We start from the raw sequence: 223836 nt of genomic DNA, 5'->3' as shown, positions 1-223836 counted from the left end.
CAACAATCTGCTGACCGCCATTATCGGGTTTTCCGATTTATTGTTGCTCAAACACAAGCCCGGGGATCCCTCCTTTTCGGAGTTGATGCAGATCAAGCAAAATGCCAATCGCGCCGCGGGGCTGACCCGGCAATTGCTGGCATTTTCGCGTCGGCAGACCTTGCGACCGCAGGTGCTCGAACTGTCCTTGATCGTTGATGATCTCACGGTACTGCTCAAACGCATGATCGGTGAGAAGATCAATCTCGGTGTCGAGCATGGGCGAAATATCTGGCCCGTCCGTGCCGATGTGGTCCAGGCTCGAGCAGGTCATTATCAATCTGGTTGTCAACGCGCGCGATGCCATGCCTGAGGGCGGGGCCATCAACATACGGACCAGCAATGTGACGGCTGCGGAAACCGAGACATTCAATTTCGAGGGCATGGTTGCTGCCGACTATGTTCTTATCGAGGTGCAGGACACCGGCACCGGCATGTCGACCGAGGTGCTGGACAAGATATTTGAGCCATTCTTTACAACCAAGGACCTTGGCAAGGGGACGGGGCTTGGATTGTCGACGGTTTATGGAATCGTCAAGCAGACAGAGGGCTTCATATATCCGGTGTCAGTTGTTGGTGCCGGTACGACATTCAAGATATTCCTGCCGCGTCATGTGTTGGCGGCGAGTGAAGTGGGATCAAAGGGCCCAGCGGCGGCACCAGTGCGTGACCTTACAGGGCATGAGCGCATCTTGCTGGTCGAGGATGAAGAGAGCGTACGCAATTTTTCCGCCATGGCTCTGCGCACCACCGGCTATGAGGTGTTTGAGGCGGACGGGGGTGAGGAAGCGCTTGAAATTCTCGAGGATGAGAATTTCGAGATCGACCTGATGGTATCAGACGTGCTGATGCCAGAGATGGATGGGCCGACGCTACTCAAGCATGTGCGCAAGAAAATGCCGACGCTCAAGGTGATATTCGTCTCGGGGTTCGCCGAAGACAGCGTTCGCCGCGATATCGAGGATGACCAGAGCGTGGAGTTCCTGTCCAAGCCCTATTCGCTTGATCAGATCAACTCCAAGGTCAAGGAAGTGTTGCAAGCCGCGTTGCGTGGCAGCCAGGACTGACGGCAACGCTTGCAGTGATCGCCCAAAGTTCTACGCGCTATTACCACGCGCTTGGTGCGGTCGGGGGCGACATTACATAATCGACGTCACCTGGATCTATAATGTCTAGCCGGGAACCGGTGTTCCTGGAGCGAGAAGCTTTTGCTCGAGGAGTGCTGACCAAAGCTCATCGGGAATTTCGGTATGCCACCAATCCAGAATACCATCCAGTTCACTCGGTGAGCGTGGACCCGGCAGGACATTGCACACCGCGGGGTGGGTCAGCGGGAACTGAAGCGCCGCAGCGGGCAGGGGCACGCCAAAATCATTACAAACCGCCTCAAGTCGGCGTACTTTTTCAACTACAGCGTCCGGTGCCTTGGCGTAGTTGAATGTCGTGCCGCCGACAAGAATACCGGAATTGAACGGCCCACCAATGACAACTGAGGTGTTGCGCTTGACGCAAGTGGTCAGAAACGGATCAAGAGAGGTTTGTTCAAGCAGGGTGTAGCGGCCGGCTAGCAGGAATACATCCCAGTCGCCAAGGCTCGAAGGCGTCCATGAGAACTTCCCACTCGTTGACCCCCAGACCAATCGCGGAAACCACACCACCGTCTCGAAGTTCACGCAATGCTTTGTAGCCGCCAGCCGCCAGTTGCTCCCAGAGCCTGCTTGTTAGCGTCGGCGCCATGGGTGGCAAAGCCGATGTCGTGAACGTAAAGAATATCGATCTTGTTGACGCCGAAACGTTGCAGGCTGTCTTCGAACGAACGCATGACGCCGTCATAGGAATAGTCATAGACTTCGTCGAATGGCAGCGGATCGACCCAGTTATGTGGTGACTTTCGATCGCCGTGGACGGGTGTCAGCAAGCGTCCGACCTTGGTGGAGAGGATGACGCCGTCGCGGCGTTGGCGCAGTACGTCGCCCGCCAGATGCTCGGCGCGCCCAAACCCATACTGGGGGGCCGCGTCAAAATAGTTGATGCCGCAATCAAGCGCGTGCTCCACCGTGGCGCGCCCCTGATCGGCGGGTACGGCTCCGCCAATGCCAGCAAGTGAGGCGCAACCGAGGCCCAACTCTGTCACCCGCAAATCTGTTTGCCCGACGCGGCGCTGTTTTAGCGATTGTTGGCTCATGCTTCGTCCCCTTGAAATCTATGCCACTACTGACATGTTAGTGCCACACGGTAAAGCGCCACCGGCAATTTTGAATTGGAAATTGGTTGCAGGGCCGCGATCCGTGCGCAACGCGTCCTTTAGATATGGAGTCCGAACGGGCGGGTGAGGTGTTGAGACTAGTAAATATTGCCAACTGTCACGGGGGTTTCCTGATCGATCCTGATCGGGTTGCGCAGCGCCGCACCGAACTGGCCTTCCTCAATTTCGAATATGTCGCCGGGTTGGGTCGAAACGCCGTCGGCAAAGCTCAGTGTGGCGGTGCCAAACATATGGATATGAACATCGCCAGGCGTGCGGAATAGGCTCATATTTGAAATGATGATATTCAAGATTGGCGATGGTGTGGCTCATATTGTCCTCGCCCGACAGGAACGGTTTTTCCCAAATCGTTTCACCGTTTCGTACGATTTTGGAGGTGCCCTCGATGTGAGCCGGCAGGTCGCCGACGCGAATTTCGGGACCAAACGAGCAAGCACGTAGCTTTGAGTGGGCCAAATACAGGTAATTAACCCGCTCCGTCACATGGTCGGAAAACTCATTGGCAATGGCGAAGCCCAGTCGGCGTGGTTGGCCATGTTGATCAATGACATAGATGCCGGCGATTTCGGGTTCTTCACCGGCGTCGAGTGCAAAGGCTGGTGACGGGATCGGATGGCCTGGTGCAATGACGCTGTAGCCGTTGCCTTTGTAGAACCATTCCGGCTGCACGCCTTTTTCGCCCTCGGCGGGCTTGCCATTTTCCAACCCCATGCGGAACATTTTCATTGTGTCGGTTTGCCCGGCTTCGTTCGTACCCGAGTTGGCCGTGTGCATGGCGTCACGGGTAGAGGCGGAGCCCAGGTGCGTAAGGCCAGTGCCCGTAACATAGAGATGGGCGGGATCAGGGTGGTCAATGGGCGAGAGCATGCGGCCTTCGGCCAGGATCAGATCGCGATCGACGGTGTCGCCCAGGCCCATTTCATCGATCAGCGCACCGAGCCCGGTGTCGTTCTGGAACGCGCTGACCGCCAGATCATAAACGCTGGATGCGTCGTTGAGACGACGTGCGTTTGCACCATCGACGACACCTACGGCGCGCTGACCGTTGGAATCAAGAAACTGGATGAGGTTCATGGCGGTGCTCCTGACGTGTGGATTGGGCGCCATAAAACGCAACATGTTAGTTGTGGGCAAGCGGAAAGTTCGATTTTGGCATCATACCTGCGACGGATTGTGAAACAGGAGGTGAGGTCGTATCTAGGGGCGACGCCAGCCCGGCGTGTTGGGGCAAACTATGGTTTTGGATAGCGTTGAAAGTGCAGTTGCAGCGATTGCAGCTGGTGAACTCGTCGTCGTGGTCGATGACACCGACCGTGAAAATGAGGGCGATCTCATAATGGCAGCAAGTCTGGCTACGCCAGAAAAAATTGCCTTCATGATCCGTCACACCAGCGGCATTATCTGTGTGCCGATGCCGGCAGCGCGCGCGGCGGCACTTAATCTTGAGCCGATGGTTGCCAACAATATCGATCCGTTCCGGACCGCGTTCACGGTGACGGTGGACTATCGGATCGGGATGACAACAGGGATCGCGGCGACTGAACGGGCGGCGACAATTCGCGCGCTGGCGGGCAGTAATAGCAGCGCCGGCGATTTTATTCGTCCGGGCCACATATTTCCCCTCGTGGCGCGCGAAGGGGGCGTGTTGGCCCGCTCTGGTCACACTGAAGCGGGTGTTGACCTAGCATGTCTGGCGGGGTTGGAAGCGGCTGGCGTTTTGGCGGAAGTTGTCAATGACGACGGCACGGTCAAACGACTGCCCGAACTCATCGAGTTTGCACGCACGCATGGGCTCAAGATCATATCCATCGAAGATTTGATCGCCTATCGGCTCGACAAGGAGCAATTTCTGCGGCGGGTGGCAGTGGTGCCAACCTTGGTCGCGGGTATGCAGGGGCAGGTCTACGCCTATGAAACGCCATTTGATCCGGTGCAACATGTGGCGCTTGTTATCGGGGAGGTTCAGGACCAATCCAATGTGCCGTGTCGAATTGTTCGTGAACAGCCATTGCGTGACGTTGTAGCGCGGGCGAATGCGGAGACGGATCAGATCACAAGGGCCGTATCCGAAATCAAAGGGCGTGGACGTTGCGGTGTTGTGTTGGTTTTGCGGGGTGTCCAGGCGGTCGATAGTGATATCGACGGGCGACGCGCGCCGCAGGAAGTGACACTGGATGGGCAGGGTGGCGAGTCGCACGGTAGCGCAATCAAGCGAATGTCAGGCTGGCGCGAGGTAGGGGTTGGCTCACAGATATTGCGTGATCTCGGGGTTCGTTCAATTGCGGTGATGACAACGTCAGAACGCCAATATGTCGGTCTGGGTGGATTCGGTATTGAAATCTCCGAGACAATTTTACTCAGTTAGCGGTCGAAAAGCGCTTGACAGGATGAAAACAAAATGAGAACAAACAGAGGACATTAAAAGCACGACTTGCTGCGGTACTGGCGCGTTGCATGGATACCCCGGGCGTGGAATAAGGAGAGAGAAATGGCTAACTCACCGCTTCGCGTTATCGACGGGGGATCAATGGACAAGGATAAGGCGCTTACGGCTGCACTCAGCCAGATCGAGCGCAGTTTCGGCAAAGGCTCGATCATGCGATTGGGGGAAGCTGCCTCGATCGAAGTCGAATCAATATCTACTGGCTCTCTGGGACTGGATATCGCGTTGGGTATCGGTGGGCTGCCCAAGGGACGAATCGTCGAGATATTTGGACCCGAAAGTTCCGGCAAGACGACCTTGGCGCTGCATGTGATTGCCGAGGCACAACGTGGTGGCGGCATTTGCGCCTTTGTGGATGCTGAACATGCGCTTGATCCGGTATATGCACGCAAGTTGGGCGTCAACGTTGATGATCTACTGATTTCGCAGCCGGATGCAGGTGAGCAGGCATTGGAAATCACCGACACACTCGTGCGCTCGGGCGCCATTGATGTGCTGGTGATCGACTCGGTGGCGGCGCTAACGCCGCGGGCGGAGCCTGGAAGGGGAAATGGGCGACAGCTTGCCCGGTTTGCAAGCGCGTTTGATGAGCCAGGCCATGCGCAAACTGACCGCCTCGATCGCAAAGTCGAAATGCATGGTCATTTTCATCAACCAGATCCGCATGAAGATCGGTGTGATGTTTGGCTCTCCTGAAACCACGACCGGGGGCAATGCGCTAAAGTTTTACGCTTCTGTACGCCTTGATATTCGCCGGATCGGGGCGATCAAGGATCGTGATGAGGTCGTTGGCAACCAAACCCGTGTCAAAGTGGTCAAGAACAAGCTGGCACCGCCGTTCCGTCAGGTTGAGTTTGACATCATGTATGGCGAGGGCATTTCCAAGGTCGGCGAGTTGATCGATCTTGGCGTCAAGAGTGGCATTGTCGAAAAGTCCGGTGCCTGGTTCTCCTATGATAGCCAACGGCTTGGGCAGGGACGTGACAACTCCAAGCAATTTTTGCGAGACAATCCGGCGATTTCGGCAACCATCGAGCAAGGTGTTCGAGAGAGCGCGGGGTTGCTGAGCGAAGTTTTGATTACTGAAGGCGGTACGCTGGCCACCGACGACGAATAGACCGGTCGACATTGTATAAAACTCGGGGTGTCAGGCAACTGGCGCCCCTTTTTTCTGTCCTGACGCATGTGGTTTGAATTGGTGGTGGGCAATGCTGGACATACCCAAGGGGCGCGCGATAGAAAGCCTGACCAATCAATGGGCGCAATCTCGGCGCCATTCCCGCGACGAAAGCCTTGTTATGACGAGCGTTAACGATATCCGGTCGAGTTTCCTCGATTATTTTGCCCGTGCCGGACATGAGCCGGTTGCGTCCAGTTCGCTGGTGCCGCGCAATGACCCGACCTTGATGTTCACCAATGCGGGAATGGTGCAGTTCAAAAATGTCTTTACGGGGCTGGAAAAGCGACCCTATTCAACTGCTGCCACGTCACAAAAATGCGTTCGGGCTGGGGGCAAACACAATGATCTGGACAATGTAGGCTTTACGGCACGCCACCACACATTTTTTGAAATGTTGGGGAATTTTTCCTTTGGCGATTATTTCAAGGAACAGGCCATCGAGCCTGGCCTGGGGACTGCTGACCAAAGAGTGGGGTCTGGAAAAAGATCGTTTATCGGTAACAGTTTACCACACTGATGAGGATGCGCGGGCGCTATGGAAGAAAATTGCCGGTTTGCCCGACGACAGGATCATTTCGATCGCGACCAACGACAATTTCTGGCAGATGGGCGACACTGGTCCATGTGGTCCCAGCTCCGAGATATTTTACGACCACGGCGATCACATCTGGGGCGGCCCTCCTGGTTCAGCAGAAGAAGACGGGGACCGCTTTATCGAGATATGGAATCTGGTCTTCATGCAGTTTGATCAGCAGTCCGGCGGAGTCCGCACCAATTTGCCGCGACCATCGATTGATACCGGCATGGGTCTGGAGCGTGTTGCTGCAGTTTTGCAGGGCGTGCACGACAATTATGATATTGATTTGTTCAAGGCGCTGATCGGGGCGGCCGCCCAGTTTACCGGTAGTGAAGCCAATGGCGATGGCATGACCAGCCAGCGGGTGATCGCGGATCATTTGCGGTCGATGTCCTTCTTGATCGCCGAGGGCGTGCTGCCATCAAATGAGGGGCGAGGCTATGTACTGCGCCGTATCATGCGCCGCGCGATGCGCCATGCCACGCTGCTTGGCGCCGATGAACAGGTCATACACAAGATGGTGCCCACGCTGGTGCGTGAAATGGGCCAGGCTTATCCCGAATTGGTACGGGGCGAGGCAATGATTGCCGAGACGGTACGATTGGAAGAGGGGCGGTTTCTCAAGACCTTGGGGCGTGGCCTACAAATATTGGCTGATGAAACCAGCAGTCTGGGTGAAGGCGACACATTAGCCGGCGGCACCGCGTTCAAGCTGTATGACACCTATGGCTTTCCGCTGGATCTGACGCAGGACGCATTGCGGACACGCGGCATCGCTGTTGACCAGCAAGGTTTCAACGACGCCATGTCACGCCAAAAGGCCGAGGCGCGCAAGAGTTGGTCGGGTTCAGGCGAGGCCAGCACGGATCATATCTGGTTCGGTCTGGCCGATAGTCTCGGACCGACTGAATTTCTGGGCTATGAAACCGAGGATGCCGAGGGTGAGGTCACTGCCCTCATTAATGATGGCGCGCTGGTCGATAAACTCGAAACCGGTGACGAGGGGTTTGTGGTCCTGAACCAAACGCCATTTTACGGCGAAAGCGGTGGTCAGGTTGGTGACCGCGGTCGATTTGCAGGTGAAGGGGTTGCTGCAGATGTGCTGGACACCCAGAAGCATCACGGCGTTTTTGCTCATAAGGTCAAAGTCACCAGCGGTCGGTTAATCAAAGGCGGAGCACTTGCCTTGCAGGTTGATCATGAACGGCGCGGCGCAATCCGATCCAACCACTCGGCGACCCACTTGTTGCACGAAGCGCTTCGGATGGTGCTGGGCGATCATGTCGCTCAAAAGGGGTCGATGGTATCGCCCGACCGACTACGTTTCGATTTCGTGCATACCAAGGCGGTTACCGAACAGGAGATGGCCGAGGTCGAGGACATCGCCAACGCGATCGTCCTGCAGAACACGCCGGTAGAAACACGTCTGATGGGCGTCGAGGAGGCCAAGGACTCGGGCGCGCGTGCCTTGTTCGGCGAGAAATATGGCGACGAGGTTCGGGTTGTTGCGATGGGAGAGCCAACCGGTAACGGATTGGGGTGGTCAGTTGAACTCTGTGGCGGCACTCATGTTCGGCGGACCGGTGACATCGGATCGATCAGCATTGTGGCCGAGAGCGCCGTGGGCGCCGGTGTTCGTCGAATTGAGGCGCTCACGGGTAACGCGGCGCGACATCGTGGTAACACAAACGTGGCAATTGTTAACGCGGCGGCTACGCTGTTGCGCAGCACCGGACAGGACGTTCTGGATCGGATCGGTTCGCTTCAAGAACAACTGAAAAAAGCCGACCGAGCACTTACCGAGGCGCGCCAAAAAATTGCCATGGGCGGTTCAAGCACCGAAAATGATGACGATAAGGCCATAATTAATGGCGTTGCGTTTGTCGGACGCGCTGTTGAAGGGTTGCAGCCTAAGGATCTGCGCGGGTTGGTTGATCAGACGAAAAGCCAAATTGGCTCGGGCGTAGTTGCCATTGTCGGGCTGACCGAGGACGGCAAGGCTGGTTTGGCCGTAGGGGTAACCAAGGATCTGACCGGGAAGTACTCGGCTGTCGATCTGGTTCGCGCGGGCTCTCAGGCACTTGGTGGGCAGGGTGGCGGCGGTCGGCCAGACATGGCGCAGGCGGGCGGTCCCGATGCGGGCAAGGCGGATGAGGCCCTGGCAGCTATTAGGGCACTGCTCTAACCGCTACTGACCGAGTCGATATGAGAAGACGCGGGCTTTCCAACGGGCCCGCGTTTTTCCGTTTATGACGTTGGTCATGCCCGTGGCCAAGACGATGAGCAGGCCTATGATTGCCAGGCGGTCTGGATATTCAGCATAGAGCACGGCACCAAATAATATGGCCCAGATCAGCTGGCTATATTGTATGGGGGCGACAACGCTGGCGGGGGTGATTTTGGTTGCGGCGATGATGATCAATTGCCCGGTGCCCCCAAATAAGCCGACCAACCCGATCATTAGCCACTGATGAGCCGTAGGGGCGGTAAATTCGTGCAGCATCATCGCGCCATTGAAGGCCAGCGAATAGAGCGTCGTAATCGCGATGATGCTGATGCGTTGTTCGATCGGGGCGATGTGGCGCAAGATGATGGCTGCGACGGCGCTGGACAGAGCGGCTGCCATCATCAATACGTGACCAAACTCCAGCGTGCGAAAGCCTGGCCGGATCACGAGCAGGACACCGAGAAAGCCCAGCGCCAGCATCGCCCAGCGGGTGGGCGTCATATGCTCTTTAAGAAAAAATACTGAGAGAACGGTAATCAGGATCGGCGAGGCGAAGGCGATCGCATAAACGTCAGCAAAGGGGATGTGGGTGAACGCGTACATGACGCAGGCTGTACTGGCGATGGCGCATAGTGCACGTAGCTGGATCAGAAATGGGTGACGCACCCGTAGCGCATGTCGCCACCGCTCACCACGGTTTGAGATGATCGCGGGAACCACGGCAAATGCTGTGGTAAAAAACGCCAGTTCGAAAACAGAAATTCCAGACCCGATGGCCTTGATTAGCGCATCGCTCACGCAAAATATCGCATAGGCAGCAAACGCAAGAATGACGCCGACAGGCATCGCATAATCCAGAAATGCAGGGAAACAGGCAGTAATTGTGGAACCATATCCTTTGAAGGGAGCGGCGTCGATAGGGTCCTCACAATATTGTCGGCCAACACACGCTTGGCGGCGCCAATCGCCAAGTTCTGGATGAATGCGTGGTTCATCAAAAGTTCAGGCGGTAAATGTTGTCACTTCCAAGTTGCGATGGGATTGATATTGTTCGCAATCGTTTTGGAGGACAAGCAATGGGACTGTTTCGAAATCTGATGATTGGCGTGCTGCTAATCATAGCGGCGGCCATGCCGAGTTTTGCGGCGGAGCGTGCCATCATCGTGCTGGATGGATCGGGTTCCATGTGGGCCCAAATTGACGGGAAAGCCCGGATTACGATTGCGCGTGAGACTCTTGCATCGGTGCTTAAAGATATTCCCGCCGATCTTGAACTTGGCTTCATGAGCCTATGGGCATCGGGAAAAGGGCAATTGTAGCGATATTGAGCTGATGGTTCCGCCGGGCCAGAACAACGCTGAAGCGATTACGACGGCCGCAAAATCCATTTCCCCAAAAGGCAAGACGCCCCTGTCAGCTGCTGTTCGCATGGCGGCGGAAACTTTGAAATATACCGAGGACAAGGCCACGGTCATATTAATTACCGACGGGTTGGAGACCTGCGACGTTGATCCCTGTGCCCTGGGAAGTGAGCCTTGAGGGCCAGGGCGTTGATTTTACGGCCCATGTTGTTGGATTTGGCTTGACCGATGAAGAAGGCAAGCAGGTTGCGTGCCTCGCGGAAAACACCGGCGGGCAGTATTTAGCGGCCAACGACGAGACGGGGCTGGCCAAGGCGCTGGAAACTACCGTGGCCGAGGCTGTAATCCCGGTTGCGCCTGAGCCAAAGCCCGAACCAAAACCAGCGCCGCTGGACTATAATTTCAAACCCAGCGCGTCCTTCATCGAAGGTGGTCCGGATATCGTCGATGATCAACGCATTGATCTGGTCTGGAAATGGTACACGGTGGCAGCAGATGGCGGTGAGGGCGAATATGTCGGCACCAATTATCATTCGGCATACCGGGGTATGCTGGATCCGGGGGACTATTTCGTCACTGCGACAATGGCCAATGCTTCAGTAAGCCAGAAGGTCACCATCAAGACTGGCAAGGTCGCTGAACCCCACTTTGTATTGAACGCGGCGATGATCAAGCTGCATCCACGACCGTTTGAGGGCGCAGACCTGGATAAGGGGGCAACCGTGACGCTCAAATGGGCAGGCGATCAGGCGACCAATTATGGCGACGTGAGTACGATTGTACCGGCGGGTGACATTGTTGCCGAGGTCAAGATCGGCGCGGCGGTGGTATCAGAAAACCTTACCGCCGTGGCAGGGGAAACCATCGACAAGGATATTGTTGTCGGTATCGGTCTGGCTCACATAGCGACGGAATATATCGAGGATATGGCGATCGACGATGATGTATTCCTTGAAATTTCCAAGGCCAAGAAATCGTTGGATGGTTCGCGCGAGAGTGTCGCTAGCGGCTATGGCGGGGAGCAGAGTTTTGAACTGCCGCCCGGCGATTATGTCGTCAGCTACAAGTTGGACGCGGCAGACGGCGAGAAACCGCTTTCGGTAACGGCCGGGGAACGAACCGATCTGATCGTAGTGATCGATGCTGGGGTTCTGGCGGTGACTGCGCCGGGCAACGATTTTGTTGAAATCTTTTATGCCAAGAAGGACATCAAAGGAAATCGCAAATCGGCGGCCGGTAATTATGGAAACCTTGAAACCACGCTGCCTGCTGGCGACTATATCGTGGTTCGCAAAGAGGTTGAGAAGCCGGTCAGCATTTCGGCCGGAGAGCGGAGCGAATTGAGTTTCGAATAGCTTGCTGGTCGGCCAAGTAAGAAGGCGGCGCAATGCGCCGCCGATGGCGGTCCAGAATCCGGCGCCTTCGAAGGCCATGGTGCCGCGGCAAATTTGGGAAACGAAAACGGCGCCAGTTTTGGCGCCGTTGGGTTGGCATAAGATGGCGGGTTGGTTGCAGCTAGAACGAGGCCTTCAGACCACCATTGACCGCGAAAACACTGCTGGTCCCCCATTGCTCGCCGGATGCATTGGTGCCGCCGACAAGTGTGCTGGCCGAAACGGCTCCGGTAAACTGCACAGATTTGGAGATATCGTAGCCGACGCCCAGCGTGACGCCATAACGATCAGTTTGACTGCCAGCCATCAACACGCCGCCAGCGCCGGGGGTCGAGGTCCCGCGGTCCCAAGTTACGAGGCCGAGGATGCTCAACTGTTCATTTATCGCGTGCCCAACACCGGCCGTTACCGTCCAGCCGTCGCGATAATCGAGATTTGACACCAGCGGCGCGCCAATAGTGTCGACCGTCAGTTTTTGCAGGGCATTCCAGTTCACCCATTTGACAGAGGCCAGCGCTAACCAGCCTGGCGCAATGCCGGTCTGCGCCTTCAGTTCGATTGATTGCGGCGTTTCGACGTTGGCGGTCGCGGCGCCGCCGTAAGCGGTGCCCGACAAGTCATATTTGACAGGGGAATTATAGATGGCGCTAACCCGCAAGGCAATTTCGGGGATCTCATAAGCGACACCAGCACGCCAGCCCGCCGACCAGCCGCTGATAGACACAGGCGTGCTCGTGGTCAGGGTGGTGGGAACATCGGCGTCGTAGCTGAGGTTCTGCGCGGATAGGCCGCCAATAACGCTGATAACGCCCGAGTCTGTTTGCATGCCAACGGCACAGGTAAGACCGGTATCGGTGGAGCGGATGGATTCATTGACCGCCTGTCCGGTGAGTGCTGCGTAAGCGTTGGTGCGCGCAGTGTTCGCACCAAAAGGATTCTGCACGCTCAGCAGGCAACTGGCCATGTCCAAAAAATCGGCCTTAAAGCCTGCATTGTAGTAGACGATGGAGGGTGTGGTGGCGACTACACCGGGTTGCACGCCCGCATTGGTTACATCCTTATTGATGTATACATAGGTGGCGGTGGCTTTGCTGGCGTAAGTCGCCGGATCAAACAGCGCGTCCCAGTCGTACCCGTTGGCTTCAAGCCCTCCGGCAAAAGCGCCACCAACCAATGGTAGGCTGGCAGCCAAACCAATCATTGCGGCCGTAATATTGCGGTGTGCTTTCAAAACATCCTCCATCCGCAAATTGCGTCAAATGCAATCCGGGTAAAGTCTCTGTCTAGCCTGCATGGTTGAGCGCCGAATCATCCCCGCGAAAGCTAGTTGGGATTAGTTAACCCAATATCAATTTGTTGTCAGCAGCTAATAAATAGCGAGCGTTTGGTAGATGAACGCTGCGTTATTCGCTGAAATGGCCCGCGAGTGCCCAGTTTGGGAACGCAGAAAAAGGCGCCTCACGTGAGGCGCCTTCAACATCGCGAAGCACTTCAACTATTCACGTGGACTTACGCCATTGCCTTGCGCAGGTTCTCGTCAATGGCGTCGAGGAAGCCCATGGTGGTAAGCCATGGCTGATCAGGACCAACGAGCAAGGACAGATCCTTGGTCATTTTGCCTTCCTGAATGGTCTCGACCACGACTTTTTCGAGGGTGGTGGCGAAATTTGCCAATTCGGCATTGTCGTCGAGTTTGGCGCGATGGGCCAAGCCGCGGGTCCACGCAAAGATCGAGGCTGTGGAATTGGTCGAGGTTTCCTTGCCCTGTTGATGCTGGCGATAGTGACGGGTCACGGTGCCGTGGGCGGCTTCGGCTTCTACGATTTTGCCATCGGGGGTAGTTAGAACCGAGGTCATGAGGCCGAGCGAACCAAAGCCCTGCGCCACGATGTCGGACTGAACGTCGCCATCATAATTCTTACAGGCCCATACATAACCGCCGCTCCATTTGAGGGCCGCGGCCACCATGTCGTCGATCAAGCGGTGTTCGTACCAAATCTTTTTGGCCTCAAATTTTTCCTTGAACTCGGCGTCGTAGATTTCCTGGAAAATGTCTTTGAAACGACCGTCATAGGTTTTGAGAATGGTGTTCTTGGTCGACAAATAGACCGGAACGCCACGCGCCAAACCATAGTTGAACGAGGAATAAGCGAAATCGCGGATCGAATCGTCAAGATTATACATTGCCATGGCAATGCCAGCGCTTGGGGCGTCGAACACCTCATGTTCAATCACTTCACCGTCGTCGCCGGTAAATTTAATGGTCAGCTTGCCCTTGCCGGGGAAGCGGAAATCGGTGGCGCGGTACTGATCGCCATAGGCATGACGGCCAACAATGATGGGCTGGGTCCAGCCGGGCACCAGGCGAGGGACATTTTCGCAAATGATCGGTTCGCGGAAAATCACGCCGCCAATGATATTGCGGATCGTGCCATTGGGCGAACGCCACATTTTTTTGAGTTTGAATTCTTCAACACGCTGTTCATCGGGGGTGATGGTGGCGCACTTGATACCGACGCCATGCTTCTGGATGGCCTTGGCGGCATCGATGGTAACCTGGTCATCGGTTGCATCGCGGTTCTCAACGGACAGGTCATAATATTCGATGGGCAGATCAAGATAGGGATGGATGAGCTTGTCTTTGATCGCCTGCCAGATAATCCGGGTCATCTCATCGCCGTCCAGATCCACGACCGGATTTGCGACCTTAATTTTGCTCATTGAACGCTCCCAAGTAGATTTATTGTGGCTGTAGCCATGTTCCGCGCCCCTATAGCACTACCAGATAAAAGCGCAAAGACCGCCTCGGCAAGGGGCCATGCCGGGTCGCGTTAGGCTCAGTGTCGAGAAGGCGTTGTGGGAGTAGCGTATTTGACGGCGTCTCAATACACGCCTATTTGCAGGACCGTACGGTGAGTTGCGCCAAACAGGAGACTTGAATGCTCATACCCGATAGTGCTGACCCTATTGTAGTCACTGGCATGGGCGTGGTGTCGCCGTTGGGCGTCGGCGTCAAAACCAACTGGGAACGGCTCATCGCGGGCAAAAGTGGCATCGTGCACAATGACAGGTTCGATACTACAGGCTACACGGCCCAAATTGCCGGGTTGGTGCCAGGCAAGGATCGTGACCCAGAAGGTTTTGACCCTCTCGTGGCCATTGACGCCAAAGACGTCAAGAAAATGGATTTGTTCATCCAATATGGATTGGTGGCTGCCGCTGAAGCGATAGCGCAGTCGGGATGGGCGCCCAAGACATTGGAAGAGCAAAACGCGACGGCCACTATCATCGGTTCGGGTGTCGGTGGATCGCCGGTCATGGCCAAATCCGCGCTACTGGTGGCTGAAAAAGGACCGCGTCGACTGTCTCCCTTTACCGTGCCGTCATTTCTCGCCAATCTCGCAGCCGGCTGGATTTCCATTCAATATGGATTCAAGGGACCGATTGGCGCGCCGGTTACCGCCTGTGCCGCATCGGCTCAGGCAATTGGTGATGGCATGAGGCTCATTTTGACCGGGGAAGCAGAAGTTGCCGTGGTGGGTGGTGCCGAGGGGTCGGTTGATCCGATTTCCCTGGGTGGCTTTGGCGCTGCACGAGCACTATCAACGGGCTATAACGACGACCCGACCAAGGCGTCGCGACCATTCGACGCCAAGCGTGACGGCTTCGTGTTGTCGGAAGGTTCGGCCATTTTGGTGATCGAGAAGCTCAGCCATGCCAAGGCGCGGGGCGCCACGCCACTGGCAATCCTGTCAGGCTATGGCACGTCGGCAGACGCCTATCATTTAACCTCCGGGTCACCCGACGGGGCGGGCGCCCAGGTGGCAATGCGAAATGCCCTGAAAATGGCTCAGTTGGCGCCCGCAGACATTGACTATGTGAATGCGCACAGCACCTCGACTGAAGTCGGTGATGCCGCGGAAATCGCAGGAATTTCGGCGATATTCTCGGGTCGTGGCAAAGATTTGGCGGTATCGGCGACAAAGTCGGCTACTGGGCATCTCCTTGGCGCCGCCGGTGCCATGGCGTCGATCATTTCCGTTGAGGCGTTGCGACACGCCATGGTGCCCGCGACGCTCAATCTGGATGAACCGGATGCAGATGCAGACCGATTTGATCTGATACCAAAGGTGGCCAAAGCCAAGGCGCTACGCCATGTGCTGGCGAATGCATTTGGTTTTGGCGGGGTTAATGCCGCCCTGGTGTTCAGCAAATTTGGCGACTGAGCCTATTTGGGTGGCAGAGTGGAGGTGAATGCCATTGCCAGATCAATCCAGGCAGTGAGGCGGTCGACTTCCTCGATCGCCTCGCTCGGAACAATAAGGAAACCACCCATTCGCTTTGAGGCGAAATCGACGAGGTCGGCGCCGGGCAGGGCACGGGCCGCGTCATCGTTATTTTTGCCAAGACGGACCATAAGCGCACCCTTGCTTGTGGCGCCCACAACCATATTACCGTTGAGCATGAAGCCAATGCCACCAAACATTTTTCGTTCGGTGATGCGCGGGTCCAAGGCGATGCGATCCCGAATACGGGCGGCGACTTCCTGGGTGAGTGTCATGTCTTGGGCCTGGGTTGAGGATAGGTGTGGTGTCGGGCGATTGCAGCGCCCATCGCGTCCCAATCGTGATGGCTGCGCGCAAAGATCTGATGTTGGGGCGAGAACCAGTCGGCATCTTGAGCAAAAACCCCTACCGGCAGCATAACAATGTCCGGTGCGCGGCTGGATTTGCCAAATATTGGGGTGCCGCAATTGGGGCAGAAGCTGCGTGAGACAGTGCCGCCGGATTCCGCCGTCAAATCATATGTTCTGACTGTCCCGGTTGTCGCTACGTCGCCAGCACGGACCATGGCAAGGCAGGAATGGCCGGTGCCGGATGCGCGCTGACAATCAAGGCATGAGCACACGAACATCGACAGGACTTCACCGCTAAATGTGAGGCTGACCTGTCCGCAGGCGCAGACAGCAGACGTGTTTAAATGCGGGCGCGGTGTACTGCTCATTGCGCTAAAGTCGCATGAGTATAAGCGCCAAGACAAGCGGCGGACTTGCAAATATGCGCGGCGTGGGCAAAGTGCGGCCAGGCGAGGACCCATGGCACTAGTACCAGACTATCCGATAAAAACCGCCCGGCTGCGATTGCGGCCGTTTACGCGTGGTGATGTCGATGCCGTATACGATTATCGTCGGCGTGACGACGTAGCTCTTTATCTGTTTGATGTGGCGCTTAGTCGCGATGAATGTGCGTTGGCGGTGCGGCAACGCATCTCGCAGGTGGCTCTTGCCCGCGAAGGTGACAAGATCATACTGGCGGTCGAACATAAGGACGACAAAAACCTGATCGGTGAAGTATCGTTGATCTGGCGCAGTCAGGAGGCACGACAAGTGGAGTTGGGGTGGATATTTCATCCCGACTGGCAGGGTCAAGGCTTTGCCAGCGAAGCAGGGGAAGTGCTTTTGAATCTGGCCTTTGAAGCTGGCGATATGCACCGGGCGACGGCACGATGCGGCACCAATAACGTAACGTCCTGGCGGCTGATGGAGCGGTTGGGCATGCGACGCGAGGCCCACTTTCGCGAGCACAAGCTGTTCAAGGGTAAATGGGACGAGGAGTATGTGTACGCCATTCTTCGGCGCGAGTGGCGGCTTAGCCGTCAACAGGAGCAATCTGTACCCATCAATCGCGCATAAATCAGCCGACGATGGGTACGATTTTCTATCGGCAGGGCAGGAACCCTGTGACTCGGCGCGCGTTGAGTTTGTGGGCTTGAACGGACGGCGGAGGGAAGTGGACGATGGCATCTTTGAAGTTACCGATTACAACCGACCAACTTGTTCTGACAGCGTTCGAGCGCGCTGACCTAGAGGCTTTGGGCAGCTACCTTTGCATGCGCGATGCTCAGCGATATATTGATGGCCTGGCGCGCGACAGGCAGGATGTTGAAGCGGTGCTTCGGCAGATGTGTGAACAGATAAATCTGCGTCGGCCAGGCGACACACTTACGCTAGCCATGCGGCGCAAGGACAATTTGGAGCTTGTGGGGCACACATGCTTGCGATGGTCAGACGCTACCGCTGGCCAGAGTGAGTTGCGGTTTATCCTGCACCCGAGACAGGCCGGCCGAGGGTACGCGCACGAAGCCATAAGCGCGATGCTCGACCTGGCATTTGACCACTACAACATTCATCGAGTTTTTGTACGGTGCGACGGGCGTAACCATCATTCCGCCAAGCTCCTGGAACAGCTCGGTTTGCGGCTTGAAGCGCATTATCGCGAGCACGCGCTCTTTCAGGGCGAGTGGGATGAAGAATTGCACTTCGCGATACTGGACCGTGAATGGCGGCCGTCGAGCAAGATCAGGCATTTCCCGCCACGGGTTCGCGTCGCCTGACATTGTAAATTTGCGTCGTAGGCAAATCTTAGGCTATGTCCCGCTGCACCGTAGGGAAGCGCGACATGGCCGGAACAGATTCATCCAAAGATTTTGAGACACGCCCAAGCCCGGCAGTCATATTGTGCGAACCGCAACTGGGCGAGAATATTGGTACCGCCGCCCGTGCCATGGCCAATTTCGGCTTGTGGGATTTGCGACTGGTGCGACCGCGTGATGGTTGGCCCAATGAAAAAGCGGTCAATGCGGCGTCGCGGGCAGACCATGTAATTGATCGCGTCAGGGTATTCGAAACACTTGAAGGTGCCATTGCTGATTTGACGATGGTCTATGCCACGACAGCGCGACCGCGCGATCTGCAAAAGCCTGTGTTCGGCCCTGAAAAGGCGGGTCGAAATCTTGTCGGCCACATAAAGGGGGGCGGTGGTGCGGGCTTGCTATTTGGTCGCGAGCGTTGGGGTCTGCTCAATGAAGAAGTGGCGCTGGCCGATGCCATTGTAACGCTGCCGGTCGAAGCCGCTTTTGCCTCGCTCAATATTGCGCAGGCGGTATTGATTCTTGCTTATGAATGGCGACGGCAAACCGAGTTGGGCACGCAACTTCCGTTCGCAGATGTGTTAGCAGATGTGGCACCGCGAGAGGAGTTGACTGGACTATTCGGTCACCTTGAAGATGCCCTTGAACGATCCGGCTTTTTTACCTCCCCTGAAAAACGTCCCACGGTTGTCAATAATCTGCGGACACTGCTGACGCGGGGACAGTTTTCGAGTCAGGAGGTTCGTACGTTGCGTGGCGTGATCTCCTCGCTTGATCGAAAGCATCAACGCCCCAATCCCAATAGAAACAAGTTCGACGAATAATATTCGTCACTGGACCAAACAGGCGATTTTCGGCTTGGCGGATGAGATGGCGCGTGGCAAGGATGCGTCATCATGACCCAACCCTCTGATGCGCCCGGCGTCTCCAAACTCGCCTTCAGTTACAAAGGCTTCCGGTTCTTCTGGCTGACGACACTACTCGTCAGCTTTTCGGTGCAGATCATGTCGGTTTCGATTGCCTGGCAGATCTATGATGTAACCGGCAGCGCCTTTCTGCTGGGGCTGGTGGGGCTATCACTGTTCTTGCCGGCGCTGCTGCTGATTTTGGTGACCGGATTGGCGTCGGACCGGTTTAACCGACGCATGATCATGGCGACGTGCCTGGGCGTTGAGTTGGTGTGTGCGCTGGGCTTTCTGAGCCTGGTTAGTGCCGAGGCGCATGAGGTTTGGCCGATCTTTGTCATTTTGGTGATGCTGGGCACCGCGCGGGCCTTCTGGGGCCCCGCCGCGCAGTCCCTCGCGCCAAATCTGGTGCCACCCGAGGCATTGTCCAACGCCATTACTGTTAATGCGTCGGCATGGCAATTTGCCGGTATCATGGGGCCGGCGGCTGGTGGCTTGCTTTATGGTGTTGCGCCGACGGCGGCATTCGGCACGGCTGCGACATTGCTGGTGTTGGCGATGATTTCGGTTTTGCTGATTCCCAAACCGATGCAACGCTCGTCCCGGCAGGCGACGAGTCTTGAAACGATGTTTGCGGGCTTTCGCTATATTTTCTCCAACAAGGTCGTATTGGGCGCGATTTCGCTCGATATGTTTGCGGTGTTGATGGGTGGCGCAGTGGCGCTACTGCCGATCTATGCCAAGGACATTTTGCACTCTGGACCGCAAGAGCTTGGGCTGTTGCGGGCGGCGCCGGGCGTCGGTGCGATCGTCATGGCAATTTTTCTGACCCGCTTTCCCATCCGGGATCATGCGGGCAAGGCCTTGTTCATTTTCGTTGCGCTGTTCGGACTATTTACTGTGGTGTTCGGTCTTTCGACCACTGCGTGGCTGTCCATTCCAGCGCTGACGCTGGTGGGGGCCGCTGACATGGTCAGCGTCACGATCCGCGAAACCATCATGCAATTGTGGACGCCCGAGGAGGTGCGCGGGCGGGTCAATGCGGTCAATAGCGTGTTCATTGGCGCATCCAACGAATTGGGCGAGTTCCGGGCGGGATCGGTGGCGGCTCTGATTGGTCCAGTGCCGGCGGTGGTGATCGGGGGTGTCGGCGCGATGATGGTGGCAGCCATTTGGAGTCGGGCATTTCCAGGACTTCGCGAGCAAAAAAGTCTTGACCGGAAGATGGCTTGAGCCCCGCAGCGCTTGACTTGACGGGGACTACCCCTTATTAGGCGGCCACCTACCGAGGCTTTCGAGCCCAGAGGCGCACCCGGGATCTCCTTAATAGTTGGGATCTCGTCGGTCATCCGGGTTACCGGATGGCAGAGGAGGGCGCGATTTTCTTTCGACGTTTCTAGAAAGGATACGCGATGTCGAAGCGCAATTCAGTCAAGCACAAAATTGATCGCCGTCTTGGCGAAAATATCTGGGGTCGCCCGAAGAGCCCGCTCAACGCTCGCGCCTATGGGCCCGGCCAGCATGGTCAACGCCGCAAGGGCAAGCTGAGCGATTATGGTCTGCAGCTTCGTGCCAAGCAGAAGCTCAAAGGCTATTACGGTTCGATCACCGAGAAGTCGTTCAAGCGCCTGTATTTCGAAGGCTCAGCGCGTCAAGGGCGATACCGGCGAGAACCTGATTGGTCTGTTGGAACGCCGCCTGGATGCGGTTGTGTATCGCGCCAAGTTCGTTGCTACGGTTTTTGCAGCGCGGCAGTTTGTTTCGCATGGCCATGTTATGGTCAATGGCAAGCGCGTCAACATCCCTTCCTACCAGTTGCAGGTCGGCGACAAGGTAGAAGTACGCGAGCGTTCCAAGCAACTTGCCGTGGTCATCGAAGCGACCCAGTTGGCAGAGCGCGATGTTCCAGAATATGTCGACACCGATCATAACAAGCTGACCGCGACCTTCGTTCGCGTACCAGCTTTGTCGGATGTGCCATATCCGGTTCAGATGGAACCAAATCTGGTGGTTGAATTTTACTCGCGTTAAACACAGCACGATCTGGTTTCGCGCCGGTCGAACGATAAAGAATTATTAAAAGGGCCGCTCGATGGAGCGGCCTTTTTTTGCGTTGTTGCTGGTCAGACGGCGGGGGCTGGATCGCCCGTGGCCATACCATCGACAAGCGCCAGGTAGCGGGAATCGTCATAGTCATTGATGAGCGGTGCATCTCCGGGAATATTGGACTCAAAGGCACGCAAGCGCTTGAACACCGAGATCAGTGAAATAATTGTGGTCCAGGAACTGGCGAGAAATTTGAATGAGTCTTCGACCTGACCAAAGGCGGTGCTGATCTGCTGGAATAGGCCCAGGGTCAATGCTCCGGCAACAATTGAAGGGGCCATGGCAATCAATGGAATGAAGTTGGAACCCTGCAAATACGCGTAGCGGGCAACATTGAAGTAAAGGTAATGCCGATAGAGTCTGAAATAGTTGGACTGCATGTTGAGAAACAGCTGGCGCACGGTAACCGGCTCGGCGCGCTCGTCATGATCTTCGCCATAGACCAGTTCCTTGCGATAGGCCGCTTCGACCCGCTGGTTGATGAACTCGAGACCAGGCAGGCGGATACCCACCGTGGCAAGTAGCACGGTGCCGAAGGCCGAGGACACCAACGCTACCCAGACCAGACTGCCATCAACCTGGCCTACAAAAGGCAGGCTCGGTAATGTGTTGGGACAGGCCCCAAAGTAACGGCAGGAACACTACCAATGTCATGACCGAAGACACCAGCGATACGGCAAGAGATTCAACAATGCTGGCGAACCGTTGCGTATCCTCCTGAATGCGCTGGGACGCGCCTTCGATGTGGCGCAGGCTGCGCCAGTTGCTGAGATAGAAAAACGACATGGCGCGGCGCCAACGGAACAGAAAATGGGCGATAAAAAAGGCATTGAGTACCAAAACGGTGATATTCGGCACCAATACGTAGGCCACCGTGACAATCTCGCCGAGAAACTGGTCTAGTGTGACGGTACCTGGATTGGTCAGCGCCGACTGGATCAGATCGTAGAATGTTCCGTACCAATCGTTGAGCCATGCGCTGATCTGAACATTGAAATAGACCACTTCGATGATGGTGACACTGCCAACCACTGACCACCAGTACCAGTGCCTGTTGCCGCCGATCCAGTACCAGGGGATGCAGAACAGATAGCCGGACATGATCACAAATTGATAGAGCCATACCTTGTCGGGGGAGAAAAACGGCGTTGGATTGGCGTCGGTGGGCTGAATGCCCAACCAAGGACCAAGGCTGAAAACACTCTGCAAGTTTGAGCCGATTGTGTACCAAATAAGCATTGCCAGCGCGGTCCAGAGCAGGGCGGCGGGGAAGAATATCCGTGGATTGGGAAAAAAGAACGAAACACCGTGTACTCCTGACAGTCTGCGAAGCTGCGCCATCTAACTGAGGCAAATCGTTTAAAGCAAGAATTCGATATTAAACCTTGGTAATGTTGGCGTGTTTGATTTGCTGTAGTTTTACTTTCCCCGGATGGCAGGAGGCGGTATCAGCAACGCAGTCCTGTCGTTGAGGGTTTCAAGATGACTGAAGTGGCGCTGGCCGATGAGATCACCGATGACGCGTCCAGCGGTGGTGCGCATCCAATATTTGCGCACGTCCCCAGGTCGGTGGCCTTCAACAAATTGCGCAAGCGATTGATCCGCAATGCGCGAGAGGCCATCGATAAATTTGCCATGGCACGAACCGGCGAACGCTGGCTGGTGGCACTGTCTGGTGGCAAGGACAGTTATGGCATGTTGGCCATATTGCTCGATCTCAAGTGGCGCGGACTGCTACCGGTTGACCTGTTGGTTTGCAATCTGGATCAGGGGCAGCCCAATTTTCCCAAACATGTACTACCCGATTTTCTCGCGGGACTAGGGATCGAGCACCGCATTGAATACCGCGATACATATTCCATCGTTACGGACAAATTGCCGGCAGGAGCGACATATTGCTCGCTGTGCTCGCGACTGCGTCGGGGCAATCTATATCGGATCGCGCAGGAGGAAGGCTGTTCCGCGCTCGTGCTGGGGCATCATCGCGAAGATAGCCTCGAGACTTTTTTCATGAACCTGTTTCATGGCGGCAAACTGGCGGCGATGCCGGCGCGGTTGATGAATGACGAGGGCACAGTGGAAGTCCTGCGGCCAATGATCTTTTGCGCAGAGGACGATTTGCAGCGCTTTTCTGATGCCCTGGCATTTCCCATTATCCCCTGCGATCTGTGCGGTAGCCAGGACGGGTTGGAACGCAACGCCACAAAGGCGATGCTCAATGACATTGAAAAGCGAATGCCGGGGCGCAAGGATGTGATGATCCGGGCGCTCGGCAATGTGAACCCCAGCCATTTGCTGGACACCAGACTGTTTGATTTTGCTGGATTGACTGACCGGAGAACCATTTGATGCCGTTCGATATTACCAAGGCTCGCCACAATATTGCGCGACGCGGCACGGGCAGAAATCCTGCCGCGATTCCGGCGACTGGACGCGGGCATGGTCAGTATCAAGTCCGAGGCAATCGACCTCGTAACCGAGGCTGATGTGGCGGCGGAAAAGCATATCATGTCGGGTGTATCGGCGCTGATGCCGGAGGCGCTTTTTGTCGGTGAGGAGTCGGTCGCGGCGGACACGAAGCTACTTGATCGGCTGGCATCGGCGCAGCTTGCGGTCGTTGTCGATCCAATTGATGGCACGGCCAATTACGCCGCGGACCTACCGCTGTTTGCGGTGATGGCAGCGGTGGTGCGACACGGCGAAACCATTGCCGGCATCATCTATGATCCGATGGGTGATGACTGGATCATGGCTGAAAGAGGCGGCGGTGCGTGGCGCCGGCGGCCGGATGGGGAGGCGGTTCGGCTACGGTCGGCGGCGACCCTGCCACTGGAACAAATGGTTGGGACGGCATCGGTTGCCTTTATCCCGCCGGACCGCCGCGCGGAAATCATGAGTAATCTGGCCAAGGTCCGGCTGGTATCGAATTTTCGTTGCGCGGGGCATGAGTATCGCACGCTGGTATCGGGGCACTCCCAATTTGCGATGTATAACAAGTTGATGCCCTGGGATCATCTGGCCGGTGTTCTGATCTCTCAGGAGGCAGGGGCCTATGCGGCACGCCTTGATGGATCGACCTATCAGCCGCATCATGTTGACGGTGGTTTGCTGGTGGCGACTGACAGGGATGCGTGGGCCGACTTGCGGCGCCGGGTTTTTACATTTTAGAGGCGCGGGTGTTTGATCCACCCACGCCGCAATGCTAATGCGCCTCGGCCATTCCTGCACTGTTCTCATATTCCTTGCCGACGCCAAACAGCTTGCCGTTTTCCGCGATCAGTATGCAAATGAGTGCCAGCGACCCCATAATGAAATATCCCGCAGCGACTGGCACAACAGTGTTGTTGAACTGTTGACCGATAAAGCTGCCGATCAGCGCGCCGCCCACAGTCTGGATGAAGCCAAAAACCGATGCCGCGGTACCTGCCACTGCTCCCAATGGTTCCATTGACAGTGAGTTCATGTTCGACGCGGCCCAGCCGAAGCTGAACATTATGATCGCGAGCAGCGTGAAGAACAGCCAGAGTGGCATGAAACCGGCAATCGACAGGCCAAGCCATATGGCCGACACGGTTGTGAATACCAGCATGGCCCCATGCGACAAACGTCTCATGCCTAGGCGTCGAACGATTCGCGAATTGGTGAAGGAGGACACAGACATCAGCGCGGCCATGGCGGCGAAGGCGACTGGGAAATAAGGGCCCAAGCCATAGATGTCGACATAGACCTGTTGCGATGTGCTGATGAAACCGAACAGGGCGCCGAAGGTAAAGGTGCCCGCCAATCCATACATGAACGCCGAACGATTGCTGACAACCAGACGGAAGCCATCGGTGACTGCACTGAAGGTCAGGGGGCGTCGATCGGCCGGTGCGAGTGTTTCCGGTAGGCGGATAAAGCCCCAAACCCCGGAGATTGTTGCCAGTCCAGCCATGAAAATGAAGATGGTTTGCCAAGGGCCGGTTAGCAGCAACACCTGTCCAACGCCTGGTGCGATAACGGGAATTGCCATGAAGACCATGAAGGTGAGCGACATGACTTCAGCCATTTCGCGCCCCGAATAGATGTCGCGTACCATTGAGGTGGCGATTACCCGGGTGCCAGCAGCGCCCAGACCCTGAATAAAGCGCAGGGCCAGCAAGACGCCAAATGTGGGGGAGAAAATCGCTGCGACGGCTGCGACTACGTACACAACTATACCAATGAATAGCGGGGCGCGGCGACCAAAACGGTCCGACAAGGGACCAAAGGCCAGTTGTGCCATGCCAAAGCCAAGCATGTAGGCGGAAATAACGAACTGACGTTCGTTCTCTGATTCGACGCCGAGAGCAGCACCCATATAGGGCAGGGCGGGCAGCATGACATCAATAGCCATAGCATTTAGCGCCATAAGCGCTGCCATCAAGGCAATGAATTCCGGACGGGAAAGTACCCGCGTCAGGTGATTGGACATAAATGATTCTCGAAAAATATGCGGCAGCCGATGGTGCGGCCAAGTCCGCGCGACATTACTCGTGTGCTAATATTTGGCAACCCCATCATCGGTATTAACCGATGAATTGGACAGGATGTTTCCCTCAGGCAGATTTCAACGCAAAACTGGTGGCGCCTTTTTCGTTTATGGGCAGGTGGATGGCGGCTGAACCCAGACCCAACAATATACCGAGATACCACACAAGGCTGTACGAACCGGTCTGGTCAAAAACATAGCCGCCGAGCCAGACGCCGACGAATGACCCCAATTGATGGGAAAAGAAGGCGACGCCGTAGAGCATGCCCAGATAGCGGGCACCAAAGAACATGGCAACCAGCCCTGCGGTCAGCGGTACCGTGGAAAGCCATAGAACGCCCATTACCGCTGCAAACGCAAAGGCGGTGAAGGTGCTGACCGGCACAAGCAGGAACAGGCCGATGGCAACGGCGCGGGAAAAATATATGGTCGCCAATAGCAATTGCTTGGGGAAGCGCCCGCCGAGATAGCCGGATAGCAGCGATCCAACGATGTTGAACAGGCCGATGACAGCGATGGTCCAACTGCCGACTTCAGGCGACAGGCCGCACTGAACCAGATAGGCGGGCATGTGGACGTTAATGAACGCCAGGTGGAAGCCGCAGACGAAAAAGCCAATGACCAGCAAGCGGTAGGAGCCATGGCCCCATGCGCGGGCCAGTGCCTGCATGAAGGGCAGGTCGGCTTGTCCGACGGCCTGTTCGGTGCGACCGCGCAAGGCGTAGGACAGTGGAATGATCATCAAGATCATCACGCCAAGGTAGACAAGGGCGGTTTGCCAGCCAAATGAGTTGATGAAGCCCTGACTGATCGGGGCGAAAATGAATTGGCCGAATGATGAGGCGGCGGTGGCAATGCCGAAGACCATCGAACGCTTTTCGGGCGGCACGGAACGGCCGAAAGCGGCCATGACGACGCTGAATGAGCAAATGGCGATGCCGACGCCGGTAATCACGCCACCCGTTAACGTCAACGCACCGGCATCGGGCGAAAACGTCATCAAAATGACGCCGCCGGCGTAGATGAATGCACCAGCCGCAAGGGTGCGTCCGGTGCCGACCCGATCAGCAAAGTTGCCGGCGAATGGCTGGGCGATGCCCCATGCAAGGTTCTGAATGGCCATGGCCATGCCGTAGCCTTCGCGCGTCAGACCCAGATCGGCCGACATGGGCAGGGTGAACAGGCCGAAACTTGTCCGCACGCCATTGCCGATTGCGGCGATGGCGCAGCCGCAGATGATCAACAAAAGCAGTGGGACGGCCGGGCGCAGTGCAGAGGTGGGCATGGTCGATATCCAATTGCGAGGCGCGCAGATTAGACCTGCGACGACATCACGCAAAGTGATTTTGGTAAATGGGTGTTATCGGTTTTGGTGATGGCATCATTTTCATGCCCGCCCACAATCGAGCCTTGTCTGGAGTCCTAGTTGATCCGCCACATCGTGTTTTTCAGCGCCAAGAAGACCGAAAATATCGACGCTATCTGTGAGGGGTTGAATTTGCTCGGGACAATTCCGGGGTCAATGCGCTTTGAGGTGACGCGCAACACCAAGGTGGACCAGATTTCCAACGAGGTGGACGTCGTGGTTTATGCAGAGTTTGCCGACGCAGCTGGGTTGGCTGCCTACAAGGCGCACCCGACCTATGATCTGGCGACGCAGCGGGTTCGCCCCCTGCGCGAGCCTAAGGCTGTCGGCTGACGTTGCGGCAAAATAAAACGCCGGGCGAAGACCCGGCGTTGAAACGATCAGTCTGAATGCTTGTCGATCAGGCAGGCTGTTTGACTTCAATGCCCGCCGCGGTCATATGCGACTGCAACTCGCCAGCCTGGAACATTTCACGCACGATGTCGGCACCACCGACGAATTCGCCCTTAACGTAAAGCTGTGGGATGGTGGGCCAATTGGTATAGGCCTTGATTCCATCGCGCAGGCTCGGCGCTCTCGAGCACATTGGCGCTATCATAGGTGACGCCGAGATAGGCTCAAAATCTGGACGACCTGACCTGAAAAACCGCACTGGGGAAAATCCGGCGATCCTTTCATGAACAGGAATACGTCGTTGTTCTTTACCTTGTCGTCGATGAACGCATTGATATCGGTCATTGGTGTTGCCTTTCATAAGCCGGGTGCAAGGGCCGGGTTTGGTCTGGTTGATAAATAGGCCACCACTGCGGCAGTGTCGAGATCATCATCGCAAAAGAACGATGCGGTTGGTGTTATGCGATTGCCAATTGTGACGCGACCCATGGGTGGTTGGTGAAATCGGTGAGTGCCTGGTATTCGATTGCGTCCCAACCATAGGCGCTGGCGGCTTCGACCACTTTTGGCGTGTCGTCAAAGAATAGCGGCGGCACCGACTGTGGCCCGATGCGGGCGGCAATGAAGTCGAAGAAGCCGTTTTCGGGCTTTCGGATGCCGACGCGGGCCGAATAAAATATGTCCTCGAAAATATCGCCAAGGCCCAGTTTATCCCACAACCAAAGGGCCCGCATGTGGTCCTGGTTGGTGGCTATGAACAGGCGGATATCGGCTTTTGCCTTAAGCGCGCGAATGGCAGCGATCAGTTCATGATTGAGTTGGCTGTCGTGGCTGAACCAATAATGCACGAGCGTCATGGGCGAACCGTTATAGCCAAGGGAGGGAAGGCGCTTGTCGAGCGCCTCGACCAAGGCCATCTGACCCGTGACAACTTTCTTTATAAAAATATCGAAGATGAATTCGTCTCGAAAACGGTTGGGATCGATGCCGAGATCGGCCAATAGATTTTCATCCCAGCGGCGCCGCAACGCGGGGTTGGCGTGATAGCCGTGCACCAGGACGCCATCGATGTCGAAAATGATGGCGCGAGTCACCGCGGGCCACGCGGCATTACGCCAAGTCCGACAAGCACTTCGGGGGTAATCTTCAACTCATGAATCACGTCGGTGTGACGGCGGAAGCCGACAAGTTCGCGTTGGACGAAATATTGCCAGACCAACCGGCGCGCTTCGTTCAGGGCGTTGTCACGATTGGCAGTTGCCTTTTCGAGTCGTTCCAGTGCCGCCACAACATGGCGCTCAGCTGCGCCCAAGGACGAGGCGCGTTCGGCGGCGATCTCGTTTTGCAGCGCCGCCGTGCCCGCTTCGGGGCGGACGACACGGATCAGATCAAGAGAATCGCGCAGCGACACGATTACTCAGGTGCACTGGTCTGGAGGGCAAGCGCGTGAAGCGCGCCGCCCATATCGCCCTGCAGCGCTGCATAGACGAGTTGATGTTGCTGGACCCGCGACTTGCCGCGAAAAGTTTCGGAAATCACCGTGGCGGCATAGTGGTCGCCATCACCGGCCAGATCGCGGATTTCGATTTCGGCGTCGGGCAGGGCGGTCTTGATTCGGCGCTCGATTTCGTTGGCGTCCATGGCCATGACGTACCCCTTTTTGTCGTAGTTGTGGACATTCCACCTCGCCCTGATATGGCATGGCAGAGGGGGCGCTTCAATACGAGGTCAAGTTATTGTGGGGTAGCGGTGTCTTCCACCTTCATGCCGACGCAGCAGTCGGCATCCGAATGGGTCGAAAAGTTGGCGATGATAAAATTGACGATGGGACGAGCCTGCTGCTCGTACTCGGTAGCGTAGAGGCAATCGAGCGAATAGCCGCGCGGGCCATCGACGGTCTCGGTGTGGACGATGGTAAGCGGCATGTCCATCGGTGAGTCTGTGCTCGTACCTTCATAGAGCAGCGCATCGCCACTTTGATATCGCGTTATGGCCTTGTTGGTAATGGTGAAACCGGGAAAGCGATCTATCCAACCCTTTACAACCTCACCCTCGTCCAGATTGTCGAGGGCAGATTGTGCGGTCCAGCCGGTGTCCTCGACCTGCACAATTTCGGAGGTGCATTGCAGCGGCGCTTCGGGATGGTTGATGGTTACGGGCTCGCCAGCGGCGCCGGTCGCTATCATGAAATCAGGATAGATCAGGGTGTAGGGCTGGTCAGCCAGAATTGAGCGGGAGACCGAAACACTGATGCTTTGCGCCGAGGCGGGGGAGGTGGCCAATAGTGGCAAAAGGGCCAAAAACGCCGTGGTGCGGGCAAAGGTCATGATTACTCCGGGGGTTTCCCCCTACATTAACTCAATATCTGTGAAAACGCCCCAACAACGGCAATCATATGGCGAAGGCGATTGTTGACAATGACAGGGGTGTGATGCGCGGCTTGGTGCAGGACTAAATTTCGCCGCGCATATATTCGGGAAACCAGCTTTCATGGGCCTCCTGCAGTTTTTTGACCAGAACAGGGCGGGCGCTGCCAAGTACCAGTTCACCGCCGCCCGTTGTTCCAATCCACGGAGCGAAAATACCCGCTGCCTCGATCTCGGCCATGAGGGCGGTGAAGGCGTCAATATCCAGATTGTCGCGGATCGTGACCAGGTATCGACCTTGATCTTCGCCAAACCAGGTTGGAATTGGGTCAACGCCTTCGAGCCTGGGCGATCTTGGCGCCGATGCCTGAAGCAATCGACATTTCGGCTAGTCCAATGGCAAGGCCGCCGTCGGAAAGGTCGTGTACGGCGGTGGCCCTGCCCGCTCGGATGAGGTTTCGCACAAAGTCGCCGGTGCGGCGTTCATGGGCAAGATCGACGGGCGGCGGCGGACCGTCGCGGCGGTCATGCAGGTCGCGCATATAGATGGATTGGCTCAGATGAGTGCCCCAGGCGGGTGGGGCGCCGAACAACAGGATGAGATCGCCGGCTTGGGCAAAGCCCGTGCGGGCCATTTTGCCCCAGTCGGGAATGAGGCCAACGCCGCCAATGGTCGGGGTGGGCAAGATGCCCTTGCCGTTGGTTTCATTGTATAGCGAGACATTGCCGGAAACGATGGGGAAATCGAGGGCGGTGCAGGCTTCGCCGATGCCTTTGATGGCGTGGACCAGCTGGCCCATGATCTCGGGACGTTCGGGATTGCCGAAATTAAGATTGTCGGTCGCGGCGAGTGGATCGGCCCCGGTGGCGGTCAGATTGCGCCAGGCTTCGGCCACCGCCTGCTTGCCGCCCTCATATGGGTCGGCTTCGCAATAACGCGGGTTAACATCGGACGTGAACGCCAGCGCCTTGGTCTTGTGACCGTCAACGCGGATCACGCCAGCATCGCCGCCGGGGCGCTGCAGGGAATTGCCCTGGATCAGCGTGTCGTACTGCTCGTAAACCCACCGACGAGATGCGATCTGATGGCCACCAACCAAGGCCAAAACAGCGTCGGCGACGTCCGACTGCGGGATATCGGTGGCGGCCAGAGGGGCTGGAGCCTTGGGCGGCGTCCAGGGGCGGTCATATTCAGGCGCTTCGTCGTCCAGTTCCTTGATCGGCAGGTTGGCGACTTCCTCGCCCTGCCAGAGCACGCGGAAACGCAGATCGTCGGTGGTTTTGCCGACGGTGGCGAAATCGAGTTCCCATTTGACGAAAACGGCACGTGCTTCGGCTTCCTTGTCTGGGTGCAGTACCATGAGCATGCGCTCCTGGCTTTCGCTGAGCATCATCTCATAGGGCGTCATCTCGGTTTCGCGGACGGGCACCAGATCAAGGTTGAGTTCGACGCCAAGATCGCCCTTGGCGCCCATTTCCACCGCAGAACAGGTCAAGCCCGCCGCGCCCATATCCTGAATGGCGATAACGGCACCTGTAGCCATCAATTCCAGGCAGGCTTCGAGCAGGCGCTTTTCGGTGAATGGGTCGCCGACCTGCACAGTGGGGCGCTTTTCCTCAATGTCGTCGCCAAATTCTGCCGAAGCCATGGTGGCGCCGCCGACGCCGTCGCGGCCGGTCTTGGCGCCGAGATAGACCACGGGAAGGCCGACGCCCTTGGCAGTTGAATAGAAAATCTTGTCGGTATCAGCCAGCCCGGCGGCAAAGGCATTGACCAGATTGTTGCCATTATAGCGGGCATCAAATTCAACCTCCCCACCAACGGTTGGCACACCAAAGGCATTGGCATAACCGCCGATGCCGGCAACGACGCCAGAGACGAGGTGACGGGTTTTTTCGTGGTCAGGTGCGCCAAAGCGCAAGGCATTCATGGCGGCAACAGGACGCGCGCCCATGGTGAAGACGTCGCGGAGAATACCGCCCATACCAGTGCCAGCACCCTGATAGGGTTCGATATAGGAGGGGTGGTTGTGCGACTCCATCTTGAACACCACAGCCTGTCCATCGCCAATGTCGACAACGCCCGCGTTTTCACCCGGTCCCTGAATGACGCGCGGGCCGCTCGTGGGTAGGGTTTTTAGCCACTTTTTGGACGATTTGTAGGAACAGTGCTCGTTCCACATCGCCGAGAAAATGCCCAATTCGGTGTAAGTAGGTTGCCGACCAATCAGCGCAACGATCTTGTCAAATTCCTCAGACTTCAGGCCGTGATCGGCGACAAGTTTTGGGGTGATAGCGATGTTGTTTTGATGGGTCATGGAGCGGTCCGAGGTGAACGAGCGAGGGCGCGATCAAGCGCTATGACAATGAGGCAGAGTGCGCCCAGGGCGACCGTCATGACAACGGCATTGATCCAGACCGCACCGTAGCCAAGCGTTGTGACGTCAAGGATCGGATATGGATATTCATTGACCCAGACGCCACGCGCCAGAATGGCAAGGAAATAGACTAGTGTGGGTGCCAGCATGGCTGGCAGGCTTTCCCAACGCAACTGGCCATGTTTTTGCGTCGTGAGCCACCAAAGGACATAAATTACCGGGGTCACATAATGGAGCAAATTGTCGACTAACAGCGACAGGCCGCTAAACGCGTAGGTCTTTGACAGGACAAAATAAACGAACAGAAATACCAGTGTGATATTGGCAGCCATCATTGCGCGGACGGTGGGGTGCCGGAACAGGGACATTGGTCTGCCAGACCAGATTGCCGAGGAGTAGATCAGCACCAGCGTGATGTTGGTCAAGATCGTATAAAAGGCGAAAAAAGTGCCTAGAGCGCCCGGGAGATCCTTGCCCTTACTGAGATAGAGGGGAATGGCCAGCCAGAACTGCAGCACGAGGGCGCATACGCCAACCAGCAGGCCAAGCCATGTCAGTAGCGTTCGCGCGTTCATTTTATGCGGCCCGTCCAAGCAGGCCCGAGAATAGCGCCCGACCGTCGGTGCCGCCATGAGCGGCTTCGATCAGGTTTTCGGGGTGCGGCATCAGGCCGAGAACATTCTTCTTGGTGTTCAGAATCCCGGCGATGTCATTAATCGATCCGTTTGGATTGGTGTTTTCGGCATAGCGGAATGCCACCTGTCCGTTGTCTTCGAGCTGGGTGATCGTCTCACTATCGGCGAAGTAATTGCCATCATGATGGGCAACGGGACAATTAATGACCTGGCCCTGGGAATAGCCACGTGTAAAGTCGGTATCGGCGTTGGTGACTTCGAGTTTGACGTCGCGGCAGACGAATTTGAGCGACATGTTGCGCATGAGAGCGCCCGGTAAAAGACCCGCTTCAATCAGAATCTGAAAGCCGTTGCAGACGCCAAGAATGTTGACGCCACTGGCGGCTTTGGCGCGGACTGCATCCATGATCGGGGAGCGCGCCGCGATGGCGCCGCAACGCAAATAGTCGCCATAGGAAAAGCCGCCGGGAATGACGATGAGATCAACATCAGGAATTTCGGCGTCCTGATGCCAGACCGTTGCGGGCGCTTTGCCTGAAATCTGAGTGAGCGCGGCGATCATGTCGCGGTCGCGATTCAGGCCGGGAAAGACGATGACTGCAGATTTCATCGGCTGGTCCTCGAAAGGGAGATGGGATAATCGCCCTTTTCGAGAGTCCCGACCCAAAAGGCAAGGGGGAGTCTTGCTTTATTCAGCCGGTGTGGCGGAAACCTGCGTGCGCGGCTGCCTTGCACCGGGGGTGCCGGGGATATGAGCCCAGTCTGGGCGCTCGAACAGGAATTTTCCGAAGCCTGTCCACTGGACCAGCCAATAGAGCACGACGGGGCTGACAACGGCGGTCGCCATGACGACAATGCTTAGCACGCTGATATTGGTGATCAGATCGAATTTAATCAGAATTGTGCGCACGATGCCCATGGGCAGGACGAAGGCGAGGTAAACCACCAGGGATTTGGAGCCGAGCCAGCGCAGCCAGTCCATGAAGGCGAGTTTTGTCAGCAGGCTAGCGATAACGCAAAGCGCAGCCGTGCCGATCAGCGCCAGCAGGAGGTGCAGGACCGGGAGCGAGGCGAGGCCCATGTGGATTTCGCCGGGAAGGACGGCATAGCCGGGCGAGAACACGAGCGCTGCGTGGACCAGTGCCCAGGTTACAAGCGTGGCGAGCGCCATGCCGATATTGGCCTGTGCCCAGGCGACGAGCTTGAACAGCATGGGCGCGAACACGTAGCCAGAATAGAAATAGACGAAATAGGCGGCGAACTGGTCGATGAGATAGCTGCCGATATGAACCGGTGCGATCTGAAGCACTGCCGCGAGGGCGAGCACAATCCAATGCGGCAGGCGAAGCGTGAAGCAGAGCTTGGCGACGGCGCTGAACACGGCCAGCATGTAGATGAACCAAAGGACGCCATAGGGCTCAACGACGGCCCAGGCCAGATCGGTCAATGCCATCGCCGGGTCGCCCGCAACAAGTCCAACCTTGAAAACCAGATGGATAATGGCCCACACGGCATAGAAATAGAAATAATGCAGGACACGACGATCAGAATAGGGTTTCCAGTCACGCGCAATGACGAGGGACAGGAACAGGCCGGAAATCGCAAAAAACTCGGGCATCCGGAATGGTGTGGCGAAGGCGATGATCCAATGCAGCACGCCGGTCTGGCCGGTGTCCTCGCCGACACTGAATGCAGAATACATCATGACAACAAGCAGGATCGACAGGCCTTTTGCCATATCGACCCATTGCAGGCGTTGATTATCACTTCTCATCGGATGGCCTCCAGTACACTACCGGGCCAATATAGCCGCAACGCTTGGTATCTTGATGGACAAATTGCCAACAGACTTAAGGCGATTGATTAATGGCTAAACTTTTACTGATTGGTGGTGGCGCGCTAGATTGGCACCGATGCATAGGCGGCGAAAATTAGTCCGAGTGTTGCGACGAACAGCATCGATAGCGAAATGGTCTTCAGCATAAACGGGCAATCCTGCGCAGGGGGCGACGCGCGAGCCTAAAATAGTGGGCGGGTGTTAATTAGAGATTTCGATCGTGTAGTTTTCGATCACAGTATTGGCCAGCAGTTTCTCACACATGGTGGTGACCGCGGCGCGGGCGGCCGACTCGTCTGTTGCATCGAGAAGCAAGTCAAAAACCTTGCCCTGGCGTACGCCACCAACACCGGACATGCCCAGGCTTTTTAGTGAGCCTTCAATGGCCTGGCCCTGGGGGTCCAGAACGCCGGCCTTGAGGGTAACGGTGACGCGCGCTTTCATCGATTTACCTTTGGCACTGCAGCTATTGAACGAGACGGGGACCGGTGGTCAGGGCATTTTCGGTTTCAACCAGAATGCCGAGGCGCTGGGCCACATCGCGGTAAGCATCGACCAAGCCACCGAGATCCTGACGGAACCGGTCCTTGTCGAGCCTTGTTGCGGGTCTTGATATCCCAGAGGCGGCAGCTGTCGGGCGAAATTTCATCGGCCAGGACAATGCGCATGATATCGCCCTCGTAGAGGCGCCCGCACTCGATCTTGAAATCCACCAGCTGGATGCCGACGCCCATGAACAGGCCCGACAGGAAATCGTTGACGCGGATGGCAAGACTCATGATGTCGTCGAGGCTCAGCGGGTGTCGCCCATCCGAAGGCGGTGATATGCTCTTCGCTGACCATGGGGTCGTGCAAGGCATCGTCCTTGTAGCAGAACTCGATGATCGAGCGCGGCAGCTGGGTGCCCTCTTCCAGACCCAGCCGTTTGACGAGAGACCCGGCAGCGATGTTGCGCACGATGATTTCGAGCGGGATAATCTCGACTTCCTTGATCAGTTGCTCACGCATGTTCATGCGGCGCAGGAAGTGAGTCGGGATGCCCAACCCGTTGAGCCTTGGTAAAGACGAACTCCGAGATGCGGTTGTTGAGCACACCCTTGCCATCGAGCACTTCGTGCTTGGCACCGTCGCCAGCGGTCGCGTCGTCCTTGAAATACTGAACCAGGGTACCGGGCTCAGGGCCTTCGTACAGGATCTTGGCTTTGCCTTCATAAATTTTACGCCGACGGTTCATGAGGTCTCTGCCGTTTCCAATGAAGGGAAGTTCGATGAAATTTGGCCGCTTCATGCGCCAGAATGCGTCCAAAAGGCAAGTCCTTTTGCATTTGGCGTGTGTAAGGAGCCGCAGCGCCCGTTGATTTGGGAACCTGAACCGCCTATGTGCAAGGGGTAGCGTCAGGGGGCGCCAAAACCAAGATATGCGGAGAGAAAATGTCCGGATTCGACGATCGCAAGAAGGGCCAGGAAGCAAAGTTCGCGCTGGACGCGGAATTGCGTTTCAAGGCTGAAGCGCGCCGCAACAAGCTTCTGGGCATCTGGGTGGCCGAGCTATTGGGGCTAAAAGGAGATGAGGCGACTGCCTATGCAGCCGAAGTCGTGGCCGCCGATTTTGAAGAAGCGGGGGACGAAGACGTCTTCCGCAAGGTTTCTGCCGATATCAAGGCCAAGGGCCTCAGCGTTGATGATGAGGCGATTCGCCTGAAAATGACGCAATTGGTGGCCCTGGCCCAGCAGCAGGTGCTCGCTGAAGGTTAAGGCCAGTCACAACAAATTTGCGCGAACCGGATGGGGGGACATCATTCGGTTCGCGCATCGCCGGTCTAGCTGAGCGAAATACTATCGACCTTGTGGGTCGTGCCGTTCATCTCCCATTTGACACTGACTTTTGATCCAACCTTCAGGCCAGGATCCTTGAAATTGTCAGGCAAGGAATAGACAATGCCATTGCCCAGGGTGATGGTCTTGGCGGTCAGGTCAAAAGATTTGACCGTGTCCGTAATGGTTTGTGGTGCGCTGGTCGCTGTGGTGCTGGCGGCGAATGCGACACCTGACATGCCCATGGCGATTGCCAGAGCGGCGGGAATGATAATTTTCTTCATTTCAAATACCCACTATCAACAGCCGCTATGCGGCCGTGGACTGAGCAAGTTTACAGGTCGCGTCGAGTCGCAGGTCTAATAGGCTTGCCGGCGGATCCAAACTTGCCAGACCTAATTATGCCTCGGGAAAGCCGGTCTCAACTTATCGATATTTAATTTTGGTAGGCAAAATTTTCGCCACACTGAGGGCAAGCGTGGCGAAAAACCGGCAATTGCGGGGCAGGTATTGTCTACCAATCAGCTCTTGAGCCGTTGCATCAATCGCGTGAACATCAATAGACCCTCAGGCCACGGGCCGTGGCCGGACTGGATGTTGAAATGACCGGCATCACCCGCCTGATGGAAGTCGGATCCCCAGCAAGTGGCAAATTCGGCGGCCCGATCAATGCTGCAATAGGGGTCGTTGGTCGAGGCGACCAGCATTGAGGGAAACGGCAGCGGGTCGCGTGGGATGGGACTGAACGGCGCGGCGGCGGGCGGCACCTCGGGATGGAGTTCTACATCGGGCGGGGCGACGAACAGGGCGCCGCGAACCTTGGTATCGACAAGGCCTAGGGCGGCATGAACGCTGGCGAGCACGCCCAACCCGTGCGCCAGGATCACGACGGGCCGCGTGGCCATCATCACGTCATTGGCGATGGCTTCGACCCATGGCGCCAGGGCGGGTTTGTGCCAATCGGCCTGCCGAACGACTTTGGCGTTGGGGAGGCGTTCAGACCATCGGCGTTGCCAGTGACCCGGTTCGCTATCCCCCAGTCCGGGGACAATCAGAAAATCGACCTCGGATATTTTCATTGTGCCGGACCGAAGACGCGCGTGAAAATAGTGTCGACATGCTTGAGATGGTAAGCGTCATCAAACATGGCGTCGATTTGCTCATTGCTCAGAGTCACTTCGGGGTCGTTTTTCAGGTTTTCGGCGAACTGGCCAGTACGGTCTCCCTCCATCTGCCACACCTTCATGGCGTTGCGTTGTACGGCAGCATAGCTGTCCTCGCGCGAATAACCGGCCTGAGTAAGTGCCAGCAACATGCGTTGGGAATTGTGCAGACCGCCAAGCAGGTCGAGATTGCGCCGCATGTTTTGCGGATAGACCAATAATTTATCGATGACGCCGGTCAGACGCGCCAATGCAAAATCAAGCGTGATTGTTGCATCAGGGCCAATCATGCGTTCGACCGATGAGTGCGAAATGTCCCGTTCATGCCATAGGGCAACATTTTCAAGGGCTGGCGTGACCATGCCGCGCACGAGGCGGGCAAGGCCGGTCAGATTTTCAGTCAGTACCGGATTGCGCTTGTGCGGCATGGCGGATGAGCCTTTTTGGCCGGGCGAGAAATATTCTTCGGCCTCGAGCACCTCTGTGCGCTGAAGATGACGAATTTCAACTGCTACACGTTCGATGGATGACGCGATGACACCAAGTGTGGCAAAGAACATGGCGTGCCGATCGCGTGGGATTACCTGAGTTGAAACCGGCTCGACCGCCAGACCCAATTGCTCAGCGACATATTCTTCGACCGACGGGTTGATATTGGCAAAAGTACCGATAGCGCCCGAGATGGCGCACGTCGCGATTTCGGCCCGAGCGGCCACAAGTCGCGCGCGGTTTCGGAAAAATTCGGCATAGGCTTCTGCCAGTTTTACCCCGAATGTCGTCGGTTCAGCGTGAATCCCGTGGCTGCGCCCGATAGTTATTGTGTGTTTGTGCTCGAGGGCGCGGCGCTTGAGTGCGTCCAGAAGCGCATCAATATCAGCCAACAGCAGATCTGCAGCGTGAGCCATCTGGACCGATAGCGTTGTGTCCAGAATGTCCGACGACGTCATGCCCTGGTGAACAAACCGCGCCTCGGGGCCGACGATTTCGCTCAAATGGGTCAGAAAGGCGATGACGTCATGTTTGGTGGTGCGTTCGATTTCGTCGATGCGATCAACGTCGAAATGATAGTCGCCATGCTCGGCTTTGCGCGCCAGCATTACCTCCCAAATGCGCTGGGCAGCGTCTTTGGGCACCACGCCCAGATCGGCCAGCTTGGTGGTGGCGTGCGCCTCGATTTCGAACCAGATGGCGAAGCGGGCTTCCGGCGACCAATTGGCGACCATTTCGGGGCGGGAATAACGCGGAATCATAGGGTTAGGCTTTCTGGTTCAGAGATTGAGTCAGGCGGTCAACGTCGAGGCGGCATCGCGGATCGCGGCAATTCTGGGGGCGTAGTGGGCCGGATTGTTTCCCGAAAGGATCGCGGAGCCTGCGACCAGTACATTGGCGCCCGCAGCAGCAACCTCACGCGCGTTGTCGGCAGATATGCCGCCGTCGACCTCAAGATCGATGTCACGCTCGCCTATAAGATCACGCGCCTGCCGCAGCTTGACCAGACTTTCGGGGATAAAGTTTTGGCCGCCGAAACCGGGATTGACACTCATGATCAGGACTAGGTCGATGTCGGCGATGACATGTTCGAGTACACCAACGGGGGTGGCAGGATTTAGTGAGACGCCGGCGCGTTTGCCCTCGGCCTTTATGGCTTGCACGGTGCGGTGCAGGTGCGGACCGGCTTCGGCGTGAACCGTAATGATGTCTGCTCCCGCCTGTGCGAAAGCGGGGATGTAGAGATCAACTGGCGCGATCATCAGGTGGACATCAAAGGGCCGCGTTGTCTGGGCGCGAATTGACTCCATGACAATCGGGCCGAAACTGATGTTGGGGACAAAATGGCCGTCCATAACGTCAATGTGAATATAGTCTGCCCCCGCAGAGTTGAGGGCGCGGACCTCGTCGCCCAAACGTGAAAAGTCGGCGGAGAGGATGGATGGCGCGATACGAATGGGTTTGCTCATGCGGTGCTGCCGGGTGCTGACGGGGTTAATGCCCTGCCTTAACGCCCTGCAGGGCGGGCGACAAGGGCACTAGAGCGAAAACAGCGCGGTGCTCACGACTTCACAAACCGGCGATGCGGCGGTCCGGCACATTGCTTTGATGGCGCGACAGATTAAACAGGGGGCGCAACAGGCGGAGCGTCACCGTGGAATTTTCATTGCCAGTCGTATTCGGAGCCGGGGTCTTGAGCTTTCTCAGCCCCTGTGTGTTGCCGCTGGTGCCGCCCTATCTGACCTATATGAGCGGGGCGAGCCTTCGATCAGTTGCGCGACGAGCGTACCACGACTGGCGCCCTGCATCGGCGGGTGATGGTAACGTCGCTGTTTTTCATCCTTGGCTTTTCGGTGGTGTTTATCACGTTGGGCGCGACCGCGACCGCGTTTGGGCAGGTATTTCGTCAATTATTGCCGATACTGACACCAATTGCCGGGCTGATGATCATTGCGATGGGGCTGCATTTTCTGGGTGTGTATCGTATCGGGGTGCTGGATCGGCAATTGCGCCATCAGGGGCCGGGTGTTGCCAGTGGTCCAGCAGGTGGTTTCCTGCTCGGCCTGGCCTTTGCCATCGGATGGACGCCGTGCATAGGGCCTATTCTGGCGGCGATCCTATCGGTTGCTGCCAGCAAGGACACGGCGCTCGAAGGCGCTTCACTCCTTGGTGTTTATTCGTTGGGGTTGGGCGTTCCGTTTTTCCTGGCGGGAATCGCCGTTGGACCGTTCCTGACCTTTTTCGATGGATTCAAGCGCCATCTCGGTTTGGTTGAAAAGCTGATGGGCGGGCTGCTGGTGCTGACGGGTGTCCTGTTCCTTACCGGCAATTTTGCGCGGATTTCCTACTGGTTTCTCGAGACATTCCCCGCATTGAGCACTATCGGCTAGGCAAGCGGTCCTTAACCTTCCCGCGGGATAGGACCTGCCAAATCAAATTTCTGTGTGCATATTAACGGCGATTTTGCATGTGACGCCCAAGGTTGCGTCGGAATATTTGATTCGAGTGGATGGCAATATTGACCTCCGTTGTAGCTAAGCAATTGCCAACCGATTTGGGCAAGGTTGCCAATGGTGCGCCGGTGCCCGCAGACCGATCTTCTGACTTCTCCTTTTCGTTTAGCCTCACGCACAATATTGAGGACGTTGAGGCTATCTGGCGCAAACTGGAGAAGCAGGGCATTCAGTCGCCGGGGCAAAGTTGCGACTTCATCAAATTGTGGACCCGGACGCGAAACATCGCACCGAGGAATCAGTTTTATGTTGTGGGTTACGTTGCCGGGACGCCGGTTGCACTGCTGCCGTTGCACCGCAAATCAGTAAAAGGCGTCAGACTGTTTACGTGGTTTCCAGGCGCCAATGTGGGAGCCTATGCGCCACTGGTCGATATTGGTGCGCTAAAACACATGTCGCCCATGCAACGGCGGCAATTGTGGCAGGGCATGGCCAAGTCCCTGCCACCGGCAGATCTGATCTATCTGCGCTCGGTACCGATGGAGACAGGCGACTCCGGAGGGCTGTTCGACGAGTTGGGAACGCTACAGCCGTTCGAGACGCTTTACCGCTCCCAGTATGCGAGTTGGGAAGAGTGCGACCGGTTGCAGCGCAGTAAGTCGCGGCGCAAGCACGACAGGCAGCAGGGCGAGCGACTTGAGGCGCTGGGCGATGTCGATTTCGAGGAGGTCCGCGCCGGCTCGGAAACCGGGTCGATTGTCGACACGATGTTTCGTCAGCGCTCAGCACGATTCAAGGCCATGGGTATCCGCGATACCTTTGTGATTGAGGGGCTTGTCGATTTTTATCAGCATGCGGCACGGCCCGATTCGGGTGTGGATGTGCGCTTGCATGTACTGCGGCTGGACCGGGAGATTGTGGCGGTGCGCTACAACGTGGTGTGCCGCGACACCATGTATTGCCTGATTTCCTCTATGAGCGAAGATCCGCGCATCCAGGGCGGCTCCCCCGGCAAGCAGTGCCTGTTGCGGGTGATGAAGGCTGTATTTGACGGCGAAATCGGCGTGTTCGACATGGGTGCGGGTTTTACCGACGAGAAGCGGCATTGGTGCAATGTGCAGGTGCCGTTGTGCCAGCATTACGTGCCACTGAGCGCCCGCGGGGCGATGGTGTTGGCGACTCATCAATGGGTTCAGCGCACCAAGGGGCGGATCAAGGCCAATAAGGCGATGATGAGAGCGTTGCGGCGTCCGATACAGCTATTCAATCGGATTTTTTGCGGCGTCGACGACGCATCCTAGAGCAGTTTGAGGGCGCGGAGTGACGCGTGTCCGGACTTTCCAATGACGATGTGATCATGAACGGTGATGCCAAGCGGCTTGGCAATGTCGGTAATTTCGCGGGTCATGCGCACGTCTGCCGATGAGGGAGCTGGGTCCCCCGAAGGATGATTGTGCACCAAAATGAGCGCTGTGGCTGAAAGCTCCAGCGAGCGGCGGATGACCTCACGGGGATAGACCGGGGTGTGGTCGACCGTCCCGACCTGCTGGACTTCATCGGCAATGAGTCGGTTTTTCTTGTCCAGAAACAGGACGCGAAATTGCTCAACCTTCTCGAACGCCATTTGCGAGCGGCAGTAGTCGAGCAGTTGCGACCAGGCACCAAGCACCGGCAGTTCCGTTGCAATCTGGTCGCGACCGTAACGTTGGGCGACAGCCTGAACCACTTTGATATGGGTAATCGAGGTCTCGCCCAGTCCCTTGACCTCGGTCAGGCGATTTGGAGCGGCCCCCAGCACTTCGGAAAATGACCCGAACTTGGCGATCAAGTCCTTGGCCAGACCCTTCGTGTCGCGCTGGGGCAGGATTATGTGAAGCAGTAGTTCAAGCAATTCGTAATCTTGAAGCGAATCGCCGCCATTGGTTTTGAAGCGCTCACGCGCGCGCTCGCGATGTCCAACATAATGTGGTGTGGAGGCGGCCTCGGACAGGCCGCTCGATACAGGTGATTTTCCCCTGGGCATGACTATCGCCTGGCGTTCAGAGGGTTGAAAAGTCCATCTGGGGACAGCGTGAAAATCTCGCAGCCGGTCTCAGTGATACCGATCGAGTGCTCACATTGGGCGGACAGTGTGCGGTCGCGGGTTACCGCGGTCCAGCCATCAGACAGGATTTTGACGTGTGGTCGGCCCAGATTGATCATTGGCTCGATGGTAAAAATCATGCCCGGTCGAAGTTCCGGGCCGGTGCCGGGCGCGCCGAAATGCATGATATTGGGTTCGTCGTGAAAGAGCTTGCCCACGCCATGACCGACAAAGTCGCGGACGACGCTTGTGCGTTCCGCTTCTGCAAAGCTCTGGATAGCGGCGCCAATGTCGCCGGTGGTATTGCCGGGCTTGGCGGCGGCAATGCCGCGCTCGAGGCTTTCATAGGTTACTTCGATCAGCCGCTCGGCCTTGCGGGAAATGTCGCCGACCGGATACATGCGGCTGCTGTCGCCATGCCAGCCATCAACAACCAGGGTCAGGTCAATATTGACGATGTCGCCTTCTCGAAGCGGCCGATCATCTGGAATGCCATGACAGACGACGTGATTGATGGATGTGCAAATTGAATGTCGATAGCCACGATAAAAAATTGTCGCAGGAACAGCGCCATTATCGCGGGAAAACTCATAAGCGATCTGGTCGAGGGCCGCGGTTGTTACGCCGGGTTCAATCTGCTCGTACAACAGATCCAACGCGCGGGCCGTTAATTGCCCAGCTTTGCGCATCCCCTCAAAACCGTCGGGACCGTGCAACGGAATGGTGCCCGAGGTGCGGCGCGGCTTTGCGGGAGCGTCGACATAGTTGATCATTGGGGACTCCAGAATTCTTGGTCCGAAGTTAATCGTTGCCACGGTTCAAGGGAAGGGCTGACCGAGCCGACCGATAAACTTGCGTGCCATTGCTTGACGCGACGCGCAAGGGCAGGCATCCATTCGGGCAACAGATATTTATGGTCAAGTCATGAATCCCAACCAATCCATTACTGCCGCACTTCTCGTTATTGGCGACGAAATCCTTTCGGGGCGAACCAAAGACGTCAATATTGGTGCAACCGCCGACTTCTGCACTGACCTTGGCATCGACTTGAAGGAGGTGCGGGTCATTTCTGACGAGACAGACGAGATCGTCGAAGCGCTCAATGCGGTGCGCCAACGATATACATATGTGTTCACCACCGGGGGTATAGGGCCGACCCACGACGATATTACGGCAGATGCCGTGGCCAAGGCATTTGGTGTGGCGCTGCCCATAAATGACGAAGCGCGGGCGATGCTTGAAACCCGGTGGAAAACGACGGGTACACAAATCAATGAAGCGCGATTGCGCATGGCGCGCATCCCCGAGGGAGCAGATTTGATCGTTAATGCTGTTAGCGCTGCACCAGGGTTTCGTATCGGCAATGTGCACGTGATGGCGGGCGTACCCTTGATCATGCGCTCAATGCTTGAGGCGTTGGCGCCGACATTACAGACAGGCAAAAAAGTCATGTCCGAAACCATCAGGGCAGCTGTTGGCGAAGGCACAATCGGGGGGCCGTTGGGCGCGTTGCAGGCGCTTTATCCGGACGTCAAGATGGGCAGTTATCCTCAGATGGGTACCAGCCGGGTGATGACAGAACTGGTCTTGCGTTCGTCCAACGAGGCCCTTTTGCGCGAGGCAGCGGCCAAGGTGCGCGAAATGGTGGCGCAGGAGCACGCAAAAGCGGGGATTACACCGCCTGATTGAGATGGAATGATTGGCGCGCAGGCTCAGGTTTGCTATGGGGCGGCATGCTGGCCTACAACCCGCGCACAAACCGCTACCGGAGTTGATAGTTGAACAATCCTAACCAGAAGTCATTTCCCGTTTCCTGGGATCAATTTCATCGCGATAGCCGGGCGCTGGCCTGGCGATTGACCGGCATGGGCACCTTTGACGCCGTTGTCGCCATTGCGCGCGGGGGACTGGTGCCGGCAACTATTGTGGCGCGCGAACTCAATATCCGGGTGGTGGAAAGTGTTTCGGTCAAATCCTATGACCATCAAAATCAGGGCACGGTCAAAGTGCTCAAGCCAATATCGCAGCAAATTCTGGATATCGCTCAGAACGGTGGCAAGGTGCTGATTGTGGACGATCTGGTGGACACTGGCGCGACGGCGCGTGCTGTGCGCGACATGTTGCCCGGTGCTCATTTTGCGACGGTATACGCCAAACCGATGGGGCGCGAACTGGTCGATACATTTATTACCGAGGTCAGTCAGGATACCTGGATTTTCTTTCCATGGGATCTCGATGTGGCGTATGCGGCCCCGATCTCAGGAGGAACGGACTGACGAATTCGCTGTCATAGCCTGTTTGGCCATCTAGCGAGATATTCGGCGCTTCAAGTGCTCTAAAATCGCGCCATCGGTTCAAATATGCAAAACAGCGACAGTCTTCAGTGTCCACACCAAATTCATGGGTGGGCGACACGCTTTTGCGGGCGTGGTGGAATGGTAGACACACAGGACTTAAAATCCTGAGAGGGTATCCTCGTGCGGGTTCGAGTCCCGCCGCCCGCACCAGAAAAGGTCGAGTCGATGATTGAAAAAGTTGAAACCGGCATAGCGCCGTCGTCGGCGCCCGTCAGCGATGCGATAAAGGCTGGCAAGCAGGTTTGGCTTGTGGCGATAGCCGAGAATCCTGAAACGGGCGATATCGTTGCTGGCGATATCGAGGTGCAGACTCGCCGGACCATTGAAAATCTTGCCATTGCAATCCGGGCCGCCGGTGGAACACTGGCGGATCTGGTGCAGGTACAGGTGTTTTTGACTGATAGCGCTGACGCCAAGGGCATGAACGCGGTCTACGCTGAATATTTCCGCGAGCCTTATCCGGTGCGGGCAACGGTGGTCGTCAAGGAATTGCTGGCCAAGGGACTGCGTGTCGAGATGCTGGCTACCGCGATGGTGCAATAGAGATGTTGCTGAAACGCGAACTGCTTGAGCAGATCAAGGCGGGCAAGGTCGATCTGGTGTTTCGGCGCTGGAGCCGGCCGAGCGTCAAGGCGGGCGGTACGCTCAAGACCAAGATCGGAATATTGGCGATCAGGTCGATGGACGAAATGAGCCCCCATGATGTGAACGACCGGGACGCGCGGCGTGCTGGATTTGCCGATGCCGAGGCGTTTCATCGCTGGCTCGAGACCATGAAGGCTGGCGAACATTTTCACCGCATAGAGGTTGCATTTCTGGGCGACGTCTAGCCGATTTCAGAACGGGCAGGGCACAACGAAGTTGCAGGGTTCACCGGTGATCGGATGATCGATGCCGATTTGTTCGGCGTGAAGTTGCAAGCGATCGGCGGCGGTGAGGGGGTCGCCCTGCGCGTAAAACGCATCCCCCAGAATCACATGGCCGATTGCCTTCATGTGAACCCTTAGTTGATGGGTTCGCCCGGTCAGTGGATGCAACTGGACGCGCGTCACGCCGCCTTCACGATCGATCACAGTCCATTCTGTCCGGGACGGCCTGCCCCCTTCATGGTCAACACGCTGGCGGGGCTTGTATTGCCAATCAGTGGCAAGCGGCAAGTCGACCAGACCATTGTCCGCCTCCATGTCTCCCCACACGCGGGCAATATATCGCTTGGTTGTCAATCGTTTTTCGAATTGAATGCCGATGCCCGCATGGGCGCGTTTGTTTAGTGCCATCACAATGACGCCCGACGTATCCTTGTCCAGACGGTGGACCATTCCGGCGGTGGGATATTGCTTGCGGGCGCGATATTCGAGGCAATCCCACAAGGATGGATGGCGCCCCGAAACGCTAAGCAGGCCGCTGGGCTTGTCGAGAACAAGGATATGATCATCGACATGAACCACGTTCAGATAGGGTTCAAGTGGCGGGTTGTAGTCAAGCATTGTGGGCAACGGATCGGACATGACGCCTGTTAGCAGGTCTTTGGTCACAAAAATAGTTGGCGCATCAGCGCAAACCTCATTGCGGGAGACCAAGTCTCGCGCGAACATTCCTGATCTAACGCTGGGGGACACAGCATGTGGGATTTTTCTATTGGACGTGCATTGGGTATGATGGGCAAAACCCTGCCCTTCATCATTTTTCGAATGGCGGTCTATTTCGGGATAGCGGTTGCCTATGTGCTGGTAACAGGCGTTGGCGCTGGTCTGGGCTGGGGGTTGGGCGGATTTGGCGATGAGGATTTTCGCCTGAGCGCCACCTTCTGGGGCGGTGCGCTGGGCTTTGGGATCACAGCCGGTGTGCTGTATTTCCTGCGCGAATATATTCTATATATCGTCAAGGCTGGTCATATCGCGGTACTAGTCGAGTTGATCGACGGGCGCCCCATCCCCAACGGACGGTCGCAAATTGAGCACGCTAGTGCGGTGGTCAAGGAACGGTTCGCCGAAACCAGCGTGCTGTTTGGCATAGACCAATTGGTCAAGGGCGTTCTGGCTGCGATTACCGGATTGGTGCAAGGCATTGCATCTTTTATGCCCATACCCGGTCTACAACAATTTGTTGGCCTGATTCGAGCGTTTCTAAAAATTGCCGTGGGTTTGGTGGACGAGGTTATTCTTGGCTATGCGATCCGCACAGCATCTACCAACCCATGGGGATCGGCGCGCACGGCGCTGGTGCTTTACGGGCAGAATTACAAGGTGATGCTTAAAAATGCCGCGTGGTTGACCATTATCACCTATGGTCTGGCGTTCCTTGTATTTTTGTTGATGTTGGCGCCGGCCGCCGCGCTGGTCTGGTTCATTCCGGGTGCCTGGTCGGCTGGTGGGCTGGTCTTTGCGATAATCTTTGCCTGGGCGGTCAAGGCGGCACTGATCGAACCGTTCGCCATCGCATGCATGATGGATGTCTATTTCAAGACCATCGAAGGTCAGGAGCCTGATCCCGAATGGGATGCGCGGCTGGATACGGCGTCCAAGAAGTTTGGGAAGCTGAAGGACAAGGCGGCAAGTTGGGTTGGTCAGGGTGGGCGATCCGCGCCAGCGGGTACTACCGATCCTGCAGTCTAAGTTGGGGACCGCTCCGTTTGGGGCGGTCCTTAGCTCCCGCTACTCGGCCGCTGTCAATGCGTGACGGCGCGCCTTGATACGGTTGAGGTGGTGGGCCGCATTGGCCAGCAACGCTGAACGGACTGTTGTGTCGGAATCATTGTTGGCGACATCGGTGCGCACCTTGAGATCCAGATTATAGGCGCTGGTATTGCCCATGAATTCTTCAACGATGGCGACGCGAACAACGCCGGTAATCCGGCCGGAGATAATCGGATGAGGCTGCACAGACTGCAGCACACAACTGGTGATTTCAAAGGTCATTTCAACCGTTTCCTACCACTGATTAATATCTGTGGAAGGTATTGAAATCATAGTTGACAAACAAAATCACTACAAAAATGATTCGGTGTTAACGGTAGAGTAACCTCTTCATTGCCAGCGTTTGAAGGATTTGAGGTGGCTTAGGGCCTTCACAACGGTATCGGTTATTTTTTCGATGCTGTCGCTGATCGGTACTGAAATAACATTTTCTGTAGCGGAATCAGGAACTTCCAACGTTTCGAACTGGGAGTCGAGCAGGCTTTCGGGCATATATTCGTGATGGCGCTGCGCCATGCGTTCGGCGATCAAATCATGCGAGCCATCGAGATAGACAAAGGTGATGGGTTCCTCAGCTTTTTCGATAAGATAATCGCGATAGGCGCGTTTTAGAGCCGAACAGGCGCCCACCGCGGCCCCTTTTTTGTCGGCGGCCTCACTAAGCGCCTTTGCCAGATTTTCGAGCCAAGGCCAACGATCCTCATCGGTGAGCGGCGTGCCCGCGCGCATTTTTTCGACGTTGGAGTCTGGGTGATAATCGTCGCCATCAAGGAACGGTACATGCAGCCGTCGAGCAATCGATTGACCAGCTGTTGATTTGCCGGACGAGCTGACCCCCATGGCAATGATGATGCGGGCCGGGGCGAGGTTAGACTGTTGCGGAGAAGGCACCGTCGACATAGAGGATGTGTCCGTTCACAAATTTGGCGGCATCAGAGGCGAGAAAGATTGCAGCGCCGCCGAGTTCTTCAACATTTCCCCAACGTTTCATGGGGGTTCGGGTTTCGATCCAGGCGTTGAATTTTTGGTCATCGACCAACGCCTGGTTGAGTTCTGTCCTGAAATAGCCGGGCGCGATGCCGTTGATATTGAGGCCATGAGCGGCCCAGTCAACGGCCATGCCGCGGGTCAGATTGGCAACCGCCGCCTTGCTGGTAGCGTAGGGGGCAATCGAGGGGCGGGATACACCTGACATAAGTGAGCAGATATTGATGATCTTGCCGCTGCCACGCGCTATCATGTGAGGCGCTACGGCCTGAGATACGTTAAAAACAGAGGTGACGTTCGTGGTCATCAACTGGTCGAATTTTTCCGGTGGAAATGATTCGAGCGAGGCTGCGGAACTGCATGCCGGCATTATTGACCAGAATATCGATCGGCCCGAGTTCCTTTTCACAGTGAGCAATTGCGTCGTTGACGCTGTCGCGATTGGTAACATCGAACGCCAAGGCAGTGGCATTGGCGTTTTGCGCGATCAGGTCGGCAGTGGCGTTGCCCAGTGCGGCGGTATCGCGGCCATTGAGAACCAGCCTTGCACCGGCGCTGGCCAACGCGGCGGCAATGGCCAGGCCAAGGCCGCGACTTGAGCCGGTGACCAAGGCGCGTTTGCCTTCAAGGCTAAAGCGAGAAAGGGATTGCAACTGATCCTCCAAATTTGTCGCGAGCCTAAGCCTGATCAGGGCCATGGAGCAAGATAGGCCGGAAAATCAGGCTCTCGAATGGTAAAAAAGCGACCTCGCCACTTCCGTCCCGGCGCGGATTGTGGTCATGTTCGGCTCGCTCCGCCGGATGTAACCGGACGGTGACATATTGCGTGATCTCGGAAGGACTTTGGCATGACAACGGCGGATATCGGGCTTATTGGCCTTGCGGTTATGGGATCCAATCTGGCGCTGAACATCGCCGAAAAGGGCTATACAGTCGCGGTTAACAATCGCACGCCTGCCAGAATTGATGAGTTTGTTTCCACGGCAAAGGCGCAGGGGCTGGACAGCAAGATCATTCCCAAGGCCGATCTGGCGGAATTCGTACAGGCGGTTTCGCGGCCACGCTCCATCATCATCATGGTCAAGGCGGGCGCGCCGGTTGATGACATGATTGAGCAGTTGCTACCGCTGCTCGAGAAGGGTGACGCCATTATCGAATGCGGGAACTCGCTGTTCACCGATACGCAGCGGCGTTTCGATTATCTCAAGCCAAAAGGTATCGGCTATCTCGGGGCCGGGGTTTCGGGCGGTGAGGAAGGCGCGCGACATGGTCCATCAATCATGGTTGGTGGCTCCAAGGAGCAATGGCACAATGCGGAGGATGTGCTTACCGCGATTGCGGCGAAGTTCAACGGCGAGAGCTGTTGCGCCTATCTCGGCGAGGGTGGTGCTGGCCATTTCGTCAAAACCATCCATAACGGCATTGAATATGGCGACATGCAGATGATCGCCGAAGTCTATGGCGTGATGCGCGACGGCTTGGGTATGACCCCGCAGGCGTGCGCGGATGTCTTCAAAAAGTGGAACGAGGGCCCGCTTAACTCCTACCTGATCGAAATCACTGGCCATGTTCTGGCGGCGATTGATGAGCCTACCGGCAAGCCGCTGGTTGAGTTGATTCTGGACAAGGCAGGCCAAAAGGGGACGGGCGTCTGGTCGGTAATTGCAGGCTCAGCAGATGGGCGTTCCCGCAACGGCAATCGAAGGCGCAGTCGCGGCACGGTCGATTTCGTCGCGCAAGGACGAACGTATTGCTGCCGAAGAAATTTATGGCAAGCGGGCGGCTGGCAAGGCTGATGTAAGTCTTTCGGATCTCGAGCACGCTTTGCTTGCCGGCAAGATTGTCAGCTACGCGCAGGGATTTGCCGTCATCGCCAAGGCCTCGGACGAGAACGGCTGGAAGCTGCCATTGTCAACGATTGCCAAGATCTGGCGGGCAGGCTGCATTATCCGCTCGCGCTTCCTTGACCAAATGGCCGATGCCTATGCCAAGGGCGACAATGCCAATTTGCTGGTTGTTCCTGATTTTGTCGCGCTGATGAAAGAAAACCATGGTGCCTTGCGCAAGGTAGTGGCGGCGGGTGCTGTTGGCGAATTTCCGCTGATCTGCCTTTCGGCGGCACTCTCCTATTTTGACAGCTATCGTCAGGCGCAAGGAACGGCCAATCTCATTCAAGGTCAGCGAGATTTCTTTGGCGCACACGGCTTTGAAATCGATGGTCGTGGCAAGGATTTGCATGGCGACTGGCCCAGCACATTAGGCAAGTGAGCCGACATATTGATCGAGATGACCCCGCTTCGGCGGGGTCACCTTTTTTGGCAATGGCTAAAACGTTTTGAACATTACAACGCTATCGACATAGCCAAGGTCGGGATGACAAAAGGCACCTGGCAGTGTGCCAACGATATCGAAGCCGAGTCTTTGCCATAGCGCGATAGCACGCTGGTTAGATGACACCACATGGTTGAACTGCATGGCCAGAAAACCGCGTTCAACCGCTTGCAACTGTGAGTGCTGGCACATCTGGCGGGCGACGCCTTTTCCCTGAGCGTTGGATGCAGTGATGTAGCCGCAATTGGCAACGTGGCTGCCATTGCCCTGCTGGTTTGCCATCAGATAATAGGTGCCAAGAATTTCGCCGGATTCCTCGGCAACGTAAACGGTATGGGTGGGGGCGAGCCAGAAATCCAGCACCTGGCTATTTGTGAGGTTGGTGGGTAGCGCGTAGGTGGTGCCGGCGGCAAGTACCGGCGCTACGATCGACAAAATAGAGGCGTGGTCGGCCTCAGTAGCCGGTCGGATCTGCATTGGAATCTTCGTCTTCTTCTCTTGGCACCAAAATTTGTCCCGGTGGCGCCATCTCCGGTACTTTGGGCTTGTCTGCAACGCTGGGGCGACGGGTCAGGCCGAACCGGAACGCCGCGATAATAAACACGACCAGCGCCAAGGCGACCGCAATGCTTGCCGCTAAAAACGGCGCACCGGGAAAATAGTCCATCGCTTGGCGATCGTGCGTGAAGTAGGAGAATATCTGGGTTGCGGCGAGCGGGCCAATAATGGTGGCCAGGGAGTTGGCCGCATTGACTGCGCCCTGCAGTTCGCCTTGCGCGTTGTCCGGCACCTGGCGTGAGAGGACGCCATTGATCGCGGGTGCTGCCAGGCCACTGATCGCGCCAACCATTATGTAGAGATAGAGATAATAGACATCACTGGTAAAGGCGACACCGGCAAACGCGGTTATCGCGGCAAGCAATCCGATGATAACCACCGGCGTTTCGCCGAGTCGCTTGACGAATGGCCCGACCAAAAAGCCCTGGCAAATCGCAAATCCTATGCCGAAGGCGCCCAGCGACCGGCCGATCTGACTAGAGGTGAAGTAAAATACCTCGACGGTAAAATAGCTGAACACCGAAGGCAGCGACTGGGCCGCAAGCGAAAACATGAACAATATCGCCAACAGCCACAACACCACTGGATATTGGCGCAGCGATACCAAGGCACCAAATGGATTGGCCCGCCGAATATCGAACTTGCGGCGGGAATGGCGAGGCAGGCTTTCAGGCAACACCAATAGCCCAAAGATGAAATTGGTGAAGGCAAGCGCTGCGGCGGCATAAAACGGCACGCGCGGGCCAATCGAGCCCAACTCACCACCGATTACAGGGCCAATGATGAAACCTAAACCAAAGGCTGCCCCGATTAATCCGAAACGGTGCGTGCGCTTGTGCGGCGGGGTGATATCGGCCATGTAGGCAGTCGCTGTGGCTACAGCGGCGCCTGCGATACCAGCGATAATGCGACCAACGAACAGGTACCAGACATAGGGCGCGATGCTCATCATCAAATAGTCAAAAGTTAACCCGAGCAGGGAGGCTAGCAGCACAGGTCGGCGGCCAAACCGGTCGGATAAATTACCGAGTACGGGGAAAAAACGAACTGCATGAACGCATATGCAAAAACCAGATAACCACCGATGACGGCGGCGTCGGCGACGGTGCCACCGGTGAGTTGTTCCAGCAATTCGGGTAGCACCGGAACGATAATGCCGACGCCAATCATATCGAGCAGAATCGTGACCAGAATACAGGCCAGAGTCAGTCGAGATCGCATTGCTGATGGCATACTGGCTTCACTAATTTCCTAGATTTGTCACGCAGTTGACACAGGCAAGGTGGTCAAGGCAAGGCACAATGAGGAACTGTGAGGAGCGGTGCTGTCACTTCTCTTGCACCATTGTCGCAGCTGCATGCGCATAGAGCCAGTCCAGTCGTCGAAAATGCCCGCGAGGGCCTTGAATCCGCATCACCTGATCACGGCCAATCGTCCATGGCCAATGCATGTGAAAAATCTGCCCATTGGAGTGTGACGTTCGCATGACGCGCTGCACGCGCGGCTGTCGGGTCGCCTGATATTTGGAAAATGCAGACGCAGCGTCCGGTTCGCCAACGAGCAGGGGGGCGAGCACCGCAGCATCTTCGACGGCCATGGCGGCGCCCTGCGCCTGGAAAGGCTCCATGGCGTGGGCAGCATCGCCAACAAGGCCGATATTGCCATTAAACCAGCTGGGTGCCTCGACGGTGTAGAGCGGCCACGCTCCCCACTGTTTGGCTACGGCCGTCATTATCCCCGATAGGCGAGCGCTCGGTTCACTCTTGCCCGATAGCGTTGGTGCGCGACGCGACTGAACATCCGCGATGGGGGTGTCGACAAAAAGTGCCAGATTGAACTGGCCGCGGTGATGCAGGGGATAGGCCACCAGATGAAAGTCCGGTCCAAGGAGCACCGAGGTGTGCTCGCTATCCAGATAAGATCGCAGGGCGGGAATTGGTACCAGTGCCCGCCATGCAGTGCGACCGGTATAAATCGCGGGTGGCCCCGCGAGCAGGTTAGTGCGGGTGCTGGAATGAACGCCATCCGCGCCAATCAGGGCAAATGCGGTGCCGGAGCGGCGCTGGCTTCGGGTTTGCACGCCGATGGTAAGGCTCGGCGCCATTTGCATTTGCTTCCCATCGGTGGGCGTCGAATATTATGTCTATGTTGGCAAACCGTCGGCAGGTTTTGTACAGCGCCTCAACCAGGTCGGCGCGATGCATTACAACGTAGGGCGCGCCATATCGCTGAGCAATGACAGCGCCGAGTTCGAGCGTAACAACGGGCGACCGGTGTGGACTGGAATAGACGTCAATGCCGGTTGGCGCGAAGCTGTTGGCGGCGATTGCCCGGTCGAGTCCGAGTTGGTTGAGGATGTGGCGGGCATTGGGACTGATCTGCAAGCCTGCGCCAAATTCGGCAATCGCGCTGTTGCGTTCCAATATTACAACGCTGGCGCCAAATTTGGCCAACGCCAACGCCAACGTCAGTCCAGCGATGCCCGCGCCGGCAATGTAAAATGTCCGGCGAATGGTTAGCCGCCTATTGGTCTGGATTATGCAGCGTCAGCTTGAAAAACCGCCGACAGTGGATTGGATGTACCTTCGGGCAAGTCACCGCTGAAGACAAAGAGCGTCGAGCAATAGGGGCAAACGATTTCGCTGTCCTTGCCCATATCGAGATAGACGTGTGGATGATCAAATGGGGGCAGGGCGCCAACGCACTGGAATTCTTTGGAACCTACCTCGATGCGCGTCAGGCCTTCGGTATTGTGAAAATGCGGAGTTGTGCCGTGTGCCATCAAAAAGACCTGCGCAGATAGGGTGATTTGGCGCGACCTTATCCAAACCGAGTTCGGAATGAAAGGGTTTGAAGGGTCGTCAAACCAGATTTGGACGCGCTAAAAGACGCAGACCAGATTACCGGTTTCGCAGGAGTGCAAGGTGCCCAGTTTTACGTCCGAGCAATTAACGCTGTCCTATGAGGTTGTCGGGCACGGGCGTCCGGTACTGTGCATCCACGGATTTGCCTCGAGCGGCAAGGTGAACTGGATCGATACCGGATGGGTGCAACACCTGACCGACGCAGGCTATCAGGCGGTTGTGCTCGACAATCGCGGGCATGGGCAATCAGACAAGCCACATGATCCCGAACTCTATACGCCGCAAGCGATGGCGCGCGATGCGGTCAACCTTTTGGACCATCTCGAACATGATTCAGCGGTTCTGCTTGGGTATTCAATGGGTGCGCGGATCGCTGCATTTGCCGCATTTGCTGATCCGGAACGCGTGAGCTGTGCAATCTTTGGCGGCATGGGCATGAATTTGGTCAATGGGTTGAGCGACGGCGGTGACATTATCGCGGGCCTGCTGGCGCCCAGCCTTGACGGGCTGACCAATCCAACGGCGCGCCAGTTCCGCATTTTTGCCGACCATACCAAATCTGACCGGCAGGCGCTGGCCGCCTGTATGGAGACATCGAGATCGCCGATGGCGCGAGCAGACGTGCGCCGAATTGACCGACCGGTGCTGGTTGCAGTCGGCGCCGACGACGAAATGGCCGGTCCACCAGACGCCCTTGCGACATTGCTTCCCAAAGGGGAGGCGCTGGTGATCCCGCGCCGCGATCACATGCGGGCGACGGGCGATCCGAAATTCAAGGCAGCGGCGCTTGAATTCATTGGGCGACATTTGCGCGATGATGCGGATTTGTGATCGATAGTTTTGATCCGGGCTTTGTCTTGAGTGCGAAAATGCCTTATATCGGTAAATCACGATACACGGAGATTGCGCAATGAGTGTCAGCGCCAAGAAGCCAAGCGGCCTGAAGGCCGTTGATCCTGTTTGGGACGCGGTGCGCGGGAATGCGCAGGCAATATTGGCCGAGGAATCCTCGTTGGGTAACCTCGTTGTGTCCGCAATACTCAATCACGAAAGTTTTGAGGCCGCTTTGGCGCATCGGTTGGCGGCGCGGTTGGACCATGACGATGTGTCGGCTGACCTGATCCGGCAGGCGTTTGCTGAAACCTTGTCGGATCATACCGAAATCGGCACCGACGCGCGAGTCGATCTGGCCGCAACGCTGGAGCGCGATCCAGCCTGTCATCGTGCCATTGAGCCGTTGCTATATTTCAAGGGCTATCAGGCGATTCAGTCGCACCGATTTGCGCATGCGATGCTCAAGGACGGGCGGCGTGACCTGGCACTTTACATTCAAAGCCGCGCCAGTCAGGTCTTTCAGGTCGATATCAACCCGGCGGTACGTATTGGCCATGGCATCATGCTTGATCATGGCACCGGGCTGGTGATCGGGGAAACCGCAATTGTTGGCGACAATGTTTCCTTGCTGCAGGGTGTAACGCTGGGCGGGACCGGCAAAGCCGACCAGGATCGTCACCCGAAGATCGGCAATGGTGTTCTGATTGGTGCCGGTGCAAAGGTGCTCGGCAACATTGTGATCGGGGAGTGCTCGCGCGTGGGGGCGGGATCGGTCGTCCTCAAACCCGTACCGCCGCGCGTTACGGTGGCGGGTGTGCCCGCCAAGGTGATAGGAGCCTGCGGGTTGTTCGCAACCGGCGCTTGTCATGGACCAAATGGTGTTGGCCTATGATTTGGCAGGTTCTGACGCGAGCGCATAAAGCGAATCAAGCAAACGGCATAAATATCGGTAAAATCAGCGGTTTTAACGATATCGATAAATCAGTACTCGCTTGGTAGCGGGTCAAAGATTACCGTTTTCACCGATAAATAGTTTGGTACAGGGTTGCTCAGGCAATTTGAGGGCTTACAGTCGCGCCGAATTCAATCCACCGCAGGATCGCCAAGTGAACCATCCCGAGATCATCAAGCTGCAAAAATTCTTGCAGCAAAAATTCAGCAATAATTCCATCGATGTTCGACCGCGTCCGAAACTCAACGATTCTGTTGAGGTATTTATCGGTGAGGAATCGATCGGACTGATCCATGTGGACGACGAGGACGGCGACAGGTCCTACATATTCAACATGTCGATACTCGACATCGATCTCGATGACATCGAGTAGGACGCTGACAATATTGTATTGGTGCTAAAGGGCGCCTATTCGTCCCAGCCATTGGTCCATTTGCTCATCAAAACTGCGCCACGACGTCAACAGACTGGTGTCGAAGCTATAGATGGCCGCAATGCCGCTGGGCAGATAGACAGAACGCAGGCAGTGTCCCTGCATGCTTGTCGCGAGTGGCGCCTGGCATTTGGCAACGAACGGTGCCGGTGATAGCGGGTCGTACCAAACCGTTTCACTATCATAGCCGCCGATGCGTTTTAGCGGTTTGCCGACCAGACCCGGCACGCCGGGCTGGGTCGTGTTTTCAAACTGGTGCAAATACACGCCGTCCAGCAGTGCACTGCTGGGGCGAACGCGGCTGCGTGGCACTAGCGTAACATCCACCGGCACGGGCGCTTTCGTTTCTGCCGACATCAGATTTATGCGCAGGTCGACCTGACTTGAAAATTCAGCCCGTACAGGCCCCTCATAGCGAAACCAGGACTTTGGGATCATCAGATCCTTGTCACCAAGCGACAAGGAGACAGCATTGGTATCGTCGGGGTGCGGCAGGGGCGTCCTGTCGGCATTGACGATTGCATCGAGTAAATAGACTGCACCGAGCGCACAGAGCACCACCAGCACAGCGATGCCCGCCATGTTGTAGCCAATGTTGGTGCCGGGCTCGAACCGGCGGGCAATCGGGGTGCTCATGGTGCGCGTTAACCAGTATTGCGAGGAGGTGATGACAGCCGATAGGGCACCTATTATGATTAACGAAGGGTTAATAAAACCGCCGGAACTACTGCCTGGCGATGGAGATGACAAATATGGTCAGAGAACTGCTACTCGCAGCCTTCATCATGGGCGTTGGACTGTGCATCGCGGGGGCCGGGACGCATCTGTACCAGTGGTTGTCGCGCCAGCAGGCTTTGCTGCGCTATGACGGGGAGACGTTTTTGGGGTCGATGGGCAATCTGGCCGTCAGCTTTGTGTGTGGTCCGTACATTATGCTGCAGCTTGGCTGGATGCAGGACGACAATGGTTCTGGCTCCGTCGGCTCCGCGCTTATCGCCGCCATGGTGGCGTTTGGCTGGGCGTTTATTACCGGCCTTCTGTTCATGGGCGCCTATGTGGCCATCCGCTACTGAGGGCAAAAAAACAATAAAGCCCACGCCATTTATGGGTGGGCTTTATTCATCAGACCCCTATCAGGGATAGTCGGGCGGGGTCCGGAACCGGATTATTTTTCCAGGGCGGCGACGACAATCGGTCGGTTGTCGAACATATCGACCCATTGACCGGGGTTCGCCTGTGACTGGCGCTTGATGTATTTGTAGGGCGTTTTGTTCCAGACGTTGATCGTGCCGTCGAGATTGTCGAGAACAAGATCGCCGCGATCGGTGCGCACCATCAAGACGGCATGGCCTTCGCCGTTGGTCTGTCGTACGACAGCGATCAGCAATGTGCTTGCGGGCCAACCGGCGTTGATCAGGTCGCGGCGTTTGGCCAGCGCAAAATCCTCGCAATCGCCATAGCCATTCGGGTAGGTCCAGAATTCGGCGACCCGGTAAAGATCCTGATCGGTTACCGAAACGACAGTGTCGTTGTAGTGCGCGTTAATGTTCAGCAACTGGTTCCAGCGCGCTTCGGTTAGTGTTTCTGCGGCGACAACAGTGGCATTGGGCTGGCATTCGCTTGGGTGCGAGTGACAAAACTCGGCTGCACCGATCGGAATGCTGGTTGTGTGCGTGGCCGTTTGAACAAAGGCGACATTGGAGGTGTCGAGCGCGGCGGCGGGTAGGGTGGTTGCGAAGACGCCAAGCAGGACGCCGATGATTGGCACTGCTATTTTTGTTGGATTGAACATTGGTGATCTCCCTGATGGAGACCACGTTAGAGGGGGCAGATTTCGACGATCGGAAAACTACCGCATAGTTTTTAGGCAAGTTTTATCGATGTCGTTCAGCGCTGATTAACCAAGAAAATCAGGGGTTTTGGGCGATGGTCGGATGATAGAGGCGAGTTTTGTTATGGCCCACGCAATGGCAACGCCTGTTGCTGCGCCCGCCATTTTGGCAGCGAGATCGGCGACGCCCCAATGGCGGTCCGGTGTCCAGTTTTGGGCGACCTCAAGCAGATAGGCTATGGTCCACAACCCGGCCAAAATCAGTAACAATTGGCGACGATATGCTAGCGCGAAGCTAACGCCGAGAAGCGCAAACGCTAACAGGCGCTCCACCTGTGGTGGTGCGGCGCTATGCGGACGCAGTTGAATGGGGGAAAGAGTTGCTATCGCAACGGCGAGCAGGACAACCCAAGGTAACAGTCTGACAAGTGACACACGCATGATGCTGTGTAACTGAGCCTGAGCCAATTAGGCGACCGCAAACTTGCAGCGTCGGTTGGGCAGTGTCAGTTGATCCGGAGGTTTTGCTGAACCACGGTCATGATTGCCTGTGTCGAAGAGAATTCGACGCCGACGCCATCCTGAAAATGTCGGATGACCCGTGCGCGCATCCGCCCCAGGGTAACCGGCGTCCCCATCGCCGGGCGAACGGCCAGTTCAATGGCGGCGCCAGACAGGGAGATGTCTATAATCTTGCAATTGTAGCGACGGCCATCATCGAGCACGACGGTGGAATGACGATTGTCAGGCACGACGCGCTCATGGCGCCGGTCTTCGGGCAGGTTGAGAATATCGCGGTTCGCCAACCAGGTAAGTTGTGCGGCGAGTTTGTCGCGCTTGCGTGAGGAGGCGGCGATGCTCATGACAAACCCACCGTCGATGGTGGATTGGATCATGCCTTCAACGCGACCGAGATGGTCGAGGTAGACGATTACCTTTTCGCCTTCAAGGCCAGCGGCCGGCGCGATAACAACGGCGTCACCCGGCGACATTTCAAGCACCTGACAGGGAAACTCACGGCGATCAGCAAGCATGTAGCGGCCAAGAATGGACACTTTTACCCGTTGATACTTGGCAGAATCAGCGCGCGTGCGCCGTGGCGCAACATATTGCGGAGAGGGAACCTCGTCACTGAGCATGCGCCAACCCTTACGGAGACTTGTATCGTGACAAGTACCTTAACCGGTTTTGGTTAACACATGGTAAGACGGGCCCGTTCACTTAGGGCCAGATTGGATAAAAAAATCACTCCCTGTTCTCGCGTAGTATTACTGACGTCCACCGTCAATTACAGCAAGATGAGCATAGCGGCGGGCCGACCGGCCAAAGACCGTCGCGGGTATTCCGCCGGCGGGCATTGTGTCGGCAAACCCGATTTCATTGGCATGATTTGCGGCAACGGTTCGCGGCATGTCTTCAAGGGCGGCATCATCTGGCCAGATCAGCCGCAATCCGGTGATGCGCTGTTCGAGTATGGGTTGGACGCCTAGCCAGTAGGGGTCTTCGAGCGCAGTCATGGCACCGAGCAGGCGGGTCTGGGTGGAGCCATTGTGACGCAGCGGCATGAGTATGGTTTCAAAGCTGGCTTTGGTATTGATCGCGGTGGTGCCCTGGAAGGTAACCAGCGCGACAGCATGATCCTCGGTGACGGCGCGGATCAAAGTGGCCATGGCTTCACGGTCGCGATCATGCCACAGAGCGGAGAAGGAGCGACCCTTGAGTTCGCGGGAATAGGCGGTGCACAAGTGCGAGCCGGCAAGGCGAAAATTGAAACGATCGTCGCCATCGAGTCTCGAGAATGAAGGTATTTGCAAGAGCCTCGCGAATCCGGGTCGGATCAATATCCTTCCGGTCTGGTGCACTGCGTGAGCCGCGAATACCGTTCCAGTAATTGTATAGGGTTTTCGTGCTCGTTTTTTTCATACTTCTCAACCTGCCGGATTTGCTGGACAGGTCCGTATTTGGACCAATCCGCCGCGGCTCCAACAATGTCAAAATCGGGGGGCAAAAGCGCCCTTAAACAATGGTTAAGGTTAACGCGGCGGCCCTAATGTGGAAAACAATGTGAATAGGGCGTACAGCCGCCGAGTCGGAGCAATTCAATGAGTGAAAACGGCCAAGACGGCGGAAATGTGGGCGAATCGGAACGCCAGCCGATATTCTTATTGCCCGGCATCGTAACGGCACTGATCGGGCTGATCACCGCGATTCATATTGCGGCAACCTTAGTGCTTAACCAGAACGGGCAGCTGCAACTGATTTACTGGTTTGCGTTTTTACCCGCGCGGATTGCCGCGTCGACCCAGCAATTGGACCTGGCACTGCCGCTGATCTGGACACCGTTTACCCATGCACTTTTGCACGCGGGTTGGGAACATTTAATCTTCAATATGGCCTGGTTGGCAATTTTTGGAACGCCGGTGGCCAGACGGTATGGTGCAATACCGATGCTGGTGATTTTCTTTTTAACGTCAGCGGCGGGCGCAGCGTTCTTTGCGGTTACAGACTGGAATAGTGGTGCGTATCTGGTGGGCGCATCCGGCGGTATTGCCGGTCTGACCGGGGCAGGTGTTCGGTTCATGTTCCAGCCCGTGATCGTGACGCAGCATCCCGAAACCGGCGAGCGAATCGTATTGGGACGCAAATTGGCCTCCTTGTCCGAGGTGATGCGCGAACCACGGGCGCGAACATTTTCGCTATTCTGGCTCATCCTCAACGCCGCAGTGCCGCTATATCCCCTGTTTACGGGCGAGGTGGTCCAAATCGCCTGGCAGGCACATCTGGGCGGTTTTATAGCGGGATTCGTACTGGTCGGGCTGTTTGAGCGTGCCGCAATTGCGCGTCAGTAAACTTTTTTGGGATCGAATAGTTTTGGCAGGCCGATATCCACCAGACTTGGCTTGTCGTCAGCCACGACGACGCAACGGTAAAAGCAGGATTTGCGGCCGGTATGGCAGGCGGCGCCACGACCGGTCTGCTCGACCTCGATGACGACGGCATCCTGATCACAGTCGACACGGATTTCGACCAGACGTTGCAATTCACCCGAGCTTTCGCCTTTTTTCCAGATCTTGCCGCGGGAGCGTGACCAATAGTGAGCAAAGCCGGTTTCGAGCGTCAATGACAAGGCCTCGGCATTCATATGCGCCAGCATCAATAGTTGGTTCGACCCTGTTTCGATGGCCACGGCGGTAACCAGACCGCTGGCGTCAAAGCGCGGCGCGAAGGCTGTGCCTTCTTCCAGTTCGTCGTGGGTGAGGGCGGATGGGTCAGCAAATGTCAGTGTCATGGCGCGGGTTTTAAACCGCGCCACACGTTTTGCCAATCGGCGCCGTAATATCTGGCGCCAATGAGCAGGTTAGCGCCTGCTGACCATGGCAAAAAATCGGTCCTGCTCGGTACGGTCCTCGGCAAATACACCGGTAAACCTGTGCGTAAGTGTCGAAACACCCTCCGAATGGACGCCACGCATGGACATGCACATATGTTCGGCATCCAACATGACGGCCGCGCCGCGCGGCCCCAAATTCTCATTAATGGCATCGATAATCTGGGCCGTCAGGTTTTCCTGGGTTTGCAGCCGACGCGCAAAAACTTCCACCAGCCGGGCGAGCTTGGAAAGGCCAACAACGCCATCGTGGGGCAGATAGGCGATATGTGCCTTGCCGGTAAAGGGCACCATGTGGTGTTCACAGTGGGAGTGAAACGGAATATCACGGACCATAACGATATCGTCGTAGCCGCCGACTTCCTTGAATGTGCGTGACAGGATCGCCTTGGGATCCTGATCGTAACCGGCGTAAAGTTCGCCAAATGCCTTGGTAACGCGCTTGGGCGTATCAAGAAGTCCCTCGCGCTCGGGGTTGTCTCCGGCCCAGGCGATCAATGTGCGCACAGCCGCTTCGGCCTCGGCGCGAGTGGGACGGTTGGATGTGGCGAGTTTGTTTGGGTCGGCGGACAGCGGATTTACTCGGGCGTCCATAAAATTTCCTTTCGGGGCAAGCATCAGTTAGACGCCGCCGGATTGGATTGGTTTCAACGCGAATGCATATCCCGGCCCTGACAGCCCGCGTTCGGCACCCTATATAGTGGGATGGGCGCGTGCCCACAAGAAATAGAATTGTGAGCCTTCATGGAACTAAGCGATCTATATTCCGAAAAGATCCTCGATATCGCCGCGAATGCCCTGAATCCGCCAAGACTGGCTGGCGCGGATGCGAGCGCGCGCAGGGTCAGTCGAATTTGCGGTTCGGTGATCGAGGTTGATCTGGTTGTGCGCGATGGGATCATCGTCGACTACGGGCACGACGTTTCGGCGTGTGCGTTGGGTCAGACATCAGCGGCAATCGTTGCCAAGCATATCGTGGGAACGACGGTTGAGGGCTTCAAGAAGCTGCATGCGCAGATGCACGCGATGCTGAAGGATGATGGGGCGCCACCGACCGGGACGTGGGCGGAATTGCGGTATCTCGAGCCTGTGCGGGACTATCGCGCACGGCACGCCTCGACGCTGCTGGTATTTGATGCAGTGGTTGCGGCGTTGGAGAAAATCGAGTCGGCGGAATCGGTTGGCGTGGTTTCCTGATGCACCGAATCATCGATGCGATGTGGCGGGCAATTGATTTTCCCTTCAAATTGGCCGCCGTATTTCTGATCAGCCTCTATCGCTATACGCTGTCGGCATTTGCCGGCCGTACCTGCAGGCATTTACCAACCTGCTCGGAATATACTCGCGACGCGATCTGGAAGTTTGGCTTCTGGCCCGGCGGCTGGATGGGATTGGCGCGGTTTTCAAGGTGCCGACCCGGCGGCACCCATGGTTACGACCCTGTGCCCGAGGTCCGACCTGCCGACGCACGGTGGTATCAGCCCTGGCGCTACGGCACCTGGCGCTAGCGAGCGCTATGGGCTGGCATGGCGCGAAAACCATGCTAGAGAACCGGGCCTGCGGCAATTCTTGCGCAGGACAATTGATTTTTTGGAGATTGAGAATGATTAAGGTGACGTTCCCCGACGGTGCAGCGCGTGAATTCGAGCGTGGCACGACCGGGACCACCGTGGTTGAATCGATCTCCAAATCGCTGGCCAAAAAAACCGTCGCCATGCGCTGGAACGGCGTGCTGAGCGATTTGAGCGATGTTCTGCCGGACGACGGCAATATCGAGTTTGTAACGCGCGACAGTGGCACGGGCGATGTGCTGGAGCCTGATCCGGCATGATGCGGCGCACGTGCTCGCCGAGGCGGTGCAGGAGCTTTGGCCCGGCACGCAGGTGACAATTGGTCCGGTCATCGAGAATGGTTTTTATTACGACTTCAAGCGCGACGAACCGTTCAGCGAAGAAGATTTTCCCGTCATCGAAAAGAAAATGGCGGAAATCATCGATCGCGGTGCGGCCTTTACCAAGGAAGTCTGGAGCCGGGACGAAGCGAAGGCATTCTTTGCAACCAGAGGCGAGAACTTCAAAGTCGAACTGGTGGATGCCATTCCCGCCGATCAATCGCTCAAGATGTATAAGCAGGGCCAGTGGATTGACCTTTGTCGCGGTCCGCATATGCGCACGGTCAAGGATGTTGGCAACGCGTTCAAACTAACCAAGGTGGCGGGCGCATACTGGCGCGGCGACAGTCGCAACCCGGTGCTCAGCCGCATATACGGGACCGCATTTGCCAACAAGGCAGAACTTGATGCCTATTTGACCATGGTGGCCGAGGCTGAGAAGCGCGATCACCGCAAAATCGGGCAGGAGATGGATCTTTATCATTTTCAGCCGGAGGCACAGGGCAGCGTGTTCTGGCATCATAAGGGCTATGTGATCTTCAACCAGATGGAAACCTATATTCGTCGCCGCCTCAATAAATCCGGCTATGTTGAGGTCAAGACGCCGCAACTGATGTCCTCCAAATTCTGGGAGCAGTCAGGGCATTGGGGCAAATATCGCGAGAACATGTTTGTGGTACCGGACGAGGTCCCGAACGTTGAGGACACCGGTCCGGTGCTGACGGGTGAGGGCGACCTGATGGCACTCAAGCCGATGAACTGCCCGGCCCATGTGCAGATTTTCAACCAGGGCATCAAGAGTTATCGCGACTTGCCGTTGCGCATGGCCGAATTTGGGTGCTGTCACCGCAATGAAGCGCATGGGGCCCTGCATGGGCTGATGCGGGTGCGGCAGATGACGCAGGACGACGCGCATATTTTCTGTCGTGAGGACCAAATTCAGGCCGAAACCGAGCATTTTGTGCATCTGCTCTATTCGGTATATGGCCATATGGGCTTTGACGATGTTGTCATCAAGCTGGCAACGCGGCCGGACAAATTTGGCGGCACCGTTGAGCGGTGGGACGCAGCGGAGAAAGCTTTGGGCGATGCGTTGCGGGCGACCGGCTATGATTTTGAGATTGCTGAAGGTGAGGGAGCGTTCTACGCCCCCAAGCTGGAATTCCATCTCAAGGATGCGATCGGTCGCTCATGGCAGGTCGGGACGCTGCAACTCGACTATGTGTTGCCCGAGCGGCTGGATGCCACCTATGTGGCTGAAGATGGTTCGCGCCAATATGCAGTGATGCTGCATCGCGCCATCCTTGGCTCGCTGGAGCGCTTTATCGGCATGATGATCGAAAACTATGCCGGCAAGATGCCGATATGGCTGGCACCAACGCAGGTGGTAGTTGCCACCATCGTGTCCGAGGCGGATGCTTATGGCGAAAAACTGGTGCGGCAACTACAGGATGCTGGCGTTCGTGCTGAACTGGATGCCCGCAACGAAAAGATCAACTATAAGGTGCGCGAGCATTCGGTTGGTCGCGTGCCGCTGATGTTTGTGGTTGGCCGGCGCGAGGCGGACGAGGGCACGGTGTCGGTGCGGCGGCTGGGTGTGGAGGGGCAGAAGGTGCTGCCCGCCGATGTCGCCATCGAATCATTGGTGCTTGAGGGCACACCGCCGGACCTGAAACAGATTGCCGCAGAATAATATGGACCCGCATTGCCCAGGCGATGCGGGTCACATTCACCAGAGAATTGTCATGCCGCAACGCCCCAGCAATCGCGAACTCAAGGTCCTTGGCAATCTCGGTGCCGATGGTGTTCTCGGGCCGGAGGATTTCAAGGATATTGGCGACAGGGTTTTCGGACTGATGCTGCGGAAGGGCTGGATACAACCGGCCGACGCGCCGGGAAAATATCGCATCACCGAAACCGGTATCGATATTCACGACGAGCAGGCCTGGTTCGGCCGCTCGAAACGCTAGGGCTGGCGCGTGGCGGAACCGATCACCATTACCCGAACCATCGCCATTGATCCCGGCGAGGTGATGGAAAATTTCATTCGGAGTTCGGGGCCCGGGGGCAAAACGTCAACAAGGTTTCGAGCGCAGTGCAGATCCGGTTTGATCTGCGCAATTCGCCGTCGTTGCCGGAAAGTGTCAAACGCCGGGTGGCGGCGATCGCGGGCAGTCGTCTGACCAAGGATGGTGTTTTGGTTATCACCGCCAATGGTTATCGTGAACAGCCGCAAAACCGTGCCGATGCGTTGTCGCGGCTGGTCGGGCTTCTTCGTCAGGCGGCGATCCCGCCGAAGCCGCGCGTTGCGACCAAGCCAACGCTGGGGTCAAAAACCCGGCGATTGGCGGGAAAGTCACAGCGCGGCGCCATCAAGCGCCTCCGCAGCTCGAAAATAATGGACGACTAGAACCGGGCGCCCACCGGGGTGGGCGCCGCCATCGCTATTCGGCGCTGGCCGAAATGTTCACCTTGCCGATCAGCTGGGTTGGATCGTCCTCGGCGGTCATGAAATCGTCGAGCGTCAGGCCCGGTTCCTCTTTGGCGGTCAGGTTGATCGACAGCGATTTCGCCGTCCCTGCGATGAATTTGCTAACGGCCTTGCCCACATTTTGCGCTTCGGCAGCACCGACAAGGAAGCTGACGATCGTGCCTTGCGCGAGGCTGGCAAAGACCGGGCGAATGGTTGCCGCGTCGGTGCCCTGCTCTTTGGCCACGCTGGTCAACACGAGATCAGTGAGGCCGGAATCGAGCACATTGAGATTGAGGTTTTTTACGACAATGGCGGTGCCAGCAATCAGCGCCTCAGCAGGTTTTAGCGAGAACACTCGTTCGGAGACTTTGCCCAATGAGCCGGACAGTTTGACATCCACCAGATTGGCGCCGGTCAATGACAATTCGTTAAGGGCAATGGTTTGATCCTCTCGGTTCCAGGCCGTGTCGAAGGCGAAACCAAGATCGAGGTCATTCAGGCCCAGGGCAATCAACTGCTGGAGTTGTTCATCCTTGCTTTTCTTGGGTAGCCTCAAAAGTAATATGGGTGGCTGACGTCTTGATATCGGTTGGGATGCCATTGAGATAGTTCGCCAGGGAAAGGTCGAAGCTACCAATGCCGCCCTTAATCCTCTCTCCGGCGCTCTCTGGGTTGGGCACGTCGATCACAACGCCGGAAAAGGATAGCCCGGCATAGTCGGGGATCAACAGGCGGGCGTTATCTTCAAGCCATTTCTGGTCGATATTTTGCGGCGCATTTTCAAGTGTCGCAATCGGGCCTGACAGATCGAACGGCTTGGAGACGAAAGAGCCTGAAGTCGAATACCCCGTCCGTGCCAAAGCTGGTCTTGAGCCCATCAATCGAGATGCCGGGATAAATGCCTGGCTCATAACCGTCCATGGTGATCGGGCCGAGCCTTCATTGCAAACTGCTCGCCGTCAGCGTCACCGGAGCAATCCAGACCGGAAAAATGCGCCGGGGTCGATTTGAAGGCGGTGAACAGATCGGCATAAATGCGCAGCAGCTTGCCAACAGTTTCGGGTGGTGGATTGCCATCGTTGGCTTCCATTTCCGACGCTAGCGCGATTATTTCAAGAAAATTGGTTTTAAGCGGGCGGGCCTGGAACTCGTCCAGTGTCACCTTGCCGATCTCACAGTCGGCATCGGGTCCAGATATCGTACCGCCTTCAGCTGTGAAATCGGCGTAAATTGTCTGAAAGCTGGTGTCAGTCGGTTCGGGCACCAGACCAAACGCGCCAAGCATCGCCGCGATATTCAATTGTTTGGCAGACATGGTGCCGAACGTGCTGCTGACGTCCCTGGCTTCCACCGTCGTGGCGCCGACTGCGACCGAGCCAACAACGCCGTCAACAACATCCGACAAGACGATATCGGTATATTTCACAGTGCCAGTGGCGGGGGCGCCCTTATCGCCAACGGTGGCATAGGTGAAATTGATTTGGGGGATAGTGATGCTGGCGGCATCAAGAGCGGCCAATTCGGCAGCGTGAGGGACGATGTTGCCGCCAAGAATGTCACGCAGCGTCGCCTCGTCCATATTCGCCCCGACCAAGTCGATGGTGGGTATTTCAAATTTGTAATCAAAGGGACTTGGGGCCGTGGTTTCGGCCGCCGGTTTTTCCTTGGTCTTGGCAAATACTGGCGAAGCAGGCATGGCCAGGGTCAGCAGGCACGCAGCGGTAAGCGCAGACAAGCGGCTGCGGGATCGAGTTGCCAGGGTCATCGTCCAGTTCTCCCAAATTTGCTAATCTATGTCAGCATGGGTCAAACGGGGATGTTGGGCAATAGCCAATTGGATCAAAGTCTAACTGGTGGCTGGCAGCGTTAACTTAATAGACAGTGGTCAAGACCTCGATCTCTTTGGCGGGGCCGGGCAGAACCTCAAAGGCGCGATTGAAAACCTTGTCGCCCTGCTTGGCCAGAACCAGATAGTCGCCTTGCTCCAGAACAGTAGAGGGAAACGCCCCAAGGTCGGTAAAGACGGTCGCACCGTCTGCAGTCTTGACCGTCCAGTCCACATCGGCAATTGCCTCGCCACCAGCTTCGGAAACCAGTTTGAATGAAACCTGACTGGCATGGTGATAGAGCGTCGCATCAGTCAGTTGGCCGGCCTCAACCCTCAGGTCTGCACGAACGACGGCGTTGACGTCACCGAAATAGGAAACCACATGATAGGTGCCCGAGTTGAGGGTCACAATATCGTTGGGCGCCAGGTTTTGAGCGACCATGGTGCGGTCCGCCTCGGAGTCGGCGGTAAACAGGTCAAAATGCAGCAGGTCCAATGGAATGGCGATGTCACCGTCCACGGCGGCGTTGAGGCGAAGCGCGCCCGCCCCGAGTACTACGACCTTGGTATTCTCGCCTTCCTTGACGGTCAGTGTATCGCTGGTCTGGGCCCGACCATAGGCGACGTGCACCACATAGTTGCCCGGTGGCAGTTCAATTTTGGCGGTAGCAACATCGGATTTTGCTGCTAGCGCCAGTTCGCCGGTGGCGTCAGTCTTGGTGTCAAAGACGCGCCAGACAAGACCATCGGGGATCGGGGCGCCGTCGGCCGTAATCGACGCTGTCAGCGTTACCGGTTGTGGCGTGGATGTCAGCGCGTCGATAGCCGAGGTTGCGGCTGTGTTGGGCGGTGGCGCCGGCACTGGCGCTACCTGTTCGGACTGCGGCGTACTGGTGTCGCCAGGTGCGTGCTGCGGTCTGGGCCTGGGCAGCGGCGGCATATCGCTTGCCGACTCCTGGGCAAACGCAATCGGAAACGGCAGTGATGCGGTGACCAATGAGGCAAGCGCGAGCAGTACGATCGCCAAACAATGTCTAAGACTCATTGTACTCCCCTACGCATGCCAGCCAATATCCCCTATCTCGTCGCAACGGCAGACTCATGGTGCGATTGCCAAGTGCGGAACAGGGAAAAGCTGTGTCATAGACCCGGCTTAAATGGAACCGCTGTTGCGATTTTCATAGCGAATTTAACCAAATGCCAGTTTGAAGCAGGTGACCCCGGCGACCGAATGTGAAATGACCATTGTGTGAAAATGAGGAGTGCCCATGCCTGCCAATACTGCTGTGCGCGATTATCTGTTGAGCCGGCGTTCCGTCGGCCTTGCGTTTCTTCGCGAGCCCGGACCCAACCCCGAGCAACTCAAGGAGTTGCTGACAATTGCGACGCGCGTGCCCGATCACGGCAAGCTGGTGCCATGGCGGCTGGTGCTGATCGAGGGCGATGCGCGGGCGCGTGCCGGAGAAAAGCTGGCCGGAATCGCAAAGGAGAAGAACCCGACAATTGAAGAGGCGCAACTGGATTTGGAACGCCGCCAGTTTCTGCCCGCGCCTCTGACCGTTGGGGTCATCTCGAGCCCACAGGAGCACCTCAAGATTCCGAAATTTGAGCAATTGCTTTCAGCAAGCAATGTCGCGCTCAATCTGGTTCACGGGGCCTATGCATTGGGCTTTGCCGCGCAATGGGTTACGCGATGGTATGCCTATGATGATGCCGCTTCGGCAATGCTGGGGGCGAAGGCCGGTGAGCGTTTTGTCGGATTTGTCCATATCGGCACGCCGGGCGTGGTGATCGAAGACAGGCCTCGTCCGGCGCTCGAGGACGTGATCAGTTCATGGCAGGGTTAACGCGAAATTAACTGGACTTAGGGTTTTGTTAACCGACTGAATTTTGGGATAGTTCCTCACCGATGGCCGTTCAACCGATAGCGGTGCCGCAAAGTCTGGCCTATGTTCTGAACGCCGCTGGCGACAGGAATGGGGTGGATTTTGACTATCTGCTGCAAACGGCGATGCGCGAAAGCAGTCTTGACCCCACGGCCAAGGCGACAAGCTCCAGCGCAGTCGGATTATTTCAGTTTTTGGCCGGGACATGGTTGCAGGTCATGAAGCAGCAAGGGCCGCGCCTCGGCTACGGCCAGTATGCGGATCAAATCACGTCAGACGGGCAGGGCGGTTATAGTATTGCCGACCCGCAGATGCGGGCCAAAATTTTAAAGCTGCGTGAGGATCCCCAAATCGCCTCTGACCTGGCGGCGGCTTTTACCAAGTCGAACGGGGATTATCTGTCGCATAAATTCGGTCGAATGCCGAGCGCTGGCGAACTCTATATTGCTCATTTTCTAGGGGCGCAGGGAGCCGAGCGGATGTTCAAGGCCGGTCTTGCCGACCCTGACCAGATCGCGGCCAAACTGTTTCCCCAGCAGGCGGCGGCCAATCGCAATATTTTTTATGCCAACGGAACGCCCCGGACCATTCGAGACGTTTACCGCGCCCTGGTTTCCAAGCATGGCAATGATGGTGGCGCATCAACCAATTTTGCGGTCCAGCAAATGGCACAGCAACCGCCGGAGCGACCCGTTGAAGAAGTGGTGCCATCTCGGTTTTCGCGCGAGAACATGTCGTTTACCGGCCTGTTCCGTACCGAGCTCGAAACTGGCAAGGCCTCGCCGATCGAACCCTTGCCTGAACTTCCCGACAGTGCCTTTTTTACCCAGGCTCTACGCCAAGGAGCAGTAGGGGGTCTGGCGGGCGAGTGCTGGATATTACTTGACCAATGAACCAACAAACATGGTGAACAGTTCCTTAAACCTTGTCCGATAGCATCGCGCCAAGTTGTTTGGAGAACAGCATGGTCGCCTATCAAGAGTTTTTCGCCCTGTCGCAGTCCAGTGATAGCGAACAGCGTGGTGCGGCGGCGCATCTGGCGGCGCTGGCCTATCTCGGTCACAAGGGCCCCGCGGACGAGCAGGCGGGACTATATGCAGCGCTGATCGGTTTTCTGGACGATCCTTCTGTAAAGGTCCGAGCGGCATTGGCCTATGGTTTGCTGCATTCGCCTGAAGCGCCTCGCTCAATCATGCTATCGCTATTGCATGATAGCTCGATCATTGCGCGGGCGGTGCTGCAATATTCGCCCGTGCTGGTAGACGCTGACATGGTGGGGTTGATCCCGAAGCTGGATCTGCCAATGCTGCTGGCGTTGTCGCAACGCACAAAGTTGAGCACGCGCCTTGCACAGCTCATGTTGGCACGCGATCTTGAGCCGCTTACCCTGCGCCTGCTGCGGCGCGATGATGTTGTGCTTGAACCAAACACACTTATCGACATGGTGCACCGTCACGGTGCGGCGCCGGAATTGCGCGGCGCATTGTTGCGACGTAAGGACTTACCGGCGGAAGCGCGCTTGACGCTTGTACACGCCGTTGCTGATGCGTTGGCAGGGACGCGAATTGTCAAGGGCGCGATTGCGCCAGAACGTTTGTCTCGTCTGTTGCGGGACAGCAGTGATACGGCATTGGCGTCCATCGGCGAACGCGAGGCCGGCGCGGCGAACATGCGATATGCCGCCAATCTTGTTGCCTCGGACGGGCTGAGTACACGAGTCATGCTACACGCCGTAATTGGCGGGCACGTGTTGTTTTTTGCGGATTGTCTCGCCGAGCTTGGCGATACGCCGCGCGAAAAGGTTTTCAACCTGCTTGATCGCGGCAGTCGAGCCGCCCTCAATGCACTTTTGGTGCGATGCGGTCTTAATGAGGGCGTGCGCAATTTGCTGGTGCGACTAATTCTGCATGCGCGCGCCGCCGACCTCGCCGACGATATTTCCGCACGCCATTTTGTGGTGACGGCACTCACCGAGGAATTGATTGCAGAGCATGAGGGGGTTATTCCCCACGAGCTTGAGGAAGCTTTTTCATATCTGAGCGAACAGAATATCAAACTTGCCCGCAAGGCGGCGCGCGGGGTGATGGCCGCATTTGCGACCGAAGCCCAATCTCCCATGCCGCTGCCCGATTTGAGCGAGCCGCGTCTGGCGCTACCGGCTGCCTAGTAACGGAACTGTTCGATCAAGACGCGCTCTTCAAGGCTCGTGCCTGGATCGAACAACAGGGTTACGCCATGGCTGCGGTCTTCGCGCACGGTTACTTCGACAACGTTTTGAAATTCCACATTGTCGGCCACGGCGCTTATGGGGCGCTTGTCGGCTTCGCGCGCCACAAATTTGACGCTGGCGTGGTTGCCCAGAATGGCGCCGCGCCAACGACGTGGACGGAAGGGCGAAATTGGCGTCATCGCCAAAAGGTGTGCTTCAATGGGCAGGATCGGGCCATGAGCCTGACAGATTATAGGCCGTCGACCCAGCGGGCGTCGATATCAGGACACCGTCGCAAATCAACTCATCGAGCCGCGATTCGCCGTCGACAATGATTTGAATTTTGGCGGCCTGGTAGGTGGACCGGAACAGCGACACCTCGTTCAGCGCCAGGGCACTATGGGGGGTGCCAGAGCAGTCGAGGGCATGCATGGACAGCGGGTATATCTGGGTAGGCTGGGCCGCAGCGAGCCGGGCGTTCAGATCAATTTGGGAGAAGGTGTTCATCATGAAACCGACCGAACCGAAATTCATGCCGTAAACCGGAATATCAAGACGCATAGCCCGATGCAGGGTTTGCAGCATCAATCCATCGCCTCCCAGCGCAACTATGGCGCTGGCATTGTCGAAGCCGACATCGCCGTAGATGGTCCGCAAGGCGTCGGCTGCGGCGTCGGCTTCTGGCGTTCCGCTGGATACGAAGCTGATCGCGCCTGTATAATCTTGTGTCACGGAACTCTCCGACTGCTAAGCGCGGCTTGACTAGCATGGCACAAAGCCGGGCGAAAGGCTCCCGCTGTAAGGGATCGGCCGCACCTAGTGGGATGTGTGCGCCACTGGCGGTTGTAATGGACGATTGTTGCTGGGGGATTTGGTACGCCCTGGGGGAATCGAACCCCCCTCTGCACCGTGAGAGGGTGCCGTCCTAACCGATAGACGAAGGGCGCATGGCCAAATGCACGGCTCTGACGCTCAGCAATATTCCAACAGGAGTTGGTACGCCCTAGGGGAATCGAACCCCTCTCTCCACCGTGAAAGGGTGGCGTCCTGACCGATAGACGAAGGGCGCCTAAGCGCTGGGTTCGTATATTGGGCTTGCCCCAAATGCGCAACCCCGTTTGTCATAGGATCGCTGTGTTTTTTCAGCAACCACTGAAAGTCACAGGACGTTGATAACCGCGAGGCCGGTCACGGACATCAATGTGGATGAAGTCGCGGCTTGGGTAGCAGCCTAGTCCGCCCACGGAATCGGTGCGCATGGCGAAGGCAATCAATTGCTGCTTGTCGACCCCGGGAATGCGAATATCGGCGGCCATGCACTTTGTATGATAGGAATTTGTGACGCCGCCAGCCGCTGCATTGTGGTTGTTGTCGCGGAAGCCGGAATTCATCACGACTTTCTTGCCGAAGTGACCTTCAATATCCCAGATGGCAAGGCGCAATTTTGGCGACAGACACAGCGCATTGACTTCCTTGCTGGCGACCAGCGTGCCCCAGTCCGACTTCAAGCCGCGATAGCCGGCTCCCGAACTGCTGGCGAACATGGCCATGGGCACGCAACCCGAAATGGTCATGGCTAGAATGGCGGCGGCGACGACGGCTTTCATGGCAACTTCCAAACCCCGATTGTTGCACAATTGCAACGAACAATGTCGGGTCGACTGAAGTCGCTAAAATACGATCAACTTCGCTAACCGCGCGCTAAGCGACGTGGTTAGCGAAGTGTTAGTCGGTTGCGGTCGGCTACCAAACGCCAGTGTTGGGCATCGACAGCCATGGCTCCTGTGGTGCGAGACTCGCCGTCCTGGATCAGTTCTACGGATATGCCGTCGGGTGAGCGCACAAACGCCATATGGCCATCGCGTGGGGGGCGGTTGATAACAACGCCCATATCGGACAAATGTTGGCACAGCGCATAGATGTCCTTGACGCGATAGGCGAGGTGGCCAAAATTGCGACCGCCAGAATATTCCTCCGGATCCCAATTGTAGGTGAGTTCGACTTCGCCACCAGCATCGCCCGGTGCCTTGAGGAAAATCAGGGTAAAGCGGCCTTTTTCATTTTCGACGCGTCTCGACTCCTCAAGACCCAACCCCTGACAATAGAATCGCAGGCTTTGTTCGACATCGGTGACGCGAACCATCGTGTGCAGGTATTGCATCGCACGCTCCTCAGGTAAAATTGTGAGTGATTGTGAAGGCTTAGCAAGCCCAGCGTTGGCACGCAATGCGGTAGCACTCGATAGCTATGGACGCGTCGCAAACAAAGTGACAACATCTTCTTAACTTTTGGCACTGAATCGGCCAGAGTATGCTGTGTTGTTATGTACCTTGCCTGCGGCGAGGCGAGTGCGAAAAGGCTTATAATATGGGGGCGAAGTCGTCTGGGGATGGCGAGACCACAGAGATGAGCGGGGATGCGGCGCGTGCGGCTGGCGCGTCGGAACCGACCGAAGGCAGCCAGGACGCCAGCCTTGATACGGTCGAGATCGTTGGCACCATCAAGTGGTTTGATGCGGGCAAGGGGTTTGGGTTCATTGTCCCTGACAATGGCCTTGCCGATGTTCTGCTGCATGTGACCTGTTTGCGTCGTGACGGTTTCCAAACCGCCTATGAGGGCGCGCGCGTCGTGTGCGAGGCGCTCAATCGGCCTGGTGGCCTCCAAGCGTTTCGTATCCTATCCATGGATGAATCCACAGCTCGCCATCCAGCACAAATGCCGACCTCGCGCACCCATGTTACCGTCGAGCCGACCTCAAGCATGGTACGGCTTGAGGTCAAATGGTTCAATAGAATCAAGGGTTTTGGATTTCTGTCGGCGGGCGAGGGTACGCCTGACGTATTTGTGCATATGGAAACGCTGCGTCGCTTTGGTATTACCGAACTGCGGCCAGGCCAATTTGTGCTGGTGCGTTATGGCGAGGGCCCCAAGGGGTTGATGGTTGCAGAAATTCGTCCCGACGGCTGGGGTGAGGCGCCGTCATCGCATTAGGATAGTTGATATGCGCGTCGTTGCTCAAGGTTTGGCCGGTATCGCGAATGCATCACGGGTACTGGCCCTGATATTGACGATTTTTGTGGCCTCGACGGTGGCGGGTTGCGCCAGTAGCGGCGACGAAAAATTGACGCTTCATACCGCCAAGGGCGACTTTGCCTTTAGGGTTGAGGTTGTCGACACCCCGAAATCCCGCGCCGACGGCCTGATGTTCCGGCAGGAGCTGGCAAGCGATGCGGGGATGTTGTTCGACTTCAAGGAAGAACGACCGGTTTCATTCTGGATGCGGAATACGTTTATTCCCCTGGATATGATCTTTGTAGACGCTGAAGGCATCGTCAAAACCATTCATGTCAACGCACGCCCCCAGGATCCGACATCAATCCCGTCGGGAGTTCCCGTCCAGTTTGTGCTGGAAATTCCGGGCGGTCGGTCAGTTGAGATCGGGCTTAAGGCTGGCGACAGAATGGATCATGTTCGCACAAGTGGCGGGCAGGGCGGCTGACGCGCCGCTCCTTGGTCAGGGATGATCAAGGACGATAAAATTAATGATCGCCAGCAGATGTAGGCTTGCGCCGACAACCACGAAAACGTGCCAAAGGGCATTTTGAAACTTCAGCTGTTCCCATAGATGGAATACGACCCCTAGCGAATAAACGATGCCGCCTGCCAAAAGCAGGCCCATGGTTGAGGCGGGCAGGGTTGCGGCGAGCGAGTGAAACACAAAAACACCACTCCAGCCGATCGCCAGATAGAGGGCAATTGCAAGGCGGCCAAAACGTTGGGGCACGAAAAGTTTGAGCGCTATGCCAATCAGAGAAGCGCCCCAAACAAAAGTCGTCATCAATATGCCCATCGGGGTGCCGCCGAGCACGGCGAGAAACGGGGTGTAGGTGCCGGCGATAAACAGAAAGATGGCAGCCTGATCCAGTCTGGCCAAATGCATCTTGATCGGGGAAACCGGCCAAAGATTGTAGGCCATGGAGATGCTGAGGACACCAACCAGAGATCCCAAATAGAGAACCAGGGAGGAAAATTCTGCTATCGAGGCATCCGGTGTTGTCCCCAGAAGCAAAACTGCGCCGGCGGCGAGTGCCAGCAGCAGGCCTACGACATGAACGATACCATCAGCGATCAGTTCGGCGGGTGTAAGGGGACGCTGCACGCGACTCCACCACGAGTAATTCGTTTTTATTGTTGATTTTTCAGCCATGTGGCGCTCCCAAACTGAGGTCACATTCCTCCATGAAAATAACCAGAACCTTGCCGACCGCGACCAATTTGGAATCGGCGTAAAGCCTGCCAAAACAAATTGTCTAAACTTTTATTGAAACGCAGAAGGCGTGCTGTCGTTGCTTGAACTCTTGGTGATCGCTGGCGCCGAGAGTTAGATCGGATGCAACGCTCGCCATTTCATGCCTGTTGGGGGTGGCAGGTCCTTCGAAAATCCAGACGCGGCGGATGGTGCTTTTTATCATATTGTCGCGTTGAGAATGGCCTAATTGCCGTGCTCCAGCGATATGGCCGAACTAGGCGTCTGTGGAACCAATTCGGTTAGTTGGTCAATGCGGCGACATCAAGTCGCGCCCCTGCGCTTAAACCTTGGCGCTCTGCCTCATTGAAAATACTTGGTGATCCCGACAGGATCGCAACCACAAAAGTCAAGTTGCTGTTTATGTTGCCTTTTTCACGATGATTCCCGCACCGGATTGCAAGGTGCGGGGATAGACGTTCACGTTTAGGCCTCGTTTTCGTCTTTCGGGTCGAGCATGCCAACGCCCATTGCGGCCATCTTTGCGCGGCTTGCCGTGCGGGTATAGACGGCGGCTTGTTCTGGATTGGTCCAGCCGAATATTGCCATTAGTTGCTGATCGCTAGCCCCATTCTCGGCGGCGAATGTTGCCCCAGCCTTTCGCAGGCCATGGGCGCGACCGGGCACGTTTGCAGCAATGCAGGCGTTGCGGAACCATGTCCCGAAGCTTTCCTTTTTCCATGGCGTATTTCGCATGGTTGCCAAAAATGTCAGGTCGCCCGTTGGCCCGGCGTCAATGGTTGCCTGCAATACCGGCAGCATGGGCAAGACGATCTCGACGCCATTCTTGGTCGCCCGATAGCGAATGATCCCGTTGCGGACGTGTTGGCGCCCCAACTGGACCAGATCGCCGCGCCGAAGGCCGGTATACAGTAACAAGTCCATTGCCAGCCGTTCGCGCGTACCCAATGGGTGGCGGTTCTGGTATCGACGGACCTCGGACACCGTCCAAGTGTGATGGCCGTCTGTGGCCGGTGATGGGCGATCTATGCCCTTGGCTGGGTTGTGGGGCAGATATCCAGCATCAACGGCAAATGCAAATACCTGGTTCATCACCTTGAGATAGTTGATTGCTGCAAATGGCGTGGCTGCTCGCCTGTCGCGCCCCTCGGCAATCATCGATCTGGTGATGCTGGCAATGCGCAGGTCGCCGGCCGTTTCAACAACTCGCCTTAAGACCCCGCTGCGAAACTTCTGTGTCTCTTGCGCCAGACCTGCAAACTTGGCGCTGGCCTGATAGCGCTCGACCAACCATTTGAATGTGCCGGTCGCGGTTGATTTTGCTGGTTCCGGCTTATTTCCGCCGAGTGCCGCTTCGTATGCCGCCAGCCATTCCGGGCTTTCATATTCGCCGGGAAGCCGCACGCGCGGGCCATCACCACGCCGAAAATACCAAACGGTCTTTCCGTGGCGCGTTTTCTCCCTATGAACGTACTGCTTTCTGGTGCGCGGCATGTCGAGCATCAAAAGTAGCCTTTTGGCTCTTTGTCAACGCTCTCATCGTCCGATGATTTGTCCTTGGGGATAAGTCGAATTATCCCGATGCTGGTTTCGACCTCGACAATGCCGCCCTGTTCCTGCGCTGCCTGCAACAGCGTTTTGGCCTGCCGCTTGGTTATGGCAAGCGGCTTGCTCATTCCGAACCCTCCAAGGTTTTGCGGGCATTGGCTATGCGTTTCGCTCGTTCAGCCTCCCATTCGACATGAGATCCGCTTCCGTACACGTAAGGCGACGATGCCGTTTCAAGCCACTCAATGACGCTCTTTAGCGCCGCTAGAAGCTTTTCCCGTTCAATTTCAGCCATTATTCTGGTGCCTTCATTGGGCCGTCAGAAATTGACTGCATGGCATCGGCTGGGGTGCTGCCCGTGAAATCGCTGATCGGCTGATAGATAAGCCGTCCGTCTCGATCCATGCTGACCACGTTTACAACGCCGGGTATCCGCTCATGACTTGCATGTGTGGTGCTGGCGCATCCGGTCAGTGCAGCGCCCAATGCAAGTGCTGCGATAAGTTTTGTTTTAATGTCAGCCATGTGCTGCCTCCAATCTCTGTCCCATGTGCACCAGCACGAACGCCGGATAATTTGGTCGCAAGCCGGGTCGGGTTTCTGCGTTGACCTGTATGGCCCAATCGCTGGCAACCCTTGCTGTCGCGTCCGTTGATGGCTCCAAAGGCGAGCCGGGCCCGTAACAGCGCCAAACGCGGGTTTCTGCAGCATCGTCAGATGGCTGCTCTTTCAACCAGGCAATAACGTCGCCAATGGTGAACCGGACCGCGTGGGGCCGGTCGCCGATCATAATGACCAGATGCCGACGAAAGCTGTGGGGAAGCTGGTTCATGATTTCTCCCGTTGAAATGGTTTTGATGAAATTTTGCGGCCAACCGGCCAGTCGTTTCGACCGTTGATCTTGGTTCGTTGCTGCGGTGGCTTGCGCGGCTTCGGCGGGCGCTGGCTGGCTGGCTTTTCGATGGTGACGGGTACAATGATCAGCCCGCGATCTGCGCGGTTCCTGAACGTCCGCAATAGGCCGCGAATGATATGGAACTGGACAACAGCCCATTCGACTTTTCCGACCCAGCCATGATCTAGAAATGCATGGCAGGCGCTGCACCCGTGAATGGTGGCGGTGTCGTCAGCTTTTTGCGCGGCACCAAAAGATTCATCATGGACATGGCACGAGACTGTTGTTGCTGGGTCGTAGTTGCAGACCCCGGCAAAGTTCAAGTCGCAAGGCTGACCCTTTGCCCCGGCCATCAGTTTGGGCGCACGTATCGGTTCGCGGCGCTGGCGGAGTTCGCTCATGCCACCACCTTTGCCTTTTTCTCGGCAATCGCTGCCGCGCGCTTGGCTCGCGCTTCATCAATACGAGCCCATGCCGCCTCACGCTCTTTGCGCTGGCGCTCCCAGAATTCGGTGGCCAGGCTGATAACCTCGGCCTCGGATGGAGCCTCGAAGAAGACATGCAGTTGCGTTCGTGGGTGCTGAACCCGCGCGCACCATTCCTTGCCGGTTGGGGCATTCTCCGAACGATAGGTTGTGATCTTGTAGTCTGGGTCTGGGGTGGCCATCAGCAAAAATCCTCGTATGCCTCTATTGGAGTGGCTGGGCGATTGTCCTTGGGTGCCGGTTCGCTCCAAACCACTCCTTGCTGGTCACCGAATGCTCTGATGATTGTCAGCAGATCGCGCATTTCATCGTGCGATAGGTCAGACGAAGACGTGCTGCTTACGTTGACGAACCCGGTAAGATCGATGTTTGGGACCAAGCGAATTTGGTCCTTGTGCTCCCTGCGTAGAGCGTCAATGAACACCAGCTTCCAAGCTTCGGTATCAAGCCGGTGGCCATGCCAGACCAAACTGCGGGACAGATCGGAAAGCATCGCCCACATGGCTGCATTTTGATCGTTCGAGCGCTTCGGGCCCTTAAATTCAACACGACTGCCGGGCTTGGCCGCGCGGACATAATCCAACGCCTTGCTGCGCAGGCGGTCATTTGCCAACGTGACAATGTGCCGGCTCATTTTCGGTCACCGGGAAAATCGTCATCATCTGGAAACGGGAAGTCCCCATTTTCCTGCTCTGGCGACTCATCGGCGTTGGCTCTTGCCTCCGCCTTTTCCAGATCGGCAAGCTTGTCAGATTTTTCGGTGACAAGTTCGTTCTTCCAGTCATGCGGCAAAGAATTGGCGGCAGCACGAACGCTGTCGGTCATCCAGAATTTGTTGAATGCATCGATCGATTGCAATTCGCGGTTGGCCTTTGACAGGCGCGAATACACATCGCGGCTATCCGCCTTTGACTTCGCCCCTATCTGTGAGGGCTTGGCGGCATCCGTGGCGGGTCTTTGCGCTTCATCTGGGCCATTGGAAGCCTGCGCCATTTCGTCGGCAGTATAGAGGCCAGATAGTTCTTGCGGGAAGGCTCGGCGCAAAGCCAGAGCCTCGGCGCACTTGGCAATCATCACGTCGGGCATAACCGACCACATGCGGGTTAATCCGCCATCTTTTTTTGTTTGGGCGTAGGACTTGAAGCGCGCGACACCAAAGCATGGCTCAGAGAAGTCAGAGCGCAGCACACCAATTTTTGCAGCGATGGGCGGATTATCCTCAACCCACACGTCTACCCATTTGCCATCAGGGCCGCACCAGAACGGCCCGACCTGTCCGGCATAGACCCCAGAGCGTTCGGCGATGAGGCGAAAGCCGTCAATGCTGGTCTGAACAGCCATAACCTCGCGGCGCTCGCTGCTATCCCAGCGCTTGACCGCGTATATCTGGCGGGCGAATGGATCTAGGCCTGTCCGCTTGCATTGCTGCATGAACAACTGCAATTCATCGTCCGTCGATCCCTTGGCGATTGTGCGCTTGATTAGGTCAACCTGATCATCGCTGAATAGGGTTGCGGGTGACGATGCTACGGGGCGATGCTCGAGAGTTGCGACAGCACTAGCCATTAGATGGCCTCCTTGATTGTCTTGATTTCAAAGCCTGGGATTTCGCGGGCGCCAGAACGGACAGATTTTGCTGCCAATGTCTGGACAAGCGCTTCAAACTCGGCGCGATCTGTCTTCCAATAGTGCTGAACCGCTGCATTCAGATCGGTCAGTTCGGCGCGATAGCTTGTGCGCAGTCCGGTCTTGGTGGTCGCGGCCTTGTCGGCCTGTTTTGACTGCTTCGCCAATTCGGCAGCGCGTTCAGCCATACGCTCGGCTTCTTCACGTTGCTCAAGGTCTGCAACGCCGGACTGGCGGAAAGCTTCTTGGGCAGCGCGTTCCGCCGCTTCGGCTTCTTCGCGTATTTTACGGGCCTCGGCATCCTTGATGCGTTGCTGTTCAATGCGCCATGCGCCAAGCAATGCCTTGAGTACGGACCGGCCTAGATCGACCTTGCCCTTACCCTTTTGAATGTAGGGATTGAATTTGGCCTGAATGGCGCTGATCTGTTCATCAAGCGGGCGCTTTTCCTCTACCCGCAAAGCTTCGGCCTCTTGGCTTGCTTTCAGCAATGCCTTGTCGAGCATATCGATCTGGTCGGCCTGTTCCTGGCTCTCGATTTCGAACCCATCCGAAGCCCAATTCTTGGCCTCATCGTAATAGGCTTCAATCTCGCCAAAGATGATCTGTTCTGGCGGCTGGTTTGCTCCCATGGCAATACGTTCGTTGCCGGTTGTGGATAGGGCCTGTGCCATTACGCTACCCTCCCTTTCTGTGTTGATGATTTTGCGCTTTGCTCTGCAATCTTGAGGGCTAGTTCAGGATCACGGCGGCGCGTTTCTGCGAGGGATAAAACCTCGATGGATACGTTTTCGGTTTTCATGCCCCCAGGCTCCAAACCGGCGTTACCGTCACGACAAACAGGATCGCGAATAGTGCTATGGGGTGGTATTCAATGAAGTGCTTGAGGGAGGTCATGACAGGCCCTCGTCCGATTGCGGGATGGCAGCTTTCGCTTCAGGTGTTGGCCATGGATTGGTTGAGTCTGGTCCGATTACTGCTGCGAACGCATCAGTCATCTGTGACCACCATTCTTCAGAACAAAGCGTCATTCCGTCGTGGCTCAGCGGCGCCCCAGACCGGGCGCGGATTGCGTTGAACTCGTTCCATGCGAACCAGAGTAAGCCTCGTATTTGTGCTTCCCGCGCCGCCAGTTCGGCAATATCCGCCTTGGCGTCATCAACGAAATACTGCATCTGTGCGGTCGAGCCGGACGCAACGCCTTGGGCGGTACAATCACGGTATTGTTCAAGGGTGCGGTTCATAGCGACTGTCCCCGGTTCCAAGTCCGGTGCTCTGCATTGGGATCAACCCAAGCTGGCTCGTCGCCAATAACCTGCTGGTAGATTTTGCTGCCGCCATCGATCAGGCCAAGGTGGTAACCATCAGCTACCAAGTCCTCTAGCGTTTCATCGCTGCGGATAATCGCGCGGCCCTGCATGAATTCAGCTTGATCGAAGTAACCGACCCTGACGCCGCTATGAGCGTAGTTCAGTGATTTCAGCATAGCTTCGCGGGTGGTGTAGAACTCGCCATCCTGAGGCTGGTCGTCGTCCAGGATGAACCAGAATGTTGCGGGTGTGTTGGGCATCTTGCCTTGCCTCCAATGTGAGTTAAGCGGCCTGCATTTCGGTCAGGTGCAACCACTGGCAACCGGGCGCTTTCATCTCGATAAGGATTTGAACCACGTCCTCAGCGAACTGGCTTAGAACGTTGTCCCGAGCGGCATAGGCAGCGGCATAGGCAGCGGCATCGGCATAGGCAGCGGCATAGGCAGCGGCAGCGGCATCGGCATAGGCAGCGGCATAGGCATAGGCAGCGGCATAGGCATAGGCAGCGGCAGTGGCATCGGCATCGGCATAGACAGCGGCAGCGGCATAGGCAGCGGCAGCGGCAGCGCGTGCTACTTCCCGTGCATCAAGCAGCGATTCCCGTGTTTGTTCCGTCTCAACGCAAACTGCGGCAGCTTCTAGCGCGTCCTTATGTCCCTGCTTTGGGTGGACCGATGCGGCGCTGCGCAATGCCATCGGAACATATTTGCGTGTAACCAACGCCGAACAATGCTTCACAAAATCCTTGTCATCAAGGACATCAGCGCTACCCAATTGAGCCAGTGCCAAGCGCCGCAATCCTTTGGCCCGCGCCTCGTTGCTAGACCATGCACTATCGTTCAACCTGACTTTGAGTTTGCGCAGGGCTTTTGACACACAGGTTGGTTTGTCGCTGTGATCCAATCCCATGGCGTAGCAGACCGCAGCCTCTACGCACATTTGTCCCGGTATCTGCTCCCCCATCCCACTGACCAGACCCGCGTCAACGGTTTCAAGAACCTTGCGGGCCAGTGCTTCGTTTATTTCGATTGTTGCGGTCATTTCCATCTCCATCGTGCCGGTAGTGGTCGGCTGTTGATGGATACCGTATGCGCATACGGATATTTATGCAAGAGGAAAAATCCTGTTGCGGATAATTTGGCGCGAAATGGTGTCAATGGGCGATATGACGATTATCCAGCACAGACTATCGGCATATCTGAAAAATTCGTCTAGTCAGGATTACTTAAGGTGAGATGCCTGTTTGCGTAATATGATACCGCATGTATCCGATCAAGCATAAATATGCGTAGAATAATATTGCTTGAAATGGCCTTTTTTCGGACGCATACCCAAATAGGGCCTCGCGTAAACACCAATCACTGAACTCTCAATAGGAACTGGATCTATCAGAGTAGCCGCGTTTAACGCGGCGCTGCACTGAGGTCATACAAGACTCTCAGCACGTTGAGAGTTCAGTATGAACAATGCGCGCGAGGAAAATTAGGCATTACCATGCGGCGTCATTGAAGAAATATCAGCCGGATTATTCATGCCGGCCATTTTTCTGACTTCCGCAATATGGTCAGCAGCTTCGCGCAAGATCGCTTCCAGATCGCGAATCGGAACGTCGTCTATCGCGTCGGCAAAGAACCGAAGGCGATGCAAAATATCGGCAGGCGGGCGGTTGGTCACCGCCATTGAAACCACCCGACAATCCGGCCATAGACGTGAACATCTGAACGTAAGAGCTCATCCGCCCCATATCGCTCGTTGTCAGAAATCACCATGATCCGGTCTGTTCTTGGGATCAGCTTGAGCCGTTTGACCACCAAGCCATCGCCATAATCGAGCGCATAGATATCGTTTGGTGGGAGTGCGTTTTGCTTTGTGTCGACAAACACAACCGATCCGCCCGAGAGGGTCGGGTCCATGCTATCGCCGCGAACCTCCCAGGCATAAATATTCGACATATTTCGGAATGCCCGGACCATGTAGTCTGGAAAAGTCCAGTATCCGCGCAGGTGTTCGGGGTCGGCAAAATCTCCGCTTTCATCAACGGTGACGTCGAGAAATCCCCCGTTTCCTAAGCCGCCAAAGATGGCGAGGTCAGGGATTCTTGATGTGTTTTCTTGCCGATCGATAGCTTTTGGGCTGGCGGAGAAGTCGCCAAATATTTCCGCATAGAAATCACGGATTGCATCCCGATGCCGCCCCTCTGGATCGGCGCCCTTTATCCACCGGTTGACGGTGGACTGGGATACGCCAAGGCGGTCAGCGACCCGCATTTGGGTCCATTCTTGGCGTTTCAAAATCGCGCGTATCATAAGTTCTGGCTTCATGGCCGCACGCTATTCCGCAAGTTCGGATTGTGGAAATCCGAGCGCGGATAATTTTCTCTTGACGAATATCTGTTTGCGCATAGTATGTGCGCCATGAACGCAATTCGACACATTCGCAAAAACATCTTCAAGCTGACCCAGGCCGACTTTGCCGCGCTCGCTCGAGTACAGCAGTCATCGGTATCCCGTTGGGAGGCCGGTGGATCTCCGACGCTTGCCGAAATGCAAGCAATTCGTGATGCCGCGAAGGAACGTGGCATTGCTTGGGACGACGCTTGGTTTTTTGAGACGCCAGCCGAACAGGTGTCGGCATGACCAAGCCCAGCCCATCCGTGGGGGCGGCATAGCATGGCCACCCAAACATTGAACCAGTACTGCCGATCAGTCGTCGGAGAGGCGCGGTGGAACGAAATCAAGGAAGTACTCGACCGCAGCAAGAGCGGTAGTTCTCCACTCGTCTCTAGCCTCGACGGGGACGCTATCGGGGACTTTGATGTCTGCTGCCATAAGTCGGGCGGCTCGGATGACGGGCGCGTATCTGGCCCTATTGGAAGCCTCGATAACCTCGTGCAAGGCGGTGTGGGTAAGGCAGTAGAGCCCATAAAGCACCGCAAGGCCCATCTCTCCATCAACCAAATGTTCGAGCTTCGCGGTTTCGTCGTCCCACCCGCTGACCATGTTATTTCCCCTGAAATGAAAGCGCGCATGCAAGCACGTCTGCGCAACCGGATCGAGGGCAAAAAGTGAACCGCCCCATTCCCAAAACCATCAGCACCACAACCGCCGTTCTCATGGTCATTGCCGCCGTCATTTTCACCATTTGGCTGCTGACCGGACCTCTTTGAATTTTCAACCATAACCATCGTCCCCGTTGGTCATAGCCAACACCAAACAGTCTCCGAAATCTTGGAATCATAGGCCGAAATTATGGAAATCTGTGCAAATCCAACCGATGAAATGCAGCGCCTTATCCGCGTGATCGCTGGTCCAAAGATGGCTGGCGAGACAGACGCGCATATCCGCAGCCGCGCCGTCCGCAGGGTCAACCGCGAATTATCGCATGATCGCCGGATAACAGACCGGACAGCCTATGCCCTCTGGCACGGCGAAAAGACCGACATTCCCAGCCACGTCATGGACGTTGCCCGCAAACTGGCGGCACCGGCTCAAACGCTGGACGACAAACTTTCCGAAATCATCAGCGCCAGCCAGAGGCTTGAAAATGCCGAACAGGACCGACTTACCCATGCCATTGAGATTATCCGGTCAGCGTCCCTTTGGCGGCTCCTTGATCGCCGCAGTGGCAAGGGTAGCGCGTTCGCTGGCCGTGATCGTAGGCGCGCGTCTGGTGCGTCGTCTGGCGTCTTGGGCGCGGCGCTTTACCCGCATCTGAACCCCGAACCATAAAGGAAACGGACATGACCACGAAAGCGGAAACCACGCATCCAACGGCCAAGGCCACAAGCACCAAAGTGCGCAAGGTGACAGCCAAGACAAACCCGGTTGATCGTGTTGCAGCGCCAGTTGTTCCAGCCGATGAGGCGTTCGGCAACGTCCTGATTGCTCAGCGAGATACCGCCGTTTGCGATGAGCAAGCGCTGCGATCCCAACTGACAGCGCGTGACGGCAAGTACGAACGCGACGATGCCCGGCTCAAGGCTGAATATTTCGCGGAATCTACCGCCTTGCACGAGCAGATCGCCCGGCAAGTCAAAATCATCGAGGCCACGGACGCCGCGCTTAAGGCCCTTGGCGGCGGGGTTGCTGACGAACTTCAAACCGAAACCACAAAACTCAGGATGGTGTCATGACCAGCACGGCGGTTGAGCAAAAGAAAAACGGATATGAGGACGCTGATTTTCTCCAGGTTGTAGAAGAACTGGAGGAAATGGACGACGAATGCGAAACGATCAGCGCGACCGCGCGGGGTAAGATCGGCGCCGTCAAAACCCGCCAGAAAAACCGCATCAAGATTGCCAAAGTCGAACTCGGCATTCCATCCGATGTTCTCAAGGCGGTGATGAAACAGCGCAAGCTTGAACGGCAAATCGCCAAGATCAGCGCGGGAATTTCCGACGATCAAATTGAACTGTATGCGGACGCTGCCGGTCAGTTCTCCTGGCTCAAGCCCGACGCCGACCATGCGACAGAAAACGCCGCTCAAACTGCAGCCCGCCAGCGCAAGGCCGACATCCAAAAGATCACCGATCAGGAGCAAGCCGACGGCGCTGCCGCGCTCGATGAGTTGGCCGGGGCTGTTCACTGATGGCCCGGCGCAACGCGGGATCACCGGTACAACTCGCGGCGATGGCAGCCGGTCGTAGATCGACTGCGCGCCATATGCGCAGGGCAGCAGAGGCCCAAGCCCGCAAGGAAGGGCAGGGATTATCCATCCCCAAAATTAAAAAACTCATCAGGCGCAATAAGCAGAGGCAGTCATGAGCAAGGGCTTTCATCGTTTGGGGCCTGATACTCTGTGGAGCAACAATCAAGTTGACCCCCTGGCAAAGCACGACAATGACATTCGCCCGGCTGAAATGGCATTCGTTGGCACGCAAGCGGTCGACCTTGGCCCTCCAAAAATGACACGCAGTCAGGCTACGGAATCTGGATTTACGGGCAATTCCTGCAATGAGTGCGGTTCTCTGCAAATGGTCCGAAACGGAACATGTGAGAAGTGCAATTCCTGCGGTGCCACGACGGGGTGTTCGTGATGCGCTCAATCCTCGCGTTGGACGTCAGCGCCACAGCCACGGGCTGGGCATACGGTCTGCCCGGCGACCTTCCCATAAGCGGCGTTGAGCGGTTCGGTCGCGAGGGCAGCACGGCAGACGAAACCTTTGTCCGCGCAGTTGTATGGCTGAATGGCCAGCTATCGGTTCTCAATCCTGCGATTGTCGCCATGGAAGCGCCGATCCTGACCAGCGGCGGCGGGTTCACCAACCCGCATACCGCCGATTTGTTGCAGGGCATCATTCACGTTTTCCGGTTCGCCGTGAAAGCAAGAATGCCGGGCAGGGCGCATTTGATCGCATCATCGACCGCGCGGAAAACATTCACGGGGCATGGGCGGTACGGCAAGGGCGCTGCAAAGCCAGCAGTTCAGGCTGAAGCCGTTCGACGTGGCTGGCTGACGCTGGAAAGCATGGACCCAGATAAGGCCGATGCTTTGGCGGTTTGGTGCCACATGGCCGCGCAGCAGCTTCCAGAACTCTCATTCAACCAACCCAAGACCAAGCGCCCGGCGCGGGTCGCAGACGTGGAGTTTTGATCATGGCAGGTAGCATCAACAAGGCCACCATTCTTGGTCACTTGGGGCAAGACCCCGATATTAGATCAACTCAGCAGGGCATCAAGATTGCCAACCTGTCGGTTGCCACGTCGGAAAGCTGGAACGACAAAAGTTCCGGTGAAAAGCGTGAAAAGACCGAATGGCACCGGGTTGTGATTTTCGGCGCAATGGACAGCGATGGATTGGCCGGCATAGCCGAAAAATACCTGCGCAAAGGTAGCAAGGTTTACGTCGAAGGGAAAATCCAGACCCGCAAGTGGCAGGACCAGAGCGGACAGGATCGGTACTCGACAGAGATCGTTTTGCAGGGGTTCGGCTCCCAATTGGTTCTGCTGGACAATCGCGAGGGCGGCAATCGCCCGCCAGCGGTCGACAGCCCCGATGCTTATGGGACCAGCAAGGATCGTCCGCAGGCCAATAGGTCGGATGCAGGTGGCGGATTTGGCGATCTTGATCAGGACATTCCGTTTTGACCGGGGCGCATAACATGTCCGGGTGCAAAGACTGCGGTAAATCTTGGAGCGAAAGTGCATTTTACGCTTCATATCCGTCGCGGTGCAAGGATTGCGTCAAGCGGCGCGTTAGAAATCGTTCGCGAACAAACCCTCAGGTTCAAGAGTATGACCGGGCGCGGTCCAAGTCTCCTGAACGGGTGCGCCGAACGATAGCAACAACCAAGTCATGGCGTAAAAAGCATCCTGACGCCTACCGGGCGCAAAACGCGGTTAACAACGCGATACGCGACGGAAAGATTACCAAGGGCCCATGCTCAATCTGCGGAGCAACGAAGGGCATTCACGGACACCACAAAGATTATTCCAAACCGCTCGAAGTGGTCTGGTTGTGCGCACGTTGCCATCACCGTTTGCACGCCACGTTTCCAGAACTTTGCGGTCACGGAAAAGGAGCAGCAGCATGACCCAATTTCCAGAACAAATTGACGTTTCAACGGCCCGCACAGTGGCCAGCCTGCTCGGCATAGCTGAGCGGCACGAGGCAGATGCCAACAGGCTTGCATCACTGGCCACAGAAGCGCGGCAGACGGCGAAGTCAATCGAACGTTTATTCGGCAGCGCAACGGCGGTTGCTGCGCCAGACATATCCGAGGTTCCTAAGCCGCTCCCTGATGTATCGGACAATTCAGCCGATGCGATAGCACAGCCAGCGGAAGCAAAGGCCTCGGAACCAGAGGACGACGGCGAAATCGCTGCAGTGACGGGCAAAGCCCAACTGGCGGATGCCGTTGGCGTCAAATCGCCGTCGTCCATTTCATCAAAACCGGTAACGTTAACAGATACAATTGCACAGAAATCCAAGAAGCCAACCCAGCTTGATCTTGTTGAACAGACGCATAAAGATCATCCCGACTGGCCAGCCAGGGTTATTGGCGATCATCTTGGTATTGATCCGAAGCGGGTACGGACATGCGCCGTGAAACGCGGCATCAAATTGCCCAGACACGGCCAATGGACAGCGGCGCAAGCAGCAAAGACGAAAGCGCGGCTAGAGGCCAAGGCGCAGCCAGCACCGACGCCGGTGGATATCGTCAAGCATCTATTGCCCGTTGCGCAGGAAACGCGCCAGTCAGAGCCGGTCATGTCAACACGGGATCGCGTGGCCGTTGTGCTCAAGCAGTACCCGCGCTGGACGCCGCGCATGATCGCCCATGAACTCGGCGCCAACTATGAAACGGTCAAGCGGTATGTGACCGAACTGCGCAACCCGCAATCCTCCAGCACGCAGGCAAAACCACAGTTCGCCAATCGCAAGGAAATGGTTGCGCACTATGGCGATGTTGCAAAGCGGTTGGGGAAATAGGCATGACCCAGACAGCATCGAAATATGATCGGCTCGATCTGGAGAAATATTTCACGCCCGCTTGGCCAACCGAAGCACTGCTATCGGCGGAGTCGTTTGTTGGTGGCATATTTGATCCAGCGGCGGGCGACGGCGGCATACTGAACGCGCTGCCAGCCAGCATGAAGCGGCACGGATCAGATATTTCACCGGATGCAGATGGCATCACCGCGATTGATTTTTTCGACATCAAGGCCGGTTCCTGGCCGAACATTGTGACGAACCCTCCCTATGGGCCCGGTGGTAGATTGGCGGTCAGGTTCATCGAGCATGCGCTTGAACTGACAAAGCCTATGGGCGGCAAGGTTGCGATGCTGCTGCGCGTCGATTTCGACAGCGCCAAGACGCGCCGGCACATATTCGCTGATCACCTAGCATACGCGGCCAAATATGTCCTGACCCGGCGCATCCGGTGGACAAATTTCGAACAGAAAGAGGCGGGCCCGACCGTCAACCACGCTTGGCTGGTCTGGGATTGGCGCAAGCGAGCAGGATCGCCCGTCACCCTTGGTTATCTCCCCACGCCAGAATTGGAGCAGTCCGTTGCTTGATAGACCATCGAATGCACGTCCGGGCAACCAGAGCGCAGCCACATGGACAGATGAGCGCATTGAAACGCTCAAAGAAATGTGGATGGAGGGGAAACCCGCGTCAGAGATTGCCGCCCATTTTGGCGAAGGAACAACCAAGAACAGCATAATCGGCAAGGTCCATCGGCTGGGGCTGCATAAGCGGCCAAGGGTGACCAATTCAGCCGCGCAGCGCAATCAGGCAAGGCACGGCAATTATGGCCAGCCAAAGGCCAATGCGATTGTCTCTCGCGTTCGCCAGCGGGTCAGCAAACAACCCGCGCCGGTCCGTGAAAACTTTGACATGGAAGACGGCGATGGGAACGACGCCACATATCTGACAGTTGAGAAAATCGAACTCTATACGCAGTGCCATTGGCCCTACGGCGATCCCAAGACGCCTGAATTTCGGTTCTGCGGGAAGCCAACGCAAGACCGGGGGTCTTACTGCCCAGACCATCACGCCCGCGTTTATCAGCCAAAGGTGCGGCCATGAGCGAGGCGGAACTACGCGAGCGGGTCGATATTCTTGAGGCGGAAAACGACTATCTCAAGCGGTTGCTTGGGCGCGATGCTGATGAAGCCTTCATAGAAGCGGCGCGAACAACGCTTGGCATTCCGCCCGCCTGCTGTCGCATGCTTTGGGCCTTGGTAAGCGGCAAATCCGGTAAGAAAGAAGCACTGCTGCGGGCCTGCGTAAAGAACATGTACGACGAGCCGGACATTCAAGTTGTCGACGTTCATATGTGTCGGTTGCGCAAGGTGCTGCGCCCTCACGGCGTTACCATCGACACGATCTGGGGCTTTGGGTTTCGTATGACCCCGGAGAGTTGCGCCAAGGTCAAAGCGTTGCTTGGATGGGACGGCACAGAATGAGCGGGTTGGCGATGAAACGTAATGACGTTCCGCGTCCCGTCCTACGCTGGCATGGCGGGAAATGGGTGCTTGCGCCGTGGATAATCGAGCACTTCCCGCCCCATCGGGTCTATGTCGAGCCGTTTGGAGGAGCCGCATCCGTGCTGATGCGCAAGGCCCGCTCATATGCCGAAATTTACAACGACCTCGACGGCGATGTGGTTAACCTGTTCCGGGTGCTGCGTTCCGACCGGGCCGGTAGTCTGGTCGAAGCGGTGCGAATGACCCCATTTTCGCGAACCGAATTTTCCGAAGCATATCAGAAAACTGATGATGACTTAGAGCGTGCCCGCCGCCTCATAATCCGTTCCTTTATGGGTTTTGGATCTAACGGGCATAACAAAGCAACTGGGTTCCGCGCAAATTCAAATCGTAGCGGGACCACGCCAGCGCATGACTGGGTAAACTATCCAGAGAGTCTGGTTGAAGTGATAAAGCGCCTACAAGGCGTTACTATCGAGGGCAAGGACGCTAGGGCGGTCATACTCCAACACGATACCCCGGAGACGCTTCACTATATTGACCCGCCATATGTCATGGCAACGCGCTCTGACGCGGACGCCGATTATGCGGTTGAATTAACTGACGACGATCACTCATCGCTTTTGGATTGCCTCCATGGGTTGTCTGGAATGGTTGTTTTGTCGGGATATCCGCACCCACTTTATGAAAATTCATTGACTGAATGGATGCGGGTTGAGCGCCGTGCGCTTGCTGATGGCGCGCGCGAGCGGACGGAAGTTTTGTGGATCAACCCAGAATGCAAACGCAGACTGGATGCTGGACGCTCGCAACTCTCGCTGTTGGAGTATGCCGAATGAGCCTCGCGGTACGCGACATATTCAGGCTCGAAACGCGCGTTCGGTTCCATGCCGAACGACTGCGCCGCGATTGGCCGGAATCGATGCTGATCGATCCCGCCGTTTCCCCGGAAATGAAGGGCCATGCCCAGAATGAGCGGGCCAAGGCCGATGATTTTGATCTGATTGGCGACCTATTGGTGGGCTTGCAAGGCGATTGGGAGGCATTGCGCCCGCTGTTGCTGAACGCCCGGGCCCGGCTTTTGGCCGAGCATGAGGAAAAATCACAGGCGCAGGATACAGCAGCATGAGTGCTTCGGATTTTGCCGTTCATGCCGTTGCGGTCGCCACATCGTTCTGGGGCGAGCCGAACAAGTCCCTTAGCACGTCCAAGAAAGTATGTTGGGGATCGAACGGCGGCAAATCCGTTTCTGTCGAGAAGGGTACTTGGTTCGATTATGAAGCCGACGTAGGCGGCGGCGTGCTCAAGCTGGTCGAGCATGAACTTGGATGCGATAAGTCGACGGCACTGAAATGGCTGACGGATCAAGGGTTCCTCGAAGCCAACGAAGGAGCGCCAGAGCGCCCGCAGGAGCGCCGGGAAGCTGCGCCGACACCAGAACGCCAGCCTGAACGGGAAATGCCACCAGATGAGCCCAAGGGCGACATGGTTGCGGTCAAGGGCTATGACTACACCGACGCCGACGGCAATCCACTGTACCAGGTTGTTCGATATCAATGGAAACTGCCAGATGGCTCTTGGGCAATAGACGACAAGACCGGCAACCCGAAAAAGACGTTCCGCCAGCGGCGCAAAGATTCGGCTGGCAATATTGTTTGGAACCTTGACGGGATCGGGCACACCATCTTTCGGCATCCGCTGGTCGAAATCGGTATTGCCGAGGGCAAGCCGATAGTTCTGGTTGAGGGCGAAAAGGACGTTGAAACCATCGAGGGATGGGGGCTTGTCGCATCAACCAATTCGGGCGGAGCAAAGCACTGGTCAGCGGATCATGCCGAATTATTGCGTGGCGCTGATGTAATCATCATTGTCGATAACGACGACGCTGGGCGGGCAGGTGGCGAAATTCGGGCCAAGAGCCTGCGCGGTATCGCACGGCGCATTCGGTTGCTGGACCTATCTCAGTGGGTCAACAATTTCCCCGCCAAGCATGACGTGACCGACTGGCGCGATCATATGGGCGGCACGGTCGACCAGTTGAAAGCCATCATTGACCGGTTGCCGGACTGGAAGCCAGCGCCACCCGTGTCCAAATTTGGCGCGGTCGGGCTGCATGAACTCGGCCGCAAGGATCTGCAGCACGACTTTCTGATTGATGGCTTTCTGGACCGGCGTGGCGTGGCGATGATGCCTGGGGCCAGCGGATCGGGAAAGACATTCATCACGCTCGAGATCGGCATGTGCGTGGCGCTGGGCCGCAAGTTCTGGGATATGCCGGTAAAGCCCGGCCTTGTCGTTTATCAGGCCGGAGAGGGCGCGCCCGGTGCCGCAAAGCGCATGGAAGGGTGGATGCTGGACCGGGGCGTTGATGATCCAGCCAGCGTACCGTTCCGCATGTTGCCCCAGAAGATCAATCTGTTTGCCGACGACAAGGACACAGACGATCTGATTGCCGAATGCCAGGCATGGGCGGAACACTTCGACGTTCCTATGCGATTGCTGGTGATCGACACCTTCAACAAAGCCATCACCGGCGCCAACGAGAATGCCGGGCAAGATATGAGCCGGGTTCTGTCGCGGGCCGAGCGCATATCGGACACCCTCAACTGCGCTGTTCTGATCCCGCTGCATAAGAGCAAGGCCGGAGAAATGCGCGGGCATACGTCGCTGACCGGCGATGTTTCCAATGTGTTGAATGTGTCTGAACTGCAGATCAGGGATAACAATCGCCGCATCATTCGCACGGTCTCGCTGGACAAGAACAAAGACGGCGAAAAGGGGAGCCCGCTTCGCTTCGTATTGCGTCAGGTGGTCTTGCCCGACGATCAAACCGGCAAGCCCCGGACAACCTGCGTTGTCGACCGGCCGGACGGCAATGACGATGAATTGGCGCTGCAAGGCAAGCTGAGCCTCGATCAAGTCATGGTGCTGCGCATCCTCAAGGAAACGATTGATCGTGATGGTGTAGAAGCGCCGGCCGATCTGCGCGGCGTCCCATCAGGTCGAAGGGTGGTGGAGCAGCGAAAATGGCAGGAATCGGTTCGGCGGGAATGGTTTTTCAAGTCGCCGGATTCTGAGCCCGAGAAGCGAGCCAAGGAATTGCGCGATCTGATCGCGCGTACCGCCAAGGCGCTCAAATCTGCTGGATACATCGACCGCGACGAGATCGGGCCGGAGGACGGGCGCAAAGCTTACGTCTGGTGGACTGGCAAGAGCGACCAGCCCGCACACAGGGCGCGTGAGCCGGATGCCCCGCCGATCAATGAAGAACTACGCCGCGAACTAGCCACCATGGACACACCGTTTTGAGGCCACAAAACATGACGATTGGAAGCGTAAACGACAGCCCCCGCACCTCCCGGATTCGCAGCCCGTTGGTATATGTCGAAACCAAAACCAATGCTTGGGCCGCCGAGATTGGCTATCTGACCAGCGCAGGTCTGTCGGCGGACGCAATCGCCGAGGCATTGGGCGATGGAACCAGCCCCGACACGATCCGCAAGCAATGGCAGAAATGGCGGTTCAAGGAACTCGGCCACAACAGCAAGGATATTCGCCTGCGGGTGCCATTCAACGTTAAGGAACGGTCGCTGATCCAGTTCCGGGCCGCCGATAACGGATTGTCTGCCGTTGAGTGGCTGCGCCGCCTCGCGCTGGTTGTGGCCCAAGAGCGCAATGGCTTTGCCAAATTGGTCGGGGACCAGTTCTATTGATGATGAACATTCCAGAATACGCCCGGTCAACCCGCGAACTATGGACGCCCAGCCTGATGAGGGCCGCATTCGTCAACGCCCTGCGGGTGGAACGGGCCTTGCCGATCCGTGGCGGCGGCAGCAGCGGATGGCCAGAGTTTGCAGCCGAGGTGCCCGACGATGAGCCAGTAGAGCCCAGATTGAGGCCAAAGGCCGCTGATGTAACCCACATGCACATTATCCTGATCGGCATCGGCAGCAAGAGCGGGCTGATCAATGGCGCTGTCAGAAACTACCCGGAACAGCGCAAGGCACTCATTCGCTGGGGAATGTGGGTGGCCCATGGTTGCCGCGACCGGGACGGCGAACACGAAACCGGGGAACAATTCGCGATCCGCATCGGTATCCCGTCAACAACGCTGGACAGACGAATAGACAGCGCTGCGGGCGTGATGGCCGTTCAGGCCAACCGTGACGGGGTAGATGTATGGCACGCAGAGAAGCCCGTCAGGCGGCGCAAGAAGCGAATGAACCTACACGCCGCAGGAATGTAAAACGCCCGCCCATGGCTCTCCCCGTGGCCGGAAACGCTATGCAGCATGGTGGACTCGCCTCAAACCCTTTACGGATGGGGCTGTTAAGGCCATTTTGATGTGCATAGGCGGTAGGTTGGAAATCCTGCCTGAGAAATTTGCCCGATAGGGCATACGAGCAGGGAGGTACGGAGTTAATCGCCCGTACAGGTAAGGGCTGATTACCTTTGCCACTCCCGCCTAACACGCCCAATAGGGCACACGAGATTGAGCGGCGACACGGTGAAATTTTGCAGGCCGTAGCACGATATCGGTATACCGATATCGGAGCGTATTGCCGGGTTCATTGCAGGCCCGGCCCGCTCGATACCCATTACAGAACTACCCACGCCCCGGCCCGGCTGGGGTTTTTCATATGGGAGCCACCCCATTGTCCCACACCCTCCGCATAGTAGAGCCATTAGACCCTGAAGAAGATGATGGAGACATGACGGACGGCGATGTAGCGCAGATGGTCAAGTCCATAGCCTGCCTGGGCATTGATGTTCTTGGCCCTGCCATGACGCGAGATTTGTTTGAGCAGGTAATTGCAGAGCATGAGGCTGGAGCGAACTGATGATTGACCGCATACTCAACCGCGTCATTGCCTTTGTCCTCCGCCACCCCATCGCTACCCATCCAGACGGCAAGCAGTACGTGCGGGTAAACGATCATTGGCCGCCGGTAGGGCTGATGACTGATGCTCGAAGCATATGGCCAGATGACCGCGTAAGGCATCAAACACTACGCCATGAGCGCGACCAGTACGACAGGCTGTTCCCCGTCTTGCTTAAGTGGAGCCCGTTTGTCGGCATGATCCGGTGCACGCCCTATATGGATAGCTGGCCAAGCACCAAAATAACATGGTCCGTTACCTGCAGACTGTTCGGTTTGATCCATATCAGGCTCCCGCGCTCCACAAGGTAGCAGCATTAAATCAAAGCAAGCTGAAATAAATCATAGGAAATCAAAATGGCCCGTGGCGGAAAGCGAGACGGCGCAGGTCGCCCGGCTGGCGCTGCGACCAAGCGAACAAGAGAGATTGCAGATAAAGCGGCAGCATCAGGCATTACCCCGCTCGATTACATGCTGCGCATTCTGCAAGACGAAACTCAAGCCGTCGATAAGCGCATGTGGGCGGCGGAGAAAGCGGCTCCCTATGTGCACCCCAAGCTGGCAAGCGTTGAGCATGCGGGTAAGGACGGTGGTGACATAGGGATATCGTTCAAGACGGTTTACGAAGCGGCGCCCAAGTGAATGAGTACGAATATCGCGTTCGCTGGTATCAGCAGGCATTCCATAAGGCGTTAGTTGAGCGCACGCATGACCGGCTAATGGCTGTTTGGCATAGGCGGGCTGGCAAGGACGATATTGTCCTGAACGCCATGCGCACGCTGGCCCTGCAAGACCCTGGCACCTACTGGCATTGTTTCCCAGAGCAGAAGCAGGCCCGTAAGGCCATCTGGAATGGTGTGAATGGGCACACTGGCAAGCGAAGGATATTTGAGGCGTTTCCCCTGCCGCTGATCAAGCGCATGCAAGATGATGACATGTTCATCGAGTTGCATAACGGGGCGACGTTCCAGCTTATCGGGTCGGATCGCTACGACAGCACGGTTGGATCTGGCCCTAAAGGCATTGCCTATTCAGAATGGGCGCTGAGCAATCCAAGCGCATGGGCGTACCACTCGCCCATGATCCGGGAATCTGGCGGCTTTGCAGCGTTTATCACGACGCCGCGCGGCAATAACCACGCCAAGACAATGTTTGACCGGGCCAAGGCCAATCCGAGTTGGTTCGCTCAATTACTAAGCATTGAGGACACAAAGGCATTAGACGCAGAGCAGCTGGCCGAGGCGCTGCAAGAATATCAGGATTTGCACGGCATTGATCTGGGCCGGTCCATATTCGAGCAAGAGTATTTGTGCTCATTCGCTGGCGCAATGGTCGGTGCTTACTGGGGCGCTGAAATGTCCCGCGCTGATCGTGAGGGGCGCATTTCGGTTCTGCCGGTGGATTGGGGGCACCCTGTCCATACTGCTTGGGACTTGGGTAAGGCGGTCAACAACCCGATCTGGTGCTTTCAGGTTATTGGCGGACGCCTCAAGATTGTGGATTTCTACCGGCCAGAGAATGATGACCTGACTGAGTGGGTCAAGTGGCTCGATGACAAAGGTTATCGCGGCGATGACTATGTGCCCGATGATGTGTTGGATTTCATCTGGGGCGCAAAGCACACCCGCTGGGACTTGCTCAAGCGGGCAGGTCGCAAGCCAAAGCTGGTCAAGCGCATTGCAGTGGCCGAGGGCATCCACGCTGGCCGTGAGGCCATCAAGGTGGCTGACTTCGACGCGGAGCGCTGCGAGTTGGGAGTTGAGGGCCTCAAGAACTACCGGCGCGAATGGGACGATGAGTTAAAGACGTTCCGAGAAAACCCGGTCAAGGATTGGGCCGAGCATATCGGCTCATCGTGGCGATACTTGGGGCTGGCATGGCGTGAGGCCATCAAGGTTGCACCACCCAAGGATAAGCCGAAAGAGTTGATTTACACCGCCAAAGCCAATGGCAGCGTTGTTGGCAATATGAGCGTGAAACAGGCCGTTGACGCCATGGTTAGAAGGAGACGCGCACGATGAAATCTAGGCTGGTTGATACGATCACCAATAACGAGGACCACGTTCGTATGCGTATTTTTGATGGTGATTTGAGTGTGGACGACGCCGCTTCGGAATTGATCCGTTTGGCTCATACTCAAAACGCTGCACGTATTGAACGTCTATCATCGTCTCTACAGCGTGCGAACGCGAAGTTGCAGTATGTGGGGCGCGGGTGGCGCGCTTATGCGGCCTGTCGTCTATTCTTCCGCGACCTGTTGGGTTAGAAGGGGGCGTAGGCCATGAGTTCTCAAGACTTTGATGCAGCCGTTATTAAAGAGATCGGTGATCGACTTCCAGATTGCCAGACAGTGCCCCCTAGCGGTAAGTACAATTCGTATGTGCGTCCCTATTTCCGCATTATTGAATTGAATGACGGTAACTTCGAACAAGAGAATATTCACATTGCGGCCACTTCATCGCAGATGAAAAAGGCGGCAGAACGTGGTGAAATCGAGGCCTTAGCCAAGAAGCTATGTGATAGTGCTGTCACCGCTTTTCAGGCCAACAAGTACCCAAACGCTGAGATCAAACGGATAGTCAAAGTTGACGCGTAGCCAGATTGTGGCAAGCAAAGCAAGGTAATCATTCATGTCTGACTATCTTAAGACCAACCGGCGCAAGCTGGACGGCGAAGCTTTGCGCCAAGACGGCAAGCGCTGGATCGAGCGCATCGAGGCCGCTGCCAAGCTGGAAAAGGACTGGATTGACGACGCTGAAAAGGCGGAAACTGCCTATACGGGCAAGCATGTTTCTGGCGATCACAAGGACTATGACTTCAACATTCTGTTCTCGAACGTTGAAACCATCGTTCCAGCTATCATCAATAGCCCGCCCCAACCAGACATTCGGCGCCGCTTTGCCGATAATGATCCGGTGGCCAAGGATGGCTCGGAAGTGCTCGAACGCGCTATCCGTATCCAGGTTGACGATAGTAAGCTGCAGATCGAAATGGAGTCGGCGGCGCAGGATGCATTCCTTGCGGGGCGTGGTATTGTTCGTCTGCGCTTCAAGGCAGACGTAGAAGGTGGAGAGACAGACAATGACGACCTCAAAGAACTCGCAGAAGACTTTGCAGAGGGCGAGGACGATGACAGCCCTGCGCCTACAGACCCAGAGGATAGCGATGCTAGCGACAGTGAGCAGTCTTACACTGACGGCAGCGTATCGGCCGATGACACTGGCGCAGAGAATGCGCAGGGCATGGGACGAAATGCCCAGCTATCTGCCACCGTCCGCAACGAACGCATCTGCTTCGAAGCGGTAAGCTGGCGCGATTATCGCCACGGCCCAGCCAAGCGCTGGGAGGACCGCCCATGGGAGGCCTTCCGCCACTCCATGCCCATGGAAGACGTTGAGGCCTTTGCCGATACAGCCCTGTCTACAGCCCAGCTTGTTCCAGAGGACAAGATTGCCGAGGGCAACACTGACAATGACGTTGTGGTTTGGGAGGTCTGGAACCGCAAGGATAGGTCCGTTCGGTTTATCGAGCAGGACACCGGCAAGGTTTTGAAGATTGTCGATGATCCACTTGGGTTGTCAAACTTCTATCCCATTTGCACGCCGATCCAGCCGATTGCGATCACTGGCCGTCTTATGCCGGTCAACCCGTTCTCGATCTACCGCAAACTGGCCGATGAGTTGGACACGACCACACGCCGCATCAACGCCATTACCAAACAGATGAAGGTTGCGGGCTGGTATTCGGGCGACGCCACCGAACTGTCCAACATGCTGGACTCGCTTGATACTGACTTTGTGCCGATCAGCAACCCAGAAATGTGGGCGCAGAACGGTGGATTGGCTGGTGCGGTCGCGTTCTGGCCCATTGAGAAATTCATCATTGCGCTGCGTGAGTTGTACAACAACCGTGAGGCCACCAAGCAGGCGATCTATGAAATCACCGGCATTAGCGACATTGTACGCGGTGCATCGGCAGCAGCAGAAACGGCAACGGCCCAGAACATCAAGAGCCAGTGGGGTTCGCTGCGCATTCAGAAAATGCAGCGCATGGTTGAGCGTGCGGCCCGCGATTTGTTCGTGATGATGAGCGAGATTATCGCATCCAAGTTCTCGGATGAGACATTGCAGACCATGACCGGCGTGCAACTCCTGCCAACTGAGCAGGAAATGCAGCCTATTCCGCCGCCGCCTATGCCACCCCAACCCCAACAAGGCGCTGACCCGCAGCAGTTGCAGCAAATGCAACAGCAGTTTCAGCAGGCCATGGGGCAATATAAGCAGGCCGAACAAGCCCGCCAGCAGAAATTGCAGCACCTTGAGGGCGTCCGCAAAATACTGAGCGACACAGCATCACGGTTTTATCGCATTGACGTTGAAAGCGACTCGACCGTTCGCGCCGACCTGACACAGAAGAAACAGGAGCAGGCCGAATTCCTACAGGGTACTGCGGCATACTTCAAGGGCGTTGAGCCAATGGTTGCATCTGGCGTCATGAGCAGGGAGGGGGCGCTGAAAATTTACGCCGCAACGGCCCGTCTGTTCACGCTTGGCAAGTCCACAGAGGATGCGCTCGATACTGAAGTCGCCCGCGCTGAGGAAGAAGCCAAACAGCCCAAGCAGGAAGGTCCGAACCCAGAACTGTTGAAACTCCAGCTAGAGGAACAAAAGGCCAAGTCTGCCGATGCTCAGGCGCAAGCCAAAATGCAGGCAGATGAGCGCGCCGCCAGCCAAAAGGCCCAGATTGAGGCCATGAAGGCGGAACAGGCAGGGCGCAAGGCTGAGGCCGATGCGGCACTGGCTCAATCCAAGCTAGAGATCGAGCAGCAGCGCATTAAGCTGGACGAATACAAGGCTCAGTTGGCAGCGGCTACCGCTATTGACGTTGCCGAAATCAAGGCAGGTAACGACGCTGAGGCCGACGCTTTGAACGCCACGCTTGAGAGCAGCCTAAACGTTCAGAACCACACCCACGAGGCTGAAATGCAAGTGCGAGATCAGTTGCATCAGCAGACCATGCAAGCGGCAGAGCATCAAAACCGAACGCAGGTTGAGGCCATGAAGCCGAAGACTACTGACACGGCAAAACCGAAGAAGAAATGACCCGATATATCTGGACCGACAAGGGCTTCGTTGATGCGTCAACGGGGGATCGCATGGCCATGCCTGAACGGGATGGAATTTGCCTGCCCCAGATCATCACAGAGCAGTTTGAGCCATTCATCAGCCCGGCGACTGGCAAGCAAATCACCAGCCGTGCCGATCACCGCTATGACCTTGCGGCAAGCGGGTGCCGGGTTCTTGAGCCAGACGAAAGCCCAACCAATGGCAAGTTGCGGAACAAGAGTTTTACCGACAAGCGCGGCCTCTCAGTCTCAGATGAATATCGCGATTATGACAAATCCACCAAACAGAAGGAAACATCATGAGCAGCGTCGAAGCTCTTGAGCAAGAACAGCCAACCACAGAAGCGCCTATCGAGGCAGCACCAGTAACGGAACAGGTCAGTGAGGCCGTAAGCCTTGATGATGAATTGGACGGCATCTGGGACCGCGCCAATGTGACCAATGGTGCCAACCGTGGCGAAAATGGAAAGTTCGTAAGCCCCAAGGGCGCGGAAGCCGAACAAACACCGGAAGCTGATGAGCAGACGGACGCGGCCTCACTGGAAGGTGAGACGGGAGAGGATCAGCAAGACGGTTCGACGCCCGTTGATGTTCCTCTCCCAGCCAATCGCCTCCTGAACAGTATGGACGCCGAATGGGCAACCCTTACGCCTGAACTACAGCAAAAGCTGACAGAGCGGTCCAATGAACTGCACACCAAGCTATCTGAGCAGGGTGCATTGGTTTCCAAGTTCAAGCCGCTCAGTGAAGCCGCTGGTGAGTTTGCCGAGTATTTCAACGGCAACCTCAAGGACGCGAACGGCGAGCCTATCAGTCAAGCTGATGGCATCCGCTATCTTGCCGGTATTCAGCGGGCCATGGATACGAACCCGCTCGAAACGCTTATGTCAATTGCCGATACCTATGGATTGCGCGAGCAACTCGCAGCAACCTTTGGCGGCGAAGTAAAATCGGTTCCGGCCGATCAGCAACAACTCCTGAACGAGATCGCAGGGTTAAAACAGACGGTTGCGCGTCTGCAAGACCCCGCCACCTTTGAGGGGGTTTTAGAACAGAGAGACCTTAAATCCGAGATTAGCCGCTTTGCATCGTCAAAGCCGCACTATGCTCAGGTTGAGGCCGATCTGCCGTTTTTCATCAACAAAGCAAAGACGCAATTAGGCGAGGGGGCAGCACGAACCGCTATTCTCGAAAAAGCCTATGACCTCGCCGTTCAAGCTGATCCCGCCCTAAGAGCACAGACCCAACAGGCCGCGCCAGCCGCCAAAGGGAATGCAGCCAAGGCCGAGGCAGCAAAGCGCGCAAATGGCGTCAACGTTACCTCAACCTCAACAGGCAAGGCCAAACAACCGTCATTGGATGACGAACTCGGCGCTGTCTGGGACAAACACAAAAGGGCATAAACTATGGCAACCCCATCTTCCGTCTTTACGGAAATGGTCACCACCACGTTGCGACACACCGCAACCGAAGTGACGGACAACGTTTCCAACCACAACGCGCTGCTACGCAAACTCAAAGCCAAGGGCAAGATCAAGTCCGTTGGCGGCGGATATGAAGCGCAGATCCCGCTCGAATACGCGGAAAACTCGACCTATACCCGTTACTCCGGGTATGACACCCTTAACACCAACGCCTCTGACGTGATCACCTCGGCCAAATACGATTGGGCTCAGGTTGCTTTGCACGTCACGGCATCGGGTAAGGAACTTCGCCAGAACAGCGGCAAAGAAGCGATGATCAACCTTGTGAAAACTCGCAAGGCCAACGCGATGAAAACCGCTGCCAACGAATTCTCCAAAGACCTGTATTCCGATGGCTCGCTGACCAACCAGATTGGTGGCCTGGCTAACGTTATCCAGACCAACGGACAGGGCACGGTCGGCGGCATCAACTCCGGCACTTGGGATTTCTGGCGCAACCAGTTCCGCGAAATGGCAGGGACCAACACCTACGACAAGACGACCATTCAGGGCGAGTTTAATGCCATGTGGTTGCCGCTGGTTCGTGGCGCTGACAAGCCTGACCTTATCGTTCTGTCGCACGACATTTACTCGGTGTTCGAGTCGTCTCTGCAGCAGAACATGCGTTACACCACTGCCAAGGAAGGCGAAGTCGGCTTTGGCGGCCTGATGTACAAGGGTGCTGAGGTCATTTTTGACGACAACACCAACTTCACCACCACTGCCGAAAAGGGATATTTCCTGAATACGGACTATCTCTATCTTGTCCAGCACAAGGAAGCGCAGTGGACCCCCGATGACGAGAAAAAGCCTCTCAACCAGGATGCGGTCGTTGTGCCGATGTACTGGATGGGCTTTCTCGCCTGTTCCAATCGTGCGCTTCAGGGCGTGCTGATTGACGCGGCATAAGGAGAAAAAACCATGACCGCATTTATTGGCGCAAGCCTGACCGCAACCTACACCACAGCCGATATGACGGGTGCCGAGTCCGGGAAAGTCCCCGGCATTGGTGACCGCTATGTTGACAACAACGGCAAGGAATACCGCTTTGTCCAATATAACGGCGGCGCTGGTGGCGTTGCCGCTGTCGCTGGGCATATGACGTTTTACTACGCCGTGTCGGGCGCATCTGCCGGACAGACCACAATCGTTACCTCTGACGCTACCGACTCCGGTGGCATTGGGGCTGGCGTATTGCAGGCAGCACCGGCGTCCGGTGACTATTGCTGGATACAGACACGCGGCGAGGCCACTCTGTCTGTTTCGCTCACGTCTGGCGCTGATGGTAATGCACTGACTGCCGGAACCGGTGATAGCACTCTCAAAGTGTCTGGTGCCGTTACCGACGCTGTTTGTGCTTTTGCTGTCGATGCGTCGGCCAAGGTCGTTTTCCTGACCTGCCCATAACCTTAGGGCATACCCAAACCTTGGGCCTCGCATTCGTGCGGGGCCTTTTTGTTCCACCTTCCAAACGGAGATTAGCGTCGTGGCTGATATTTTGATTACTGGTTTTACCCAGAAATACACCAAGAGCGGAGATCCTGTCGATTGGGTCACGTGGGTTCCAACCCATGCTCCGCAATCAATGAGCAACACAGAGCGCGTTGACCACCTCAACCCTGCCAACGTCAAACTGCCTGAGGGCGCGAATGGCGGCGAGAAGCTGAACCATATGGGCTTTATCTGGGCCACCATCGAACCAGCCTATAGGGCATGGAAAGAAGGCCGCGAAGTGCCTTTGAACGGCACGCCATTGGCTGCATGGCCGGGGATTACCCCAGAACAGGCAGACGTGTTCCGCCTTGTCGGCATCCGATCGGTCGAACAGGTCCGCGACATGACCGACACCATTCGCTCGAAGGTCCGACTGCCCAACACCCGCGAATTGCAGGATGCTGGCGCGGCTCTATCTTGAGAATAGCGGGGCAGCAGCCGCCGCCGAGCGTGAAGCCGCCAAGGATCGCAAGATTGCCGAAATGCAAGAGCGTATGGAGGCCATGGAAGCAATGCTGCAGGGCACCACAAAGCCGGTCGATGATGAGGTTATCGCCCTGCGCGCCGAACTGGACGCCAAGGGCATCAGCTACCACCACAAGGCCGGTGCGGCAAAGTTGCGCGAACTTCTCGACAATCAGGAAGCCGCATAAATGAGCATCCTATCGGTTTGCCAGACACTATCGACAAAGATCGGCATTGCTCGACCTACGGTAATCTATGGGTCAACCGATAGGGACATGCTGGCACTGCAAGGCGTCATTGCTGACGCAGTGCTGGCCATCAAAGAAGCCCACGATTGGCAAAAACTCAAGGCCATCGCCACAATGACCGGGGACGCAACCAAGGTCGGGTTTGATCTGCCAACGGACTATGACCGAATGCTCAAGACCGCAAGCCTATGGTCCAGCAGGTATCTGTGGGCAATGAACCACATTCTTGACTCTGACAAATGGCTTGAACTGCTGACCATCCCCTATACTCAGGTCACCGGGTCGTGGACCATTTACGGCGATCAGGTGCAAATTCTCGACACCATGGCAACGGGCGACACGGCCAAGTTTTTCTATATCAAGAACCTGCCGGTGGTTGCCGCCGATGGCACGACATTCAAACCCGCCTTCACCATCGACAGCGATGTTTTCCGGCTCAATGAGGATTTGCTGCGCCTCGCCATTATCTACAAATGGAAGCAGGCCAAGCAGCAATCCTATGAAGAGGAAATGAATGATTTCAATATCATTCTAAACCGCATGATCGACAAGGACGGTGGTGGCAAGCCCATCGTATCGGGACGCCACTCAACACGCGGCATGAACGTTGCTTGGCCAGGTACTATCAGCGGGGTTTCGTAATGCTTGCACAAGGTGCCCGTAAGCCAGCAAAAAAGCGCCCCCAGACGTTCACGCCAAAGCCGTTTGTTGCGCCAACTCGCGGATGGATTTCAGCAACCAATCTGGCGGCTGCTCCGGTTGGCGCTGCTCAAATCCTTGAGAACTGGTATCCGACCACAACCGGGATCAAAATGCGATCTGGCTCGCGCAAGCACGGCACGGCATCAACCACCGAACCGCTTGAAAGCCTGATTACCTATATTGGCTCTGCAACGCGAAAAATGTTCGCCGCCGCCGATGGCAAGATCATTGAACTGACCGCACCAGCCAGCACCACTACCGTTCCAACGGCTGACGTGTCGGGCCAGACCAGCAATTACTATTCGTTTGCCAACTTCCCTACATCGGGCGGTAACTACATGTCGGTGGTTAACGGCACTGACGATTTGCAGCTTTATGATGGTTCGGCATGGGCGTCGATTGATGGATCGTCAACACCGGCAATTACCGCAGTCACGACCAGCAATTTGAGCCATGTGAACGTTTACCGCAACCGGCAATGGTTTGTCGAAGCCGGGACAATGAACGCATGGTATCTGCCGACTGATAGCATTGGCGGGGCCGCGAGCAAGGTTTCCTTGACCGGCGTTTTCCGCAAGGGCGGGGCGCTCCTGTTCACAGCTACATGGTCATTTGATGCAGGCCTAGGGCCGAATGAGGTAATTGTCTTTGCTTCAACGGAGGGAGAATTTGCGGTTTATAATAGCGATCCCGCGCTAGACGATTGGGGCATAATCGGGCTTTACGATGCATCGCCACCATTGGGCAAAAACGCCTATTTGCGCGTCGGCGGTGATTTGCTGGTGCTGACCGAGATCGGTCTTATTCCAATGTCGGCAATCAAGCAAAAAGACCCGGCAGCTTTGGCCCTAGCCGCCATCAGCCGGAACATTCAACCCGACTGGCAAGCAGAGGTTCTGGAACGCCGCACCCTACCATGGGAAATCGTCAAGTGGACCAGCCGAAATATTGCCTATGTCAGTTGCCCGGTAACCGCTGTCGAGACGGTCACGCCGCCGATCTGCTTTGCAGTTAACCTTGAAACGGGCGCTTGGTCAAAGGTAACGGGCTGGAATACCCGCTGCATGGCCCTTCACGATGACAGTGTTTATTTCGGTACCAATGCCGGAACACTGATGCAAGCCGATATTACCGGTACTGATGATGGCGAACTGATCTATTACACCTATGTCGGGCACAATGACCATTTGGGCCGCTTGGGGCAAGATAAGACTGTCTTGCAGGCGAGGGCAATTTTCCGAACCAAGTCGGCATTTACCCCGCAACTGTCGGTCACGACCGACTATCAGAACAATCTACCAGCCTATCCCAATGCAGCCACTATTACCGATAGCCCCGGCGAATGGGACGTTGGCCTCTGGGACGTTGCCAAATGGGACACCGGAGCGAACTATTACACCTCGCAAACCTATTGGGTAACGATTGGCATATCGGGTTTCAGCCACGCGCCAATTCTGCAGGTTGTGAGCGGATCAACATCAGCCCCATCGGCTGAGTTGGTCGTGTTTGAGGTTCTATTTGAACCGGGCGGCGTTGCTGTCTGATGGTCGATCTACTTTATGGCCACAATGAAACCGTTGCCCGGTGGGTCGCGGCGCATATCCCTGGCTGCGAGGCGGGATTTAACAACCCAACCGCGATTGGCGTTCTCGACAACGGCAAGCTGATCGGCGGCACGGTTTTCCATAACTGGCACGAGCCTTGCGGCGTCATTGAAATGTCTAGCGCTGGAACCTCACCCCGTTGGCTGGCCCCGAAAATGATCCGGGCCATCTTTGGCTATGTATTTGATCAACTGAATTGCCAGATCGTCGTCATGCGCGTTTCCGAGCGCAACAGGCGCATGGTTCGCATTGCCGAGCGGTTCGGGTTCACCGGCTATCTAATCCCCCGCCTACGGGGTCGTGACGAGGCGGAATGGGTGTTTACGCTCACTGACGACACATGGCGCAGCCATAAATTGAATAGGAGATAGTCCATTGGGCAAGCCATCCACTCCACAAGCCCCAGATCCCGTTGCAACCGCCAATGCGCAGACCGCTTCCAACAAGGAAACGGCTATCGCACAAACCGGCCTCAACGCGATCAACCAAAATACGCCGCAAGGCAGCTTGACCTATAGCCAGAACGGTACTTGGGCCGATGGTACGCCAAAATTCACGGCTACCACGACGCTAAGCCCTGAGCAGCAGAAACTTTATAATACGGGCATTGGCACGCAACAGAACCTTGCGACCTTGGGACAGCAGCAGTCAGACCGTCTTGGCGGTTTGCTCGACAAGCCGTTTTCTCTGAGCAATGACGCCACCGAGGCCCGCACCATCGAGTTGGCCAACAAGCGGCTAGAACCGATGCTGGCGCAGCAGCGTGAGGCCCAAGAGGCCAGTCTTGCCAATCGCGGCATTCGCTTGGGTTCGGACAATTATAACACCGCCCAAACCCAGATCAGCAACAATGAGAATGATGCGCGCAATCAGCTTATTCTGAATGGTCACAGCCAAGCTGTTCAAGACGCGCTGACCGAGCGAAACCAGCCATTGAACGAGATTATCGGGCTTGCCTCTGGCTCGCAGGTGCAATCCCCTCAATTCGGCAGCACCCCGCAAACCGGCATGGCAGGCACGGACGTGGCCGGGATTACCCAAGGGGCCTACAATGGCCAGATGAACGCCTATAACCAGCAAATGGGGCAGTACAACAGTACCATGGGCGGTCTATTCGGGCTGGGTGCTAATGCGCTAATGGCATTCTCTGATCGGGATCTGAAGACCAACATTCGCTCAACCGGCGAGAAAATCGCAGGCGTTCCGGTCAAGGAATGGGATTGGAAAGACGGTAGCGGGCATGATGTTGGCGTTATCGCTCAGGAATTGGAGCGTAAGCACCCCAAACTGGTTGAAATGGACCCCAGCGGCTACAGGAAAGTAAATTACGGTGGGTTGATGAAGCTTGGCCGGCGGAGGGCATCATAATGGCGTTTCAGAACCCGTTCACGTGGGGCGCTGGGGGGCAAAAGGCCAGCCCGTCCAGTATCAAGCGCCAATCGGAGATTGCAGCAGCACTGGCCGCACGTAGTGGTGCGCCTCGTAACGTGGGCGAGGGGCTAAACCGCGTTGGAGAGGCCTTGCTTGCCAATTCGATGAACTCGCGCGCCGACGCAGGGGCAGCGGAAGGCGCAACGTCCCGCAAAGCTATTATGGACGCCCTTCTTGGCAACCCTGACCCGACCATGGCTGATATTGGCGGCGCATTGGGCAATGAGTGGGTAACATCGGACCCCGGTTCCAGTGCTATCGTTCAGGCCCTTCTTGGGCAGGAAATGAAGCAGAACGATCCATCTTCACAACTCGATATGCAGTATAAGCAAGCCCAGCTAGATGCGCTGCAAAATCCCGTACCTGATCCAACCTATCAGATGATTTCGCCGGATGACGCCAAAGCAATGGGCCTGCCGGATGGCACCTACCAGCGCGCGCCAGACGGGCAGATCAAGGCGGTTGGCGGCAGCGGGCAGACGATCAATATCGGTGATGGCACGCCGGGGCTTGGCAAGCTATCGACCGATTATGGATATGTTCTGGACGAGAGCGGCAAGCCCAAGATTGATCCAGCAACAGGGTTGCCGACCGCTGCCCCGGTTCCGGGTTCGCCCGCAGCACTGGACGTCGCCAAAGCCGCACAGGCCGCGCAGGATAAGTCTGCCATGACTTCACGCAATGGCAACATTGTGGTTGAGGACATTGACCGCGCTTTGGCCACGCTGGACAAAGACCCGACTTGGACAACTGGCGTTCTGGGCCAACTTATGGGCAACCTCAAGGGCAGTTCGGCTGATCGGCTCAATAACCTGCTTGATACGGTAAAGGCCAACTCCGGCTTTGATAAGTTGCAGCAGATGCGCGATGCTTCACCAACGGGCGGCGCATTGGGACAAGTTTCCGAACAAGAGAACAAACTGCTTCAATCTGCCATTGGTTCGCTGGCAACCAGTAATGCCGATGATCTGGCCTATAATCTCAAGCGCGTCCAACGCATTTACGATGAAATCATCAATGGTCCGAAGCAGGATAAGCCTGCGGGCGAAGCTGATTACAATGCCGAAACTCCGCCCGATGATTGGGGCGGCGATCCGGCCCTATGGCCTTACATGTCCCCAGAGGATCGTGCGCTATGGTAGAGATGAGTATTGCTCAACGCCGCGCTATTGCGATGGCTAAAGCGCGGCAGGCGGCAGCAAATGCCAGCCAGGCATCGCAGCCGCAGGTTGCCGATACGAACAGCATGGATTTGCCCGTACCCGGCGTGAATGGCGGTTATGATCCGCGTTATCAGCCGCTAGACCGTGGTCGGCCCGCACAAGCGCCGGTTGATGATAGTGTCCTTGCCAAGGTTGGCCGTGGCCTGAATGCCGCCCAAAGCGGGGCAATGCAGGGCATGACCTTTGGGCTGAACGATGAAATACAGGCTGGTTTGCGCACGCCGTTTCTGATGGCGCGTGATGCTGTTCAGGGGCAAGGCGTCGATCCGGGCAGGGCCTTCAATGAAGGCTTGGACCACTACCGCAAGATTGATGAACAGCTTGCGCAGTCCAATCCCAATGAGGCAACAGTCGGGAATATTGTTGGTGCCGTTGGCAATGGGCTTTCTCTATCAAGAGCCGGGTTGAGCCTGATGAAGGGGGCCGCCCCGACTGTTGGTTCCATGGCCACTCGTGGCGCTGCCGAGGGGGCGGCTTATGCTGCGGCTCATGGGTTCGGTAGCGGCACCGATATGAATGATAGGATCAATCAGGCGGTAAGTGGCGCGGGCTGGGGTGCCGGTGCCGGTGGGTTCCTTGGGGCGTTGGGCGGGGCTATCGCCAGCAAGTCCGCCGCCGGGAAAGTACCAACCGTTGAAAGTCTGAAGGCCGAGGCCGGAGCGCTATACGACAAAGCCCGTGCTAATGGTGCTGTGGCCCCGCAACCGGCCACGCAAGCCCTAAACCAGACTATGAAGGGTATTGCCACCAATGAGGGTTTAATCACGCCTACGGGGCGAGTGAATTCATCATACCCCCGCATTGCGGAGACGCTCAAAACTTTTGATGACTTCTCCAATGGGACTATGGACGTGGCGCAAGCCCAAGCTGTCCGCAAGGTATTGTCTGACGCAGCCAAGAGTAACGAACCGGGGGAACGCCGCATTGCGACAATAATGCTGGACCAGTTCGACCAGTTTCTTGACCCGTTGGCTCCTGAAATAAGCGTTGCCAACCAGATTTATAGCCGCGCCAAGAAGGGTGAGGCCATCCAGACGGCTATCGAATTGGCCCGGTCGCGAGCCGGTCAGTTCTCCGGGTCTGGCTTTGAAAATGCCTTGCGCACCGAATTCCGGGGCCTTGACCGTCAAATCATCAAAGGGCAGTTGAAAGGGCTGACGCAGCCGGAAATTGATGCGATCAGGCGTGTTGCCAATGGCGGGCCTGTCGAGAACATTCTGCGATTTGTTGGAAAGGCCGCACCAACCGGCGTTGTCAGTATGGGCGCAGGATTTGGCGTTCCGTTTGCCGTGGGCAATGCCGTGGGCGGGCCGGGGGTGGGCGCTGCCGCTGGTGCGGTCACTATGGGCACAGGTTTGGCAGCGCGGCAGGCTGCAACGGCTATGCAGGCTGGTAACGCCCGGAACGCTATTGTTCAGGCCCTTATGGCGGGTCAAGCGCCAGTCAAGGCCAATCCAGCTATTGCGCCGACTGTGCAAGCGCTCATTGCGGGGCAGGGTGTTGAGGCACCCAAGATCAACCCCGCGATTGCAAGGGCACTGGCTGGATACTAGCTACAAGTGTGGGTTAGGAATTTACAACTAAGCCAATAGCCTAATTGCCCAAAAGGCGAGGTGAGGATTGAAACCCCAATCCCAATTGCGAGCATTAGAAAAAACAACACCAGCAACTTTAGCCCGCCCGGTGCAAAGAACGGCTCCCCCTTGATCGGGGTTGCTTTGTAGTCTTTCGGCTCTAAGTCGATCTCTTTCATTCCGCACAAATAACCTGTTTTCACCTCGGTCACAAGCCGGGGCTTTTTCTATGGGGTGATTACTCTAATGACACTAGCAAAAGTCAGCAACTTCATTGAAAAGCTGGCCCCTGCGGCGATTGAGATCGGGGCAAAATACGGGCTTGATCCCAATCTCATCCTGTCGCAATCGGCGCTGGAAACAGGCTGGGGCGAGAAAGTCGCCGGAAACAACTATTTTGGCGTCAAATCGCATGGCAAGCCGGGTGGCCAAACGGTCTCAACCCATGAGGAAGTCAACGGCAAACTAGTGCCCGTCAATGACAGTTTCCGCGCTTATGACACGCTCTATGGCAGCATGGAGGATTACGCCAAGTTCCTGCGGGACAACCCTCGATACAGCGACGTATTCAACCAAACGACTGCTGATGGTCAGATAAAAGCAGTGGCGGACGCGGGTTACGCCACCAGTAGCAAATATCTGCCAACCCTGCGTGCTGTGTCGAAAATGATCGATCTGACGCCGTATCAGAACGGCGATGCTATGCAGGCTATCAACAAGATGGTTCCGGGCGCACAGCCCCAAACCAATGCTTTGGCATATGCACCCACGGCAAAAGCCCCCCAATTATGCGAGCACCGCAAAAGCCCGGCAATAACCTGTTTGCCTCTCTCGGCGGCGGCATCAACAACGTTATCGGCGCTATTCAGGGCAACGCCAACCCCATCATGAAGGCCGCTCAGAACAGCATGTTCAGCACAGTGGCCGGTAGAACAGCCATTGGTAAAATGTTGATGGCCAAGAATATCGGCTCAGCCCCAACGGCTGTTGCAGGGTTCCAGCCCGGTGGATCGCAGGTCATGGCCGTGACCGGGCAGGGGTCTAGCCCCATGACCCTGATGAGATCGGCAAGTAGCCCGTCCCGCTCATTCGATGCAGACGTACACGCAGGCCAGAACATGGATGTGTATCGTGCCAATCGGGCAGCAACGGGCGGTCCAATCACTCAATCCAGCATTAACAGCGCTCTTGGCTCCGGCAAGACGCTCTACAAACGCGCATAGGAGTCCAATATGCCTCGTGACGGTTCAGGTGTAGCATCGCCCCCAGCGGGTACCACCGCAACGCCAAACACTACCATTCTCAGTGCAAACTATAATGCATGGGTTGCAGACGTAACGGCCATTTTTAACACGGCGTGGCCTGTCAGTCTGGGCGGCACCGGCACCACTGATCTGGCGTTTCCTGATGGCACCATTCGCATCAAAAACACCGCCGACCCGTCCAAGAAGATCGCCTTTGATGCATCCGGCATTACCACTGGCACAACGCGCACAATAACGGTTCCCGATGCAAACGGTACGATAGCGCTCACCAGTAATATACCCACGGTGCCCATCGTTACGGATTGGGTTGCGTACACGCCCGCGTTTCAGGGGTTTGGAACGCCGACTGGCGTTAGTATGTGGTCGCGCCGGGTAGGTGACACGCTACAGATCAGGGGAAAATTCACTACCGGGACGGGAACGGCTGTCGAGGGGCGCATTTTTCTTGGCTATAACGGCACAAGTTCAAACGTCGCATCTGACTCGACCAAGGTCGTGTCGATCCAGTTGGCGGGTACCCTCGTACTCAGCATTGGGGCGAGCGTGTATTCTTTCTACGCGCTCATCGAAAGCGGGACTGGTTACCTTACCTTTGGTTTCCATGACGCGACGACTTCAGGCATGACCAAGCAAACCGGCAGTCAGTTGGGCACCGCGACTACGGTTTCAATCATGGCTGAAGTGCCGATCTCAGGTTGGGGCAGCTAAATGGCGGTCTATACCGGATCATGGCCGTTCACCCTGTCGGTTGATGCGAACGGCGTTTACTCCTTGACTGACGAGGTTGCCCCATCCGCACCAGTTACCGCCCCAGGCGTTGCCTTTGCTGGTTATACCCAGAGTGTCCCACTCTCTGCGCTGATCCCGGCAGACGACACCGTCCCGCAAAGTTACGAAGGCACGGAAATCCTGAGTGTCCCATTCGCAGCATCATCGGAGACCGCCGCCGTTCTAGTCGATTTTTCCGGTTCGGCGTTTAACGATACCGGCGACGGGGCGATTATTTCAACACTATTTATTGACAGTGAAACAAATGCGCGCCAAACGGCTTTGGCCAATCCGCCTGCGGCTGGCTATTTCGTTACGGCAAGTCTCAAATATCAATTGGTGCCCGGTGACACAGAATTACACACCTATAAAATCCGCGTCGGTGGTGCGAGCGGGACTATCCGTTTTAATGGCACTGGTGCTGGTCGTTTGTTCGGCGGCTCTGCTGCTGCCATCCTTGCTGTATCCGAGTCAGGAGAGCCACCCTAGTGGGGTTCAAGGGCAATGGCATCAAGTCACTGAAGTCTCCACTTGGAGTGGCCGCGACGGAGCGGGCTTTCTAGCGCTTGGCGATGATCTATATCTTATGGGCGGGTGGAATACCGCTTGGACAAACGGATTTACCACCAACGAGGTCTGGAAATCATCGGACGGCGGCAGATCATGGGTTCAGCTTCCAAACGCACCGTGGGAAAGTCGCCACACAGCCGGATGGCTGGTTCACGACAATAAGTTGTGGGTGCTTGGCGGGGATACTTTGTCGGGGCACTATCAAACAGATGTTTGGTCATCGCCAGACGGGGTGAACTGGACGCTTGCGACTGCCAATGCGCCTTGGGCCTCGCCGGGACGAGTTTTGTTCCAATCGTTCGAACATGACGGAAAAATGTGGGTAGTTGGGGGCCAAACTCTTGACGAATACACGCCGGGCCATGAAGCAAACCGCGCCGCTGGTCCATACTATAGCGATGTTTGGTCATCGGCGGACGGTGCCAACTGGACAAAGGTGTCTGACGGAAACGCTTGGGCACCGCGCGGGCTGATGATCGGAAGTGCGGTCAAAGATGGGTTTATGTGGCTCATTGCCGGCGGGGCCTATGATACCGCTGGTAATCCTCGCATCTATAAAAACGATGTATGGAAGTCTGCCGATGGTGTCACATGGACCGAGGTTACACCGGATGGGGGTTTTCCCCCCGGCAATTCGTGGTCACAGGGGTTTTGGGTGACGAATTGGTTCTTTTCGGCGGATGGGACGGAGCCAATAGGAGCGATGTTTGGGCGTCAAAGGATGGCGTTTCGTGGCGAGAAATCAAGGGCACACCTTGGAGCGCCAGACACGCTCTATCTGTATGCACATTCAAGTCGCAACTATTAACCCTGGGCGGTACGCTCACTGATACATCTGTGTGGGCGCTGAACTAGCGTTCCCCCCTGATTTGTAGATCAACCAAGGTCTCGCTTTTGCGGGGCCTTTTCTTTTGCCCAATTTTTGGAGACTACCCACATGGCACTGAACAGCGCCACGCTTAAACTCGTGCGTGAATACGAAGGTTTTGTGGACCACTGGTACCCGGACCCTGCTCATGGCTGGAAGGTGCCAACCTGTTGCATTGGTCACACCGACGCGGCTGGCGATCCGAAATATGCCGACACCAAAAGCAAGCGGTTCAGCGAGGGTGAGGCTTACGACATTCTGGCCAAGGATTTACGCGCCGTTGAAGCAATGGTTAACCGGGCCGTCAAGGTTCCGCTCAACGCAAATCAGCGCGGCGCTCTCGTGTCATTCACCTTCAATCTGGGCGGGGGCAATCTCAATAAGTCCACCCTGCTCAAGAAGCTGAACAGGGGCGACTATAAGGGCGCGTCAAAAGAATTCAGCAAGTGGATCAATGCCGCCGGGAAGCCCATGGCTGGCCTCAAGCGCCGCAGGGAAGCCGAACGGCTGCTGTTCCTGTCCACTGAGGGGCTAGACGACGCCCCCGCCCCTTCCACACCCAAATCCACCAAGAGCCCGCTGGCGGCTCTCGCTGCTGCTCTGGCGGTCATTGTCGCGGCTGCGGTCACATTTCTCAAAGCAAAGGGGATACTGCCATGATCAAGGAACTGTTCAACCATGCCAAGCGCTGGCGCACATGGATCGTGAATGTGCTGTTCGGCATCATCATTACGCCCGATCTGGTGTTCGCGCTGCTGGGCTTTGATTGGTCCACCATTGTGCCCCCGAAGTACATGCCATTTGTCACCATCGCGGTTGTCATTCTCAACGTCTGGATGCGCCCGCGTCCTGCCGTGCTGGCCCATGATCCAGAAGCGCAAGTCTCCAAGCTGCGCAAAGAGGTTGGCGAGTATCAGGGCGAGAACGTCTGATGGACTGGCTCATATCGATAGCCATGGGGTTTGTGCCCTGGTGGGTCTGGATCATCATTGCTGGTGCCACTATCGGGGCAGCATTCAAATATCTTGGCTGGCAGGGCGTCTTGGGCGCCGCAATCGCCGTCCTGACCCTTGGCGCCTACCGTGAGGGCTGGCGCTCTCGTGATCGGTACAAGCCGCCGTCCGATGACAAGCTGATCGGGCCTTATACCCCGCCACCAACCCGCAAGCGCAATGTTTGGTCCGCTTGGGACATACTAAGAGGCAGGAATGACTGACATGACCTTCACAGCACATTCTGGACCCGGCCTATGGGTGCGCGTCCAGCATCGGTTTGGCGCAAGAATGATGGAATGGTTTCTGTCCGGGCATATGATGCTGTTCGGGCTCGTGCTGCTGGCGCCGGGATCAATATTCGATCACCCGGCGTATTCATGGTTTTCGAGCGTGTTCTTTTCAGAATCGCTGGTCGGCATGGTGATGGTCGCTGTTGGGCTGGCCCGGTTCGCCGGGTTGATCATCAACGGGGCCAGAAAGCATGTCACGCCGCGCATCCGACAAATATCGGCTGGCATCGGCTGTCTGATCTGGTTTGGTATCAGTTATGGGTTCTTGGAGTCTGGCGTGTTTAGCACCTGGTTGGCCGTCTATCCGCTGTTTGCTCTTGGCGAGTTGGTCAATATCCACCGTGCTGCGCGAGACGAAGGAGAACACCGTGGATCAAGTCGCTGATTTGCCGCCATTGGCAATCGTCACGTTTGGGGCTGTTCTGGCGGTCATATTCGGCGTTCGCTACCTTGGGCTAGCGCAGGGTGGCAGTTCTCGCACAAACCCGCCAACCGGTGCCGCGCAAGTCGCTGCGGTGATTGTCGACCCCAAGGCGCTGAACGAAGCTGCCGCCGAAGTGTCGGGGCTGTCGGTGGCCGTTCATAGTCTGACTGAGCAGGTCAAGCGAACCGCCGATGAAATAGATGCGCTGCGCGAGGAAATGCGCGTGCAGGGTGCGGGGGGCGTTCGGAATTCGTAAGTAGATTCAATGGTCCAATTTTATGCCCGGTAAGGGGCAACGCCATTGAAAACATTGATATTTTTGGTATTTTTGGCGATCCCGACAGGATTCGAACCTGTGACCAACAGCTTAGAAGGCTGCTGCTCTATCCAGCTGAGCTACGGGACCGTTTGTGAGGAGTGTTTAGCCTATTTTGGGAGAAAATGAAGGTCAGTTTTCATTTTCCGGGATATCTAATGGCCTGTTTGCAACAGAAATTGGTTGGTTGGGCGGCGGGTGTTGGTTGGTTGCGGAAATCCGATCCGGTCGGCGTGAAAATTCGGCAGCAGAGAGGTATTGCCGGGCCAATTTGGGGAGGTGTCGTCCACGAGAGAGGTTGAGGAATCGATTCTCAAATTCTTTGTAACTATCGGAAAAATCACACGTATTTTTCTTGTTTGTCGGTGTGTGAGACGATTGGTTTTCCCCCGTCTGTCAGTGCGATTGAATCGATCTTGACAGGCGCAAGGTAAGTGTCGGACATTACTGAAATCGATTGCATAGGTTTCTACACGCAACCTGAAATCGATTGCAGGCGGATGACGGGAACCTCCCATAGAGGATTATGCCGTCAACCGAATGCTTCGTCGGGGCCATGTGCTCCAGGAGTTCGTTGGGAGGTTTACATATGAAGAAATTTACAGTGGCTGCCGCAATGGCGGCTGCATTGATGTGCGGCACATCGGCTTTTGCTACCGATCTGGAGGTTACCCATTGGTGGACGTCGGGTGGTGAGGCGGCGGCAGTTGCCGAGTTCGCCAAGGCGTTCGATGCGACTGGCAATCATTGGGTCGATGGCGCCATTGCCGGTTCCGGCGACGTTGCCCGTCCACTGATTATCAGCCGTATTCTTGGGGGTAACCCAATGGGTGCGACCCAGCTCAATACCGGCCGTGACGCAGAGGATTTGATCAAGGCCGGTCTGATGACCGATCTAACAGATTTGGCAAAGTCCGAAGGCTGGTACGACGTTATCCGCCCGAAGAAATTGCTCGAATCCTGCGAATTCGAAGGCAAGGCTCTACTGCGTTCCTGTCAATATTCACTCATGGCAGTGGCTGTGGCTGAGCCGTCCGGCTTTTGAGGATAATGGCATGGAAGTGCCGACCGACTGGAACCAGTATGTCGCGGACTTCCCCAAGCTGCGTGAAGCAGGCGTCATTCCGTTCGCGTTGGCGCAGGGATGGCCAACCAATGGTATCTTTGGCGTTCTTCTGGCCGGTATCGGTGGAACTGATCTCTTCCTTGCAGTCAATCGCGACAAAGATGTAACGGCGGTCGAAGGGCCTGATTTCCGCAAAGTTGCGCAGGCCTATGCCGATCTGCGTGATGCTGTTGATGTCAATGAAACAGTTGGGCAGTGGAACGAAGCCACGGCGCAGCTAATCAACAACACAGCAGCGGGCAATATAATGGGCGACTGGGCCCAGGGTGAGTTTGCCGTCGCTGGCAAGGTTGCCGGCAAGGACTATGACTGCCTGCCAGGTCTTGGATTGAACGCCGTTCTCGATACGGGTGGGGATGCATTCTACTTCCCCAAGAATGATGATCCTGCCATCACTGAAGCTCAGCTGGTGTTGGCCAAGACCATGCTGTCACCGGAAACTCAAGTCGCCTTCAACCTCAAGAAGGGTTCGCTGCCAGTTCGCGGTGACGTCGATATGAGCGCGGCTAACGCCTGCATGCAGAAGGGTCTGAAAATTCTTGAAGATCCCAATGGCGTTTTGCCCTCCGGCGAACAGTTGCTTTCGAGCGATACCCAGCAGCAGCTGCAGGATCTTGAGATAGAATTCTTCTCGGACAAGTCCATGTCGATCGACGACTTTGTGGGTCAGTTTGCTGACATCATGAGTTCGGCAGATTAAGCGGTTTGCTTAGCTGAATTAGATCGTGGCCGGTTGGGAGATATCCTGGCCGGCCACTCTTGAAATCCAAGCATGAGGAGGTTGGTTGCATGGCCGACCTGAGCCATTCGCGTTCGGCATCGGCAGGTTCTGCCGCGAACGGATCGAGGCGCTTATTTCATAATCTGTTTGTTCGCAACTTTAGCGCCAAACTGGCGGCGACGCCGATGATAATGACTGTGTTGATTGTTTTTATCGGTTGCACTGCGTGGACCATATTTTACTCGTTTACCAACTCGCGCTCGCTGCCGTCGGGCGAGTTGGTCGGGTTCGACCAATATACACGCCTCTTTTCCAACCGTCGCTGGAATGCGTCTGTCCTCAACATCATGACTTATGGGGTGACGTCCCTGTGCTTCACCATGGTGGTCGGCTTTCTGCTGGCCGTCTTCATGGACCAGAAAATTCGCTTCGAAAGCGCCTTTAGAACGGTATTTCTCTATCCGTTCGCGCTTTCGTTCATTGTGACGGGCCTTGTGTGGCAATGGATCATGAATCCGGCATTCGGGTTGCAGGCGGCGGTGCAAAGTTGGGGTTTTACCAGCTTCACCTTTGATTGGCTCAAAAACCGCAACATGGTGGTTTATGCATTGGTCATTGCAGGGTTGTGGCAAGGCACCGGGTTTGTGATGGTTCTGCTTCTGGCCGGATTGCGCGGCATTGACGAAGAGATATGGAAGGCCGCTCGCGTAGACGGCATTCCAACATGGAAAACCTATATTTTCGTGGTGTTGCCTATGATGCGCGGGGTGATCGTGACCACCCTGGTTATCGTCGGATCGGGCATTGTCAGACTCTATGACCTTGTGGTGGCGATGACACAAGGTGGGCCCGGTATCTCCTCTGAGGTGCCGGCAAAGTATGTTTACAATTACATGTTTGGTGCCGGCAATCTGGGCCAGGGGCTGGCCGCATCCTCAGTGATGCTGCTGACGGTGTTCATCATCCTCATTCCGTGGATGCTGATCGAGTTCCGTCCCAAGAGTCACAGTTAAGGTCAGGTCGGGAGCCACCAATGTCAAATATTGAGCCCAGCGGGCCGAAGCCGAAGAGCTTTTTACCACCTCACGCATCGTCACCTATTCGGTGTTGCTGTTTGCAGCGCTCTACTATCTCTTTCCGCTCTATGTGATGATAACCACGTCACTGAAGGGCATGCCCGAAGTCCGGTTGGGTAATATTTTCGCGCCGCCGATGGAGGTGACCTTTGCGCCGTGGGTCAAAGCCTGGGACAGCGCCTGCACCGGACTTTATTGCGAAGGGCTGAAACCGGGTTTCTGGAACTCGGTCAAGATCACCGTTCCCAGCACCATCATCTCGGTGCTGATCGCTGCCGTGAACGGCTATGCGCTGGTGAATTGGCGGTTCAAGGGATCAGAAATATTCTTCACCGTGCTCTTGTTTGGCTCGTTCATACCCTATCAGGTCATGCTCTATCCATTGGTCATCATCACTGCGCAACTCAAGGTTTTCGGCACGTTGCAGGGTGTTGTGTTGATCCATACGATCTTCGGCATGCCGATACTGACACTATTGTTTCGAAATTACTTTGCCTCGCTGCCGCCGGAATTGTTCAAGGCGGCGCGCGTCGATGGCGCAGGATTCTGGCGCATTTTCTTCGAAATCATGGTGCCAATGTCGCTACCGATATTTGTGGTGGCGGTCATCCTGCAGGTTACCGGGATCTGGAACGACTTCCTTTTCGGGGTCGTGTTCGCCGGTACCACCAACTATCCGATGACGGTGCAGGCTCAATAATATCGTCAATTCGGTGCAGGGCGTTCAGGAATACAATGTCAATATGGCGGCGACCATTCTGACCGGCGCTGTGCCACTCATCGTCTATTTCGTTTCGGGAAAATGGTTCGTACGCGGCATCGCCGCAGGCGCCGTGAAGGGTTAAGCAGATGCAACATAGTGTTTCTATCAAGGATCTTTCGCTCAATTTTGGCCATGTGAAAGTGCTGCAGCATCTTGACCTGGATATCGGGCAGGGCGAATTCATCGTTCTGCTCGGGCCTTCGGGGTGCGGGAAATCAACGTTGCTGAACTGTATCGCGGGGTTGCTCGACGTTAGCGAAGGGCAGATTTTTATCGGCGGCAAGAATGTCACCTGGGAGCAACCCAAGGACCGCGGCATTGGCATGGTGTTCCAGTCCTATGCGCTTTATCCCCAGATGAGCGTTGAACGGAACCTTTCGTTCGGTCTGCGCGTCTCGGGGATGAAAAAGGACGAGATCGAGAAGCGCGTCAGCCGCGCGGCGGAGATTTTGCAAATCGGGCCGTTGTTGCAGCGCAAACCAGCAAATCTTTCAGGTGGGCAACGCCAGCGCGTGGCCATCGGCCGGGCTTTGGTACGCGACGTAGATGTGTTTCTGTTTGACGAACCGCTCTCAAATCTGGACGCGAAATTGCGCTCTGATCTGCGGGTCGAAATCAAGCGGCTGCATCAACGGTTGAAGAACACAATGATCTATGTGACGCACGACCAGATCGAGGCGTTGACGCTGGCGGATCGCATCGCGGTGATGAAGGGCGGGGTCATACAGCAGCTGGATACCCCGCACGTTATCTATAACCGTCCGGTCAATCTCTATGTCGCCGGTTTTATCGGCTCACCTTCAATGAACTTTTTCGAGGGGTCGCTGAGCGGTGGGACGGAGCCGGTGTTTACCGCCGATGATGGCACCAAGATCCCGGCGCGCAACTACAAGTTTGACACAGTCCCTGACTCAAAACCAATGGCGGCGGTGCTGGGCGTGCGGCCGGAACACATTGTGATCGGCGATCACGCAAAGACCATGACCTTTCAGGCTGAAGCAGAAATCGAAATTGTCGAGCCGATGGGATCGGACACGCTGGCATGGACCAATATCTGTGGCAAGTCGGTGACATTCCGCTGCGACAGCGATGTGTTACTCGAAGCGGGGCAAAAATTGCCGGTGGGCTTTGATGTCGAACGCGGTTCACTGTTCAGCGCCGAAACCACTAACAGACTGTAACAGATTAGTCTTCCGGGGTGCCGATTCACCGGCACCCCAATCAGGCATTTTGTAGCGATGTTACTTTGCGCCCAATTGAGCTTTCCGCGCGGCGGGACGGGGCCCGAAAATCATATTATTGCGTTGTCTCGCGCTCGAGGCCGCACCAATCCAACCCATGAGGCAATCAAATGACCCAACTGTCATTCCAGGCTCTATAGTGCACGCAATGTCGCTTCACTCGACAACTTTCTTGGCAAGCTGAGTGCGCTTGGATACGCGCAAGTGGAAGGGTTTGGTGGGCTCTATTCCGACCCTGCCGCGCTTGCGGCAAGCCTTTCAAAGCACGGACTTTCAATGCCAACGGGTCATTTTGGCCTGCCTCAGGCTCCAAGACACGGCAACGGCGTTGAAGACGGCGGAAACGCTGGGCATGAAGAAATTGTTTTGCCCCGCCATCCCCAAAGAAGAACGCACTGGTGACGATGCCAAATGGGTGGCCCTTGGCGAGACGTTGGCCGAACTGGGCGAGATATATACCAAGGCGGGTTATGGATTTGGTTGGCACAATCATGATTTTGAGTTCGCCAAGACCAGGCTCCGGTCGCACCCCGATGGATATAATTCTGGCCACCGCGCCAAATATCGAATGGGAAGCCGATATTGCCTGGATCGCCCGCGGCAATGCCAATCCCAATGAATGGTTCGACAAATATGGGGAGCGTATAACGGCGGTGCACGTAAAGGATATTGCCCCGACGGGTGAGGCGCTGGACGAGGATGGTTGGGCCGATGTGGGGCAGGGCACCTTGGATTGGGACAATCTTATCAAGGACGTAACAAGCAAAACCCGGGCCCAATATTTCGTCGCGGAGCACGACAATCCCTCCGACGCGGAACGTTTCGCGCGTCGGTCATTTGATGCTGCCAAGGGCTGGTAGTTCGTTCTATAGGGAGACAAAAATGGATCTTTCATTTCAGCTGTTCAGCGCGCGCAATTATCCGCTCGATGAGGTACTCAAAACCGTCGGTGCGCTGGGCTATAAATATGTAGAGGGCTATGGTGGCCTTGATTATGCCGCGACGGACGGTGGTCTGGGTGGGCTTTATGGCGATTTGCCCGGCCTCAAGGCCCAGATGGATGCCAACGGGCTTTCAATGCCGACGGCTCATGTTGGGCTTGACTTGTTGGAACAGCCGGAGCGGGCGCTGCAGATAGCAGAAGTGCTGGACACAAAGGCTTTCATGTGTCCGTGGCTGGCACCTGACCAGCGGCCGGCAACCGCCGCCGGGTGGCAGTCATTTGGCGAAAAACTCGCGGCGCTGTCCGAACCCTTCACCAAAGCCGGTATCACATTTGGCTACCACAACCACGATTTCGAGTTCGCGGCGCTGCCTGATGGTCGCTATCCAATGGATGTGCTGCTCGCTGCGGCGCCCGACATCAGCGCCGAAGTAGATATTGCCTGGATTTATCGCGGCAATGCCGATCCGTTTCCTTGGCTCAAAGCCAATGGTGATCGGATTTTTGCCGTGCATGTCAAGGATCTGGCGCCCGAGGGGGAGAACGCTGACGAAGATGGCTGGGCCGATGTCGGGCACGGGCGCCTGCCGTGGCAGGACTTGCTCAAGTACGTCAAAGCCCATACCAAGGCACGTTATTTCGTTGCAGAGCACGACAATCCCAGCGACGTCAGCCGCTTTGCGAAGCGGTCCATTGCCGCAGTCAATTCTTTTGGAGTCTGAGAATGTCTAAAACCTACGGCGTCGGCATCATGGGTGCTGGCAATATTTCATCTGCCTATCTGCGGTTGGCACCCTTATTCAAGGGGCTGGATGTGCGGGCGGTGGCCGACATTATTCCGGAGGCAGCCAAGAAGCGGGCGGACGAGTTTGGTGTTGCGGCTCAAACGCCCGACGAACTGCTTAAAAACAGTGAGTTGGATGTCATTGTTAATCTAACGATTCCGGCTACACACTATTCGGTTTCCATGGATATCGTATCGGCAGGCAAACACGCCTATTCCGAAAAGCCATTTGTTCTGACACTTGAGGAGGGTGAAAAGCTCAAGGGTGCGGCGGAGTCCCGTAACCTCAAGGTTGGTAGTGCCCCCGACACCTTTCTGGGTGGAGCGCATCAACAGGCGCGCGATATCATCGACAGCGGCAAACTTGGAAAGATCATGAGTGGCACAACCCACGTGATGAGCCGGGGCATGGAGCATTGGCACCCCAATCCGGATTTCTTCTTCCAGGTTGGTGCGGGCCCGGTGCTTGATATTGGGCCCTATTATGTGACCGATCTCATCCACCTGCTGGGGCCGGTGAAGCGGGTTACCGCCTTTTCAAACATGGCGCGAGAGGAGCGCGAGGTTACGGCGGAAGGACCGAACAAGGGCACCTTCGTCAAGGTGGGCACGCCGACAACAATCCATGGCGTGCTTGAATTCCACAACGGTGCAATCGTCACCCTGGGTGCCAGTTGGGACGTCGCCAGCCATGGGCACCACAACATTGAACTATACGGCACCGATGGATCGATGTACGTTCCTGACCCAAATTTCTTCGGTGGCGATCTGGTGACGACCGACATTGCAGGCAACAAGGACAAGGTTACGCCATGGGCGCATCCGTTCGGCGTCGCCAATCAGGATCTCGACAAGCCGATGCCACGTGCGAACTATCGTACGGCCGGATTGGCGGACATGATCGCCTCAATCGATGGTGGGTACAAGGCGCGGTGCGGGCTGGATGTGGCGTTGCACGCAGTTGATGTGATGACGTCTTTGCTGGTCGCGGGAGAAACGGGACAGGTGCAGATCCTGACGACGACTTGCGAGCGTCCGTTGGCGCTCGGACCAGATGCTGCGCGGGCACTACTCAAGGACTGAACAGGTCGTCCGAGTGTGATTTCGGCGCCTGATGGGGCCGAAGTCAACTCGCGTGACAGAATGGGATTCGAGGCGGGTATTTTGAGGTACGATCATCAAAATCTTGCCGGTGCGCAGCCGAGCAGTTAGAACCAGTGTCATGCCGTCCCGGTGGGGCAGCGCCAGACAATAGAGGAGCACGTCATGCGTACCATCAAAGGGCCCGCAATTTTCCTGGCACAGTTTGCGGGGGACACAGCGCCGTTCGACACTTTTGACAATATTTGCAAATGGGCCGCAGGTCTTGGTTACAAGGGCGTCCAGGTACCCACATGGGTTGGCAGTCTGATTGATCTTGAAAAGGCGGCGACGTCCAAGACCTATTGCGACGAGTTGGCCGGAACAGCCGCAAAGCACGGCGTTGAAATCACCGAGTTGTCCACACATTTGCAGGGCCAATTAGTGGCGGCCCATCCTGTCTATGACACGATGCTGGACGGCTTCGCGCCCGCCAGCGTTCATGGCAATCCCAAGGCGCGGCAGGAATGGGCTGTCCAGCAACTGCACTGGGCGGCAAAGGCCTCAAAGAATTTCGGCCTGAGCGAACATGCGACCTTTTCGGGCGCACTGGCATGGCCGTTTCTCTACCCGTTCCCACAGCGTCCCGCCGGTCTGGTCGAGGAGGCGTTCGACGAATTGGCGCGTCGCTGGCTGCCCATTCTTAACGCCATGGACGAAAACGGCGTTGACCTCTGCTACGAAATTCATCCCGGCGAAGATCTGCACGACGGGGTGACCTACGAGATGTTCCTCGAACGGGTCAAGAACCATCCACGCGCCAATCTGCTTTATGATCCGAGCCATTTTGTACTGCAGCAGCTCGATTATCTCGATTACATCGACATTTATCACGAGCGCATCAGAATGTTCCACGTCAAGGATGCCGAGTTCAACCCGACCGGGCGGCAGGGCGTTTATGGCGGCTATCAGAGCCTGGATTGATCGGGCCGGGCGTTTCCGCTCGCTGGGCGACGGACAGGTCGACTTCGCCTCTATTTTCTCAAAAATGGCGCAGTATGATTTTGCTGGTTGGGCGGTTCTTGAATGGGAATGCGCCATCAAGCATCCAGAAGACGGCGCGCGTGAAGGCGCTGAATTCATCAAAAGCCACATCATTCGGGTGACGGAGAAGGCGTTTGATGATTTTGCGTCATCTGGAACCGATAGCGCTGCCAATCGCAAAATGCTTGGTCTGGGTTGAGGAGATCTGAGAATGGCTGAAAATGGATCACGGCGAATTCGACTTGGCATGGTTGGCGGCGGCACTGGCGCGTTTATCGGCTATGTGCACCGCGTCGCCTCGCGCATCGATGGTGACTATGACTTGGTCGCCGGGGCATTGTCGTCGCGTCCCGATGTTGCCATGGAATCCGGGCGCAATCTTGGGTTGGCGGACGATCGTATCTATACCGACTATGCGGAAATGGCCAAGGCGGAGGCGGCTCGTGCGGATGGGATCGAGGCGGTTTCGATCGTTACACCGAACCATATGCATTTTGGCCCCGCCAAGGCCTTTTTGGAGGCGGGAATTCATGTCATTTGCGACAAGCCGTTGACCGCGACTTTGGAAGATGCCCGAAAATTGGCAGCGATCAAGCCTGCCAGGGGCGCCAAATTCCTGTTGACCCACAATTACACCGGCTACCCGCTGGTGCGCCAGGCGCGTGAACTGGTGGCGTCGGGCGCCCTGGGCAAAATTCGGGTTGTCCAGGCGGAATATCCGCAGGATTGGTTAACCGAAGCCGCCGATGCGGACAACAAGCAGGCGTCGTGGCGCACTGACCCAAATCGCTCGGGTGCTGGTGGCGCCATCGGCGATATCGGCACGCACGCCTACAATCTCCTGCGGTTTGTCACTGGCCTTAAAACCGAAGCGGTCGCGGCGGATTTGACCAGTTTTGTACCGGGACGCCAATTGGACGATAATGTGCATATCATGCTGCGGTTCGACGGTGGGGCGCGCGGTATGCTGTGGGCGAGCCAGGTCGCTGTTGGCAATGAAAACGGCCTGCAGCTGCGAGTTTATGGGGACAAAGGGGGCCTTGAGTGGCGACAGGACAATCCTAACCAGATGTGGTTCAGCGAGTTCGGCAAGCCGCGGCAGCTATTGACACGCGGGGGCGCAATTTCAGGCGACGCCGCTGCGAGCATGAATGTTCGCGTGCCCGCCGGGCATCCAGAGGGGTATCTGGAAGCATTTGCAACGCTATACAGTCAGTTCGCCGACATCATTCGGGGTGACGGGGCGGCTTATGCCGATCTGCTCCCGAGCATGGCGGACGGTGTCGAGGGGATGGAATTTATCATTGCATCGGTGGAATCGAGCAAAAATGAGGGGCGTTGGACCAAGCTGAGCGAGGTTTGAGACGCGTTTGACTGCCACGACAGCGGCGACGTTCACCGCGATACGCATAGAAATAACAAAGCCTCCGCAAGCAATTGTGGAGGCTTTTTCAAACTATAAATGAAAAATCAGTGCGTCCAGGGCGTCTTGCGATCGGCGCGGAAATTGTCGGTATAGCTTACGCGCTTGCGGGTTGCCTCGTGCGCCGGTTGTACCGCGTAGGGGATACCGTTTTTTTGCGCATAGCCCTCAGCCTCTTCCAGCGTATCAAATGACAGGCGGATCTGCTGCTTCATGTCCGCAGAAGCGGTATATCCCATCAAAGGTTCAATTTCGCGGGCGAGCGCAGGGTCATATACAAGAACCCACTGCCTAGTGTTGCCCGTGCCCGACTGCATGGCGTTTCTCGCCGGTCGATAAATACGTGCAGACATGCTCGTTCCCTGACATTGTGGGCTTAGGAACGCACCGGTTTTCCCGACTGGCTCCTGTCGTCAATAAGGGCGATGGTCGGAGTACAAAGATTCGAACTTTGGACCCCTGGTTCCCAAAACCAGTGCTCTACCAGGCTGAGCTACACTCCGTCATCGCTGCCACCCGATACAGGGTTCGATTGCAAAGGGCAAGTGCATGCCACCACCTTTCTGCGCCCTATTGACGAAACCATGTTGGAATCCGAAAAGAGCCGCATGATAAATCTTACGTCACGCTGGCCGCTGGGTCTCAATTCGCGCAATTGGCCACTATTCGGGGTGGGATTTGTGGTCCTGCTCGCAATCACTGTCGGGTTGGATGTTCCCGCATCACAGGGTGCAATCCACTGGCCAGAGTCCTGGCGACGACCCTTTGCGATCATTACCGATTACGGCCTGTCAGATTGGGTGCTGATTCCCAGTTTGGCGGCTTTGATTCTGTCGTTATTGGCCGGTATGGTTTTGGCGGCGCGGTATCGCCCGGCGGCGCTGGAGGTTCGGTTATATTCAGCCTTTATATTTCTCGGTGTCGGCGTGCCTGGTTTGGCATCCAACCTGATCAAGCGCTTGGTGGGGCGAGGGCGACCTGTTCTGTTTGACGATGTCGGCGCGTTCAACTTTCAGAGCATTTTGAATGACTGGACGCACCAGAGTTTTCCTTCGGGGCATACCACCACCGCCATGGCAGTGGCATTTGTGATCGGCTTTCTAGCGCCACGATTATTTGTGCCGTTTCTGATCATCGGCATCGCAGTAGGCATTTCTCGTGTACCGGTTGGGGCACACTACCCCACGGATGTGCTCGGGGGCATGGTCGTTGGCACGTTGGGTGCCTATGCGGTACGCAATTTCTTTGCCGGCAAGAACTGGGTATTTGGGCGGGCGCCGGACGGCACTATCCAGCGCCGTCCATTGCAGGCACTCCCCAATCTTTTTCAGCGCGCGCGCCCGTAGCGGATCAATGCTGCGTCGAGGTCGGCTTTGAGGTCCTCGACATCCTCGAACCCGATGTGCAGCCTGAACAGATTTCCAGCATGATCCCACGGCCGCACGGTGCGACGGGGCTTGGTTGGCAGGCATAGACTTTCGTAGCCACCCCAGGAGTAGCCCATGCTGAACAGGCGCATATTGTCGACGAAGGCGGCAACGGCAGCGCGTGGCGCTGTCTTGAGCAGCATGGAGAACAGGCTGCCAGAGCCAGAAAAATCGCGTTTCCACAAGGCGTGATCCGGATGGCTGGGGAGGGCGGGATGCAACACCGATTCGACTTCTGGCTGCGATTCGAGCCAGCGCGCGATTTCGAACGCCCGTTGCTGGTGCTCTTTCATCCGAATCGATAATGTTCGCAGTCCGCGTGCCACCAGAAAAGCGTCGTCGCCGGAGGTAAAAAATCCCAGCGCGGCTCGGGTCGTTTCGACATTTTCCCAGCAGGACTCGGTTGCTGAAATTGTGCCGGCAAATGCATCGGAATGGCCAACGAACATTTTTGTACCGGCATGCACGACAAGGTCCGCGCCAAGTTTGATCGGTTGGCAATATAGTGGGCTGGCCCAACTATTATCGACGATCAGTTTGACGCCAGCCGATTTTGCAACACGCGAAATGGCGGGGATGTCCTGGATTTCAAAGGTGAGTGATCCGGGGCTTTCGGCCAGAATGGCCTTGGTATTGGACGAAATATGCTCGCCTATATTCTCGCCAATGTGCGGATCAAAGTAGCGGACGCTCACGCCCATCCGCGCCAAAAAACCGTCGGCGAACTTTCGGGCCGGGTCATAGGCGCTATCGGAAATCAGGACTTCGTCGCCATTTGACAGGCAACTCAACAACGCAATTGTAATGGCCGATAGCCCCGATGGCACCAATCTGGTGCGAAAGGCGCCCTCGAGCTGCGTGATTACAGCTTCGACACCTTCGGTGGTGGGATTGCCAGCACGGCCGTACAGATAGGGCTGTGACTGGGCGTCAAGGTCAGCCAAAGTCTTGAACAGGACGGTGGAGCCCCGGTAGACAGGGGTGTTGACGAACCCGAACTGGTATTCAGGATGTCGACCGCCGTGGGTGAGAATTGTTTCAACAGGTTGGCTGGAATCGTCGCGGGAAGGGTCGTGGTTCATGTATTGGTCCTGCACAAAATCAAATCACTCTCGGAATAATGGCTAATAAAGAGACAGTAGTATTGTCTCATCTACGCATCTGCCCTTGACGTAACCGTCAATAGAGGTTTCGATGCATACCAGCATCCCAGTTGCCATGAAAGGCAGCGGGAGCCACCACAGCAACTGACAAGCAAAAATGCTTGCGTTGCTATTGGTGACAGGGACAGGAAACAAAAGGCATAAACATGCAAAAAAAGTTCGTTACTATTGCGTTGGCCGCGACGCTTGGCCTCGCAGCTACGGCTGCGCACGCCGATACGCTGGCTGACGTAAAAGCCAAAGGCTACCTGCAGTGCGGTGTAACCGGCGGTGTTGCCGGATTCTCGGCACCGGACGCAGACAACAACTGGTCTGGTCTTGAAGTCGACTATTGTCGCGCGGTTGCAGCAGCTATCTTTAACGATGCTGACGCTGTCCGCTACACGCCGTTGACGTCGACTGAGCGCTTTGCTGCGCTGTCGTCGGGCGAAATTGACATTTTGTCGCGTACAACGACATGGACGATGAGCCGCGATACTACGTTGGGCATCAACTTCGCCGGGACCATGTTCTATGACGGCCAGGGCTTCATGGTCCGCAAGGCCGATGGCATTGATTCGGCGCTTGATCTGTCTGGTGCCGCGGTGTGTATCGAATCGGGTACAACAACCGAGGCTCAATGCGGCTGACTATTTCGCTGCCAACAATCTTGAATATGATCCGATCGTTTTCGTGGATCAGGACGAAGTTGTGAAGGCATTCGAAGACGGTCGTTGTGATGTTTACACCACTGACTCTTCGGCACTTGCATCGGAACGCACCAAGTTCGCCGTTCCCGATGATTACAAGATCCTGCCAGAGATCATCTCCAAGGAGCCGCTTGGGCCATCCGTTCGTCAGGGTGACGATACATGGTTCAACATCGCTCGCTGGGTGTACTTCGCTCTGCTCGATGCTGAGGAACTGGGCATCACCCAGGCCAACGTCGACGAAATGCTGGGATCGGACAATCCGTCCATCAAGCGTATCCTCGGCGTAGAGGGTGACTTCGGTACGCCGCTGGGCCTGGACAAGAGTTGGGCGTACAATATCATCAAGCACATTGGCAATTACGGCGAGATCTATGAGCGTCACGTCGGTCCAAGCACGCCAATTGGTCTGGAACGCGGCATCAATGCGCTCTGGACACAGGGCGGCATCCAGTATGCTCCGCCAATCCGTTAAGGCTTAAAGACTTTGACCCGGCTTTCGAAAGAGAGCCGGGTTCTTCATTTCGACGCCACAGGGCAGACGGCGCGGAATTCATCAAGTCGAGCTCGCATTTAACGGGGGTTTTATGTCCGCACAGGACTCAGAGCGCGCTCCGGCGCCAAAAACGTCATTTTTTAACGATCCAGTCATTCGAGGGCGGCTCTACCAGCTGATTGTGGCAGCGGCAGTGCTCCTTTTCATCTGGTTTATTGGTCAGAATACCGCAGAAAACCTGGCGCGACAGAACAAGACTACCGGTTTTGACTTCTTTTTCGCGACATCCGGATTCGATATTTTCTTCACCCTAATTCCCTATAGTCGCGCCTCCGAATACTGGGAGGCATTTGTCGTTGGGCTGCTGAACACACTGCTTGTGTCCGTACTCGGCATTATTTTCGCGACAATCTGGGGTTTCATTCTCGGCATCGCCAGGCTGTCGAGCAATTGGATCATTTCGCGTCTGGCGGTCATCTATATCGAGACGCTACGTAATATCCCGCTGCTGCTGCAATTGTTCTTCTGGTACTTTGCCGTACTCAAGACCATGCCTTCGGTGAAGGAAAGCTTCATATTTTTCGGCGAGTTTGCGCTCAACAATCGTGGTCTTAACATTCCGCGCCCGGTATTTGACGACAAGTTCTTTCTGGTGGTGATTGCTATTGTCTTGGCAATCGCAGGCAGCATTGTTCTGGCCAAGTGGGCGCGGAAGCGTCTCGAGGCAACAGGGCAGCGCTTTCCAACCCTTATTACCAGCGCGGCGGTGCTGATCGCGCTGCCGGCGATAGTCTGGCTGGTTTCAGGCACCAATGTTGAATTGGATATCCCCAAGCTGGCCGGCTTCAACTTCAAAGGAGGCATTTCTTTGCCACCTGAATTTGTCGCGTTGCTGGTAGGTCTGATCCTTTATACATCCACCTTCATTGCCGAAATCGTACGCTCGGGCATTCAGGCGGTCAGTCACGGACAGACCGAAGCTGCGGCAGCGCTGGGACTTCGCGAAGGCGACAGATTGCGATTGGTTGTCATTCCGCAGGCAATGCGGGTCATCATTCCGCCGCTGACGAGCCAATATCTAAACTTGACCAAGAACTCATCGCTGGCCGCCGCCATCGGATATCCCGAACTGGTTTCGGTTTTCATGGGCACAACACTCAATCAGACGGGTCGTGCCATCGAGGTCGTGTTCGTGACCATGATGGTCTATCTCACGCTGTCGTTGCTGACGTCGGCATTCATGAACTGGTACAATGCGCGCGTTGCGCTGGTTGAGCGGTAGGGGGCGCGAAGATGGCTGTACAATCGTTCAACTTTGTTCGTACCGACATGGAAGAGGCGGCGCCAGCGCCCGGCAACAGTGTTGGCTTCGTCGGATGGATTAAGAAAAATCTGTTCTCGACGCCGGGCAATTCGGTGCTCACCATTCTGGGTGTGCTGTTGCTGGTATGGGCGGTGCCGCCGCTCTACAATTTCATGATCGGCAAGGCTGTGTTTATCGCCGAGAATGGCGAGGCCTGTCGCGTAGAGGGCGCAGGGGCCTGCTGGGCCTTTATCTGGGCGCGCATAAATTTCTTCATCTACGGATTCTATCCGCTGGAGGAGCAGTGGCGGGTCAATATTTGTTTCGTCCTTGGTATCGTACTCATCGTGCCTCTGCTCTGGCTCGATCTGCCCGGCAAAGTGCTCAACGCAATCCTGTTTTTCGTCGTCTATCCGATCATTGCGTTCATCTTGCTCAATGGCGGCCTTTTCGGGCTCAGTTCCGTGCCAACGGAAAACTGGGGCGGTCTGACGGTCACGCTGATCATTGGCATCACCGGCATTGTGGTGTCACTGCCGATCGGGATCGTTCTGGCTTTGGGCCGACAATCCAATCTGCCGGTGATCAAATCGCTTAGCATCATGTTCATTGAGCTTTGGCGCGCGGTGCCGCTGATTACAGTATTGTTCATGGCCTCGGTCATGTTGCCGCTGTTCGTGCCGACCGGTATGACGGTCGACAAACTGTTACGGGCACTGGTTGGCGTGTCACTGTTCTCGGCGGCGTATCTGGCCGAGGTAGTGCGCGGAGGCTTGCAGGCCTTGCCTCGCGGGCAGTACGAAGCGGCAAGTGCCATGGGTTTGAACTATTGGAAATCCATGTTGCTCATAATCCTGCCACAGGCGTTGAAACACGTCATTCCAGGCATCGTGAACAGCTTTATTGCCTTGTTCAAGGACACGTCGCTGGTTTCGATCGTTGGCATTTTCGATCTGTTGCAAACGGTGCAATCGTCCAGTTCGGATCTCAAATGGGCGGGCCCACACCAAGCGATCACCGGCTATATATTCGCCGCGATGGTTTTCTGGATTTTTTGCTTTTCAATGTCGCGCTACTCGATCTTCACCGAGCGCCGACTCGACACTGGACATAAGAGGTAGCGCAGATGAGCGTTCAAGAAACAAACCAGGGCGCGGCGGCGGTGGACCGGTCCAAAATGACGGTTTCGGACACCGATGTGGCGATCGATGTCGTCGACATGCACAAATGGTATGGCGATTTTCACGTGTTGCGCGATATCAATTTGCGGGTCATGCGTGGTGAACGCATCGTTATCGCGGGTCCTTCGGGATCGGGTAAATCAACCCTGATCCGCTGCGTCAATCGTTTGGAGGAGCACCAAAAGGGTCAGATCATTGTCAATGATGTTGAATTGACCAGCGATTTGAAACGCGTCGATGAGGTCAGGCGGGAAGTGGGAATGGTGTTCCAGCACTTCAATCTGTTTCCGCATCTGTCTATTTTGGAAAATTGTACATTGGCACCGATCTGGGTACGGGGCACGCCGAAGGCAGAGGCCGAGGCAACAGCCATGCACTTTCTGGAGCGGGTAAAAATTCCCGAACAGGCGCTCAAATTTCCCGGCCAATTGTCGGGCGGGCAGCAGCAGCGTGTCGCGATCGCGCGTTCATTGTGCATGAACCCCAAGATCATGCTGTTTGATGAACCAACCTCGGCGCTTGATCCCGAAATGATCAAGGAAGTGCTGGATGTGATGGTGGGGCTGGCTGAAGAAGGCATGACGATGATTTGCGTCACCCACGAAATGGGCTTTGCCCGTCAGGTGGCTAACCGGGTTATCTTCATGGACCAGGGGCAGATTATTGAGCAGAATGAGCCTGAGGAATTTTTCTCCAATCCCCAACACGAACGCACCAAGCTGTTCCTGAGCCAGATACTGCATTAGCCTAAGGGGGAAAAACACATTCGGCCATCCTGATTTCGGTCAGGATGGCTTTGTTCTGTGTGTAGACCGGCAAAGGCCCGGTTGATGCTTGACCCCGGCACCACCCTTGCCAATATGAGCCGATGGGAAGACGTTTTGAGTTTGGCACCAGTGCAAATCATGAACAATAGAGTGGCGGTTGCCGCCCGGCTCGTTCTGGTCTGCATCGGGATCATCGCGCTGGTATGCACCAGCGCCTGGGCGACGACACTCGATGATGTCAGGGAGCGTGGTTTTCTGATCTGCGGTGCCAACGCGGCGCTGCCAGGATTTGCCGAACAGGACGCAAATGGGCGGTGGTCCGGATTTGACGTCGATTTGTGCCGCGCCATTGCGGCGGCGATTTTCGGTAATCCAGACATGATCGAGTTTCGGCCCTTGCGTGGCGAGTCCAGATTTGCCCCGCTGCAAACCGGTGATCTCGACGTCATGATGCGCGATGGTCCATGGACGCAGAAACGCGATAGCGTCTTTGGCGTGCGGTATGTGGCGACCTCCTTTTTTGACGGGCAGGCTTTCATGGTGCCGCAATCGTTGGGCGCGGTTTCGGCTTATGAATTAGACAATATTTCGATCTGTGTGCTCGATGGTGGTGATGAGCAGTCACAGTTGCAGGATTTTTCTTTTCAAATCAAGCCAGTTACACCGAGGTATTGTACGAGGATGTGGCAGATTTGGGCGTCGCCTACAGGGCGGGGCTGTGCCAGGGGATTTCGGCACCGGCCCGGCAATTGCAAGCGGTTCGCCGCAGCCTGCCCGATCCGGCCAATCATCGCATCCTGCCCGAGCGCATTTCCAAAGAGCCTTCTGGGGCCGGTGGTGCGGAACGGCGATGACCAATGGTTCAAGATCGTGCAGTGGACATTGTTCGCGCTGATCAATGCCGAGGAAGTCGGCATTACGTCGCTCAACACTGACTCGCTCTCGGCGGCGCGGACACAGACGGTGCGGCGCATTTTGGGCACCGAAGGCGATTTCGGCACGCCGTTGGGGCTGTCGCCGACCTTCATGAAAGATGCGATACAGGCTGTGGGCAACTACGGCGAACTGTACGATCGGAATTTTGGCCCGCAAACCGGCGCGGCGTTGTTGCGTGGACAGAATGCGCTGTGGAGCAATGGGGGGCAAATGTATGCGCCCCCAATACGATAGTGCGGTCGGCTAAAGCACTGGCGACAGCAATTTTGCCGCCTGGGCAGCAAAATGTGCGGTCCAAGGGCGGGTTCTGACCTCATCGTGGCCGACTCTTCGGCAATTCTCAAAGTCGCGTAGCAACATGGATTCAATCTCGGAAATGCTTGTTGGATCGACGAACCACATGGTTATCTCGAAATTGATGGCAAATGATCGATTGTCGAAATTGACGCTGCCGACGCTGGCAATCTTGTCGTCCATGAGCAGCACTTTTTGATGCAGGAAGCCGGTTGTATAGCGGTACATGGCGATCCCGTGATTTACCATGGCGTCGGCGTGGGCGATGCTGGCCAGATAGACGAGCAGATGATCAGGCTTTTCAGGCAGCATGATGCGGACATCTACGCCGCGCAATTGTGCGGCATAGAGGGCAGTCCTCACATCGGTATCGGGGACAAAATAGGGACTGACGATCCACAATCGTTCGCGTGCCTGGGCGATGACGTCTGTAAACGCTATAGCGCATTCTTCGAGCTTGTCGGCGGGGCCAGTGCCCATGACCAGGACGGAATTGTCTCCTGGCGTGGGCACATCTGCGAGGGGATTGGCGGGGAGCAGTTCGCCGGTGGCCCAGTGCCAGTCCTCGCGAAACAATAGGGCGCAGGCCAGGGCGGCGGGCCCTTCAACCCGAACATGCGTGTCTCGCCAGTGTCCGAATTTGGGGTCCTCGCCGAGATATTCGACACCCACATTGTGGCCACCGACCCATGCGGTTTTGCCGTCGGCGACCACGATCTTGCGGTGGTTGCGATAATTTATCCGCGTCGGTCCATAAAGACGCAGAAATTTGTGTCGGTGATTGAAGCCTGAAACCCGAACGCCGGCCTCGCGCAGACGGTGGCGAAAGGTTTTAGGCATGCCATTGCTGCCGACATCGTCATATAGCAGGAACACTCTGACGCCGGCGTTGGCGCGTTCGATAAGTCTTTCGGCGAGTTCCTGACCAAGTCGGTCGTCGCGGACTATGTAAAACTGTACCAGCAAATAGGATTGTGCAGACGAGATCCCATCGAAGATGGAATCAAATGTTGCCTTGCCATCGATCAGCAATTGCACCGCATTGCCAGCAAGAAACGGTACTTCGGAGACACTTCTCAGTACCGGCCATTGGGCGCCCATTTCATGATCGATCAATGCCAGATCCTTGGCACGAAGCGGGCGTTGGGCGCGGCCATTTTTCAAACGGTCAGTGGCGTAATCGTCAAACAGCTTCCAGCCGAAAATCAAATAGAGAAAGACGGTTGGGAAGGGCAGGAGGGCCAGCGATATCAACCACGCTATCGAGCCCTGGGAGGTACGCGAAATCATGATCTCGCGGAGGGCGCATACTATCGCCAGCAGATAGAATGCGGCGAGTACCAGGGCGATCAGATAGTAGTCTGCGGCGAAGGCGCGCAACACGTCATCGATACCGAACACTGCTTTTCCATCAACCCGTTAAACTCCTAACCAACTTAACAGGAATGGATTGGCTTACAACTCCGATGGATCAGGTGGCGTCTGGTTCAAAAAGGCCGGCGATGTCAATGGCTGAGGATTGTTCCAACCATTCCGGCACTGGCAGGTCCCTGGCCCGCAGAAATTCGGGATTGAACAGTTTTGACTGGTAGCGATTGCCGTAATCGCACAGGATCGTCACAATGGTCTTGCCGGGACCCAAATCCTTGGCCATTCGGATCGCGCCGGCGATATTGATGGCGCTTGAGCCGCCAACACACAGACCTTCGTGCTCGAGCAAGTCGAAAATATAGGGCAAGGCTTCGGTATCGGAAATCTGGTAGGGGTAGTCGACTTTCAGTCCTTCAAGGTTTGCGGTGATCCGGCCCTGGCCTATGCCTTCGCTGATACTGCCGCCAGAAGATTTCAACTCACCAGTTGTGTAGTAGCTATAGAGCGCGGCCCCTTCAGGGTCTGCCAAGCCGATTTTTATTGCCGGGTTATTGGACCTGAGGGACTGGGCGACGCCCGCAAGCGTGCCGCCGGACCCTACTGAACAAATGAAGCCATCTATCGTGCCGCTGGTCTGTTGCCAAATTTCGGGGCCGGTAGTTTCGGCGTGTGCACGGCGATTGGCGGTGTTGTCAAACTGGTTGGCCCATATCGCACCGTTTGGTCGATCGCGATTGAGCTTGTCCGCCAGACGCGCCGACACCTTGATGTAATTGTTGGGATTTCGATATGGCTTGGCCGGCACTTCTATCAATTCCGCGCCGAAGAGCCGCAGGGCGTCCTTTTTTTCCTGGCTCTGGGTGTTGGGGATGACGATGACTGATTTGAACCCCAACGCATTTGCGACCAAGGTCAGGCCGATGCCGGTGTTCCCCGCCGTGCCCTCAACAATGGTGCCGCCCGGTTTCAAAGCGCCTGACGCTATCGCATCACGGACGATATATAGCGCGGCGCGATCTTTTACTGACTGGCCCGGATTGAGAAATTCGGCCTTGCCCCAAATGTCGCAGCCGGTGATCTTTGAGGCTTGGTTCAGGCGGATCAGCGGTGTGTTGCCAATCGCAGATATCATGTCGGGGTGGTTTGTCATTATTGGCCATAGCTTGAAGAGTTGGCTAAAAGGTAGGTGTTGGCGTGGGACGGAACAAGCTCAAACCGCTGCGCTGGAACGGCTTTTTCTCATGCGGGCAAAATGCGGAACCAGCGTGTCGCGCGTACTGAAAAAGGGCAAGCTCATTCCAGTGTAGTCAGGGTTCGACCAATCGGCATCGTCGACGCGGCGGCTATTGTGTCCAAGTGCCGCGTACCAAATCGCTCAGCGGGCAAAATGCCCGACGCTAGTTGCGGATAATCCATTGGCGGGCAAATGAGCGCTGCCCCAAGTTTGCCTTAGGCTCCAATTGCTTTCGTGTGTTTGCGACATTATGGTGCGCGCCAATTACAGGTTACACAGTCAAGGCGTTCCATGTCCCAGGAAAATATTTTCCGCGAAGTCGATGAAGAGTTGCGTTCCGACCGCATGCGTGCGTTATGGAAACGCTTTGCGCCCTTGGTCATCGGGGCGGCCATTGGGGTTGTCGTGCTAGTCGCGGTCAATGAGGGCTGGAACTGGTATCAGTCCTCCAATGCGGCGCAATCTTCGGACAAGCTTTACGCTGCATTTGACGCCGCCGACGGCGGGGACTCCGCCAAGGCCGAGTCTATTCTAGACGATCTGGTTGCCAATGGTTCGGGCGGATACCCCACTTTGGCGCGCTTCCGCGATGCTGGTTTGCTGGCCAAGAATGGCAAGAGCACTGAGGCAATTGCAGCCTATGATGCACTGGCGAACAATGAAACCAGTCCCAGAATGCGGGAATTGGCTTTGGTGTTGGCTGCCAATCTTCTTGTTGATCAGGGCTCGCTTGCAGATGTGGAGGCGCGCGTATCGACACTCGCGGCCGAGAGTGGGCCTATGCGGAATGCCGCACGCGAAGCACTCGGTCTGGCGCAGTACAAGGCAGGTGACTTTGCCGCAGCGCGTGACAGCTTTCAGTCCGTCATTGATGATCCGCGCAGTCAAAGCAGCGTGCGTAATCGCATGAGCTACTATATCGCCCAATTGCTTTCAGAGGGAGCAATTGCGCCTGATGCGCCGACTGAGAATGCCGCTGATGCCACTGACGTCCAGCCCGATAGCAGTGTCAACGATGTCTCGCCTCAGGTGCCTGCCGAGCCAGCGCCGACTGAATGATCTCGGCCAACCTGCCGCCCGATTGGACATCAAGACCATGACAGTTACTGTCGCCATCGTTGGCCGACCGAACGTTGGCAAATCCACGCTTTTCAACCGTCTCGTGGGACGCAAGATAGCGCTGGTTGACGATACGCCCGGCGTAACGCGCGATCGCCGTGAAGCTGAAGGCCACATTGCTGACCTGACTTTTCGCGTGCTGGACACAGCCGGTTACGAGGACGTCAAGGATGGCAGCCTAGAAGATCGCATGCGTCAACAAACCGAACTGGCGATCCGCGAGGCGGACGTCATCTTGTTCATGATCGACGCGCGCGCCGGCGTCGTGCCACTAGACCAGCGATTTGCGCAGGTATTGCGAAAAGCCGGTAAAAGCGTGCACCTGGTTGGCAACAAGGCCGAAAGTGCTGCCGCAGAAGCGGGGTTGGTTGAGGGCTTTAAGCTGGGCTTTGGCGAACCGATTCCACTTTCGGCGGAACATGGACTCGGTCTGTCTGAACTCTATTCGATCGTTTCCAGGGCTATCGATGTGGCCGCCGCGTCCCAAATTGCCGAGCACAACAACAATCTTGATGAATTGCCTGCGGTCGAGGTTGATATCACCGAGGATATGCTCGAGGGAGAGGGTGACGAAGCAACGCTTCGCTGGAACCCCAAACGCTACCTGAACGTGGCTATCGTTGGTCGCCCCAACGCTGGCAAATCGACGCTAGTCAATCGGTTGGTGGGCGAGGATCGGGTGCTCGTCGGGCCCGAGGCCGGGATTACGCGCGACAGCATCCTGGTGCCGTGGGAATGGGAGGGCCGCGTCATAAACCTCGTGGATACCGCCGGTATTCGGCGGCGGTCTCGGGTTACTCAAAAGCTCGAAAAACTGGCGGTTGGCGATAGTTTGCGCTCCATTCAGTACGCAGAAGTCGTTGTGTTGATGATTGACGCCACCATGCCGTTCGAAAAGCAGGACCTGCAGCTGGCGGATCTTGTCGAGCGCGAAGGTCGGGCCATGGTCATAGCGATCAACAAGTGGGATTTGATTGAGGACAAGAACGCTACGCTTGCGGCGCTGCGCGAAGCCAGCGAGCGCTTGCTGCCGCAGTTGCGCGGTATTCCGATGGTGACGTTGTCGGGACTGCAAGGGCGTAATATCGATAAACTGATGGCGGCAATTTTCAAGATTGAGAAGAGTTGGAATTCCCATGTTTCGACGGCGCGGCTCAATCGCTGGCTACAGGGCATGATCGAAGGGCACCCACCGCCAGCGGTGTCTGGACGGCGGCTAAAAATTCGCTACATGACGCAAGCCAAGACGCGCCCGCCAAGTTTCATTCTGTTTGCTTCGCGTCCTGATGCGTTGCCGACCTCATATTTGCGTTATCTCAGCAATGGGTTGCGCGAGGCGTTTGATATACAGGGTACGCCGATCCGGCTTTGGGTTCGGGCAGGCAGCACCAATCCCTATGATGATGTCAGCAAACGACGCCTTGGCTAGATACCAGGTTTGTCTAGCCGCACCGAATTCACTTCAAGCCATGGTGCATTCGACAAATTTTTCGATATAAGTAGCGCGCCAAAAGCGACCCGATGCTGAGTGCGGGTCCGCCAACCAAGTAGTTGCCTTGTTCGCCGAAATTCTGATCGTTGTCGTCCTCACCATCACGAACGGTTTGTTGTCAATGTCCGAGCTGGCGGTTGTGTCCGCCCGGTCGGCGCGCCTGAGGGTGTTATCGGATCAGGGCAACCAAGGCGCCGATGTGGCGCTTCGGTTGGCGGATAATCCGGGCCGGTTTCTGTCGTCGGTACAAATCGGTATTACCCTGGTGGGGGTGCTGTCTGGGGCGTTTTCCGGCGCGACGCTAGGATTGCGTCTTAGTCGCTGGCTTCTCACGCTGGGCGTTCCCGCCAACCTGTCCGATGTGCTCGGCGTTGGCATCGTTGTGGTCAGCATAACCTACATTTCCCTGATCATTGGGGAGTTAGTGCCCAAACAAATCGCGCTGCGGGATCCGGAGCGAGTGGCGGCGCGTGTGGCGCCTGCCATGGAAATGTTGGCCAAGATCGGTGGGCCGATCGTTTTCATTCTCGATATTTCGGGCACTGCGGTGTTGCGGTTGCTGCGTCAACACGGGGAGGGCGAGGAGACGGTGACCGAAGAAGAGGTCAAGACCATCATCGCTGAGGCGACTACGGCGGGCGTCATTGAAAGCGATGAACATTCAATGATTTCGGGTGTCATGCGTCTGGCGGATCGGTCAGCGCGAGGCCTGATGACGCCTCGGCTCGATGTCGAGTTGATTGATCTGTCGGACGAGCCGGACGAAATCCGCAAAACCATCCTGTCCTCGCATCGATCACGATTGCTGGTTCAGGACGGCGATGCGGATTCGATCATTGGGGTGGTGGCCATTACTGATCTGCTCAGCGTTTTTGCCAACGGGCAGCCGTTCGATACGCGAAAATATGTGCGTCCGGTCCCGGTTGTGATGGATCACGCCGACGCGCTAGACGTCGTACGCGCCATCCGCAACTCGACAGTGCATATGGCACTTGTGGTTGATGAGTACGGGCATTTTGAAGGGATCGTGACCTCGGGAGATATTCTTGAGGTCATCACCGGGGTATTTCAGGAGGAAACGGGCGACGATCCGGCGTTGGTGCGGCGCGACGACGGTTCCTATCTGGTTGCTGGCTGGATGCCCGTAGATGAGTTCAGCGACAAGCTCGGCATCCCAATTCCGCGCGATGCTAAATACGAGACCGTGGCGGGCTATGTCTTGTCCGCAATTAACCGCCTACCCAATGTGGGTGAGAGTTTTTCAAGCGATGGATGGCGCATTGAGGTGATCGACCTTGATGGCCGCCGTATCGACAAGGTTTTGATGAGCAAGCTGGGTTAGCAACACATCAGTAGTGGCGAATTTAGACGCAGCTGGACACTCAGCGCTCGATCTGGTGCCGTTGCTAGAGGTCTTCGAAGCTGTTGGTGCCCATGTTGAACACCCGGCCGTTTTCGCCAATACCGGGCGCGATCAAATCAACCAGTTTTGGCGCGATTTCAATTGGACGCGGGAGCGTATCGGGATCTTCGCCGGGCATGGCCTTGGCGCGCATCGCCGTTCGAACCGCACCAGGATAGAACACATTGGTGCGTACCGAGGTTTGAACCATCTCGCCGGCATAGGCCTTGACCATGGCGTCGACGGCAGCCTTGCTGGCTGCGTATAAACCCCAGTATGGCTTGGCGGAGCGGGCGGCCGACGAAGAGACAAATACGGCACGACCGGCATCCGATTGGCGCAACAACAGGTCCATTGACCGCAAGAGGCGGAAATTGGCTGTTACATTGATGGCCATGACCTTATCAAATTCTTCGGGCGCGATATGGGGCAGGGGCGACAGCGTGCCCAACAGGGCGGCATTGGCAATAAGTCCGTCCAGCGCACCCCACCGTTCAAATATCGCGGCACCAAGTCGGTCTATTGCCTCGCCGTCCTTGAGGTCCAGTGGAACAAGTGTCGCTGACGATCCCATGTCCTGGATTTCGTCGTCGAGTTCTTCAAGTCCGCCGACGGTACGCGCGACGGCCACCACATGAGCGCCTCGGCGCGCCGCTTCGCGCGCAGCAGCATAGCCAATGCCGCGCGATGCACCTGTCACCAAAACGACTTTTCCGGTGAGTTCCTTGGCCTGTGGCCCTTTGGTTTTCGGCATCAACCGGCCTCTTGCAGCATGGAAAACTGTTTGGGATCGTTCTTGGTGCGCCCATTGAGGTCAGTCAACTGTGTCGGATAGTCGCCCGTAAAATAGTGGTCAGTAAACTGGGGGGCCTTGGGATCGCGTTTTTCGCCACCAACGGCCTCATAGAGGCCGTCAATTGACAGGAATTGCAACGAATCAGCGCCAATAAATTTGCACATTGAATTCAAATCGGCGTGCTGATTGGCTAGGAGCTTTTCGGGGTCCGGCGTGTCGATGCCGTAATAGTCGGAATGAAAAATCATCGGGCTGGCAACGCGGATATGCACTTCACTGGCACCTGCGTCACGGATCATTTGCACAATCTTGAGCGACGTCGTGCCGCGCACGATTGAATCATCGACCAAAACGACACGCTTTCCTACAATTTCGGCGCGGTTGGCAGAGTGCTTGAGCTTTACGCCAAAGGCACGGATCGACTGACTGGGCTCGATAAAAGTGCGACCGACATAATGGTTTCGGATTATGCCCAATTCAAATGGGATGCCGCTTGCCTGGGCATAACCAATGGCCGCAGGTGTGCCGCCATCGGGTACCGGCACGACGACGTCGGCGTCGACCGGCGCTTCCCTGGCCAGATTGATGCCCATATGCTTGCGCGCCTTGTAGACGCTGCGACCCGCTACGATAGAGTCGGGCCGGGCGAAATAGACATACTCAAAAAGACACATGCGCTCGCGGCGCGGCTTGAATGGGCGCAGCGACTCGATGGTGATTTGACCGTCAGGTTGAATCTCGCAGACCACAACTTCGCCATTTTCGACGTCACGAACGAATTTGGCGCCGATGATATCGAGAGCGCAGGTTTCCGAGGCGAAAATAGGTTTGCCATCGAGGTCGCCCAAAACCAGGGGCCGAATGCCATTGGGATCGCGGGCGCCGATCAACTTGGTCCGGGTCATCGCCACCATGGCATAAGCGCCTTCCACGGCGCCGATGGCGTCAACAAAGCGGTCGCTTGACGATGTTCGTTGCGAGCGGGCAATCAGATGGAGCACGACTTCGGTGTCGGATGTTGACTGGCAAATGGCGCCCTGGGCAATCAATTTGCGTCGCAGGGTCAATCCGTTGGTCAGATTGCCGTTGTGGGCTATGGCAATGCCACCCACTTCAAGTTCGGCAAACAGCGGCTGCACGTTTCGGAGTATGGTCTCGCCAGTGGTTGAATAGCGCACGTGTCCCATGGCCATCGAACCGGGAATGCGTTTGAGCGTGGCTGGATCGGTAAAATGATCACCGACCAAGCCCAGTTGCCGCTCCGAATGGAACTGGCGACCATCGAACGTCACGATGCCAGCCGCCTCTTGGCCGCGATGTTGCAGCGCATGCAGCCCAAGCGCGGTCAGCGTGGGCGCGTCAGGATGGCCTAAAATGCCGAACACCCCACACTCTTCGCGCAGGGTGTCGCCATAAAGATCGAACGAATCGTCGCTCGGATGGTTCAACGGGCTCTCCATTCCATGCCTGCTACTGTCGCAGAACTGGTTTTTGGACATTTGGTCGCCGACGCCAAAAGATGGATCGGGCGGCGGACAGGCAGCCCGCCAAACATGTTATCCCTGCACGGCAGCATCGGTAAACGGACTACTGTCTTCGGTCTGGTCAGTGCCCTCTTCAGGCAAGGGGGCACTTGTCGCATCGGGGGAGGGCGAACCATCTTCCGTGCGAGAAATATTGCCCTTGAGCAAATTGTCCAACTGGGTTTGAAGCTGAGTTGGCAACATTGTACGCAGCGTATCGCCCATCTGAGTGAGATGGGGCAGTGACTGGGAACCCGCAATGCCCGGTGGCAATTTTCCGGCGAGAAGCCAATTGCCAAAGATCACCACAACGATAGCGATGAGCAAGCCGCGGAGCAGGCCGAATATGAAGCCAAGAGTGCGATCAATCGGCCCGATCTTACTGTCGACCACGAAATCGGCGATACGCATGGTGAGCAGATGCAGAACAATCAGCGACACGATGAACGTAACTACCACCGTAGCGACCTTGGCCACCGTCTCATCGGCAATGTAATTCTGCGCGATCTCGGGGTGATAAAGCAGCATGTACACAGCGATTGCGGCAGATCCGGCCCAAGTCGCCAACGAGAGCACTTCGCGGGTCAAGCCGCGCGCGGTCGCCAGAATGGCCGAGATCAGGAGGAGCAACCCGACTCCAACGTCAAATGCAGTCAACATATCGTATTCGCCCCGTCCCAGCGTTTGCCCTGAGCCTATCTCGGGCATCGTTTAGCCGCTTTGTCCGCCTCTGCCAAGGGAGGGAACGCCACTGACAGGTGATGTTCCCAGAAAGCATGACATTGGTGCAACTATTTTTTATTCGGCAGCTTCTGCAGGTCGCCCCTTGGCCGCGATTCCGGCAACGAGATCGGCAAGAGCGGTATATTCAGCGATTTGCAGGCCGCCATTGCGATCCGTTGAACTCAGCTTTCCGGTTGAAACCGATCCGAAACCGAGTTTTTCGGCTTCGCGCAGGCGCAACGAACCGTGCACAACCGGACGTATGCCGCCTGCCAGGGAAATCTCGCCAAAATATACTGCATCGGCGGGCAGGGGTGATCCGGTCAGCGAAGAAATCAAGGCGGCCGCCACGGCGAGATCTGCTGCCGGCTCACCGATCTTCAGGCCGCCCGCGACATTGAGGTAGATGTCATTGGCGCCTATCCGTACACCACAGCGGGTTTCCAGCACCGCAACCACCATCGACAAGCGTGCAGAATCCCAACCTACGACTGCTCGTCGCGGCGTGCCCAGCGGAGAGGGGGCGACGAGCGCCTGAATTTCCACTAGTAGCGGACGTGTGCCTTCCATGCCCGCGAACACGGCAGAGCCAGCTGCGCCCTCGTCGCGTTGATCGAGAAACAGCGCCGACGGGTTGGCGACTTGCGCCAGCCCCAGCATGGTCATTTCAAACACGCCGATTTCGTCGGTCGCGCCATAGCGGTTCTTGACGCCGCGCAAGATGCGGAAGGTGTGACTGGTGTCGCCTTCGAAATAGAGAACCGCGTCGACCATATGCTCGACAACGCGTGGACCTGCGATCTGCCCGTCTTTGGTGACGTGACCGACCAATACGACAGCGGCGCCGCTTTTCTTGGCAAAGCGGGTTAAGGCCTGAGCCTGAAGTTCGAACCTGGGTAACGGTGCCGGGCGCGCTGTCAACGCGATCTGTCCACAGGGTCTGAATGGAGTCGATGATCACAAGATCTGGCGCCGGGCCGTCTTCGAGCGTGGCGAGGATAATTTCAACATTGGTTTCGGCCGCCAACATGACGTCTGCATCGCCCAGACCAAGGCGCTGGGCCCTCAGGCGCACCTGCGCCACGGCTTCCTCGCCCGATACATAGATGACGCGCTTGCCTGTATTTGCCAGTGCAGCCGCTGCCTGAAGCAGGAGGGTCGATTTGCCGATGCCGGGATCACCGCCGACGAGAAGTGCCGAGCCCATGACGAAGCCACCACCCGTGACACGATCCAGTTCGGCAATGCCTGTTACAACTCGTGCCGCGCTTTCGGTTTCGCCGGATAGCGGCACCAGTTGGGCCGGGCGACTGCCCGCCTTTGCGGCCTTGGGACCGGCTCCAACGCCGCTGTCGGCGAGTTCTTCAACCAGCGTATTCCAGTCACCGCAGGCTTCGCATCGACCGTGCCAGCGGCTATAGACGGCGCCGCATGCCTGACAGAGGAAACTGGATTTTGTTCTGGCCAATACAAATAGTCCCAATTTGATGCCGAGTTTTCAATAGAGCGAAAAGCACGACTATGCAAGAACAAATAGCGAACGTTATTATTCGGTTTCGCCGACATAGCTGCGGGTATAGCGTCCCTTGAGTGCTGTGAGCACCTCATAGCCAATTGTGCCGGCGGCATCGGCTACATCGTCGATGCCGATGTTCGGCCCCAAAATTTCAACGCCTTCGCCCGGAATTGGCAGGTCGTCGCCAAGTTCGGTGATATCAACGGCGATAAGGTCCATCGACACACGACCGACGACCGGACAAATGTGCCCGCGTACAGCAACCGCGCCACCCATGCGGCCGGTTGAACTGGAGAGGGCGCGGAAGAAGCCGTCGGCGTAGCCAATTCCAACAATGGCCAGTCTGGTCTCGCGCGCCAATGTGATACCCGCGCCGTAGCCGACAGTTTCACCGGTGCGCGCGGCCTTGATCTGCAGGATAGGCGCGTGAAGGGTGACGACAGCGGCCATTGGATTTGTGCGCCCGATCACGGCGCGGCCGCCGAACATTGCTACGCCGGGGCGCACCATCTGAAAATGATAGTCTCGCCCCGCCATGACCCCGGCGGAATTGGCCAGTGATGCGGGGATGCCGGGAAAACGAGAGATGACCGACTGGAACAGGGCGAGCTGCGTGCGGTTTTTCTCATGATTTGGCATATCGGCGCAGGCTAGATGACTCATGATCATCTGAGGCGCGAAGCCAAGCTTCTCGGTTTGCTCCTGTACAATGGATGCTTCATTGAGCCGGAAGCCTAGCCGGTTCATGCCCGTGTCAAAATGGAGGGCGGCGGGGTAGGCCTCATTGCGCTCGATGCATTTGGCCAGCCACTCCTCAAGCATCGCCATTGAGGAGATTACCGGCATCAGATTTTGGCGGACATAGAGATTGGCGGCGCCGGGATACAATCCGTTCATTACGAAAATATGCGCATCCTGCAGCGCAGCGCGGACTGTAACCGCCTCATCAACGGTGGCGGTGAAAAAATCGCGCACCAGCGGCGTAAAGCGATTTGGCCACGGGCACGATACCAACGCCATAGCCGTCCGCCTTGATGACAGCACCGGTCAAGGCACCGGCGCTCACCTTGTCCAGAGCGCGCCAATTGCGCACCAAAGCGCCAAGATCAATGGTGAGGTGACCGCCGAGGCCGGATTGCAATGCCATGCCTATTCCATGCGCTCGGGCAGATAGTCGGCGCGCGCCAGATTGCCAAAGCGCGTATATTGCGCCTCAAAGGAGAGTTGTACCGTGCCAGTGGGGCCATGTCGCTGCTTGCCGATGATGACTTCGGCCTTGCCGTAAACTTTTTCCATTTCCCCTTGCCAAGCCAAATGGTCTGGTGAGCCCTCCTTGGGCTCCTTGTTCTTTAGATAGTACTCTTCGCGGTAAACGAAAAGCACGACGTCGGCGTCTTGCTCGATAGAGCCCGATTCGCGCAAGTCCGCCAATTGTGGGTGCTTGTCATCACGATTTTCGACCTGACGCGATAGCTGGGACAGAGCGATAATAGGCACTTCAAGGCTCCTTGGCCAACGCCTTGAGCGTGGTCGTAATCTCCGTCAGGCTCCTGCACTCGGTTCTGGTTGGCGGCCTTGCTGGAGCCTGAGAGCAACTGCAAATAGTCGACAATCAACAGGTCGAGACCCTTTTGGCGCTTGAGGCGGCGCGCGCGCGCTGCAAGTTGGGCGACGCTGATGCCGCCGGTATCGTCAATGTATAGTGGTACCTGAGCCATCTGGGCGGATACATCGACGAGTTTGGAGAACTGGCTTTCGTGAATATTGCCGCGGCGAATGTCGGAGGAGGATATTTCGGCCTGTTCGGCAAGGATACGCGTGGCCAATTGTTCGGCGCTCATTTCCAGGCTGAAAAAGCCTACAATACCTCCATTGACGGTTTTGCTACGACCGTCCGGGGTGACGTCCGCCTGCCATTCCTTGGCGACGTGAAATGCAATGTTGGTGGCGAGAGAGGTTTTGCCCATGGCGGGACGTGCTGCCAGGATAACCAGATCAGAACGCTGCAGGCCGCCCATCAGCCGATCAAGATCGGACAGACCCGTGGCAGTGCCAGATAGGCTCCCGTCGCGACTATAGGCATCGCCTGCCATGCGAATCGCGTCTTTCAGGGCGGCGTTGAACCCTTGGAACCCCCCGTCATATCGACCTTTTTCGGCGAGTTGGAACAGAGCTCCCTCCACCTCTTCAATCTGCTTGTCGGGGGTGGTTTCAACTTCTGACTCATAGGCGGTCGAGACCATTTCCTCGCCAATGAGAATCAGGCTGCGGCGGATCGCCAGATCATGAACGCTGCGACCGTAATCTGCTGCGTTGAGTACTGTGGTCGCTTCGGCAGCCAGTCGCGCGAGATATTGGGCCATGGTCATGTCGGCCAATAGCGCTTCGGGAAGGTGCGTCTTGATGGTTATGGGATCGGCGGATTTGCCGGCGCGGACAAATTTGCCGATTACCTCATAAACTTCGCGATGGATCGGCTCATAAAAATGGTCGGGCTCGAGAAAATCCGAGACGCGATAAAAGGCTTCATTGTTGACGAGAATGGCACCCAGCAGCGCTTGTTCGGCTTCCACATTGTGGGGGGCCAGACGAAAAGCCTTGTCCTCGGCCGTTGGTAGCCGCGCGATCTCTGCCATTGCTGCCTCAAAAGTTATTGCTTCTTAACCACGCGTCGGAGGCCTGTCGATTCACGAAACGCGCGCATGTCCGCTTTGTTTCCCATTGTTGATAACCGCAGGTTAACACTGTGATGAGCGGGGAAAACGGCAGCTGGCCATTGCAATTGTACAAGCAGGCATTGTGCCCGAGTCGGACCGCGCATCGCAACCATCAGGTCGGATCGGCTCAGCAAATGGCCAAAAAAATAGGGTCGGGCAATGCCCGACCCAAAATATTGTTCAGTCCGTGCTGACTAGGCTTCGTCGTCGAAGCGGTCGTCTTGCTGGGCATCTTTCTGACCGGCAGCAAAATCGCCATCAACGTCGTCTTCGTAGACCGTGACGGTGAGATCTTCGCCCTGGTCCTGACGCGCGGCTTCGTCGGTGGAACGAGCGACGTTCACATTGATCGACACAGCAACTTCGGCATGCAGGTTCAGTGACACTGTGTGCATGCCAACCGACTTGATCGGGTCAACCAGATCGACTTGGGTGCGCTGAACGGTGAAGCCGTCTGCGGCCAGAGCTTCGACGATGTCGCGTGATGCGACGGAGCCATAAAGCTGACCGGTTTCACCGGCCTGACGGATGATGATGATGGTCTTGCCATTAAGTCCTTCGGCAATACCGGCAGCAGCTTCACGACGTTCGTCGTTGCGCTTTTCGATATTGACGCGCTCGACCTTGAATTTTTCACGGTTGGCGGTGGTGGCGCGTAGTGCCTTGCCTTGTGGCAACAGGAAGTTGCGGGCGAAGCCGTCTTTGACGTCAACTTCGTCGCCAATGTTGCCGGTGCGCGCGATGCGCTCGAGCATGATCACTTTCATAGAATATATCCTTTGAGCTGTCCCGCCCTTGCTGGACGGTTAGGAGCCGCAAACCATTCGCGACCCCAACGATAGTACGCCGCCTGGGCGCGGGGTCTTACTTGACCGCGTAGGGCATGATGCCGATGAATCGCGCGCGCTTGATGGCGCGGGCCAGTTCACGCTGCTTCTTTGCCGAAACAGCGGTAATGCGGCTTGGTACGATCTTGCCGCGCTCGGACACATAGCGCGAAAGCAGGCGCACGTCCTTGTAGTCGATCTTGGGTGCACCTTCGCCCGAAAACGGGCAGGTCTTGCGCCGACGCTGGAAGGGACGGCGGGCTTGGGCGGTTGTTAGATCACGAATTGCCATAGCTTTTGTTCCTTAGTTCCTAGAAGCGGCGCGGACGACGGTCGCCGCCGCGATCGGGGCGGTCGTCACGGTCACGCTTCTGCATCATTGCCGAGGGGCCTTCTTCAAGTTCGTCCATGCGAACAGTCATGAAGCGCAGGATGTCTTCGTTGATGCGCATCTGGCGTTCCATTTCGGCAACGGCGGTGGCCGGTGCGTCAATATTCATCAGCGAGTAGTGCGCCTTGCGATTCTTGCGAATGCGGTAAGAGAGGCCTTTCAGGCCCCAATATTCGTTCTTGGTGACCTTACCGCCATTGGCAGTCAGAATTTCGGTCAATGCAGTCGTCAATTCTTCAACCTGCTGGGCGGAAACGTCCTGGCGGGCTAAAAAGATATGCTCATAGAGGGCCATAAACAGCGCCTTTCTAAGTGGGTTTCACTCAACATCTGTCAGGCGCGGAGCCTCTTTGAAACCGGAAAGGCATCAAAGCAGTCTTGCAAAGAGCGGGAACACGGGAGGCCGGGATATTTCACCCTATTTGCATGCGCAAACCCTCCGTTCAGCCCCCGGCCAAACGAATGTTGGCGTTCCATTAAGCGAGCAGACGAGAAAACGCAAGGGAAATAGCCAGTAGCAGGCGCTGGCATTTCGGCATCGCGTGTCCTTGTCTCCCTTGACAGCAGTCGCCGGTTTGGCCAAACGCCGCGCAACTGGACATTGGCGAGGCGTCGGGCCAATCTGATGTTTAACGGAGGCAACATGAGCAAACACGCATTCACTTTTCCCGGGCAAGGTAGCCAGGTAGTCGGGATGGGCAAGGAATTAGCAACAATTTACCCCGAGGCCAAGGCGGTATTCGACGAGGTGGATGCGGCATTGGGCGAGACTCTCTCCGCGACCATGTTCGACGGTCCTGAGGATAAGCTGCGCCTGACCGAAAATGCCCAACCAGCCCTAATGGCGGTCAGCATGGCGGTCGTGCGTGTGCTGGAGAGCAAAGGCGTCAGACTGGCTGATAGCGCCGCCTATGTTGCCGGGCATTCGTTGGGCGAATATTCAGCGCTATGTGCGGCCGGTACATTCAGTCTCGCGGACACGGCGCGTTTGCTCCGGACTCGTGGGCTTGCAATGCAAAAGGCCGTTCCGGTTGGTCAAGGGGCGATGGCGGTCTTGCTTGGGCTGGACCTGCCAACAGCGCGGGAAGTTGCGGCAGAAGCCAGTCAAGGCGAGGTTTGTGACGTGGCCAATGACAATGCGCCGGGCCAGGTCGTGATTTCGGGTGCCACTAGTGCGGTCGAACGGGCACTGGATATTGCCAAGGCCAATGGTGCCAAACGCGCGCTGCTGTTGCCGGTCAGCGCGCCGTTTCACTGCTCGCTGATGCAACCAGCAGCCGACGCCATGGGGGCAGCGCTGGCCGAGGTCACGATGAGTGCGCCGGTGGTGCCGCTTGTCGCCAATGTGCTTGCGACCCCAATTGATACGCCAACAGACATTCGCCAACGCTTGATTGAGCAGGTAACGGGCGTTGTGCGTTGGACGGAAAGTATTTCGTGGCTTGCCGGCCCCGGCGGGGTCTCGCATCTTCTGGAGCTGGGTACCGGAAAGGTCTTGACCGGGCTGGCCAAACGAATTGATTCCAATCTGGTCGCCAGTGCGGTAGGCACCGCGACCGATATTGACGCGTTGGTCGCGGAACTGCAGGCTTGAACCCATTGTCCATTTGAATTCGATTCTGACTGGAAATGCATAGATGTTTGATTTGTCTGGGAAACGCGCGCTGGTAACGGGTGCTAGTGGCGGCATCGGCCGCGAGATTGCCAAGGGGCTGGCGGCGGCGGGTGCCACCGTCGCGTTGAGCGGCACTCGGGTTGGTGCACTTGAGGACGTTGCCAGCGAGATCGGCGGCAATGTTGCGGTTTTGCCCTGCAACCTGTCGAAGCTGGATGAGGTGGACAAGCTGGTGCCCAGCGCAGAAGCGGCGCTTGGCGGGCTTGATATCCTGATCAACAATGCGGGCATGACGCGCGACAATCTGTTCATGCGGATGAAAAATGAGGAATGGGATGAGGTGCTTGCGGTCAATCTGACGGCGGCCTTTCATCTCACGCGCGCTGTGTTGCGGGGTATGATGAAGCAGCGTTTTGGCCGGATTATTGGCATTTCCTCGGTGGTCGGCGTGATGGGGAATCCAGGGCAGGGCAATTATGCCGCCTCCAAGGCCGGTCTGATCGGGATGAACAAGGCGCTGGCGCACGAAGTGGCGTCGCGCGGGATAACGGTCAATTCAATCGCGCCGGGCTTTATCGCCTCGGCCATGACCGACGACCTCAATGAAAAGCAGCGCGACTCGATACTTTCAACGATTCCATCGGGGCGGCTGGGCACTGCGCAGGAAATTGCGGGTTGCGCCGTTTTTCTGGCAAGCGACACAGCGGGTTACATCACAGGACACACGCTAAACGTCAATGGTGGCATGGCAATGATATGACAGTTCGGCACAAAGGCGGAAAAAGCTGGGGTCTGCCTTATGGCAAAGGCAAAAGAAGTATGCTAATCGGCGCCGCTGTTGAACATGGCAAGCTATCTTGCGAGTGCCGCGCCGCCCGCTTACAGTTGGTGTGTGCAAGCCAACACCGTGCTTGAATACTTGGCGATGCGCCAATAAGAAGCGAACGATACGTCGATTTCAAAAGGGAAGTCAAACATGAGCGATGTCGCTGATCGGGTCCGCAAAATCGTTGTGGAACACCTCAATGTGGATGCCGAGAAAGTGGTCGAAAAGGCCAGCTTTATTGATGATCTGGGCGCCGATTCGCTTGATCAGGTTGAGTTGGTGATGGCTTTCGAAGAAGAATTTTCAGTCGAAATTCCAGACGATGCAGCCGAATCTATCCAGACTTTTGGGGACGCAGTGTCCTTTCTGACCAAGGCGGTTGGCTGATTCCTGCCGTTTATTGCTAGTCTGGTAGGATAAATCATGGAATTGCGCCGCGTTGTCGTGACGGGAATGGGTATTGTCAGTCCATTGGGCTGCGGTATTGAGGCGACTTGGTCCAATATTCTGGCGGGAAAAAATGGTGCCAAGCGCATCGAGGATTTCCGCGTTGATGATATTGCCTGCCAGATTGCGGCGCGCATTCCTCTCGGGGATTATGCCGAGGGGAAATATAACCCCGACGACTGGATGGACGTGAAGGATCAGCGCAAAGTTGATCCATTCATTGTCTTTGCCATGGCGGCTGCAACGCAGGCGATTGCCGACGCCGGGGTTGAGCCAAAAACTCAGGACGAGCAGGAGCGCACCGGTGTATTGATCGGTTCGGGCATTGGCGGTGTCGGCGGCATTTATGATGCATCTGTTGCATTGCATGAAAAAGGCCCGCGTCGGATCAGTCCGTTCTTTATTCCTGGTCGGCTGATCAATCTTGCATCGGGCTACGTATCCATTCGTTTTGGCCTCAAGGGTCCCAATCATTCGGTGGTTACCGCTTGTTCGACCGGCGCGCATGCCATCGGCGATGCGTCGCGGTTGATTGCGCTGGGCGACGCTGATGTGATGGTTGCCGGGGGTACCGAAAGTTGTGTCAACCGACTCGCAATGGCGGGTTTTTCTGCTTGCCGCGCGTTGTCGACCGGCTTTAACGACACGCCCGAGATCGCCTCGCGACCATACGACAAGGCTCGTGACGGGTTCGTCATGGGCGAGGGTGCAGGCATTGTGGTGCTCGAAGATTACGAGCGCGCCAAGGCGCGTGGCGCCAAAATCTATGGTGAGATCATTGGGTACGGCCTCTCGGGGGATGCGCATCATATTACGGCCCCTTCTGAAGACGGCGATGGTGGCTATCGCTGTATGCAAGCGGCGATAAAACGCGCTGGTATCACCCCGGCCGAGATTGACTATATCAATGCACATGGCACATCCACGCCATTGGGCGATGAGATCGAGCTTGGTGCCGTGACCCGAATGCTGGGTGATGCGGCAACGACCGTTGCCATGTCCTCGACCAAATCTGCCGTTGGGCACTTGTTAGGCGCCGCGGGGTCGGTTGAAGCGATCTTCTCGTTGTTGGCAATTCGCGACAATATTGCGCCACCGACCCTTAATCTTGACAATCCGTCGATGGAAACTGAAATCAATCTGGTGCCCAAGGTGGCGCTTGAGAGGGAAATTAATGTCGCATTGTCAAATTCCTTCGGATTTGGCGGCACCAACGCTACTTTGGTGATGCGCCAGGTCCAATAGGCGCGCGGGCGGGTCAAATTCAGTTCATATTGGCCGCTCTGTCCGATGCCGCTCTTGTCAAGTTCGGACGGCGCCGAGATTATGCCGTCGCATCGGTGAGCCAGGCGGCAGTCGAATTTATTGATCCGAGGGCGCCGGGCGTCGCGACGGTCCAGCTGGGATATTGAGCAACATGAATGATCGCAAGTCACGTCGCGCAAAGCCTCGCCGCCGCAACGGTTTCATCGATATTCTGAACGGCCTGTTGTCGCTGTTTGTTCTCGGCATGCTCGTTGCCTGCGGGGTCGTGTTATACGGGGCGTCCCAGTTTTATGGCGACGGTCCCAGTTCGGGCGAAACGGTATTCAGAGTTGAATCGGGTAATGGCATGGGCCTGACCGGCCAGCGCCTCGAGTCGGCAGGGTTGATCAGCAACAACATGATTTTCCAGATCGGCGGCCGTGTTCTTGACATCAAAAAGCCGATCAAGAAGGGGGATTTCAAGATTCCCGCTGGTGCCAGCATGGCAGACATATTGCGGGAACTGACGGAGGGCGATCCTATCCGCTATGCCGTAACCATCCCTGAGGGGTGGACAGGCTGGGAGGTCGTGCAGCGGTTGAACGCTGATGCAAATCTCAAGGGAGAGATATCTACGCTGCCCGCAGAAGGCTCGGTGTTGCCGGGATCCTATGATTATGTGCCGGGCGATGACCGCAACGATGTCTTGAGTACGATGCAGAAGGCAATGACGGACGCGGTCGACGAAGTGTGGGCAACGCGTGCGCCGGACCTGCCGATAAAGACGCCTGAAGAAATGGTAATTCTGGCCTCGATCGTCGAAAAGGAAACGGGGGTTGCGACAGAACGACCAGAAGTGGCCGCTGTCTTTATCAATCGCTTGAAGCAGAGCATGCGACTACAGTCCGATCCTACCATCATTTATGGCATCACCAAGGGCCAGTCGAAGTTGGGGCGTGGCCTCCGGCGGTCAGAAATTGAGCAGCAAACGCCGTTTAATACCTATCAGATTGACGGGCTGCCGCCGACCCCGATTGCTAATCCGGGTATCGATGCCATCAAGGCGGTGGCGCATCCTGACAGCCATGATTACCTGTATTTTGTGGCGGCGACTGCCGATCCAGCGGACGGACATGTCTTTGCGTCGAGCCTACAAGGAGCATCGGGAGAATGTCGCCAAATTGCGGGCCATCGAGCGCGAGGCGGCAAAGAACGCGGAAGCGGATGCCGACGCTGCCAAGGATGCGATAGAAGCCGATCAGGCTGGTGAGGCGGCGCCCCAATAATCTGGCGGAATTGGGGCAGCGGTCTTGACCTCGGAACATGGATCGATCAACTAGCGTTCACGAGTCGTCAGATCGAGCAGGGCAGGGTATCGGAATGGATTTTGCGCGTCGCGGCGTCATGCTGGTCATAGCGTCGCCTTCGGGTGCGGGGAAATCCTCGATATCGCGGTCGCTGTTCGCACAGGACCCCAATATCCGCCTGTCAGTTTCAGTCACCACGCGGGCGCGGCGAAACGATGAGGTGGATGGCACCCACTATTATTTCATTGACGTGCCGACCTTCGAGCGAATGAAGGCGGACGATGAGTTGCTCGAATGGGCAAAAGTGCACGACAACTATTACGGCACGCCCCGCGCCAAGGTCGAAGAACAGCTGCTGGCCGGCAACGATATTCTATTCGACATCGATTATCAGGGCACACTGCAACTGTATGAGAAAAGTCGCGCCGATATGGTGACGGTATTCATCCTGCCGCCGACGATCGAGGAGTTGCGCGCCAGGCTTGAGCGGCGGGCCCAGGACAGCGTTGGCACCATTGAAAAGCGCCTGCGCAATGCCAAGCTCGAAATGCAGCATTACAATGAGTACGATTACGTTATCGTCAATGACGATCTGGAAGCGTCGTCACAAAAGGTGCGCACGATTCTGGCCGCTGCACGGTTGGCGCGTTTGCGGTGGACTGAACTCGATAGCTTTGTCGATGACCTGCAGGACCAGATCGATCGGTTATAGGTCTAGGGTCAGGCCGGTCGCAAGGATGGCAAGGCACGTGCCATCGCCAGAAAGGCCTCAATCGGCAATTCCTCGGCGCGTTCGTTTCCCTCAAGACTCGCGGTTTCGAGCAAAGCCGGAACTGCCACCCCCAGTGACTTCAAACTCTGGCGCACCATTTTTCTGCGCTGACCGAATGCGGCCTTGGTGACATTTTCGAGATCGCGGACAGCGACAGTTGCATCGACGCGGCGGGGTTTGAGGTGGACGACCGCCGAGGTGACATTTGGCTGCGGTGTGAAGGCTTCGCGACTGACGTTAAACGCAATGCGCGCCTCGCAGCGCCACCCCGCCAGCACGGCCAATCGACCATAGGCCTCGTCGCCGGGACGTGCGCAGATACGTTCCGCCACTTCGCGCTGAAACATTAGTGTAAGGCTTTCAAAAAGGGCGGCCAAGGTGCGGTAGTGAGCCATCCTGTCAGCAATGGCGTCGCGATGTTGTACGGCAGATTGGCGATAATTCTTGTCGGATTTCTGGCGAGCGTGGGATAATCGATCTCCAGGGCGTCACCTGAAACAATTGTCAAACGGCCCGGGTACGCGTCGGCGATTTGTGCCAGAGCGGGCAGGGTGCGAGGGTCGCGTTCGATGGCGATGACTTCGGCGGCACCTTCGGCAAGCAGGGCCCGGGTCAAGCCACCAGGGCCCGGACCGACCTCAAGCACACGGACTCCATCAAGTGGCCCCCCAACGCGGGCAATACGCGCGGTCAGGTTGAGATCGAGAAGGAAGTTCTGGCCGAGCTCCTTTTTGGCGCGCAGGCCATGTTCGGCAATGACTTCGCGCAATGGCGGGAGCGCGTCAATCTGGCTCATTAGTCGCGACCACGGGTCAACTCATCGGCCATGCGAATAGCTGCGAGCAGGCTCCTGGTAGAGCCGCGTCCGGTACCGGCGAGTTCAAAGGCGGTACCGTGATCGGGCGAAGTGCGAACAATTGGCAACCCCAGGGTAACGTTGACTGCCTCCTCGAAGGCGACCGTCTTGATCGGGATGAGCGCCTGATCATGGTACATTGCAATGATCACATCATATCGGCGCCAGTGGCGGGGATAAAAAAGTGTGTCGGCGGGAAAGGGGCCTTCGACATTGATTCCGGCATAGCGCAGTTGGTCGATGGCTGGGCCGATGATGTCGGTTTCTTCCGAGCCGATATTACCACTTTCGCCGGCATGCGGATTAAGGCCAGCGACGGCGATACGCGGTTGGCCGATGCCAAAGCGCAGTCGAAGATCATAATGGGCAGCGGTAACCGTTTCGACGATGCTGGCCCGTGTCAGTTGCGAAGGCACATCTTTGATCGGGGTGTGGATGGTCACAGGGATAACGCGCAGGTCGTTATGCGCGAGCATCATGACCGGTCGGCGCTCCTTGCTGCCCTTGGCGCAGAGATAGGCAAGAAATTCGGTATGACCGGGATGCTTGAAACCGGCGTGGTAGAGGGCAGCCTTGTGAATTGGTGCGGTGACCAACGCTCGACAGGTTCCCGTCTGGACGGCAGCGACCGCTTGCTCGATGGCGCCGATGACCACTTTGCCCGTAAGGGCGCTGGCTTTGCCTGGACTATCTGAAATCAGTCCGGCAATTGACACAACCGGCAGCGCGTCGGCGAAGGTTTTTCCCGCCTCGGCAACGCTTGTGCTGGCAATGTTGAGACCCAAGCCCAGTCGTTTGGCGCGTGCTTGTAGAAATTCAGCATTCCCGAACAGGCAAAATGGCGGCAATTCGTTCTTGGCGCGGTTTTCATAAAGTTGAAGAATGAGGTCAGGCCCAATACCGGCCGGCTCCCCCATGCTTATTGCAAGCGGCTTGTCCATTCTGGCCCCAAATACGCAGAATTATTGAATGCGCCCGGCGTGCCGGGCGCCGTGCGATCAATTGTAAATGATCTTGGCGCGAGAGCGCAGATCTTCGAGATAATTGGTAGCTTTGGTTTCAAGAGCGGCATTGCCGGCATTCGCGCGTAGGTCACTCTTGATAAAGGTCAAATCTTCGGCCACTGCCTTTTCGCACACTGCCAGCATCGAAACGCCGGTGTTGACGACACGCGGTCGGGTGATACCGCCAACGTTGAGGCCCGCCAATTCCTTGGCAACGGCTTCTGGCAGTTGGGTCGCATTGCGACGACCCAGGTCGATGACGGCGGCATCTGTATAGTTGAGCGACAGGTCAACGGCGCTGTCACAACCTTTGAACTGCTGGCGATAGCGGTTGGCCTGTGATGTGCGTCCGCTGGCGCCGCGCCCACCGGGCGCCACGAAAATCACTTCCTTCAAGATATAGTCGAAGCCATTGTAGGAATTCATCTTTTCGGCCGCCTGCTTATCAAGCTCAAGCTCGGAAACCTGAACCTGTGGCATAATGGCGGCTTCGGTAACACCGTTCCAGGCAATAGCGGCACGCAGGCGATCTTGCAGCGATTCGATGCTGACGCCCTGTCCTTGCAGCATTTGGGTCAGTTTGTCCTTGCTGATCTTGATGTTGCGGGCCACCTGCTGATAGGCACTGTCGACCTGGGCGTTCGAAACGGTGATCCCGAGGCGCTTGGCTTCCTGGAGCCTGCAGTGCTTCGTCGATCAATTGTTTGGTCGCGCCGTTTCGACCTGATTTATTGCCTTCCAGCGCGAAAAGCTTGACGCGCTGCGAAATCTGCACGTCGGTAATTGGCTGGCCGTTTACCGAAACCTTGACTGCGGCCGCCTGGCTTGGCAAAGCCGTCGCCACGCACAGCATGATCCCGATTAGAACTGCGCTAGCGCTGTGTCTCATTAGAGCAATCGCCATCATCCTCATCCGTCAGTTATTGGCATTGGACCCGTTGGTCCGTTGCGCAGTGTGCTAGGCAAAAATTGCGGCTAAAATCCGGGTAGATTCGAACTGTAACCCAGATTGAAACCAGCGGGGGCCTTGAGCTTAATCGAACCGGTAATCCGGGTTTCGTTGGGGCTCACATTGGTTGAACCAGTCCGGCTTGCCGTGGCTCGAAGCAACAGATAGCCATCGTCATACTGCAACGCGCCCCCTACCTGCAACCAGGTGTTGGCGCGCAAGTCCCAATATGTGTTGCCGCTGACTGACCAATAGTCGGCTATGGGAACACTGAGTTCGGCGCCGACTTCGTGTTGATCGGCGAGCACGCCCGTGGCGCTATTGGCGGCAACATAGTCGTAATCCAGCGTCGCTGCATAGCCGGCATTGGCGTAGCTGACACCAAGTCCAGCGCGGGAGACGCCGCCGGTGGCGGTGTTAATCTGTAGTTTGCCGCCACCCTTGAGGTTGCGGTTCATCGCGCCGTAGGCACCGATGACGGCATAAGATGATGAGACGTCCAGGCCGGACCCGATGCCGGTCTGAGCCTGATCCGGCATCGCAAAGGCGTTGCTGCCGGCCAGTTGGAAGGATTGTCCAGCGATCAGTTCGAGATAGCTGCCGTCGATAAAATTGGCCTGGTAGCGCCCGCCGATATTTGCCCTCAGGCCGGTTTCTTGTCTGTCCGAGCCGGAAAACCGGTTGTAACTGAACAGGTTGGTGTCGTCGAAGACAAAGCTCTGCGCGTTGTCATTGGTGATGCCGACCGCCGTGGTGTTGCTGCCGCGATAGACCAATTGTGCGATCGGTTCGATTAATTGGGTCACCGATCCATCGTTAGCGGCCATGGGAAAGCGAACGTCCATTGCGGCAATCGGGGTGGCACTGAACAGCGAGGTTGCGCCTCCCGGGAAAGTGCCGGCGCCATCATACTGGGCAACATCCAGGCGACCGCCAAGATAAGGGGTGGCAACAAAACCGCCTGCGCCGATAAACTGGTTTTGCCAACCTGCCTGCAATGCGACGTGAAGCTTGTTGCCGGCATACCCGAATTTGTAGGGCACACCATTGACCGTGTGGGTCGACGTTTCGCTGTCGCGCTGAACGCCGAGGAGGCGGCCGGACAATTCGAGTTGACCCATGCCCTTGGCCAACATTGTGACATTGTCGAACCGCACCACCGGCAGGTTTTTGCCTTGCTGCTGCTGACTTGCGTCAGTGACCTCGCCCAACTTGTTGAACTGCTGCAGCCTGACGTCGATAAACGTGTCCTGCGTCAGGTTCTGTGCATAGACCTCGTTGATGCTCGACTTGTCGGTTGAGAGAAGATAGTCGCTAAAATATGCAGCGTCCGTAAATGCGGTATAAGACCACCCCACGGTCCAGTCCTCGACTGGCCGGAACTCGCCCGATGTCTGGATGGCACCGCGCCAATCGAGATCACCGACCCGACCGGTAAATCTGCTGCGTCCGAACTGATAAATTCCCGAACCTTTGATCCGGATCGCACCATTGTCAAATCGCTGTCGCCATTCTGCGCCGAACAGCAGACCCTGCTGGCTGACAAGGCTGGGCGTCAGAATGATGTCCGTGTAGCGGCTGCTATAGGCGCGATACGGTACGGTGACCTTGGCCCCAATATCTTCACTATAGTCTATTGAGGGCGTGTCAAAGTCATCGAGAATAGTGTCGCTGGTGTCGGGCAACCACAGAAATGGTAACCAGGCGATGGGTATGCCCAATATTTCGAGATGGGGCTGATCCATATAAATCGACCCATCCACTTCGTTCGTGGTGAAGGTGGATGCTGATACCGACCAACCGATGCGGCGTCCCTTGTCATCCACGCAGGCACCGCACGGCGCATATTGGGCGTTGATCAGCATGGTTTGAAGCGTTGTGTCATAGTCGGCACTGTCGGCGGTTATGCGCGAGCCATCGTAGGCGGTGATGGTGAAGCTGGAGATCAGCGCCTTTTTCATACCGCCGGTCATGCTGAAATTTTCGGTTTCCAGGATATTTCCGGATGGATCAATAATCGTAACCGCACCAACGAACTTAACGTCGTTACTACGGCGATTGAATACCAGGCGCTGGCCCTTGATCGTATATCCGTCATAGAGGAACACAACGTCGCCCAGGGCCGTTATGACACTGGTATTGGCGTCAAAGGTCAGGGATTGCGCATCTACCGAGGCGGGCGCGTCGGCACTGATCGGGGCGTTGAATAGGTCGAGCGGCATCAGGCTCTGCCCGAGTGCGGTACCGGATACCCAGGTCGAAACGAGCGCAACCGCCAAAGCGGCGCGGAACGCGTATGCTGTCGCTCTATGTCGGTTTGCGCCCGTCACGTTCGCCCGTCTTCCTTGTAAAGGAGCACAGTAACTCCGATCACAATAGCCACGAAAGCCGGTCCAACTGCTGCAAACCCCGGATCGAGTACGCCGCTGGACCCTGCCCGGTCCGCCATCTCGGTAATCATAAAAACCACAAAACCCAAGACGATCCCATAAAGGATCGCTGCACCATATCTATCTGACCTTCGATAACCTGCGGTAAATGCAAATGCAATTAGCAGCGAGCCGCAAAGCACAAGCGGAAGCGCCAGCAGCTTGATCACGCGCATCTGGGCGGCGGCATGAATGCTGGGATCGGCAACGCCGCGATTTAGCAGGTCAATCAGGCTCGAAAATGGTCATGTCTTCAGTCGAGGACAGTTTCAAACTGATTTCGGCGGGGGTAGATGTCGTGGGTAAAGTATAGTTGGATAGACGCTCCGGGGGGCGGTCAGGGCTGTCGCCGACCGCATTTACGAGCACCCACTTCCCGTCCATCAGGTCGGCCTGGTCGGCGGTAATGCGTTTTTGCGATTCTGCGCCGATGTTGAAAACCGTCACACCATTGAGAACGGCACCGCCAGGCTGCATGCCGAGCGCCATCAGAACATAGCGGGTGTCGCCGCTGCGTTGCTCAAGCCAGATTTCGCCAGCGGGCGTAAGTGACGCGGCTGCGCCAGGCGGCGTGGGGTTCAACACCCGGTTGATTTGTGTGCTGACCGTCTCAAGCCCGACCGAAACCACCATGCTGGTAATGAAAAGGCCAATGAGTGGAGCGCGGACTATGCGCCAGATGGAGATGCCGCTGGCGTTGATGACTGTCAGGCTCGCGATGCGACTTCAGATCCATTATGCCTAAAATGGCGCCCATCAGGACGGTCACAGGCAACGTCTTTATGGTCCATCGGACCGCGCTGGCCATCACCATCAGTATCGCTACTAGTGTGCCGAATTTTTCGGTCACATATTGAAATCGCCAAGTGTCGAGAGATTCGACCAACGCGATGATGCCGTAGATAACGAGTAAGGTTATGCCGATGCGGCCGCCGAGGCGTCGCAGTACCAACCAATCAATTGTGTTCATGCCACCATTCCCGGCATCGTTCGCGGGCGGGTGCGCACAAAGATCAGCGCTACACCAAGGACCATCATGATAAGCGCGCCGCTGGTGGGGCCAGTCGGGCTATACGTGCTGATGCCGCGCTCAATGAACCCCATGGCCAGAACTGCCGCTTCCATTGGAATAATAAATCCGGTTCGCCGCCCACTAGGAAAGCCGCTGATGCCCACAACAAGAGCGCAAATGCCTAGTACCCTCAGCCCTTCCGCAAACCGCTCTACCAGCGTGTTGGTAACCCGTGGTGACCAACTGGCGCTGTTAATGGCTTGCATGATCATGGAGGCACTGTCCTGATCATGCAGACTATTGTCGGTCGTTACGAGCGCGGTCAGCTGTTCAATTGCCAGATCGTAGCGATCAAAAGTGATTTCGGAGAAGCGACCCGCCTCGTCGTACTGCACTGAGCCATTACGTAGGTCCAGCACATAGCCCTGGCTGGTTCGTGAAATGGTGGCGGACTCGGCAATATAGGTGCGGCGTGTGTCGGGATCGCGCCGGTCGTCGGCAAAGAATTCCTTGATTTGTCCCGTGCCGGAGCGTCCACCGATTAGTAGCAAGACGCCTGGCGTTACCTGGGTGAACCGTCCCGGCTTGAGGGTGGAACTGACAAGGTCGGCCGCGATAGCATTGGTGAGTTTGTTTGATTGGCGTGCGGCATAGGGCGCAATGAAATTGGACAGTATCAAGGCCGCGATGGCACCAATTATCGCCACCAGCGCCACGGCGCGAAACATGGCACCCATCCCGTTTACGGTGTGAACGATGTGTAGCTCATGGTTTGACTGCAGGGCCTGAAGCGCTCGGGCCATGCCAATGCCAACGCAGATGAAAAGAAACGCCAGCGCCAATGGCGGGAGACTGAGCAAGGCTTGCCAGCCCAAGGTGGCGACGCCCTGTCCCTTAACGGAAATTAGATCGAAAGAGCGCAGGCAACCAACCAGCCAAAGCAGAAACGAAACCACGCCGAACAGGATCACCGCGTCGATTGCAAATTGGCGCGCCAGGTAGGCAGTCAGTCTATTCATGGGATTTGGCGCATTCAGGGTCATGGCGCAAGCCGGATCGGCGATGGCCTGGATATTGATAAACATTGTTGCAAAAGTTGGTCAGACTCAAGCGTGCGTGACAGAATAGTTCAAATTCGCACTGGCTTTGAAATTCAGTGTTGCGGGATTGACGCGAACGTCAAAGCCAATAAACGATCGCGGGTCGCGTCCTGCGGCCAAAAATATGTTCACTCGCCAGCAAGGCCCTATCTTCATGCCCCAGAAACTTTTCGTCCGCACCGCACAATTGTCGGGTGCCTCAGCTGATCTTCTTGTGATTTACGCATCCGAAGGGCAGGCGCCTACGGGCATCGGTCAGGAGATCTGGGCGGCGACTGGTCACGATTGGGAGCATGCCGCCAAGACGGGCGCGTTTGCCGGTAAACAGGGGCAGGTTCTAGACATTGTCCGGCCCGCCGGAACTGATTGCAAAAGGTTGTTGGTGCTGGGCGCAGGGCCCGCCGAGGCATCATCGCTCACCGCCTGGACCGATCGCGGCGGATCGCTGATGAACAAGATTGCCCACACGCGTGCGCGTCATGTAGCGGTGATAATTGATGATGCTGACGCAACGCCCGAAGCGATCGCGGAACTCGTGGCAGGGGTGCGACTGCGTCAGTATAGATTTGATAAATACAAGTCCAGGGCCGACGACGACGATGCTTTAGGTGATTTGCAGATTACGTTGCACGTTGCCGATGTGACCAAGGTGGACGCGGCGATTGCCGATCGGGACGGGACGGTTTCAGGCACGATGCTGGCGCGGGATCTTGTGAATGAGCCGGCCAATGTACTGGGGACGCTGGAGTTCGCCGAGCGAGCCTCGGGATTATCGGCGCTCGGGGTCGAGGTTGAAATCCTGACGCCAGAGCAGATGCGGGCCTTGGGTATGGAATCGCTGCTTTGCGTCGCACAAGGTTCGGAGCGTCCGGCGCGCCTGGTTGTCATGCAATGGCATGGCGGAGAAACCGGCGTGGCGCCGCTGGCATTTGTGGGAAAGGGCGTGGTTTTTGATACTGGCGGTATCTCCATCAAGCCGGCGGGATCAATGGAGGACATGAAAGGCGATATGGGGGGCGCGGCCGCGGTCGTCGGTCTGATGCATGCCCTGTCGACGCGCAAGGCCAAGACCAATGTCGTGGGTGTGATTGGTCTAGTCGAAAATATGCCAGACGGCAAGTCCGTGCGACCGGGTGATATCATCAAGGCGATGTCGGGGACGACGATCGAAGTCATCAATACCGACGCGGAGGGGCGGTTGGTTCTGGCCGACGCGCTCTGGTATACGCAGGATCGATTTAAGCCAAAATTCATGATAGACTTGGCGACCTTGACCGGGGCCATTCTAGTGGCGCTTGGGCACGATCATGCCGGATTGTTTTCCAATGACGAGACGCTGGCGAACAATCTGCTGGCGGCAGGCCTGGCGAGTAATGAAAAGGTCTGGCGCCTGCCGCTCGCTCCCAGCTACAACAAGATGATTGAAAGCCGCGTGGCCGATATCAAGAACTCTTCGGGACGGCTTGCCAGTTCGATAACGGCGGCCCACTTTCTGCAGCGCTTTGTCAATGATGTGCCTTGGGCGCATCTGGATATTGCAGGGATGGCATTTGGCGGTGGCGGTACGAAGATCAGCGAATCCTGGGGGTCGGGTTTTGGTGTCGCCTTGCTTGATCGCCTGGTTCGGGACTATTACGAGGCCTGATTATTCGACCCATCGCAAAGTGAGCCATGGCTGAGGTTTTATTTTATCATCTTGAACCGCGCCCGCTTGAGGCCGTTCTCCCGGTGCTTCTGGAAAAGACACTTGAACGGGGCTGGCGGGCGGTCGTTGAGGTGGGGAGCGTTGAACGGGCAGAGGCGCTGGACGCACATTTATGGACCTATCGGGACGACAGTTTTCTGCCGCATGGATTGGCGAGTGGTGAAACCGACATGTTGCAGCCGGTGCTGATAACAACGGGTGCCGACAACCCCAATGGTGCAACTGTGCGGTTTTTTGCCGACCGCGCGGTGCCACAGTCGGCCATCGGATATGAGCGGATCGTCTATATGTTCTCCGGCCTTGATCCTGACGCGGTCAGTGAAGCGCGGCTGGCCTGGAAGGCGCTACAGCTAGATAATGATGTTACCTATTGGCAGCAGGAAAGCTCGGGGCGCTGGGTCAAACGGGCATAGCACCTGCGCGGGCACGTCATCCTACTCGATCCGACCGTTGCGCCTGATCTGGCCCGGCGCCGTTATGCCGTCGGGTACGTCGTTGACATAAAGGGAAATAAAGTCGTCCATTAGTTCGTAGCAATAGATGATTTCGACCGTGTCGGCGTCATAGTAGGAATTGGCGTCGCCGTCGCATCGCTTGGCGGTGAACAAGACCTTGTGGCGCAAGTGATAATTGCGACGTAGCCTCGTCGGCCACCCGGTCGAAAACACCGCTATCCCGAAACGCGTCGGCTGCCTGCCGCAGGCTGCCTGACACTGGTTCATAGGTCACACTGACCTTGGTAGTTGGAGGGTTTTTCACGTTGCGACTGGCAAATACCCCCTTCATGCTGCGGCTGATCTTTCGGTAATCGTCGGCACAGGTGAGCCTGGCGTATGATGTCCATGCCGTAACCGTCGGCGATCTTGTGAAATCGTTTTTCGTTGTTGCCAACCATAAGGCAGACGATCTGATAGGCGCGCTGGCGATCGAGGCTGTGGGCGGCGTAGAAATCGCTCTCGGCGGCGCCGCTATTGTAGGCCAAGCCGGTCAGTATCCAGCCATAGGCTGCGTCGTCCAGCGCCTGGTCAGATTTCCCATTGTGCTGGTTAAGCATCGTCCAGGTGGCGAGATTGTCCGCCGCATCCTCCTCACGGCCAAGGATAGGGACGTTCAATTGATCAAACAGCAGGTGGGCGACTTCGTGATAAAGCACGAACAGGCTGTTGTTGGCGGCAAAGCGTAGCGCCAAGCGCTGTGGCGTCAACGGCAGGGCGCTGGCGGTTGCGAGACTGCTCAGCGCGCCCAAGGTCAGGAAAGCAACCAGTATTAATCGAGTGCCCCAGATACGCATCAACCGTTTCCGCCAAAAATGCCCGCCGCCAGCAGATGGCAATTGGGGTGAAGTGTCAATAAACCGAGGCGTACGCGGTTAATCGGTGCCAGACGACCAGGCCGGTTGGGTCGTGTCAAAACTGGAGAACTGGAACCCGGGCGGCACCCGACAGCCCACCAATGTCCACGCCCCCACAGTGCGAGCCGATTGCCAGCTTCGGCGCGGTAGCACCGTTTTGGAGTGCTGGCCGCTATCGGCGTCAGGTCCGAGTGTGACCGGTGCGTGCGTCGTGCCGTCCGACACCGTGAGTTCAAGCGGCGCGCCGGTATAATAGTTCCAGACCTCGGTGGCATCGACATGGTGCCAGTTGCCGCCATCCTTATCCTCCAGCAACAAATAGATTGCCTTGGTCGGGTTCGGACCATCCTGATCATTGCCATCGCCGAAGGTCCGGGCATACCAGCCTCCCGCTGGGTGACGTTTTAACCCCAGGGTGAATATGACGTCCTTGGCAGTCAGTTGACTCATGCGCGCTCGAGACTTTCCAGTTCTGAACTCAATGTCAGCCAGCTCTCTTCAAGTGATTCGAGCTCGGCGAGATATCGGGCTTTGTCTTTGCCCGCCGCGATTAGACTATCAGCAGGGCCGTTGTAGAACTTTGGGTCGTCCAATTGTTTGTCAATTTTTTGGATTTCCACCTTCAAACGGGAAATCTTGGTTTCTGTTTCCTTAATGGATTGCTTGATGGGGGCGACCTGAGCTCGTTTGGCAGCAGCTTCGGCTTTGGCGGCTTTGCGTTCTTCCTTGCTCATTGAAGCATTGCCGCCACGATCCTTACCGCCGGTTATCGAGCGCTGGTAGCTGTCCAGATCCTCGTCCAGTTCCTTGATGGTGCCATCGGCGGCAATCCACAGGGTATCGCAGGTGGCTTCGATCAGGTGTCGATCATGCGAGATGATCAGCACGGCGCCATCAAAATCATTGAGCGCGTGCACCAGCGCGTCACGGCTATCGATATCAAGGTGGTTGGTGGGCTCGTCGAGGATCAACATGCCAGGCCCGTTGAAGGTGATCAGCCCCATTAACAAGCGCGCCCGCTCGCCGCCCGAGAGGTTTTTCGCCAGCGTATCCATACGCGACTTAGTCAGGCCCATCTGCGACAGGCGGGAACGGCGTTTGGATTCGCTATCGGTCGGCATCAGTTCGATGACGTGCTCGAATGGCGTCCAATCGGGCTTTAGTTTGTCCATCTGGTGCTGGGCGAAGTGGGCGATCTCAAGTTTTTTGCCCTTGTTGAAAACGCCGCCCATCGGCTGGATGTCACCTGCCAGAAGCTTAGCGAAGGTCGATTTACCGTTGCCGTTGACGCCGATCAGGGCAATTCTGTCCTCGGGATCGATGCGCATATTGATATTGCGCAGGATTTTCTTATCACCATAGCCGGCCGCCACGCCGTCCAACGTGATCATCGGGGTTGCGACCTCGGCCTTGGGCTGCTGGAACGTGAAGGGGGCCGAATATTCGTCAAACATGGCGGCAGGTGGCTTGAGCTTCTCGATCATCTTGATGCGCGCTTGAGCCTGTTTGGCCTTTGAAGCCTTCGCCTTGAAACGATCGACGAATTTTTGCATGTGCGCGATCTGATCCATGGTCTTTTCGCGGCTCTTGTTCGAAAGCTCCATCTGCATGCGTCGGGTGGCTTCAAAGGTGTCGTAATTGCCTTTGTAGAAGGTCATCTGCTTGTGTTCGAGATGGATGATCGAGGACACCGACTTGTTGAGCAGGTCGCGATCATGGCTGATCATGAAAACGGTATAGGGATAGTTGGCCAGGTATTTTTCCAGCCATAGCGTACCTTCAAGATCGAGATAGTTTGTCGGTTCGTCGAGCAGCAGCAGGTCGGGCTGGGCAAACAGCACGCCAGCAAGGGACACGCGCATGCGCCAGCCACCAGAAAGCTCATGAGTGGGCGAGCCCTGGCGTTCTTGTTCGAAGCCCAGTCCTTTGAGAATTGCGGACGCTCGAGCCTCGGCGGTGTGGGCGTCGATGTCGGCAAGCCGAACGTAAATTTCGGAGATGCGATCCGGGTCAGTCGCGGTCTCGGCCTCTTTCATCAATCGGGTTCGTTCAAGGTCGGCGGCCAACACGACATCCAGTACGCTGACATCGCTGGCTGGTGCTTCCTGAGCCTACCGCGCCGATCCGCGCTTTTTTGTTAAGTTCGATGCTACCGGCATCGGGAGCAAGGTGTTCCTGAATCAAATGAAACAGGGTGGTCTTGCCCGTGCCGTTCTTGCCGACGAAACCGGTTTTTGATCCGGTTGGGAGCATCACCGAGGCGCCATCGAACAATTCACGTCCCTGAATGCGATAGGTGAGGTTGTTGATCGTAAGCATGGCAATACAGTTCGAAAAAGAGGGCAGGGATATTGGCTGTGGGGCGCAGGCGTGGCCAGCCGGGCTCGAGCAGCCTTAATACATGGGTGCTGGATAGAGTTTTGTAGCCCGATTGGCAACAGTTGCGGCGGCGGGACAGGGTTGAGAAAATCGTGGCCACGATTTTCTGTCTGCCGCGACACGCGGCAGTCTTGTCTATGTCAAAGACTGCCGCTACAAGGCGCCACCATTCGGATAGACCGATCTAATTCATCAAGGACCACACCATGGCTCTAGAACGTACTTTTTCCATTATCAAGCCAGATGCGACCCGCCGCAATCTCACAGGCAAGATCATTGCCAAGTTTGAAGATGCAGGCCTGCGCGTCATCGCCTCCAAGCGCATCCATATGACGCGGGCGCAGGCAGAAGGCTTTTACGCTGTCCATAAAGAGCGTCCGTTTTTTGGTGAGTTGGTCGAGCAGATGATCGCTGAGCCGGTTGTCGTTCAGGTGTTGGAAGGCGAGAACGCCATTCTCAAGAACCGCGAAATCATGGGCGCCACCAATCCTGCGAATGCGGACACCGGCACGATCCGCAAGGAATTTGCGCTGTCTATCGGCGAAAACTCGGTTCATGGCTCAGATGCGCCGGAAACCGCTGCCGAAGAAATCAAATTCTTCTTCAACGACGATGAAATCGTAGGTTAAGGCTACCCCTTAATTTCAATCTCGAGGTTCTGGCGGCCGAGGCCGATACCGAATTCGAGATTTCAGGATGAACCCCGGCCTTAGTCGCGGTGACACCATGGATGTTTACGGCATCCTGAGACCCTGCCTCTGGTAGGCCGCCCGCCGGGCGGCCTTTTTGCTTGTATGTGCTATATCACCCTGCCGTCCTATCGAAAGAAACACCGTGTCCCTGCCTGAAACCATCGTCGTCCCACTTGCTCGCGCCATGGCGGCCAAGGGTTATAAAAATCTGACTGAAGTTCAGAGCGCCATTCTGGCTGGGGACGCGCAGGGTCAGGATTTGCTGGTATCTGCGCAGACTGGATCGGGCAAGACCGTCGCCTTTGGTATGGCCATTGCCCCGACCTTACTGGAAGGCGCTGATCGGTTCACCGAGCAGGGCGCGCCGTTGGCCCTGATCATTGCACCGACTCGTGAACTGGCGCTGCAGGTTCAACGCGAACTCGATTGGCTTTATGCCGAGACCGGCGCCAAGACCGCCTCGTGTGTCGGCGGTATGGACATGCGCACCGAGCGCAGGGCGCTGGAACGTGGTGCGCAGATCGTCGTGGGCACGCCGGGGCGTCTGCGTGATCATATTACCAAGGGTGTGCTTGATACTTCGGCGTTGCGCGCCGTTGTGCTCGACGAGGCCGATGAAATGCTGGACCTTGGGTTTCGCGAGGACCTTGAGTTCATTCTGGATGCGGCGCCGGCTGATCGGCGCACGCTACTGTTTTCTGCGACTGTGCCGCGCCAGATCGCCAATCTGGCCAAGACATTCCAGAAGGATGCGCTGCGTATTGCAGCAACAAGTGCGGCCAGCCAGCATGCCGACATTGACTACAAGCTTGTGTTGATCCCCGCTGCGGAGCGGGAAAACGCCATCATCAATACGCTACTGTATTTCGATAGTGCCAACACCATTGTGTTTGCCTCAACCCGTGAAGGCGTGAAGCATTTGTCGGCGCGACTGCATAATCGCGGCTTTGATGTGGTGACGCTGTCGGGGGAGTTGAGCCAGTCGGAGCGCACCAATGCGCTGCAGTCGATGCGCGACGGACGGGCACGTATTTGCGTGGCAACGGACGTTGCGGCGCGTGGCATTGACCTGCCCAATCTCGACCTGGTTATTCACGCCGATATGCCGACCAATCCTGACACGTTGCTGCACCGGTCGGGCCGAACGGGACGGGCGGGTCGCAAGGGCACCTGCGTGCTGATCGTGCCGATGCATCGCCGCAATGCGGTGCAGCGTGTGCTCAAAATGGCCAAGCTTGGCGTTGCCTATATGGCCGCTCCGACCAGTAATGATATTGAAGCGCGCTATCGTGAAAGCATTCTCAACGATGCTTCACTCAGTAAAACGCCGAGCGAAGATGAGACGGCCATTGTGGCCGAACTGATGGCGCTTCACAGCCCCCAAGCCATTGCGGCGGCGTATCTGCGTCAGCAGATTGCGGCGCGACCAGCACCTGAAGAACTGTCGGAAAACATGGCACCAGACAAGCCGGGGCCCAGCGATCCAAGGGAAAAGGCTCGCTTTGAGACCGGGGTATGGTTCAAGGTCTCGGTCGGGCGCAAGCACCGGGCCGAGCCGCGCTGGCTATTGCCGCTGATCTGCAAGGCAGGTGGGGTTACCAAAGCTGCAATCGGGTCGATTCGGATTTTTGACACGGAGTCCCATTTCGAGGTCTCAACGCCCAAGGCGGAGGCGTTTGCCGCCGCGATTGCGCGCAATGGGTCCGGTGAACGCGGTGTCACGATATCCGCGATTGATGGCGACAGTCCGCCGTCCGGCAAACGCACTTTCCCCAAATCGCCGCGTCGTCCGGAGGGGCCGGTTGAACGCTATGATCCGACGGCGTCGCGCCCCGAGCGGGCAGATCGGGCGGCACGGTATGGTGCGGGCCCAAGCGATGTAGATGTCGTTAATCCACGGGCTGAAAAGATCAATCCCAAAGACAAGGGCAAGCCCAAGTGGAAGGACAAGACCAAACCGGCAACCGCCAGTGCGCCCGGACCAAAAAAGGCAAAAGTAGCCAAGAAGAAGGATCACAAGACCAAGCGCAAACCGCAATATTAGCCTTGGGGTAATGCCGACACCGGAATGGTGTGTTGCAAAAATGGCGGAAACGGGTCGAAATTTGGGCGCTCGCAATATTGTTAATGGCGTCTTGATGGATGTTTGGTAGCCTTGGGTGGTCGGGCTGTTCCCGGCCTTAGTGATTTGCCGATCCGCGTCGCCGGCGTAAACTATTGGAGAGCATATTGCCTTTGCGCTGGCAGGAAGTGGCTTTGCCACTGTTGATGATCGTTGTTCTAATTGCCCTGAAACATTTTCCGATTGCTGAGGAAATGCCGTTGGCACGGACGGCGGGGGTTATTGCCTTTGGCTATGCGGCTTTTCTGGCGCTGCGACTGGTGCAGAGCGAGGAACCGGTGGTGGTCGATGGCTGGTCCGAATTACGGCCATCGATGGTCGAATATTTTGCCGTTTATGGCGCGGCGGCGCTGGCGGCAGCTTTGATGGCTGCGATTATCATTGGTGGATTCAAGGCGGTAAATCCGGCCGAAATGATCGCCGCTTTCATTATTTCAGTGGCGCTGGCTGGCGGCGCAATCGTGCTGGGATTGATGGGTTTGTTCGTCAAGATCCGCTGGAACCACGCTCAACTGGAATATTGCAATGCATTTGGTCGCATGACGATTGTTAAGTGGGCCGATGTGCTCAGCGTTCATCCCAATTGGCGCGGCGTAACAATCACTACCAGTACCAGTAGTGTAAGTTTTTCCCAATTCCACTCGGGTGCGGCGCACCTTGCCAAACACGCGACCAATCGTGCACGACGCAATACGGAAACGGCGTCCAAGGCGTTTGCGAGTCGATAGGTTCTTCCTGACAGCATGAGGCTGGCATTGCCGAGGATATGGCGGTAGCTTTGTCAAATTACCAGCATGAGCCTTTCCATGAACAAGCCCGTTGCCGCCCGTACCGTTCGCTCGGTTTGCCCGCATGATTGCCCATCGGCATGCGCGCTGGACGTTGACCTGATTGACGACGAAACCATTGGACGGGTGCGCGGCGCCAAGGACGATCCTTATACTGCGGGGGTGATATGCGAAAAGGTGGCCCGCTACACCGAGCGTATTCATCACCCTGAGCGGCTGCTTCATCCACTGCGTCGTGTCGGCTCCAAGGGGGCCGGGCAATGGCAGACAATAGGTTGGGATGAGGCACTCGACGAGATCGCCCGACGCTTTACGCAAATCGAAGACGAATTCGGCCCGGAGAGCATCTGGCCCTATTTTTATGCAGGTACCATGGGGCATGTGCAGCGCGACGGCATTGATCGATTGCGCCATGCGAAAGGCTATTCGCGCCAGTACGATACGATTTGTATCGGGACGGCTTGGCCCGGTTATATCGCGGGAACCGGCCTTTTGGGGGGCGTCAATCCAGAACAGATGGCCGAGGCGGACTGTGTGGTCATCTGGGGCACCAATGCGGTGCATACCCAGGTTAATGTGATGACGCACGCGATGCGCGCCCGCAAGGAACGCGGCGCCAAAATCGTAGTGATCGATATTTACCACACGGCGACCATGGCACAGGCCGATATGGGGCTGGTTCTGCGCCCCGGATCGGACGGCGCGCTTGCTGTTGCGGTGATGCATGTGTTGCTGCGCGACGGATTGGCTGACCGGGCCTATATGAGTCGATATACCGATTTTGATTCGGGATTTGAAGCGCATCTGGCGACAAGAACCCCCGAGTGGGCCGCTGAAATAACTGGCCTGAGCGTCGCCGAAATTGTCGACTTCGCGCATCTTGTGGGTCGGACACCAGCGAGTTTTTTCCGGCTTGGACTTGGTTTCACCCGGCAAAGGAATGGCTCAAGCAATATGCACGCGGCCCTATGCATTCCTGCAATGACCGGGGCATGGCAGCACCGGGGCGGTGGGGCGTTCCAGTCAAACTCAGGCACCTTCAAGGCTCGATAAAGCCCGTTTGACCGGTGCAGATCGCGCCAAGGGCCAGCCGCGCTGGCTCGACATGTCCGAAATCGGGCCGATCTTGACTGGTGACAATCATGCGCTCAAAGGCGGCGGGCCGGTCAAGGCGATGATTGTGCAAAATACCAATCCGGCATGTGTTGCACCTGACCAGTCGAGGGTACGCGCGGGCTTGGCCCGCGAGGATCTGTTCCTGGTGGTCCATGAGCAGTTCATGACCGAGACCGCAGAAATGGCTGATATCGTTCTGCCGGCAACAATGTTTCTGGAGCACAATGATTATTATACACGTGGGGGGCACACGCGAGTGCTGTTCGGACCACAGGTCGTTGCCCGTCCGGGCGAGACCCGTTCCAACCATGAAGTGATCAATGCCTTGTCGCTGAGGCTTGGTCTGGACGATCCGAGTTTCAGTATGGATGATCGCGCGGTTGTGGCTGATACTTTTGCGCGTTCGGGATATGGCGATCTTGACGACATTGCGAAAACTGGTTTCGTAGACCGCGAGCGCCCGGATGCGGAGGCGCGGTTCGCGTACGGTTTTGCTTGGCCCGATGGCAAGTTTCGTTTCACGCCAAACTGGCAGGGAACAGCGGACAAAAAGGGCTATCACTGGGTTTGTGACCCCTCCGAAATGCCAAAATATGCCGATTATCTGGACATCAACGAGCGAACTGACGCCACGCATCCGTTTCGACTGGCGACGAGTCCGGCCCGGGGCTTTCTCAACTCTAGTTTCAACCAGACGCCTGGCAGCCTGAAGCGTGAGGGCGCACCATCGGTGTTTATCCATCCCGATGATGCGGCGCGGCTTGGGATCGATGACGGCGACGCGGTGACCATGGGCAATCGTCGAGGTACGGTTGAACTAACCGCTCGCCTGTCAACCAAGACCAAGTCGGGGATGCTGGTGGCAGAAGGGCTGCACCGTAATAAAGCGCATCGGCAGGGTCGGGGTATCAACACGCTCACCAACGCCGCGCCAGCCTTGCCGTTTGGTGGTGCCACCTTTCATGATGCAGCAGTTTGGATGCGATTGTCTGATCAGTAGTCGCGCGCGCGTTTGTTGGCTCGACACCATGTCCGGATAATGGATTTTCGTCGTTCTATTATCATGGCGAAGATGTCGTTCAACCAAATATACGTCAAATTTTAAGTAAATTTCTGTGCGGCGACTACGCATTATTGTGACATGCACCATCAGGTAAGAAGATCAGTGCGTTTAGTAGTTTTACTTAAGTACAAATTGCCACTGAATGACGCGATCAGACAGTTCAGATATCGAATTTTCAAGGTACATCTTTGGAGCCTAAGTACCCCTTAATCATTGGTTAATATTAACAATACCATAAGGACTTTGTTTTCAATGCAGGCAGATAGTGGCAATTACGTACTACCAGAAAAGTAGGCGTGGATTGTCCGAGACCAAATCGTCATCTTGAAGCAGAGCGCTTTGTTGGATGTACGAAAGTTCTTCTCAATTCAAACCTAGCCATTTGACAGGAGATAGAACGATGAGTGCAGAAAGCGAAACCCAGGGTCCCGCCGAGAATGGACAGGCGGCCACCGCGACCGCGCGCAATAGTGGGCTGGCAGTTGCGGCAAGCAGCGATCCGGTGTCCATCAATTCAAACCGCTATTTCGACCCGAAGGTTCATGACGAACTTGACCATCAGTTGCGTCGCCACCGTGCCGACCTGCACAACATCGACGGCAATATTGCCAAGCTCGAAGAAGCAATCGATGTCGACCAGAAACGGATCCAGGAATTCAAGCTGGCGCTGGCAGAAAAGTCGCAGGCCCGCACCCGGCTCGTCGCCGTACGGACGGCAATGGCCCGCTTTATTCAGGGACTGCAAGCCAAGGATGGCCGATAGACGACTGTCGGCCCGTCCCGTCGGTACTCAGCACGCGGAGCAAGCCAGATGCAATTGCACGATGAACTACGAACCCTGATGGGGTCTATCGACCCGATTTTTCCCGAAGCGCCAGCCGCCTCATCCAAAGATCCTATCGACGAACTAGCGGAACGACTGGAAGCGCAGCGCGTCGACAGCATGTTGCTGGCCATGATGGAAGAGACGCTGTTTGCGGTCGATGGGCTCGAAGAAATGACAGCACCGCCGTCCGCGGCGATGCCCAGGAAATCGGCACGAACAAAAAAACCCGGCACAGTACCGTCGTCGGTGGGTGCGAAAAAACCACTCAAGTCACGAACCAAGTCACGTTCCGAGGCGCCAGCAGGTGTCAAAGAGCACGAGGCTAAAGATCATATCAGCCCTGAAGCAGAAGCGATCATGGATGAGTTGGGCTGGCAGTTGACCTCACATCGGCAGGAGCCTTGTGGTGATCGACAGCCAATTGTCGCAACTCGACGATACGATCGGTTCGGAGCAGGGGGCATTGGCGCAATATCGAGAAATGTTGCGCTGCAAAAAGCAGGACCGCGCGCGTCTATTGCGTCTACGCAAGGCTACGGCGCGCCTGGTCGATACGCTGCAGCCGCTTTCCACGGCGGTCGGAAAGGGGCCGGATCAAACACCAGTGGCGATTTGAACCGGCATCGCTGATCACGTGCCGCGCGTTCACGCCAAGATTCGCCAGAAAAAATACCCGGTGGTCACCAGGCCATAGATGATGACGGCGAGGCGGATTGTTTTGGTTGGCACATGATGCGAATAGCGCGCCGCCAGATAGCCGCCGATGGTCACACCCACCAGGGCTATGGAGCCATGATACCAGTCGATTGAACCGCTCATGGCGAAGCGGATGACGGCGACACTGGCTACAACAGCGGAAATCCATAGTTTTAGGCCGTTCATCGCGTGTATGTTGGTCATGCCCGCGGTGGCCAGGAACGCCAGTAGCAAAATGCCGAGTCCGGCGTTGAAAAATCCGCCATAAATGCAGACTAGCGCCAAAAAGGCCAACAACAGTGCCGCACCGGCGAGCGCCATTTTGCGGCTGGTGCCGGCTCTCGCCGCAACCATGACGTTGATCTGCTTGCCAAAGGCAAACAGCACCACGGCAAAGAGCATTAACCAGGGGACTACGAGCGAAAATTGCCGATCCGAGACTACAAGCAGCAATTGGGCCCCGACGTAGCCAAAAATGGCCGCGATTACCGAGTACAACACAAGGCGATGGCGATATTGCAATATTGACTTCCAATAGCCTACAGCGCCGCTGGCATAGCCGGGCAACGCGGCGTAGGTATTGGAGGCGTTGGCAATAACCGGCGGCACACCCGCCAGCAATAGGGCCGGGAACACAATAAAAGAGCCACCGCCAGCAAGGGAATTTACGGCGCCCCCCAGCAGGCCGGCCAGCAGCAAAAGCAATTCAGTCATCGTTGGATCCTGTTCGCACCGTCGGCCTTGACATTATCTCTATTCGATATCATTTAGCGGGGAGGCTATTGACGCCTGCCGCTCGCCGGGATTTCCCGAAGGTGAAGTCAGTCACGCAGCGCGTGCCAATCGCATGAACAGTCTTGTTAGTGAGGCATTCATGGCAACGCGAGCCCCATGAGACATTGGCCTCTTGCTATAAAGGACTTTATTCATGTCATATTCTCTCGATACGCCCAGCATTCAAACTCTTAAAGCCGAAGCCAGATCACTGCGCGACGAGCGCGTCAAGGCAGGGGACGCACTTACTCACGCAACAGCGCTGGAAGAAGTCGCTAAAACCCACGGCTACCGTGATTGGAACACTGCGGTCGCGATGTTGCCCGAACGGGTAGCCGTACCAGTTCAGGTCGGAAATCGCACAGCAGGTCATTATCTCGGTCAGCCGTTCAAGGGGCTGGTAATTGGCGTGCATTTGCTAAGCGACATGCAACACTATCAGGTGACCGTAAAATTTGACGAGCCGGTCGACGTTGCGACGTCGAAGCTGTTTTCCGCGTTTCGTCATAGAGTTACGGCGACGATCGATGTGCACGGTGTTTCCCCAGCCCGCACCAGCAATGGCCTGCCGCAAATGCGGCTGCGCCGGATATGACCGAGCGGCAGCGAGCGTAGATAACGCTCGTTGCTTGCCATTCATCGTAAAATAACGATATAAGGTGCTGGTTGGATATTTCCCTGCATCCGCAGGCAGCACATGGATACTGGCATGACCACGCAGCACAAGCCGATCGAACTCTTCTTTTTCCCAACGCCCAACGGCTACAAAATTTCGGCGATGCTTGAAGAATTGGGCGTGCCCTATGATCTGCGGATCATCCATATCGGGAAGGGCGATCAATTTACGCCAGCGTTCCTGTCGGTGTCACCGAACAACAAAATTCCAGCGATAGTTGACCCGGAAGGTCCCGGCGACGCGCCCATTTCGGTTTTTGAATCTGGCGCCATTTTGAAGTATCTCGCGACCAAGTTTGGCAGATTTTATCCGACTGACCCACGATCTCAGGTTGCCGTGGACGAGTGGTTATTCTGGCAGGTTGGCGGGTTCGGCCCGATGCTGGGTCAGAACCACCATTTTGCACTTTATGCGCCTGAAAAAATCGAATACGCCATCAATCGATATCGCGACGAGACGCACAGGCTATATGGTGTTTTGAATAAGCAACTTGAGGGCAGGGACTACATGGTGGACGATTTCTCCATTGCCGATCTGGCGTCGATCGGATGGGCACGCGGTTGGGAGCGCCAAGGGATGGACATCAAGGAATTTCCCAATGTTGCAGCGTGGATAGAGCGTGTCAGTGAGCGCCCGGGTACCAAGGCCGGTCTGGCGCTGACACTGGACAGCGGCGAGCGGGTCGACCTGACCAAGGATGACGATGCCAAGGCTGTACTGTTTGGCCAACGCGCCCGCTAAGGCAAATGCCGCGTCGCCGCCAATGTGACGCGGTTCGCGGCGATCCTTCAAATCATTGAGAATTTTTTGGGTAGGAGCGAGATTACCGCTTGCCATCCGCGGTACTCGTCGTTAGACCGACCGGCGGAGAGGTGGCCGAGTGGTCGAAGGCACGCCCCTGCTAAGGGCGCAGATGGTGTTGAACCGTCTCGAGGGTTCGAATCCCTTCTTCTCCGCCATTTTACCTTTTTTGATGATTTGAATGGGTCGCCTTGGGCGGCCCTTTTTGTTTGTTTTGCTGGGTTTTTGCGCGATTATTGATTGTGCTGGATTTCTTTCGATTGTGCCCGTATTCTTTTCTTGCGTGGTATGAAATGTGGTATGAATCATAGGCTCTCGTTGGAAAGCTGACCAAGAAGCTAGTGGAAAATCTTGGCGCTGGTCGGCATGGCGATGGCGGTGGTCTTTATCTGGTTGTTGATCCATCGGGTGCGCGGCGGTGGATCGTGCGGGTGGTAGTCAAAGGCCAGAGGAATCTGAAGGGCGCGCCACTTCGGACAGACTTCGGTTTGGGTGGGGTCCATGTGGTAACCCTGAACCAGGCGCGCGAACGGGCGCTAGAATATAGGCGGATGGCCAAACAGGGGTTGAACCCCCGTTTTAATGCCAGCCGCGAGATACCCAGCTTTGAAGAAGTTGCTGGGCAAGTTCATATTGAACGAATGCCCACTTGGAAGAATGCCAAGCACGGTGCGCAATGGATCAACACGTTGCGCGACTATGCTTTTCCCAAGATCGGGCGGATGCCTGTCGATAGCATTGGCCAGCCCGAAGTGCTGATGTGCCTTTCCCCAATCTGGACCGATAAGCACGAAACGGCGCGACGGTTAGCGCAACGGATCAAAATCATTTTGGACGTGGCTAAATCCAAAGGCTTTCGGTCGGGCGAAAATGCGGTGACCGCGATTTTTGATACGCAAGTGTTGCCAAGGGTCAAAACCAAGGCCAAGCACCACCGCGCGATGAAATGGCAGGACGTGCCCGCCTTTTATGCTGACTTAAAGACCCGCGATGCCATGGCGGCAAAAGCTCTCATGTTCACTTGCCTAACTGGATCACGCACGGGTGAGGTTTTAGGGATGCAATGGGGCGAGTTGGATTTGGCGGCAAAACTATGGACCTGCCCAGCCGAACGGATGAAAATGGGCGAGTCGCACCGGGTGCCGTTGACCGATGAAATGTTGGCGATCATTGAACCATTGCGCGAGATGCAGTCGGATTATGTGTTTGAGGGGCAAAAGCGGCATAAGCCGTTGTCGAATATGGCCATGCTAATGCTATTGCGCCGTATGGAGGTTGAAGGCGTTACAGTGCACGGATTCAGGTCTACATTCAGGGATTGGGCGTCCGAAGTCGCGAACGCGCCGCGTGAAATTGTAGAGATGAGTCTAGCCCACAAGGTCGGGTCTGATGTGGAACGGGCGTATGCGCGGTCAGACCTGCTGGAAAAGCGACGCGCATTGATGGTCCAATGGACAGGTTTTGTGGCGGGTGTCGAAAAAAGTAAATGCCGAAAGCATGGCGGGGGCTAACCGTTCGGTGCCTCACCATGAAAACACGCCGTCTCAAGTTCGATAATTGAAATGTCAAAAGGTTGCTGTAGTGTGACCTTTATGCTGGACCAGAAGCAACTAAAACAATTGAAAGACATTGTTGACAAGCTATTAGGTCGTGATGAGGCGTTAGTAAATGCCTTAGCGCGCTTTACACCACCGTTTGATATTTCTCGCCCTAACATTCACGACAGTAAAAAAGAATTCTCGCAAGAACTTGCGATGGTTGAGGCAATCTTCAATCATTTGGCGGGTGCTGTTGACCAGCTTTTACCGAATAAAGATCAAGAAACCGCCGAATTCAAAGTGTTGCGTGAACGTATACGTGACGCAATTGAAATAGGTGCGGTCCAAAAGTTTCGCAACATGGCGCTTAATCAACCGCGCGACCTTGCACTTAAAAACATGTCGGATACCGGCTTTTTTATGAACTCAATGCGGATTATAATCGATTTAGGCTCAGGACTCATTGATTGAGCCAGAAGATGACGGTTGCAGCGATGCAGATGGCGGACATGAAGGTATGTGCGCATCGGTCGTAGCGGGTGTGGATTCGTCGCCAGTCCTTGAGTTTGCCGAACATGTTCTCGACCTTGTGGCGCTGGCGGTAGAGCCCTGCGTCGTGAGCGATCGGGACCTTGCGGTTGATCTTTGACGGGATGCAGGCGGCAATGCCGCGCTCGGCCAAGGCGGCTCGGAACCAGTCGGCATCGTAGCCTCTGTCTGCCAGCAGCGTCTTGGCCTTGGGTAAGGCGTCGATCATCAGCGCTGCGCCCTTGTAGTCGCTCATCTGCCCCTCGCTGAGCAGCATGACCAGTGGTCGGCCCTTGCCATCGCAGACAGCGTGCAGCTTGGAATTCAGGCCACCCTTGGTGCGTCCGATACGTCTGGGAACAGCCCCTTTTTAAGCAGGCTGGCCGCCGTGCGGTGCGCTTTGAGATGGGTAGCGTCGATCATCAGTTGCTCCGGCTTGCCGCCCTTCGCCGCCAATGCCGCGAATATCTTGTTGAAAACGCCCATCCGGCTCCAGCGAATGAACCGGTTGTAGATCGTCTTCGGCGGACCGTAAGCCGCAGGCGCATCACGCCACCGCAGACCGTTGCGGATCACAAAGATGATGCCGCTGATGATCCGTCGGTCATCAACCCGCGGCACTCCGTGCGACAACGGAAAATATGGCTCGATCCGGTGCATCTGCGCCTCCGACAGCCAGATCAGGTCACTCATGGCAACGCCTCCTCGCGCTGCCAATGAATCAACTCATCGCCCGCTCTGCAAGCAATTTAATAGGTCCTGAGCCTAGATCACCTTTACGGTCAAAGACTTATAGAACTCAAGGACCAAGAAAAAGAGTTCTGGAGTGCTCCGAATCGAGCACCGAATTACCATGTGCTCCGTCTTGCGCGTCGTTACGGCAAAGAAAAAGGGCAGCGCCCTACCGTTGGTGTTGCGCGGGATGGAAATCATCCCTCAACTGATTTTGGCCGCGCATTGGAAGGGCGTTCAAACGGGGGTGCCAGAGCGCAGGCATGCCCTATTTCAATCCACAGTCTGCCAGGCATTACTTGAAGTCGGTGCGCGATGAGTTCTGCCATACCGCTGATCAACGGAGGGCCTGGTCGTATAATTTCGGCCATGAAAACGAGCAGATCACCAAGGCCAACTACGCCAAGATGACTGACCAGCGCCGCGATGAGATTTTCGCCAACCTTTCTATCGGCAACATTGAAACCGAAGCGGAGAAAGATCTGCTGCTTGCCTATCACGAGCATCGACTGCAGCCAGGGTCACCAGAGTTTGAGCGGGCGGAGCAGTTGCACGAGGAGCGGTGGCGCCGCATGCGGAAAGGCTGAGATCGTTGTCAGCGACAAAGTGTTAGCAGCGAGGCGGCTTCTGGCTCGATGGCTCGTCATGGGCGACGTGAGTTTGAATGCCGCGTCACTAAGACTGCGTTTTCGATCCGCGCCCCGACTTAACCTCGATACAATCAACGTCTCTTAAGTGGAAAAATCGGCGGCATCTTCCTCTATCCGATAAGACGACAAACGCCGTAGGTGTCCAAGGTGACTAGACCGCCCTCATAAGGTTGGACAGGAATATGCATTGGATCGCTTCGGCTTAACGCCGTTGCATCAAGCAATTGAACCTGATGGAAACTTGCACCGGACGTCCCGATAGTTATCGGGTCGCCGGTCAAGTTGGCGAGCCACAACTCGAGGCCTTCATCACCATGGGCGGCAAGCGCTGCAAAGCCTGCGCCTGCAACCTCGAGCCGGTGGCGTGGCCGCCCGGCAAGCTTTGAAAGCCCGGCCACGACAAATGCCAACGGAAAACTTGTTGTACCCTCGTTGATTGCGGCGGGACCATCGCAGCACCCCAGCGTCATCGCGTCCAGATCAAGCGCGGCAACTGTTGCGGCGTAGCCCAAGCTAAACGCAGCCGCAAAAAGGCCGCGTTGGCGCGGGTCAGAAGCAGCTGTGGGCATCCGAACTCGCGCCGGGTTGTCAGCAGGTCGGGCCGCGTAAAATGCGGGCGGCGCGCCGATTGTCGCGGGACCAAGGCGAATGGCGACGCCCGGCGCGAAGCTGCGAGCGGTCCGGATGATGTCGGGCAGGCTTTCGAGTGTTTCCATCACCGATATGTCATCGGCCGCGTGCACCACCGCCTGTGTCGAATGCGCAATGAAGGCAATTGACGATGGTGGCCGATTACGGTTGAGTCTCGGGAAACCCGACTACTGTGCCCCCACCAATCGCCACCCCCGGAAATGCCGCCCGGGCCGCAGCGGTGATCTCGGGATAGTCTGCTTCGCCTTCGGGCAGATGTCGGCTCGCCCGGCTGCGCAAATCGCGCGCCGGCACCACCAGAATTCGCGCCGGCCCGAGCCCGGCAGCTTTTATCATCGCCGAAATCCGGGCAAGCTCGGCGATTGGAGAAATGCCGTCGATAACTATATCAGCGTCAAGCGTGGCACCGGTTTCACCAAGAAGCTTCCCAAGGTCGTCTAATGCCAGATCTGCCAGCGGCATCCGCGCGTCGAAGCGCGCCACAATATGGGACGGGCAAAGCCCTTTCGGGAACGCGGTATCTCCGCCGGTCCAGGCCAGACCTACGGCCGGCATCGAGCCAGTAGACTCCCTGATACTGACCGAGGGCGTGATCGGTGAGGCGGGGCTAGCACCGTCTGCCGTATCGGCGATTTGAAGTTCGATCGACTGGATCACCGGCACCTCGGGGTCGATGACATAGGGGTAGCCGAGCGCTAGGGGGCGGACATAGGTCTTATAGGAGGCATCCGTCCAATTGCGCTGGTCTTCCATCTCGAAGGCTTCGCCACGCATCGTGACCGTGACTGAAAGTCCGGGGCGCGGAGAATGCGTCAGCGCGCGGATGTTGGTTATTGGCGTGTCCGGGTCGACCAAATCCGGGAATTTTGCCCGACTGCGCCGCCCATCGGAATGACGCACGTCCACCATTGTGCCGCGCACTCCCTCTAGACCATGTAGAACTACAAAGCCGGTTCGGTTGGTACTAAACCCCGCCGACGATGAGCCCTTTGCCGAAAAGCTGAGCCGGCCATCGGCGCTTCCTTCAATTCTGGCCTCGAAATCAAAACTGCCGTTCGGGCCGGTGCATTGACCGCTATAGCTGATGCGAAAACCGAGATCGGACGCATCGACATGCCAGTCGTCAAGCACCGGCGCGTACGTGCCCCAGGACGTATCACGGACGACGAAGGAGATCGCCCGTAACACTTCAACACCATCCCATCGAACAAAACGGACATTACCGCGGTCGAGCCTGCATCGAAAGCCGACCGGTGACGAATTGTCGATTAGGCTCTACTGGCTCGTCGGTGCCGAAAATAATCATTGCCCGGCTATCTGTTGGCATCGCATCATCACCGTTTGGCAGGTTCGCTGGAGCGCAAATTCAAACTCGCTTGTCGCTGGGTCTTGGCAGCATTACGCCATCGAATTTCAGAATATGGTCCCTAAATCAGGCGCAAATCAAAGACAGTACTGTTGCAGACCGACTTAGTCAGTTGGGGGCTCGAGACGGTGGAATTTCTGGGCTGCCGCTGATCACCGATCGATAAGCAGCCTCGACCAGCGCATAGGTTTTGAGATTGTCGGCCCCCGAGGTTTCCGCTGCCTGGCCAGCGCGGAACGCATCGGCATGGGCCCTGCAGGTCGCAAGCGCACTTCCGGCGGCAATACTTGCACCCGGGTCACTGAAATCGAAACCTTCCGGTACCAACCGCTCGGTACGGTGTTGCCCCTTGCTGGACACCGCGAGGGTCAACTGCCGGTCAAGCGTCAATACTCCATCCGTCCCCTCTATCTCGAGAATGGTTTCGCCGAGCGCGTCGGGCAGCCTGCGGCTCTCATAGGTGCACTCGACCACCGACACGGCGCCGCCAACATGACGCAGCATCATAGTCGCAGTGTCTTCCGCTCGAACCGCGGGATTGCGCCTTTGAGTCTGACAGAACACATTTTCGACTTCGCCCATGAACAGCCGAGCCAAGTCCAGCAGATGAATACCCAAATCAAGGATCACCAACCGCTCCTCGTTGAGAAAATATGGTTGGTTCTTGTAGACGTCGACCCCCGTGCGAACCGCGATCCGCGACCAACTCGGTTCACCAATGGCGCCACTGCGAACAATTTCCGCAACCCGCTGCATGGCCGGTTGAAATCGGAAATTTTCGTGGACAGCGAGAAAGCTTCCTGCCTGCTCCGCCCTTGCAACGATTGCCACCGCTTCGTCCCAAGTCGGGGCTAGGGGTTTTTGTACGATCACCCCTATTCCGCGCTCTGCACACGCCGCCGCGAGTGCGCGATGGGTATCCATGCGCGTTGCGATATCGACGAGGTCGAGCCGGACTTCATCAAGTATACTGGCATCGGTGAACGATTGCGGCGCCCCGAATTCGCGCGCCGCAGCTGCCGCCTTATCCGCATCGAGATCGCACACGGCGACAAGATCGATCCCCTCCCTGGTTAAAGTTTTCCATGCCTCAAGATGGTAGCGGGCGTAATAGCCGCAGCCAATCACGCCTACCCGAAGCCGCGCCATGCTCAGAGTGCTCCTTGCGCCACGATTCGATTGCGAAGTACACCAATGCCCTCTGCCTCGATCTCGATGACGTCACCGGGCTTCATGTAGACCTGTGGCTTTTGGAAATACCCAACGCCGGCCGGTGTTCCGGTCGTTACGATGTCGCCGGGCTCGAGCGTCATGATACCGGCGAGATACGACACAAGCCGCGGCAGTGAGAATAACCATTCATTGGTATTGCCGTCCTGAAGCGTGCGTCCGTTAAGGCGTGTTTTGAGCGTGACGCTGTCCGGATTGGGCATCTCATCGGTGGTGACAATGCACGGCCCGATCGGCGCAAAACGATCAAAATTCTTGCCGGTCGTGATCTGGTTGTTGTCGAACTGCACATCACGGGCAGAGACGTCATTCAGTAAGGTATAGCCAAAAATCGCGGGCATCACTTCGGCCTCCGATGGACGCGTCAGGCGCTTGCCGATGACTACCGAAAACTCTACTTCATAATCCAACTGCTCGGTTGCCTTGGGCGCCTCGATTTCGTCCTCTGGTCCTGCGATGGCGGTTGAGACCTTGGCGAAGAACAGGGGGTAATCCGGTTTGACGGCCGTCGGGTTTTCATTGAGGTGGCTGAGATAGTTGAAACCGGAGCATAGCACCTTTCCCGGCTTGACCGGCGCCTTCAACTGAACCTTTGCCAAGTCCAGCCGCGGCCCGGGTCCAGCGACAGCCGAACGGGCTTTGGCGAGCATAGCGTCACCGCCCACGATCAACGACAACATCGTATCGGCGATCCCGGCGGCGGTTAGATCAACGACCTGCGTGCCGTCGAGCGCGCCAACATGTTGGACGCCGTTGGCGCTAAATGTAACGAATTTCATTTTGACTCCCTGGTGAAAACTACCTTGTGCAATCCGTGGTTCGGCTCAACTAGGCGGTCGAACACGGCGACGGCTTGCTCGGGCTCGAACCGGCTGGCGATCTCGGGATAGCGAATGGCGCCGCTGGCGAGAAGTTCAAGACTTTCAGAAAAGCAATCAACGCTGGCGCGCGATCCCACGATGGACATTTCCTTGCGGGTTAAATCCAGGCCGGGGAACGAGATCGATGTGCCAGCCGGCACAATGCCAACAATCACGACGCGCCCGCCGGCGGCGACCAGATCGGTGGTGGATTCCATCACTTTGGCGTTGCCCGTCGCCTCCATGACAACCGGCATGCCTTCGCCATTGGTAAGTTTCATGACATTTTCTAGCAGGCCTGGGCCGGCATCGAGCGTTTGCGCTCCAAGATGGGCGGCGGTCAAAAGACGCTTCGGGTCGACATCCGTGACATAGACCATAGCACCTCGAGCCCGGGCGACTTCTAGGATTGCAAGGCCGATCGGTCCCGCACCAAGCACGAGAACACTATCATTGCCCGTGACCGCACCACGCCGACACGACTGCACACCGATCGCGACAGGCTCGGCAAAGGCTCGCTTGAAAGTCAGTGAGCCCATCGGGAATTGGGTGCAGTCGGTCGATTGGCGCGACGACATAATCGGCAAAACCACCATCACGATGAATGCCGATGATCTGCAGGTTAGAGCAGCAATTGGACTTGCCAACCCGACACGCATAGCATTTGCCGCAGCCGATGAACGGTTCGACAACAACGCGCTGCCCGATTGGGTGACCCGAAGCACCCGGACCAAGTGCTGAAACGACCCCGGCGATTTCATGGCCACCGACCCGCGGATAGACTACGTATGGATTATTGCCTTTGTAGATATATAAGTCACCGGCGCACACGCCTGCGGCCTTAACTTCGACAAGTGCTTCGCCATGCCCCGGTTGCGGTATCGCGCGTGTCTCAAAGTGGAGCCTCATGGGGTGAGCCGAAAATTGCGGAATGCATATTAGTTTCTCCTCACGAGGCAAGTTGCACCGCACCGCCGCCCGCTGGCACGTCGATGCTATCGCCAGCGTTCAGGACCACAGAACGCGGCACCCGACGCCCTGCGGCTGCCAGTTCGGAAAGATGTTGCTCAAAGGCCACCACATCGGGATCGCTTGCGTCGAGATAATGACATGGCAATACAGTTTCGAGGCCGAGCCACTCCGCGGCAAGTGCGCCCTCGTACGGAGACATCTCTGCTGTCAGCATTTTGCCGGGCATCGGGAAACGGGCAGCGACTTCGTGCGGATTGGCAATACCGATGCAGCCAATCGTAGGCCGATAAAGTTCGGCATGGAGTTTCAGGTCCGAAAAAATCGCGGTATCGCCGTAGTGATAAAACCGAACACCCTCGTCGGCATAAACTATGAAAGCCATTGGCAGTCCGGAGGCGTAGGTTCCGTCAGGCATAACGATCTGTGACCAATGGTGGCATTCGAGCGGTTGCACCTCAATGCCGGCCACTTCTACGCGAATACCCCATGTAGTCGCCCGAATTTGGTCGCCCTCAATGCCCCTGGCTTTGAGATAGGCTTTGACCTCACCGCCGCAAATGACCGGGCAATTGTATTTCCTGACGATCTTTTCAGTATCGCCTAGGTGATCAATGGCGGCGTGACTGACGATCACAAGGTCCACCTGGTCGAAACTGTCATGTTTGACCGGACTCGCAGGATTGTCGTCCAGAAAGGGATCAAGTAGCAGGCGCTTACCGCTGCGAGTAATGATTTCATAGGCAGCCACGCCCAAGAAGCGGATACGAGTAGCATTGGCGAGGGTCATGGCGGTCTCCAACTTTGGCACAGCATGCAGCTGAATGATGACAGGGGGCCGAGTAGTCCCCTGTCGAGACTTGTCAACTATTCCGCGGCCGCGACGGCATCTTGCATGGCACCGATATTATCCTTGGTCATGACCAGCACGCCGGTATTGATGTTGACCGGGATCGGTTTACCCTCAAAGCCCTTGAGCCCGTTGGTTGTCAGACCATTGTGATGGAAATCGTAGAGCGATTTGAATGCGTAATAGGTGAACAGCTCCCGGTTCTGCACGATGATCGCATTAACCGATCCGTCCTTGAGCGTATTGAAGAACTCTGGGGTCTGCTCCATCGCGGTGACCACCACCTTGCCCGATAGTCCAGCCTCGCCTAGTGCCGTGACAATTCCGGCACCCGATTCAGAATCGAATCCGGCCAGTCCGGCAATATCCGGGTGCGCCGCAATCAGAGCAGCAGTCACTTGTGCCGCCTTTTGTGCATCACCGCCGTCGTCTTCGCTGGCAACGACCTGATATTTGTCGCCAGCAGCCTTTATCGTTTCGTTGAAGCCTTGCAGGGCATGGACGGTATTGGCTGCGTTGATGATGGACATCGTCGCGATCTTGCCGCCATCAGGCAAAGCCTTGATCATCGCCTTGGCCTGTTCCTCGCCGATAGTCGTCCAATCGGTACCGATGAAGGTCAGGCGCTTGGAATTCGGCAAATCGGCGTCGTCAACAACCGTCGGCACGCCCATTTCGATACACTTGTCAACAGAAGCGGCAAGCGACGGGTCCCAACCCACTACCGACACGCCTGCCGGATTTTGCGCGCAGACTTGATCGATTGTGGCAATGAATCCAGGTAGATCGATCGTAGTTGGCCCAGCGATCCTGATTTTTACGCCAAGTTGCTCGGCTGCCTGCTTCATGCCGCGATAGTCGGTGCGGACGAATAGCGGCAGCGTCGCGTTTTGCGATATCCAGTAGTAGGTCTCGGTCGCATTGTCCGGTCCGAAGCTGGTTTCTTCTGCCATGACTGCGGTGGCCGTTAATGCGAGGGCCGACACCATACCGGCCATAGCAATTTTCATTAGACAATTCATTGTAATTCCTCCCATTTTTGCGGTTACAAGCTGCCGCATCAGCTTCTGTGAGTCTGCTTGAACCGGTCCAGCGACACTGCAAAGAGCAGGACCAAGCCGACAATAATATTTTGCCAGTACACACCGACGCCGTTGATGATCAGCGCGTTTTGAACCAAGGCGATCAACAGCACGCCGAGCACACCGCCGAGAACCGATCCTTCCCCACCTCGAAGGCTTGCGCCGCCCAGAACTGCCGCCGTGATAACGGATAGTTCGACGCCAATCCCCGCCGACACCACGGCGGAATTTAGCCGAGCCGAACCCAGCACACCGGCGAGGCCGGCGAGCGCACCCATGATGATAAAACCGGTCAAGGTTATCCGCGCCACGCGGATGCCCGACAATTGAGCGGCATGTGCGTTGCCGCCGATGAAATAGAACTGGCGAAAATAGCGCGTCCGCGCCACCAGCCACCAACCGGCTGCCACAACGAAGAGCGCAAACCAGAAAGGCGACTGCATGCCTAGGAAACTGGCCTGGCCATAGGCTTTGAAGCCATCCCCGATCGGGGTAACGCCCGTGCCCGACACAAGCTGGGTGGCGCCCCGAAATATCGCCATGGTTGCCAGCGTCGCGATGAGAGCGTTAATATTGATGCGCGTCACGATAACGCCGTTGATCAGGCCACAGAAGGCACCGGCAGCAATCCCGGCCAGGAGGCCGGCTTCCGCCGGTAGCCCCCACCATGCCACTACCACACCGGCGACAACGCCCGACAATGCCAGCGCCGAACCAATCGACAGATCGAATGTGCCGCCGATCATCAGCAACATCATCCCAGCGACCAGAATGCTGTTCTGCGCCGCGTTCAGCATCACTGCCGAAAAATTGTAGCGCGTGGGAAAGTTGTTGGGATAGACGACCGTCATCACCACCACCAGAAGGGCAATCAGGATCACCAGCGTCAACTCCCGGGAGTCCGCCAACTTCCACAAAAATCTTATTGGCCATGCTTGTTTAGTGATCTCGGTCGATGCCGGTTGACGTTCGGTTTCAGGATTTGGTTTGGTGATTGCTGTCTCGGTCATGCGGCACCCGCAGATTGGATTGATGTATGTTGGGTGGCCAGCCTGAGGACGGATTCCTCATCGGCCACATCACCCGGCAGTTCTCCGACTGTTCGGCCGTCGGCCATCACCACGATCCTGTCGGCCAGGGTCAGAACTTCAGTCAGGTCGGACGACACGACCAGCAGTGCAAAGCCCTTGGCCCTGAGTGCCCGCAACAGGCGATAAATTTCGGCGCGCGCGCCGACATCGACACCACGCGTCGGCTCGTCGACAATCAACAGATCGGGTTCCGGTGCTAGCCATTTGGCTAGCAAGACCTTTTGCTGATTGCCGCCGGACAAATTGCCGACCAATTGCAAGATGTCGGGAGTCGCGATGTTGAGTTCTTTTACGTAGCGATCAGCATATGATGCAATGGCGCGATCCGAGATTACACCGCCTGGTGAGACTTTCGACAGCACAGCGATAGTGATGTTTTCCGCCAGACTTTTGGCTAGAAACAACCCCGCGGTCTTTCGATCTTCGGGAACCATGCCAACGCCAGCAGCCATGGCATCCCATGGCCCCTCGAACCGCATACGGGTACCATGCAACCGAATCTCACCCCGTTCATGGCGACGGGTGCCAAATATGGTTTCGCAAACTTCTGAACGTCCCGACCCTACCAGACCGGCAAGACAAACGATCTCACCGCGCCGGACGGAAAAGCTGGCATTACGTACAAACGGCGCCGCAGCCACCGAGTTGACCTCCAGCACCAGTTCTCCCGGCGCCAGGTTGCTTTCTCTTGCAAAGTGCACGTCCCGACCTACCATCAACCGGATCAGTTCATCTTGATTGGTCTCCGCCAAAAGCCGCCTCCCTGTAACCTGGCCGTCTTTCAGCACCGTGACGCGGTCGCACAGTTCAAATATCTCTGAGAGCCGGTGCGACACATAAATAATGGAAACGCCGCTAGCCTTAAGGCCGCGCACCAAATCGAACAGGCGCGCTGTTTCCGTCAGCGTCAGCGCCGAGGTCGGTTCGTCCAGGATCAACAGCTTGAGATCACGTGACAGCGCTTTGGCAATTTCAACAATTTGTGCCTGCGCCGTCGAAAGCGCTCGCACCGGGGTCCAGGGGTCGAGTGACACCCCAAGTTGATTTAGCAATTCGCGAGTGCGCCGCACCATTTCCCGCCGATCAACGACGTTAAAGCGACCTATGGGTTGGCGCCCAGCGAAGATATTTTCGGCAATTGATAGTTGACCGACAAGAGAGCCTTCCTGGTGAACGATACCGATACCAAGTGCCCCGGCCGATGTTTCATCGAGGCGGTCGAGCGCTATACCATCAAACTCAATGGCGCCGGCATCCCAATGATAGACGCCAGCAATGATCTTCCCCAACGTCGATTTTCCGGCGCCATTTTCACCGAGCAGAGCATGGATTTCGCCAGCACCTACCGTCAGCGAAACTTCGGTCAGGGCCTGCACGCCAGGAAATCCCTTGGAACAGCCCGACACCTTAAGACGCGTTGTGGTCGCTTTAGTCATTTGGCCTGCCTGGCTTTGCCGAGGTAGGCTTCTTCAAGACTTTTAATAAGCCACACCATTGTATCGTTGAGAGGGGTGGCCACGCCGTGGACTTTGCCGGCGGCGACGATGGCGCCGTTGATGACGTCAATCTCAGTCCGCCGTTCGGCTTCGACATCTTGCAGCATCGACGCCTTGGCACCGATGGCACGCGCCAGCAGTCCTGTAATGGCCGCCCAGCGCTCCTCGCCATCAAGCGAAATGCCTTGCGCGGAAGCGACGGCGACAGTTTCGTCCAGTAGGCCGCGCATGAGCGCCATCGTGCCATCGTGTTCAACAAGTTCATCGGCGTGAAAACGCAGCAGGCCCGCCGGCGGCAGTGTGCACACATTGAGTGCAAGCTTTTTCCAGACTTCATCGACAATGCGCGTCGACGGTGCGACCTCGAAGCCCGCATCTTCGAAGGTCGCGGCCAGACGCTCCAAGCGGGGGCTGAGAGTGCCGTCAAGTTCGCCTATATGTGTCACCCCGACGCCCGGGTGATTGATATGACCCGGCTTTGCCAAGTTGGCGGAATGATAAGTTAGCCCCACTAAGAGGGCGTGCTCGCCAATGATACCGGCAATGCGCGCTGCGTTTCCCCAGCCGTTTTGCAACGACAGCACCATCGTATCGGAGCCGATCATTGGCCGCGCGGCATGAATGGCAGCTTCGGTGTGATAGCATTTTACAAAATTAACGATTAGGTCGACTTGGCCAACTGTACTCGCATCGTCTGTCGCTCTTGCCTGCGAGGTGAGAACCGTGCCGTCCTTTTCTTCGATCGCAAGCCCACTGGCGTTGATGGCGTCCAATGCTGGACGCGATACATCAATTAAGCTGACATCGTTACCGGCGTGCGCCAACATGCCGCCGAATAGGCCGCCCATGGCGCCGCCACCACCTAAAACTGCAATTTTCATGACCGGTCCTCGCGAACTGATGTTCGACAACCGGTAATTCGATCCCAATGACGAGGATTAACAACCATAGCGTACAATTCACTTCCCCCTTCGCGTCCAATGGCTCGGTACGCCTTGAATTGACGATGATCAAACGCTATAGTGGTGTATGCGTGTTGTCAAGTATGATGGTATGATAGGTTGAAAATATGTTGAATGACCCCGTAGTGATCAATCGGCGCAAGCTGTTCGAGCAGGTCGCCGCCCATCTCGAGCAGGAAATTCTTGCTGGCAAGTTCAAGCCAGGCGACCGGCTACCACCGGAACGGGACTTACAGGAAATGTTCGGTGTTGGCAGACCCGCCATTCGCGAGGCGCTGATAACATTGCAGCGCGTTGGGTTGCTTGAAATCAGCAATGGTGCACCCGCCCGGGTGGCAATGCCGACGGTGCAGGGGATCGTCACCGGCCTGACACCCGCCGTGCAGCAAATACTTTCGGGGGCGGAGGGTCAGCGACAATTGCAGCGTGTCAGACTGTTTATGGAAGTTGGTTTGGTGAGGAATGCCGCAACCGACGCAACTGACCAGGAAGTGCAGGCGTTCGCGGATGCGCTCGATGACAACCGGCGCGCTGTCGGCAATGTCGAAGACTTCATTCGCACTGACGTTGCCTTTCACTACGTGTTGGCAACTATGATGCATAATCAGGCTTTTCTGGCTTTACATGACGCAATGTCCACGTGGTTGCTCGAACAGCGTCGTATCGCGCTGATTGAACCTGGTGAAGATACCGCCAGCCACGAGGCCCATGTCCGCATCTACGAAGCTGTCGCCGCCCGAGACGCCGACGCCGCCGAGCCTAGCAATGCGGCAACATCTTGAAGCAGGATGGGTCGCATTCTGGCGCCGCTATGGTACGCCTGAGGCAGATAAGCCTTAGTGCCGGCGTAAGGTGGGGGTGTTCGATAGAGATTTGAAGCGCTGACTATAGCTTTGCATCGAGAGCTTCGAAAGATGTCCTAACGCCGTCGGCACAAATGAGTTTGTGGATGTTGTAATAGCGCTGCCAGTCGCCCAGTTTGACCTTGATATCCACATCAACTTTGCCACTGAGTATTCGATACAACGTCTGGCCTTCAACTCTAAGGGCTGTTGCTGCGGTTTCAAAGATTGTTACCTACTTCGTGTGAAGTTCAGTGTGTTCGTCGTCAGATGATTTGGCTCAGCTTGGATCGTAGATTAGTTGAGTGTTTGGCTCGTCTTTGGGTTGAAATTAGGCGGCGAGTTTGTGGTGTTGCGAGCGCCGATGCGGGATGGACTGGCGTTTGATCCTTTTGCGCTGTTTGAGGATGTTTGAATCGTCCCGGTTTCACCGGAGACCTTTAGCTTCATTTCACGCGACCATATCGAGCACGTCGCGCTGTGCATAGAAGTTCTCTTCAGCCTCTGCTGGCGGGATGTTTCCGATGGGGCCAAGCAGGCGTCTGTGGTTGAACCAATCGACCCATCCGAGGGTGGCCATTTCCAGATCTTGCATGTTGCGCCATGGACCCTGGCGGTGGACCAGGCTCGGTTTTGTAGAGACCGTTAATCGTCTCAGCGAGGGCGTTATCATACGAGTCCCCGACGCTGCCGACCGATGGTTCGATGCCTGCTTCGGCCAAACGCTCGGTGTATCGAATGGACAAATATTGCCCGCCGCGATCCGAGTGGTGAACCAATCCGCTCTTTTGGACCGGCCGTCGATCATGCAGGGCCTGCTCGAGAGCATCGAGAACAAAGTCAGTTTTGGCCGATCGTGAGACCCGCCATCCGACGATGCGATCAGCGAATGTGTCGATGACAAAGGCCACATAGATGAAGCCTTGCCACGTGGACACATAGGTAAAATCGCTGACCCAGAGCAGGTTCGGTGCAGGCGCCCGGAACACGCGGTTTACCTTGTCACGCGGACAGGGCGCTGACGTGTCAGGGACCGTCGTCTTGACCACCTTTCCACGCACGGCACCACGGATGCCGATCTGTTTCATCAAGCGCTCCACCGTGCAGCGCGCCAGCGTATAGCCTTCCCGCTTTAGCTGATGCCACGCCGGACCCCATAGACCTGATAGTTTTCATCCCAGATCCGTTTGACCTCCGGACGCAACTCCATGTCACGCCGATGCCGTGCGGAGGCTTTGGAGGGATCGGCTTCGCACGCCAGACGATGATAATATGTTGACGGCGCGATCGGCAGGACTCTGCAGATCGACTCGACGCCGTAAACAGCGCGCTGATCTTCAATGAAGGCGATCATCGCTTCAGTGGGCGGTCGAGTTCCGCCTGCGCAAAATAAGCTGACGCCTTGCGCAGGATCTCATTCGCCTGGCGCAACTCGCGGACCTCACGTTCCAGGGCCTTGATCCGATCCCGTTCCTCGGTCGTGACACCGTCGCGCATACCGCTGTCTTTCTCGGCCTGCTTGACCCATTCGCGCAGGGTCTGGGGAATACAGCCGATCTTCGGTGCAATGGCCGCAATCGCGCCCGCCTGCGTTTCGTATGAGCCTTGATGCTCAAACACCATCCTGACCGCTCGTGCGCGGACCTCGGGCGAGTAGCGATTTGCCATTTTGCTTTTCGTCATAACCACCATCCTTACTTAAGTTGATGTCTCCGACAAACTCGGGGCGATTCATGCCCCCAACTTCTATCCAGCGTGATGGAGTCCCTGTCGGTTGTTTTGGCTGGGGCATGGACAACTTGCACCCGCCAAACCGCCATCCTGATAGCCGTCTTGAACCACAGCAGATGTCAAGACCGCATGATGTTGTGCTTCAGTGCCCCGAGTAAACGCGCGGCTATGGCAGGATAGAGCGCGGACACATCACTGGTTTCGCATTGGTCATTGTGTGTGTCGATCAACCGCGCATGGGACAGGGTTTTGGGATCGATGGCGGGATCTTCAAACTGATTGCGACTTTCGGCGTGGACATAGCCAGATACCAGTTTGTAGCGCCCGTCGAATGCTATCCGCCACTTGCCAAGTCCGGAAAAAACGATATCGCGATATCTTATCGACGCGTCGGCAAGGGTTGCGCACATTGATCTGCTGTCGACCCCGGCCAGTACATCAGCCTCAGCGAGTTCAAGAATGGTCGCATGGAGATCGATAATCGATGCGGGACCGTCTGATGCCCGTGCCTTCTCAATCCCCGGACCCATAAAAATTAGTGGCACGCCGATTGATTTTTGATGTGGGAGCGATTTCTCCCATAGCCCGCAATCGCCCAGCATCTCGCCATGATCGCTCGCAAAGATGATTATGGTGTTGTCGAGCTGGTTCTTGCTTTCAAGCAAGTCGACATAAGTGCCCAGGATGCGGTCAATATTTTCAACCATGGCCGTGTAGCAACGGCGTATCGCGGTATGCACTGCGGCGTCCTCGCCGTTCCACATTGCGGGCATGGGTGGGCGCCGGTCAGCAACGCTCGCGGCCATCGTGCGGGTAATATCCATCGGTTCGTGGGGGCCGGCAAAATTGACTTGCAGGAACCATGGCGCCGTCTGATCACAGGCATTTTCGATCAGATCATGGCCGCACCGCCCGATCCAGCCGTCCTGATAGGCATCATCGGGTAAGGGGGTCGGATCGGTATTGAGGTAGGTGGCGCCCGGTGCCGCATCCCCCGGCTTCTTTGTGCGGGCCGCGAAGTCTTCAACATGGGCCGATGCAAGGCCACGTTCCTGCAGGAAATGCAAATAGGGCTCGGCCTTGCCTCGATCGTGCGCAACAATGACGGCATGCTTGCCGCCGCTGTCGAGGCCGCCGGTAAATCCCAGGGCTTTGAGGCGGGATTGCCCATTGTCGTCGTGCTGCCCATCCTGTCCCCAGCCAAAATCACCCTTCAACAGATCAGCCTTGCCGCAGGTCAATACGGCGTATCCTGCGGCCGCGAGTTGCCGGTAAAAATTTGGCTCGTCCAGACCGACGCTATAGCGATTATCCGGTACGGAACTTCGATCGAACTCGTACCCCGTCGCCAGACACGCCCGTGACGGGGCGCAGATCGGGGACGGGCAAATCGCATTGCGAAAGGTCGTTCCATGCGCCATCAACCTGTCTATTGCCGGGGTTATTGCCCCGCCAATATTGGCAGGACCGACCCAATCGGGGCGCAACTGGTCAGGAAAAAACAGCAGTATATTGGGTCTCATTGCTCAATATCTTCCAAAGGCCAATGGTCAGCTGCGCAGCCGGTCAGCGTTTCGGCCAATCGCCGAAGAATGTGCCGGGATCGTCGGTCAGTATATGGGGTTCATATAGCGTGGTATCGGCTTCGATCAGCAGCCCCCGGGCAGCAGGAACTGATTTGGCATGGCCAATCCCTTGTTGAGCGGATAAGTGGCCTTCAATTGTGCCTGCCGCGCCATGAGAGGCCCGTCGATATAGTCGTAATCGACATCATCACACGCCTTGGCGCGGAGATATTCTTCCACATCGCGGGGGGCGGCCCCAATCATATTCACGCTCTCGTAAGGATCGCTGTCGAGATCGAAAAGCAGATCGTCATAGCCGCGAAATCCAACATATTTCCAGTTGCGCCACCGCACGACCCTAAACTCGGTACCAGCTCCCCATCGCGCGTTGATGTGGTCACAACAAATGCGGCGGTCTGGCAGGACTGTCGCCCCGCCTATGGCGGCGGTCAAATCCGTCCCGGTCAGCCCCGCATTCGGCGTTCCACCGCCCATTGCGGTAAATGTCGGGACAAGGTCCAGCGTCGATACTGGCGTCGTGATGGTCGCCGCCGGCAGGGCGCCGGTGCGGTGCTCAGGCAGCGAGATCATCATCGGCACGCGGCAGCAGCCCTCGTACCAGCCGCTCTTCCACCAGGTACCGAGTTCGCCGGCCATTTCGCCATGATCGCTGGCGTAGACGATTATGGTATTTTCGAGCAGTCCCGATTTATCGAGGCGCAGCAACAGATCGCCGACGATTTCGTCAAAATAGCTGACACAGGCAAAATAGGCTGCGCGGGCGCGCATATTCTCCTCGGCACCTATTTCCGAAATTGACCAGCCTTTTCGAATAAGGTCGCTGACGGGATGATCATAGGAGGCGCCGCTGGCGGGCACATAGGGTTTGCTGATTGTCTCGTTTGAGTAGGCGTCGTTGAAGCGCAATGGCGACGTCAATGGATAATGTGGACGACTGAATGATGCGCAGGTGAACCAGGGACGATCCGGCGTTTTTTTCACATGATTGCGCAAAAGCGCGATGGTCTCATCGGCGATGATATTGTCGCATATCAGCGATTCGGGGATCTTTGTACGCCCAACAATTTCGGTTCGGGCGCGCAGATTGTCACCGATATTTGGTTCGGCATCCAGCCCATTGTCATGTCGGCTCTGTGCCGCCGACTGACGCTCCCAAAGCTTATCCTCATATTGGTGCGAGGCGGTTCCCATCAAGTCGCCGTATGGCCGATGCTGGAAGCCGTGAAACTGAAGATTGCCACCGAAGTGCATTTTGCCAACCAATGCTGTTTCATAGCCAAGTCGGGCAAGCATTTTGGGCAAGGTGTCGAGACTCGGGGTCCAGGATCGAGTAATTGTTGATGGCACCCGATTGCTGCGCCTCCAAACCCGTCATCATGGCAATGCGCGAGGGAACACAAAGCGGCACGGGGCAATAGGTGTTCTCGAACACTGCGGCCTGGCTCGCAAGATGATCCAGATTCGGCGTCGAAACCTTCTCGCCGCCCAATCCGTCGGGCGTATGCCCCATGAATCGAAAATTGTGTTCGTCGCTCAATATGAACAGAATATTGGGTTGGACCATTGCTCTATCCAGTCTTTCTTGTCTGTCTGGTCATAGGCTATTCGGCAGGCTTGGATCGTGCCCGACGCAGCGCCTGGTAGAGCGCCTTTCCGAGTGGCCACAGCGCAAATGCCACACAGGCGGCAATCGCCGTGCCTGAAACCGGCCGCGTAAATAGCGGTGTGAAGTCACCGTTTGAACTCATCAACGCCGCCCGAATCCGCTCCTCGGCGAGGGGGCCAAGTACAAATCCGATAACAAAGGGTGAGAGTGGAAACCGCAGATAGCTCATCAGGAACCCGAACAAGCCAAATGCGAACATTATCCATGCATCTTCGATACGGTTGTTTGTTGCAACGACACCCACAACACAAAACATCAGTACCACGGGCGCCAGCACGTAGAGTGGGGCACTGATGACACGGGTGAGCATCGGGATCGACACGACCATCAGGATCAGCATCGCGATATTGGCGAACAGATAGGCCGATATGATCCCGTAAAAAACCGTGGGGTGTTCAAGGGCCAATAGGGGGCCCGGTTCGACCTGATGAAGAATAAGCGCCGCCATCAGAATCACGTCCTGGCCCGAACCGGGAATGCCGAGTGAAATCAGCGGGACCAGCGCGCCACCCACGGTGGCATTGTTGCCGGTCTCGGACGCTACAACGCCTTCTTCCGAGCCGTGACCGAATTTTTCCTTATTGCGCGAAAACGTCTGGGCGACCGAATAGCTGATGACCGCACCGATATTCGCGCCGATGCCGGGTAGTATGCCGATCCATGATCCAATCAGGGATGAGCGAATGATATTCAGCGGATATCTGAACACCCGAAACAGATGGCGTACAATGTCTGTAATCGCGGCATGTTGCTGAGGCTTGCCGGTATGGGTCGAGCCGATATCGCTCAGCATCTGACGTAGCGCAAATACCCCGATGAGCACCGGCAAGATGCTAAAGCCTGACGCCACCGAGTGGAACCCGAAGGTGAAGCGACTACTTGCCGACACGCTGTCAAAACCCACCATCGAAACGAAAATGCCCAACAGCCCCGACATCAGGGACTTGATCGGATTGCCGCCGCCGGTGAAGGCGATGAGAATGAGGCCGAGCATCACAAAGGCAAAATAGTCAAAATTTCGAAATTTGGACGCGACAAAGGCCAGAGGAATCGACAGGGCGACCAGGACCACCCACGAGATCATGCCACCGACGAACGATCCCATGATGCCGAGTGACAGTGCTTCAGCGGCGCGCCCCTGCTTGCACATTTCATAGCCGTCGAGCGCCGTCATCACGGCCGAAGGGGCGCCGGGAATGCCGAGCAGAACCGCAGATACCAGGGCGCCGCTTACCCCACCGACGTAGATGCTGATCAAGAAGATCTGAGCGTCCAGGTGAAACATCGTGAAGGTGATTGGCAACATCAGTGCCATCAGCATCCCACCGCCGAGACCTGGGATGGCCCCGAAAATCATGCCGAGGAATGTGCCAAGCAGAACCCAACCGATGGAGGAAGGTTGCGACAGATAGCTCAAGGAATCCAGGAACGGTGTCAGCATGATCCAAATCTCATGGTAAATTCACGTAGAGCAAGTTCTTGAAAACATAGCCGACGGAAAATGAAGTCAAAATAGACGCGACGAAAAGAATGGATATCGAGATATTGCCTCTCGCGCCAATAAGCAGGCCCGTTGCGATAAAATACACCAATGTCAAAACTTCAAATGACGCCAGTTTTATCGAAATCATTGATATGTAGAGCGCCAAAAGCAAAATTGCACCGAATGGACGGAGCATGTCCAGGATACGCGTCTTAAGGCGCGTTGGCTGTCCGGCCTCCAATGCGCCGGGCGGCGCCGGGTGTCGCAGGGCCAGCAGGCCCTGTGCCATTAGCAGGAGCGAGCACCCCGCAATCAGGATGAGTGCAAATTCTGGCATGAATGCCGGTCCGAGGGGATCAAAGCCCGGGTTATGGATCTGCAGGGCCCTAAAATATAGCCCGATCGACAAAATCAGAAATAGTAAACCTGCCGCGATATCAACTATAGATTTTCGCATATTGCCATACCCGAGCTGTATTTCTCTAGTTCGTCTCTACTTTCAACCCGAAAGTATCAACGATATCTACCCGTTCTTTCCATATTTTGTCGGCCAGCGCATCCATGTCGTCACCGCCGACAAAGAGAATTTCTACCCCCAAAGTTTCTTCCAATTGGGCTTTGGTTTCTGGCGCCATCAATTGGGTCTCGAGCAAGTTGGTCCAGTAGTCCTTGATCTCCTGGGGGGTGTCGCGCCGAATCCAGAAATAGCCTGAATTGCACATGGCGCTGGGTGTGTCATACCCTTGCTCAGCCATGGTGGGCGTGTCGGGAAGATATGAACTGCGCGAACTGCCGTAATAGGCGAGTGCCTTGAGTTGGCCGTCCTTTACCAGTGAGGCAACCGCTGAAGGGTTCTGATCGCCGATATCGACGTCACCCGAGAGAATGGCCTGACGGACCCCGCTACCCCCGCCGGCAGAGACAATTCGAGGCGCAAAGTCCAGCGCCTGGCCAAGTGCCAGCATCTCCACGTGACTAAGGGCCCCGATATTCGCGCCGGCGCGAACCATATCTGGGTTGTCTTTTCCATAGGCGGCAAGGCTCATCGAGATTGGAGTAGGGGGCGTCTGCCCGCGCGTAGGTCGCCGGGCAACTTTTCGCCACTTCGGCAATTGGTTGAAGTTTTTCAAGCGTCGGGAACCCAAGCGTTCCCATGGCGCCAGCCTGCAAAACCGCCTCGTGGATAAACAGCAGCGTATAGCCATCTGCCGGCTGCTCGGCGACAAACCGGTCTCCGGTAACAGTGCCGGCGCCCGGCATCGCCTGAACCACCATGGGCACCGGCAACGCATCTTTCAGATAGGGTTGCATGGCCAGCAACATGGTGTGGTAGCCGCCACCAGCATTGTTGGGGAATATTACCCGAACTGGCTTTTCCGGGTAATCGGCGGCGAATGCGGACACGCTTCCGGCACTAAAGATGATTGCTGCCATCGCGGCAATTAGTATGTTCTTCATTCCATCCTCCCAGTAGTTCATTGTTAGTTGATGCCGCGGCCATTCAAACCGCGGCGATTTCAAGCGGTCTCCAGATTGTATCGCTCGTAGAATTCTTCGGGCGTATCATGGCGTCGAAATTCTCGACTTGCCCTTGCCAGAAGCCGTTGTTCGATCTCTTCATGGCGAACCGGGTGCATTTGTCCGGGGTCGTTATCGAGATCAAAAAGCATGGTTTCAGCGTCAGCGGTGTCAAGTCCATCGGCACCGGTCTGGCTGTTTGTCGGGGTTAGTCTGACTTTGAGCAGGGGCACGCCCTTGGTAAAGTCGAACGATTGAACCTGTGTGGCACCAGCTAGTTCATCAATATCGAAAGGCTTTCGCAGATGCGCTGGCATGAGTGTGTACATGTCCAGAGGACTGTCGGCGTCGGCGGGCAGGTAATAGGTGTAGCGTCCATCGGTTACGCCCAGCGGGCCGCCGAAAACCCCGAAAACCGCGACATCGCGCACCCCATCCTGCTGGCCTTGCATCAGTGGCAAAAGTGAATGGCCGGTCGTCTCAGGGGGAATGGCTATCCCAGCCATCTCAAGTATGGTTGGCATCAGGTCCGTTGTCTGGCTCAGGGCCGGAATGTGTTTGCCGTTTGCCGTGCCGTTAGGAATATGAATGATCAGCGGGATATGACTGATTTCTTCATAGGCCGGCATGCAGTTCTTGCCCCACCAATTGTGCTCGGACAGCAAAAATCCGTGGTCGGTCGAGAGGATAAGGCAGGTGTCCTTCCACAGATCGTGCGCGTCAAAATAGTCTAGAAGTTGTCCAAAATAGGCGTCGCACATGGTAAGGAGCGCGGCGTAATTGCTGCGGTTTTCGGCGATTTCCGGGTCTGAATCGGTTACCTTCTGGTAATGGGGCCAATCCCTTGTCTTGCCGACATACGCTGTTGGAAACGCGTCCCTGAAGCGCGCTGGCGCGTCAAACGGTTCGTGCGGGTCAAAGCATTCAAGTTGCAAAAACCAATCGTTTGCGGTGTGGTTGTTGTCCAGAAACCGAAACGCGGATTGGAAGCATCGGCTGAGCGGGTAGTCGCGCTCATCCTTCATCGACATCGTCGAGATCATGTGCCGCGATCGCTTGAATTCCATTGCATCGACATTGAACCGGGTTGCGGTCTTGTCGGCCGCAAGGGAACGCGTTGGATAGTGGTCGGCGGCGAAGTGCTCTTCGAAATGGGCAACAGGGGGCCGTACATGAATGTCCGTCGCATCATATTCCTGCCCGCGGATAAACTCCCAGCTATCGAACGCGTTGACGTAGCCGCTGCCACCGTCCTCAAAATAGTGCAAATGATCGGTGATCAGGTGACTGTAGATGCCCGCCTTGCTCAGTTCGCGCGGCAAGGAATTGTCGAAGGGCTCAAGCGGCCCCCAACTCCGGTGCATGAAATTCAGTCGCCCCGTATGCATGTCTCGTCGCGCCGGCATGCACGGCAGGCTGCCCGCATAGTGGCGGTCAAAGACTGCACCGCGCGCGGCAAATCGATCATAGTTGGGGGTAGGAACCGAGCCACCATAGGCGCCCAATGCCAATCGGTTGAGCGAATCGAAAAGCACAAACACCGTCTTCAATGATTTCGCCCCTGATGATCAATGTTTGCCATTTCGGTTGCCACAATGGACGCAATTCGAAATGATTTAAAATTCCAACGGGTGTCGAATCATAACTGGAAGGAATGGCTTGGATGTATGACGACCTGAGAAACTTTGTCGTCGTTGTTGAGAGTACCAGCGTTACATTGGCGGCAAAACGGCTTGGGCTCTCGCAACCGGCGGTATCGAAATGCATTAGGCGGATTGAAAGCCAGCTGGGTGTCACGCTGCTCATGCGCACGGCGCGCGGTGTGATGCCCACCGAAGTTGGCCGCCAGGTGTATGACCGGGCCAAGGCCATTGAGGCGGAGTATCGCTACCTGCGATGGCACGCGACGGAGGCCAAGGGCGGGCTGTCAAAAACGCTAAGGCTCGGGGCGGGTCCAAACTGGAACGTCGCCTATTTGCAAGGTATTATCGACGACATTCGAACACACTTTCCAAAAACCGTATTGGAAGCCCAGGTTCATGTGAAAGAAATTCTTGTCGATAATCTATCGGCAGGAAAATTGGATTTCGCGATCTGCGGCACAGATATTGAGAGTTCCGACGAAAATATTGAGAAGGAAACACTGACCAATGTGGAAACCGTCATCATGTGCCGAAAGGATCATCCTTTAAGGCGCAGTCAAAATATTTCCCTACAAGATCTTATCGCGTGTGACTGGGTTAGTTTCGAGCCAAACCGGCATTATGTCTATAGCCTTGACGCATTCTTTGCCAGGGAAGGGTTGCGGCCACCGGCGCCGAGCGTCGTCACCGACAGTTGGCTGTCTGGCATCTTGATCGTCGCGAACGGTAATTCGTTGATGAACGTGCCAAGAAATCTGGAAGGTTTGACGAGTAAATTTGACGTGCTGGTGTTGCCGGGATTGCCTGCGGTCCAAAAATTCTCGGGCGGCCTTTGGTATCGCAAGAGCATGATGGATTTTGAAATTGGTCGTAGAGTCAAAGAGATTATCAAGGCACGAATTGTCTTGTAACGCCTGAGCCCAATATCCGATGTCAGCACCGTTAATGCGGTTGCAGATTATGCACGAGTTTAATTCGCCCGACGGGATTTGACCGTGTTTGGCGCCTCGGCTCCCCAGCAACTAGAAGTTGCAGCGTAAATTCTACCGCACAGGCTCCGCTAAAACGAGGGGATTACCGCGGGATCGAACAGGCTGTGCAGCGCAATGCCGCTGTATAATCTGCAAAGAATCGAACCATCAGTGTTCACGATCATTTCCGCAAACGGCGTGGGGTCCATCGTGATAATCTCCCTTCACATGATTTGCAGGACGCGAACGATGCGAAACGCCAACCCTATGACGATGGCAATTTAGCAAGTAGGCTCGTCGAAATTTTTACCAATATCCGCAAATTTCGCGCCGCAATTTTGGTTCGCCGCCAGTTTGGCAGACACGGCTAAATTGCGCGAATTGAGGTGCCGCCACACGCACGCCGCTTTTGCCCCTGAGATAGGGGAGGCACGCGATCAATTACTAGGATTGAGCCATTTTTTAGGCATGCGTCGGCCGCAGTTCTGCTGCCCGCAAGCCCGCATTGACCATCAAGGCTCCGTCGGTTCCTACTACCGCAAGAGTTGATGTGACTGCTCCAGAAGGACGGACTTTGATCCGTTGTAAAGCCCGGGGCCGGGCAGCGTTCGCGAGAGATTGCGAGCAACGCACCTAACCATCGAAAGTCAGGCCACCGCTTGCGACAGGAGACGAGCCGTTGCTAAACGTTCTGTATCTCGTTCCCAATCTGGCAGATACCGCTGTAGCGCGGCGGATAGCCATGTTGCGCCTTGGAGGTGCTGAGGTCGATGTGGCCGGCTTCCGTCGCGCAGGCACCGACATGCCTGATCTGGATGTTCAAACTTACCTAGAACTCGATGAGACATATGATGCCCGCTTCCTGCAGCGATTGGTGGCTACGGCTCGCGCGAGAAGTTCGGTTCAAACGTGGGCAGCCCGAATGGCCCCACCTTCTTTGATAATTGCCCGCAATCTGGAAATGCTGTCGTTGGCTGTTCGATTGCGCCGGTTTTGGTGCAACCAACCACCGATTGTTTACGAATGCCTCGACATCCACCGTTTGATGCTGCGTCAGGATGCAGTTGGTTGGGCCATGCGTGGCGCTGAGCGGCGCTGGCGACGTCAGGCGTCGCTCCTGCTCACCAGTTCTCCTGCTTTTTGCGCAACTATTTCGACATTTACGGCGGTCCCGCGGCCGAGATCGTTGAAAACAAGGTACTTTGGGACGGCACAGGCTCGCGGCCAAAATCCTGCTCTTGTTCCAAATCCTGAGCAAGGTCCGCTGCGCATCGGCTGGTTCGGAGCGCTACGCTGTGCCCGTTCGCTCAAGGCGCTCGGCCAATTATCGGATGCAATGGACGGTGGCATCGAAGTGGTATTGCGCGGTCGACCGGCCGTCACCGAATTCGACGACTTCCATCGCGAGGTCGACGCCAGATCGTATATGCGATTTGAGGGTGGCTATCGCAATCCTGATGATCTGGTGGCGATCTACCAAGGGGTGCACCTGGTCTGGGCCATCGACTTTTTCGAGGCCGGTCAAAACTCAATGTGGCTTTTACCCAATCGACTTTACGAAGGGTGTCTGCATGGTGCGATCCCGGTGGCATTGGCCGGCACGGAGACGGCGGCATTCATCGAGCGACTCGGCATTGGCATCGTCCTTCCCGACATCGAACCGCAGACCTTGCGCACCGTGCTTGGCGACCTGGCTCAAGAGCGGCTCGCCAAATTGGCTGGAGCGGTCCAAACGCTCCAGCCCAGTCATTTTGCCGTCGCTGCCGACGAATGCCGGACCCTCGTTGAAAAACTTGCCGAACTTGTCGTCCCAACTCACCCAATGACGGATGCAGCATGAGCCCCACCTGTTTAATTGTCGTCCCCACGCTAAATGAGGCAAGCCATGTCGGGCCGTTGCTGGAGCATTTGCTGGTTGAAGCGTTGGCGATGGATGCCCAAGTCGTCGTCGCCGATGGCGGCAGCGCCGATGGTACGCAAGCGATAGCGGCCGAAATCGCGACCCATAATTTGCGCTTGTCATTGATTCATAATCCCAAACGGATCCAGAGCGCAGCAATGAATCTGGCTGTGAACCAATTCGGCGCAGACACCGATTTTGTGATCCGCATCGATGCCCATGGCAAATACCCCGCCGATTATTGCCGCGTGCTGGTCACCCAAGCCGAGTTGCTCGATATGGATAGCATTGTGGTTCCAATGACGACTGTGGGTCAGGGTACCTTTCAACGAGCCGTAGCGACGGCCCAGAATTCTCTCGTGGGAACGGGCGGTTCCGCGCATCGCACTGGCAAAATCGCCCAACAGGTTGACCACGGACACCACGCACTGATGCGCATTTCGGCTTTTCTTGCAGTCGGGGGATATGATGAGAGTTTCCGGTTCAACGAGGATGCCGAACTCGATTTTCGACTCGGCGAAGCTGGTTACCGCGTTTGGTTGACAGACGGGACAGGCATGACTTATTTCCCGCGCTCTACGGCATCGGGTCTGTTCCGGCAGTACTTCGGCTATGGCGGCGGCCGCGCCCGCAATATTCTCAAGCACCGCATGAAGCCGCGACTACGCCAGATGATGCCGCTCGCAATTCTGCCGGCTGTGTTGTTGGCGGGGCTGTCCATTGTTCATTGGAGTTTCCTCATTCCAATGGTTGCGTGGAGCCTAGCCTGCCTTGGACTTGGTGCCGTTGCAGCACAACAGCACGCCAAGGACTACGGATTGCCAATGATGCAGGCCCCGCTGGTAGGCGTCGCGGCGATGATTATGCATTTCGCCTGGTCCTCAGGCTTCTGGATGCATCTCGCGCGCACGGCGACCTCCCGAAACGGTCTGGCCTAGGAGGTTTCAATGGTATCTGTCGACATCTGCATTTGTACCTTTCGTCGACCGTTTCTGGCCGAGACCTTGCGCTCGCTTGCCGCGCTGAAAATTGATCAGGTCAAATTGCGTGTTGTCATTGCAGACAATGATACTGTGCCTTCTGCGCAGGATCTTGTTGCTACGACGCGAGCGGACTTTCCCTGGCCGATAATTTATGTCCATGCTCCTGCGGCTAATATCTGCATTGCCCGCAATGCCTGCCTTGACGCGGCGGACGCCGATTATGTCGCCTTCATTGACGATGATGAAACCGTGTCGCCAAAATGGTTGTCCGCACTGCTGGCTGAGGGCCGTGAGACCGGTGCAGATGCCGTCTTGGGGCCAGTTCGTGCCGTCTACGACCCTGCAACGCCGGACTGGATGGTTAAGGGCGACTTTCATTCAACACTGCCCGTAATCGTCAATGGCGCGATCCGCACCGGCTATACCTGCAATGTCCTGATCCGACGTGCGGGGCCGTTCGTGGCACTGCGCTTCGACTTGGCGTTTGGACAGTCGGGCGGCGAGGACACTGACTATTTCCACCGGCTCAACGCTCTGGGCGGCACAATCGTGCAGGCACCTGACGCGCTGGTCTATGAGCCGGTACCGGCAAATCGCGCCGGGCTGCCTTGGCTTATTCGTCGGCGCCTGCGTATGGGACAGACCCACGGCAAGCTGCTGGGCGGTGCGCGCCTGCCGGCCATTGCAGTTGCAATCTCCAAAGCGAGCCTATTGTTTGGCCATGACCGGTATGACCGCATTTTCGCCCATTGCCTGGCGCAAGAACCTACTGCGCGCCACGCTTCATCTGGGCGCAGTTAGCGGCATTTTGGGTATGCCGCAAGCCGCACACTATGGCGATCCTGCCGCGCGCTAACCCCGCAAATCAAACTGCTCCATCCGACGCCGCGGAGGCGAATCATGCTTGAACGAAGCCAGTACCCAGAATCGATGGCGCCGCAACAATCGGACATCAAATCCATCGATCTCGACCGTATTTTTTCGCTATTACGCCGACAGGTCCGCGTCATCTCGCTGTGCTTGGCCATCGCCGTGACGCTGGGTATATTGTATTTGACATTGGCGCCGCGCAACTACGTCTCCGCCGGCCAAATCCTGATCGACAAGAATCTGGAGCAGGTGGTCGATGGCACTTCGGTGCCGGTAAGTGGCGTCGAGCTGGAATCCCAAGTACTCAACCAGATTGAAGTGCTGCGGTCGAGCCGGATTGCCACTGCGGTGGCAAAGGCAGAAAATTTGACAACCGACGTCGAATTTTTGAACCCACCCGTGTCGTTCACCGGGCGATTGAAGGGACTGTTTTTTGGCCCTTTTTCGACGCTGATGGGGCAGGGACAGCCTGGGACTGCGGCGCCACCACAGGCAACTCTTGATCAGGTCGTCGGCATGTTGCGCTCCAATGTCCAGGTTGATCGGATGGGGCGTAGGCTCCATCATTCGGGTAAGCTATGAGGCCTCATCGCCCGAACTCGCTCAAAGACTGGCACGCGCCTATGCCAGTGCCGTTGTTCAGGACCAGTTGAATGCCGACGTCGAAGCGACCAAGGCCGCCGCAGATTGGTTGCAGCAGCGATTGACTGAGATTGGCGAAAGCCAGCGCCAGGCCAACCAGGCGATCCAGCAATTTCGCCAGGATAGCGGAATTTCTGTCGATCAGGACCGTAACTTAAGCAATAATCGGGTCGAGGCGCTGTCAAGCAAACTTGCTGAGGCCCAGGCTGCCTCAGCGCGTATCCGCGCCCTGTCGAACCAGCTTCAGGCGGTGATCGCCGCCGGGCCTGAAGCCGCCGCGCAAAATGTAGCTCTGCTAGCAGGTTCGGAAAGTGCCAATACCGAAATATCCACGCTGCGCACCCAACACGCCATTTTGGTTAGCCGCATTGCGCAGGTGACGAACACCTATGGATCGGACCATCCACAGTTGGTCGCGCTCAACGCCGAGATGTCGGCGCTAAACAGTCAGATTTTCGCACAATTGCAAGGCCTCAATGAGCAATATCTGACGGAGGCTCAACATCGCCCAGCAGCAAGAAGTCGGATTGCGGCGCGACATCGACAATGAGGGTAGGGCCGCCGACGACGTCAATCAATCGCAGGTAAAACTGAGCGAATTGCAGCAGCGCTCAACGGCACTGGGCATCCTCTACAATTCGTTCCTCGGCCGCTATGAGGAATCGATTCAACGGCAATCGTTTCCAATCCCTGCAGTGAGGGTGATCACCGAAGCCCTCTTTCCAGACGGTCCTTCCAAACCCCGCACAATGGTAGTGTTAGCTGGGGCGTTGCTGGCGGGCCTGCTTATGGGACTGGCGTTCAGTGCGTTCAACGAGATGCGCGAACGAGCATTTCGGACCGGTGCCCAGGTCAACAACGAGCTCGGACTTCGTTTTCTGGGCTATCTACCACTTTTGAATCTCGGACGATCAAAGCGTGATCATAACCAACACTCAACCGTTGTTCATCGCTTCTTGCGAAACCAGATTGCGGGGCGGGCAGGGCATTTCCCGAGCGCGCCGCTTCTTGAAACACTAAAGTCGTGCAAGCTGGCACTACGCTCGACGCGCAAGGATGGCGGGCACGTCGTGGGGGTGGTGTCTGTACTCCCCGACGAAGGTAAATCAACGTTCGCGGTGTCGTTCGCGGAAATGTTTGTTACCGGTGGCAGTAAAGTCTTACTAGTTGACGCGGATCTGCGCCAACCCGGCACCACGCAGGCTCATCGGCAGCGAGTCTGATTTGGGACTGATGGATCTGGCTGACGGTAAAAGCTGGCGGGAAGTAGCGGAGACCAGTGCCGATACCGGGTTGGTCACAGTGCCCGCCAATACCTCGGGCGTCGTCGGTCGCACCAATGACTTTTTATCCTCACCCGAGATGCAGGCATTTCTGATCGAAGCACGCCGCGAGTTTGACTATGTTGTAATCGACCTGCCGCCGTTAGGCCCGGTAGTCGATGCGATGTCCGTACTGCCGTGGACAGATGGATTTATCCTTGTGGCCGAATGGGGCAAGACGCCGCGCAGGCTGGTCCGCGCCCTGCTTGACCGGGAGCCCGAGTTGGTGGACGGCGTTCTGGGCGTCGTGCTCAACAAGGTCGATTTCAAGAAGGCTCCCTCGCTACAGTGATGTTGGGAGCGTGGAGCGTTTCGTGGACGTCTACCAGAGCCTACTACCAAGTCGAAAATACCGCTGAACCTGTCGCGCGCTGATCGCGACGCCGACAAAAAAAGACGCGACTGGGTTGGAACCGTCGCGCCATCTAATAGGTTACGACGCTTCTATTCAGCGGCCGTGGTGAAGCCCGCTGACAAGACTGTATCAAGTTCCAACTTGGCCAACGCGACCAGAAAATCATCCGCTATGTCATTGCGACCCAGCGCATAGGCCACATTGGCGGTGAGAAAGCCAATTTTGGAGCCGCAGTCGAAGGATTGTCCCTCGTATTTGACCCCGCGGAAAGGCTGTCGCTGCATCAGCGTCTGCATCGCATCGGTCAACTGGATTTCGCCTCCCGCGCCGATGGTTTGGTCGGCCAGCAGATCAAAAATCTCTGGTTGCAATATATATCGCCCGGAAATGATCAGGTTGGACGGCGCTGCGTCGGGCTTGGGCTTTTCCACCATTCCCTCCAGGCGAAAATTCTGGTCAGGCCTGAACCGCGTGCAACCACCCCGTATGACGAGACTTCGGGCATCGGCACCTCTTCAACCGCGATCAAATTGCCGCCAGTTTCCTCGTAGGTATCCATCATTTGTGCCAGAACGCCCCGTCTGCAGTTGAAAGGCATGTCGGGCAGTAGCAGCGCAAATGGCTCGCTCCCTACAATCTGGCGGGCGCACCAGACTGCGTGACCCAGCCCTAGTGGCTCCTGTTGTCGGGTGAAGCTGGTTCGCCCGGCAGAAGGTAAATCCCGGCGCAATTCTGAAAGCGCTGCGGATTTGCCGCGAGTTTCCAAGGTAGTTTCAAGCTCGAACTGGCGATCAAAGTGATCCTCGATCACCCCCTTATTACGTCCTGTGACGAAGACGAAATGTTCGATACCGGCGTCCCGGGCCTCGTCGACTGCGTATTGGATGAGCGGGCGATCCACCACCGTCAGCATCTCTTTGGGCATTGCCTTCGTTGCCGGTAACAATCTGGTCCCCAGACCGGCGACGGGAAAGACACCTGTTCTGACGCGCTTAACCACGGCAAACTCCTGATTGAGCATTTGGAAAACAGTTGAAGGGCACCATAACGCACCGCGCAAGTCCATCTAAAATTATCGACGGTCACGCATAGCAATGATGCATCAAATGAATAGTTTAAATTCGCCTAGTTTGGCACAAATTCGCCGCAAATGGACACTTTTTAGCCACATATTCACAAATGTATTGTGAAGTACTAGTTCTAAACTCGACCAAGCGGTAATATCTCGTTTCGAGATTTATGGAATATTATAAAGTAGATTCTATTATTTCCTGAATCCGTTCTTCAAGATACAAAAAAGAGTGATGCGTGATCTATTGTGTCTCGCCCGAGCGCACTGTATTGACCGACTGATGAGCAATGTACCGACGCGATTGAAACTTTGAAGCACTGTGTAAGGCAGTTTAGCCCCAAACCGGGGAATCGTGGCGATTGAGCCTATCTCTGGGCGCGGGACGAAGTCTCGGGCGTCAGCGCCGGCCTCACATTGCGTTAAGGTATTTGAACGAGAGTGCGCCCACAGCGCTGAGCGAGGCAGAAGCCTCAAAAAGGGAGCAGAAATGCGGAAAGACGGGCGAGACGAGCCGGTCGTCGAAGAGACGAGCCAACCGTTGCCCATCAAACGTCCAGCCTTCAAATGGCCATGGGGCGTGATCGCTTTTTTGATTCTCGCGCTCGGCTGGGTAGGGGTCTACCTGCTTTGGAATGGCGTCGCTTATTTGTTCCACCTATAGTTTGGTAATCCCGACAGTATTTCCAAAACGCCCATCAGAACTACAAAGCGTATGCACCAAGCAAATCTTATCATAGGTCAGTTTAGCGGCGACTTTCCCCTGAACTATGCAACGCATTCTGTCGGGTTGTCAGTGACCGCAGATAGCTGAAATTTGGCCTTTTTTAGGGCATCTCCGTACATTACAGCTATGCGTGCTGAGGGTTGATTCATGCGCGCAATCATGGTCCCTTTGCTGTGGCGCGGGTCGAATAATATCGCACTTCGCCTTGCGGAAAAATCGGAACGAAGCGGTCGAGTAGATCGTTTGTGGGCGTAATTCTTGGATGAATGCGCCCCGACGAGAGATTTGAAAAATATGCGATGTCTGAACTCAAAAGGTTCTGCAAAGTATGTTTTCGTGTCGAGAGTGAATAATCTAAAAAGGCGACATCAAGGTCCCCGGAAACTCAATATAGTGAGATACCTACATGCCGATCCTAAATGCCGAACTTGATATATCGCGCAGGGTTTCCAAGGCACAAGCGCCCAAAGGGGGAGCGTCCAAACGGGCATTCGATGTGCTTATTGCATCGACGATGCTGCTGTTTGCCCTACCCGCCATGTTCTTCATTGCCGTCATAATGTTCTCGACCGATCGAGGTCCGATATTTTTTGGGCACGAGCGGATTGGCCACAACGGCAAGCGGTTCCGGTGTTTGAAATTCCGATCGATGATCACTGACTCGCAACGCGCCCTGGCTCGGCACCTTGAACTGTTCCCGAAGGCCCGAGCCGAATGGAACGCGACGCAAAAATTGCGGGATGACCCTCGAATTACCCCGATTGGCCGCTTTTTGCGCATCACCAGTCTTGATGAACTTCCCCAGCTGATCAACGTCATTCGTGGCGATATGAGCCTCGTCGGGCCTCGCCCAATCGTGCAGGACGAAGTTGAGCGTTACGCGTCCGCAATCGAAGCCTACGCTGCTACCAGGCCCGGCATAACGGGCCTGTGGCAAATAAGCGGTCGGAGCGAGGTGGGATACGATCAGCGCGTTCAACTCGATAGCCAGTATGTGCGCGACTGGACCTTAGCGGGCGATCTGGTCATTTTACTCAAGACAGTCAAAGTGGTGGTCCAACGGACCGGTAGTCGCTGAATTTTTGAGGAGGGACTAACATGGCATCCATGCTTTCCTGGCGTCCCAAGGTTTTTCGGACCCGTAACCCAGACCGCGACGCCAACACCGATATGGACCGCATGATGACGGTTCGGCGCGCGATCGAGGACGCAATCGTTAGCGCGCGGCGTGAACGGCAGGGATTACAACAGCGGTTGGATGTCTCCTACGCCCAAGCGAGCAATTTACTCGACAATTCAGGCGACTACGGTGCCCGGAGCAGCGAAGACGAGCAGTCGATCCTTGATGCCGAAGCCAACGCAGCAGCGGCAAAAAGGCGGATCGGTCAGATTGACCTCCAGATCAACGGATTGAGTGAAGTGCTTTCCGAATTCGATGGCGTCCTGAGCAGAACGTCCGCCTAGCGACTCCAGAGCCGACAAACGAAGTGGTGACAATGTGTGCTCAAACCGCCCCGATGCGGGACGATCGTCTGCGCCGCTGATCAGCGTGGTGATGGCCAATTATCAGGCCGGCGCAAAGATTGTTCCGGCAATTGAATCAGTGCTGCGCCAAACCATCGGCAAGCTCGAGCTCATCGTGTGCGATGACGCGTCGACTGACAACAGCGTTGGGCTGGTTGAGCGGTTTGTGCAATCTGACACCCGCGTACGATTGATCCGAGCCAAGGCCAATAGCGGTCCGGCACGCTGCCGCAATCGCGGATTTGAAGCGGCGCGCGGACGCTGGATCGCGATTGTCGATTCTGACGACATTATCCATCATGAGCGCCTTGAGCGGTTGGTGGCGGCCGCAAATCAACATGGTGCCGCCATAGTCGCTGATGATCTACTGCACTTTTACGAGGATGGTTCTCCGGCAACACTGCTGTTGGATCGCCAGCGCACCTGCCTATTTGAGGTTGAGCCGGAACAATGGATCCGATCAGGCTTTGATGGAACAGCGCCTTTGGGGTACTTGAAACCTCTCATTCGCGCCGATGTCCTAGGCGATTTTCGCTATGACGAAAGCCTGCGCATCGGGGAAGACTACGATCTAGTGCTGCGCCTGTTGCTGGGCGGCACGAAGATGATCGTGGTGCCAGAACCGTTCTATTTGTATCGTCGCCACCGTGGTTCGATTTCGCATCGGCTTTCTCCTGCTGATCTGGAGGCAATGATCAGCAGCCAGAACGCCATGGTTGACCGGCTGAGTGATTTGCCGTGGCCGCTGGTGATAGCGTTCGCAGTCCGCCACGCCAAACTGAAGCAAAGTTTGCAATTTGAGCATCTGGTCCAGGCAATCAAGGGGCGAAAGCCTGTGCAGGCTCTATCCCTTATGCTGGCTGCCCCGCCTTTAGTCGGGTTGTTGTTGCGCTCCTTTGTGGAGGGAAGGCTCCCCAAGAACACAGCGGGGTACCAGCCAATTCACGACCCACTGGCACTGAAACCAGACGATGTGCCCGCCTATCATCCTATCCAAACGGCAAACTGGGCTGAACCGCGTCCACGCCAGGCATGGGTCGACCTAGCCAATGTTGGTCGAGGTCGTCCCATCGTCGTTGTTTGCACGGGGCGGGCCGCTCACTATGCGGCTGGCTTTATTCCATTGGCCTGCGTCCAGGCATCAGACAGTTCGACCAATGCATTGGCACCGGTGACATGAATGCGCGTCCAGCCACCATCGGGAACCGTTTCACGGTCGATTTGGCTGCCATCATGGTATTTCTGGCTTTGTCGGCGTTGGTTCTCAATGCAATGCTGGGTTCACTCGCCGCATTGGTGTTCATCGCGTGCGGCGGCATGTTGGCCGTCACCAATATTCGCCAAACTATGGACAGCGTCATTCGTTGGTGGATTGTCCTGCTGCTGCCCGTCTATTGCCTGCTCACGGCCCTTTGGTCGCAATATCCTGACAACACGCTGAGATATGGCCTGCAATTGTCCTTCACGTTGGTGGTTGCCGTGGTCATGACGGGGCGACTGTCCACGACAATGCTGATGCGTGTCCTGTTTGTTGTTTATGCCATCGGTGTCGTCGTGAGCATCCTGATCGGCAATAATGGGGGCTCGGCCTGGCTCGGCATCTTTGGCAGTAAAAATGCTTTTGCCGCCCACATTGCAGTGTTCGTGCTAATCGCAGTTGCCATCGTTTCCGACCGCAATGGGCATTTTCTGCTTCGGCTGGCAGCGCTCGGCGGCGTGCTGATTTCGGGGCCGCTGCTCATACTGGCGCAATCGGCTGGCGCGATCATGATGGTGGTGCCCTGTCTGGCGATCATCGTTCTGGTTCTGCTGACCGCTCGCTTGAGCCTTTATCAGAAGGCTCTTTTTTGCAGCACTGATCGGGATTGCGCTGGCGGCACTGGCGCTGCTGGTTGTCACGGCAGGAGATACCCTGCTGGCCGATGTTCTGGAGGAGTCAGGCAAAGACCCTACGCTGACGGGTCGCACCGAACTTTGGGCAACCGGGCTGAGCTTTATTGCTGAACGCCCCCTGCAGGGGTTGGGCTATCGTGCCTTCTGGGTCAGCGGTTTCGCGCCGGCCGAAGAGTTGTGGGCCATGTTCCTAGTCCCCTCTGGCGCCGGGTTCAATTTCCACAATACCTATATTTCCAACGCCGTAGAGATTGGCCTGATCGGCCTTTCGCTGCAAATGATGATCATCTATGGCGGCGGATTGATGATCGCGACTTATGCATTACTGCGACCCAACGCGCCTAATGCCATGCTTTTGAGCCTGCAGGTATTGATGATCCTGCGCAGCTTCATTGAGGTCGAGGTCTTTTTCGAATTTTCCATCCGCTCGATCCTAGCCGTCTGCACCTTCATCTATGCGGCCCAAGGCCTGCTGGCGGTCCGCGCTCAGGCGCAAATGGTTGCTAGTGCTAATCGCGCGTCCGCGCACATGAAAGGACTGATCGATGCGTGAACTTGCAGCCGGACTGGTCCACATCCGAACCCCTACCTATAGACGCCCGACCGCCCTGCGGCGGGCATTGGATTCGATGATCGCGCAGACCTGGCAGAACTGGGTTTGCGACGTCTATGATGATGATCCCGATCAGGCCGGTCGGACGGTGTGCGAAGCAATCAACGACCCCCGTGTTCATTACAACCACAATGTACCGCAGCGTTTTGCCTCTCGGAACATTGACGGGTGTTTCACTGCCGAAAATCCCCGCCACGCCGACTATTTCTGCGTTGTGGAGGACGATAATTTTCTATTGCCATCGTTCTGCGCTAAGAACATTTCACTGTGCCGCGGGCAGGGGGTGGAGATTGTTCTGCGTAATCAATCGGTTGAACAGGCCAGTGGAACCGATCAGGCCCAGCTGAGCGAAAGCGGTGTGCTCGATGAACTTTTCGTGGAGGCCCGTTATGAGCCCGACCAGTTCCGCCTCTCCTTGATGGTGGGCATCGGCGTTTCCAATGGCGGATTGTTTTGGTCAAATGACGCGCGCAGTCAGCTGGAAATTCAATATGCGTGCACAGCGACTCTGCAGGAATATTTGCGTACTTTTTCGATTGTTGATCCAGTGTATGTGGCGATGACCCCATTGGCCGTTTGGGCCGAGAACGCAGAACAGACGACGCGCAACGCTGAACTGAGTTCGTCCTATCTACGACGTGAACTCGACCTCAAACGCTCTATTCAGGCGTTGCAGCGGCAAGTGTGGCACGCGGCGACTCCTGCTCAGCGTGCCGGCTTCATGACCAATCCCCTATTTGCAGCTGTGCCCCAGGCGCGGGCCCGCGGCATGGCCAAGGCAATGCTCGCCCATCCAAATTCAAGTCAATTGCCACTTCGCGATGACTGGGGTTTGCGCGGGCGCGGTCTGGCTATTCGCCTATTTGGCCGTATTACCCCCGAGTTCACCAGTTTTGTGCAGGAGCGTGGTAGTGCGTCACCCACGCCCTGAATATTCGGCATCGGAAAGAGGACGACCAGATTTTGATCGGTTCAGCAATGGCGGTAAGTGACGTCACCGCGGGCCCTGATCTAGATCATGTCAAAACCGGTCGCGCCGCCGCTGCGATGCGCGGTACTTTGTGGTCGATGCTGTCCAGCTTTGCACCCGCCGCGTTTGGCATGGTGGTATTCATGGCCAGTTCGCGCGTGTTGGGTCCAGCCGAGTTTGGCATCGTTGCGTTTGCTGCAAGCATTGCGACTTTCGGCATGGCGGTGGCACCAGCGGGTTTTCGGGATGCAATAATTCAACGCGCAACCATTACGCACCGCCATCTAGATGCGGTGTTTTGGCTTTGCATTGTATCGGCACTGCTGGTCTACGGTGTCATTGTTGCGGTGGCAGGGCCTATTGCCAAAAGCTTTGGCGAACCCCAACTGGGGCTACTCATCCCGTTCATTGGATTGCGGGTTATTTTTGACATGGTGGCCGCTGTGCCCAATGGCCTGCTGGTACGTGCCATGTCGTTCAGGAAAATCGCCATTCGCACGGGTATTGCTTCGCTCGTGGCGGCTGTTGGTTGTCTGACGCTGCTCTGGTTCGGCTTCGGGCTCTGGGCGCTGGCATTCTCGCAATTGGCGACGTCGATTGTCACCTGTGCCGGAGCCTTGATTGCGGCGCGCTGGCGACCAGGGTTGAACTTTGATCTCAAGGCACTCAGGCAATTGCGGGCCTTTGGGCTGTTTTCGACCGGCAACCATTTCATTAGCACTGTCAGTATCGACCAGCTTTTGATTGGCGTTCTGCTGGGGCCTGCAGGCTTGGGCATTTATGGCTTTGCGCGGCGCATCTTTCAAATTTTGACTGACCTTATCACTGGAGCGCTGAACCTCGTCTCCTATTCGCTGCTCTCGTCCATGCAACAGGAGCTAGGCAAGCTACGGGAGGCCTATCTGTTCGGCACCTTCGCGTCTTCGATCGTCGCTTTTCCGGCATTTTCCGGACTGGCGCTGGTCGCCCAAGATCTGATCCCTTTTGCTTTCGGGCCCCAGTGGGTCGATGCCGTGCCTGTGGTTCAGGCCTTTTGTGCCCTCGGTTTGCTGACAGCAGTTGGCGTATTGCAGTCGTCGCTGATCAAGAGCCAGGGGCAGGCCGATCTTTGGTTTTATTACCTGGTCGCCAAGCAATCGATGACGGTGCTCTACGTCTTTCTGTTTGCCGGTTGGGGTGTCAGCGCCCTGACCAACGCACTGGTGATCCAGAACTTCGTCATGTGGTTGCCCAGCGTCTATATGGTCGTTCGCATCTTGCGACTGTCGCCCTGGGCCTATCTCAACAGTTTTGCATTACCCGTATTTGCGACGCTTGTAATGATCGGGGTCGGTTGGCTGGTTCAAACCGAGCTAACAGGTGCCGCCCCGCTGGTCAGGCTGGGCGTGACCGTTGGCACATGTGCCCTGGTCTATGCGGCGACAGTGCTACTGCTCGGTCGCCACAAACTGCTCGAGATCAAGGCGACGTTGCGCCGCCGGTAACGCGCTAGGTGACCGAGGCGCGGCTGTGAACGAACCGGGCGACGGCTGCCTGCGCCCGCTCGGTGGCTTCTTCAATCTTGCTGTCCGCGCTCAATTGCGGGTCAAGCTTTGCCATCGCCTGCAGATGCTGCGCTGCACCATGCGTCAGAACACTATTCGGCAATTTGGCGAGTGGAGACTGGGTGAACCTGCCCACCTTGCCGCGGCTGCCCCCGCGCCCCGTCCGTGCGATGTAATACTCAAGCACGCTGGTAGGCTTGAGCAGGTTCATGCGCAAATCGATGTCGAGTGCGCCGGCCCAGTCCAGCCATTTCATGTGGTGACCGCCATATATCGGCTTGGCCGCGATCCAAGGCGTGCGAAGCGCGTCTGCGACAATGGCGCCATGCATGGCTTCGGTAATCAGAAGCTTTGCACTCCGCAGCTGGCTCAAGATATTGTCGACCGGATCTGTTGCGTCGATCAGTGTGATCCCGGCCATCTGGCAGGCTTCCGCCCAGTTGCCTCGCTCAAGGCTTTCATAATGCGGCATGAATGCGACACCAACGTCAGCCACGGCCTCTGGTAATTCCATCGCCCGCAACAGAACCGCGCTGTCGCAGATCGCGAGGTCAGGCGAAATCTTCAGCTTGCTGGCCGTTTGCGGACCGCGCACAAATCGAATGTCCCAGGTGCCGTCATGCACATCGGGCAATCCCATGTAGCCTGCATAGCCCGATCCCATGACGAACTTGCGCGCCTTGGTATCCATCTGAGTGCCAATGATTGAGCCTATGCCGACAAAGAGCCTCGCTCTCGTCCTCGTCAAGAAACCCCTTGGGCAATAAGGAGGGCCAGACATGCAGATTTAATTCGTCGCCAAAATTGGGGACTATGCCCCGGAAAAACACCAGTTTCATCGCCAGGGCCTCTTGTTGTCTTGCTGAAAGATTGCGAGCGTCGCGGTCATTGCTGCTTGCACAGTACCGATTGGGCGAATGCACAGGTTTCGCCTTGCGCCGTGAAGGCGACCCAATCGATCGCCATGGCGAGCGTTTTGGTCGGCGGTTCCATCTCGCCCATCCAGTCGGTGAGTGTGTCGGAACCCCAGATGCTAAAAAACACACGTTGCGGGTGGGTCGGTATGGTGGCCGGGTCGGTCATGGTACGCAACAGAACCCCGTTGACATAATAGCGGATATGATTGGGCTCCCAGGTTACCGCATAGTCTATGAAATCGCTGTCGGCGCTGTAGGGCAGGGTGTGTTGCTGGCCGCTACCAACCTTGCCGTCGCCACTTTTGCCGTCAACGAACGTGGTGGTTTCAACGATCGAGGTGTCCTTGAGCAGGATTTCGAAGTCGATCTCGTCATGCGGCTTGTCTTGCTGGGGCCCGATATAGGTAAAGAACGCGGCATTGAGACCCGATCCAGTCGGTGTTTTGAACCGCGCCTCATATGTGCCGTAGCCGTAGGCCTGCCTGCTTTGGATTTCGCCGCAGCTATATTGGCGGTCACCCTCCGGTTCGGGGGCAAAACCTACATTAAGCAGCCCATCTGCCGCCCAGACCATGCCGGTTGACCAAATACAGTTTTGATGGTCGCCATTTGCCCAGCCGTCTGAAACGTACCAACGCCCCGTATCAAGCGTTTTGAATTCGTCCAGAAAACTGGCGCTCTGGGCCATAGCGGTGCTTGGCAGTAGGGCCAGGCCCACCAGAAGCGAGACAATCGCCCAAGATATTCTGTGCGTCGTGTCGGTCATGAAAGCGCCTTTAGGCTGATCGATTGAAACTGCGTGGAAATTGCGTCATGGCGACAGCGCAAGTCGGGCGACGATGACATCGCCGGGCCGCACATCGGTGTTCATGTCAGCCGCAATTTCCGCCCCGTCGCGAATGATGGCATAGCTGGAAGTGGGCTGGGTGCGGCCGGACGTGATTTCTACGCCTGAATAGAGCGCTACTTCCTGCAACAATGCCTGCTGATTGGCTATCTTGAGCGCGAGTGCTGCGATCTGCCCGTCGACTGTTTGCCGCTCCAGCGACAGATCCGATATCCGCGCATCGCTTAATTCCGAGCGCTGGCGCTCAGGCTCCGCCGATATCCTTGCGTGCCTGCAGACGTGAAGTATCGATATCGAGCAGGCGCCCCTCAAGGTCCGACACGTTGGTTTGTAGGCTGCTGACGCGGGAGGAAAGGGCGAGGCCATTGTCCGAGAGTTGGGTGATCTTGGCCAACTGATCGCGCGCCTGTTCAAGTTGACGCTCAGTGGCAGTCCGTTTCTGTTCAAATGTATTGATTTCCTGTGTCAGCACCGTCACTTCTTCGTCGAGCGAAACTGTTTGCGCCACCATCTGGCGCTGGCGGGCCAGCAATATGGCCTCTTCCGCTGCAAGTAAGGGTTGTATGGTCTCTTTGTCGGTCAGTTGCGGCGGCAGGGTGATGCTCTTGGCTCCCGCAAGTTCAGCATCCAAACGGGCCCGTCGCACCAGAAGCCGCAAATGCTCGTCCTTGAAAACCTCAAGTGTGCCTGCCGTTGTCAGCAATTCCCGTTCAGGCCGACCACCGTCACCCGAGGAAAGCTTATCTCCGCCAGCCAGACTCAGCGCCTTGATCACCGTCATTCCGGGGGCGAATGGATATTCTCCCGGCGTGTTAACGTCGCCGCTGATGTAAATCGGGCCATAAGCGGCGACTTCGATGGTGACATCGGGGCTGTTGGTAGTCCCAGCTCTTGCTGCAACGCGACTGACAGGGTGGTCGCCAACTCAGTTGCACTTTTGCCCGCGCCTTGTTCTGCGCCTACGAAGGGGAACGAGGCATTGCCATCCGCCCCGATAACATAGTCGCCGCTCAGTGCGGTTTGTTCGATGAACTTGGATTCACCGGCCTGCCATTCAACGACCTTTACGGTGATCTTGTCGGAAATCGACAGCAGATACGGTTCACCGGCGACGGAACCGCCTAATAGCAACAACGTCAGACCGATCCAGCCCGCATGGACAACTGCCCGTCGCGTTCTTATGCGGTCGCCTAGCATGGGCTCGTCCTCACATCTCAACTCAGGTGAGGATGGTTGACCCAGATAATGCCCTCAATGGGGCGAGATGCGAGAATCCGCTGTGGTGTGGCTTGAGGACGGTACCTACTAAGCCTCTGAGTACATTCCAGTAATTGCGCAAGCCGTTAGTGTTGCGCGCGCAGCTCAAGGCAGACATGCAAACAGCGTGACCAATTGGAAGCAGCAGCGGAGAGAATTTCGACCGGCTATGTGCGTCGGATGAAGCAATGGACCTGTAACGGGTTTGCGCCGGTCACCTGAGCGTTTTAAGCCTGCAACAGGAGACCGAGGAGATTATCAAGCATTCAGAATAGTCCGTGACGTTCTACAAATGGAGTCAGAATGTGCTCTGAACCCGCGCATATAATCGGCACTGATCAATGGTCCTACACCGCCAGCCGGTAGGTGGACAGCACCTTGCCAATCGATGCGAGGACAAGCGAACGTGGATCGGATGACTTTTGACTTGCCCGAACTACATCATAGACGCGGCCGCAATACTGGCTGATCATGGTTTCGTCGACGGCGCCGCCGACCGAGAGCAGGTCCGCGACGGCAGTTTGAGCGTCGGCTTCATCCCAATAATAGCGAATACGGTCGCTATAGCTGTAGTGCCGCGCGAGCCGCAACTGAGTTTCGGAGCCGGCATAGTGACCCTGCCAATAGGCGGGCCGGGCCAGCATTAGCCGTTCCATGGTCGCCCATAGCATCGGTGCCTCGGGCGTTGTTATCTGGCGGATTACATCCAGCCCGTAGAGCGCTTCGCGCATTGCAAAGGTCAGCCAGGGACCAACTTTGAGTATGCCAAAGCCGTCAGAGACCAGGTCGGACAGCCCCTGGGGCCGCTGGTAATCGGTCGAATGGGCTTCAAACAGCAGCCCGGGAAACTCATCCAGAACAGCGGGCAGCGCGGCTGCCGCAGCGCGGTCGTAAAAATGCACGCTTGAGCTGCCGAACTCGACGCCAGGCTGGACCACAACGCCAATGATGCGCGCGGTGGCCGTTGCGACACCATGGCGGCTAAAAGCATCTTGATGCAGCCCGATAGTTTCGCGCACGGCCTCAGGCGTGGTAATGGCCAGGCTGGTTTCCACCTCGATCGCGCCACCGGGCGGTGGCACCTCGGTGCCGACAACATAATAGGGGGTGGTGCCTAGACGGGCGGCGGCCTGTTCGGCTATCGCGCAGAGCCTGGCCCGCGCGCTCCGCAATCAATGCGTCAGTCAACTGTGCTGGATCATCTGCGCAGCGCATGCTGCAATCGAGGTGGATTTTCTCAAATCCCGCCGCCACATACGCGGCCACCATCACGCCGGCGCGCGCCATCGCTGTCGCCGCTGGCAGACGGGTCCACGGATTGGGGCCGAGATGATCGCCACCCAGAACGATTCGGTCGTGCGGCAGGCCGATAAGATCCGCCAGTGCCCGCACACGGGCGCTGAAATCATCTGGCCGCATGCCGGTATATCCACCATCCTGATTGACCTGGTTGCAAGTTGCCTCGATCAGCGCAACGCTGCCACTGTCGCGAGCCTCGGTCAATGCGGCCTCAAGCACCAGCGGATGGGCGGAGCACACCGAGACCAGTCCAACGGGCCGTCCAGCGTCACGGGACTTGCGCAGTGCCAACAGCGGATGGGGCGACAGCCTGCTCATCCCTAGGCAACCTTGACCACTTTGGTCAGGTGGCGTGGGGCGGCGCTATCGAGTTGGCGGAGCACTGCCAGCCGTTCGCCCAGCATCTGCAACGCGGGTAGGCTAACAAGCCCCCGTACCGCCGCAGGAGCGACATTGGGGATCTCAACGTCGCCTGGCCCGCCGATGGCCATAACCAGCGCGCCTAGCGCTCGAACGTCGTCAGTCAATTTGGCCTCAGCGGCGACATCGTCGGCGCCGTACAGCATGACAATAGCCATGGTGTCGTCGGCCAGGCTGATCGGGCCATGCCGATATTCGAGCGGGTGGAATACCTGAGTCACCGTGCAACTCATTTCCTGGGACTTGAGGGCGCCTTCTGCGGCAATACCATAAAGCGCGCCGCCGCCAAGAAACACCAGATGTCGCCGCTGGCCGATATCGTCAAGGTTCACCGCAAGCATGGCATCCAACGTGGCCGTCGCCATGTCGGCAAGCGCTGGCAAGTCCAGTTCGACCCCCGCAAATTGCAGCCCAAG

The 223836-nt window shown here is 56.6% G+C and carries 228 protein-coding genes, 6 tRNA genes, 33 pseudogenes and 1 other annotated feature (2 of these 268 only partly in view); of the genes and pseudogenes, 141 read left to right on the top strand and 126 right to left on the bottom strand.

The genetic code is table 11. The features are described 5' to 3' along the window. Both PSQ19_RS06715 and PSQ19_RS06710 read left to right on the top strand, forming a co-directional pair. Positions 1 to 352 carry the 3' portion of a PAS domain-containing protein gene (locus PSQ19_RS06715; protein WP_282220127.1) on the top strand. 1466 nt of this gene lie to the left of the window's left edge, so the window shows 352 of its 1818 coding nt (coding positions 1467-1818); its start codon lies off the left edge, out of view; it ends in the stop codon at positions 350 to 352. After that, positions 288 to 1106, top strand: coding sequence for a response regulator (locus tag PSQ19_RS06710; RefSeq protein ID WP_282220634.1), 819 nt, complete (start codon positions 288 to 290; stop codon positions 1104 to 1106). Before PSQ19_RS06715 ends, PSQ19_RS06710 begins: the two co-directional genes overlap by 65 nt. 105 nt (positions 1107 to 1211) lie before the next feature. Here the strand turns inward: PSQ19_RS06710 and PSQ19_RS06705 are convergent, their stop codons facing one another. The 3 genes and pseudogenes from PSQ19_RS06705 to araD1 all read right to left on the bottom strand — a co-directional run bounded on the left by PSQ19_RS06705 (position 1212) and on the right by araD1 (position 3379). Continuing rightward, complete coding sequence (locus tag PSQ19_RS06705) at positions 1212 to 1712, bottom strand: aldo/keto reductase (protein WP_282220126.1); 501 nt, start codon at positions 1710 to 1712, stop codon at positions 1212 to 1214. Continuing rightward, positions 1709 to 2224 (bottom strand): aldo/keto reductase, encoded by a 516-nt coding sequence (locus PSQ19_RS06700; RefSeq protein WP_282220125.1) that lies wholly within the window; start codon positions 2222 to 2224, stop codon positions 1709 to 1711. Before PSQ19_RS06700 ends, PSQ19_RS06705 begins: the two co-directional genes overlap by 4 nt. Before the next feature lie 158 nt (positions 2225 to 2382). Continuing rightward, positions 2383 to 3379 (bottom strand): annotated as a pseudogene (araD1, locus tag PSQ19_RS06695) (AraD1 family protein). Between the two features lie 160 nt (positions 3380 to 3539). Here araD1 and ribB point away from each other — a divergent pair. From ribB to alaS, 3 genes and pseudogenes are all read left to right on the top strand, one after another. Beyond that, complete coding sequence (gene ribB, locus PSQ19_RS06690; protein WP_282220124.1) at positions 3540 to 4670, top strand: 3,4-dihydroxy-2-butanone-4-phosphate synthase; 1131 nt, start codon at positions 3540 to 3542, stop codon at positions 4668 to 4670. A 123-nt stretch (positions 4671 to 4793) separates the two neighbouring features. Further along, positions 4794 to 5865: pseudogene (recA, locus tag PSQ19_RS06685) on the top strand (recombinase RecA). Between the two features lie 181 nt (positions 5866 to 6046). Then, positions 6047 to 8690 (top strand): annotated as a pseudogene (gene alaS / locus PSQ19_RS06680) (alanine--tRNA ligase). Between the two features lie 3 nt (positions 8691 to 8693). Here the strand turns inward: alaS and PSQ19_RS06675 are convergent. After that, a complete protein-coding gene (locus PSQ19_RS06675) occupies positions 8694 to 9578 on the bottom strand; it encodes a DMT family transporter (protein ID WP_282220123.1) in 885 nt (294 codons plus the stop codon). 230 nt (positions 9579 to 9808) lie between these two features. On the opposite strand from PSQ19_RS06675, the gene PSQ19_RS06670 reads away from it, so the two are divergent. The 3 genes from PSQ19_RS06670 to PSQ19_RS06660 are packed head-to-tail and all read left to right on the top strand — an operon-like array spanning position 9809 to position 11448. After that, the gene (locus PSQ19_RS06670; RefSeq protein WP_282220122.1) at positions 9809 to 10051 is read left to right on the top strand and encodes a vWA domain-containing protein; all 243 of its coding nucleotides are present in this window, start codon (positions 9809 to 9811) and stop codon (positions 10049 to 10051) included. Between the two features lie 13 nt (positions 10052 to 10064). Further along, positions 10065 to 10271 (top strand): vWA domain-containing protein, encoded by a 207-nt coding sequence (locus PSQ19_RS06665; RefSeq protein ID WP_282220121.1) that lies wholly within the window; start codon positions 10065 to 10067, stop codon positions 10269 to 10271. Further along, positions 10240 to 11448 (top strand): hypothetical protein, encoded by a 1209-nt coding sequence (locus tag PSQ19_RS06660; protein ID WP_282220120.1) that lies wholly within the window; start codon positions 10240 to 10242, stop codon positions 11446 to 11448. The genes PSQ19_RS06665 and PSQ19_RS06660 overlap by 32 nt, the downstream gene beginning before the upstream one ends. Before the next feature lie 160 nt (positions 11449 to 11608). Here PSQ19_RS06660 and PSQ19_RS06655 read toward each other — a convergent pair whose 3' ends face one another. Beyond that, the gene (locus PSQ19_RS06655) at positions 11609 to 12718 is read right to left on the bottom strand and encodes an outer membrane protein transport protein (RefSeq protein ID WP_282220119.1); all 1110 of its coding nucleotides are present in this window, start codon (positions 12716 to 12718) and stop codon (positions 11609 to 11611) included. Positions 12719 to 12996: 278 nt separating this feature from the next. Beyond that, the gene (locus PSQ19_RS06650; RefSeq protein ID WP_282220118.1) at positions 12997 to 14208 is read right to left on the bottom strand and encodes an NADP-dependent isocitrate dehydrogenase; all 1212 of its coding nucleotides are present in this window, start codon (positions 14206 to 14208) and stop codon (positions 12997 to 12999) included. A gap of 218 nt (positions 14209 to 14426) precedes the next feature. Here PSQ19_RS06650 and fabF (PSQ19_RS06645) point away from each other — a divergent pair, with 218 nt between their 5' ends. Further along, on the top strand, positions 14427 to 15713 hold the full coding sequence (gene fabF / locus PSQ19_RS06645) for a beta-ketoacyl-ACP synthase II (RefSeq protein WP_282220117.1): 1287 nt from the start codon (positions 14427 to 14429) through the stop codon (positions 15711 to 15713). Positions 15714 to 15715: 2 nt separating this feature from the next. On the opposite strand, the gene PSQ19_RS06640 is transcribed toward fabF (PSQ19_RS06645), so the two are convergent. Together PSQ19_RS06640 and PSQ19_RS19760 are read right to left on the bottom strand one after the other, a co-directional pair. Continuing rightward, positions 15716 to 16048, bottom strand: a complete 333-nt coding sequence (locus PSQ19_RS06640) for a TfoX/Sxy family protein (protein ID WP_282220116.1) — start codon at positions 16046 to 16048, stop codon at positions 15716 to 15718. Beyond that, a complete protein-coding gene (locus PSQ19_RS19760) occupies positions 16045 to 16491 on the bottom strand; it encodes a GFA family protein (protein ID WP_456077517.1) in 447 nt (148 codons plus the stop codon). The genes PSQ19_RS06640 and PSQ19_RS19760 overlap by 4 nt, the downstream gene beginning before the upstream one ends. Positions 16492 to 16582: 91 nt before the next feature. On the opposite strand from PSQ19_RS19760, the gene PSQ19_RS06635 reads away from it, so the two are divergent. The 5 genes and pseudogenes from PSQ19_RS06635 (at position 16583) to rpsD (ending at position 20852) form a co-directional block, all read left to right on the top strand. Further along, entirely contained in the window at positions 16583 to 17179 is a 597-nt protein-coding gene (locus tag PSQ19_RS06635; protein ID WP_282220115.1) for a GNAT family N-acetyltransferase, read from the top strand. 104 nt (positions 17180 to 17283) lie between these two features. Beyond that, the gene (locus PSQ19_RS19755; RefSeq protein ID WP_407649096.1) at positions 17284 to 17880 is read left to right on the top strand and encodes a GNAT family N-acetyltransferase; all 597 of its coding nucleotides are present in this window, start codon (positions 17284 to 17286) and stop codon (positions 17878 to 17880) included. A 65-nt stretch (positions 17881 to 17945) separates the two neighbouring features. Continuing rightward, on the top strand, positions 17946 to 18740 hold the full coding sequence (locus PSQ19_RS06625) for an RNA methyltransferase (protein WP_282220113.1): 795 nt from the start codon (positions 17946 to 17948) through the stop codon (positions 18738 to 18740). A 72-nt stretch (positions 18741 to 18812) separates the two neighbouring features. Further along, entirely contained in the window at positions 18813 to 20054 is a 1242-nt protein-coding gene (locus PSQ19_RS06620; protein ID WP_282220112.1) for an MFS transporter, read from the top strand. Between the two features lie 179 nt (positions 20055 to 20233). Next, positions 20234 to 20852, top strand: a pseudogene (gene rpsD, locus PSQ19_RS06615) (30S ribosomal protein S4). A gap of 92 nt (positions 20853 to 20944) precedes the next feature. On the opposite strand, the pseudogene sbmA reads toward rpsD, so the two are convergent. Beyond that, positions 20945 to 22268, bottom strand: a pseudogene (gene sbmA / locus PSQ19_RS06610) (peptide antibiotic transporter SbmA). 141 nt (positions 22269 to 22409) lie between these two features. Between sbmA and ttcA the strand changes: the two are divergent. Continuing rightward, on the top strand, positions 22410 to 23276 hold the full coding sequence (gene ttcA, locus PSQ19_RS06605; protein ID WP_282220111.1) for a tRNA 2-thiocytidine(32) synthetase TtcA: 867 nt from the start codon (positions 22410 to 22412) through the stop codon (positions 23274 to 23276). Positions 23277 to 23366: 90 nt separating this feature from the next. Beyond that, positions 23367 to 24095 (top strand): inositol monophosphatase family protein, encoded by a 729-nt coding sequence (locus tag PSQ19_RS06600; protein WP_282220110.1) that lies wholly within the window; start codon positions 23367 to 23369, stop codon positions 24093 to 24095. A gap of 34 nt (positions 24096 to 24129) precedes the next feature. Here PSQ19_RS06600 and PSQ19_RS06595 read toward each other — a convergent pair whose 3' ends face one another. Beyond that, positions 24130 to 25380 carry a multidrug effflux MFS transporter gene (locus tag PSQ19_RS06595; RefSeq protein WP_282220109.1) on the bottom strand — a complete coding sequence of 417 codons (1251 nt, stop codon included), beginning with the start codon at positions 25378 to 25380 and terminating at the stop codon, positions 24130 to 24132. A gap of 124 nt (positions 25381 to 25504) precedes the next feature. Further along, on the bottom strand, positions 25505 to 26722 hold the full coding sequence (locus tag PSQ19_RS06590; RefSeq protein WP_282220108.1) for an MFS transporter: 1218 nt from the start codon (positions 26720 to 26722) through the stop codon (positions 25505 to 25507). A 141-nt stretch (positions 26723 to 26863) separates the two neighbouring features. Here PSQ19_RS06590 and PSQ19_RS06585 point away from each other — a divergent pair. Continuing rightward, positions 26864 to 27152: pseudogene (locus PSQ19_RS06585) on the top strand (Dabb family protein). Positions 27153 to 27203: 51 nt separating this feature from the next. On the opposite strand, the pseudogene grxD reads toward PSQ19_RS06585, so the two are convergent. The 11 genes and pseudogenes from grxD to purC all read right to left on the bottom strand — a co-directional run bounded on the left by grxD (position 27204) and on the right by purC (position 35646). Beyond that, positions 27204 to 27541, bottom strand: a pseudogene (gene grxD / locus PSQ19_RS06580) (Grx4 family monothiol glutaredoxin). Between the two features lie 113 nt (positions 27542 to 27654). Then, the gene (locus PSQ19_RS06575; protein ID WP_282220106.1) at positions 27655 to 28290 is read right to left on the bottom strand and encodes an HAD family hydrolase; all 636 of its coding nucleotides are present in this window, start codon (positions 28288 to 28290) and stop codon (positions 27655 to 27657) included. Beyond that, positions 28287 to 28607 (bottom strand): DUF6665 family protein, encoded by a 321-nt coding sequence (locus PSQ19_RS06570; RefSeq protein ID WP_282220105.1) that lies wholly within the window; start codon positions 28605 to 28607, stop codon positions 28287 to 28289. Before PSQ19_RS06570 ends, PSQ19_RS06575 begins: the two co-directional genes overlap by 4 nt. Before the next feature lie 2 nt (positions 28608 to 28609). Beyond that, positions 28610 to 28843, bottom strand: a complete 234-nt coding sequence (locus PSQ19_RS06565) for a BolA family protein (RefSeq protein WP_282210979.1) — start codon at positions 28841 to 28843, stop codon at positions 28610 to 28612. Positions 28844 to 28929: 86 nt separating this feature from the next. Beyond that, complete coding sequence (locus tag PSQ19_RS06560) at positions 28930 to 29523, bottom strand: hypothetical protein (protein WP_282220104.1); 594 nt, start codon at positions 29521 to 29523, stop codon at positions 28930 to 28932. A 124-nt stretch (positions 29524 to 29647) separates the two neighbouring features. Next, positions 29648 to 31880: pseudogene (gene purL, locus PSQ19_RS06555) on the bottom strand (phosphoribosylformylglycinamidine synthase subunit PurL). Continuing rightward, a complete protein-coding gene (locus PSQ19_RS06550) occupies positions 31877 to 32515 on the bottom strand; it encodes a Pr6Pr family membrane protein (RefSeq protein ID WP_282220103.1) in 639 nt (212 codons plus the stop codon). Before PSQ19_RS06550 ends, purL begins: the two are co-directional and overlap by 4 nt. A 1-nt stretch (position 32516) precedes the next feature. Continuing rightward, positions 32517 to 33185, bottom strand: a complete 669-nt coding sequence (purQ, locus tag PSQ19_RS06545) for a phosphoribosylformylglycinamidine synthase subunit PurQ (RefSeq protein WP_282220102.1) — start codon at positions 33183 to 33185, stop codon at positions 32517 to 32519. Positions 33186 to 33263: 78 nt separating this feature from the next. After that, positions 33264 to 34349: an acyltransferase family protein gene (locus tag PSQ19_RS06540; RefSeq protein ID WP_282220101.1), complete on the bottom strand. Its 1086-nt coding sequence runs from the start codon at positions 34347 to 34349 to the stop codon at positions 33264 to 33266. 264 nt (positions 34350 to 34613) lie between these two features. Continuing rightward, positions 34614 to 34856, bottom strand: a complete 243-nt coding sequence (purS, locus tag PSQ19_RS06535) for a phosphoribosylformylglycinamidine synthase subunit PurS (RefSeq protein ID WP_282220100.1) — start codon at positions 34854 to 34856, stop codon at positions 34614 to 34616. A gap of 22 nt (positions 34857 to 34878) precedes the next feature. Next, positions 34879 to 35646, bottom strand: a pseudogene (gene purC, locus PSQ19_RS06530) (phosphoribosylaminoimidazolesuccinocarboxamide synthase). 197 nt (positions 35647 to 35843) lie between these two features. On the opposite strand from purC, the gene PSQ19_RS06525 reads away from it, so the two are divergent. Further along, on the top strand, positions 35844 to 36167 hold the full coding sequence (locus tag PSQ19_RS06525; RefSeq protein ID WP_282220099.1) for a DUF1476 domain-containing protein: 324 nt from the start codon (positions 35844 to 35846) through the stop codon (positions 36165 to 36167). A 65-nt stretch (positions 36168 to 36232) separates the two neighbouring features. Here the strand turns inward: PSQ19_RS06525 and PSQ19_RS06520 are convergent, their stop codons facing one another. From PSQ19_RS06520 to rpe, 4 genes are all read right to left on the bottom strand, one after another. Further along, the gene (locus PSQ19_RS06520) at positions 36233 to 36511 is read right to left on the bottom strand and encodes a DUF1344 domain-containing protein (protein ID WP_282220098.1); all 279 of its coding nucleotides are present in this window, start codon (positions 36509 to 36511) and stop codon (positions 36233 to 36235) included. 237 nt (positions 36512 to 36748) lie between these two features. Continuing rightward, positions 36749 to 37306: an RBBP9/YdeN family alpha/beta hydrolase gene (locus tag PSQ19_RS06515; RefSeq protein ID WP_282220097.1), complete on the bottom strand. Its 558-nt coding sequence runs from the start codon at positions 37304 to 37306 to the stop codon at positions 36749 to 36751. Then, the gene (gene purB, locus PSQ19_RS06510; RefSeq protein WP_282220096.1) at positions 37303 to 38640 is read right to left on the bottom strand and encodes an adenylosuccinate lyase; all 1338 of its coding nucleotides are present in this window, start codon (positions 38638 to 38640) and stop codon (positions 37303 to 37305) included. The genes PSQ19_RS06515 and purB overlap by 4 nt, the downstream gene beginning before the upstream one ends. A 30-nt stretch (positions 38641 to 38670) precedes the next feature. Beyond that, positions 38671 to 39348, bottom strand: a complete 678-nt coding sequence (rpe, locus tag PSQ19_RS06505; protein WP_282220095.1) for a ribulose-phosphate 3-epimerase — start codon at positions 39346 to 39348, stop codon at positions 38671 to 38673. 303 nt (positions 39349 to 39651) lie between these two features. Between rpe and PSQ19_RS06500 the strand changes: the two genes are divergently transcribed. Both PSQ19_RS06500 and PSQ19_RS06495 read left to right on the top strand, forming a co-directional pair. Continuing rightward, positions 39652 to 40269, top strand: coding sequence for a cytochrome c biogenesis CcdA family protein (locus PSQ19_RS06500; RefSeq protein WP_328517743.1), 618 nt, complete (start codon positions 39652 to 39654; stop codon positions 40267 to 40269). 128 nt (positions 40270 to 40397) lie between these two features. Next, positions 40398 to 41633 (top strand): GNAT family N-acetyltransferase, encoded by a 1236-nt coding sequence (locus tag PSQ19_RS06495; protein ID WP_282220094.1) that lies wholly within the window; start codon positions 40398 to 40400, stop codon positions 41631 to 41633. Here the strand turns inward: PSQ19_RS06495 and radC are convergent. Continuing rightward, positions 41630 to 42355, bottom strand: coding sequence for a RadC family protein (gene radC, locus PSQ19_RS06490; RefSeq protein WP_282220093.1), 726 nt, complete (start codon positions 42353 to 42355; stop codon positions 41630 to 41632). The two genes, PSQ19_RS06495 and radC, sit on opposite strands and share 4 nt — an antisense overlap. Before the next feature lie 2 nt (positions 42356 to 42357). Beyond that, a complete protein-coding gene (map, locus tag PSQ19_RS06485; protein ID WP_282220092.1) occupies positions 42358 to 43188 on the bottom strand; it encodes a type I methionyl aminopeptidase in 831 nt (276 codons plus the stop codon). A gap of 151 nt (positions 43189 to 43339) precedes the next feature. Here map and PSQ19_RS06480 point away from each other — a divergent pair, with 151 nt between their 5' ends. From PSQ19_RS06480 to PSQ19_RS06460, 5 genes are all read left to right on the top strand, one after another. Further along, positions 43340 to 44104 carry a competence/damage-inducible protein A gene (locus PSQ19_RS06480; RefSeq protein ID WP_282220091.1) on the top strand — a complete coding sequence of 255 codons (765 nt, stop codon included), beginning with the start codon at positions 43340 to 43342 and terminating at the stop codon, positions 44102 to 44104. Positions 44105 to 44193: 89 nt separating this feature from the next. Continuing rightward, on the top strand, positions 44194 to 44691 hold the full coding sequence (gene gpt / locus PSQ19_RS06475; RefSeq protein WP_282220090.1) for a xanthine phosphoribosyltransferase: 498 nt from the start codon (positions 44194 to 44196) through the stop codon (positions 44689 to 44691). A 145-nt stretch (positions 44692 to 44836) separates the two neighbouring features. Then, positions 44837 to 44922 (top strand) — tRNA-Leu (locus PSQ19_RS06470). 15 nt (positions 44923 to 44937) lie between these two features. Continuing rightward, positions 44938 to 45315 carry a RidA family protein gene (locus PSQ19_RS06465; RefSeq protein WP_282220089.1) on the top strand — a complete coding sequence of 126 codons (378 nt, stop codon included), beginning with the start codon at positions 44938 to 44940 and terminating at the stop codon, positions 45313 to 45315. A 2-nt stretch (positions 45316 to 45317) separates the two neighbouring features. Continuing rightward, positions 45318 to 45602 carry an ASCH domain-containing protein gene (locus PSQ19_RS06460; protein ID WP_282220088.1) on the top strand — a complete coding sequence of 95 codons (285 nt, stop codon included), beginning with the start codon at positions 45318 to 45320 and terminating at the stop codon, positions 45600 to 45602. 6 nt (positions 45603 to 45608) lie between these two features. Here the strand turns inward: PSQ19_RS06460 and PSQ19_RS06455 are convergent, their stop codons facing one another. Continuing rightward, entirely contained in the window at positions 45609 to 46280 is a 672-nt protein-coding gene (locus PSQ19_RS06455) for a pseudouridine synthase (RefSeq protein WP_282220633.1), read from the bottom strand. Positions 46281 to 46394: 114 nt separating this feature from the next. Here PSQ19_RS06455 and PSQ19_RS06450 point away from each other — a divergent pair, with 114 nt between their 5' ends. After that, a complete protein-coding gene (locus PSQ19_RS06450) occupies positions 46395 to 47387 on the top strand; it encodes a hypothetical protein (RefSeq protein WP_282220087.1) in 993 nt (330 codons plus the stop codon). A gap of 39 nt (positions 47388 to 47426) precedes the next feature. Here the strand turns inward: PSQ19_RS06450 and PSQ19_RS06445 are convergent, their stop codons facing one another. From PSQ19_RS06445 to PSQ19_RS06435, 3 genes and pseudogenes are all read right to left on the bottom strand, one after another. Then, entirely contained in the window at positions 47427 to 47690 is a 264-nt protein-coding gene (locus PSQ19_RS06445; RefSeq protein WP_282220086.1) for a hypothetical protein, read from the bottom strand. A 108-nt stretch (positions 47691 to 47798) separates the two neighbouring features. Beyond that, positions 47799 to 48368 (bottom strand): gluconokinase, encoded by a 570-nt coding sequence (locus PSQ19_RS06440; protein ID WP_282220085.1) that lies wholly within the window; start codon positions 48366 to 48368, stop codon positions 47799 to 47801. Then, a pseudogene (locus PSQ19_RS06435) lies at positions 48337 to 49153 on the bottom strand (SDR family oxidoreductase). Before PSQ19_RS06435 ends, PSQ19_RS06440 begins: the two are co-directional and overlap by 32 nt. Before the next feature lie 150 nt (positions 49154 to 49303). Between PSQ19_RS06435 and gndA the strand changes: the two are divergent. Then, positions 49304 to 50723: pseudogene (gndA, locus tag PSQ19_RS06430) on the top strand (NADP-dependent phosphogluconate dehydrogenase). Positions 50724 to 50780: 57 nt separating this feature from the next. Here the strand turns inward: gndA and PSQ19_RS06425 are convergent. The 6 genes from PSQ19_RS06425 to PSQ19_RS06400 form a co-directional block, all read right to left on the bottom strand. After that, positions 50781 to 51263 carry a GNAT family N-acetyltransferase gene (locus PSQ19_RS06425; RefSeq protein ID WP_282220084.1) on the bottom strand — a complete coding sequence of 161 codons (483 nt, stop codon included), beginning with the start codon at positions 51261 to 51263 and terminating at the stop codon, positions 50781 to 50783. Next, entirely contained in the window at positions 51241 to 52338 is a 1098-nt protein-coding gene (locus PSQ19_RS06420; RefSeq protein WP_328517742.1) for an MFS transporter, read from the bottom strand. The genes PSQ19_RS06425 and PSQ19_RS06420 overlap by 23 nt, the downstream gene beginning before the upstream one ends. Beyond that, complete coding sequence (locus tag PSQ19_RS06415; protein ID WP_282220083.1) at positions 52329 to 52577, bottom strand: hypothetical protein; 249 nt, start codon at positions 52575 to 52577, stop codon at positions 52329 to 52331. Before PSQ19_RS06415 ends, PSQ19_RS06420 begins: the two co-directional genes overlap by 10 nt. A 94-nt stretch (positions 52578 to 52671) precedes the next feature. Continuing rightward, on the bottom strand, positions 52672 to 53448 hold the full coding sequence (locus PSQ19_RS06410; protein WP_282220082.1) for an FAD-dependent monooxygenase: 777 nt from the start codon (positions 53446 to 53448) through the stop codon (positions 52672 to 52674). Further along, positions 53342 to 53797: an FAD-dependent monooxygenase gene (locus tag PSQ19_RS19745; RefSeq protein WP_407649094.1), complete on the bottom strand. Its 456-nt coding sequence runs from the start codon at positions 53795 to 53797 to the stop codon at positions 53342 to 53344. The genes PSQ19_RS06410 and PSQ19_RS19745 overlap by 107 nt, the downstream gene beginning before the upstream one ends. Positions 53798 to 53880: 83 nt before the next feature. Beyond that, positions 53881 to 54126, bottom strand: a complete 246-nt coding sequence (locus PSQ19_RS06400; RefSeq protein WP_282220080.1) for a zinc-finger domain-containing protein — start codon at positions 54124 to 54126, stop codon at positions 53881 to 53883. 142 nt (positions 54127 to 54268) lie between these two features. Here PSQ19_RS06400 and PSQ19_RS06395 point away from each other — a divergent pair, with 142 nt between their 5' ends. The 3 genes and pseudogenes from PSQ19_RS06395 (at position 54269) to PSQ19_RS06385 (ending at position 56367) form a co-directional block, all read left to right on the top strand. Continuing rightward, the gene (locus PSQ19_RS06395; protein WP_282220079.1) at positions 54269 to 55039 is read left to right on the top strand and encodes an alpha/beta fold hydrolase; all 771 of its coding nucleotides are present in this window, start codon (positions 54269 to 54271) and stop codon (positions 55037 to 55039) included. A gap of 79 nt (positions 55040 to 55118) precedes the next feature. Further along, positions 55119 to 55962 (top strand): annotated as a pseudogene (cysE, locus tag PSQ19_RS06390) (serine O-acetyltransferase). A 186-nt stretch (positions 55963 to 56148) separates the two neighbouring features. Next, positions 56149 to 56367 (top strand): DUF3126 family protein, encoded by a 219-nt coding sequence (locus tag PSQ19_RS06385; RefSeq protein ID WP_282220078.1) that lies wholly within the window; start codon positions 56149 to 56151, stop codon positions 56365 to 56367. Positions 56368 to 56391: 24 nt separating this feature from the next. Here the strand turns inward: PSQ19_RS06385 and PSQ19_RS06380 are convergent, their stop codons facing one another. Beyond that, positions 56392 to 57063, bottom strand: a complete 672-nt coding sequence (locus tag PSQ19_RS06380; RefSeq protein WP_282220077.1) for a hypothetical protein — start codon at positions 57061 to 57063, stop codon at positions 56392 to 56394. 116 nt (positions 57064 to 57179) lie between these two features. On the opposite strand from PSQ19_RS06380, the gene PSQ19_RS06375 reads away from it, so the two are divergent. Further along, entirely contained in the window at positions 57180 to 57500 is a 321-nt protein-coding gene (locus PSQ19_RS06375; protein ID WP_282220076.1) for a DUF6949 family protein, read from the top strand. A gap of 92 nt (positions 57501 to 57592) precedes the next feature. On the opposite strand, the gene PSQ19_RS06370 is transcribed toward PSQ19_RS06375, so the two are convergent. The 5 genes and pseudogenes from PSQ19_RS06370 to PSQ19_RS19740 form a co-directional block, all read right to left on the bottom strand. Further along, positions 57593 to 58219, bottom strand: a complete 627-nt coding sequence (locus PSQ19_RS06370; protein WP_282220075.1) for a transglutaminase-like cysteine peptidase — start codon at positions 58217 to 58219, stop codon at positions 57593 to 57595. 105 nt (positions 58220 to 58324) lie between these two features. Beyond that, positions 58325 to 58693 (bottom strand): VanZ family protein, encoded by a 369-nt coding sequence (locus tag PSQ19_RS06365; protein WP_282220074.1) that lies wholly within the window; start codon positions 58691 to 58693, stop codon positions 58325 to 58327. 71 nt (positions 58694 to 58764) lie between these two features. Beyond that, on the bottom strand, positions 58765 to 59397 hold the full coding sequence (locus tag PSQ19_RS06360) for a PilZ domain-containing protein (protein WP_282220073.1): 633 nt from the start codon (positions 59395 to 59397) through the stop codon (positions 58765 to 58767). A 129-nt stretch (positions 59398 to 59526) separates the two neighbouring features. Continuing rightward, entirely contained in the window at positions 59527 to 60072 is a 546-nt protein-coding gene (locus tag PSQ19_RS06355) for a PAS domain-containing protein (protein ID WP_282220072.1), read from the bottom strand. 34 nt (positions 60073 to 60106) lie between these two features. Further along, a pseudogene (locus PSQ19_RS19740) lies at positions 60107 to 60181 on the bottom strand (PAS domain-containing protein); the annotation flags it as partial. 179 nt (positions 60182 to 60360) lie between these two features. On the opposite strand from PSQ19_RS19740, the gene PSQ19_RS06350 reads away from it, so the two are divergent. Further along, positions 60361 to 61107 (top strand): rhomboid family intramembrane serine protease, encoded by a 747-nt coding sequence (locus PSQ19_RS06350; RefSeq protein WP_282220071.1) that lies wholly within the window; start codon positions 60361 to 60363, stop codon positions 61105 to 61107. Here PSQ19_RS06350 and hisI read toward each other — a convergent pair. Both hisI and folE read right to left on the bottom strand, forming a co-directional pair. Beyond that, positions 61101 to 61547, bottom strand: a complete 447-nt coding sequence (gene hisI / locus PSQ19_RS06345; protein WP_282220631.1) for a phosphoribosyl-AMP cyclohydrolase — start codon at positions 61545 to 61547, stop codon at positions 61101 to 61103. The genes PSQ19_RS06350 and hisI overlap by 7 nt on opposite strands. Before the next feature lie 69 nt (positions 61548 to 61616). After that, complete coding sequence (folE, locus tag PSQ19_RS06340; RefSeq protein ID WP_282220070.1) at positions 61617 to 62240, bottom strand: GTP cyclohydrolase I FolE; 624 nt, start codon at positions 62238 to 62240, stop codon at positions 61617 to 61619. A gap of 150 nt (positions 62241 to 62390) precedes the next feature. Here folE and PSQ19_RS06335 point away from each other — a divergent pair, with 150 nt between their 5' ends. The 6 genes and pseudogenes from PSQ19_RS06335 (at position 62391) to arfB (ending at position 65947) form a co-directional block, all read left to right on the top strand. Continuing rightward, positions 62391 to 62843 carry an iron-sulfur cluster assembly scaffold protein gene (locus PSQ19_RS06335; RefSeq protein ID WP_282220069.1) on the top strand — a complete coding sequence of 151 codons (453 nt, stop codon included), beginning with the start codon at positions 62391 to 62393 and terminating at the stop codon, positions 62841 to 62843. After that, positions 62843 to 63154, top strand: coding sequence for a membrane protein insertion efficiency factor YidD (gene yidD, locus PSQ19_RS06330; protein WP_282220068.1), 312 nt, complete (start codon positions 62843 to 62845; stop codon positions 63152 to 63154). The genes PSQ19_RS06335 and yidD overlap by 1 nt, the downstream gene beginning before the upstream one ends. A 95-nt stretch (positions 63155 to 63249) precedes the next feature. After that, the gene (locus tag PSQ19_RS19735; protein WP_407649093.1) at positions 63250 to 63477 is read left to right on the top strand and encodes a TGS domain-containing protein; all 228 of its coding nucleotides are present in this window, start codon (positions 63250 to 63252) and stop codon (positions 63475 to 63477) included. Then, complete coding sequence (gene thrS / locus PSQ19_RS06325; protein ID WP_407649092.1) at positions 63452 to 65230, top strand: threonine--tRNA ligase; 1779 nt, start codon at positions 63452 to 63454, stop codon at positions 65228 to 65230. The genes PSQ19_RS19735 and thrS overlap by 26 nt, the downstream gene beginning before the upstream one ends. A gap of 52 nt (positions 65231 to 65282) precedes the next feature. Beyond that, a complete protein-coding gene (locus tag PSQ19_RS06320) occupies positions 65283 to 65507 on the top strand; it encodes a hypothetical protein (RefSeq protein ID WP_282220067.1) in 225 nt (74 codons plus the stop codon). A gap of 63 nt (positions 65508 to 65570) precedes the next feature. Beyond that, a pseudogene (gene arfB / locus PSQ19_RS06315) lies at positions 65571 to 65947 on the top strand (alternative ribosome rescue aminoacyl-tRNA hydrolase ArfB). A 34-nt stretch (positions 65948 to 65981) separates the two neighbouring features. On the opposite strand, the gene PSQ19_RS06310 reads toward arfB, so the two are convergent. From PSQ19_RS06310 to PSQ19_RS06295, 4 genes are all read right to left on the bottom strand, one after another. Beyond that, positions 65982 to 66524, bottom strand: a complete 543-nt coding sequence (locus tag PSQ19_RS06310; RefSeq protein WP_282220066.1) for a hypothetical protein — start codon at positions 66522 to 66524, stop codon at positions 65982 to 65984. A gap of 13 nt (positions 66525 to 66537) precedes the next feature. Then, positions 66538 to 66921 (bottom strand): hypothetical protein, encoded by a 384-nt coding sequence (locus PSQ19_RS06305; RefSeq protein WP_282220065.1) that lies wholly within the window; start codon positions 66919 to 66921, stop codon positions 66538 to 66540. Then, the gene (locus PSQ19_RS06300) at positions 66918 to 67775 is read right to left on the bottom strand and encodes a hypothetical protein (RefSeq protein ID WP_282220064.1); all 858 of its coding nucleotides are present in this window, start codon (positions 67773 to 67775) and stop codon (positions 66918 to 66920) included. Before PSQ19_RS06300 ends, PSQ19_RS06305 begins: the two co-directional genes overlap by 4 nt. A gap of 106 nt (positions 67776 to 67881) precedes the next feature. Further along, on the bottom strand, positions 67882 to 68883 hold the full coding sequence (locus PSQ19_RS06295; RefSeq protein ID WP_282220063.1) for a hypothetical protein: 1002 nt from the start codon (positions 68881 to 68883) through the stop codon (positions 67882 to 67884). A gap of 223 nt (positions 68884 to 69106) precedes the next feature. On the opposite strand from PSQ19_RS06295, the gene PSQ19_RS06290 reads away from it, so the two are divergent. From PSQ19_RS06290 to PSQ19_RS06280, 3 genes are all read left to right on the top strand, one after another. Continuing rightward, positions 69107 to 69685: a nitroreductase family protein gene (locus PSQ19_RS06290; RefSeq protein ID WP_282220062.1), complete on the top strand. Its 579-nt coding sequence runs from the start codon at positions 69107 to 69109 to the stop codon at positions 69683 to 69685. 62 nt (positions 69686 to 69747) lie between these two features. Further along, complete coding sequence (locus tag PSQ19_RS06285) at positions 69748 to 70617, top strand: transglycosylase SLT domain-containing protein (RefSeq protein ID WP_282220061.1); 870 nt, start codon at positions 69748 to 69750, stop codon at positions 70615 to 70617. A 71-nt stretch (positions 70618 to 70688) separates the two neighbouring features. Further along, positions 70689 to 71891, top strand: coding sequence for a DUF2336 domain-containing protein (locus PSQ19_RS06280; protein WP_282220060.1), 1203 nt, complete (start codon positions 70689 to 70691; stop codon positions 71889 to 71891). Here the strand turns inward: PSQ19_RS06280 and PSQ19_RS06275 are convergent. The 5 genes and pseudogenes from PSQ19_RS06275 to PSQ19_RS06255 all read right to left on the bottom strand — a co-directional run bounded on the left by PSQ19_RS06275 (position 71888) and on the right by PSQ19_RS06255 (position 74094). Further along, positions 71888 to 72665 (bottom strand): annotated as a pseudogene (locus PSQ19_RS06275) (NAD kinase). The gene PSQ19_RS06280 and the pseudogene PSQ19_RS06275 overlap by 4 nt on opposite strands. Positions 72666 to 72805: 140 nt before the next feature. Next, positions 72806 to 72880: transfer RNA gene (locus tag PSQ19_RS06270), tRNA-Glu, on the bottom strand. Positions 72881 to 72927: 47 nt separating this feature from the next. Further along, a tRNA-Glu gene (locus PSQ19_RS06265) sits at positions 72928 to 73002 on the bottom strand. Between the two features lie 73 nt (positions 73003 to 73075). Next, entirely contained in the window at positions 73076 to 73540 is a 465-nt protein-coding gene (locus tag PSQ19_RS06260; protein ID WP_282220059.1) for a YcbK family protein, read from the bottom strand. A 136-nt stretch (positions 73541 to 73676) separates the two neighbouring features. Continuing rightward, positions 73677 to 74094 (bottom strand): annotated as a pseudogene (locus tag PSQ19_RS06255) (VOC family protein). A gap of 245 nt (positions 74095 to 74339) precedes the next feature. On the opposite strand from PSQ19_RS06255, the gene PSQ19_RS06250 reads away from it, so the two are divergent. Both PSQ19_RS06250 and PSQ19_RS06245 read left to right on the top strand, forming a co-directional pair. Further along, positions 74340 to 74924, top strand: a complete 585-nt coding sequence (locus tag PSQ19_RS06250) for a cold-shock protein (protein WP_282220630.1) — start codon at positions 74340 to 74342, stop codon at positions 74922 to 74924. Between the two features lie 10 nt (positions 74925 to 74934). Next, positions 74935 to 75432, top strand: coding sequence for a DUF192 domain-containing protein (locus tag PSQ19_RS06245; RefSeq protein ID WP_282220058.1), 498 nt, complete (start codon positions 74935 to 74937; stop codon positions 75430 to 75432). 15 nt (positions 75433 to 75447) lie between these two features. Here the strand turns inward: PSQ19_RS06245 and trhA are convergent, their stop codons facing one another. The 15 genes from trhA to PSQ19_RS06170 all read right to left on the bottom strand — a co-directional run bounded on the left by trhA (position 75448) and on the right by PSQ19_RS06170 (position 84370). Then, on the bottom strand, positions 75448 to 76092 hold the full coding sequence (gene trhA, locus PSQ19_RS06240; protein WP_282220057.1) for a PAQR family membrane homeostasis protein TrhA: 645 nt from the start codon (positions 76090 to 76092) through the stop codon (positions 75448 to 75450). Positions 76093 to 76665: 573 nt separating this feature from the next. Continuing rightward, the gene (locus tag PSQ19_RS06235) at positions 76666 to 77703 is read right to left on the bottom strand and encodes a tyrosine-type recombinase/integrase (RefSeq protein WP_282220056.1); all 1038 of its coding nucleotides are present in this window, start codon (positions 77701 to 77703) and stop codon (positions 76666 to 76668) included. Further along, complete coding sequence (locus tag PSQ19_RS06230) at positions 77703 to 77876, bottom strand: hypothetical protein (RefSeq protein WP_282220055.1); 174 nt, start codon at positions 77874 to 77876, stop codon at positions 77703 to 77705. Before PSQ19_RS06230 ends, PSQ19_RS06235 begins: the two co-directional genes overlap by 1 nt. Positions 77877 to 78042: 166 nt before the next feature. Beyond that, positions 78043 to 78273 (bottom strand): hypothetical protein, encoded by a 231-nt coding sequence (locus PSQ19_RS06225; RefSeq protein ID WP_282220054.1) that lies wholly within the window; start codon positions 78271 to 78273, stop codon positions 78043 to 78045. Continuing rightward, positions 78266 to 78580, bottom strand: a complete 315-nt coding sequence (locus PSQ19_RS06220; protein ID WP_282220053.1) for a hypothetical protein — start codon at positions 78578 to 78580, stop codon at positions 78266 to 78268. The genes PSQ19_RS06225 and PSQ19_RS06220 overlap by 8 nt, the downstream gene beginning before the upstream one ends. Further along, positions 78577 to 79044, bottom strand: coding sequence for a nuclease domain-containing protein (locus tag PSQ19_RS06215; protein WP_282220052.1), 468 nt, complete (start codon positions 79042 to 79044; stop codon positions 78577 to 78579). The genes PSQ19_RS06220 and PSQ19_RS06215 overlap by 4 nt, the downstream gene beginning before the upstream one ends. After that, positions 79041 to 79310, bottom strand: a complete 270-nt coding sequence (locus PSQ19_RS06210; RefSeq protein ID WP_282220051.1) for a hypothetical protein — start codon at positions 79308 to 79310, stop codon at positions 79041 to 79043. The genes PSQ19_RS06215 and PSQ19_RS06210 overlap by 4 nt, the downstream gene beginning before the upstream one ends. Then, positions 79310 to 79762 (bottom strand): recombination protein NinB, encoded by a 453-nt coding sequence (locus PSQ19_RS06205; RefSeq protein WP_282220050.1) that lies wholly within the window; start codon positions 79760 to 79762, stop codon positions 79310 to 79312. The genes PSQ19_RS06210 and PSQ19_RS06205 overlap by 1 nt, the downstream gene beginning before the upstream one ends. Continuing rightward, positions 79759 to 80694: a phage recombination protein Bet gene (gene bet / locus PSQ19_RS06200; RefSeq protein ID WP_282220049.1), complete on the bottom strand. Its 936-nt coding sequence runs from the start codon at positions 80692 to 80694 to the stop codon at positions 79759 to 79761. The genes PSQ19_RS06205 and bet overlap by 4 nt, the downstream gene beginning before the upstream one ends. Beyond that, positions 80694 to 81428 (bottom strand): hypothetical protein, encoded by a 735-nt coding sequence (locus PSQ19_RS06195; RefSeq protein WP_282220048.1) that lies wholly within the window; start codon positions 81426 to 81428, stop codon positions 80694 to 80696. Before PSQ19_RS06195 ends, bet begins: the two co-directional genes overlap by 1 nt. Positions 81429 to 81647: 219 nt before the next feature. Beyond that, entirely contained in the window at positions 81648 to 81998 is a 351-nt protein-coding gene (locus PSQ19_RS06190; RefSeq protein WP_282220047.1) for a hypothetical protein, read from the bottom strand. Beyond that, positions 81995 to 82324 carry a hypothetical protein gene (locus PSQ19_RS06185; protein WP_282220046.1) on the bottom strand — a complete coding sequence of 110 codons (330 nt, stop codon included), beginning with the start codon at positions 82322 to 82324 and terminating at the stop codon, positions 81995 to 81997. Before PSQ19_RS06185 ends, PSQ19_RS06190 begins: the two co-directional genes overlap by 4 nt. A 22-nt stretch (positions 82325 to 82346) precedes the next feature. Continuing rightward, the gene (locus tag PSQ19_RS06180) at positions 82347 to 83105 is read right to left on the bottom strand and encodes a hypothetical protein (RefSeq protein WP_282220045.1); all 759 of its coding nucleotides are present in this window, start codon (positions 83103 to 83105) and stop codon (positions 82347 to 82349) included. 441 nt (positions 83106 to 83546) lie between these two features. Continuing rightward, positions 83547 to 83744: a hypothetical protein gene (locus tag PSQ19_RS06175; protein WP_282220044.1), complete on the bottom strand. Its 198-nt coding sequence runs from the start codon at positions 83742 to 83744 to the stop codon at positions 83547 to 83549. Beyond that, positions 83735 to 84370 carry a LexA family transcriptional regulator gene (locus PSQ19_RS06170; RefSeq protein ID WP_282220629.1) on the bottom strand — a complete coding sequence of 212 codons (636 nt, stop codon included), beginning with the start codon at positions 84368 to 84370 and terminating at the stop codon, positions 83735 to 83737. Before PSQ19_RS06170 ends, PSQ19_RS06175 begins: the two co-directional genes overlap by 10 nt. 108 nt (positions 84371 to 84478) lie before the next feature. On the opposite strand from PSQ19_RS06170, the gene PSQ19_RS06165 reads away from it, so the two are divergent. The 44 genes from PSQ19_RS06165 to PSQ19_RS05950 all read left to right on the top strand — a co-directional run bounded on the left by PSQ19_RS06165 (position 84479) and on the right by PSQ19_RS05950 (position 116644). Then, positions 84479 to 84700, top strand: coding sequence for a helix-turn-helix transcriptional regulator (locus PSQ19_RS06165; RefSeq protein ID WP_282220043.1), 222 nt, complete (start codon positions 84479 to 84481; stop codon positions 84698 to 84700). Between the two features lie 33 nt (positions 84701 to 84733). After that, a complete protein-coding gene (locus PSQ19_RS06160) occupies positions 84734 to 85132 on the top strand; it encodes a hypothetical protein (RefSeq protein ID WP_282220042.1) in 399 nt (132 codons plus the stop codon). A 180-nt stretch (positions 85133 to 85312) separates the two neighbouring features. After that, positions 85313 to 85792: a hypothetical protein gene (locus tag PSQ19_RS06155; protein WP_282220041.1), complete on the top strand. Its 480-nt coding sequence runs from the start codon at positions 85313 to 85315 to the stop codon at positions 85790 to 85792. Positions 85793 to 85803: 11 nt separating this feature from the next. Further along, positions 85804 to 86196: a hypothetical protein gene (locus PSQ19_RS06150; protein ID WP_282220040.1), complete on the top strand. Its 393-nt coding sequence runs from the start codon at positions 85804 to 85806 to the stop codon at positions 86194 to 86196. Further along, positions 86193 to 86651, top strand: coding sequence for a hypothetical protein (locus PSQ19_RS06145; RefSeq protein ID WP_282220039.1), 459 nt, complete (start codon positions 86193 to 86195; stop codon positions 86649 to 86651). The genes PSQ19_RS06150 and PSQ19_RS06145 overlap by 4 nt, the downstream gene beginning before the upstream one ends. Before the next feature lie 447 nt (positions 86652 to 87098). After that, the gene (locus tag PSQ19_RS06140; protein ID WP_282220038.1) at positions 87099 to 87656 is read left to right on the top strand and encodes a hypothetical protein; all 558 of its coding nucleotides are present in this window, start codon (positions 87099 to 87101) and stop codon (positions 87654 to 87656) included. 2 nt (positions 87657 to 87658) lie between these two features. Continuing rightward, on the top strand, positions 87659 to 88150 hold the full coding sequence (ssb, locus tag PSQ19_RS06135) for a single-stranded DNA-binding protein (RefSeq protein ID WP_282220037.1): 492 nt from the start codon (positions 87659 to 87661) through the stop codon (positions 88148 to 88150). A gap of 442 nt (positions 88151 to 88592) precedes the next feature. After that, positions 88593 to 89495: a hypothetical protein gene (locus tag PSQ19_RS06130; RefSeq protein ID WP_282220036.1), complete on the top strand. Its 903-nt coding sequence runs from the start codon at positions 88593 to 88595 to the stop codon at positions 89493 to 89495. 2 nt (positions 89496 to 89497) lie between these two features. Further along, a complete protein-coding gene (locus PSQ19_RS06125) occupies positions 89498 to 90085 on the top strand; it encodes a DNA methyltransferase family protein (protein ID WP_282220035.1) in 588 nt (195 codons plus the stop codon). Then, the gene (locus PSQ19_RS06120) at positions 90078 to 90599 is read left to right on the top strand and encodes a GcrA family cell cycle regulator (RefSeq protein ID WP_282220034.1); all 522 of its coding nucleotides are present in this window, start codon (positions 90078 to 90080) and stop codon (positions 90597 to 90599) included. Before PSQ19_RS06125 ends, PSQ19_RS06120 begins: the two co-directional genes overlap by 8 nt. Further along, positions 90596 to 90979 (top strand): winged helix-turn-helix domain-containing protein, encoded by a 384-nt coding sequence (locus PSQ19_RS06115; protein ID WP_282220033.1) that lies wholly within the window; start codon positions 90596 to 90598, stop codon positions 90977 to 90979. Before PSQ19_RS06120 ends, PSQ19_RS06115 begins: the two co-directional genes overlap by 4 nt. Before the next feature lie 11 nt (positions 90980 to 90990). Continuing rightward, complete coding sequence (locus tag PSQ19_RS06110) at positions 90991 to 91839, top strand: DNA adenine methylase (protein ID WP_282220032.1); 849 nt, start codon at positions 90991 to 90993, stop codon at positions 91837 to 91839. Beyond that, the gene (locus PSQ19_RS06105; RefSeq protein ID WP_282220031.1) at positions 91836 to 92129 is read left to right on the top strand and encodes a hypothetical protein; all 294 of its coding nucleotides are present in this window, start codon (positions 91836 to 91838) and stop codon (positions 92127 to 92129) included. The genes PSQ19_RS06110 and PSQ19_RS06105 overlap by 4 nt, the downstream gene beginning before the upstream one ends. Next, positions 92126 to 94309: an AAA family ATPase gene (locus PSQ19_RS06100; RefSeq protein ID WP_282220030.1), complete on the top strand. Its 2184-nt coding sequence runs from the start codon at positions 92126 to 92128 to the stop codon at positions 94307 to 94309. The genes PSQ19_RS06105 and PSQ19_RS06100 overlap by 4 nt, the downstream gene beginning before the upstream one ends. 11 nt (positions 94310 to 94320) lie before the next feature. Next, positions 94321 to 94713 carry a hypothetical protein gene (locus PSQ19_RS06095; protein WP_282220029.1) on the top strand — a complete coding sequence of 131 codons (393 nt, stop codon included), beginning with the start codon at positions 94321 to 94323 and terminating at the stop codon, positions 94711 to 94713. A gap of 56 nt (positions 94714 to 94769) precedes the next feature. Continuing rightward, positions 94770 to 95246 carry a hypothetical protein gene (locus PSQ19_RS06090; RefSeq protein ID WP_282220028.1) on the top strand — a complete coding sequence of 159 codons (477 nt, stop codon included), beginning with the start codon at positions 94770 to 94772 and terminating at the stop codon, positions 95244 to 95246. A 409-nt stretch (positions 95247 to 95655) separates the two neighbouring features. Then, the gene (locus PSQ19_RS06085; protein WP_282220027.1) at positions 95656 to 95841 is read left to right on the top strand and encodes a hypothetical protein; all 186 of its coding nucleotides are present in this window, start codon (positions 95656 to 95658) and stop codon (positions 95839 to 95841) included. Continuing rightward, the gene (locus tag PSQ19_RS06080; protein WP_282220026.1) at positions 95841 to 96191 is read left to right on the top strand and encodes a hypothetical protein; all 351 of its coding nucleotides are present in this window, start codon (positions 95841 to 95843) and stop codon (positions 96189 to 96191) included. The genes PSQ19_RS06085 and PSQ19_RS06080 overlap by 1 nt, the downstream gene beginning before the upstream one ends. A 45-nt stretch (positions 96192 to 96236) precedes the next feature. Continuing rightward, positions 96237 to 96521: a hypothetical protein gene (locus PSQ19_RS06075; RefSeq protein ID WP_282220025.1), complete on the top strand. Its 285-nt coding sequence runs from the start codon at positions 96237 to 96239 to the stop codon at positions 96519 to 96521. 77 nt (positions 96522 to 96598) lie between these two features. Next, positions 96599 to 97900, top strand: a complete 1302-nt coding sequence (locus tag PSQ19_RS06070) for a hypothetical protein (RefSeq protein ID WP_282220024.1) — start codon at positions 96599 to 96601, stop codon at positions 97898 to 97900. Further along, positions 97897 to 98145, top strand: coding sequence for a hypothetical protein (locus PSQ19_RS06065; protein ID WP_282220023.1), 249 nt, complete (start codon positions 97897 to 97899; stop codon positions 98143 to 98145). The genes PSQ19_RS06070 and PSQ19_RS06065 overlap by 4 nt, the downstream gene beginning before the upstream one ends. Positions 98146 to 98160: 15 nt before the next feature. Then, positions 98161 to 98475: a hypothetical protein gene (locus tag PSQ19_RS06060; protein WP_282220022.1), complete on the top strand. Its 315-nt coding sequence runs from the start codon at positions 98161 to 98163 to the stop codon at positions 98473 to 98475. Positions 98476 to 98509: 34 nt separating this feature from the next. Beyond that, positions 98510 to 100981, top strand: a complete 2472-nt coding sequence (locus PSQ19_RS06055; RefSeq protein WP_282220021.1) for a cell envelope integrity protein TolA — start codon at positions 98510 to 98512, stop codon at positions 100979 to 100981. Further along, on the top strand, positions 100978 to 101307 hold the full coding sequence (locus PSQ19_RS06050; protein ID WP_282220020.1) for a hypothetical protein: 330 nt from the start codon (positions 100978 to 100980) through the stop codon (positions 101305 to 101307). The genes PSQ19_RS06055 and PSQ19_RS06050 overlap by 4 nt, the downstream gene beginning before the upstream one ends. Further along, entirely contained in the window at positions 101304 to 102407 is a 1104-nt protein-coding gene (locus tag PSQ19_RS06045) for a hypothetical protein (RefSeq protein ID WP_282220019.1), read from the top strand. The genes PSQ19_RS06050 and PSQ19_RS06045 overlap by 4 nt, the downstream gene beginning before the upstream one ends. Positions 102408 to 102410: 3 nt before the next feature. Further along, positions 102411 to 103376 carry a phage major capsid protein gene (locus PSQ19_RS06040; RefSeq protein WP_282220018.1) on the top strand — a complete coding sequence of 322 codons (966 nt, stop codon included), beginning with the start codon at positions 102411 to 102413 and terminating at the stop codon, positions 103374 to 103376. A gap of 12 nt (positions 103377 to 103388) precedes the next feature. Next, complete coding sequence (locus PSQ19_RS06035) at positions 103389 to 103874, top strand: hypothetical protein (RefSeq protein ID WP_282220017.1); 486 nt, start codon at positions 103389 to 103391, stop codon at positions 103872 to 103874. A 79-nt stretch (positions 103875 to 103953) separates the two neighbouring features. Then, entirely contained in the window at positions 103954 to 104382 is a 429-nt protein-coding gene (locus tag PSQ19_RS06030; protein ID WP_282220016.1) for a hypothetical protein, read from the top strand. Next, positions 104360 to 104614: a hypothetical protein gene (locus PSQ19_RS06025; protein ID WP_282220015.1), complete on the top strand. Its 255-nt coding sequence runs from the start codon at positions 104360 to 104362 to the stop codon at positions 104612 to 104614. The genes PSQ19_RS06030 and PSQ19_RS06025 overlap by 23 nt, the downstream gene beginning before the upstream one ends. Next, complete coding sequence (locus PSQ19_RS06020) at positions 104615 to 105316, top strand: phage adaptor protein (RefSeq protein ID WP_282220014.1); 702 nt, start codon at positions 104615 to 104617, stop codon at positions 105314 to 105316. Next, positions 105316 to 106920: a hypothetical protein gene (locus PSQ19_RS06015; RefSeq protein ID WP_282220013.1), complete on the top strand. Its 1605-nt coding sequence runs from the start codon at positions 105316 to 105318 to the stop codon at positions 106918 to 106920. The genes PSQ19_RS06020 and PSQ19_RS06015 overlap by 1 nt, the downstream gene beginning before the upstream one ends. Beyond that, positions 106920 to 107351: a GNAT family N-acetyltransferase gene (locus PSQ19_RS06010; protein WP_282220012.1), complete on the top strand. Its 432-nt coding sequence runs from the start codon at positions 106920 to 106922 to the stop codon at positions 107349 to 107351. The genes PSQ19_RS06015 and PSQ19_RS06010 overlap by 1 nt, the downstream gene beginning before the upstream one ends. A 4-nt stretch (positions 107352 to 107355) precedes the next feature. Continuing rightward, the gene (locus tag PSQ19_RS06005) at positions 107356 to 108348 is read left to right on the top strand and encodes a tail fiber domain-containing protein (protein ID WP_282220011.1); all 993 of its coding nucleotides are present in this window, start codon (positions 107356 to 107358) and stop codon (positions 108346 to 108348) included. After that, positions 108348 to 109553 carry a hypothetical protein gene (locus PSQ19_RS06000; RefSeq protein ID WP_282220010.1) on the top strand — a complete coding sequence of 402 codons (1206 nt, stop codon included), beginning with the start codon at positions 108348 to 108350 and terminating at the stop codon, positions 109551 to 109553. The genes PSQ19_RS06005 and PSQ19_RS06000 overlap by 1 nt, the downstream gene beginning before the upstream one ends. After that, complete coding sequence (locus tag PSQ19_RS05995) at positions 109547 to 111187, top strand: hypothetical protein (RefSeq protein WP_282220009.1); 1641 nt, start codon at positions 109547 to 109549, stop codon at positions 111185 to 111187. Before PSQ19_RS06000 ends, PSQ19_RS05995 begins: the two co-directional genes overlap by 7 nt. 267 nt (positions 111188 to 111454) lie before the next feature. Further along, complete coding sequence (locus tag PSQ19_RS05990) at positions 111455 to 112099, top strand: glycoside hydrolase family 73 protein (RefSeq protein ID WP_282220008.1); 645 nt, start codon at positions 111455 to 111457, stop codon at positions 112097 to 112099. A 17-nt stretch (positions 112100 to 112116) separates the two neighbouring features. Beyond that, positions 112117 to 112431 carry a hypothetical protein gene (locus PSQ19_RS05985; protein WP_282220007.1) on the top strand — a complete coding sequence of 105 codons (315 nt, stop codon included), beginning with the start codon at positions 112117 to 112119 and terminating at the stop codon, positions 112429 to 112431. A 9-nt stretch (positions 112432 to 112440) separates the two neighbouring features. Beyond that, complete coding sequence (locus PSQ19_RS05980; RefSeq protein ID WP_282220006.1) at positions 112441 to 113181, top strand: hypothetical protein; 741 nt, start codon at positions 112441 to 112443, stop codon at positions 113179 to 113181. After that, positions 113182 to 113730, top strand: coding sequence for a hypothetical protein (locus PSQ19_RS05975; RefSeq protein ID WP_282220005.1), 549 nt, complete (start codon positions 113182 to 113184; stop codon positions 113728 to 113730). 1018 nt (positions 113731 to 114748) lie between these two features. Then, positions 114749 to 115339, top strand: coding sequence for a lysozyme (locus PSQ19_RS05970; RefSeq protein WP_282220004.1), 591 nt, complete (start codon positions 114749 to 114751; stop codon positions 115337 to 115339). Then, complete coding sequence (locus tag PSQ19_RS05965) at positions 115336 to 115611, top strand: hypothetical protein (RefSeq protein ID WP_282220003.1); 276 nt, start codon at positions 115336 to 115338, stop codon at positions 115609 to 115611. Before PSQ19_RS05970 ends, PSQ19_RS05965 begins: the two co-directional genes overlap by 4 nt. Next, positions 115611 to 115895 (top strand): hypothetical protein, encoded by a 285-nt coding sequence (locus PSQ19_RS05960; RefSeq protein ID WP_282220002.1) that lies wholly within the window; start codon positions 115611 to 115613, stop codon positions 115893 to 115895. The genes PSQ19_RS05965 and PSQ19_RS05960 overlap by 1 nt, the downstream gene beginning before the upstream one ends. 1 nt (position 115896) lies before the next feature. Next, entirely contained in the window at positions 115897 to 116349 is a 453-nt protein-coding gene (locus PSQ19_RS05955) for a hypothetical protein (RefSeq protein WP_282220001.1), read from the top strand. Then, positions 116333 to 116644 (top strand): hypothetical protein, encoded by a 312-nt coding sequence (locus PSQ19_RS05950; RefSeq protein WP_282220000.1) that lies wholly within the window; start codon positions 116333 to 116335, stop codon positions 116642 to 116644. Before PSQ19_RS05955 ends, PSQ19_RS05950 begins: the two co-directional genes overlap by 17 nt. Before the next feature lie 73 nt (positions 116645 to 116717). On the opposite strand, the gene PSQ19_RS05945 is transcribed toward PSQ19_RS05950, so the two are convergent. Next, positions 116718 to 116794 (bottom strand) — tRNA-Arg (locus tag PSQ19_RS05945). A 499-nt stretch (positions 116795 to 117293) separates the two neighbouring features. Here PSQ19_RS05945 and PSQ19_RS05940 point away from each other — a divergent pair. The 9 genes and pseudogenes from PSQ19_RS05940 to PSQ19_RS05900 all read left to right on the top strand — a co-directional run bounded on the left by PSQ19_RS05940 (position 117294) and on the right by PSQ19_RS05900 (position 126845). Beyond that, a pseudogene (locus PSQ19_RS05940) lies at positions 117294 to 118530 on the top strand (ABC transporter substrate-binding protein). Between the two features lie 206 nt (positions 118531 to 118736). Next, positions 118737 to 119564, top strand: a complete 828-nt coding sequence (locus PSQ19_RS05935) for a carbohydrate ABC transporter permease (RefSeq protein ID WP_282220628.1) — start codon at positions 118737 to 118739, stop codon at positions 119562 to 119564. A gap of 20 nt (positions 119565 to 119584) precedes the next feature. Then, positions 119585 to 120472, top strand: a pseudogene (locus PSQ19_RS05930) (carbohydrate ABC transporter permease). 4 nt (positions 120473 to 120476) lie between these two features. Beyond that, the gene (locus PSQ19_RS05925) at positions 120477 to 121571 is read left to right on the top strand and encodes an ABC transporter ATP-binding protein (RefSeq protein ID WP_282219999.1); all 1095 of its coding nucleotides are present in this window, start codon (positions 120477 to 120479) and stop codon (positions 121569 to 121571) included. Positions 121572 to 121741: 170 nt separating this feature from the next. After that, positions 121742 to 122491: pseudogene (locus PSQ19_RS19730) on the top strand (sugar phosphate isomerase/epimerase family protein). Positions 122492 to 122513: 22 nt separating this feature from the next. Further along, positions 122514 to 123296, top strand: coding sequence for a sugar phosphate isomerase/epimerase family protein (locus PSQ19_RS05915; protein WP_282219997.1), 783 nt, complete (start codon positions 122514 to 122516; stop codon positions 123294 to 123296). A 2-nt stretch (positions 123297 to 123298) separates the two neighbouring features. Next, positions 123299 to 124441 (top strand): Gfo/Idh/MocA family protein, encoded by a 1143-nt coding sequence (locus tag PSQ19_RS05910; protein ID WP_282219996.1) that lies wholly within the window; start codon positions 123299 to 123301, stop codon positions 124439 to 124441. A gap of 183 nt (positions 124442 to 124624) precedes the next feature. Then, a pseudogene (locus PSQ19_RS05905) lies at positions 124625 to 125681 on the top strand (sugar phosphate isomerase/epimerase family protein). 12 nt (positions 125682 to 125693) lie between these two features. Then, entirely contained in the window at positions 125694 to 126845 is a 1152-nt protein-coding gene (locus PSQ19_RS05900) for a Gfo/Idh/MocA family protein (protein WP_282219995.1), read from the top strand. Positions 126846 to 126952: 107 nt separating this feature from the next. Here PSQ19_RS05900 and PSQ19_RS05895 read toward each other — a convergent pair whose 3' ends face one another. Both PSQ19_RS05895 and PSQ19_RS05890 read right to left on the bottom strand, forming a co-directional pair. Then, entirely contained in the window at positions 126953 to 127258 is a 306-nt protein-coding gene (locus PSQ19_RS05895; protein ID WP_282219994.1) for an ETC complex I subunit, read from the bottom strand. 73 nt (positions 127259 to 127331) lie between these two features. Beyond that, positions 127332 to 127408: transfer RNA gene (locus tag PSQ19_RS05890), tRNA-Pro, on the bottom strand. Between the two features lie 81 nt (positions 127409 to 127489). Here PSQ19_RS05890 and PSQ19_RS05885 point away from each other — a divergent pair. Next, positions 127490 to 128251, top strand: a complete 762-nt coding sequence (locus PSQ19_RS05885) for a phosphatase PAP2 family protein (protein WP_282219993.1) — start codon at positions 127490 to 127492, stop codon at positions 128249 to 128251. Here the strand turns inward: PSQ19_RS05885 and metC are convergent. Next, positions 128233 to 129414, bottom strand: a complete 1182-nt coding sequence (gene metC, locus PSQ19_RS05880) for a cystathionine beta-lyase (RefSeq protein ID WP_282219992.1) — start codon at positions 129412 to 129414, stop codon at positions 128233 to 128235. The genes PSQ19_RS05885 and metC overlap by 19 nt on opposite strands. A gap of 227 nt (positions 129415 to 129641) precedes the next feature. Here metC and PSQ19_RS05875 point away from each other — a divergent pair. The 5 genes and pseudogenes from PSQ19_RS05875 to PSQ19_RS05855 all read left to right on the top strand — a co-directional run bounded on the left by PSQ19_RS05875 (position 129642) and on the right by PSQ19_RS05855 (position 135101). Next, a pseudogene (locus PSQ19_RS05875) lies at positions 129642 to 130659 on the top strand (amino acid ABC transporter substrate-binding protein). A gap of 112 nt (positions 130660 to 130771) precedes the next feature. Further along, on the top strand, positions 130772 to 131962 hold the full coding sequence (locus PSQ19_RS05870; RefSeq protein WP_282219991.1) for an amino acid ABC transporter permease: 1191 nt from the start codon (positions 130772 to 130774) through the stop codon (positions 131960 to 131962). Between the two features lie 11 nt (positions 131963 to 131973). Then, positions 131974 to 133104: an amino acid ABC transporter permease gene (locus PSQ19_RS05865; RefSeq protein ID WP_407649090.1), complete on the top strand. Its 1131-nt coding sequence runs from the start codon at positions 131974 to 131976 to the stop codon at positions 133102 to 133104. Between the two features lie 5 nt (positions 133105 to 133109). Next, entirely contained in the window at positions 133110 to 133910 is an 801-nt protein-coding gene (locus tag PSQ19_RS05860) for an amino acid ABC transporter ATP-binding protein (RefSeq protein WP_282219990.1), read from the top strand. Positions 133911 to 133994: 84 nt separating this feature from the next. After that, positions 133995 to 135101, top strand: coding sequence for a transporter substrate-binding domain-containing protein (locus tag PSQ19_RS05855; protein WP_282219989.1), 1107 nt, complete (start codon positions 133995 to 133997; stop codon positions 135099 to 135101). 9 nt (positions 135102 to 135110) lie between these two features. On the opposite strand, the gene cls is transcribed toward PSQ19_RS05855, so the two are convergent. Together cls and PSQ19_RS05845 are read right to left on the bottom strand one after the other, a co-directional pair. After that, a complete protein-coding gene (gene cls, locus PSQ19_RS05850) occupies positions 135111 to 136562 on the bottom strand; it encodes a cardiolipin synthase (protein WP_282219988.1) in 1452 nt (483 codons plus the stop codon). A 70-nt stretch (positions 136563 to 136632) separates the two neighbouring features. After that, entirely contained in the window at positions 136633 to 137682 is a 1050-nt protein-coding gene (locus PSQ19_RS05845) for a cysteine synthase A (RefSeq protein ID WP_282219987.1), read from the bottom strand. Between the two features lie 375 nt (positions 137683 to 138057). On the opposite strand from PSQ19_RS05845, the gene PSQ19_RS05840 reads away from it, so the two are divergent. From PSQ19_RS05840 to PSQ19_RS05830, 3 genes are all read left to right on the top strand, one after another. Beyond that, positions 138058 to 138825 carry a tetratricopeptide repeat protein gene (locus PSQ19_RS05840; RefSeq protein WP_282219986.1) on the top strand — a complete coding sequence of 256 codons (768 nt, stop codon included), beginning with the start codon at positions 138058 to 138060 and terminating at the stop codon, positions 138823 to 138825. A gap of 37 nt (positions 138826 to 138862) precedes the next feature. Further along, entirely contained in the window at positions 138863 to 140314 is a 1452-nt protein-coding gene (der, locus tag PSQ19_RS05835; RefSeq protein WP_282220626.1) for a ribosome biogenesis GTPase Der, read from the top strand. 142 nt (positions 140315 to 140456) lie between these two features. Beyond that, complete coding sequence (locus PSQ19_RS05830) at positions 140457 to 141719, top strand: hemolysin family protein (protein ID WP_282220625.1); 1263 nt, start codon at positions 140457 to 140459, stop codon at positions 141717 to 141719. Positions 141720 to 141783: 64 nt separating this feature from the next. Here the strand turns inward: PSQ19_RS05830 and PSQ19_RS05825 are convergent, their stop codons facing one another. The 9 genes and pseudogenes from PSQ19_RS05825 to rpsF form a co-directional block, all read right to left on the bottom strand. Next, on the bottom strand, positions 141784 to 142533 hold the full coding sequence (locus PSQ19_RS05825) for an SDR family NAD(P)-dependent oxidoreductase (RefSeq protein WP_282219985.1): 750 nt from the start codon (positions 142531 to 142533) through the stop codon (positions 141784 to 141786). Next, positions 142533 to 144035, bottom strand: coding sequence for an amidophosphoribosyltransferase (purF, locus tag PSQ19_RS05820; RefSeq protein WP_282219984.1), 1503 nt, complete (start codon positions 144033 to 144035; stop codon positions 142533 to 142535). Before purF ends, PSQ19_RS05825 begins: the two co-directional genes overlap by 1 nt. A 96-nt stretch (positions 144036 to 144131) precedes the next feature. Next, positions 144132 to 144758 (bottom strand): CvpA family protein, encoded by a 627-nt coding sequence (locus PSQ19_RS05815; RefSeq protein WP_282219983.1) that lies wholly within the window; start codon positions 144756 to 144758, stop codon positions 144132 to 144134. A 138-nt stretch (positions 144759 to 144896) separates the two neighbouring features. Further along, a pseudogene (radA, locus tag PSQ19_RS05810) lies at positions 144897 to 146289 on the bottom strand (DNA repair protein RadA). Positions 146290 to 146367: 78 nt separating this feature from the next. Next, positions 146368 to 147484, bottom strand: a pseudogene (gene alr / locus PSQ19_RS05805) (alanine racemase). A gap of 2 nt (positions 147485 to 147486) precedes the next feature. Then, a pseudogene (locus PSQ19_RS05795) lies at positions 147487 to 148973 on the bottom strand (replicative DNA helicase). A gap of 275 nt (positions 148974 to 149248) precedes the next feature. After that, on the bottom strand, positions 149249 to 149821 hold the full coding sequence (rplI, locus tag PSQ19_RS05790; RefSeq protein ID WP_328517741.1) for a 50S ribosomal protein L9: 573 nt from the start codon (positions 149819 to 149821) through the stop codon (positions 149249 to 149251). Between the two features lie 97 nt (positions 149822 to 149918). Then, positions 149919 to 150173, bottom strand: coding sequence for a 30S ribosomal protein S18 (gene rpsR, locus PSQ19_RS05785; RefSeq protein WP_407648133.1), 255 nt, complete (start codon positions 150171 to 150173; stop codon positions 149919 to 149921). Positions 150174 to 150198: 25 nt separating this feature from the next. Then, a pseudogene (gene rpsF / locus PSQ19_RS05780) lies at positions 150199 to 150567 on the bottom strand (30S ribosomal protein S6); the annotation flags it as partial. Positions 150568 to 150915: 348 nt separating this feature from the next. On the opposite strand from rpsF, the gene fabD reads away from it, so the two are divergent. The 6 genes from fabD to gmk all read left to right on the top strand — a co-directional run bounded on the left by fabD (position 150916) and on the right by gmk (position 156424). Then, entirely contained in the window at positions 150916 to 151866 is a 951-nt protein-coding gene (gene fabD, locus PSQ19_RS05775) for an ACP S-malonyltransferase (RefSeq protein WP_282219980.1), read from the top strand. A 43-nt stretch (positions 151867 to 151909) separates the two neighbouring features. After that, on the top strand, positions 151910 to 152647 hold the full coding sequence (gene fabG, locus PSQ19_RS05770) for a 3-oxoacyl-[acyl-carrier-protein] reductase (protein ID WP_282219979.1): 738 nt from the start codon (positions 151910 to 151912) through the stop codon (positions 152645 to 152647). 216 nt (positions 152648 to 152863) lie between these two features. Beyond that, the gene (locus PSQ19_RS05765) at positions 152864 to 153100 is read left to right on the top strand and encodes an acyl carrier protein (RefSeq protein ID WP_035100440.1); all 237 of its coding nucleotides are present in this window, start codon (positions 152864 to 152866) and stop codon (positions 153098 to 153100) included. A 42-nt stretch (positions 153101 to 153142) separates the two neighbouring features. Then, on the top strand, positions 153143 to 154405 hold the full coding sequence (gene fabF, locus PSQ19_RS05760; RefSeq protein WP_282220624.1) for a beta-ketoacyl-ACP synthase II: 1263 nt from the start codon (positions 153143 to 153145) through the stop codon (positions 154403 to 154405). 172 nt (positions 154406 to 154577) lie between these two features. Further along, a complete protein-coding gene (gene mltG, locus PSQ19_RS05755; RefSeq protein WP_282219978.1) occupies positions 154578 to 155675 on the top strand; it encodes an endolytic transglycosylase MltG in 1098 nt (365 codons plus the stop codon). 110 nt (positions 155676 to 155785) lie between these two features. Next, positions 155786 to 156424, top strand: coding sequence for a guanylate kinase (gmk, locus tag PSQ19_RS05750; RefSeq protein WP_282219977.1), 639 nt, complete (start codon positions 155786 to 155788; stop codon positions 156422 to 156424). 8 nt (positions 156425 to 156432) lie between these two features. On the opposite strand, the pseudogene rsmA reads toward gmk, so the two are convergent. The 8 genes and pseudogenes from rsmA to PSQ19_RS05710 form a co-directional block, all read right to left on the bottom strand. Beyond that, positions 156433 to 157280: pseudogene (gene rsmA, locus PSQ19_RS05745) on the bottom strand (16S rRNA (adenine(1518)-N(6)/adenine(1519)-N(6))-dimethyltransferase RsmA). Beyond that, positions 157280 to 158281 (bottom strand): 4-hydroxythreonine-4-phosphate dehydrogenase PdxA, encoded by a 1002-nt coding sequence (gene pdxA / locus PSQ19_RS05740; RefSeq protein ID WP_282219976.1) that lies wholly within the window; start codon positions 158279 to 158281, stop codon positions 157280 to 157282. Before pdxA ends, rsmA begins: the two are co-directional and overlap by 1 nt. A 57-nt stretch (positions 158282 to 158338) precedes the next feature. Next, positions 158339 to 159016 (bottom strand): annotated as a pseudogene (locus tag PSQ19_RS05735) (peptidylprolyl isomerase); the annotation flags it as partial. 303 nt (positions 159017 to 159319) lie between these two features. Beyond that, positions 159320 to 161515, bottom strand: a complete 2196-nt coding sequence (locus PSQ19_RS05730; RefSeq protein ID WP_282219975.1) for an LPS-assembly protein LptD — start codon at positions 161513 to 161515, stop codon at positions 159320 to 159322. Between the two features lie 104 nt (positions 161516 to 161619). After that, on the bottom strand, positions 161620 to 161898 hold the full coding sequence (locus tag PSQ19_RS05725) for an LptF/LptG family permease (protein ID WP_282219974.1): 279 nt from the start codon (positions 161896 to 161898) through the stop codon (positions 161620 to 161622). 49 nt (positions 161899 to 161947) lie between these two features. After that, the gene (locus PSQ19_RS05720) at positions 161948 to 162376 is read right to left on the bottom strand and encodes a hypothetical protein (protein WP_282220623.1); all 429 of its coding nucleotides are present in this window, start codon (positions 162374 to 162376) and stop codon (positions 161948 to 161950) included. After that, positions 162333 to 162692: a hypothetical protein gene (locus PSQ19_RS05715; protein ID WP_282219973.1), complete on the bottom strand. Its 360-nt coding sequence runs from the start codon at positions 162690 to 162692 to the stop codon at positions 162333 to 162335. The genes PSQ19_RS05720 and PSQ19_RS05715 overlap by 44 nt, the downstream gene beginning before the upstream one ends. Further along, positions 162689 to 163753: an LptF/LptG family permease gene (locus PSQ19_RS05710; RefSeq protein WP_282219972.1), complete on the bottom strand. Its 1065-nt coding sequence runs from the start codon at positions 163751 to 163753 to the stop codon at positions 162689 to 162691. Before PSQ19_RS05710 ends, PSQ19_RS05715 begins: the two co-directional genes overlap by 4 nt. A 235-nt stretch (positions 163754 to 163988) precedes the next feature. Between PSQ19_RS05710 and PSQ19_RS05705 the strand changes: the two genes are divergently transcribed. Next, complete coding sequence (locus tag PSQ19_RS05705; RefSeq protein ID WP_282219971.1) at positions 163989 to 165479, top strand: leucyl aminopeptidase; 1491 nt, start codon at positions 163989 to 163991, stop codon at positions 165477 to 165479. A 26-nt stretch (positions 165480 to 165505) separates the two neighbouring features. Continuing rightward, positions 165506 to 165952, top strand: coding sequence for a DNA polymerase III subunit chi (locus PSQ19_RS05700; RefSeq protein WP_282219970.1), 447 nt, complete (start codon positions 165506 to 165508; stop codon positions 165950 to 165952). 21 nt (positions 165953 to 165973) lie between these two features. Here the strand turns inward: PSQ19_RS05700 and PSQ19_RS05695 are convergent, their stop codons facing one another. The 4 genes and pseudogenes from PSQ19_RS05695 to PSQ19_RS05680 all read right to left on the bottom strand — a co-directional run bounded on the left by PSQ19_RS05695 (position 165974) and on the right by PSQ19_RS05680 (position 169209). Continuing rightward, positions 165974 to 166162: a hypothetical protein gene (locus PSQ19_RS05695; protein ID WP_282219969.1), complete on the bottom strand. Its 189-nt coding sequence runs from the start codon at positions 166160 to 166162 to the stop codon at positions 165974 to 165976. A gap of 95 nt (positions 166163 to 166257) precedes the next feature. Continuing rightward, on the bottom strand, positions 166258 to 166830 hold the full coding sequence (locus tag PSQ19_RS05690) for a DUF4344 domain-containing metallopeptidase (RefSeq protein WP_282219968.1): 573 nt from the start codon (positions 166828 to 166830) through the stop codon (positions 166258 to 166260). 78 nt (positions 166831 to 166908) lie between these two features. Then, entirely contained in the window at positions 166909 to 167340 is a 432-nt protein-coding gene (locus tag PSQ19_RS05685; protein WP_282219967.1) for a cupin domain-containing protein, read from the bottom strand. Continuing rightward, positions 167337 to 169209: pseudogene (locus PSQ19_RS05680) on the bottom strand (ABC-F family ATP-binding cassette domain-containing protein). The gene PSQ19_RS05685 and the pseudogene PSQ19_RS05680 overlap by 4 nt, the downstream one beginning before the upstream one ends. Before the next feature lie 266 nt (positions 169210 to 169475). Here PSQ19_RS05680 and ndk point away from each other — a divergent pair. From ndk to PSQ19_RS05650, 6 genes and pseudogenes are all read left to right on the top strand, one after another. Continuing rightward, on the top strand, positions 169476 to 169898 hold the full coding sequence (ndk, locus tag PSQ19_RS05675; protein WP_282219966.1) for a nucleoside-diphosphate kinase: 423 nt from the start codon (positions 169476 to 169478) through the stop codon (positions 169896 to 169898). A 205-nt stretch (positions 169899 to 170103) separates the two neighbouring features. Next, complete coding sequence (locus tag PSQ19_RS05670; RefSeq protein ID WP_282219965.1) at positions 170104 to 172005, top strand: DEAD/DEAH box helicase; 1902 nt, start codon at positions 170104 to 170106, stop codon at positions 172003 to 172005. A gap of 185 nt (positions 172006 to 172190) precedes the next feature. Next, positions 172191 to 172811, top strand: coding sequence for a hypothetical protein (locus PSQ19_RS05665; RefSeq protein ID WP_282219964.1), 621 nt, complete (start codon positions 172191 to 172193; stop codon positions 172809 to 172811). A gap of 78 nt (positions 172812 to 172889) precedes the next feature. Beyond that, positions 172890 to 174987 (top strand): annotated as a pseudogene (locus PSQ19_RS05660) (molybdopterin-dependent oxidoreductase). A gap of 463 nt (positions 174988 to 175450) precedes the next feature. Next, positions 175451 to 175813: a hypothetical protein gene (locus tag PSQ19_RS05655; protein ID WP_282219963.1), complete on the top strand. Its 363-nt coding sequence runs from the start codon at positions 175451 to 175453 to the stop codon at positions 175811 to 175813. Positions 175814 to 175861: 48 nt separating this feature from the next. Then, complete coding sequence (locus PSQ19_RS05650; RefSeq protein ID WP_282219962.1) at positions 175862 to 176506, top strand: hypothetical protein; 645 nt, start codon at positions 175862 to 175864, stop codon at positions 176504 to 176506. Between the two features lie 15 nt (positions 176507 to 176521). On the opposite strand, the gene PSQ19_RS05645 is transcribed toward PSQ19_RS05650, so the two are convergent. Then, positions 176522 to 177286 (bottom strand): sulfite exporter TauE/SafE family protein, encoded by a 765-nt coding sequence (locus tag PSQ19_RS05645; protein ID WP_282219961.1) that lies wholly within the window; start codon positions 177284 to 177286, stop codon positions 176522 to 176524. A 214-nt stretch (positions 177287 to 177500) separates the two neighbouring features. Between PSQ19_RS05645 and PSQ19_RS05640 the strand changes: the two genes are divergently transcribed. The 5 genes from PSQ19_RS05640 to PSQ19_RS05620 all read left to right on the top strand — a co-directional run bounded on the left by PSQ19_RS05640 (position 177501) and on the right by PSQ19_RS05620 (position 180832). Beyond that, complete coding sequence (locus PSQ19_RS05640; protein ID WP_282219960.1) at positions 177501 to 177941, top strand: glyoxalase superfamily protein; 441 nt, start codon at positions 177501 to 177503, stop codon at positions 177939 to 177941. A 114-nt stretch (positions 177942 to 178055) separates the two neighbouring features. Then, complete coding sequence (locus PSQ19_RS05635; protein ID WP_282219959.1) at positions 178056 to 178763, top strand: glutathione S-transferase N-terminal domain-containing protein; 708 nt, start codon at positions 178056 to 178058, stop codon at positions 178761 to 178763. 125 nt (positions 178764 to 178888) lie between these two features. Beyond that, positions 178889 to 178981: transfer RNA gene (locus PSQ19_RS05630), tRNA-Ser, on the top strand. A gap of 168 nt (positions 178982 to 179149) precedes the next feature. Next, the gene (locus tag PSQ19_RS05625; RefSeq protein ID WP_282220622.1) at positions 179150 to 180334 is read left to right on the top strand and encodes a tyrosine-type recombinase/integrase; all 1185 of its coding nucleotides are present in this window, start codon (positions 179150 to 179152) and stop codon (positions 180332 to 180334) included. A 72-nt stretch (positions 180335 to 180406) separates the two neighbouring features. Next, positions 180407 to 180832: a hypothetical protein gene (locus tag PSQ19_RS05620; RefSeq protein WP_282219958.1), complete on the top strand. Its 426-nt coding sequence runs from the start codon at positions 180407 to 180409 to the stop codon at positions 180830 to 180832. On the opposite strand, the gene PSQ19_RS05615 is transcribed toward PSQ19_RS05620, so the two are convergent. Beyond that, a protein-coding gene (locus tag PSQ19_RS05615) for an IS5 family transposase (RefSeq protein ID WP_282217765.1) occupies positions 180822 to 181582 on the bottom strand; the annotation gives its coding sequence in 2 pieces (ribosomal slippage) (positions 180822 to 181249 and positions 181249 to 181582; 762 coding nt in all). The genes PSQ19_RS05620 and PSQ19_RS05615 overlap by 11 nt on opposite strands. A gap of 302 nt (positions 181583 to 181884) precedes the next feature. Here PSQ19_RS05615 and PSQ19_RS05610 point away from each other — a divergent pair. Beyond that, positions 181885 to 182208, top strand: a complete 324-nt coding sequence (locus PSQ19_RS05610; protein WP_282219957.1) for a hypothetical protein — start codon at positions 181885 to 181887, stop codon at positions 182206 to 182208. A gap of 173 nt (positions 182209 to 182381) precedes the next feature. On the opposite strand, the gene PSQ19_RS05605 is transcribed toward PSQ19_RS05610, so the two are convergent. The 11 genes from PSQ19_RS05605 to PSQ19_RS05555 form a co-directional block, all read right to left on the bottom strand. After that, positions 182382 to 183014 carry a hypothetical protein gene (locus tag PSQ19_RS05605; RefSeq protein ID WP_282219956.1) on the bottom strand — a complete coding sequence of 211 codons (633 nt, stop codon included), beginning with the start codon at positions 183012 to 183014 and terminating at the stop codon, positions 182382 to 182384. 49 nt (positions 183015 to 183063) lie between these two features. Then, positions 183064 to 184110 carry a hypothetical protein gene (locus PSQ19_RS05600; protein WP_282219955.1) on the bottom strand — a complete coding sequence of 349 codons (1047 nt, stop codon included), beginning with the start codon at positions 184108 to 184110 and terminating at the stop codon, positions 183064 to 183066. 286 nt (positions 184111 to 184396) lie between these two features. After that, positions 184397 to 185437, bottom strand: a complete 1041-nt coding sequence (locus PSQ19_RS05595) for a Gfo/Idh/MocA family protein (protein ID WP_282219954.1) — start codon at positions 185435 to 185437, stop codon at positions 184397 to 184399. 2 nt (positions 185438 to 185439) lie between these two features. Next, positions 185440 to 186297, bottom strand: coding sequence for a fumarylacetoacetate hydrolase family protein (locus tag PSQ19_RS05590; protein WP_282219953.1), 858 nt, complete (start codon positions 186295 to 186297; stop codon positions 185440 to 185442). Beyond that, positions 186294 to 186917 (bottom strand): zinc-binding dehydrogenase, encoded by a 624-nt coding sequence (locus PSQ19_RS05585; protein WP_282219952.1) that lies wholly within the window; start codon positions 186915 to 186917, stop codon positions 186294 to 186296. The genes PSQ19_RS05590 and PSQ19_RS05585 overlap by 4 nt, the downstream gene beginning before the upstream one ends. Then, the gene (locus tag PSQ19_RS05580) at positions 186829 to 187287 is read right to left on the bottom strand and encodes an alcohol dehydrogenase catalytic domain-containing protein (RefSeq protein WP_282219951.1); all 459 of its coding nucleotides are present in this window, start codon (positions 187285 to 187287) and stop codon (positions 186829 to 186831) included. Before PSQ19_RS05580 ends, PSQ19_RS05585 begins: the two co-directional genes overlap by 89 nt. A 40-nt stretch (positions 187288 to 187327) precedes the next feature. After that, complete coding sequence (locus PSQ19_RS05575; RefSeq protein WP_282219950.1) at positions 187328 to 188137, bottom strand: MBL fold metallo-hydrolase; 810 nt, start codon at positions 188135 to 188137, stop codon at positions 187328 to 187330. 77 nt (positions 188138 to 188214) lie between these two features. Next, on the bottom strand, positions 188215 to 189207 hold the full coding sequence (locus PSQ19_RS05570; RefSeq protein WP_282219949.1) for a substrate-binding domain-containing protein: 993 nt from the start codon (positions 189205 to 189207) through the stop codon (positions 188215 to 188217). Between the two features lie 50 nt (positions 189208 to 189257). Continuing rightward, the gene (locus tag PSQ19_RS05565) at positions 189258 to 190289 is read right to left on the bottom strand and encodes an ABC transporter permease (protein ID WP_282219948.1); all 1032 of its coding nucleotides are present in this window, start codon (positions 190287 to 190289) and stop codon (positions 189258 to 189260) included. After that, on the bottom strand, positions 190286 to 191806 hold the full coding sequence (locus tag PSQ19_RS05560) for a sugar ABC transporter ATP-binding protein (RefSeq protein ID WP_282219947.1): 1521 nt from the start codon (positions 191804 to 191806) through the stop codon (positions 190286 to 190288). Before PSQ19_RS05560 ends, PSQ19_RS05565 begins: the two co-directional genes overlap by 4 nt. Then, entirely contained in the window at positions 191803 to 192747 is a 945-nt protein-coding gene (locus PSQ19_RS05555; protein WP_282219946.1) for a ketopantoate reductase family protein, read from the bottom strand. Before PSQ19_RS05555 ends, PSQ19_RS05560 begins: the two co-directional genes overlap by 4 nt. Positions 192748 to 192935: 188 nt before the next feature. On the opposite strand from PSQ19_RS05555, the gene PSQ19_RS05550 reads away from it, so the two are divergent. Continuing rightward, on the top strand, positions 192936 to 193610 hold the full coding sequence (locus PSQ19_RS05550) for a GntR family transcriptional regulator (protein ID WP_282219945.1): 675 nt from the start codon (positions 192936 to 192938) through the stop codon (positions 193608 to 193610). A gap of 511 nt (positions 193611 to 194121) precedes the next feature. Here PSQ19_RS05550 and PSQ19_RS05545 read toward each other — a convergent pair. From PSQ19_RS05545 to PSQ19_RS05510, 8 genes and pseudogenes are all read right to left on the bottom strand, one after another. Continuing rightward, positions 194122 to 195353, bottom strand: a pseudogene (locus PSQ19_RS05545) (IS3 family transposase). Further along, positions 194950 to 195066 (bottom strand) — a sequence feature (AL1L pseudoknot). (Overlaps the previous pseudogene by 117 nt.) A 167-nt stretch (positions 195354 to 195520) precedes the next feature. Continuing rightward, the gene (locus PSQ19_RS05540; protein ID WP_282219944.1) at positions 195521 to 196924 is read right to left on the bottom strand and encodes a sulfatase family protein; all 1404 of its coding nucleotides are present in this window, start codon (positions 196922 to 196924) and stop codon (positions 195521 to 195523) included. A gap of 126 nt (positions 196925 to 197050) precedes the next feature. Next, positions 197051 to 198497, bottom strand: a pseudogene (locus PSQ19_RS05535) (sulfatase-like hydrolase/transferase). A gap of 91 nt (positions 198498 to 198588) precedes the next feature. Beyond that, entirely contained in the window at positions 198589 to 200094 is a 1506-nt protein-coding gene (locus tag PSQ19_RS05530) for a tripartite tricarboxylate transporter permease (RefSeq protein ID WP_282219943.1), read from the bottom strand. Between the two features lie 10 nt (positions 200095 to 200104). Continuing rightward, the gene (locus PSQ19_RS05525; RefSeq protein ID WP_282219942.1) at positions 200105 to 200593 is read right to left on the bottom strand and encodes a tripartite tricarboxylate transporter TctB family protein; all 489 of its coding nucleotides are present in this window, start codon (positions 200591 to 200593) and stop codon (positions 200105 to 200107) included. A 25-nt stretch (positions 200594 to 200618) separates the two neighbouring features. Beyond that, positions 200619 to 201146 carry a tripartite tricarboxylate transporter substrate-binding protein gene (locus PSQ19_RS05520; RefSeq protein ID WP_282219941.1) on the bottom strand — a complete coding sequence of 176 codons (528 nt, stop codon included), beginning with the start codon at positions 201144 to 201146 and terminating at the stop codon, positions 200619 to 200621. Then, positions 201112 to 201594 (bottom strand): tripartite tricarboxylate transporter substrate-binding protein, encoded by a 483-nt coding sequence (locus tag PSQ19_RS05515; protein WP_282219940.1) that lies wholly within the window; start codon positions 201592 to 201594, stop codon positions 201112 to 201114. The genes PSQ19_RS05520 and PSQ19_RS05515 overlap by 35 nt, the downstream gene beginning before the upstream one ends. A gap of 59 nt (positions 201595 to 201653) precedes the next feature. After that, on the bottom strand, positions 201654 to 203204 hold the full coding sequence (locus tag PSQ19_RS05510) for a sulfatase (protein ID WP_282219939.1): 1551 nt from the start codon (positions 203202 to 203204) through the stop codon (positions 201654 to 201656). Between the two features lie 113 nt (positions 203205 to 203317). Between PSQ19_RS05510 and PSQ19_RS05505 the strand changes: the two genes are divergently transcribed. From PSQ19_RS05505 to PSQ19_RS05470, 8 genes are all read left to right on the top strand, one after another. Beyond that, positions 203318 to 204208, top strand: coding sequence for a LysR family transcriptional regulator (locus PSQ19_RS05505; protein WP_282219938.1), 891 nt, complete (start codon positions 203318 to 203320; stop codon positions 204206 to 204208). A gap of 1246 nt (positions 204209 to 205454) precedes the next feature. Beyond that, positions 205455 to 206108 (top strand): hypothetical protein, encoded by a 654-nt coding sequence (locus PSQ19_RS05500; RefSeq protein WP_282219937.1) that lies wholly within the window; start codon positions 205455 to 205457, stop codon positions 206106 to 206108. Next, complete coding sequence (locus tag PSQ19_RS05495) at positions 206105 to 207106, top strand: glycosyltransferase family 2 protein (protein ID WP_282219936.1); 1002 nt, start codon at positions 206105 to 206107, stop codon at positions 207104 to 207106. The genes PSQ19_RS05500 and PSQ19_RS05495 overlap by 4 nt, the downstream gene beginning before the upstream one ends. 9 nt (positions 207107 to 207115) lie before the next feature. Then, the gene (locus PSQ19_RS05490) at positions 207116 to 207952 is read left to right on the top strand and encodes a glycosyltransferase (protein ID WP_328517738.1); all 837 of its coding nucleotides are present in this window, start codon (positions 207116 to 207118) and stop codon (positions 207950 to 207952) included. Between the two features lie 99 nt (positions 207953 to 208051). Continuing rightward, positions 208052 to 208603 carry a Wzz/FepE/Etk N-terminal domain-containing protein gene (locus PSQ19_RS05485; protein ID WP_282219935.1) on the top strand — a complete coding sequence of 184 codons (552 nt, stop codon included), beginning with the start codon at positions 208052 to 208054 and terminating at the stop codon, positions 208601 to 208603. After that, positions 208551 to 209213 carry a GumC domain-containing protein gene (locus PSQ19_RS05480; RefSeq protein ID WP_282219934.1) on the top strand — a complete coding sequence of 221 codons (663 nt, stop codon included), beginning with the start codon at positions 208551 to 208553 and terminating at the stop codon, positions 209211 to 209213. Before PSQ19_RS05485 ends, PSQ19_RS05480 begins: the two co-directional genes overlap by 53 nt. After that, positions 209191 to 209886 carry a GNVR domain-containing protein gene (locus PSQ19_RS05475; RefSeq protein ID WP_282219933.1) on the top strand — a complete coding sequence of 232 codons (696 nt, stop codon included), beginning with the start codon at positions 209191 to 209193 and terminating at the stop codon, positions 209884 to 209886. The genes PSQ19_RS05480 and PSQ19_RS05475 overlap by 23 nt, the downstream gene beginning before the upstream one ends. A gap of 10 nt (positions 209887 to 209896) precedes the next feature. Continuing rightward, positions 209897 to 210277 carry a hypothetical protein gene (locus PSQ19_RS05470; RefSeq protein WP_282219932.1) on the top strand — a complete coding sequence of 127 codons (381 nt, stop codon included), beginning with the start codon at positions 209897 to 209899 and terminating at the stop codon, positions 210275 to 210277. Positions 210278 to 210429: 152 nt separating this feature from the next. Here the strand turns inward: PSQ19_RS05470 and galU are convergent. Further along, a pseudogene (galU, locus tag PSQ19_RS05465) lies at positions 210430 to 211361 on the bottom strand (UTP--glucose-1-phosphate uridylyltransferase GalU). Positions 211362 to 212542: 1181 nt separating this feature from the next. Between galU and PSQ19_RS05460 the strand changes: the two are divergent. Genes PSQ19_RS05460 through PSQ19_RS05430 form a run of 7 tightly spaced genes read left to right on the top strand, consistent with a single transcriptional unit; the run spans position 212543 to position 218620 of the window. Beyond that, positions 212543 to 213214, top strand: a complete 672-nt coding sequence (locus PSQ19_RS05460) for a sugar transferase (protein ID WP_282219931.1) — start codon at positions 212543 to 212545, stop codon at positions 213212 to 213214. A gap of 20 nt (positions 213215 to 213234) precedes the next feature. After that, positions 213235 to 213600 (top strand): hypothetical protein, encoded by a 366-nt coding sequence (locus PSQ19_RS05455; RefSeq protein WP_282219930.1) that lies wholly within the window; start codon positions 213235 to 213237, stop codon positions 213598 to 213600. Positions 213601 to 213634: 34 nt separating this feature from the next. Continuing rightward, complete coding sequence (locus PSQ19_RS05450; protein WP_282219929.1) at positions 213635 to 214840, top strand: glycosyltransferase family 2 protein; 1206 nt, start codon at positions 213635 to 213637, stop codon at positions 214838 to 214840. Continuing rightward, entirely contained in the window at positions 214837 to 215664 is an 828-nt protein-coding gene (locus PSQ19_RS05445) for a hypothetical protein (RefSeq protein ID WP_282219928.1), read from the top strand. Before PSQ19_RS05450 ends, PSQ19_RS05445 begins: the two co-directional genes overlap by 4 nt. Further along, positions 215546 to 216106, top strand: a complete 561-nt coding sequence (locus tag PSQ19_RS05440) for an O-antigen ligase family protein (protein ID WP_328517761.1) — start codon at positions 215546 to 215548, stop codon at positions 216104 to 216106. The genes PSQ19_RS05445 and PSQ19_RS05440 overlap by 119 nt, the downstream gene beginning before the upstream one ends. Further along, positions 216099 to 217097, top strand: a complete 999-nt coding sequence (locus tag PSQ19_RS05435) for a glycosyltransferase family 2 protein (RefSeq protein ID WP_282219927.1) — start codon at positions 216099 to 216101, stop codon at positions 217095 to 217097. Before PSQ19_RS05440 ends, PSQ19_RS05435 begins: the two co-directional genes overlap by 8 nt. Before the next feature lie 32 nt (positions 217098 to 217129). After that, positions 217130 to 218620, top strand: coding sequence for a lipopolysaccharide biosynthesis protein (locus PSQ19_RS05430; RefSeq protein WP_282219926.1), 1491 nt, complete (start codon positions 217130 to 217132; stop codon positions 218618 to 218620). Positions 218621 to 218624: 4 nt separating this feature from the next. Here the strand turns inward: PSQ19_RS05430 and PSQ19_RS05425 are convergent, their stop codons facing one another. The 7 genes and pseudogenes from PSQ19_RS05425 to PSQ19_RS05395 all read right to left on the bottom strand — a co-directional run. Further along, a complete protein-coding gene (locus PSQ19_RS05425; RefSeq protein WP_282219925.1) occupies positions 218625 to 219371 on the bottom strand; it encodes a polysaccharide pyruvyl transferase family protein in 747 nt (248 codons plus the stop codon). Positions 219372 to 219565: 194 nt separating this feature from the next. Then, entirely contained in the window at positions 219566 to 220363 is a 798-nt protein-coding gene (locus tag PSQ19_RS05420) for a family 16 glycosylhydrolase (RefSeq protein ID WP_282219924.1), read from the bottom strand. Between the two features lie 45 nt (positions 220364 to 220408). Next, positions 220409 to 220573 (bottom strand): hypothetical protein, encoded by a 165-nt coding sequence (locus tag PSQ19_RS05415; RefSeq protein WP_282219923.1) that lies wholly within the window; start codon positions 220571 to 220573, stop codon positions 220409 to 220411. Between the two features lie 115 nt (positions 220574 to 220688). Beyond that, positions 220689 to 221273: a hypothetical protein gene (locus tag PSQ19_RS05410; protein WP_407649145.1), complete on the bottom strand. Its 585-nt coding sequence runs from the start codon at positions 221271 to 221273 to the stop codon at positions 220689 to 220691. After that, positions 221222 to 221641: a polysaccharide biosynthesis/export family protein gene (locus PSQ19_RS05405; RefSeq protein ID WP_282219921.1), complete on the bottom strand. Its 420-nt coding sequence runs from the start codon at positions 221639 to 221641 to the stop codon at positions 221222 to 221224. The genes PSQ19_RS05410 and PSQ19_RS05405 overlap by 52 nt, the downstream gene beginning before the upstream one ends. Before the next feature lie 407 nt (positions 221642 to 222048). Further along, positions 222049 to 223318, bottom strand: a pseudogene (locus PSQ19_RS19725) (class II D-tagatose-bisphosphate aldolase non-catalytic subunit). 2 nt (positions 223319 to 223320) lie between these two features. Next, positions 223321 to 223836: the 3' portion of an SIS domain-containing protein gene (locus tag PSQ19_RS05395; RefSeq protein WP_282210273.1), read on the bottom strand. It continues 435 nt past the right edge of the window; 516 of the gene's 951 nt are visible here — the last part of the coding sequence; its start codon lies off the right edge, out of view; the stop codon is at positions 223321 to 223323.

Origin of the sequence: Devosia algicola (assembly GCF_028816455.1) — a bacterium.
Lineage (GTDB): Bacteria > Pseudomonadota > Alphaproteobacteria > Rhizobiales > Devosiaceae > Devosia > Devosia algicola.
Note: the sequence above shows the minus strand (reverse complement) of the source record. Positions and strands in the feature narration are given on the sequence as shown.

Excerpts from the sequence above, each read along its gene's own strand:
- PSQ19_RS19735 (WP_407649093.1), top strand. The coding sequence starts at position 63,250 with ATGATTAAGGTGACGTTCCCCGACGGTGCAGCGCGTGAATTCGAGCGT.
- PSQ19_RS05765 (WP_035100440.1), top strand. The coding sequence starts at position 152,864 with ATGAGCGATGTCGCTGATCGGGTCCGCAAAATCGTTGTGGAACACCTC.
- ribB (WP_282220124.1), top strand. The coding sequence starts at position 3,540 with ATGGTTTTGGATAGCGTTGAAAGTGCAGTTGCAGCGATTGCAGCTGGT.
- PSQ19_RS05980 (WP_282220006.1), top strand. The coding sequence starts at position 112,441 with ATGCCTCGTGACGGTTCAGGTGTAGCATCGCCCCCAGCGGGTACCACC.
- PSQ19_RS05895 (WP_282219994.1), bottom strand. The coding sequence starts at position 127,258 with ATGTCTGCACGTATTTATCGACCGGCGAGAAACGCCATGCAGTCGGGC.
- ssb (WP_282220037.1), top strand. The coding sequence starts at position 87,659 with ATGGCAGGTAGCATCAACAAGGCCACCATTCTTGGTCACTTGGGGCAA.
- PSQ19_RS06055 (WP_282220021.1), top strand. The coding sequence starts at position 98,510 with ATGTCTGACTATCTTAAGACCAACCGGCGCAAGCTGGACGGCGAAGCT.
- PSQ19_RS05990 (WP_282220008.1), top strand. The coding sequence starts at position 111,455 with ATGACACTAGCAAAAGTCAGCAACTTCATTGAAAAGCTGGCCCCTGCG.
- PSQ19_RS06320 (WP_282220067.1), top strand. The coding sequence starts at position 65,283 with ATGCCGCAACGCCCCAGCAATCGCGAACTCAAGGTCCTTGGCAATCTC.
- PSQ19_RS05560 (WP_282219947.1), bottom strand. The coding sequence starts at position 191,806 with ATGACTAAAGCGACCACAACGCGTCTTAAGGTGTCGGGCTGTTCCAAG.
- PSQ19_RS05490 (WP_328517738.1), top strand. The coding sequence starts at position 207,116 with ATGGTATCTGTCGACATCTGCATTTGTACCTTTCGTCGACCGTTTCTG.
- PSQ19_RS06305 (WP_282220065.1), bottom strand. The coding sequence starts at position 66,921 with ATGAGCCAGGCATTTATCCCGGCATCTCGATTGATGGGCTCAAGACCA.
- PSQ19_RS05870 (WP_282219991.1), top strand. The coding sequence starts at position 130,772 with ATGTCCGCACAGGACTCAGAGCGCGCTCCGGCGCCAAAAACGTCATTT.
- PSQ19_RS05845 (WP_282219987.1), bottom strand. The coding sequence starts at position 137,682 with ATGACAAACCACCCCGACATGATATCTGCGATTGGCAACACACCGCTG.
- PSQ19_RS06415 (WP_282220083.1), bottom strand. The coding sequence starts at position 52,577 with ATGCCATCAGCAATGCGATCTCGACTGACTCTGGCCTGTATTCTGGTC.
- mltG (WP_282219978.1), top strand. The coding sequence starts at position 154,578 with ATGAATGATCGCAAGTCACGTCGCGCAAAGCCTCGCCGCCGCAACGGT.
- PSQ19_RS05925 (WP_282219999.1), top strand. The coding sequence starts at position 120,477 with ATGCAACATAGTGTTTCTATCAAGGATCTTTCGCTCAATTTTGGCCAT.
- PSQ19_RS05530 (WP_282219943.1), bottom strand. The coding sequence starts at position 200,094 with ATGCTGACACCGTTCCTGGATTCCTTGAGCTATCTGTCGCAACCTTCC.
- PSQ19_RS06060 (WP_282220022.1), top strand. The coding sequence starts at position 98,161 with ATGAGTTCTCAAGACTTTGATGCAGCCGTTATTAAAGAGATCGGTGAT.
- PSQ19_RS06295 (WP_282220063.1), bottom strand. The coding sequence starts at position 68,883 with ATGAGTCTTAGACATTGTTTGGCGATCGTACTGCTCGCGCTTGCCTCA.
- PSQ19_RS05860 (WP_282219990.1), top strand. The coding sequence starts at position 133,110 with ATGAGCGTTCAAGAAACAAACCAGGGCGCGGCGGCGGTGGACCGGTCC.
- ttcA (WP_282220111.1), top strand. The coding sequence starts at position 22,410 with ATGACTGAAGTGGCGCTGGCCGATGAGATCACCGATGACGCGTCCAGC.
- PSQ19_RS06065 (WP_282220023.1), top strand. The coding sequence starts at position 97,897 with ATGAAATCTAGGCTGGTTGATACGATCACCAATAACGAGGACCACGTT.
- PSQ19_RS06195 (WP_282220048.1), bottom strand. The coding sequence starts at position 81,428 with ATGGCACAGGCCCTATCCACAACCGGCAACGAACGTATTGCCATGGGA.
- PSQ19_RS06165 (WP_282220043.1), top strand. The coding sequence starts at position 84,479 with ATGAACGCAATTCGACACATTCGCAAAAACATCTTCAAGCTGACCCAG.
- PSQ19_RS06040 (WP_282220018.1), top strand. The coding sequence starts at position 102,411 with ATGGCAACCCCATCTTCCGTCTTTACGGAAATGGTCACCACCACGTTG.
- fabG (WP_282219979.1), top strand. The coding sequence starts at position 151,910 with ATGTTTGATTTGTCTGGGAAACGCGCGCTGGTAACGGGTGCTAGTGGC.
- PSQ19_RS05585 (WP_282219952.1), bottom strand. The coding sequence starts at position 186,917 with ATGGGCTCACTGACTTTCAAGCGAGCCTTTGCCGAGCCTGTCGCGATC.
- purS (WP_282220100.1), bottom strand. The coding sequence starts at position 34,856 with ATGAAAGCGCGCGTCACCGTTACCCTCAAGGCCGGCGTTCTGGACCCC.
- fabD (WP_282219980.1), top strand. The coding sequence starts at position 150,916 with ATGAGCAAACACGCATTCACTTTTCCCGGGCAAGGTAGCCAGGTAGTC.
- PSQ19_RS05965 (WP_282220003.1), top strand. The coding sequence starts at position 115,336 with ATGATCAAGGAACTGTTCAACCATGCCAAGCGCTGGCGCACATGGATC.
- PSQ19_RS06560 (WP_282220104.1), bottom strand. The coding sequence starts at position 29,523 with ATGACCTTTGCCCGCACCACGGCGTTTTTGGCCCTTTTGCCACTATTG.
- PSQ19_RS05515 (WP_282219940.1), bottom strand. The coding sequence starts at position 201,594 with ATGAAGAACATACTAATTGCCGCGATGGCAGCAATCATCTTTAGTGCC.
- PSQ19_RS05445 (WP_282219928.1), top strand. The coding sequence starts at position 214,837 with ATGAATGCGCGTCCAGCCACCATCGGGAACCGTTTCACGGTCGATTTG.
- PSQ19_RS05520 (WP_282219941.1), bottom strand. The coding sequence starts at position 201,146 with ATGGTTCGCGCCGGCGCGAATATCGGGGCCCTTAGTCACGTGGAGATG.
- metC (WP_282219992.1), bottom strand. The coding sequence starts at position 129,414 with ATGAACCACGACCCTTCCCGCGACGATTCCAGCCAACCTGTTGAAACA.
- PSQ19_RS05525 (WP_282219942.1), bottom strand. The coding sequence starts at position 200,593 with ATGCGAAAATCTATAGTTGATATCGCGGCAGGTTTACTATTTCTGATT.
- PSQ19_RS06675 (WP_282220123.1), bottom strand. The coding sequence starts at position 9,578 with ATGCCTGTCGGCGTCATTCTTGCGTTTGCTGCCTATGCGATATTTTGC.
- PSQ19_RS06230 (WP_282220055.1), bottom strand. The coding sequence starts at position 77,876 with ATGAGCAAGCCGCTTGCCATAACCAAGCGGCAGGCCAAAACGCTGTTG.
- PSQ19_RS06000 (WP_282220010.1), top strand. The coding sequence starts at position 108,348 with ATGGCGTTTCAGAACCCGTTCACGTGGGGCGCTGGGGGGCAAAAGGCC.
- PSQ19_RS06045 (WP_282220019.1), top strand. The coding sequence starts at position 101,304 with ATGAGCAGCGTCGAAGCTCTTGAGCAAGAACAGCCAACCACAGAAGCG.
- map (WP_282220092.1), bottom strand. The coding sequence starts at position 43,188 with ATGATCAACTATGTCGACGCTCCCGCAAAGCCGCGCCGCACCTCGGGC.
- PSQ19_RS05645 (WP_282219961.1), bottom strand. The coding sequence starts at position 177,286 with ATGACTGAATTGCTTTTGCTGCTGGCCGGCCTGCTGGGGGGCGCCGTA.
- PSQ19_RS06150 (WP_282220040.1), top strand. The coding sequence starts at position 85,804 with ATGACCACGAAAGCGGAAACCACGCATCCAACGGCCAAGGCCACAAGC.
- PSQ19_RS05565 (WP_282219948.1), bottom strand. The coding sequence starts at position 190,289 with ATGACCGAGACAGCAATCACCAAACCAAATCCTGAAACCGAACGTCAA.
- PSQ19_RS05550 (WP_282219945.1), top strand. The coding sequence starts at position 192,936 with ATGTTGAATGACCCCGTAGTGATCAATCGGCGCAAGCTGTTCGAGCAG.
- PSQ19_RS05855 (WP_282219989.1), top strand. The coding sequence starts at position 133,995 with ATGCTTGACCCCGGCACCACCCTTGCCAATATGAGCCGATGGGAAGAC.
- PSQ19_RS05555 (WP_282219946.1), bottom strand. The coding sequence starts at position 192,747 with ATGAAAATTGCAGTTTTAGGTGGTGGCGGCGCCATGGGCGGCCTATTC.
- PSQ19_RS05730 (WP_282219975.1), bottom strand. The coding sequence starts at position 161,515 with ATGCCGCTCGACCTATTCAACGCCCCGATCAGTGCCGACGCGCCCGCC.
- PSQ19_RS06220 (WP_282220053.1), bottom strand. The coding sequence starts at position 78,580 with ATGAACCAGCTTCCCCACAGCTTTCGTCGGCATCTGGTCATTATGATC.
- PSQ19_RS06205 (WP_282220050.1), bottom strand. The coding sequence starts at position 79,762 with ATGAGCCGGCACATTGTCACGTTGGCAAATGACCGCCTGCGCAGCAAG.
- PSQ19_RS06700 (WP_282220125.1), bottom strand. The coding sequence starts at position 2,224 with ATGAGCCAACAATCGCTAAAACAGCGCCGCGTCGGGCAAACAGATTTG.
- PSQ19_RS06050 (WP_282220020.1), top strand. The coding sequence starts at position 100,978 with ATGACCCGATATATCTGGACCGACAAGGGCTTCGTTGATGCGTCAACG.
- PSQ19_RS05825 (WP_282219985.1), bottom strand. The coding sequence starts at position 142,533 with ATGCCGAAAACCAAAGGGCCACAGGCCAAGGAACTCACCGGAAAAGTC.
- thrS (WP_407649092.1), top strand. The coding sequence starts at position 63,452 with ATGTGCTGGAGCCTGATCCGGCATGATGCGGCGCACGTGCTCGCCGAG.
- PSQ19_RS06015 (WP_282220013.1), top strand. The coding sequence starts at position 105,316 with ATGCTTGCACAAGGTGCCCGTAAGCCAGCAAAAAAGCGCCCCCAGACG.
- PSQ19_RS05900 (WP_282219995.1), top strand. The coding sequence starts at position 125,694 with ATGGCTGAAAATGGATCACGGCGAATTCGACTTGGCATGGTTGGCGGC.
- fabF (WP_282220117.1), top strand. The coding sequence starts at position 14,427 with ATGCTCATACCCGATAGTGCTGACCCTATTGTAGTCACTGGCATGGGC.
- PSQ19_RS06670 (WP_282220122.1), top strand. The coding sequence starts at position 9,809 with ATGGGACTGTTTCGAAATCTGATGATTGGCGTGCTGCTAATCATAGCG.
- PSQ19_RS06100 (WP_282220030.1), top strand. The coding sequence starts at position 92,126 with ATGAGTGCTTCGGATTTTGCCGTTCATGCCGTTGCGGTCGCCACATCG.
- PSQ19_RS06410 (WP_282220082.1), bottom strand. The coding sequence starts at position 53,448 with ATGGCGCCGAGCCTTACCATCGGCGTGCAAACCCGAAGCCAGCGCCGC.
- PSQ19_RS06290 (WP_282220062.1), top strand. The coding sequence starts at position 69,107 with ATGCCTGCCAATACTGCTGTGCGCGATTATCTGTTGAGCCGGCGTTCC.
- PSQ19_RS05910 (WP_282219996.1), top strand. The coding sequence starts at position 123,299 with ATGTCTAAAACCTACGGCGTCGGCATCATGGGTGCTGGCAATATTTCA.
- PSQ19_RS05570 (WP_282219949.1), bottom strand. The coding sequence starts at position 189,207 with ATGAAAATTGCTATGGCCGGTATGGTGTCGGCCCTCGCATTAACGGCC.
- PSQ19_RS06625 (WP_282220113.1), top strand. The coding sequence starts at position 17,946 with ATGGCCGGAACAGATTCATCCAAAGATTTTGAGACACGCCCAAGCCCG.
- PSQ19_RS06595 (WP_282220109.1), bottom strand. The coding sequence starts at position 25,380 with ATGTCCAATCACCTGACGCGGGTACTTTCCCGTCCGGAATTCATTGCC.
- PSQ19_RS05710 (WP_282219972.1), bottom strand. The coding sequence starts at position 163,753 with ATGAATAGACTGACTGCCTACCTGGCGCGCCAATTTGCAATCGACGCG.
- PSQ19_RS05580 (WP_282219951.1), bottom strand. The coding sequence starts at position 187,287 with ATGAGGCTCCACTTTGAGACACGCGCGATACCGCAACCGGGGCATGGC.
- folE (WP_282220070.1), bottom strand. The coding sequence starts at position 62,240 with ATGGACGCCCGAGTAAATCCGCTGTCCGCCGACCCAAACAAACTCGCC.
- PSQ19_RS06650 (WP_282220118.1), bottom strand. The coding sequence starts at position 14,208 with ATGAGCAAAATTAAGGTCGCAAATCCGGTCGTGGATCTGGACGGCGAT.
- PSQ19_RS05485 (WP_282219935.1), top strand. The coding sequence starts at position 208,052 with ATGCTTGAACGAAGCCAGTACCCAGAATCGATGGCGCCGCAACAATCG.
- PSQ19_RS06380 (WP_282220077.1), bottom strand. The coding sequence starts at position 57,063 with ATGAGCACCCCGATTGCCCGCCGGTTCGAGCCCGGCACCAACATTGGC.
- PSQ19_RS05435 (WP_282219927.1), top strand. The coding sequence starts at position 216,099 with ATGCGTGAACTTGCAGCCGGACTGGTCCACATCCGAACCCCTACCTAT.
- PSQ19_RS05705 (WP_282219971.1), top strand. The coding sequence starts at position 163,989 with ATGCCCCAGAAACTTTTCGTCCGCACCGCACAATTGTCGGGTGCCTCA.
- PSQ19_RS06455 (WP_282220633.1), bottom strand. The coding sequence starts at position 46,280 with ATGTCCGATCCGTTGCCCACAATGCTTGACTACAACCCGCCACTTGAA.
- PSQ19_RS06520 (WP_282220098.1), bottom strand. The coding sequence starts at position 36,511 with ATGAAGAAAATTATCATTCCCGCCGCTCTGGCAATCGCCATGGGCATG.
- PSQ19_RS06480 (WP_282220091.1), top strand. The coding sequence starts at position 43,340 with ATGAATCCCAACCAATCCATTACTGCCGCACTTCTCGTTATTGGCGAC.
- PSQ19_RS05655 (WP_282219963.1), top strand. The coding sequence starts at position 175,451 with ATGAGTGCAGAAAGCGAAACCCAGGGTCCCGCCGAGAATGGACAGGCG.
- PSQ19_RS06235 (WP_282220056.1), bottom strand. The coding sequence starts at position 77,703 with ATGCTCGACATGCCGCGCACCAGAAAGCAGTACGTTCATAGGGAGAAA.
- PSQ19_RS05610 (WP_282219957.1), top strand. The coding sequence starts at position 181,885 with ATGCCCTATTTCAATCCACAGTCTGCCAGGCATTACTTGAAGTCGGTG.
- PSQ19_RS06665 (WP_282220121.1), top strand. The coding sequence starts at position 10,065 with ATGGTTCCGCCGGGCCAGAACAACGCTGAAGCGATTACGACGGCCGCA.
- PSQ19_RS06515 (WP_282220097.1), bottom strand. The coding sequence starts at position 37,306 with ATGAAAATATCCGAGGTCGATTTTCTGATTGTCCCCGGACTGGGGGAT.
- PSQ19_RS06245 (WP_282220058.1), top strand. The coding sequence starts at position 74,935 with ATGCGCGTCGTTGCTCAAGGTTTGGCCGGTATCGCGAATGCATCACGG.
- PSQ19_RS06465 (WP_282220089.1), top strand. The coding sequence starts at position 44,938 with ATGATTGAAAAAGTTGAAACCGGCATAGCGCCGTCGTCGGCGCCCGTC.
- PSQ19_RS06010 (WP_282220012.1), top strand. The coding sequence starts at position 106,920 with ATGGTCGATCTACTTTATGGCCACAATGAAACCGTTGCCCGGTGGGTC.
- PSQ19_RS06020 (WP_282220014.1), top strand. The coding sequence starts at position 104,615 with ATGAGCATCCTATCGGTTTGCCAGACACTATCGACAAAGATCGGCATT.
- PSQ19_RS05460 (WP_282219931.1), top strand. The coding sequence starts at position 212,543 with ATGCCGATCCTAAATGCCGAACTTGATATATCGCGCAGGGTTTCCAAG.
- PSQ19_RS06370 (WP_282220075.1), bottom strand. The coding sequence starts at position 58,219 with ATGTTCAATCCAACAAAAATAGCAGTGCCAATCATCGGCGTCCTGCTT.
- PSQ19_RS05635 (WP_282219959.1), top strand. The coding sequence starts at position 178,056 with ATGACCACGCAGCACAAGCCGATCGAACTCTTCTTTTTCCCAACGCCC.
- rpe (WP_282220095.1), bottom strand. The coding sequence starts at position 39,348 with ATGAGCAAACCCATTCGTATCGCGCCATCCATCCTCTCCGCCGACTTT.
- bet (WP_282220049.1), bottom strand. The coding sequence starts at position 80,694 with ATGGCTAGTGCTGTCGCAACTCTCGAGCATCGCCCCGTAGCATCGTCA.
- PSQ19_RS06590 (WP_282220108.1), bottom strand. The coding sequence starts at position 26,722 with ATGCCCACCTCTGCACTGCGCCCGGCCGTCCCACTGCTTTTGTTGATC.
- PSQ19_RS05470 (WP_282219932.1), top strand. The coding sequence starts at position 209,897 with ATGGATCTGGCTGACGGTAAAAGCTGGCGGGAAGTAGCGGAGACCAGT.
- PSQ19_RS06565 (WP_282210979.1), bottom strand. The coding sequence starts at position 28,843 with ATGGCCATGGACGCCAACGAAATCGAGCGCCGAATCAAGACCGCCCTG.
- PSQ19_RS06425 (WP_282220084.1), bottom strand. The coding sequence starts at position 51,263 with ATGCAGATCCGACCGGCTACTGAGGCCGACCACGCCTCTATTTTGTCG.
- PSQ19_RS06635 (WP_282220115.1), top strand. The coding sequence starts at position 16,583 with ATGGCACTAGTACCAGACTATCCGATAAAAACCGCCCGGCTGCGATTG.
- PSQ19_RS05575 (WP_282219950.1), bottom strand. The coding sequence starts at position 188,137 with ATGACCCTCGCCAATGCTACTCGTATCCGCTTCTTGGGCGTGGCTGCC.
- PSQ19_RS05725 (WP_282219974.1), bottom strand. The coding sequence starts at position 161,898 with ATGCGCGTGATCAAGCTGCTGGCGCTTCCGCTTGTGCTTTGCGGCTCG.
- PSQ19_RS06185 (WP_282220046.1), bottom strand. The coding sequence starts at position 82,324 with ATGCCCAACACACCCGCAACATTCTGGTTCATCCTGGACGACGACCAG.
- PSQ19_RS06070 (WP_282220024.1), top strand. The coding sequence starts at position 96,599 with ATGGCTGTTTGGCATAGGCGGGCTGGCAAGGACGATATTGTCCTGAAC.
- PSQ19_RS06640 (WP_282220116.1), bottom strand. The coding sequence starts at position 16,048 with ATGACACTCACCCAGGAAGTCGCCGCCCGTATTCGGGATCGCATCGCC.
- PSQ19_RS05840 (WP_282219986.1), top strand. The coding sequence starts at position 138,058 with ATGTCCCAGGAAAATATTTTCCGCGAAGTCGATGAAGAGTTGCGTTCC.
- PSQ19_RS05420 (WP_282219924.1), bottom strand. The coding sequence starts at position 220,363 with ATGACCGACACGACGCACAGAATATCTTGGGCGATTGTCTCGCTTCTG.
- PSQ19_RS05975 (WP_282220005.1), top strand. The coding sequence starts at position 113,182 with ATGGCGGTCTATACCGGATCATGGCCGTTCACCCTGTCGGTTGATGCG.
- PSQ19_RS05865 (WP_407649090.1), top strand. The coding sequence starts at position 131,974 with ATGGCTGTACAATCGTTCAACTTTGTTCGTACCGACATGGAAGAGGCG.
- PSQ19_RS06080 (WP_282220026.1), top strand. The coding sequence starts at position 95,841 with ATGATTGACCGCATACTCAACCGCGTCATTGCCTTTGTCCTCCGCCAC.
- PSQ19_RS05455 (WP_282219930.1), top strand. The coding sequence starts at position 213,235 with ATGGCATCCATGCTTTCCTGGCGTCCCAAGGTTTTTCGGACCCGTAAC.
- PSQ19_RS06525 (WP_282220099.1), top strand. The coding sequence starts at position 35,844 with ATGTCCGGATTCGACGATCGCAAGAAGGGCCAGGAAGCAAAGTTCGCG.
- PSQ19_RS06450 (WP_282220087.1), top strand. The coding sequence starts at position 46,395 with ATGTGGGATTTTTCTATTGGACGTGCATTGGGTATGATGGGCAAAACC.
- purB (WP_282220096.1), bottom strand. The coding sequence starts at position 38,640 with ATGATTCCGCGTTATTCCCGCCCCGAAATGGTCGCCAATTGGTCGCCG.
- PSQ19_RS06175 (WP_282220044.1), bottom strand. The coding sequence starts at position 83,744 with ATGGCGGTGACCAACCGCCCGCCTGCCGATATTTTGCATCGCCTTCGG.
- PSQ19_RS05955 (WP_282220001.1), top strand. The coding sequence starts at position 115,897 with ATGACCTTCACAGCACATTCTGGACCCGGCCTATGGGTGCGCGTCCAG.
- PSQ19_RS06620 (WP_282220112.1), top strand. The coding sequence starts at position 18,813 with ATGACCCAACCCTCTGATGCGCCCGGCGTCTCCAAACTCGCCTTCAGT.
- PSQ19_RS05700 (WP_282219970.1), top strand. The coding sequence starts at position 165,506 with ATGGCTGAGGTTTTATTTTATCATCTTGAACCGCGCCCGCTTGAGGCC.
- rpsR (WP_407648133.1), bottom strand. The coding sequence starts at position 150,173 with ATGGCAATTCGTGATCTAACAACCGCCCAAGCCCGCCGTCCCTTCCAG.
- PSQ19_RS06260 (WP_282220059.1), bottom strand. The coding sequence starts at position 73,540 with ATGAAAGCCGTCGTCGCCGCCGCCATTCTAGCCATGACCATTTCGGGT.
- PSQ19_RS05590 (WP_282219953.1), bottom strand. The coding sequence starts at position 186,297 with ATGAAATTCGTTACATTTAGCGCCAACGGCGTCCAACATGTTGGCGCG.
- PSQ19_RS06090 (WP_282220028.1), top strand. The coding sequence starts at position 94,770 with ATGAGGGCCGCATTCGTCAACGCCCTGCGGGTGGAACGGGCCTTGCCG.
- PSQ19_RS05405 (WP_282219921.1), bottom strand. The coding sequence starts at position 221,641 with ATGCTAGGCGACCGCATAAGAACGCGACGGGCAGTTGTCCATGCGGGC.
- purQ (WP_282220102.1), bottom strand. The coding sequence starts at position 33,185 with ATGAAATCTGCAGTCATCGTCTTTCCCGGCCTGAATCGCGACCGCGAC.
- PSQ19_RS06210 (WP_282220051.1), bottom strand. The coding sequence starts at position 79,310 with ATGGCCACCCCAGACCCAGACTACAAGATCACAACCTATCGTTCGGAG.
- PSQ19_RS06180 (WP_282220045.1), bottom strand. The coding sequence starts at position 83,105 with ATGACCGCAACAATCGAAATAAACGAAGCACTGGCCCGCAAGGTTCTT.
- PSQ19_RS05495 (WP_282219936.1), top strand. The coding sequence starts at position 206,105 with ATGAGCCCCACCTGTTTAATTGTCGTCCCCACGCTAAATGAGGCAAGC.
- PSQ19_RS05690 (WP_282219968.1), bottom strand. The coding sequence starts at position 166,830 with ATGCGTATCTGGGGCACTCGATTAATACTGGTTGCTTTCCTGACCTTG.
- PSQ19_RS06125 (WP_282220035.1), top strand. The coding sequence starts at position 89,498 with ATGACCCAGACAGCATCGAAATATGATCGGCTCGATCTGGAGAAATAT.
- PSQ19_RS19760 (WP_456077517.1), bottom strand. The coding sequence starts at position 16,491 with ATGAGCAGTACACCGCGCCCGCATTTAAACACGTCTGCTGTCTGCGCC.
- PSQ19_RS06540 (WP_282220101.1), bottom strand. The coding sequence starts at position 34,349 with ATGAGAAGTGATAATCAACGCCTGCAATGGGTCGATATGGCAAAAGGC.
- PSQ19_RS05935 (WP_282220628.1), top strand. The coding sequence starts at position 118,737 with ATGATAATGACTGTGTTGATTGTTTTTATCGGTTGCACTGCGTGGACC.
- PSQ19_RS06550 (WP_282220103.1), bottom strand. The coding sequence starts at position 32,515 with ATGAACGCGCGAACGCTACTGACATGGCTTGGCCTGCTGGTTGGCGTA.
- PSQ19_RS05960 (WP_282220002.1), top strand. The coding sequence starts at position 115,611 with ATGGACTGGCTCATATCGATAGCCATGGGGTTTGTGCCCTGGTGGGTC.
- PSQ19_RS05815 (WP_282219983.1), bottom strand. The coding sequence starts at position 144,758 with ATGTTGACTGCATTTGACGTTGGAGTCGGGTTGCTCCTCCTGATCTCG.
- der (WP_282220626.1), top strand. The coding sequence starts at position 138,863 with ATGACAGTTACTGTCGCCATCGTTGGCCGACCGAACGTTGGCAAATCC.
- PSQ19_RS06095 (WP_282220029.1), top strand. The coding sequence starts at position 94,321 with ATGACGATTGGAAGCGTAAACGACAGCCCCCGCACCTCCCGGATTCGC.
- radC (WP_282220093.1), bottom strand. The coding sequence starts at position 42,355 with ATGCCCAGGGGAAAATCACCTGTATCGAGCGGCCTGTCCGAGGCCGCC.
- PSQ19_RS06160 (WP_282220042.1), top strand. The coding sequence starts at position 84,734 with ATGGCCACCCAAACATTGAACCAGTACTGCCGATCAGTCGTCGGAGAG.
- PSQ19_RS06710 (WP_282220634.1), top strand. The coding sequence starts at position 288 with ATGTGGTCCAGGCTCGAGCAGGTCATTATCAATCTGGTTGTCAACGCG.
- PSQ19_RS06440 (WP_282220085.1), bottom strand. The coding sequence starts at position 48,368 with ATGTCGACGGTGCCTTCTCCGCAACAGTCTAACCTCGCCCCGGCCCGC.
- PSQ19_RS05970 (WP_282220004.1), top strand. The coding sequence starts at position 114,749 with ATGGCACTGAACAGCGCCACGCTTAAACTCGTGCGTGAATACGAAGGT.
- PSQ19_RS05425 (WP_282219925.1), bottom strand. The coding sequence starts at position 219,371 with ATGGATACCAAGGCGCGCAAGTTCGTCATGGGATCGGGCTATGCAGGC.
- PSQ19_RS05595 (WP_282219954.1), bottom strand. The coding sequence starts at position 185,437 with ATGGCGCGGCTTCGGGTAGGCGTGATTGGCTGCGGCTATTACGCCCGC.
- purF (WP_282219984.1), bottom strand. The coding sequence starts at position 144,035 with ATGGAGAGCCCGTTGAACCATCCGAGCGACGATTCGTTCGATCTTTAT.
- PSQ19_RS05885 (WP_282219993.1), top strand. The coding sequence starts at position 127,490 with ATGTTGGAATCCGAAAAGAGCCGCATGATAAATCTTACGTCACGCTGG.
- PSQ19_RS06445 (WP_282220086.1), bottom strand. The coding sequence starts at position 47,690 with ATGACCTTTGAAATCACCAGTTGTGTGCTGCAGTCTGTGCAGCCTCAT.
- ndk (WP_282219966.1), top strand. The coding sequence starts at position 169,476 with ATGGCTCTAGAACGTACTTTTTCCATTATCAAGCCAGATGCGACCCGC.
- PSQ19_RS05505 (WP_282219938.1), top strand. The coding sequence starts at position 203,318 with ATGTATGACGACCTGAGAAACTTTGTCGTCGTTGTTGAGAGTACCAGC.
- PSQ19_RS06170 (WP_282220629.1), bottom strand. The coding sequence starts at position 84,370 with ATGATACGCGCGATTTTGAAACGCCAAGAATGGACCCAAATGCGGGTC.
- PSQ19_RS06250 (WP_282220630.1), top strand. The coding sequence starts at position 74,340 with ATGAGCGGGGATGCGGCGCGTGCGGCTGGCGCGTCGGAACCGACCGAA.
- PSQ19_RS06105 (WP_282220031.1), top strand. The coding sequence starts at position 91,836 with ATGAGCCTCGCGGTACGCGACATATTCAGGCTCGAAACGCGCGTTCGG.
- PSQ19_RS05640 (WP_282219960.1), top strand. The coding sequence starts at position 177,501 with ATGTCATATTCTCTCGATACGCCCAGCATTCAAACTCTTAAAGCCGAA.
- PSQ19_RS05715 (WP_282219973.1), bottom strand. The coding sequence starts at position 162,692 with ATGAACACAATTGATTGGTTGGTACTGCGACGCCTCGGCGGCCGCATC.
- PSQ19_RS06360 (WP_282220073.1), bottom strand. The coding sequence starts at position 59,397 with ATGCTCAGTGACGAGGTTCCCTCTCCGCAATATGTTGCGCCACGGCGC.
- PSQ19_RS06280 (WP_282220060.1), top strand. The coding sequence starts at position 70,689 with ATGGTCGCCTATCAAGAGTTTTTCGCCCTGTCGCAGTCCAGTGATAGC.
- rplI (WP_328517741.1), bottom strand. The coding sequence starts at position 149,821 with ATGAAAGTGATCATGCTCGAGCGCATCGCGCGCACCGGCAACATTGGC.
- PSQ19_RS06400 (WP_282220080.1), bottom strand. The coding sequence starts at position 54,126 with ATGGCACACGGCACAACTCCGCATTTTCACAATACCGAAGGCCTGACG.
- PSQ19_RS06035 (WP_282220017.1), top strand. The coding sequence starts at position 103,389 with ATGACCGCATTTATTGGCGCAAGCCTGACCGCAACCTACACCACAGCC.
- PSQ19_RS06190 (WP_282220047.1), bottom strand. The coding sequence starts at position 81,998 with ATGAACCGCACCCTTGAACAATACCGTGATTGTACCGCCCAAGGCGTT.
- gmk (WP_282219977.1), top strand. The coding sequence starts at position 155,786 with ATGGATTTTGCGCGTCGCGGCGTCATGCTGGTCATAGCGTCGCCTTCG.
- PSQ19_RS06155 (WP_282220041.1), top strand. The coding sequence starts at position 85,313 with ATGGAAATCTGTGCAAATCCAACCGATGAAATGCAGCGCCTTATCCGC.
- PSQ19_RS06335 (WP_282220069.1), top strand. The coding sequence starts at position 62,391 with ATGGAACTAAGCGATCTATATTCCGAAAAGATCCTCGATATCGCCGCG.
- PSQ19_RS06460 (WP_282220088.1), top strand. The coding sequence starts at position 45,318 with ATGTTGCTGAAACGCGAACTGCTTGAGCAGATCAAGGCGGGCAAGGTC.
- hisI (WP_282220631.1), bottom strand. The coding sequence starts at position 61,547 with ATGACACTGACATTTGCTGACCCATCCGCCCTCACCCACGACGAACTG.
- PSQ19_RS06285 (WP_282220061.1), top strand. The coding sequence starts at position 69,748 with ATGGCCGTTCAACCGATAGCGGTGCCGCAAAGTCTGGCCTATGTTCTG.
- PSQ19_RS06350 (WP_282220071.1), top strand. The coding sequence starts at position 60,361 with ATGAGTGAAAACGGCCAAGACGGCGGAAATGTGGGCGAATCGGAACGC.
- PSQ19_RS06215 (WP_282220052.1), bottom strand. The coding sequence starts at position 79,044 with ATGAGCGAACTCCGCCAGCGCCGCGAACCGATACGTGCGCCCAAACTG.
- PSQ19_RS06140 (WP_282220038.1), top strand. The coding sequence starts at position 87,099 with ATGCGCTCAATCCTCGCGTTGGACGTCAGCGCCACAGCCACGGGCTGG.
- PSQ19_RS06145 (WP_282220039.1), top strand. The coding sequence starts at position 86,193 with ATGACCAGCACGGCGGTTGAGCAAAAGAAAAACGGATATGAGGACGCT.
- PSQ19_RS06300 (WP_282220064.1), bottom strand. The coding sequence starts at position 67,775 with ATGACCCTGGCAACTCGATCCCGCAGCCGCTTGTCTGCGCTTACCGCT.
- PSQ19_RS05650 (WP_282219962.1), top strand. The coding sequence starts at position 175,862 with ATGCAATTGCACGATGAACTACGAACCCTGATGGGGTCTATCGACCCG.
- PSQ19_RS05985 (WP_282220007.1), top strand. The coding sequence starts at position 112,117 with ATGTTCAGCACAGTGGCCGGTAGAACAGCCATTGGTAAAATGTTGATG.
- PSQ19_RS05540 (WP_282219944.1), bottom strand. The coding sequence starts at position 196,924 with ATGAGACCCAATATACTGCTGTTTTTTCCTGACCAGTTGCGCCCCGAT.
- yidD (WP_282220068.1), top strand. The coding sequence starts at position 62,843 with ATGCACCGAATCATCGATGCGATGTGGCGGGCAATTGATTTTCCCTTC.
- PSQ19_RS06110 (WP_282220032.1), top strand. The coding sequence starts at position 90,991 with ATGAAACGTAATGACGTTCCGCGTCCCGTCCTACGCTGGCATGGCGGG.
- PSQ19_RS05685 (WP_282219967.1), bottom strand. The coding sequence starts at position 167,340 with ATGAGTCAACTGACTGCCAAGGACGTCATATTCACCCTGGGGTTAAAA.
- PSQ19_RS19755 (WP_407649096.1), top strand. The coding sequence starts at position 17,284 with ATGGCATCTTTGAAGTTACCGATTACAACCGACCAACTTGTTCTGACA.
- PSQ19_RS06375 (WP_282220076.1), top strand. The coding sequence starts at position 57,180 with ATGGTCAGAGAACTGCTACTCGCAGCCTTCATCATGGGCGTTGGACTG.
- PSQ19_RS06025 (WP_282220015.1), top strand. The coding sequence starts at position 104,360 with ATGCTGGCGCGGCTCTATCTTGAGAATAGCGGGGCAGCAGCCGCCGCC.
- PSQ19_RS06130 (WP_282220036.1), top strand. The coding sequence starts at position 88,593 with ATGACCCAATTTCCAGAACAAATTGACGTTTCAACGGCCCGCACAGTG.
- PSQ19_RS06115 (WP_282220033.1), top strand. The coding sequence starts at position 90,596 with ATGAGCGAGGCGGAACTACGCGAGCGGGTCGATATTCTTGAGGCGGAA.
- PSQ19_RS06225 (WP_282220054.1), bottom strand. The coding sequence starts at position 78,273 with ATGGCTGACATTAAAACAAAACTTATCGCAGCACTTGCATTGGGCGCT.
- PSQ19_RS06600 (WP_282220110.1), top strand. The coding sequence starts at position 23,367 with ATGGTCAGTATCAAGTCCGAGGCAATCGACCTCGTAACCGAGGCTGAT.
- pdxA (WP_282219976.1), bottom strand. The coding sequence starts at position 158,281 with ATGGACAAGCCGCTTGCAATAAGCATGGGGGAGCCGGCCGGTATTGGG.
- PSQ19_RS05480 (WP_282219934.1), top strand. The coding sequence starts at position 208,551 with ATGTCCAGGTTGATCGGATGGGGCGTAGGCTCCATCATTCGGGTAAGC.
- PSQ19_RS05915 (WP_282219997.1), top strand. The coding sequence starts at position 122,514 with ATGGATCTTTCATTTCAGCTGTTCAGCGCGCGCAATTATCCGCTCGAT.
- PSQ19_RS05995 (WP_282220009.1), top strand. The coding sequence starts at position 109,547 with ATGGTAGAGATGAGTATTGCTCAACGCCGCGCTATTGCGATGGCTAAA.
- PSQ19_RS06075 (WP_282220025.1), top strand. The coding sequence starts at position 96,237 with ATGGCCCGTGGCGGAAAGCGAGACGGCGCAGGTCGCCCGGCTGGCGCT.